Annotated in this window: 211 protein-coding genes, 2 tRNA genes and 2 pseudogenes (2 of these 215 running past the window's edge); 84 read left to right on the forward strand and 131 right to left on the reverse strand. The window is 61.5% G+C overall.

Annotated elements, in window-relative coordinates:
• Positions 1–1430 carry the 3' portion of a DNA polymerase II gene (locus tag AC07VH_RS06305; RefSeq protein WP_494788274.1) on the forward strand. It extends 934 nt beyond the left edge of the window, so 1430 of the gene's 2364 nt are visible here — the last part of the coding sequence; the start codon falls outside the window, past its left edge; the stop codon is at positions 1428–1430.
• Positions 1431–1693: 263 nt separating this feature from the next.
• Entirely contained in the window at positions 1694–3010 is a 1317-nt protein-coding gene (locus AC07VH_RS06310; RefSeq protein WP_494788273.1) for an enoyl ACP reductase FabMG family protein, read from the forward strand.
• A gap of 67 nt (positions 3011–3077) precedes the next feature.
• On the opposite strand, the gene AC07VH_RS06315 is transcribed toward AC07VH_RS06310, so the two are convergent.
• On the reverse strand, positions 3078–3842 hold the full coding sequence (locus AC07VH_RS06315) for an SDR family oxidoreductase (RefSeq protein ID WP_494788272.1): 765 nt from the start codon (positions 3840–3842) through the stop codon (positions 3078–3080).
• Between the two features lie 174 nt (positions 3843–4016).
• Between AC07VH_RS06315 and AC07VH_RS06320 the strand changes: the two genes are divergently transcribed.
• Positions 4017–4103 (forward strand) — tRNA-Leu (locus AC07VH_RS06320).
• Positions 4104–4251: 148 nt separating this feature from the next.
• On the opposite strand, the gene AC07VH_RS06325 is transcribed toward AC07VH_RS06320, so the two are convergent.
• Entirely contained in the window at positions 4252–4830 is a 579-nt protein-coding gene (locus AC07VH_RS06325) for an NnrU family protein (RefSeq protein ID WP_494788271.1), read from the reverse strand.
• A 69-nt stretch (positions 4831–4899) separates the two neighbouring features.
• The gene (locus tag AC07VH_RS06330; protein ID WP_494788270.1) at positions 4900–5292 is read right to left on the reverse strand and encodes an Imm10 family immunity protein; all 393 of its coding nucleotides are present in this window, start codon (positions 5290–5292) and stop codon (positions 4900–4902) included.
• A gap of 147 nt (positions 5293–5439) precedes the next feature.
• Here AC07VH_RS06330 and AC07VH_RS06335 point away from each other — a divergent pair, with 147 nt between their 5' ends.
• The 3 genes from AC07VH_RS06335 (at position 5440) to AC07VH_RS06345 (ending at position 7175) form a co-directional block, all read left to right on the forward strand.
• Complete coding sequence (locus AC07VH_RS06335; protein ID WP_494788269.1) at positions 5440–5856, forward strand: GNAT family N-acetyltransferase; 417 nt, start codon at positions 5440–5442, stop codon at positions 5854–5856.
• Between the two features lie 7 nt (positions 5857–5863).
• Positions 5864–6610: a M56 family metallopeptidase gene (locus tag AC07VH_RS06340; RefSeq protein ID WP_494788268.1), complete on the forward strand. Its 747-nt coding sequence runs from the start codon at positions 5864–5866 to the stop codon at positions 6608–6610.
• 64 nt (positions 6611–6674) lie between these two features.
• Entirely contained in the window at positions 6675–7175 is a 501-nt protein-coding gene (locus AC07VH_RS06345; protein WP_475417011.1) for a hypothetical protein, read from the forward strand.
• A 6-nt stretch (positions 7176–7181) separates the two neighbouring features.
• Here the strand turns inward: AC07VH_RS06345 and AC07VH_RS06350 are convergent, their stop codons facing one another.
• Positions 7182–7982, reverse strand: coding sequence for a class I SAM-dependent methyltransferase (locus AC07VH_RS06350; RefSeq protein ID WP_494788267.1), 801 nt, complete (start codon positions 7980–7982; stop codon positions 7182–7184).
• A gap of 419 nt (positions 7983–8401) precedes the next feature.
• On the opposite strand from AC07VH_RS06350, the gene AC07VH_RS06355 reads away from it, so the two are divergent.
• Together AC07VH_RS06355 and AC07VH_RS06360 are read left to right on the forward strand one after the other, a co-directional pair.
• Positions 8402–9238, forward strand: a complete 837-nt coding sequence (locus AC07VH_RS06355; RefSeq protein WP_494788266.1) for a universal stress protein — start codon at positions 8402–8404, stop codon at positions 9236–9238.
• 69 nt (positions 9239–9307) lie between these two features.
• Complete coding sequence (locus tag AC07VH_RS06360; RefSeq protein WP_494788265.1) at positions 9308–10177, forward strand: hypothetical protein; 870 nt, start codon at positions 9308–9310, stop codon at positions 10175–10177.
• Positions 10178–10229: 52 nt separating this feature from the next.
• Here AC07VH_RS06360 and AC07VH_RS06365 read toward each other — a convergent pair whose 3' ends face one another.
• From AC07VH_RS06365 to AC07VH_RS06375, 3 genes are all read right to left on the reverse strand, one after another.
• Entirely contained in the window at positions 10230–12548 is a 2319-nt protein-coding gene (locus AC07VH_RS06365; protein WP_494788264.1) for an NADP-dependent malic enzyme, read from the reverse strand.
• A 368-nt stretch (positions 12549–12916) separates the two neighbouring features.
• Positions 12917–13510: an SMI1/KNR4 family protein gene (locus AC07VH_RS06370; RefSeq protein WP_494788263.1), complete on the reverse strand. Its 594-nt coding sequence runs from the start codon at positions 13508–13510 to the stop codon at positions 12917–12919.
• 47 nt (positions 13511–13557) lie between these two features.
• Positions 13558–14760: an MFS transporter gene (locus AC07VH_RS06375; RefSeq protein WP_494788262.1), complete on the reverse strand. Its 1203-nt coding sequence runs from the start codon at positions 14758–14760 to the stop codon at positions 13558–13560.
• 122 nt (positions 14761–14882) lie between these two features.
• Between AC07VH_RS06375 and AC07VH_RS06380 the strand changes: the two genes are divergently transcribed.
• Positions 14883–15404, forward strand: a complete 522-nt coding sequence (locus AC07VH_RS06380) for a MarR family winged helix-turn-helix transcriptional regulator (RefSeq protein ID WP_494788261.1) — start codon at positions 14883–14885, stop codon at positions 15402–15404.
• Here the strand turns inward: AC07VH_RS06380 and AC07VH_RS06385 are convergent.
• Complete coding sequence (locus AC07VH_RS06385; RefSeq protein WP_494788260.1) at positions 15401–15994, reverse strand: hypothetical protein; 594 nt, start codon at positions 15992–15994, stop codon at positions 15401–15403. The two genes, AC07VH_RS06380 and AC07VH_RS06385, sit on opposite strands and share 4 nt — an antisense overlap.
• An 89-nt stretch (positions 15995–16083) precedes the next feature.
• Here AC07VH_RS06385 and thiL point away from each other — a divergent pair, with 89 nt between their 5' ends.
• Positions 16084–17073, forward strand: a complete 990-nt coding sequence (thiL, locus tag AC07VH_RS06390) for a thiamine-phosphate kinase (protein ID WP_494788259.1) — start codon at positions 16084–16086, stop codon at positions 17071–17073.
• On the opposite strand, the gene AC07VH_RS06395 is transcribed toward thiL, so the two are convergent.
• The 3 genes from AC07VH_RS06395 to AC07VH_RS06405 are packed head-to-tail and all read right to left on the reverse strand — an operon-like array spanning position 17070 to position 22285.
• Positions 17070–19643: an EAL domain-containing protein gene (locus tag AC07VH_RS06395; protein ID WP_475417021.1), complete on the reverse strand. Its 2574-nt coding sequence runs from the start codon at positions 19641–19643 to the stop codon at positions 17070–17072. The genes thiL and AC07VH_RS06395 overlap by 4 nt on opposite strands.
• Entirely contained in the window at positions 19640–21670 is a 2031-nt protein-coding gene (locus AC07VH_RS06400) for a sensor histidine kinase, YfiR-like protein-associated (RefSeq protein ID WP_489629683.1), read from the reverse strand. Before AC07VH_RS06400 ends, AC07VH_RS06395 begins: the two co-directional genes overlap by 4 nt.
• Positions 21671–22285: a TOL_0243 family YfiR-like periplasmic protein gene (locus AC07VH_RS06405; protein WP_475417023.1), complete on the reverse strand. Its 615-nt coding sequence runs from the start codon at positions 22283–22285 to the stop codon at positions 21671–21673.
• A 223-nt stretch (positions 22286–22508) separates the two neighbouring features.
• Here AC07VH_RS06405 and AC07VH_RS06410 point away from each other — a divergent pair, with 223 nt between their 5' ends.
• Positions 22509–22991, forward strand: a complete 483-nt coding sequence (locus tag AC07VH_RS06410) for a CinA family protein (RefSeq protein ID WP_475417024.1) — start codon at positions 22509–22511, stop codon at positions 22989–22991.
• Here AC07VH_RS06410 and AC07VH_RS06415 read toward each other — a convergent pair.
• Positions 22981–24753 (reverse strand): diguanylate cyclase, encoded by a 1773-nt coding sequence (locus AC07VH_RS06415; protein ID WP_494788258.1) that lies wholly within the window; start codon positions 24751–24753, stop codon positions 22981–22983. The two genes, AC07VH_RS06410 and AC07VH_RS06415, sit on opposite strands and share 11 nt — an antisense overlap.
• Positions 24754–24965: 212 nt before the next feature.
• Between AC07VH_RS06415 and AC07VH_RS06420 the strand changes: the two genes are divergently transcribed.
• The 3 genes from AC07VH_RS06420 (at position 24966) to AC07VH_RS06430 (ending at position 28946) form a co-directional block, all read left to right on the forward strand.
• Positions 24966–25694, forward strand: a complete 729-nt coding sequence (locus AC07VH_RS06420) for a P-loop NTPase family protein (RefSeq protein ID WP_101482913.1) — start codon at positions 24966–24968, stop codon at positions 25692–25694.
• A complete protein-coding gene (gene traM / locus AC07VH_RS06425; RefSeq protein WP_489629681.1) occupies positions 25695–26066 on the forward strand; it encodes a conjugal transfer transcriptional regulator TraM in 372 nt (123 codons plus the stop codon). It abuts the gene before it with no gap.
• 66 nt (positions 26067–26132) lie between these two features.
• The gene (locus tag AC07VH_RS06430) at positions 26133–28946 is read left to right on the forward strand and encodes a M16 family metallopeptidase (protein ID WP_494788257.1); all 2814 of its coding nucleotides are present in this window, start codon (positions 26133–26135) and stop codon (positions 28944–28946) included.
• Between the two features lie 3 nt (positions 28947–28949).
• Here AC07VH_RS06430 and AC07VH_RS06435 read toward each other — a convergent pair whose 3' ends face one another.
• Both AC07VH_RS06435 and AC07VH_RS06440 read right to left on the reverse strand, forming a co-directional pair.
• Positions 28950–29351 (reverse strand): ribosomal maturation YjgA family protein, encoded by a 402-nt coding sequence (locus tag AC07VH_RS06435; protein WP_475417028.1) that lies wholly within the window; start codon positions 29349–29351, stop codon positions 28950–28952.
• A gap of 89 nt (positions 29352–29440) precedes the next feature.
• Positions 29441–30346, reverse strand: a complete 906-nt coding sequence (locus AC07VH_RS06440; RefSeq protein WP_494788256.1) for a LysR family transcriptional regulator — start codon at positions 30344–30346, stop codon at positions 29441–29443.
• A gap of 99 nt (positions 30347–30445) precedes the next feature.
• Between AC07VH_RS06440 and AC07VH_RS06445 the strand changes: the two genes are divergently transcribed.
• Entirely contained in the window at positions 30446–31762 is a 1317-nt protein-coding gene (locus AC07VH_RS06445) for an SGNH/GDSL hydrolase family protein (RefSeq protein ID WP_494788255.1), read from the forward strand.
• On the opposite strand, the gene cysK is transcribed toward AC07VH_RS06445, so the two are convergent.
• A complete protein-coding gene (gene cysK, locus AC07VH_RS06450; protein ID WP_494788254.1) occupies positions 31723–32655 on the reverse strand; it encodes a cysteine synthase A in 933 nt (310 codons plus the stop codon). The genes AC07VH_RS06445 and cysK overlap by 40 nt on opposite strands.
• Positions 32656–32740: 85 nt before the next feature.
• On the reverse strand, positions 32741–33205 hold the full coding sequence (locus AC07VH_RS06455) for an FKBP-type peptidyl-prolyl cis-trans isomerase (protein WP_034780576.1): 465 nt from the start codon (positions 33203–33205) through the stop codon (positions 32741–32743).
• 94 nt (positions 33206–33299) lie between these two features.
• On the opposite strand from AC07VH_RS06455, the gene thpR reads away from it, so the two are divergent.
• Complete coding sequence (gene thpR, locus AC07VH_RS06460) at positions 33300–33818, forward strand: RNA 2',3'-cyclic phosphodiesterase (protein WP_494788253.1); 519 nt, start codon at positions 33300–33302, stop codon at positions 33816–33818.
• Here the strand turns inward: thpR and tcdA are convergent.
• On the reverse strand, positions 33815–34663 hold the full coding sequence (gene tcdA, locus AC07VH_RS06465) for a tRNA cyclic N6-threonylcarbamoyladenosine(37) synthase TcdA (protein WP_494788252.1): 849 nt from the start codon (positions 34661–34663) through the stop codon (positions 33815–33817). The genes thpR and tcdA overlap by 4 nt on opposite strands.
• Positions 34664–34776: 113 nt before the next feature.
• Between tcdA and pdxH the strand changes: the two genes are divergently transcribed.
• Positions 34777–35985, forward strand: a complete 1209-nt coding sequence (pdxH, locus tag AC07VH_RS06470) for a pyridoxamine 5'-phosphate oxidase (protein WP_494788251.1) — start codon at positions 34777–34779, stop codon at positions 35983–35985.
• 126 nt (positions 35986–36111) lie between these two features.
• Entirely contained in the window at positions 36112–37347 is a 1236-nt protein-coding gene (locus AC07VH_RS06475; RefSeq protein WP_494788250.1) for a class I SAM-dependent methyltransferase, read from the forward strand.
• Positions 37348–37369: 22 nt separating this feature from the next.
• Here AC07VH_RS06475 and msrA read toward each other — a convergent pair whose 3' ends face one another.
• Entirely contained in the window at positions 37370–37903 is a 534-nt protein-coding gene (gene msrA / locus AC07VH_RS06480; protein WP_494788249.1) for a peptide-methionine (S)-S-oxide reductase MsrA, read from the reverse strand.
• A 177-nt stretch (positions 37904–38080) separates the two neighbouring features.
• On the opposite strand from msrA, the gene AC07VH_RS06485 reads away from it, so the two are divergent.
• Positions 38081–38587 (forward strand): flavin reductase family protein, encoded by a 507-nt coding sequence (locus AC07VH_RS06485; RefSeq protein WP_475417894.1) that lies wholly within the window; start codon positions 38081–38083, stop codon positions 38585–38587.
• 39 nt (positions 38588–38626) lie between these two features.
• On the opposite strand, the gene AC07VH_RS06490 is transcribed toward AC07VH_RS06485, so the two are convergent.
• The 11 genes from AC07VH_RS06490 to AC07VH_RS06540 all read right to left on the reverse strand — a co-directional run bounded on the left by AC07VH_RS06490 (position 38627) and on the right by AC07VH_RS06540 (position 49865).
• Positions 38627–39313: an OmpW/AlkL family protein gene (locus AC07VH_RS06490; RefSeq protein ID WP_475417895.1), complete on the reverse strand. Its 687-nt coding sequence runs from the start codon at positions 39311–39313 to the stop codon at positions 38627–38629.
• A gap of 98 nt (positions 39314–39411) precedes the next feature.
• Positions 39412–40803, reverse strand: a complete 1392-nt coding sequence (locus tag AC07VH_RS06495) for an SGNH/GDSL hydrolase family protein (protein WP_475417896.1) — start codon at positions 40801–40803, stop codon at positions 39412–39414.
• Between the two features lie 239 nt (positions 40804–41042).
• Positions 41043–42065, reverse strand: coding sequence for an L-threonylcarbamoyladenylate synthase (locus AC07VH_RS06500; protein ID WP_494788248.1), 1023 nt, complete (start codon positions 42063–42065; stop codon positions 41043–41045).
• Positions 42062–43258 (reverse strand): 5-(carboxyamino)imidazole ribonucleotide synthase, encoded by a 1197-nt coding sequence (locus AC07VH_RS06505; protein WP_475417898.1) that lies wholly within the window; start codon positions 43256–43258, stop codon positions 42062–42064. Before AC07VH_RS06505 ends, AC07VH_RS06500 begins: the two co-directional genes overlap by 4 nt.
• Positions 43259–43273: 15 nt before the next feature.
• Entirely contained in the window at positions 43274–43771 is a 498-nt protein-coding gene (gene purE / locus AC07VH_RS06510) for a 5-(carboxyamino)imidazole ribonucleotide mutase (RefSeq protein WP_475417899.1), read from the reverse strand.
• 1 nt (position 43772) lies between these two features.
• Positions 43773–44666 carry a phosphoribosylaminoimidazolesuccinocarboxamide synthase gene (locus tag AC07VH_RS06515; protein WP_034780603.1) on the reverse strand — a complete coding sequence of 298 codons (894 nt, stop codon included), beginning with the start codon at positions 44664–44666 and terminating at the stop codon, positions 43773–43775.
• Positions 44667–44772: 106 nt separating this feature from the next.
• Entirely contained in the window at positions 44773–45837 is a 1065-nt protein-coding gene (gene fba, locus AC07VH_RS06520) for a class II fructose-bisphosphate aldolase (protein WP_034746119.1), read from the reverse strand.
• Between the two features lie 78 nt (positions 45838–45915).
• On the reverse strand, positions 45916–47376 hold the full coding sequence (gene pyk / locus AC07VH_RS06525) for a pyruvate kinase (RefSeq protein ID WP_475417901.1): 1461 nt from the start codon (positions 47374–47376) through the stop codon (positions 45916–45918).
• A gap of 110 nt (positions 47377–47486) precedes the next feature.
• The gene (locus tag AC07VH_RS06530; RefSeq protein ID WP_489629671.1) at positions 47487–48698 is read right to left on the reverse strand and encodes a phosphoglycerate kinase; all 1212 of its coding nucleotides are present in this window, start codon (positions 48696–48698) and stop codon (positions 47487–47489) included.
• A 77-nt stretch (positions 48699–48775) separates the two neighbouring features.
• Positions 48776–49126: an AzlD domain-containing protein gene (locus AC07VH_RS06535; protein WP_326458733.1), complete on the reverse strand. Its 351-nt coding sequence runs from the start codon at positions 49124–49126 to the stop codon at positions 48776–48778.
• Positions 49119–49865, reverse strand: coding sequence for an AzlC family ABC transporter permease (locus AC07VH_RS06540; protein ID WP_494788247.1), 747 nt, complete (start codon positions 49863–49865; stop codon positions 49119–49121). The genes AC07VH_RS06535 and AC07VH_RS06540 overlap by 8 nt, the downstream gene beginning before the upstream one ends.
• Before the next feature lie 258 nt (positions 49866–50123).
• On the opposite strand from AC07VH_RS06540, the gene AC07VH_RS06545 reads away from it, so the two are divergent.
• From AC07VH_RS06545 to AC07VH_RS06560, 4 genes are read left to right on the forward strand one after another with little or no spacing between them, the layout of a single operon-like run.
• Positions 50124–50318, forward strand: coding sequence for a zinc-finger domain-containing protein (locus tag AC07VH_RS06545; RefSeq protein ID WP_034780619.1), 195 nt, complete (start codon positions 50124–50126; stop codon positions 50316–50318).
• A 58-nt stretch (positions 50319–50376) separates the two neighbouring features.
• Positions 50377–50802 (forward strand): YybH family protein, encoded by a 426-nt coding sequence (locus AC07VH_RS06550; RefSeq protein ID WP_475417905.1) that lies wholly within the window; start codon positions 50377–50379, stop codon positions 50800–50802.
• Entirely contained in the window at positions 50802–51839 is a 1038-nt protein-coding gene (locus tag AC07VH_RS06555; protein ID WP_494788246.1) for a YheT family hydrolase, read from the forward strand. Before AC07VH_RS06550 ends, AC07VH_RS06555 begins: the two co-directional genes overlap by 1 nt.
• A complete protein-coding gene (locus tag AC07VH_RS06560; protein WP_494788245.1) occupies positions 51832–52422 on the forward strand; it encodes a DUF2946 family protein in 591 nt (196 codons plus the stop codon). The genes AC07VH_RS06555 and AC07VH_RS06560 overlap by 8 nt, the downstream gene beginning before the upstream one ends.
• A gap of 3 nt (positions 52423–52425) precedes the next feature.
• Here AC07VH_RS06560 and AC07VH_RS06565 read toward each other — a convergent pair whose 3' ends face one another.
• On the reverse strand, positions 52426–54015 hold the full coding sequence (locus tag AC07VH_RS06565) for a M48 family metallopeptidase (protein WP_494788244.1): 1590 nt from the start codon (positions 54013–54015) through the stop codon (positions 52426–52428).
• A 186-nt stretch (positions 54016–54201) separates the two neighbouring features.
• Here AC07VH_RS06565 and moaC point away from each other — a divergent pair, with 186 nt between their 5' ends.
• Complete coding sequence (moaC, locus tag AC07VH_RS06570) at positions 54202–54708, forward strand: cyclic pyranopterin monophosphate synthase MoaC (RefSeq protein ID WP_475417910.1); 507 nt, start codon at positions 54202–54204, stop codon at positions 54706–54708.
• A gap of 210 nt (positions 54709–54918) precedes the next feature.
• On the opposite strand, the gene AC07VH_RS06575 is transcribed toward moaC, so the two are convergent.
• Together AC07VH_RS06575 and AC07VH_RS06580 are read right to left on the reverse strand one after the other, a co-directional pair.
• Positions 54919–55836 (reverse strand): sialate O-acetylesterase, encoded by a 918-nt coding sequence (locus AC07VH_RS06575; RefSeq protein WP_494788243.1) that lies wholly within the window; start codon positions 55834–55836, stop codon positions 54919–54921.
• Between the two features lie 380 nt (positions 55837–56216).
• Positions 56217–56962: pseudogene (locus AC07VH_RS06580) on the reverse strand (integrase core domain-containing protein); the annotation flags it as partial.
• Between the two features lie 158 nt (positions 56963–57120).
• Here AC07VH_RS06580 and AC07VH_RS06585 point away from each other — a divergent pair.
• A complete protein-coding gene (locus tag AC07VH_RS06585; RefSeq protein ID WP_475417911.1) occupies positions 57121–57231 on the forward strand; it encodes a cyclic pyranopterin monophosphate synthase MoaC in 111 nt (36 codons plus the stop codon).
• A 105-nt stretch (positions 57232–57336) separates the two neighbouring features.
• Here AC07VH_RS06585 and AC07VH_RS06590 read toward each other — a convergent pair whose 3' ends face one another.
• From AC07VH_RS06590 to AC07VH_RS06600, 3 genes are read right to left on the reverse strand one after another with little or no spacing between them, the layout of a single operon-like run.
• A complete protein-coding gene (locus AC07VH_RS06590; protein WP_494788242.1) occupies positions 57337–58095 on the reverse strand; it encodes a sialate O-acetylesterase in 759 nt (252 codons plus the stop codon).
• Complete coding sequence (locus tag AC07VH_RS06595) at positions 58079–59092, reverse strand: acyltransferase family protein (protein ID WP_494788241.1); 1014 nt, start codon at positions 59090–59092, stop codon at positions 58079–58081. The genes AC07VH_RS06590 and AC07VH_RS06595 overlap by 17 nt, the downstream gene beginning before the upstream one ends.
• A 15-nt stretch (positions 59093–59107) precedes the next feature.
• Positions 59108–59911, reverse strand: coding sequence for a sialate O-acetylesterase (locus tag AC07VH_RS06600; protein ID WP_494788240.1), 804 nt, complete (start codon positions 59909–59911; stop codon positions 59108–59110).
• A 617-nt stretch (positions 59912–60528) separates the two neighbouring features.
• Here AC07VH_RS06600 and AC07VH_RS06605 point away from each other — a divergent pair.
• Positions 60529–60690, forward strand: a pseudogene (locus AC07VH_RS06605) (cyclic pyranopterin monophosphate synthase MoaC); the annotation flags it as partial.
• 6 nt (positions 60691–60696) lie between these two features.
• Here AC07VH_RS06605 and AC07VH_RS06610 read toward each other — a convergent pair.
• The gene (locus AC07VH_RS06610) at positions 60697–61077 is read right to left on the reverse strand and encodes a DUF6713 family protein (RefSeq protein ID WP_494788239.1); all 381 of its coding nucleotides are present in this window, start codon (positions 61075–61077) and stop codon (positions 60697–60699) included.
• 163 nt (positions 61078–61240) lie between these two features.
• Between AC07VH_RS06610 and AC07VH_RS06615 the strand changes: the two genes are divergently transcribed.
• On the forward strand, positions 61241–61963 hold the full coding sequence (locus tag AC07VH_RS06615; protein WP_489629668.1) for a flagellar brake protein: 723 nt from the start codon (positions 61241–61243) through the stop codon (positions 61961–61963).
• 21 nt (positions 61964–61984) lie between these two features.
• Here the strand turns inward: AC07VH_RS06615 and AC07VH_RS06620 are convergent, their stop codons facing one another.
• The 6 genes from AC07VH_RS06620 to recA form a co-directional block, all read right to left on the reverse strand.
• Positions 61985–62449, reverse strand: a complete 465-nt coding sequence (locus tag AC07VH_RS06620) for a pilin (protein ID WP_475417499.1) — start codon at positions 62447–62449, stop codon at positions 61985–61987.
• A 214-nt stretch (positions 62450–62663) separates the two neighbouring features.
• Positions 62664–63545: a succinate--CoA ligase subunit alpha gene (sucD, locus tag AC07VH_RS06625; RefSeq protein ID WP_475417500.1), complete on the reverse strand. Its 882-nt coding sequence runs from the start codon at positions 63543–63545 to the stop codon at positions 62664–62666.
• Between the two features lie 13 nt (positions 63546–63558).
• Positions 63559–64728, reverse strand: coding sequence for an ADP-forming succinate--CoA ligase subunit beta (sucC, locus tag AC07VH_RS06630; protein WP_230539079.1), 1170 nt, complete (start codon positions 64726–64728; stop codon positions 63559–63561).
• 78 nt (positions 64729–64806) lie between these two features.
• Positions 64807–65367: a DUF2889 domain-containing protein gene (locus AC07VH_RS06635; RefSeq protein WP_475417501.1), complete on the reverse strand. Its 561-nt coding sequence runs from the start codon at positions 65365–65367 to the stop codon at positions 64807–64809.
• 488 nt (positions 65368–65855) lie between these two features.
• Positions 65856–66311, reverse strand: a complete 456-nt coding sequence (gene recX, locus AC07VH_RS06640; protein ID WP_326458744.1) for a recombination regulator RecX — start codon at positions 66309–66311, stop codon at positions 65856–65858.
• 203 nt (positions 66312–66514) lie between these two features.
• Positions 66515–67618: a recombinase RecA gene (recA, locus tag AC07VH_RS06645; RefSeq protein WP_076565922.1), complete on the reverse strand. Its 1104-nt coding sequence runs from the start codon at positions 67616–67618 to the stop codon at positions 66515–66517.
• A 241-nt stretch (positions 67619–67859) separates the two neighbouring features.
• Between recA and AC07VH_RS06650 the strand changes: the two genes are divergently transcribed.
• The 6 genes from AC07VH_RS06650 to AC07VH_RS06675 all read left to right on the forward strand — a co-directional run bounded on the left by AC07VH_RS06650 (position 67860) and on the right by AC07VH_RS06675 (position 75887).
• Complete coding sequence (locus AC07VH_RS06650; protein WP_475417502.1) at positions 67860–68594, forward strand: response regulator; 735 nt, start codon at positions 67860–67862, stop codon at positions 68592–68594.
• The gene (locus AC07VH_RS06655) at positions 68591–70129 is read left to right on the forward strand and encodes a sensor histidine kinase (protein ID WP_475417503.1); all 1539 of its coding nucleotides are present in this window, start codon (positions 68591–68593) and stop codon (positions 70127–70129) included. Before AC07VH_RS06650 ends, AC07VH_RS06655 begins: the two co-directional genes overlap by 4 nt.
• Positions 70122–70436: a DUF4212 domain-containing protein gene (locus AC07VH_RS06660; protein ID WP_494788238.1), complete on the forward strand. Its 315-nt coding sequence runs from the start codon at positions 70122–70124 to the stop codon at positions 70434–70436. The genes AC07VH_RS06655 and AC07VH_RS06660 overlap by 8 nt, the downstream gene beginning before the upstream one ends.
• Positions 70433–72481, forward strand: a complete 2049-nt coding sequence (locus AC07VH_RS06665) for a sodium:solute symporter family protein (protein WP_494788237.1) — start codon at positions 70433–70435, stop codon at positions 72479–72481. The genes AC07VH_RS06660 and AC07VH_RS06665 overlap by 4 nt, the downstream gene beginning before the upstream one ends.
• Positions 72482–72734: 253 nt before the next feature.
• A complete protein-coding gene (locus AC07VH_RS06670; protein WP_494788236.1) occupies positions 72735–74639 on the forward strand; it encodes an alpha/beta hydrolase family protein in 1905 nt (634 codons plus the stop codon).
• Positions 74640–74672: 33 nt separating this feature from the next.
• Positions 74673–75887, forward strand: coding sequence for a 6-phosphofructokinase (locus AC07VH_RS06675; protein ID WP_494788235.1), 1215 nt, complete (start codon positions 74673–74675; stop codon positions 75885–75887).
• Here the strand turns inward: AC07VH_RS06675 and AC07VH_RS06680 are convergent.
• A complete protein-coding gene (locus AC07VH_RS06680; protein ID WP_494788234.1) occupies positions 75884–76732 on the reverse strand; it encodes an IclR family transcriptional regulator in 849 nt (282 codons plus the stop codon). The two genes, AC07VH_RS06675 and AC07VH_RS06680, sit on opposite strands and share 4 nt — an antisense overlap.
• Before the next feature lie 163 nt (positions 76733–76895).
• On the opposite strand from AC07VH_RS06680, the gene AC07VH_RS06685 reads away from it, so the two are divergent.
• Both AC07VH_RS06685 and AC07VH_RS06690 read left to right on the forward strand, forming a co-directional pair.
• Entirely contained in the window at positions 76896–78512 is a 1617-nt protein-coding gene (locus AC07VH_RS06685; protein ID WP_494788233.1) for a GMC family oxidoreductase, read from the forward strand.
• Between the two features lie 172 nt (positions 78513–78684).
• The gene (locus AC07VH_RS06690; protein ID WP_475417543.1) at positions 78685–79962 is read left to right on the forward strand and encodes an MFS transporter; all 1278 of its coding nucleotides are present in this window, start codon (positions 78685–78687) and stop codon (positions 79960–79962) included.
• Positions 79963–80027: 65 nt separating this feature from the next.
• Here the strand turns inward: AC07VH_RS06690 and purM are convergent, their stop codons facing one another.
• Positions 80028–81071 carry a phosphoribosylformylglycinamidine cyclo-ligase gene (purM, locus tag AC07VH_RS06695; protein ID WP_494788232.1) on the reverse strand — a complete coding sequence of 348 codons (1044 nt, stop codon included), beginning with the start codon at positions 81069–81071 and terminating at the stop codon, positions 80028–80030.
• Positions 81072–81259: 188 nt separating this feature from the next.
• Here purM and AC07VH_RS06700 point away from each other — a divergent pair, with 188 nt between their 5' ends.
• From AC07VH_RS06700 to panB, 6 genes are all read left to right on the forward strand, one after another.
• On the forward strand, positions 81260–82342 hold the full coding sequence (locus AC07VH_RS06700; protein ID WP_494788231.1) for an AI-2E family transporter: 1083 nt from the start codon (positions 81260–81262) through the stop codon (positions 82340–82342).
• Positions 82343–82418: 76 nt separating this feature from the next.
• Positions 82419–83087, forward strand: a complete 669-nt coding sequence (gene hda / locus AC07VH_RS06705; protein ID WP_230539092.1) for a DnaA regulatory inactivator Hda — start codon at positions 82419–82421, stop codon at positions 83085–83087.
• Entirely contained in the window at positions 83087–83758 is a 672-nt protein-coding gene (locus AC07VH_RS06710; protein ID WP_489630752.1) for a histidinol-phosphatase, read from the forward strand. The genes hda and AC07VH_RS06710 overlap by 1 nt, the downstream gene beginning before the upstream one ends.
• Entirely contained in the window at positions 83751–85121 is a 1371-nt protein-coding gene (gene pcnB, locus AC07VH_RS06715; protein WP_475417510.1) for a polynucleotide adenylyltransferase PcnB, read from the forward strand. Before AC07VH_RS06710 ends, pcnB begins: the two co-directional genes overlap by 8 nt.
• The gene (gene folK, locus AC07VH_RS06720) at positions 85121–85597 is read left to right on the forward strand and encodes a 2-amino-4-hydroxy-6-hydroxymethyldihydropteridine diphosphokinase (RefSeq protein WP_494788230.1); all 477 of its coding nucleotides are present in this window, start codon (positions 85121–85123) and stop codon (positions 85595–85597) included. The genes pcnB and folK overlap by 1 nt, the downstream gene beginning before the upstream one ends.
• A 110-nt stretch (positions 85598–85707) precedes the next feature.
• Positions 85708–86583 (forward strand): 3-methyl-2-oxobutanoate hydroxymethyltransferase, encoded by an 876-nt coding sequence (gene panB / locus AC07VH_RS06725; protein WP_494788229.1) that lies wholly within the window; start codon positions 85708–85710, stop codon positions 86581–86583.
• Between the two features lie 160 nt (positions 86584–86743).
• Here panB and AC07VH_RS06730 read toward each other — a convergent pair whose 3' ends face one another.
• From AC07VH_RS06730 to AC07VH_RS06760, 7 genes are all read right to left on the reverse strand, one after another.
• A complete protein-coding gene (locus tag AC07VH_RS06730; RefSeq protein ID WP_494788228.1) occupies positions 86744–88231 on the reverse strand; it encodes an aldehyde dehydrogenase in 1488 nt (495 codons plus the stop codon).
• Between the two features lie 30 nt (positions 88232–88261).
• Entirely contained in the window at positions 88262–89113 is an 852-nt protein-coding gene (locus AC07VH_RS06735; RefSeq protein ID WP_493044974.1) for an ABC transporter permease, read from the reverse strand.
• Positions 89110–90039 carry an ABC transporter permease subunit gene (locus AC07VH_RS06740; protein ID WP_494788227.1) on the reverse strand — a complete coding sequence of 310 codons (930 nt, stop codon included), beginning with the start codon at positions 90037–90039 and terminating at the stop codon, positions 89110–89112. Before AC07VH_RS06740 ends, AC07VH_RS06735 begins: the two co-directional genes overlap by 4 nt.
• A gap of 7 nt (positions 90040–90046) precedes the next feature.
• Positions 90047–91195, reverse strand: a complete 1149-nt coding sequence (locus AC07VH_RS06745; protein ID WP_494788226.1) for an ABC transporter ATP-binding protein — start codon at positions 91193–91195, stop codon at positions 90047–90049.
• A gap of 137 nt (positions 91196–91332) precedes the next feature.
• Complete coding sequence (locus AC07VH_RS06750; RefSeq protein WP_494788225.1) at positions 91333–92793, reverse strand: aspartate aminotransferase family protein; 1461 nt, start codon at positions 92791–92793, stop codon at positions 91333–91335.
• A gap of 10 nt (positions 92794–92803) precedes the next feature.
• Positions 92804–94174 carry a glutamine synthetase family protein gene (locus tag AC07VH_RS06755; RefSeq protein WP_076565894.1) on the reverse strand — a complete coding sequence of 457 codons (1371 nt, stop codon included), beginning with the start codon at positions 94172–94174 and terminating at the stop codon, positions 92804–92806.
• A gap of 54 nt (positions 94175–94228) precedes the next feature.
• Entirely contained in the window at positions 94229–94996 is a 768-nt protein-coding gene (locus AC07VH_RS06760; RefSeq protein WP_494788224.1) for a gamma-glutamyl-gamma-aminobutyrate hydrolase family protein, read from the reverse strand.
• A gap of 282 nt (positions 94997–95278) precedes the next feature.
• On the opposite strand from AC07VH_RS06760, the gene AC07VH_RS06765 reads away from it, so the two are divergent.
• Positions 95279–96424, forward strand: coding sequence for an MFS transporter (locus AC07VH_RS06765; RefSeq protein ID WP_494788223.1), 1146 nt, complete (start codon positions 95279–95281; stop codon positions 96422–96424).
• A 4-nt stretch (positions 96425–96428) separates the two neighbouring features.
• Here the strand turns inward: AC07VH_RS06765 and AC07VH_RS06770 are convergent, their stop codons facing one another.
• From AC07VH_RS06770 to AC07VH_RS06790, 5 genes are all read right to left on the reverse strand, one after another.
• Positions 96429–97226, reverse strand: coding sequence for a hypothetical protein (locus AC07VH_RS06770; RefSeq protein WP_494788222.1), 798 nt, complete (start codon positions 97224–97226; stop codon positions 96429–96431).
• Positions 97223–97789: a sigma-70 family RNA polymerase sigma factor gene (locus AC07VH_RS06775; protein WP_494788221.1), complete on the reverse strand. Its 567-nt coding sequence runs from the start codon at positions 97787–97789 to the stop codon at positions 97223–97225. Before AC07VH_RS06775 ends, AC07VH_RS06770 begins: the two co-directional genes overlap by 4 nt.
• A 49-nt stretch (positions 97790–97838) precedes the next feature.
• Complete coding sequence (locus tag AC07VH_RS06780) at positions 97839–99734, reverse strand: beta-propeller domain-containing protein (protein WP_494788220.1); 1896 nt, start codon at positions 99732–99734, stop codon at positions 97839–97841.
• Between the two features lie 96 nt (positions 99735–99830).
• The gene (locus tag AC07VH_RS06785) at positions 99831–100454 is read right to left on the reverse strand and encodes a trimeric intracellular cation channel family protein (protein WP_071075300.1); all 624 of its coding nucleotides are present in this window, start codon (positions 100452–100454) and stop codon (positions 99831–99833) included.
• A gap of 4 nt (positions 100455–100458) precedes the next feature.
• Positions 100459–102897: a penicillin-binding protein 1A gene (locus tag AC07VH_RS06790; protein WP_494788219.1), complete on the reverse strand. Its 2439-nt coding sequence runs from the start codon at positions 102895–102897 to the stop codon at positions 100459–100461.
• Between the two features lie 130 nt (positions 102898–103027).
• Between AC07VH_RS06790 and AC07VH_RS06795 the strand changes: the two genes are divergently transcribed.
• Positions 103028–103921, forward strand: a complete 894-nt coding sequence (locus AC07VH_RS06795; RefSeq protein ID WP_494788218.1) for an HTH-type transcriptional regulator ArgP — start codon at positions 103028–103030, stop codon at positions 103919–103921.
• A 14-nt stretch (positions 103922–103935) separates the two neighbouring features.
• On the opposite strand, the gene AC07VH_RS06800 is transcribed toward AC07VH_RS06795, so the two are convergent.
• Genes AC07VH_RS06800 through AC07VH_RS06815 form a run of 4 tightly spaced genes read right to left on the reverse strand, consistent with a single transcriptional unit; the run spans position 103936 to position 107580 of the window.
• Entirely contained in the window at positions 103936–104808 is an 873-nt protein-coding gene (locus AC07VH_RS06800) for an ABC transporter permease (RefSeq protein ID WP_475417524.1), read from the reverse strand.
• Positions 104805–105650: an ABC transporter ATP-binding protein gene (locus AC07VH_RS06805; protein ID WP_494788217.1), complete on the reverse strand. Its 846-nt coding sequence runs from the start codon at positions 105648–105650 to the stop codon at positions 104805–104807. Before AC07VH_RS06805 ends, AC07VH_RS06800 begins: the two co-directional genes overlap by 4 nt.
• A 1-nt stretch (position 105651) precedes the next feature.
• Positions 105652–106665, reverse strand: coding sequence for an ABC transporter substrate-binding protein (locus AC07VH_RS06810; protein WP_494788216.1), 1014 nt, complete (start codon positions 106663–106665; stop codon positions 105652–105654).
• A gap of 30 nt (positions 106666–106695) precedes the next feature.
• Positions 106696–107580 carry a TauD/TfdA dioxygenase family protein gene (locus tag AC07VH_RS06815; RefSeq protein WP_475417527.1) on the reverse strand — a complete coding sequence of 295 codons (885 nt, stop codon included), beginning with the start codon at positions 107578–107580 and terminating at the stop codon, positions 106696–106698.
• Positions 107581–107791: 211 nt separating this feature from the next.
• On the opposite strand from AC07VH_RS06815, the gene AC07VH_RS06820 reads away from it, so the two are divergent.
• Entirely contained in the window at positions 107792–108277 is a 486-nt protein-coding gene (locus AC07VH_RS06820) for a tetratricopeptide repeat protein (RefSeq protein ID WP_494788215.1), read from the forward strand.
• Positions 108278–108301: 24 nt separating this feature from the next.
• On the opposite strand, the gene can is transcribed toward AC07VH_RS06820, so the two are convergent.
• The 7 genes from can to AC07VH_RS06855 all read right to left on the reverse strand — a co-directional run bounded on the left by can (position 108302) and on the right by AC07VH_RS06855 (position 117224).
• Positions 108302–108973 carry a carbonate dehydratase gene (can, locus tag AC07VH_RS06825; protein ID WP_475417529.1) on the reverse strand — a complete coding sequence of 224 codons (672 nt, stop codon included), beginning with the start codon at positions 108971–108973 and terminating at the stop codon, positions 108302–108304.
• 136 nt (positions 108974–109109) lie between these two features.
• Complete coding sequence (gene dnaJ, locus AC07VH_RS06830; protein ID WP_071075292.1) at positions 109110–110243, reverse strand: molecular chaperone DnaJ; 1134 nt, start codon at positions 110241–110243, stop codon at positions 109110–109112.
• A 163-nt stretch (positions 110244–110406) separates the two neighbouring features.
• Entirely contained in the window at positions 110407–112350 is a 1944-nt protein-coding gene (dnaK, locus tag AC07VH_RS06835) for a molecular chaperone DnaK (protein ID WP_070290878.1), read from the reverse strand.
• Positions 112351–112441: 91 nt separating this feature from the next.
• Positions 112442–112978 (reverse strand): nucleotide exchange factor GrpE, encoded by a 537-nt coding sequence (grpE, locus tag AC07VH_RS06840; protein WP_152250733.1) that lies wholly within the window; start codon positions 112976–112978, stop codon positions 112442–112444.
• A gap of 343 nt (positions 112979–113321) precedes the next feature.
• Complete coding sequence (gene hemH, locus AC07VH_RS06845; protein ID WP_475417530.1) at positions 113322–114431, reverse strand: ferrochelatase; 1110 nt, start codon at positions 114429–114431, stop codon at positions 113322–113324.
• Between the two features lie 106 nt (positions 114432–114537).
• Positions 114538–116205, reverse strand: coding sequence for a DNA repair protein RecN (gene recN, locus AC07VH_RS06850; protein WP_494788214.1), 1668 nt, complete (start codon positions 116203–116205; stop codon positions 114538–114540).
• A 47-nt stretch (positions 116206–116252) separates the two neighbouring features.
• Positions 116253–117224 (reverse strand): NAD kinase, encoded by a 972-nt coding sequence (locus AC07VH_RS06855; RefSeq protein WP_494788213.1) that lies wholly within the window; start codon positions 117222–117224, stop codon positions 116253–116255.
• Between the two features lie 262 nt (positions 117225–117486).
• Between AC07VH_RS06855 and AC07VH_RS06860 the strand changes: the two genes are divergently transcribed.
• The 4 genes from AC07VH_RS06860 to gloA all read left to right on the forward strand — a co-directional run bounded on the left by AC07VH_RS06860 (position 117487) and on the right by gloA (position 120159).
• Entirely contained in the window at positions 117487–117753 is a 267-nt protein-coding gene (locus tag AC07VH_RS06860; protein WP_494788212.1) for a hypothetical protein, read from the forward strand.
• Between the two features lie 38 nt (positions 117754–117791).
• On the forward strand, positions 117792–119102 hold the full coding sequence (locus AC07VH_RS06865; RefSeq protein ID WP_494788211.1) for a PQQ-dependent sugar dehydrogenase: 1311 nt from the start codon (positions 117792–117794) through the stop codon (positions 119100–119102).
• A 101-nt stretch (positions 119103–119203) separates the two neighbouring features.
• Positions 119204–119626, forward strand: a complete 423-nt coding sequence (locus AC07VH_RS06870) for an OsmC family protein (RefSeq protein ID WP_035828320.1) — start codon at positions 119204–119206, stop codon at positions 119624–119626.
• Between the two features lie 125 nt (positions 119627–119751).
• On the forward strand, positions 119752–120159 hold the full coding sequence (gene gloA / locus AC07VH_RS06875) for a lactoylglutathione lyase (RefSeq protein ID WP_070290874.1): 408 nt from the start codon (positions 119752–119754) through the stop codon (positions 120157–120159).
• A gap of 13 nt (positions 120160–120172) precedes the next feature.
• On the opposite strand, the gene AC07VH_RS06880 is transcribed toward gloA, so the two are convergent.
• Positions 120173–121078: a LysR substrate-binding domain-containing protein gene (locus AC07VH_RS06880; RefSeq protein WP_494788210.1), complete on the reverse strand. Its 906-nt coding sequence runs from the start codon at positions 121076–121078 to the stop codon at positions 120173–120175.
• An 84-nt stretch (positions 121079–121162) separates the two neighbouring features.
• On the opposite strand from AC07VH_RS06880, the gene AC07VH_RS06885 reads away from it, so the two are divergent.
• On the forward strand, positions 121163–121630 hold the full coding sequence (locus AC07VH_RS06885) for a DMT family transporter (RefSeq protein ID WP_475417535.1): 468 nt from the start codon (positions 121163–121165) through the stop codon (positions 121628–121630).
• A 69-nt stretch (positions 121631–121699) separates the two neighbouring features.
• Here the strand turns inward: AC07VH_RS06885 and AC07VH_RS06890 are convergent, their stop codons facing one another.
• The 4 genes from AC07VH_RS06890 to AC07VH_RS06905 all read right to left on the reverse strand — a co-directional run bounded on the left by AC07VH_RS06890 (position 121700) and on the right by AC07VH_RS06905 (position 124995).
• On the reverse strand, positions 121700–123040 hold the full coding sequence (locus tag AC07VH_RS06890; RefSeq protein ID WP_475417536.1) for a TolC family outer membrane protein: 1341 nt from the start codon (positions 123038–123040) through the stop codon (positions 121700–121702).
• A 146-nt stretch (positions 123041–123186) separates the two neighbouring features.
• Positions 123187–123510 (reverse strand): rhodanese-like domain-containing protein, encoded by a 324-nt coding sequence (locus AC07VH_RS06895; protein ID WP_219132534.1) that lies wholly within the window; start codon positions 123508–123510, stop codon positions 123187–123189.
• A gap of 13 nt (positions 123511–123523) precedes the next feature.
• Positions 123524–124174 (reverse strand): protein-L-isoaspartate O-methyltransferase family protein, encoded by a 651-nt coding sequence (locus AC07VH_RS06900; protein WP_475417537.1) that lies wholly within the window; start codon positions 124172–124174, stop codon positions 123524–123526.
• Positions 124175–124344: 170 nt separating this feature from the next.
• Positions 124345–124995: a TetR/AcrR family transcriptional regulator gene (locus AC07VH_RS06905; RefSeq protein ID WP_489629641.1), complete on the reverse strand. Its 651-nt coding sequence runs from the start codon at positions 124993–124995 to the stop codon at positions 124345–124347.
• Positions 124996–125313: 318 nt separating this feature from the next.
• On the opposite strand from AC07VH_RS06905, the gene AC07VH_RS06910 reads away from it, so the two are divergent.
• Positions 125314–126183, forward strand: a complete 870-nt coding sequence (locus AC07VH_RS06910; RefSeq protein WP_494788209.1) for a head GIN domain-containing protein — start codon at positions 125314–125316, stop codon at positions 126181–126183.
• 243 nt (positions 126184–126426) lie between these two features.
• A complete protein-coding gene (locus AC07VH_RS06915; RefSeq protein ID WP_494788208.1) occupies positions 126427–126705 on the forward strand; it encodes a YkgJ family cysteine cluster protein in 279 nt (92 codons plus the stop codon).
• A 21-nt stretch (positions 126706–126726) separates the two neighbouring features.
• Here AC07VH_RS06915 and AC07VH_RS06920 read toward each other — a convergent pair whose 3' ends face one another.
• Complete coding sequence (locus tag AC07VH_RS06920; protein ID WP_494788207.1) at positions 126727–127710, reverse strand: DUF5655 domain-containing protein; 984 nt, start codon at positions 127708–127710, stop codon at positions 126727–126729.
• Positions 127711–127938: 228 nt separating this feature from the next.
• On the opposite strand from AC07VH_RS06920, the gene AC07VH_RS06925 reads away from it, so the two are divergent.
• The 8 genes from AC07VH_RS06925 (at position 127939) to rfbD (ending at position 136832) form a co-directional block, all read left to right on the forward strand.
• A complete protein-coding gene (locus AC07VH_RS06925) occupies positions 127939–128709 on the forward strand; it encodes a DeoR/GlpR family DNA-binding transcription regulator (protein ID WP_494788206.1) in 771 nt (256 codons plus the stop codon).
• Between the two features lie 33 nt (positions 128710–128742).
• Positions 128743–129891 (forward strand): MFS transporter, encoded by a 1149-nt coding sequence (locus tag AC07VH_RS06930; protein ID WP_489629634.1) that lies wholly within the window; start codon positions 128743–128745, stop codon positions 129889–129891.
• 156 nt (positions 129892–130047) lie between these two features.
• Positions 130048–130893 (forward strand): undecaprenyl-diphosphate phosphatase, encoded by an 846-nt coding sequence (locus AC07VH_RS06935; protein ID WP_489629633.1) that lies wholly within the window; start codon positions 130048–130050, stop codon positions 130891–130893.
• Between the two features lie 6 nt (positions 130894–130899).
• Positions 130900–132723 carry a DNA helicase RecQ gene (gene recQ, locus AC07VH_RS06940; protein ID WP_494788205.1) on the forward strand — a complete coding sequence of 608 codons (1824 nt, stop codon included), beginning with the start codon at positions 130900–130902 and terminating at the stop codon, positions 132721–132723.
• Positions 132723–133205 (forward strand): hypothetical protein, encoded by a 483-nt coding sequence (locus AC07VH_RS06945; protein WP_494788204.1) that lies wholly within the window; start codon positions 132723–132725, stop codon positions 133203–133205. The genes recQ and AC07VH_RS06945 overlap by 1 nt, the downstream gene beginning before the upstream one ends.
• A gap of 44 nt (positions 133206–133249) precedes the next feature.
• Positions 133250–134230 carry a LysR family transcriptional regulator gene (locus AC07VH_RS06950; protein ID WP_475417871.1) on the forward strand — a complete coding sequence of 327 codons (981 nt, stop codon included), beginning with the start codon at positions 133250–133252 and terminating at the stop codon, positions 134228–134230.
• 149 nt (positions 134231–134379) lie between these two features.
• Positions 134380–135666, forward strand: a complete 1287-nt coding sequence (locus AC07VH_RS06955; protein WP_034785857.1) for a Glu/Leu/Phe/Val family dehydrogenase — start codon at positions 134380–134382, stop codon at positions 135664–135666.
• Between the two features lie 293 nt (positions 135667–135959).
• Entirely contained in the window at positions 135960–136832 is an 873-nt protein-coding gene (rfbD, locus tag AC07VH_RS06960) for a dTDP-4-dehydrorhamnose reductase (RefSeq protein ID WP_489629630.1), read from the forward strand.
• Between the two features lie 16 nt (positions 136833–136848).
• Here rfbD and galE read toward each other — a convergent pair whose 3' ends face one another.
• From galE to AC07VH_RS06975, 3 genes are all read right to left on the reverse strand, one after another.
• Positions 136849–137868 (reverse strand): UDP-glucose 4-epimerase GalE, encoded by a 1020-nt coding sequence (gene galE, locus AC07VH_RS06965; RefSeq protein ID WP_489629629.1) that lies wholly within the window; start codon positions 137866–137868, stop codon positions 136849–136851.
• Positions 137869–138018: 150 nt separating this feature from the next.
• Entirely contained in the window at positions 138019–138699 is a 681-nt protein-coding gene (gene trmB, locus AC07VH_RS06970; protein WP_494788203.1) for a tRNA (guanosine(46)-N7)-methyltransferase TrmB, read from the reverse strand.
• Positions 138700–138791: 92 nt separating this feature from the next.
• Positions 138792–138865: transfer RNA gene (locus tag AC07VH_RS06975), tRNA-Gly, on the reverse strand.
• A gap of 298 nt (positions 138866–139163) precedes the next feature.
• On the opposite strand from AC07VH_RS06975, the gene AC07VH_RS06980 reads away from it, so the two are divergent.
• From AC07VH_RS06980 to AC07VH_RS07020, 9 genes are all read left to right on the forward strand, one after another.
• On the forward strand, positions 139164–139403 hold the full coding sequence (locus AC07VH_RS06980; RefSeq protein WP_139143361.1) for a hypothetical protein: 240 nt from the start codon (positions 139164–139166) through the stop codon (positions 139401–139403).
• A gap of 302 nt (positions 139404–139705) precedes the next feature.
• Positions 139706–140065, forward strand: a complete 360-nt coding sequence (locus AC07VH_RS06985) for a diacylglycerol kinase (protein WP_494788202.1) — start codon at positions 139706–139708, stop codon at positions 140063–140065.
• 238 nt (positions 140066–140303) lie between these two features.
• Positions 140304–141722, forward strand: coding sequence for a mannose-1-phosphate guanylyltransferase/mannose-6-phosphate isomerase (locus tag AC07VH_RS06990; protein ID WP_494788201.1), 1419 nt, complete (start codon positions 140304–140306; stop codon positions 141720–141722).
• Positions 141723–141798: 76 nt separating this feature from the next.
• The gene (wbaP, locus tag AC07VH_RS06995; RefSeq protein WP_475417865.1) at positions 141799–143262 is read left to right on the forward strand and encodes an undecaprenyl-phosphate galactose phosphotransferase WbaP; all 1464 of its coding nucleotides are present in this window, start codon (positions 141799–141801) and stop codon (positions 143260–143262) included.
• A gap of 50 nt (positions 143263–143312) precedes the next feature.
• Positions 143313–144392, forward strand: coding sequence for a dTDP-glucose 4,6-dehydratase (gene rfbB / locus AC07VH_RS07000; RefSeq protein WP_494788200.1), 1080 nt, complete (start codon positions 143313–143315; stop codon positions 144390–144392).
• Complete coding sequence (gene rfbA, locus AC07VH_RS07005; protein ID WP_475417863.1) at positions 144392–145285, forward strand: glucose-1-phosphate thymidylyltransferase RfbA; 894 nt, start codon at positions 144392–144394, stop codon at positions 145283–145285. The genes rfbB and rfbA overlap by 1 nt, the downstream gene beginning before the upstream one ends.
• Positions 145286–145309: 24 nt before the next feature.
• Positions 145310–145855, forward strand: coding sequence for a dTDP-4-dehydrorhamnose 3,5-epimerase (gene rfbC / locus AC07VH_RS07010; protein WP_475417862.1), 546 nt, complete (start codon positions 145310–145312; stop codon positions 145853–145855).
• Between the two features lie 192 nt (positions 145856–146047).
• Entirely contained in the window at positions 146048–146392 is a 345-nt protein-coding gene (locus tag AC07VH_RS07015; RefSeq protein WP_494803999.1) for a transposase, read from the forward strand.
• A 71-nt stretch (positions 146393–146463) separates the two neighbouring features.
• A complete protein-coding gene (locus AC07VH_RS07020; protein WP_494788198.1) occupies positions 146464–146751 on the forward strand; it encodes a transposase in 288 nt (95 codons plus the stop codon).
• Here the strand turns inward: AC07VH_RS07020 and AC07VH_RS07025 are convergent.
• The 27 genes from AC07VH_RS07025 to leuS form a co-directional block, all read right to left on the reverse strand.
• Positions 146683–147630 (reverse strand): glycosyltransferase, encoded by a 948-nt coding sequence (locus AC07VH_RS07025; protein WP_494788197.1) that lies wholly within the window; start codon positions 147628–147630, stop codon positions 146683–146685. The two genes, AC07VH_RS07020 and AC07VH_RS07025, sit on opposite strands and share 69 nt — an antisense overlap.
• Entirely contained in the window at positions 147620–148681 is a 1062-nt protein-coding gene (locus tag AC07VH_RS07030; protein WP_494788196.1) for a glycosyltransferase, read from the reverse strand. The genes AC07VH_RS07025 and AC07VH_RS07030 overlap by 11 nt, the downstream gene beginning before the upstream one ends.
• Positions 148678–149823 (reverse strand): hypothetical protein, encoded by a 1146-nt coding sequence (locus AC07VH_RS07035; protein WP_494788195.1) that lies wholly within the window; start codon positions 149821–149823, stop codon positions 148678–148680. The genes AC07VH_RS07030 and AC07VH_RS07035 overlap by 4 nt, the downstream gene beginning before the upstream one ends.
• An 8-nt stretch (positions 149824–149831) precedes the next feature.
• Entirely contained in the window at positions 149832–150824 is a 993-nt protein-coding gene (locus tag AC07VH_RS07040) for a glycosyltransferase family 2 protein (RefSeq protein WP_494788194.1), read from the reverse strand.
• A complete protein-coding gene (locus AC07VH_RS07045) occupies positions 150817–151449 on the reverse strand; it encodes an LbetaH domain-containing protein (protein ID WP_494788193.1) in 633 nt (210 codons plus the stop codon). Before AC07VH_RS07045 ends, AC07VH_RS07040 begins: the two co-directional genes overlap by 8 nt.
• A 183-nt stretch (positions 151450–151632) precedes the next feature.
• Positions 151633–152598 carry a glycosyltransferase family 2 protein gene (locus AC07VH_RS07050; RefSeq protein WP_494788192.1) on the reverse strand — a complete coding sequence of 322 codons (966 nt, stop codon included), beginning with the start codon at positions 152596–152598 and terminating at the stop codon, positions 151633–151635.
• Entirely contained in the window at positions 152595–153872 is a 1278-nt protein-coding gene (locus AC07VH_RS07055) for a protoporphyrinogen/coproporphyrinogen oxidase (protein WP_494788191.1), read from the reverse strand. Before AC07VH_RS07055 ends, AC07VH_RS07050 begins: the two co-directional genes overlap by 4 nt.
• A gap of 3 nt (positions 153873–153875) precedes the next feature.
• Positions 153876–154757 (reverse strand): SDR family oxidoreductase, encoded by an 882-nt coding sequence (locus AC07VH_RS07060; protein ID WP_494788190.1) that lies wholly within the window; start codon positions 154755–154757, stop codon positions 153876–153878.
• Positions 154754–155188, reverse strand: coding sequence for a dTDP-4-dehydrorhamnose 3,5-epimerase (locus AC07VH_RS07065; protein ID WP_494788189.1), 435 nt, complete (start codon positions 155186–155188; stop codon positions 154754–154756). Before AC07VH_RS07065 ends, AC07VH_RS07060 begins: the two co-directional genes overlap by 4 nt.
• Positions 155176–156276: a CDP-glucose 4,6-dehydratase gene (gene rfbG, locus AC07VH_RS07070; RefSeq protein WP_494788188.1), complete on the reverse strand. Its 1101-nt coding sequence runs from the start codon at positions 156274–156276 to the stop codon at positions 155176–155178. Before rfbG ends, AC07VH_RS07065 begins: the two co-directional genes overlap by 13 nt.
• Before the next feature lie 2 nt (positions 156277–156278).
• Positions 156279–157523: an oligosaccharide flippase family protein gene (locus tag AC07VH_RS07075; protein WP_494788187.1), complete on the reverse strand. Its 1245-nt coding sequence runs from the start codon at positions 157521–157523 to the stop codon at positions 156279–156281.
• 42 nt (positions 157524–157565) lie between these two features.
• Entirely contained in the window at positions 157566–158339 is a 774-nt protein-coding gene (gene rfbF / locus AC07VH_RS07080; RefSeq protein WP_475418052.1) for a glucose-1-phosphate cytidylyltransferase, read from the reverse strand.
• A gap of 149 nt (positions 158340–158488) precedes the next feature.
• Positions 158489–159694, reverse strand: coding sequence for a GumC family protein (locus AC07VH_RS07085; RefSeq protein ID WP_494788186.1), 1206 nt, complete (start codon positions 159692–159694; stop codon positions 158489–158491).
• 59 nt (positions 159695–159753) lie between these two features.
• On the reverse strand, positions 159754–161664 hold the full coding sequence (locus AC07VH_RS07090) for an SLBB domain-containing protein (RefSeq protein WP_494788185.1): 1911 nt from the start codon (positions 161662–161664) through the stop codon (positions 159754–159756).
• 55 nt (positions 161665–161719) lie between these two features.
• Entirely contained in the window at positions 161720–164635 is a 2916-nt protein-coding gene (locus tag AC07VH_RS07095) for a YjbH domain-containing protein (RefSeq protein ID WP_494788184.1), read from the reverse strand.
• 380 nt (positions 164636–165015) lie between these two features.
• On the reverse strand, positions 165016–165720 hold the full coding sequence (locus AC07VH_RS07100) for a DUF4197 domain-containing protein (protein ID WP_475414112.1): 705 nt from the start codon (positions 165718–165720) through the stop codon (positions 165016–165018).
• A gap of 181 nt (positions 165721–165901) precedes the next feature.
• Entirely contained in the window at positions 165902–167476 is a 1575-nt protein-coding gene (locus AC07VH_RS07105) for an SEL1-like repeat protein (protein WP_494788183.1), read from the reverse strand.
• Between the two features lie 2 nt (positions 167477–167478).
• Positions 167479–169683, reverse strand: coding sequence for an EAL domain-containing response regulator (locus tag AC07VH_RS07110; protein ID WP_326459796.1), 2205 nt, complete (start codon positions 169681–169683; stop codon positions 167479–167481).
• Between the two features lie 5 nt (positions 169684–169688).
• The gene (locus AC07VH_RS07115) at positions 169689–171842 is read right to left on the reverse strand and encodes an HDOD domain-containing protein (RefSeq protein ID WP_494788182.1); all 2154 of its coding nucleotides are present in this window, start codon (positions 171840–171842) and stop codon (positions 169689–169691) included.
• A gap of 203 nt (positions 171843–172045) precedes the next feature.
• Complete coding sequence (locus tag AC07VH_RS07120) at positions 172046–173326, reverse strand: multidrug effflux MFS transporter (RefSeq protein WP_475414115.1); 1281 nt, start codon at positions 173324–173326, stop codon at positions 172046–172048.
• A 180-nt stretch (positions 173327–173506) separates the two neighbouring features.
• Positions 173507–174709, reverse strand: coding sequence for a THUMP domain-containing class I SAM-dependent RNA methyltransferase (locus tag AC07VH_RS07125; RefSeq protein WP_494788181.1), 1203 nt, complete (start codon positions 174707–174709; stop codon positions 173507–173509).
• 197 nt (positions 174710–174906) lie between these two features.
• Positions 174907–175527, reverse strand: a complete 621-nt coding sequence (locus AC07VH_RS07130) for a 2-hydroxychromene-2-carboxylate isomerase (protein WP_494788180.1) — start codon at positions 175525–175527, stop codon at positions 174907–174909.
• Between the two features lie 10 nt (positions 175528–175537).
• Positions 175538–175975: a CopD family protein gene (locus tag AC07VH_RS07135; RefSeq protein ID WP_034745744.1), complete on the reverse strand. Its 438-nt coding sequence runs from the start codon at positions 175973–175975 to the stop codon at positions 175538–175540.
• A gap of 70 nt (positions 175976–176045) precedes the next feature.
• On the reverse strand, positions 176046–177329 hold the full coding sequence (locus AC07VH_RS07140; protein ID WP_489629573.1) for a glutamate-5-semialdehyde dehydrogenase: 1284 nt from the start codon (positions 177327–177329) through the stop codon (positions 176046–176048).
• Positions 177330–177340: 11 nt separating this feature from the next.
• Positions 177341–178357 (reverse strand): DNA polymerase III subunit delta, encoded by a 1017-nt coding sequence (gene holA, locus AC07VH_RS07145; protein WP_058048018.1) that lies wholly within the window; start codon positions 178355–178357, stop codon positions 177341–177343.
• 10 nt (positions 178358–178367) lie between these two features.
• Positions 178368–178958 carry an LPS-assembly lipoprotein LptE gene (locus tag AC07VH_RS07150; protein ID WP_475414119.1) on the reverse strand — a complete coding sequence of 197 codons (591 nt, stop codon included), beginning with the start codon at positions 178956–178958 and terminating at the stop codon, positions 178368–178370.
• A 2-nt stretch (positions 178959–178960) separates the two neighbouring features.
• Positions 178961–181600 carry a leucine--tRNA ligase gene (gene leuS, locus AC07VH_RS07155; protein ID WP_494788179.1) on the reverse strand — a complete coding sequence of 880 codons (2640 nt, stop codon included), beginning with the start codon at positions 181598–181600 and terminating at the stop codon, positions 178961–178963.
• Between the two features lie 156 nt (positions 181601–181756).
• Here leuS and AC07VH_RS07160 point away from each other — a divergent pair, with 156 nt between their 5' ends.
• Together AC07VH_RS07160 and AC07VH_RS07165 are read left to right on the forward strand one after the other, a co-directional pair.
• Positions 181757–182521 (forward strand): DUF6597 domain-containing transcriptional factor, encoded by a 765-nt coding sequence (locus tag AC07VH_RS07160; protein ID WP_494788178.1) that lies wholly within the window; start codon positions 181757–181759, stop codon positions 182519–182521.
• 77 nt (positions 182522–182598) lie between these two features.
• Complete coding sequence (locus tag AC07VH_RS07165) at positions 182599–182964, forward strand: VOC family protein (protein WP_475414122.1); 366 nt, start codon at positions 182599–182601, stop codon at positions 182962–182964.
• Here the strand turns inward: AC07VH_RS07165 and AC07VH_RS07170 are convergent.
• Entirely contained in the window at positions 182961–183857 is an 897-nt protein-coding gene (locus tag AC07VH_RS07170) for a LysR substrate-binding domain-containing protein (protein ID WP_489629569.1), read from the reverse strand. The genes AC07VH_RS07165 and AC07VH_RS07170 overlap by 4 nt on opposite strands.
• A 160-nt stretch (positions 183858–184017) precedes the next feature.
• Here AC07VH_RS07170 and AC07VH_RS07175 point away from each other — a divergent pair, with 160 nt between their 5' ends.
• Both AC07VH_RS07175 and AC07VH_RS07180 read left to right on the forward strand, forming a co-directional pair.
• Positions 184018–185196: an acyl-CoA dehydrogenase gene (locus tag AC07VH_RS07175; RefSeq protein WP_035822683.1), complete on the forward strand. Its 1179-nt coding sequence runs from the start codon at positions 184018–184020 to the stop codon at positions 185194–185196.
• Between the two features lie 8 nt (positions 185197–185204).
• Positions 185205–186455: a CaiB/BaiF CoA transferase family protein gene (locus AC07VH_RS07180; RefSeq protein WP_494788177.1), complete on the forward strand. Its 1251-nt coding sequence runs from the start codon at positions 185205–185207 to the stop codon at positions 186453–186455.
• A gap of 113 nt (positions 186456–186568) precedes the next feature.
• On the opposite strand, the gene AC07VH_RS07185 is transcribed toward AC07VH_RS07180, so the two are convergent.
• From AC07VH_RS07185 to AC07VH_RS07195, 3 genes are read right to left on the reverse strand one after another with little or no spacing between them, the layout of a single operon-like run.
• A complete protein-coding gene (locus AC07VH_RS07185) occupies positions 186569–186895 on the reverse strand; it encodes a barstar family protein (RefSeq protein WP_070220532.1) in 327 nt (108 codons plus the stop codon).
• Positions 186896–186903: 8 nt separating this feature from the next.
• The gene (gene dapB, locus AC07VH_RS07190; RefSeq protein WP_489629567.1) at positions 186904–187713 is read right to left on the reverse strand and encodes a 4-hydroxy-tetrahydrodipicolinate reductase; all 810 of its coding nucleotides are present in this window, start codon (positions 187711–187713) and stop codon (positions 186904–186906) included.
• 19 nt (positions 187714–187732) lie between these two features.
• A complete protein-coding gene (locus AC07VH_RS07195) occupies positions 187733–188362 on the reverse strand; it encodes an outer membrane protein assembly factor BamE (RefSeq protein ID WP_494788326.1) in 630 nt (209 codons plus the stop codon).
• A 195-nt stretch (positions 188363–188557) separates the two neighbouring features.
• On the opposite strand from AC07VH_RS07195, the gene fur reads away from it, so the two are divergent.
• Positions 188558–188989, forward strand: a complete 432-nt coding sequence (gene fur, locus AC07VH_RS07200) for a ferric iron uptake transcriptional regulator (protein ID WP_034745717.1) — start codon at positions 188558–188560, stop codon at positions 188987–188989.
• Between the two features lie 51 nt (positions 188990–189040).
• Here the strand turns inward: fur and hrcA are convergent, their stop codons facing one another.
• On the reverse strand, positions 189041–190057 hold the full coding sequence (gene hrcA, locus AC07VH_RS07205) for a heat-inducible transcriptional repressor HrcA (protein ID WP_475414127.1): 1017 nt from the start codon (positions 190055–190057) through the stop codon (positions 189041–189043).
• A gap of 104 nt (positions 190058–190161) precedes the next feature.
• A complete protein-coding gene (locus AC07VH_RS07210) occupies positions 190162–190887 on the reverse strand; it encodes an HAD family hydrolase (protein WP_494788176.1) in 726 nt (241 codons plus the stop codon).
• 244 nt (positions 190888–191131) lie between these two features.
• Between AC07VH_RS07210 and AC07VH_RS07215 the strand changes: the two genes are divergently transcribed.
• Together AC07VH_RS07215 and AC07VH_RS07220 are read left to right on the forward strand one after the other, a co-directional pair.
• A complete protein-coding gene (locus tag AC07VH_RS07215) occupies positions 191132–191731 on the forward strand; it encodes a hypothetical protein (protein WP_475414129.1) in 600 nt (199 codons plus the stop codon).
• A gap of 41 nt (positions 191732–191772) precedes the next feature.
• Complete coding sequence (locus AC07VH_RS07220) at positions 191773–192357, forward strand: hypothetical protein (RefSeq protein ID WP_494788175.1); 585 nt, start codon at positions 191773–191775, stop codon at positions 192355–192357.
• Positions 192358–192544: 187 nt separating this feature from the next.
• On the opposite strand, the gene mmsB is transcribed toward AC07VH_RS07220, so the two are convergent.
• The 5 genes from mmsB to AC07VH_RS07245 all read right to left on the reverse strand — a co-directional run bounded on the left by mmsB (position 192545) and on the right by AC07VH_RS07245 (position 198153).
• The gene (gene mmsB / locus AC07VH_RS07225; RefSeq protein ID WP_494788174.1) at positions 192545–193447 is read right to left on the reverse strand and encodes a 3-hydroxyisobutyrate dehydrogenase; all 903 of its coding nucleotides are present in this window, start codon (positions 193445–193447) and stop codon (positions 192545–192547) included.
• Positions 193448–193569: 122 nt separating this feature from the next.
• Complete coding sequence (locus AC07VH_RS07230) at positions 193570–194700, reverse strand: enoyl-CoA hydratase/isomerase family protein (protein WP_494788173.1); 1131 nt, start codon at positions 194698–194700, stop codon at positions 193570–193572.
• A complete protein-coding gene (locus AC07VH_RS07235) occupies positions 194693–195478 on the reverse strand; it encodes an enoyl-CoA hydratase (RefSeq protein WP_494788172.1) in 786 nt (261 codons plus the stop codon). The genes AC07VH_RS07230 and AC07VH_RS07235 overlap by 8 nt, the downstream gene beginning before the upstream one ends.
• Complete coding sequence (locus AC07VH_RS07240) at positions 195475–196635, reverse strand: acyl-CoA dehydrogenase family protein (RefSeq protein ID WP_131689460.1); 1161 nt, start codon at positions 196633–196635, stop codon at positions 195475–195477. The genes AC07VH_RS07235 and AC07VH_RS07240 overlap by 4 nt, the downstream gene beginning before the upstream one ends.
• 9 nt (positions 196636–196644) lie before the next feature.
• Complete coding sequence (locus AC07VH_RS07245; protein WP_326459814.1) at positions 196645–198153, reverse strand: CoA-acylating methylmalonate-semialdehyde dehydrogenase; 1509 nt, start codon at positions 198151–198153, stop codon at positions 196645–196647.
• A 157-nt stretch (positions 198154–198310) separates the two neighbouring features.
• Between AC07VH_RS07245 and AC07VH_RS07250 the strand changes: the two genes are divergently transcribed.
• Complete coding sequence (locus AC07VH_RS07250) at positions 198311–199693, forward strand: short-chain fatty acyl-CoA regulator family protein (protein ID WP_494788171.1); 1383 nt, start codon at positions 198311–198313, stop codon at positions 199691–199693.
• Position 199694: 1 nt separating this feature from the next.
• On the opposite strand, the gene AC07VH_RS07255 is transcribed toward AC07VH_RS07250, so the two are convergent.
• Genes AC07VH_RS07255 through AC07VH_RS07285 form a run of 7 tightly spaced genes read right to left on the reverse strand, consistent with a single transcriptional unit; the run spans position 199695 to position 206616 of the window.
• Complete coding sequence (locus AC07VH_RS07255) at positions 199695–200750, reverse strand: adenosine deaminase family protein (RefSeq protein ID WP_494788170.1); 1056 nt, start codon at positions 200748–200750, stop codon at positions 199695–199697.
• A gap of 25 nt (positions 200751–200775) precedes the next feature.
• The gene (locus AC07VH_RS07260; RefSeq protein WP_494788169.1) at positions 200776–201720 is read right to left on the reverse strand and encodes a nucleoside hydrolase; all 945 of its coding nucleotides are present in this window, start codon (positions 201718–201720) and stop codon (positions 200776–200778) included.
• Positions 201721–201738: 18 nt separating this feature from the next.
• Positions 201739–202770, reverse strand: coding sequence for an ABC transporter ATP-binding protein (locus tag AC07VH_RS07265; protein WP_474293273.1), 1032 nt, complete (start codon positions 202768–202770; stop codon positions 201739–201741).
• Positions 202771–202783: 13 nt separating this feature from the next.
• Positions 202784–203563, reverse strand: a complete 780-nt coding sequence (locus AC07VH_RS07270; RefSeq protein ID WP_034778814.1) for an ABC transporter permease — start codon at positions 203561–203563, stop codon at positions 202784–202786.
• Positions 203560–204399 (reverse strand): ABC transporter permease, encoded by an 840-nt coding sequence (locus AC07VH_RS07275; protein WP_230539179.1) that lies wholly within the window; start codon positions 204397–204399, stop codon positions 203560–203562. The genes AC07VH_RS07270 and AC07VH_RS07275 overlap by 4 nt, the downstream gene beginning before the upstream one ends.
• A gap of 21 nt (positions 204400–204420) precedes the next feature.
• Positions 204421–205443 carry an ABC transporter substrate-binding protein gene (locus tag AC07VH_RS07280; RefSeq protein WP_489629559.1) on the reverse strand — a complete coding sequence of 341 codons (1023 nt, stop codon included), beginning with the start codon at positions 205441–205443 and terminating at the stop codon, positions 204421–204423.
• Between the two features lie 57 nt (positions 205444–205500).
• Positions 205501–206616: a porin gene (locus AC07VH_RS07285; protein WP_489629558.1), complete on the reverse strand. Its 1116-nt coding sequence runs from the start codon at positions 206614–206616 to the stop codon at positions 205501–205503.
• A gap of 226 nt (positions 206617–206842) precedes the next feature.
• Between AC07VH_RS07285 and AC07VH_RS07290 the strand changes: the two genes are divergently transcribed.
• Entirely contained in the window at positions 206843–207760 is a 918-nt protein-coding gene (locus tag AC07VH_RS07290; RefSeq protein ID WP_077408791.1) for a LysR family transcriptional regulator, read from the forward strand.
• Positions 207761–207768: 8 nt separating this feature from the next.
• Here the strand turns inward: AC07VH_RS07290 and rsmA are convergent, their stop codons facing one another.
• The 4 genes from rsmA to AC07VH_RS07310 all read right to left on the reverse strand — a co-directional run bounded on the left by rsmA (position 207769) and on the right by AC07VH_RS07310 (position 213468).
• Positions 207769–208548 carry a 16S rRNA (adenine(1518)-N(6)/adenine(1519)-N(6))-dimethyltransferase RsmA gene (rsmA, locus tag AC07VH_RS07295; protein ID WP_034778823.1) on the reverse strand — a complete coding sequence of 260 codons (780 nt, stop codon included), beginning with the start codon at positions 208546–208548 and terminating at the stop codon, positions 207769–207771.
• A 91-nt stretch (positions 208549–208639) separates the two neighbouring features.
• Complete coding sequence (gene pdxA, locus AC07VH_RS07300; protein WP_494788168.1) at positions 208640–209695, reverse strand: 4-hydroxythreonine-4-phosphate dehydrogenase PdxA; 1056 nt, start codon at positions 209693–209695, stop codon at positions 208640–208642.
• Between the two features lie 19 nt (positions 209696–209714).
• On the reverse strand, positions 209715–211109 hold the full coding sequence (locus tag AC07VH_RS07305) for a peptidylprolyl isomerase (protein WP_232731233.1): 1395 nt from the start codon (positions 211107–211109) through the stop codon (positions 209715–209717).
• A 103-nt stretch (positions 211110–211212) separates the two neighbouring features.
• The gene (locus AC07VH_RS07310; protein WP_475414143.1) at positions 211213–213468 is read right to left on the reverse strand and encodes an LPS-assembly protein LptD; all 2256 of its coding nucleotides are present in this window, start codon (positions 213466–213468) and stop codon (positions 211213–211215) included.
• Positions 213469–213567: 99 nt separating this feature from the next.
• Between AC07VH_RS07310 and AC07VH_RS07315 the strand changes: the two genes are divergently transcribed.
• The 5 genes from AC07VH_RS07315 (at position 213568) to AC07VH_RS07335 (ending at position 218948) form a co-directional block, all read left to right on the forward strand.
• Positions 213568–214635 carry an aminoglycoside phosphotransferase family protein gene (locus AC07VH_RS07315; RefSeq protein ID WP_494788167.1) on the forward strand — a complete coding sequence of 356 codons (1068 nt, stop codon included), beginning with the start codon at positions 213568–213570 and terminating at the stop codon, positions 214633–214635.
• Between the two features lie 62 nt (positions 214636–214697).
• Positions 214698–215417, forward strand: a complete 720-nt coding sequence (murU, locus tag AC07VH_RS07320) for an N-acetylmuramate alpha-1-phosphate uridylyltransferase MurU (protein WP_475414145.1) — start codon at positions 214698–214700, stop codon at positions 215415–215417.
• Complete coding sequence (locus AC07VH_RS07325; protein ID WP_494788325.1) at positions 215417–216739, forward strand: aminopeptidase P N-terminal domain-containing protein; 1323 nt, start codon at positions 215417–215419, stop codon at positions 216737–216739. The genes murU and AC07VH_RS07325 overlap by 1 nt, the downstream gene beginning before the upstream one ends.
• 9 nt (positions 216740–216748) lie before the next feature.
• Positions 216749–217891 (forward strand): UbiH/UbiF/VisC/COQ6 family ubiquinone biosynthesis hydroxylase, encoded by a 1143-nt coding sequence (locus AC07VH_RS07330; RefSeq protein ID WP_494788166.1) that lies wholly within the window; start codon positions 216749–216751, stop codon positions 217889–217891.
• A gap of 115 nt (positions 217892–218006) precedes the next feature.
• Positions 218007–218948 (forward strand): GGDEF domain-containing protein, encoded by a 942-nt coding sequence (locus AC07VH_RS07335; RefSeq protein WP_475414147.1) that lies wholly within the window; start codon positions 218007–218009, stop codon positions 218946–218948.
• Positions 218949–219079: 131 nt separating this feature from the next.
• On the opposite strand, the gene AC07VH_RS07340 is transcribed toward AC07VH_RS07335, so the two are convergent.
• The 3 genes from AC07VH_RS07340 to AC07VH_RS07350 are packed head-to-tail and all read right to left on the reverse strand — an operon-like array spanning position 219080 to position 221994.
• Entirely contained in the window at positions 219080–220534 is a 1455-nt protein-coding gene (locus AC07VH_RS07340) for an NAD(P)(+) transhydrogenase (Re/Si-specific) subunit beta (protein ID WP_494788324.1), read from the reverse strand.
• 8 nt (positions 220535–220542) lie between these two features.
• A complete protein-coding gene (locus AC07VH_RS07345; protein ID WP_034745644.1) occupies positions 220543–220857 on the reverse strand; it encodes an NAD(P) transhydrogenase subunit alpha part 2 in 315 nt (104 codons plus the stop codon).
• Between the two features lie 24 nt (positions 220858–220881).
• The gene (locus AC07VH_RS07350) at positions 220882–221994 is read right to left on the reverse strand and encodes a Re/Si-specific NAD(P)(+) transhydrogenase subunit alpha (RefSeq protein ID WP_099411321.1); all 1113 of its coding nucleotides are present in this window, start codon (positions 221992–221994) and stop codon (positions 220882–220884) included.
• A 411-nt stretch (positions 221995–222405) separates the two neighbouring features.
• Between AC07VH_RS07350 and AC07VH_RS07355 the strand changes: the two genes are divergently transcribed.
• Together AC07VH_RS07355 and mnmA are read left to right on the forward strand one after the other, a co-directional pair.
• Positions 222406–222885 carry an NUDIX hydrolase gene (locus tag AC07VH_RS07355; RefSeq protein ID WP_010401817.1) on the forward strand — a complete coding sequence of 160 codons (480 nt, stop codon included), beginning with the start codon at positions 222406–222408 and terminating at the stop codon, positions 222883–222885.
• 42 nt (positions 222886–222927) lie between these two features.
• Positions 222928–224049, forward strand: a complete 1122-nt coding sequence (gene mnmA / locus AC07VH_RS07360; RefSeq protein WP_494788165.1) for a tRNA 2-thiouridine(34) synthase MnmA — start codon at positions 222928–222930, stop codon at positions 224047–224049.
• Here the strand turns inward: mnmA and AC07VH_RS07365 are convergent.
• The 3 genes from AC07VH_RS07365 to AC07VH_RS07375 form a co-directional block, all read right to left on the reverse strand.
• Positions 224046–224453 (reverse strand): response regulator, encoded by a 408-nt coding sequence (locus AC07VH_RS07365; RefSeq protein ID WP_077409312.1) that lies wholly within the window; start codon positions 224451–224453, stop codon positions 224046–224048. The genes mnmA and AC07VH_RS07365 overlap by 4 nt on opposite strands.
• Positions 224454–224599: 146 nt before the next feature.
• A complete protein-coding gene (locus AC07VH_RS07370; protein WP_076571923.1) occupies positions 224600–225373 on the reverse strand; it encodes a 5'-3' exonuclease in 774 nt (257 codons plus the stop codon).
• Between the two features lie 71 nt (positions 225374–225444).
• A protein-coding gene (locus tag AC07VH_RS07375; RefSeq protein ID WP_475414149.1) for a glutathione S-transferase crosses the window boundary here: on the reverse strand, positions 225445–226009 show its 3' portion. The gene runs 107 nt beyond the window's last position; the window shows 565 of its 672 coding nt (coding positions 108–672); the start codon falls outside the window, past its right edge; it ends in the stop codon at positions 225445–225447.

Genomic DNA, 226009 nt, shown 5'->3' on the forward strand with positions numbered 1-226009 from the left:
ATCCCTACCAGCGCATGGCCGAGATCGACCGGCGCTTCCGCGAAGACAAGCCCGCGCTGGCCCGCTACAACCTCAAGGATTGCGAGCTGGTCACGCGCATCTTCGCGAAAACCGAACTGCTGACTTTCCTGCTGGAGCGGGCCAGCGTGACGGGCCTGGCGGCCGACCGCAGCGGCGGCTCCGTGGCCGCCTTCGAACACCTGTACTTGCCGCTGATGCACCGGCAGGGTTACGTGGCGCCCAACCTGGGCGATATCTCGGGCGAAAACAGCCCCGGCGGCTTCGTCATGGATTCCCAGTCGGGCCTGTACGATTCCGTGCTGGTGCTCGACTATAAGAGCCTGTACCCGTCCATCATCCGCACTTTCCTGATCGACCCCGTGGGGCTGGTGGTGGGCACCAGCGGCGACGAGGCCGATACCGTGCCCGGCTACCGGGGCGCGCAGTTTTCACGCGTAAAACATTGCCTGCCTGCCATCGTGAAACAGGTGTGGCAAGGGCGCGAGGTGGCCAAGCGCGAGCGCAACGCGCCGCTGTCGCAAGCGTTAAAGATCATCATGAACGCGTTCTACGGCGTGCTGGGCTCGAGCGGCTGCCGCTTTTTCGATCCGCGCCTGGCCTCGTCGATCACCTTGCGCGGCCACGACATCATGCACCGCACGCGCGAACTGATCACGGAGCAGGGTTATCAGGTGATCTATGGCGACACGGATTCCACGTTTGTGTGGCTCAAAACAGCGCATACGGATGAAGAGGCGGGCAAGATCGGCCGCGCCCTGGTGGCGCATGTGAACGCCTGGTGGGACGCCCATCTGCGCGAGGAGTTCGGCCTGGAGAATGCGCTGGAACTGGAATTCGAGACGCATTACCGGCGTTTCCTGATGCCCACCATCCGCGGCTCGGAAGAAGGCAGCAAGAAGCGCTACGCTGGCCTGGTGGGCAAGCCCGACGGCAGCGAACAGATGGTCTACAAGGGCCTGGAGACGGTGCGCAGCGACTGGACGCCGCTGGCGCAGCAATTTCAGCAAGAGCTGTACCTGCGCATCTTCCAGCGCGCCGCCTACCAGGACTATGTGCGCGACTACGTGGCGCGCACCGTGCGCGGCGAATGCGACGCCTTATTGGTCTACCGCAAGCGCTTGCGCCGTCCGCTCGACGACTATCAGCGCAACGTGCCGCCCCACGTGCGTGCGGCGCGCACGGCCGACGCCTACAACCTGGCGCAGGGCCGGCCGTTGCAATACCAGAATGGCGGCTGGATCAGCTATGTCATCACGGTGGCGGGGCCGGAACCGCTGGAAACGCAGCGCTCGCCCATCGACTACCACCACTATCTGACGCGCCAGCTGCAGCCCGTGGCAGACGCCATCTTGCCCTTCCTCGGCGACGATTTTTCGCGCCTGGTGTCGGGGCAACAGGATTTGTTTTAGATCAATTCTGCTGACCGGCATGGCAAAGCTGAGGTAATATCGGCGCCTGCCGGGCCAGTCCGCGGGCGCTGTGCGCCGGGGCAGCGTAAAATACGCCTTGGCGAAAGAATAAGAGCTGCATGAAAAAGAAGATGCCATTCCAGACGAGAATCGTTCGCAAGAAGATTTTCCCCGCTGAAATGGCGCATAATTTAACACTATGTTGAACCAGCGGGCAGCAGCACCAGCCGTCTGCCCTGCTAATTTTTGAATGAATTGACACCATGACCGAGATCACGTCCTTAAGAGACATCCCGCAAAAAAATATCTTCCGCAAGGGCGACACCTTTGTGCTGTTCGGCGAGCTGTTCGGCCGCGGCTATGTAAATGGCTTGCTGGACGAAGCGCGCAAGGCGGGCATGAATATCGTCGGCATGACGGTCGGCCGCCGCGATGAAAACATGGCGCTGCGCCCGCTGAACGAGGAAGAGCTGGCCGAAGCCGAAGCCAACCTGGGCGGGCGCATCATCAATGTGCCGCTGATGGCCGGTTTCGACCTCGACGCGCCCGCCGGCGAGCCGACGCCGACGGCCTTGCTGGCCGACATGACCCTGAAAAGCTGGCAGGAAGACAAGCTGGACTGGGCGCAGATCGAACGCTGCCGCGAAGCCGGCATCGCCCGCTTCAGCGCGTCCGTGGCGAAAGCCATGGCCGAACTGGACAGCCTGATTCCTGACGGCAGCAATGTGTATTTCGCCCACACCATGGCCGGCGGCATTCCCAAGGTCAAGGTCTTCCTGGCGATTGCCAACCGCATCTACAAAGGCCGCGGCGAGCGCTTCATGTCCTCGCGCGCCCTGCTCGACAGCGACCTGGGCAAATTGATCCTGATGAACTTCGACGAAGTCACGGCCAACACCCTGCAGCACCTGATCGACGGCAGCGCCGCCATCCGTGCCCGCATCGAGCAAACGGGCGGCCAGGTGCGCTACAGCGCCTACGGCTACCACGGTACCGAGATCTTGATCGACGGCAAATACCAGTGGCAAACTTACAGCAACTACACGCAAGGCCTGGCCAAGATGCGCCTGGAAAACGTGGCCAAGGCCGCGTGGGAAAAAGGCATCAAGGCGACCGTCTTCAATTGCCCGGAAATCCGCACGAATTCGTCCGACATTTTCGTCGGCGTGGAACTGTCCTTGTTCCCCCTGCTCGACGCGCTGAAAAAAGAAGGCGGCGGCGCCTGGGCCGAGGAACAGTGGAAAATCTGCCAGGGCTTGCTGGAAGACGGCGTGTCGCTGCAAGACTTGCTGGACCGTATCGCCGCCTACAACGGCGACGCCACCAGCGTGCAATTCCGCAACTTCGCCGCCTGGCCGATGGACAACACCCCAGAGCTGGCCGACGTCATGATCGGCACCTCGGACGACATCACCAAGCTGCACAAGGACCGCAAGGAACTGATCACCGACCACCTGAGCTCGCTGGTGCTGGAAGGCACGGGCCCGCTGATGTTCCACGCCATGTCGGAGCCGCAAGCCCCCGTCGTCTGGCTCAACCACGACATCATCGCGCGCCAGCTGAGTTCGGTTCACAACTGAGCCTGATGTAGCAACACACGACCGACGGCCCGGCTCATCCCGGGCCGTCGGCGTTTCTGCGCATGCTTTATGCGCGCACGATGGACACGCCGCCGTCGGCCAGCAGCGCCGTGCCGGTGGTGAAGCTCGAGGCATCGGAGGCCAGGTACAGCGCCGAGCGGGCGATCTCGTCCGGCGTGGCCAGGCGTTTTAACGCATGCAATCCCGCCACGAAGGCCTGCGCTTCGGGCGTGGCGGCCACCGCGCGTCCCATGGGCGTATCGGTGCCGCCCGGCAGCAGGGCATTCACGCGGATACCCGCCGTGCCATACTCGGCCGCCAGGGCCTTCGTCAAACCGATCACGCCCGCCTTGCTGGCCGCATACGCCGCCATGCCGGACATGCCCAGCGTATGGCCGACAAAGGTCGAGGTAAAAATCAGCGAGCCGCCGCCGCGCGCCGCCATGGCGGGCAGCTGGTATTTGGCCGCCAGGAAGGCACTGGTCAGATTGGTATCGACCGCCGCCCGCCAGTCTTCCAGGGCAAGCTCGGGCGTGGGTCCCATGGGCCCCAGGGTGCCCGCATTATTGAAGGCGATATCGAGGCCGCCAAAGCGTTGCAGCGCCAGCGCCACGGCCGCTTGCGCGCACGCCGCGTCGGCCACATCGCCGGCACAGGCCACGGCTTGCGCGCCGCCGTCCGCCAGCTGCGCCACCAGCGCATCGAGTTCCTTCCGCCGCCGCGCCACCAGCACCAGCCGCGCGCCATGGCGCGCAAACAGCCGCGCCGCCGCATGGCCGATGCCCGAGCTGGCGCCCGTGATGATGGCGACCTTGTTTTCCAGTTGCAACATTTGCTTCCCCTTCAAGTGGTTGAAAGGGAAAAGATAGGCCGGCAAGCCCGGCGCGGCACTCCGCTTCTTGCGCTGGAATCGGCATCGTCACAGATTCTGCAGGCTTGGGCAAAACGCCCGCCAAGCATAAAACTTGCCAGATTGTGACAAATCAGTGATAATGCGTCTCGCGTTGCCGGGATGGCGGAATAGGTAGACGCACGGGACTCAAAATCCCGCGCTGGAAACAGCGTGCCGGTTCGATTCCGGCTCCCGGCACCACAGAACACTTTAGTTGTACCTGATCAAACCCGCCCATCGCCAGATGCTGCGGGTTTTTTTATGGCGTTTATGTAAACGCCCTTGCCGCGCCCGGTTTGTCGTTCAGTTCGTCGCAGGCCGCGGCACGCGCAAGCCGATCTCCATCCCGCTATCCAAACGGCCGCACGCCAAACAGCACGCCGTGCAGCCAGAACGCCAGCAGCAGCCACAGCGCACAGCCCGCGGCTATGGCGATCAGGGTGCCTTGCATGGTGCCGTCCTGGTAGGCGACGCCGGCCGCGCGGTCGCGCTGCACGGCGGCATACAGATCCGCCGACGACCAGGCGAGGAAGCCGCCGAACAGCAGCACATCGGCCACGTTGCCGTTGGCCAGCAGGTGCGCGACGGCCCAGAGTTGCGTGCCGAGCAGCATGGGATGGTGCACCAGGGTCTTGATGCGGTTGCGCGGCACATTGGCCGCTGCCAGCAAAATCAGCGAGAACAGCATCAGCAGGCCGCTGGCGTGGCGCACGCCCATGGGCGGCGTCCACAGCAGCTGCGGCTGCTGGCGCGCCAGGGCGTAGCCCCAGATGATCAGGCCCAGGCCGGCAAACGCCACGAGCGAGTACAGCCCCTTCCAGCGCTTTTCGCCCAGGCGCGCCAGCTGGGCGCTGCGCCAGCCGTCGGCGACGATGCGCACCGAGTGCGCACCCAGGAACAGCAGCAAACCGAGTATCAGCACCGTCATCGTCTTCTCCCCCAGTCAATACCCGCTATCGAGCATACGCGACGCCATGGCCAATGCCGTCCGCGCAGATCAACGTTCTTCGCGATAGTAATCGCAGCCTTCGAACGTGGTGCGCAGCGCCTGCTGCAGCTGGGCGTAGCGCTCGGGCGTCAAGTTGAAACGCACGTCGATCTGGCCGTCGTCATCCATCTGCATGGCCGCCTCGGCATCCATCTGCACGGACAGGCGGTTCGGATGCAGGATCACGGCGTGCATGTGGCCATACCAGGCAAATTCCTGGCCGCCGTATTCGATGTACGGTTCGTCCATGCCCAGCGCCACGTCCTGCTCATCGTATTCGTCGGCGCGCTGCAGCATCAGGTAGACGGGCTCGCCTTTGCCGGCTGGCGCGGCCAGGGTGGTGATCAGGGCGTCGTCTTCATGGATGACGGACAACTCGGTGGCGGTAAATCCTGCGGACATGGCGTGCTTTCAACAAATAATTGGATGACGCCACCATAGCGCAAAAGCGCCGCGCACGACATAGGGCGCGGCGAATAAAGCGTGCCGCCCCCGGCCGCGCTCGCCGCCTATAATGGCCATTCCATCCATATTGCACAGGAGACCGTCTTGACCGCCGCATCGCCCTACACCACCCGCCTGGCCATCCCTTCCATCGCCACCTACCAGCAGCTGCGCGTCGCCGCCGGGCTGAGCGCAAAAACCGCGGAGGCGGCGGCCAAGGGTTTGCCGAACTCCCTGTTTGCCGTGCAAGTGCTGCAGGGCGACGAAGTGGTGGGCATGGGCCGCATCATCGGCGATGGCGGCTGCTTCTTCCAGGTGGTCGATATCGCCGTGCTGCCGGCCCATCAGGGCAAAGGCCTGGGCAAGCTGATCATGCGCGAAATCAGCCAGTTCATCGACAGCGACGTGCCGGAAAGCGCGTACGTCAGCCTGATCGCCGATGGCCAGGCGCAAGACCTGTACGCGCAGTTCGGTTTCAAGCATACGGCGCCCGCCTCCGTCGGCATGGCGCTGAAGCGCTAGGCGCCCGATGCCGGCCTGGCTGCTGGGTAGCATGGCGCTGGCGCTGCTGTTGAACGCTGCCGGCTGGCGCGCCGAGCGCGCGCGGCAGCGGCGCGGGCGCGCGACACGCTGGCCGTGGCTGGCGGCCATCGCCGCGTCCGTCATCGTGCCCCTGGCGTGGCTGCCCGGCGTGCTGAAGGCCATGCCGGCGCAGCAGGCTCAGCTGAAACTGGGCTGGTTTGTCTTATCGAGCGGCATGCTGTTGCTGTTGGCGCTGCGCAGCGTCTGGCTGCTGTCGCACCAGCGGCGCTGGCAGAAAACATCGCTGCTGGGCACGCCCGTGTACTTGAGCGGCGGCATCGGCCCCTGCGTGGCGGGGCTGCTGCGGCCCCGCATCGTGATGCCCGTCTGGCTGCAACTGATTCCGCCCCCGCAACAGGCGCTGCTGCTGGCGCATGCACAATGCCGGCTGGCCGCGCGCGACCCGCAGTTGCTGGCCCTGGCCTACGCCTTGATCCTGATCATGCCGTGGAACCTGCCCCTGTGGTGGCAGCTGCACCGGCTGCGCTTTGCCATCGAGGTCGATTGCGACGCGCGCATGCTGGCGCACGGCCACGCGCTGCGCGACTACGCCACCGTCCTGCTCCGGCACGGCCAGTACTATTCGGGCTTGACGGGCGCCTCGCCCATCGTGCTGAACGACCCGCTGGCACTGCGCCGGCGGCGCCGGATCATGGCCAGAATTACCCGGGACCGGGCGGCGAACTTGCTATAGTAGCGGCAACGCCGCGCGGCATGCCCGCGCCCCTGGCTCCCCCCTTAGAAATCAGAGAGATACCATGCTTTACCTGCTCGCCATCGTGATCGTCATCGCCCTGCTGTACTACGTCTTCAGCGGCCGCACGCCCGTGAAACCGCTGCACAAGCCGCTCCTCTCGGTGCGCCAGTACGTGCCGGCGATTCCCGCGGGCGCGCCCGCGCACCACTGGAGCGACGAGGGGCGCTTCGCGTCGGAAGTGGAAAACGAAGCGATGTACCAGCCCGCCATCGCCAGGCTGGCCGGCGAGCACGGTCCCGGCAACGCGGAAGAAAAATGCCTGGCCCTGCTCGTCTGCGACGATGCCAACCCGTTCCAGGACAAGGCCATCGCCGTCTTCATCGACGGCCAGCTGGTGGGCTACCTGTCGCACAACGACGCCCTGCGCCTGCGCCGCAACCTGGGCCGCATGGACCTGGCGGGCCAGCTGACCTCGTGCGACGCCGTCATCCGCGGCGGCGGCCTGTGGAACGGCAAGCGCCTGTCGTACGCCGTCTGGCTGGACTTGCAGCCGTACAACTAATGATCGCTATACCGCGCGCGCCAGCCTGACGGCGCGCGTGGCGATAAAGCTGGGCAAGTATTTTTCAATTTCAAAGCGCGGGTGGGGATGCATTTCCTCGTGGTAACCGGCCAGCACGAAACCCGCCGCCAGCTGGCCGCCGATCTGGCTGTCCAGGCCGTGGCCGAAGACCAGCGCCTCGCCCTTCTCCATGCGCGCCGCCAGCGCATCGGCATCCATATCCTCCACATCCGAATACGGCAGCACGAAACGGGGGCGTATCAAACCCTGCTGTGCCCATTGCGGATCGCGGTCGCCGATGAATACGGCCGGATTGAAGAAACTGCTCAGCAGCACGCCGCCATCGGCCAGCACGCGCGCGCATTCGCGCCACACGGGGGCGATATCGGGCACGTACTGGTTCGACACGGGGTGGATGATGACATCGAAGCTGGCGTCGGCAAAGCGGGCCAGGTCGCGCATGTCGCCCTGGACGGTGGCCAGTTGCAAGCCGTCGCGTTCGGCCACCATGCGGTCTTGCGCCAGTTGCTGTTCAGACAGGTCGAAGACGGTGACGTGCGCGCCGGCGGCAGCCAGCACGGGCGCCTGCTGCCCGCCGGCGCCGGCCAGGCACAGGATGCGCTTGCCGCGCACCTCGCCCAGCCAGCCGGCCGGCAAGGGACCGGGCGTCAGATGGATTTGCCACTGCCCGGCACGGGCCGCGGCGATGGTGGCGCTGTCGACGGGCTGCGACCACGGGCTGTTCCGTGCAGCCTGGGCATCCCAGGCTTGCTGATTGTGCCGCAAGAAGTTGTTACCTAAAGGCATCCTCATCCTTTCAGAAAAAAACAGGACATGAATGTAGCATGACTCCAGGCAAGGCGCCGCACTGCGCGTGCTGGCTAAAAAGAATACGAGAGAGCATGAAAGTCCGAGAAGTGAACTCCCGCCACGGCCAGCGTTGTTGCGTCACACAAGGAAGTGCCGGACAGATGGCGCCGGCGCCGATGCAGACCACTGGAAGGGCAAGGAGTTCGATGCCATTATCGCCTGCAGGGGGCCAGGCATTTTGATGCACATCAAACAGCTCGCAATCTCCTGGCTATCGCCTTGCGAAAGGTCCTCGCCCGTGTTTTTTTGACCCAGGTCAAGCCCCGCATAAGAAAACCGCCCGCCGGCACGGCAATGCTGGACTTGCCCGTGTTGCCGTTCTAGCCTTGTTGCCATCCTGACTAGCGAATGACACCATGGCCTACAAATCCATCCTCGTCCACGCCGACCTGTCGCGCCATGCGCCGCAACGCATCGCCATCGCGGCGCGGCTGGCACACGCGCACCAGGCGCACCTGATCGGTGCCGCCATGACGGGCGTGTCGCGCTTTACCCTGGAAAACAACCGCGGCATGCGCGGCGGCGCCGTGGCGGCGCAGATCAATGCCCTGCACGGGCAGGCGGAACAGGCGCTGGCCCAGTTTGAAACGCTGGCGCGTCAGGCCGGCGCCGTCTCGCTCGAGCGGCGCCTGATCGAAGACGACGAAGATGGCGGCATGGCCGTCAGCGCCCGCTACAGCGACTTGACGGTGCTCAGCCAGCACGACGACAGCGAAGCGCTGCCGGGCGCCATGGGCGACCTGGTGCCGTACGTGATGCTGAACGCGGCCCGCCCCGTGCTGATCGTGCCGCGCAGCGGCCAATTCGCGCAACTGGACAATACCGTCGTGGTGGCCTGGGATGGCAGCATGGAAGCGACGCGCACCATCGGCCACGCCCTGCCCCTGCTGCGCGCGGCGCGCCTGGTGGTGCTGGCCCTGCTGCACCCGCCCGCCGGCCACGCACAGCCGGCCCGCCATCCGGGCGCAGACATCGCCGCCTACCTGAGCCGCCATGGCGTGCCCGTCGAGGTGCGCCCCGCCGTCACCACGGGCGACGTCGGCGCAGCGCTGCTGGCCATGGCCGCCGAAGTGCATGCGAACCTGCTCGTGATGGGCGGCTACGGCCACGCGCGCTTCCGCGAAATCCTGCTGGGCGGCGTGACGGAAACCGTGCTGCGCCAGATGAGCTTGCCCGTGCTGATGGCGCACTGAGGTCCCGCGCGCCACGTTCTGTTGCACAATGGCTATACTTGCCTGATTTTCCATCTCAAGGCAATGTAGATGAAGCAACAACTGATCAATTGGGGCAGCGCCCTGGCGCCGTTCGGCAGCGACCTGCTGTGGACGGTCCTGCCGTGGATGCTGCTGTATGGCATGCTCGGCTTTGTGCTGGCGCTCGGCATCTGCCATCAGCTGGCCAGAAAATGCCTGCTGGTGCGCCGTCCGCCCGCCTGGCATGTGGCCGCCAAGCTCAGCTATGTGTTGATCCTGCTCGCGTTGCTGCTCCTCGGCGGCGGGTTTGGCGCCGTGCACAGCGTGCACCGCGTCGTCAACCAGGCCCTCGAGCGCGACCTGCAGCCGGTGGTCGAAGCGCAGATGCCGGCGCTGCGCGTCTACCTGGAACGGCAGGCCAGGCTGATCGCCCCGGGCCAGCCGGTCAGCATGCGCAGCCTGCTCGAGCCCTTCGTGCAAGACATGTATTACCGGCCCACGTCAGACGGTTACTGGGAACGCAGCAAGGCGCGCTGGATCAATGAATTCATCCTGCGCCGCGGCAGCGTGCTGCTGACGCAGGTGCTGCAGGAACAGCTGATCGCCAGGGCCGGCGTGCTGGGCGACGCGCTCAAGGGCGCCGGCTTCCGTGGCCAGGCGACGGGCGAACTGGCCAGCCTGGGCACCGACCTGGCCGTGCGCCTGACCACCGACGTGGCGCGCCAGGCCGACTTCAGCAAACTCGACAAATCGGTGCCGATGATCTTCATCGACGCCATCCAACGCCAGGCCGGCGCGTATTTCAATTCGCTCAAGATCACGCTGGGCCTGTTCGCGCTGGCGGCGCTGCTGCTGGTGTGGGGCGAGATCATGCTGTACCGCCACTATTACCTGCGCCGCCAGCCGGCCGCCACGGCCCTGCCCGTGCCGCCCATGTAAAAAAGCCGCGCCCCCTTGCGGATGGCGCGGCTTTCAAGCAACAGCTAAAACCTTAGGCTTTGCGCTGTGCCACGGCGTCGACGACGCACAAGGCCGTCATGTTGACGATGCGGCGCACGGTGGCCGATGGCGTCAGGATGTGCACGGGCTTGGCGCAGCCGAGCAGGATCGGGCCGACGGCGATGCCGTTGCCGGCCGCCGTTTTCACCAGGTTGTAGGCGATGTTGGCCGACTCGATGTTCGGCATGACGAGCAGGTTGGCGTCGTTCTTCAGTGCCGAATTCGGCATGAGTTTTTGACGCAGCTTGCTGTCGAGGGCCGTATCGCCGTGCATTTCGCCGTCGATTTCCAGTTCCGGCGCGCGTTCCTTGATGATGGCCAGCGCGGCGCGCATCTTTTGCGCCGAGGCGCTGTCGCTGGAACCGAAGTTCGAGTGCGACAGCAGGGCCGCGCGCGGCGACAAACCAAAACGGGTCATCTCTTCGGCGGCCATGATGGTGATCTCGGCCAATTGCTCGGCGTCCGGGTTTTCATTGACGTGCGTGTCGACCATCACCAGCTGGCGTTCCGGCATGATCAAGACGTTCATGGCCGCATACACGTTGCTGCCGGCGCGCTTGCCCAGCACCTGGTCGATGTATTTCAGGTGCAGCTGGGTGGTGCCGAAGGTGCCGCAGATCATGCCGTCCGCGTCGCCCTTGTGGATCATCATCGAACCGATCAGGGTGTGGCGGCGGCGCATTTCCAGCTTCGCGTATTCCTCGGTGACGCCCTTGCGGCTGGTCATCGCGTAGTACGTGTTCCAGTAATCGCGGTAGCGCTCGTCGAAGTCCGGGTTGATGACGTCGAAGTCGACGCCTTGCTTGAGGCGCAGGCCGAACTTCTGGATGCGCGCTTCGAGCACGGGCGGACGGCCCACCAGGATGGGACGCGCCAGTTTTTCATCGACCACCACTTGCACGGCGCGCAGCACGCGCTCTTCTTCGCCTTCGGCGTAGACGATGCGTTTCAGTTCGGCCGGCGTGGATTTGGCCATCAGGAACAGCGGCTTCATGAAGGTGCCGCTGCGGTAAACGAATTGCTGCAGGCTGTCCGCGTACGCCTGCAAGTCCTTGATCGGACGCGTGGCGACGCCCGATTCCTCGGCCGCCTTGGCCACCGCCGGCGCGATCTTGATCAGCAAACGCGGGTCGAACGGCATCGGGATCAGGTATTCAGGGCCGAACGACAGGTTGCTGATGCCGTAGGTGGTGGCCACGATGTCCGACTGCTCGGCATGCGCCAGGTCGGCGATCGCGTGCACCACGGCGATTTCCATCTCGCGCGTGATCGTCGTCGCGCCGCAATCGAGGGCGCCGCGGAAGATGTAGGGGAAGCACAGCACGTTGTTGACCTGGTTCGGATAGTCCGAACGGCCCGTGGCGATGATGGCGTCGCTGCGCACGGCCTTGACTTCTTCCGGCAGGATTTCCGGATTCGGGTTGGCCAGCGCCAGGATCAGCGGGTTCGGCGCCATCTTGCGCACCATGTCCTGTTTCAGCACGCCGGCGGCGGAAACGCCGAGGAAGATGTCGGCGTCCGGGATGACTTCGCCCAGGGTGCGCAGCGGCGTGTCTTGCGCGAAGCGTTCCTTGTCCGGGTCCATCAGTTCCGCGCGGCCCTTGTAGACCACGCCGGCCAGGTCGGTGACGTAGATGTTTTTCAGCGGGAAGCCCAGGTCGACGATCAGGTCCAGGCAGGCCAGCGCCGCGGCGCCCGCGCCCGACACGACCAGCTTGCAGTCCTCGATTTTCTTGCCGACGGCTTTCAGGCCGTTCAGGATGGCCGCGCCGACGATGATGGCGGTGCCGTGCTGGTCGTCATGGAAGACGGGAATCTTCATGCGGTCGCGCAGCTGGCGCTCGATATAGAAACACTCGGGCGCCTTGATGTCTTCCAGGTTCACGCCGCCGAAGGTCGGTTCCAGCGAGGCGATGATGTCGACCAGTTTATCGGGATCCGATTCGTTGATCTCGATGTCGAAGACGTCGATGCCGGCGAATTTCTTGAACAGCACGCCCTTGCCTTCCATCACCGGCTTGGCGGCCAGCGGGCCGATATTGCCCAGTCCCAGCACGGCCGTGCCGTTGGTGATGACGGCCACCAGGTTGCCGCGCGCCGTATATTTATAGGCATTGGCCGGATCGATGACGATTTCTTCACAGGGAGCGGCCACGCCTGGCGAGTAGGCCAGCGCCAGGTCGCGCTGGTTGGTCAGTTGTTTGGTCGGCGTCACGCTGATTTTGCCGGGACGCGGGCACTCGTGATACTCGAGTGCGGCCAAGCGCAATTGTTGACGCAATTCTTCTTTTTTATCAGATGACGAATCCATGCTGTGCTGCCTTCCTGTTTGGTCGATCGGGTGTTCCGGATTTTATCAGACCGATTCTTTCAATTAGCTAGGTATTTTCCGCTAGCCACAGTCTGATATCACGAAAACGCATAACCTAGCATTGTAAGGCCGTCCGGCGGCACAAACGTCCTCAGCAGGAAAAACTATCAAATTTTAGATTTCAATTGGTTTTTGTGATCAGTCGCCGGAGGCACGCCACAGCGGCAGCGCGGCGACGGCGCGCTCGATATCGTCCATCTCGTCGTCGCCCAGGCTGGTGTCGAATGGCGCGGACAGGAGGCGGCGCATCAGCGCCGGACAGCACGATGCGGAGGTTGGCCGGCAGCAGGGACGGCGGCGTCGCCGGACTATTCAAAATTGTCCTCGATCAGGAAGCCGTAATCGTCATCGATCAGCATCTGCAGATACGCGTCGAAACTGTCGGCGATGACCTGGTAATTGTCGGGATCGTGCAGGAAGCGCACGACCTGCCCCACCTTGCCCGACGCCGCGGGCGTGAAATCGACATACAGCCGCGACGAGCCGCCATTGTTCATGCAATGCGAAAAACACAGGCGCTGGCCCTGTTGGATGCCCGCGTCGATGCGGGTGTCGACGATGCCGGGGTCGTCTTCCAGGTAGTGGCCATAGATATCGGCGATGCTGCGCTGGTTCACTTGCCGGTCTTCCAGGATCTGTGCAACGGAACTCAGGTAATACGGATATTCGAACACGTCCGAACCCAGCATGTACACCAGCACCATGCCGCCGGCATATTCCTCGTAATAGGTGCCGTTATACCGGCCCAGCAGGCGCAGCAGACTGTCCGGGCACAGCGGATAGGCCTGGCGCAAGCTGTCCAGTTGCGCCGCGCTGGCACCGCTGGCCAGCGCCAGTTCCGCCAGCGGCTCCGGCGGCATGGCCTGGCGCAAGCCGGCTAAATAGTGGTCGACGATATCCATGCGTGGCGGGCTCCTGAGTTGACGGGTCGGCGCAACAATATAGCAGTTCAGGATACGCGTCCGGCGCACGGCTGGCCCAGCCGCGCCCCCGGCGCGAAGCGCGTGGCAATCAGCAGCAACAGCACCACGCCGCCCGCCATCACCATCCACGCCTGGGCCAGGCTGGACGAATGCTGGCGGATCAGCCCGGCGATGAAGGGCATGCTGCTGGCGATGATGTAGCCGCCGCCCTGCACGAAACCGAGCAGCGCGCCGGCGCCGGCAGGGTCACGCACGTGATCCATGCTGACGATCAGCGACAGGGGAAACAGGGCGCCGATACCGCAGCCGAGCAATATCACGGCGGGAATGGCCAGTTGCGCGGGCGCCACGATCAGGCACGCCAGGCCGGCCAGCACGGCCAGCAGGACGGACAGCAGCAGGATGCGGCGGTCGGCAAAGCGGTGGATGATGCTGGAAATGACCAGTCCCGCCAGCACTTCCACCAGGGTCAGGCCACCGAGCAGCAAGCCGCTGTCGGCCGCGCTCCAGCCCAGTTCCGTGTAAAACGGCGGCAGCCAGGCCAGCACCAGGGTATAGGCGCCCGTGCCGATGCCGAAAAACACCATCAGCAGCCAGGCGCGGCCACTGCCCACGGGCAGGCTGGCATCCGCGCCGCTGGCCCCGTCCACGCGCGCGGCGGCGGCGCGGCGCCACAGCAGCGCGGCGGCCACGGCGGGCAGCGCCCACAGGGCCAGCAGCGCCTGCCAGCCCAGCGACTGCGCCAGCGGCGAGGCGGACGCGGCCGCAATGGCCGCACCGCCCATGATGCCCGTCGTATAAAAGCCCATCAGCTGGCCCGCCCGCTCGGGGAAATGGCGCTTGATGAATGCCGGCAGCAAGGCCTGCACCAGCGCGATGCCCAGGCCGCCCAAGGCCGCCGTGGCGATCAGGCCACCGCTGCCGTGCAGGGGCCAGCGCAAGGCGCAGGCGGCGGCGATGATGGCGATGCCGATGCCGATGCCGCGCGCCACGCCCAGGCGGCGCTGCAGCTGCGCGCCCGCCAGCGCGCACAGGCCCATGGCGAACACGGGCACGGTGGTCAGCAAGCCCGCGTCGGCATTGCCGAGGCCCGTGCTGGCCTGGATGCTGTCGAGCAAGGGGCCGATCGCGGCCAGGATGGGGCGCAGGTTCAGGCCCAGCAGGATGATGGCGGCCACCAGCAGGGCGGACGAGGGCAGCGGAGAAGAGACGGGGCGTTCAACAGGCATGGCAGAGTAGTCCTTGCCTCGCAGGGAGGCACATGGTTTAATGCGTGACATAATCACTTGATGAAAAGTATCTTAGCATAAAGATAGAAATCTATCTTGATGTCGAGATAAATACATACGCCATGACGGATACCCCGCAAGAACACACGCGCGCGCAATTTGCCGCCGCACAATGGCAGCGCGAACTGCCGCAGATGGATACGCGCGCCATGCAGCTGGTGGGCCAGTTGGGCACGGTGGCGCAGCTGATGGCGCGCGACTGGCTCAATCCCCTGTTTGCCGAACACGGCTTGCAGCCGGGCGAATTCGACGTGCTGGCGACATTGCGCCGCTCGGGCGCGCCCTACAGCCTGACGCCGACGGCCCTGTACGAGGCGGCCATGCTGTCCTCGGGCGGCATGACCAACCGCATCGACCGGCTGGAAGCGGCCGGCCTGATCGAACGCCGGAAGCACCCGACGGACCGGCGCGGCGTGCTGGTGGCCCTCACGCCTCAAGGGCTCGCCTTGATCGAAAAGCTGGTGCTGCTGCACGTGGAAAACGAGCGCGCGATGCTGTCGGCACTGAGCGCGGACGAGCAGCGCCAGCTCGACCAGTTGCTGGCCAAGCTGCTGCAGGGCATGGCACAGGCGAAGAAGGTTTAAGCGAGCACGCGCGCCAGCTCGCGCAGGGCCGCATGGCCGCGCCGTGCCTGGCGCTGCAATTCTTCCGGCGCACAGTGGCCATACAGGGCCTGGACGTGGCCCTCGCTGGCGGCGCGCAGGTCGAGCTCGCCTGCGCCGGGGTCGGGCAACTGCCCCTCGACAAGGGTCAGGAAATAATGGCGGGGCGCACCGTGCAGGTTGGCCGCGAACTGCAGCACCAGGCCGCTGTCGAACAGCAGCGCGCCGCTGCGCGCCCCCGCCTCCAGCAGCAGGCGATACGGCGGCAAGGGCCGCCGCGCCGCGCGCAGCACGCTGGCCAGGCGCAGCTGATAACCGAGTTCCAGTCCATTCGCGTGCAAGCGGCCGCCTTGCAGATACACCTTGAACGATGCTTGCACGGCCCGGCTGGCGCGGCGGAACCAGCGTTCATCCTCATACAGGCACAGCTGGCCGCCATCGCATAGTTCATAAAAACCGCGCGCCAACAGTTCCGGCGCCGTGAAACTGGCAAGGCCGACGGCCTGCGGCTCGCGCAGCCAGCCATCGTCAAGATAGGCTTGCATCACGGCGTGGATATCGTGGAGAGGCATAGGGGCATGATCGGCAGTGGCAAAGGCCTGTATTGTAGGCCAGCCTATAATAGCCGGGCCACACCATCACTCAACGAACAGACCACGCCATGGCCCCACACGACGCGCTTTCCGAATTCGACCTGATCAAACACTATTTCGTGCGCCAGCGCCCCGGCCGCGCCACCCTGGGCATCGGCGACGATTGCGCGCTGATGACGCCCGGCACCGGCAAGCAGATCGCCATCTCGTCGGACATGCTGGTCGAGGACCGGCACTTCTTTGCCGGCGCCGACGCCCGCATGCTGGGTCACAAAAGCCTGGCCGTGAACCTGTCCGACCTGGCCGCCATGGGCGCGCGCCCCGTGGCATTCACGTTGGCCCTGGCCCTACCGCAGGCGGAGCGCGCCTGGCTGGCCGGCTTTGCCGATGGCCTGTTCGCGCTGGCCGACGCCTTTGATTGTGAACTGATCGGCGGCGACACCACCAAGGGCCCCTTAAATATCTGCATCACCGTGTTCGGCGAACTGGCGCCGGGCCAGGCCCTGCGCCGCGGCGCGGCCGTGGCGGGAGACGACATCTGGGTCAGCGGGACTGTCGGCGACGCGCGCCTGGCGCTGGCCGGCTACCGCATGGAACAGGAATTATCGCCAGCCGACCTGGCCACTGCAGGCGCGCGCCTGCACACGCCGACGCCGCGCGTGGCGCTCGGCTGCGCCCTGGCCGAAGCGGGCCTCGCGCATGCGGCCATCGACATCTCGGACGGCCTTGTCGGCGACCTCGGTCACATCTTGAAAGCGTCGCGCGTGGGCGCCACCCTGGACGTCGACGCCCTGCCGGCCGGCCCCGTGCTGGCGCGGCAAGCGACGCCCCTGCGCCGCCGCTACACGGCAGCCGGCGGCGACGACTATGAGCTGTGCTTCACGGCGCCCGCTGCCTCGCGCGACGCCATCGCCGCACTGGCGGCCAGCTGCGGCACGCCCGCCACGCGCGTGGGCCGCATCGAGGCGCAAGCAGGCTTGCGGCTGGTCGATGCGCAGGGACAGCCGCTGGATTTACAACTGAGCTCGTTCGACCACTTCAGCGATTCAATCGGCTAGCGCACCGCCGCCCGCGCCAATCCCGGCTGGTTCACCATCCAGTAATGCTGGAAGGCCAGGCGGATGTTGTCGCGCAGCTGGGTGTCATCCCACGGCTTCGTATAGAAACGGTAGATGGCGCCCCGGTTGATCGAGTCGAGCACGGCTTCCAGGCCCGTGTAGCCGGACAGGATGATGCGGATGGTTTCCGGGTACAGCTCCTTGACCTTGCTGAGGAACTCGGTGCCGCTCATGCTGGGCATGCGCTGGTCGCAGACGATCACGTGGACCCGGTGCAGGGCCAGCATCTCAAACCCTTCGGCCGGCGTGCTGGCCGTGAGAATCTGGTAGCCCTCGGGGCGGAACAGGCGGTGCAGCGACGACAGCACGTTGACGTCGTCGTCGACGATGAGCAGGGTTTGCGCCGGCTGGGCGGCCGGGTCGTGGCCGGGCGGCAGGCCGGCGCCCGCGGCGATCATCTGTCCCAGTTCCAGCGCCGGCAGGGCGCGGCTGAAATAGAAACCCTGGATCTCGTCGCAGCGGTTGCGCCGCAGGTATTCGAGCTGCGGGCGCGATTCCACGCCCTCGGCCACCACGCTCAGTTTCAGGCTGTGCGCCATGCTGACGATGGCCAGCGCGATGGCCGCGTCGTTCGGGTTGCTGGTGATGTTGCGCACAAAGGCGATGTCGATTTTCAGCTTGTCGATGGGGAAGCGCTGCAGATACGCCAGGCTCGAGTAACCGGTGCCGAAATCGTCGATGGCCACCTTCACGCCGATTTTTTTCAGTTTGCCCAGCACGACGATGGTGCGCTCGGCGTTCGACATCAGCGCCGTTTCCGTCAGTTCCAGTTCCAGCAGCTCGGGCGCCACCTTGTGCTGCGCCAGCGCGCGCGTCACTTCGCCTTCCAGGTCGCCTTCGGCAAACTGGCGGCTCGACACGTTCACGGCCACGTGCACGGGCCCCGCTTCGCTGTCGCGCCATTCGGCGATCTGGCGGCAGGCGGCCTGGATCACCCAGGCGCCCACGCGCACGATCAGGCCCGTGTCTTCCAGCACGGGCACGAATTCGGCCGGCGCCACCAGGCCGTAGCCGGGGCGGCGCCAGCGCAGCAGCGCTTCCACGCCGCTGATGCGGCCCGTGCGCAAGTCCACCTTCGGCTGGTAATACAAAATGAACTGCTCGTGTTCGAGCGCATGGCGCAGCGCCAGTTCCAGGTCCAGGCGCGCCAGCACCTGCACGTTCATGCCGGCCGTGAAAAAGCGGTAGCCGTCGCGGCCCGCCTGCTTGGCGCCGCCCATGGCCGTATTCGCGTATTTGATCAGCGTTTCCGGGTCGGTGGCGTCGTCCGGATACATGGCGATGCCGATGCTGGCCGTCAGGGTGGCCGCGTGGCCGCGCAGGTCGAACGGCGCGCGCAGGACTTCGCGCACCTGGTTGGCCACGGCCACGGCTTCCTGCTGGTTGCGGCTCATGGTCAATATGAGCGCGAATTCGTCGTTGCCCAGGCGCCCCACCGTGTCGCGCAGGCGCACGCATTCGACCAGGCGGTTGCTGAACTGGCGCAGCAGTTCGTCGCCCAGCGCCGCGCCCAGGGTGTCGTTGATGCTTTTGAAGCGGTCCAGCGCGATGAACAGCACCACGATGCGCCAGCTTTTTTCCTGCGCCAGTTCGACGGCCTGGGCCAGCGTCTGGTAAAACAGGCTGCGGTTCGGCAGGCCCGTCAAACCGTCGTAATGGGCCAGGTGCTTCAGGCGCTCCTGCGCCTGGCGCCGTTCGCTGATGTCGCGCGCCACGGCGATCAGCAGCAGGCCGCCCGCGCCCCCGCCCGCCACGGGCGCCTGCGCATACCAGTGCCAGCCCAGTTCCACGGGCACCAGGCTCAGGTCGCGCCGCACCAGTTCGCATTCCGTCACTTCCGTGGCCAGGTGGGCCGGGCCGCCCGGCAGCGCGGCCAGGGGCGGGGCCGGCGGCGATGGCAGCAGGGTGCCGGGTGACAGCGCCAGCAGTTCGGCGCGGGCATAGCCGAGCAGGCGGCACGCGCCGTCGTTGACGTCGACCAGGGTCATGCCCAGCACGTCGACGAGGAAGATGGCGTCGGTGGTGGCGTCCATGGCGCCGCGAAAGCGCTGCAGCTCGGCCGTGCGCTGGCCCACCGTGCGTTCGAGCAAGGTGTTGTAGTGGCGCGCGGCGCGGTGCAGCAGCCGCACTTCGAGCATGTTGCGGATGCGCGTGAGCACCTCGAGCGCGTCGAACGGCTTGCTGATGAAGTCGCGCGCGCCCGCTTCCAGCGCGGCCAGCTTGGCGTCCGGGTCGGCGGCGATCACCAGCACGGGCAGATAGCCTTCCCGCTCCAGCGGACGCAAGGCATCCATCACCTCGTAGCCGCTCATGCCGGGCATGACCAGGTCGAGGATGATCAGGTCGAACTGGTGGCGCTGGTGCAGGCCGGCCACGGCGCGCGCGTCGAGGGTGCTGCTGATGGCCGTGTAGCCGCCGCTTTGCAGCAAATGCTCGAGCAGGCGCAAATTGACGTCCTGGTCGTCGACGATGAGAATTTTCGCCGCATAGATATCGGCCTGGCTGATCATGGCGCGCCTGTTCCCTTCTGCCGGCGCTGCTGCGCCACATAGGCCAGGGTGCTGTTGATCGCCTCGGTAAATTCATCGAGGTTGATCGGCTTGGTCAGATAGCGGTAAAAGCCCAGCGCCATGCTGCGCTCGACGTCGCCCGGCATGGCGTTGGCCGTCAGGGCGATGACGGGAATGTGCGCCGTGCGCGGGTCGGCGCGCAGCAGCTTCAGCGCGTCCGTGCCATTCACGTGCGGCAGGTTGATGTCCATCAGGATCAGCTGCGGCAGGTGGGTGCGCGCCATTTCCACGCCCAGGCGGCCATCCGTGGCCGTCAGCAGCTGCAATTGCGGGCAGTAGCGGACGATTTCCTCGACCAGGGTCAGGTTGGCGGGATTGTCTTCCACGTACAGCAGGGTCACGGGGGCGCTGTGCTCGAGCAGCGCCCCGGCCAGGTCGGGCCGCGGCAAGGCCAGCAGGTCGGGTGCGGGCAAGGCGTCGACCACGCGCAGCTCGATCCAGAACGTGCTGCCCTCGCCGGGCGCGCTGGTCACGCCGATGCTGCCATCCATCAGCTCCACCAGGCGCTTGGTGACCACCAGGCCGATGCCGCTGCCTTCTTCCGTGCCGCCCTCCTGCCCCAGCCGGTTGAAGGGCTGGAACAGCAGCGCCACCTGTTCGCCGTCGAGGCCTATGCCCGTGTCGCGCACGCTGATGCGCACCCGTCCGCCCGCCTGCGGCGCGCAATCGATGGTCACCCGCCCCTGCTCGCGGTTGTACTTGAGCGCATTCGACAGCAGGTTCAACAGAATCTGCTTGAGGCGCGTGCGGTCGGCCAGCACGTTCAGGGGGCAGGCGTCGGGGAAGGTCATGCCGATGCCGCGCTGGCTGGCCAGCGGCGCGATCATGTCGCGACATTCCTGCAAGATGGCGTCCAGGCCCACCGGTTCGAGCGACAGGCTGACCGTCCCCGATTCCACCTTCGCCAGGTCGAGGATTTCATTGATCAAGGTCAGCAGATGGCGTCCCGATTTCAGGATATGCCCGGCGAACTCCTTCTTTTGCTCGAGGGTCGACGGCAGGCGGTCGGAACTGAGGATTTGCGCGAAGCCCAGGATGGCGTTCAGCGGCGTGCGCAATTCATGGCTCATCGACGACAGGAAGGCCGACTTGGCGTAGTTGGCGCTGCGCGCCTCTTCCATCGCCATGGCCAGTTCGCCATTCGTCATTTCCAGCTGCATCGTGCGCTCGTGCACGCGCACTTCCAGTTCCTGATTCAGGCGCATGACTTCCTGCTGCGCCTGGGTGCGCTGCTCGCCCTCGCGCGCCAGCTCGCCGTTCGAGCGTTCCAGCGCCTGCGTGCGCAGCTCGATCTCGGCCAGCATCTTGTTGAAGGAATCGACCAGCTGCGCCACTTCGTCGACGCTGAGCTTGCGCGCGCGGCGCGAGTAGTCGCCCGTCTCGATCACTTCGCGCGCCACGTCGGCGATATCGAGGATGGGCTGCGTGATGACGAAATCGAGGCGGCGCAGCAGCAGCAAGGCCACCAGCAGCGCCAGCACCGTCACGCCCAGCGCGATGGCCAGGTAATCGGCCGTGCGGCCGGCCAGCTCGTAGTCGGCGCGCAGATACACGGTGCCCAGCAGTTCGCCATTGTCGACGATGGGCTTGAACAGCTCCACCGAACTGCCCTGGATGGTTTCGCCTTCCTTGCCCACCTTCGCCGGCAGCTCGCCCACGTGCTCGTTCGCGCGGTAGCTGGCGAACAGGCTGCCGTCGGCCTTGTACAGGGCGCCGGCCGTCACGCGCGGACGGATGCGCATCAGGCTGAGGTTTTCCAGCGCCAGGCGTTCGTCGTCGAAGGCCAGCGCGGCCGAGCTCATATGCCCCAGCAGTTCGGCCTGGGTACTGATGTCGGCCACCAGGTTGCGGTGGTAGGCGCGCAAGTCGTAGGCGACGATGGTGGCCAGCGAAATGACGAGCGCCACCAGGGTGGTCAGCAAGACCACCGACATCAGTTTGTGGCGGATGGAGCGCAGTCGTATCATCTAGGCGCCTCCCGTCTGCACGCGATAGGCGGCCAGCAGCATGCGCGCGCTGATGCGGATATGCGCCTGCGCCACGGGTTTCAGGGCCACGTCGAAGCGCACCTTGTCCTCGGCCATCACAAAATTGATCATGCTGCCCATCGCGTAGACCTCATCCGAATCGGACACCGTCAGCAACGCCAGGCCACGGCTGGCGGCCAGCATCTCCTGCAGCGCCGTTTTATCCAGCGCGCCCAGGTACAGCACGTGCAGCCCGGCCAGCGCTTCGCCGCGGCGCACTTTTTTCACCTGCACGGCGCGGCCGTTGACGCTATGCCCGGCCACGCTCAGTTCGAGCTGCTCGGCCAGCGCGTCGGCGCCCGCCACGCCGATCACCAGCGGAGAGTCGGCCCGGGCAAAGCTGCCGTCCGGCCACTCGACATAGCCGGCAAACTTGTACAGATACGCGGCCTTGACCTGGCGCTCGAGGTCGCCCGGCACCTGCGCCTGCGCCTCGGCGCACAGCGCGCCCAGGAGCAGCAATAGCCAGCCCCAGCGAAGGGAGCGATGGCCGCCGCGCACGGGGCGGCGCAGGGGGCCAGGATGACGCCACCAGGTCCAGTTCAGAATTGCCATGACAACCGAGTAAAGATAATGCATACGAAGGCGCGGCACCATGCCGCTTGCCTGTTCGAGCGATGTGCACCAGGGCGGCGCAGCGACAGAGCGCCTGCCGGCCCGAAGTGGTAGCAAATGTATAAAAGAGTGTACGCATTTTCGCTGTGACCGGGGAAAGTTTCTTTTACCGTGGGCCATGCTACAGTCTTGCCACCATTTTCACCGCATGCAGGAGTCAACCATGAGCAACGCACTCGTCCCCCTCTCCACCGCCGTCGGCCTGGCCCTGCAGGCGAAGGGCCTGCTGCTGGCCACGGCCGAATCGTGCACGGGCGGTGGCGTGGCACAGGCCGTCACCGATATCTCAGGCTCGAGCGCCTGGTTCGAACGGGGCTTCGTCACCTATTCCAACGGGGCCAAGACCGGCATGCTGGGCGTGCCCGCCGAACTGATCGCCGCCCACGGCGCCGTCAGCGAGGAAGTGGCCGCCGCCATGGCGCAAGGAACGCTGGCCCACAGCGAAGCCCAGGTGGCCGTCTCGACCACGGGCATCGCCGGCCCCACGGGCGGCGTGCCGGGCAAGCCCGTCGGCACCGTCTGCTTCGGCTGGGCCATGGACGGGCGCGTGCAGACGCAGCGGCGGGTGTTCGCCGGCGACCGCCAGGCCGTGCGCGAGCAGGCCGTGGCGCACGCCCTGCGCGAACTGCTGCGTTTTATCCAGTAGCGTCGGCGACGCAGGCGCGGTCGCGTCCCGCCTGCTTGGCCGCGTACAGGGCGCTGTCGGCGCGCATCAGCAATTCGTGGCGGCCGGCGCCGTGGCGCGGATATTCGGCGATACCGGCGGAAAAGGTGCAGCCGGACAGGCTGTGCGGCGCCTGCTGGATCAGCAGCTGGCGGTAGCGCGCGGCGATATCGTCGATCTTGTGCGCGGCGATGACGCTGTCGGCCTCGCGCAACAGCAGGCAGAATTCCTCGCCGCCATAGCGGCACACCATGTCGCTGCCGCGCAGCTGGCTCTCCACCAGGCGCGCGAACTGGATCAGCACCTCATCGCCAAAGTTATGCCCGTACGTGTCGTTGACGCGCTTGAAGAAATCCAGGTCGATGATGGCGATGGCCACGGGCGCATCCGCATCGGCCGCGTGCAGGATGGCATTGAGGCAGGTTTCAAAATGGCGGCGGTTGTACAGGCCCGTCAGGTGGTCGCGCATGGCCTGCTCCTTCAGGCTGTCCTGCAGCGAATTGACGTGCAGGATCTGGTGCGCCAGTTCGCGGTTCAGGTGCTCGAGCTTGACGTTTTCCGATTCGCGCGCCGCCTGCAGCTCCAGCGCCTTGTCGCGCTCGGCTTTCAGGCTGTGCATTTCCTTTTCCAGGTTGCGCATCAGGCTGCGCGAGGCGCGCGCCGACTTGCTGCTGGCCTCGTACGCGGCCTGGTATTGTTGCAGGAAACCGTACGCGGCCTGCCATTCGCCCAGCTGGGCATTGATGTCGGACAAGCCGCGCAGGATCTGCTGCTGGTGAAACGGATTGCGCGTCCAGCTCAGCAGGCTGTGCGCCTGCGTCAGCGAGGCCAGCGCCTGCGCCGTCTGGCCCGCGTGCAGGTCCAGCTTGCCGCGCACCAGCCACGCATGCATCTGCTCTTCCAGGTCCTGGCCGCGGCGCGCATAGTCTTCCGCCCGCAGCAGCAATTGCAAGGCGCTCCCGGGCTGGTGCAGCAGGATGGCGGCGTGAGCGGCAATGCAGAACAAAAAGGCGCGCACGGCCAGGTCTTCCTCCGGCCACTCGTAAAACGGCTCGACCAGCGCCAGCGCCTCGGCTGGCTTGCCGGTGGCTAATAAACACATGGCCAGATTGGCCGAAACGATGGTTTGCTGGTATTTGAGCTTTTGCGTGCCGATGATCTCGAGCGCCTCGACCAGCAGGGGAATGGCGTCTTCATCGTTGCCCAGGTCATGCTGCGACGACGCCAGGTTCGACAGGCTGTTGACCCGGTGCGCGGGGCTGCCGAAACGCTCGGCGATGTCGAGCGCCAGCAGGAAATTGCGCGGACCGTCCTGCGTATCGCCACGGTTCAGGGCATCGACGCCCAGGCGCGCGTACAGCATGAACTTGTGCAGCGAGTCGGGGATCTGCGCGGCCTGGCTGCGCGCCTGCAGGAAGTGCTGCTCGGCATCGGCGAAGTCGCCGCGCCGGCTCGCATACGCGCCCTGCAGGGCGGCCACTTCCATGCCGCCTTCCAGGTCGCAGGTCTGCTTGAAATAGTCGCGCAGGCGCTCGCACGACGGCTCCGTTTCGCCCGCATAATAGGACAGCCAGCAATGATTGAGTTCCGCATACGCGCCGCCGCGCGCATACTGTTGCCGTTGCGCCGCCGCCAGCGCCATCTGCGCCAGCCGGCGTGCCTGGCGGCGGTTGCCGACCAGGCAAGACAGGGCTTGCTGATTCAAACGGTCAATGTCGGCTTTATCGAGACTGGAGATCGGCACTGCGTCCTCGTTCACACTCTGGGGTGCATTTTTCACACAAAACTTGCTCTGTATCAATGGTATCCTGATTAACATCATAACCAGATTCGCTCCCGCGCATGGCATCTTTGCAAAGGATTGTGGTAAAAATGCCAGTCGTGGCCTGGCCGGGCGCCAGCGCCGCTGTCACGGATCTTTGATTGTCACTGACGCAACAACTTGGAGTAGTCGCAATGCAAAACACGGTACATTTCATCCTGCAGGGCAAGGGCGGCATCGGCAAGACCCTCGTCTCGACCCTGCTGGCCCAGTGGATAGGCGGCAAGGACGACACGCCTTTGCGCTGTTATGACACCGACCAGGAAAACGCCACCTTCTCGCGCTACAAGGCGATGAACGTCAAGCACGTGCCCGTGATGACGGATGCGCGCAACATCGATCCGAAACGCTTCGACGCGCTGATGATCGACATCCTCGATACGGACGGCAACTGCGTGGTCGACAATGGCGCGAACACGTTTTCGCCGCTGATGGGCTACCTGCTGGAAAACGACTGTTTCTCTCTTCTGGAAGAATCGGGCCGCAAGGTGTACATCCACACCATCGTCGGCGGCGGCGACACCCTGCACGACACGGCCACGGGTTTTGTCGCCACGGCCCAAGCGACGAAGGTGCCGCTGGTGCTGTGGCAAAACGAACACTTCGGCCTGCTGCAATCGGCGTCCGGCAAGCAATTCGTCGAATCGCAGTCGTATGCCGACAACCGTGCGCGCGTCAAAGGCAGCATCACCTTGAGCCAGCGCAACCCCGACACCTTCGGCGCCGACGTCAAGAAAATGAATACGGCGCGCCTGACGATGCAGGAAGTGCTGCAGAACGACAAGTTCAACATCATGGAAAAGCAGCGCATCAAGGTCGTCTACCGCGACATCTTCGAACAGCTCGACAAGGTGCAGTGGTAGATGGACCGGCACACACTGCGCAGCCACGTGTTCGACAAGACGGGCATCAAGATCGACGTCGACGACCCGATATTCGCCCTGGTGGCGCTGAACGAAGCCGTGCTGGCGGACACCGTCGAACGCCAGCTGGCCCTGCTGGACGCCGCCACCCAGGCGCTGGCGGCGCAGGCGCGCGCCACGGGCGGCGTGCCGCCCGAACCGGGCGCTGCCATGCCCCAGCCCGTGCCGCAAGCGCCGGCACCATCGCCATCGCCGGCCGGGCCGGCCGGCTTTACGCCGCGCGAATGGCGTTTGCTGGGTGCGGCGGCCATCGTCTCGCTCGCCTGCGCGCTGCTGGTGCTGGGCGGCGCGGCTCTGCTGTATAAACTGTAGCACCGTCGCGCTGGGCCAGCCACGAGCGGGCCGCAGCGTCTTCCCCACCCTAGCCTGGAAGCATGCATGAAACCGATCAAATTGCTGGCCATTCCCGCCCTGATGCTGTCGCTGTACGGCGCCCCGCTCACGCTCGCCCACGCCGCCGGCGCCGCTGCCGCGACGGCAGCCATGGCCGTGCCCAATGTCGCCTACGAAAAATACACCTTGCCGAACGGCCTCGACGTCATCCTCGTGGAAGACCATAAATTGCCCGTCACGGCCGTCAACATCTGGTACCACGTGGGACCGGCGAATGAAGCGCCGGGCCTGACGGGCTTTGCGCATTTGTTCGAACACATGATGTTTGCCGCCACCAAGCACGTGCCGCGCGGCATGGCCGACCAGCTGCTGGAAGGCGCGGGCGCCACGGATTCGAACGGCAGCACGGATTTCGACCGCACCAATTATTTCGACACGGTGCCGTCGAACCAGCTGGAACTGGCCCTGTGGGCCCATTCCGACCGCATGGGCTATCTGCTGGACGTGCTCGACCAGACGGCGCTGACGAACCAGCAGGACGTGGTGCGCAACGAGCGCCGCCAGAGCGTGGAAAACGCGCCCTACGGCATCGTGCAGGAAGCCCTGTACCACCAGCTGTTTCCGAAGACCCACCCGTATTACGCCAGCGTCATCGGTTCGCATGCGGACATCCAGAACGCGAAACTGGCCGACATCAAGGAATTCTTCACCAAATACTATGGTCCCAACAATGCCAGCCTGGTGATCGCGGGCGACATCGACAAGGCGAAGACCAAGGAACTGGTCAACAAGTATTTTGGCAGCTTCAAGAGCGGCCCCGCCGTGGCCAAGCCCGACGTCGTGACGCCGCCCATCACGCAGGAGCGCCGCATCGTGGTGCAGGACCGGGTCGAACTGCCGCGCGTCTTCATGGCCTGGCTGACGCCGTCCGCCTACGCCAAGGACGATGCGGAACTGTCGATGGCCGCGCAGATCCTGGCCGGCGGCAAGTCCAGCCGCCTGTATAAATCCCTGGTGTACGACAAGCAGATCGCGCAGGACGTGGGCGCCAACCAGAGCTCGAACGCCCTCACCTCCGTGTTTACCCTCGACGTGACGGCCCGCCCCGGCCATCAGCCCGAGGAAATCGAGCAAGCCATGCAGGCGGAACTGGAGCAATTGCGCACCAAGGGGCCCAGCGAGAAGGAAATCGAGCGGGCCCGCAACGGCATCGAGACGAGCATGCTGAGCCAGGTGGAAAAAGTGGGCGGCAATGCCAACATGATGAACCAGTACAACCAGTACCTGGGCGACCCCGGCTACCTGGGCAAGGATATCGAGCGCTACCGTCAGGTGACGGCGGCCGGCGTGCAGCGCGCCGTGGACACCTACCTGAAGAACCAGTCGCGCGTGGTCGTGTATGGCGTGCCGGGCAAGCCGGACCTGGGTCCGGAAGTGGCGACGCCGGCGCCGGGCAAGGTCAAGCCGGCGCCAGGCACGGCCATCAATGCGGACGAGCCATGGCGCAACAAGGTCCCGGCCGCCGGTCCCGCGCCGACAATCGTGCTGCCGCAAGCGACGTCCTTCACCCTGAGCAATGGCTTGACCGTGATCCACAACTACAACCCGGCCGTGCCGCTGATTTCCAGCCAGCTGGTGGTAAAAAGCGGTTCGGGCGCCAATCCGCTGGCGCAGCCGGGCTTGGCCGGCTTCACGGCGCAATTGCTGCAGGAAGGAACCAGTACGCGCAGCGCGCCGCAGATCGCCGATGACGTGGCGCAACTGGGCGCTTTTCTCGGTACGGGTTCCGGCGCGGATGCCTCGTTCGCCCAGCTGACGTCGCTGAAAACCACCTTCCCGCAAGCGCTCGACGTGCTGGCCGACGTGGTGCAGCACCCGCAATTCCCGCAAGATGAAGTGGAGCGCCAGCGCGCCAGCCGCATCGGCGAACTGGCGCAGCAGCGCGAAAACGCGGCGGCCGTGGCGGCCCGCGTGGAAGCGGCCGCCCTGTACGGTCCGCAGCATCCGTACGGCTATATCCAACTGGGCACGGAAGCGGCCCTGAAAGCCACCAGCCGCGCCGACCTGCAGGCGTTCTGGCAGCAGCATTATGTGCCCAACAACGCGGCGCTGATCGTCTCGGGCGACATCGGCGCGGCGGAATTGAAGAGCCTAGCCGAATCCAAGTTCGGCAGCTGGAAGGCGGGCACGGTGGCGCCGTCCGTGACGACGGCGCCGGCCACGACGAAAGCCAGGCTGATCCTCGTCGACAAGCCGGGCGCGCCGCAGACGGCCGTGCGCCTGTCGACCATCGCCGTGGCCCGCGCGACGCCCGACTATGCGCCGCTGCAAGTGATGAACGCGGCGCTGGGCGGCTTGTTTACTAGCCGGCTGAGCAATAACCTGCGCGAAGAGAAGGGCTACACCTATGGCGTGCGCTCGCAATTCCAGTACCGCAGCCAGCCGGGACCGTTCTCCATCGCGGCCGGCGTGCGCACCGACGTGACGGGCGCGGCCGTGTCGGAAACCTTCAAGGAAATCCGCGCCATGATCGCCAAACCCTTGACGGCCAAGGAATTGTCGAATGCGCGCAATTCGCAGGTGCTGTCCCTGCCGGGCCAGTTCGAGACGAATGCCAGCATCAGCGCCAGCATGGCCAACACGTATGTCTACGGCCTGGGGCTCGACTACTACGCGACCTTGCCGCAGCGCTTTGCCGGCGTGACGGACAAGCAGGTGCAGCAGGTGGCGAAAAAATACCTGCAACCGGAAAAGCTGATCGTCATCGGCGTGGGCGACCAGGCGAAGATCGCGCCGCAGTTGAGCAAGCTGAAACTGGCGCCCGTGGAATTGCGCGATGCGGAGGGTAAGCTGAAGTAAAGACTAGCGGCGCCGGAACAGAACAGCCTTGTCCACCAGCGCCGCAATCGCCACCCCGGCCGTGTAGGCGATCAAATCGCCCCAGCCGAAGGTGGAACCGAGCACCAGATGCCCCAGCGGATGCGCGCGCAGCGCGACGAGCCAGGGCGTCTGGATCAGCTGGCCGAATTCCACGGCAAAGCAGATCAGCAGCGCAGTCAGCGCCAGCTGCCACGTGCGCATGCGCGTGGCGACGATGCCCAGCGCAAAGACGATCATCATGGCCCACAGGGCGTCGCCCGGATACTTGCCCAGCGCGGCGGGGAGGAATTGGGGATAGGCGCGCGAGGCCAGGCCCAGCGCGATGACAGCCACGGTTGCGCCCACCTGCAGCAGGCGGCGGCGTTCAGGTTTTACCAGGAACATATTTCCATTCAAAGGCACAATACGGGCCGAACCATTGCGGCCCGTCCGATATTGTACTGCGCGGCCGTGTCCGCCTGCAGCCTATCGCATCAAGCCAGGTCCACGTGCTGCGCCAGGAAGTCGAGAAAGACGCGCACGCGCAGCGGCACATGCCCGCCCTGCCCCACGAACACGGCATGTACTTCCTCGCTGTCGCCCGGGTTGAACGCTTCCAGCACGGCCTGCAAACGGCCTGCCGCGATATCGGTGCGCACCTGGAAGGCCGCCAGGCGCGCCAGTCCCAGCCCCGCCAGCGCCAGTTGCCGCAAGGCTTCGCCATCGCTGGCCTGCGCATTGCCAACGACCGGCACGACGAGGTCGCCCTCGGGCAGGCGCAACGGCCAGCCCGAGCGGGCGCGCGCGTAATTGGCGTCGAGCAGATTGTGCGATGCCAGTTCGGCCGCTGCCAGCGGCGTGCCGCGCCGCGCCAGGTAGGCGGGCGATGCCACGATCGCCATGCGCGTCTGGCCCAGCTTGCGCGCCAGCAAGTTGGAACTTTTCAGGGGGCCGGCCCGCACGGCCACGTCCGTGCGCTGCTCGAGGATATCGACCACGGTATCGGTGAGCACGATGTCGAGCGTCACCTCGGGATAGCGTTCCAGGAACAGCGGCGCCAGCGGCAGCAGAAAATGCTGGCCGAACGGCACATTCGCATTCACCCTGATCTTGCCACGCGGCACATCCTGCACGCCCGCGCAGCGCTCGGCCTCATCCAGCGCCGCCAGCACCTGCATCCCCCGTTCATACAGGCCGCAGCCTTCGGCCGTCAGCTGCAGCTGGCGCGTGGAGCGGTTCAACAGGCGCGCGCCCAGGCGCTCTTCCAGCCGAGACACGAGCTTGCTGACGGCCGACGGCGTCATGCCGCAGGCGCGCGCGGCGGCGGAAAAGCCGCCCAGCTCGACTACGCGCACGAACACTTCCAGCTCGCCGGAACGATTCACTTCGAGTCTGGCCATTGTGAATTCAACTCATAAATGTTCTTCGATGGGATAGTCTAGTACATAAATGGCTTTGCTTTCATCATGCGCACATTCCCCTTGATAAAGCGAGCCGCCATGCAACGATCTTCCCTCCTCCCCGCCGCCCTGCTGAGTCTGGCATTCAGCACCAGCCCGGCCCAGGCCGCCAACGCCGAACTTGCACCAGCCCCCGCCTCCAACTGGCTGGCCAGCTGGACAGCCAGTCCGCAAGCCGTGTGGGGCAGCGACTTTGTGCTTCCCGCCAACGTGCCCGCCGTGCTGCACGGGCAAACCGTGCGCCAGGTGGCGCGCCTCAGCATGGGCGGCCCGCGCGTGCGCATCGTGCTGTCGAATGCGTATGGCAAGGTGCCGCTGCGCATCGGTGCCGCCAGCGTAGCCCTGGCGGCGAACGGCTCGGCCATCGAAGCGGGCAGCCTGCGCACGCTGACCTTTGCCGGCCAGCCCTCGGCTACCATGGCGCCGGGAGCGCCGCTCGTCAGCGACCCCGTCGCGCTGTCCGTGCCAGACCTGGCGCGGCTGACGGTGAGCGTGCACCTGCCGCAAGCCAGTTCCGTCTCCACGTTTCACTGGGATGGCCGCGAAACGGCGTGGATTGCCCCGCAGGACCAGACGCGGGCCGCGCGCATTGACGAGGCGCAAACGGGCGTGCAGACCACCACGGCGCGCCTTCTACTCGGTGCCATCGAAGTGGAAGCGGCGCCGGCGGCGCAAGCCGTGGCCATCCTGGGCGACTCGATCACCGATGGCGCCAGCGCCAGCCTGGGGATCGATGCGCGCTGGCCCGACTTCCTGGCCGAACGCCTGGCGCCGCAGGGCGTGGCCGTGATCAATGCGGGCATTTCCGGTGGACGGCTATTGTCCGACGGCATGGGAGAGAACGCCCTGGCGCGCTTCGAGCGCGACGTGCTGGCGCAGCCTGGCGTGCGCACGGTGGTCGTCTTGTTGGGGATCAATGACATCAGCTGGCCCGGCACGGCGTTTGCGCCACAGGCACAAAGACCCACCCTGGAGGAATTAACGGCCGGCTACGCGCAGCTGGCAGCCCAGGCCCGCAGCCGCGGCGTGCGCGTGGTCGGCGCCACTTTGACGCCGTTCGCAGGCGCCCTGCCCGGCACGCCCCTGAGCGACTATTATCAGCCGGAAAAAGAGGCGCTGCGCCAGCAAGTCAATGCCTGGATACGCGACAGCGGCCTGTTTGACGCCGTGCTCGACTTCGACGCCTGGGCGCGCGACCCTGCCCATCCCCTGCGCCTGCTGCCCGCCTACGACTCGGGCGACCATCTGCACCCGGGCGACGCGGGCAACCGGGCGCTGGCGGAAGGGATAGACCTGCCGCTGCTGTTCAATAAAAATCAGTCACCGAGGCCCGCGTACAAGGCCGTGCTCAAGTAGCGTTCGCCGAACGACGGGATGATGGTGACGATGTTCTTGCCCGCGTTTTCCGGACGGCGCGCCACTTGCAGGGCGGCCCACAGGGCGGCGCCCGACGAGATGCCGACCAACAAGCCTTCATCGCTGGCGGCCAGGCGCGCCGTGGCGAAGGCGTCGTCGTTCTTGACGCAGATGATTTCGTCGTAGATGGCCGTGTTCAGGATCTGCGGCACGAAACCGGCGCCGATGCCCTGGATCGGGTGCGGCCCCTTGGTGCCTTTCGACAGCATCGGCGACGCTTCCGGTTCCACGGCGATCACTTGCAGGCCGGGCTTGCGCTCCTTCAACACTTCGCCGATGCCGGTGATCGTGCCGCCCGTACCCACGCCGGCGACGACGATGTCCACTTGCCCATCCGTGTCGCGCCAGATTTCCTCGGCCGTCGTGGCGCGGTGGATGGCGGGATTGGCGGGATTGTTAAATTGCTGCAGCATCAGGTAGCGCGGGTCGGCCGCCACCAGTTCCTCGGCCTTGCGGATGGCGCCCAGCATGCCTTCGCTGCCCGGTGTGAGCACCAGTTCGGCACCGTAGGCGCGCAGCAGGATGCGCCGTTCGCGGCTCATGGTGTCGGGCATGACGAGGGTGCAGCGGTAGCCGCGCGCGGCGCAGACCATGGCCAGCGCAATGCCCGTGTTGCCGCTGGTGGGCTCGACGATGACGGTATCGGGATGGATCTTGCCTGCGGCTTCCGCGGCGACGATCATGGACAGGCCGATGCGGTCCTTGACGCTGTGCGCGGGATTGTAGAATTCGAGTTTGGCGAGGATGGTGGCCACACTGCCGGCGGCGATGCGGTTGATGCGCACCAGGGGGGTGTTGCCGATCAGTTCAGTGACGTCGTTGGCGATGTTCATGGGAGTCTCCACAGCAATTACAGAAGAATCCAGTCTACCGCGTTTTGGCGGCGGCGCGAGCATGCGCCACCGCCAAACTGAACAATTACTTAACGTCCAGCAGTTCCACGTCGAAGATCAGTGCCGAGTTCGGCGGAATGTCGCCATTGCCGGCGCCGCGCGGGCCGTAGGCCAGTTCGCCTGGAATGATCAGGGTGCGCTTGCCGCCCACTTTCATGCCGGCCACACCCTGGTCCCAGCCCTTGATGACCATGCCCTTGCCCAGCGGGAAGTCGAACGGGCCGCGGCCCACGGAGCTGTCGAACTTCTTGCCGCGCGAATCTTTCGCCAGGGGACGATACAGCCAGCCCGTGTAATGTACGGTGACGTTGCTGCCGGCGGACGCTTCCTTGCCCGTGCCGACCTTGTTGTCGATCAGAATCAATTTATCGGCGACAGGGCCGGGGCTCAGCGAGACGGCCGAGGCGGGAACAGGCGCTGGCGCCTGTGCCTGCGCCAGCGACGCGGCGACGGAGCAGATCAGGGCAAACAAAACGGAGCTACGCGTCATGATGTATTCTTTCAGTGAGTTTCGGTGAGATCCCTGCCAATGCAAGAGGCAGGGAACGCCAATCATAGCAAACCGCCGCAACGATAGGAAAAACTTGTCGCCCGATACCCATAGCCCCCGCCTGTTTTACGCGTTGTGGCCCGATGCGGCCACGCGCGCGGCGCTGGCCGCCTGGCAGGCGCGCCTGCAAGGCAAGCCCGTGCGCGCGGACAAGCTGCACCTGACCCTGGCCTTCCTGGGCCAGCACCCGGCCAGCGACCTGCCGGCCCTGCTGGCTATCCTGGCACAATTGCCGGCGCACCCCATGCCCTTGCTGTTCGACCACGCCAGCCACTTCACGAAGCTGGCGCTGGCCTGGGCCGCCCTGGCGCAGCCGTCGCCGGCCCTGCTGGACTTGCGCGCGGCCTGCATGCAGCGCCTGGCGGAACAGGGGCTGGCGCCCCGCTTCGAGCACGACCGCTTTACGCCGCACGTGACCCTGGCGCGCCAGGCGCCGCCGCCGGCAAGCCAGGACTTCGCGCCCATCGCCTGGCAGGCGGACGAACTGGTGCTGGTGGAATCGCTGAAAAGCAGCGGCGACTACCGCATCGTGGCGCGCCGCAAACTGGCTTAGGCGGCGTCCGCCACTGGCTCGGCAGCCAGTTTGTCCTGGCGCAAGCTTTTCAGCGCATGGGCGGCCGCCACCATGCCGAAGCTGGCCGTCACCACCACGCTGGAACCGAAGCCGGCGCAATTCAAGCCCGTGACGCCGGCAGACGTGCCATCGATGGCGCACGCTTCCCCGCTCTCTGGCGTGCTCAACGGTTCCATGGAAAACACGGCGTCGACATTGAATTTGTTTTTCACGCCACGGGGAAAGCCATATTCGGTGCGCAACAGTTTGCGCACGCGCTTGAGCAGCGGTTCCTGCTCCGTCTTCGACAAATCGCGCACGGCGATCAGGGTCGGGTCCGTCTGCCCGCCCGCGCTGCCGATGGTCAGCATCGGCAGATTGCGCGCGCGGCAATACGCGATCACGGCCGCTTTCGCCTTGGCATTGTCGATGGCGTCGACCAGGTAGTCGAAATCGCGCCCGCCCAGCAACTGCTCGAGGTTATCCGGGGCAATAAAATCCTCGATCTGCGTGACCTGGCAAAACGGGTTGATCAGTTCGATGCGTTCGGCCAGGGCCGTGATCTTGGCCTTGCCGATGGTGTCGCTCATGGCCTGGATCTGGCGATTGATATTCGATTCGGCAACATTATCGAGGTCGATCAGGGTCAGGCGGCCGATGGCGCTGCGCGCCAGCGCTTCGACGATCCAGGAACCGACGCCGCCCACGCCGATCACACACACGTGGGCCGCGCGAAAACGTTCCAGCGCGGGGGCGCCGTACAGGCGGGCAATGCCGCCGAAACGCCGTTCAAAATCGATCTCGGTCAAGTCCATGGAAATTAGTTCATTGGTGGAGGTATGCATGGCGCCATTTTAACGGACACTGCGCTGACAGATATTCTAAAATAGCCGGATTGACACAGCGACAAGCTCTGTTTGTCGCCGCGCCCCCACACCGTTCACCACGAGAACTCGCCATGACCTCTCCCCTGTTCGACTCCGTTCCCGGCTTTGACCAGCCCATCGCCGTGCTCAAGCATTGCCACGACAAGATCCGCAAGCAACTGACGACCCTGCAAAACCTGCTGGCGCATCTGGTGCAGCACGGCAACACCGCGGACGCGCAGCAGGCGGCCAAGGCAGTGTTGCAATATTTCAATCAAGCCGCCCATCTGCACCATGACGATGAAGAGCAGGATCTGATGCCCATGCTGCAGGCCACCGCCACGGGCGAGGACGCGGCCCTGCTGGCGACCCTGGTGCCCGAGATCCTGGCCGACCACCAGCGCATGGACCAGGCCTGGCTGACCCTGCGCCCGGAACTGGACGCCATCGCCGCCGGCACGGGCGTGCAGCTGTCCGCCCATGGCGTGCGCGACTATGTGGCCGCCTACCAGGCCCACATGAGCAAGGAAGAGGGGCAGCTGGCGCCGATGGCCAAGCGCCTGTTCAGCGCGCGGCAGATGGAGCAGTTGGGCACGGCCATGCAGCGCCGCCGCGGCATCGCGCCCGAAGCGCCCGCAGCAGCCCAGCCGGACGCGGCCGCCGTGCTGGCAGCCATGCGCACCGATTACGTGCAGTCCAGCCTGAGCGAGATGGATGTGCTGGCCGATCCCATCGCCCAGTTCCAGAAATGGTTTGCCGAAGCCGTCAAGGCCCAGGTACTGGAACCGAACGCCATGAGCTTGTCCACCGTCAGTCCCGAGGGCAAGCCCAGCTCGCGCATCGTGCTGATCAAGCAATTCGACGAGCGTGGCTTTACCTGGTACACGAACTACCACAGCGACAAGGGCCGGCAGCTCGAGCACAATCCGCACGCCGCCCTGCTGTTCTTCTGGGGCGAGCTGGAGCGGCAGGTGCGCATCGAGGGCACGGTGGTGAAAACCACGGCCGCCGAAAGCGATGAATATTTCAATGTGCGCCCCGTGCAAAGCCGCTTGTCAGCGATTGCATCGCAGCAAAGCGCGCCCATTGACAGCCGTGCCGCGCTGGAAAGCAATTACGAGGCCGTGGCCGCCGCCGCCGTCGGCGATGCGCAGCCGCCGCGTCCGGCCCACTGGGGCGGTTACCGCTTGCAGCCGGAACGCATCGAGTTCTGGCAGGGACGCCGTTCGCGCTTCCACGACCGCATCGTGTTTACGCGTGGTGCGGACGGACAATGGAGCATGCAGCGCTTGCAGCCTTGAGCGCATAGTCAAGGCGGCGCAAAGCAAGCTGGTCAATATAGGTGTAGGCTATGAGGGTAGAAGTTACTAAATGACATTGTTTCTCAATTTGCGGCCGCAACGGCGGCCGCTACATTGGAGGCCATTTTGTTTGTACAAAACCAACTCAAGTCCTGGATCGCCAGCATCCGCAGCAAGACCGCCTTGCCGCTGCGCATAGAATTGTGGAATGGCCAGCATGTCGACCTGTCCAGCGAAACGCCGCGCGTTACCATCCGCCTGCCGACCGTCGCCTCGGCCCGCTATCTGCTGAACCCCTCACTGGCCAACCTGGGCTCGGCTTATGTGGAAGGCAATATCGAAGTCAAGGGCACGGCCCAGGACATGATTTCCATCTGCAATGCCCTGGCGCGCAACACCTTGAAACCGGAAGGCAAGCTGGCCCGCATCGTGCGCAGCTTTACGCACGACAAGAGCAAGGATGCCGAAGCCATCCGCTACCACTACGATGTGTCGAACGCCTTCTACGAGCAATTCCTCGACCCCGCCCTCGTGTATTCCTGCGCCTATTTCGAACACGGCGATGAAACCCTGGCGCAGGCGCAAGTCAAGAAGATCGACCATATCCTGAAGAAAATCCAGCTGCAGCCGGGCCAGACCCTGCTCGACATCGGCTGCGGCTGGGGCGCGCTGGTCATGCGTGCTGCACAGCAATATGGCGCCCGCTGCGTGGGCGTGACCCTGTCGGAAAACCAGTATGCGCTGGCGCGCGAGCGCGTGGCGGCGGCCGGCCTGGCGCACCTGATCGATATCCGCCTGCAAGACTACCGCGACGTGACGGGCCAGTTCGACCGCATCACCAGCGTGGGCATGTTCGAACACGTGGGCCTCAAGCATTTGCCCGAGTACTTTGCCATCATCAACAAGCTGCTGGCGCCGGACGGCATGGCGATGAACCACGGCATCACCTCGACGGACCCGGAGAATGGCGAAACGCCGTATGGGGGCGGAGAATTCATCGAAAAATATGTGTTTCCGCACGGCGAGCTGGCGCACATCGGCAATGTGCTCAAGACCATGCAGCAAGGGGGGCTGGAAGTGCTGGACGTGGAAAACCTGCGGCGCCACTATGCGCGCACCTGCGCCCTGTGGACGGAGAATTTCGAAGCCAACGCCGAGCAGATCCGTCCGCTGGCGGGCGAGCGGCGCTTCCGCATCTGGCACGTCTACCTGGCCGGCTGCGCCTATGCCTTCGAGCAAGATTTGATCAGCCTGTACCAGATCGTCTGCGTGAAGGCGGGCCGGCGCTCTTCCGCCCTGCCCTGGTCGCGCCACTACATGTATGCGCAGGACGCCAGACCGGCGCCGCTGCTGGCGACCTGATCCTGATGCACGCGCGGGGTGCTTACTTCAGGCGCCCCGCGTACATGGCGCGGAACTTCTCCACCTTGGGCACGACGACGAGGGCGCAATACCCCTGCAAGGGATGCTGCTCCACGTAATTCTGGTGGTAATCCTCGGCCGGATAAAAGACCGATGCCGGTTCCAGCTGCGTGACGATCGGCGCATCCCACACGCCGGCCATCTCGGCAAGTACCTTGCGCGCCACGCTTTCCTGTTCGGCCGACTGGTAATAGATGACGGAGCGAAATTGCGTGCCGACATCGTTGCCCTGCCGGTTCAGGGTGGTGGGGTCATGCAAGGTCAAAAAGATTTCCAGCAAGTCGTGATAGCTGATGACGGCGGGATCGAATTCCAGCCGCACCACTTCCGCGTGACCCGTCTCGCCCGTGCACACCTGATCATATGTGGGGTTGGGCACGCTCCCGCCCGTGTAGCCGGACTCGACGCGCGTCACGCCGCGCACTTCCCCGTACACGGCGGCCAGGCACCAGAAACAGCCGCCGCCCAGTACCGCCACTTCCATCTGTTGAGTCATGATGCCCTCCCGCAACGCCTGTGCGACGTATCATTTCATTACTGTAACGCAAAGCGCCATGGCCTGCAGCGCCGCTTGAAACGGCGCGTGGCGCACCGCACATATGGGGCATGCCGGCCACGATTGCGCTGGCATTGCCGATTTTTGGCATAATGTCAGCAAATAGACAGGTCACCCATGAACACACGCTCTCCCCGCGCGCCAGCGCAAGAATTCGATACGACACATTTCCGCCAGGCATTGTCGCAGTTTGCCACCGGCGTGACGGTCATTACGACGCGCCTGGCCGACGGCAGTTTCCGCGGCTTGACGGCCAGCTCCTTCAATTCCGTCTCGCTGTCGCCGCCGCTGGTGCTGTGGAGCCTCGGTTCCGTGGCGAACAGCATGCCCATCTTCAGCGGCAACTCGCACTACGTCATCAATGTGCTGGGCGCCGAGCAGGCGGAACTGGCGCAGCGCTTCGCCCGCCGTACGCCGAATCCCTTCGACGACGTCGAGTATGAGCTGTCGCGCACGGGCCAGCCCATCCTGAAAGGCGCGTCGGCCTGGTTCGAATGCCACAACCGCAGCCGCTATCCCGAAGGCGACCACGTCATTTTCGTGGGCGAAGTGGAACAATGCGCGTTTACGGCGCAAGCGCCCTTGATCTTCCACAATGGACAGTTCAACACACCGCCAGCCTGAGCGGGACAAAAAAAAATCCGCCGAGGCGGATTTTTTGTTTTACAGGGTAAATTTATACCCGATGCTGACACTCACGGCGAGCGGGTCGAGCTTGATGTCCTGCGTCTGCCCCGTCGAGAATTTCGCCTTGGTTTTCAGGAAGGTCTTGACCACGGCCACGTCGGCAAACCAGCGCTCGTTGAAGGACAGCGTGCTGCCGACCACCAGGCTGCCGGCCAGCTTGTTGTCCATGCGGTAGGTCACGGGCGATCCACCCGGATCCAGCAAGGCCGTCATCTGGCCCGAACCTCTTTCCTTCTGAAAATAAGCATACGTCAAACCCGCGCCCACGTAAGGACGGATCATCGCGTTCGGCTGGAAGAAACGGTACTGGATGAAGGCCGTCGGCGGCAAGGCTTCCGCCGTGCCCAGCTTGCCCGTGCCCTTGATGGAACCATCGCCCATCAGGTCATGCTTGTACGGCACGCCCAGGATCATTTCAGCGGAAATATTGTCCGTGATCATGTAGGCAAAGGTCAGGATGGGCTTGGTATCGGACTTGACGTCGGCCTTCGTGCCCGGCAGTGCCGGCGCGGAAATGTCGCCACTGTCGACGTGGGGCGTGATCTTGTTGACGCCGACCTTGGCCATCCAGGTGCCCGCGCTTTGCGCCGAAGCGCCAGTCGCCATGGCCATCGCGGCGGCGGCGGCCAGCACGCGTACAGCGGTATTCAAACGATTTTTCATCTTGTCTCCTGATCATTATGTGCGGATAGCCGGGCTATCCAGTCTTGTCGCTGCCAGCGCCAGCCACGTCCCCGGGACGCGGCTGGCGCGGCGATTCCTTACAGCCAGCCCCGCACGACCATGTCCTTGGCCACATAACGGGCCAGCAACAGGTTGTTGAACGGCGTAGGGTGCACATCGTCGGCATACGAGTAGTGGCTGACGTCGCCCGCTTTCAGGTTCGTGCCATTGCAGACCAGCGAGCTGCCCAGGATATTGCCTGGTGCGCTCAAGTCGCATGCCGTCTCGCTGACATTCGTCAAGCCATACGGGCCAGGGTTGGTGCCCTGGTCATGGCTGACGGCAAACACGTCGACCAGCAAGACTTTCGCATTGCCGTTCAGGCCGCCGCTCAGTTCGCCATTGAAGGCGCTGACCATGGCATTGATGAGTGCCTTGGTATTGGCATCCTTGCTCAAGCCCGATGGCGTGCCGGCCACGTCAGGCAGATTGTTGACCACCACATAATTGGCGCCCTTGGCGATGATCTGGTCCTTGACCAGCGCCACCAGCTCAGTACCCGCTTGTTTCATGGCGGCAATCAGCAATGGCCCTTGGGCCGCAGCGTAGTCGGCGCCGGCCTTGGCGCCGGCAGCATTGCCGGTAACCGTCGCATCGGCTTGCGCCTTGGTAACCAGCGGGCCATACACGGTTGGCGAGGCAACGGCCGTATTGCCAGCGATGACAGCAGCTTGCACGGCGGCACCGACGATGGTCGCCGACGTGGCGCCAGGCGCCGCGCTGGCCGTCTGGATAGCGGCGCCGATGGAGGCGGCGGCCGTGGTGGGATTGGGCGCGCCGGCGGCCAGGGCCAGGGTCAGGTTGGTGGCAAAAGCCTTGGCGCCCGCATCGGCGCCCGCCTTCGTGCCGGCCGCCGTTGCGCCGGCCTGCAATGCACCGAGCTGGTACAGCACGTCGTTACCGCCGGCCATCACGAAGACGGCTTCCGTGCCGCTGAACTTGCCGCCGGAAGCGGCCAGGTGGTTCGCGATCTGCGTCACCACGGGCACGGTCAGGGCACCCAGCTCGCTGCCCGTCAGCTTGTTGTTCGGACCGACGGGGTTGGTCACGCGCGAACCGCCCATGGCGTAGCCGTAGCAGCCAGGATGCTTGACGCGCGGCACGGACAAGCCCTTCGCCGCATTGCCTTCCAGGCCGGTCTCGGCGGCGCATGGCGCGGCCAGGCCGAATTGCGCGGCCAGGTGCTCGGTCCAGTTCTTGCCCGTCAGTTCAGGATTGATCTTGGTATTGTCGCCATTGATGGTGAACTTGCCGCCACCTTTCGCCAGCACCGTGCCCACGGCATACGAACCGACATCGGACAGGCTGTCGCCGAACGACACCTGCGCCGTGTATTTGACTTTCAAGGTTTGATCACCGCCACTGGCGCCGCCGCAACCTGCCAGGACAGCCGCAGCCAGCACGGCCAGCGCGAATTTTGTTTGATGCATTTTGTCTCCTCGGTCTTTTTTCTGGTTTCTAAACGAACGGGCGTGCTATTCGCTACCCAACTAATATGCCATCGTTCCTCAGGCTTGTATAGAAAATATGTTTTAAAAATCAACGAAATAACAACACCGCCAGCGCCCCGTCATGACGGGGCGATCCGCTGAATTATGGAGGATTTAATATGTTTCGTGGCAAGCATCTCTATTGCGCTGCATCAAGAAAAAGCCCCTTGCGGGGCTTTTTATGAGACGGATAGAAATTGCTGCAAGATACCACTTGAGCCGAACGCGGCACGCCGCAAACGGTCGTTCACGCCCAGCCAGGCGGGGCCGGTGGGCGGTGCTTCGACGAGTATCAGCTCGGCGCCGACCTGGTCCATCGTGCGCAGCGAGGCATACAGCGCATGCGCGTAATTTTCCGGGCTGGCCGCCAGGCGCACGCTGGCGCTGGCCGGCGGCAGATCCGAGTAGTGGATCAGAGCCACGCGGCGCCCGTCGTTGAGCAGGCGGTTCAAGGTGGCGCGCACGTCGTCGCTGTGCTGCATCGCAACAGGCGTATGTGGCGCGTAGTGCGATTCCAGGGTACCCGAGGCGCGTGGCGCGGCCGCGTCGGCAACAGCCGGCGCGCGGCCGATGACGGCGGCGATCTGCTCGCTGCTGATATGGCCGGGACGTAACAGCACGGGACCGTGCGTGGCCAGGCGCGACAGGTCGACGATGGTCGACTCGATGCCCACGTCACTCTGCCCGCCGTCGAGGACCAGGCCCAGCAAGCCGCTGTCGAGTTCCGCCGCGAATTCATCGCGCACGTGCTGCGCCGTGGTGGGGCTGACATTGCCGAACTTGTTTGCCGACGGCGCCGCCAGGCCGCCCTTGCCGCCCTTGAACGTGCGTAGCAAGGCGATAGCCACCGGATGCGACGGGCAGCGCAAGCCCACCGTATCCTGGCCGCCGGAAACGGCGTCGGGGATATGCGCGGCGCGCTTGACGATCAGGGTCAGCGGACCGGGCCAGAAGGCGGCCACCAGCTGCCGTGCTTCCTCGGGGATGTCGTCGGACCAGTGCGCCAAGTCGGTGCCGGGCGCCACGTGGACGATCACGGGATGGTCAGATGGACGACCCTTGGCCTCATAGATGCGCGCCACGGCGGCCGGGTTTTCCGCATCGGCACCCAGGCCGTACACCGTTTCTGTGGGGAAGGCGACGAGGCCGCCCGCCTCCAGCACGGCGGCGGCCGCCGCCAGATCTTGTGCGGGCACGCTCACGGCGCGATTCCCAGGATCAGACAAGCGTCGCGCAGGCGCTGCTGCGCCTCCGGCAAGCTGGCCGCGATGAAGGTCAGGTGGCCCATCTTGCGGCCACGGCGCGGATCGTCCTTGCCGTACAGGTGCAGGCACGCGCCCGGCAGGGCCAGGATGCGGTCCCAGGCCGGTTCGCAGGCGACATCGCTGCCGTCGGCAAACCAGGCGTCGCCGAGGAGGTTGAGCATCACGGCCGGCGAATGCTGACGCACGTCGCCCAAGGGCAGGCGCGCCATGGCCCGCACCTGCTGCGCGAACTGGCTGGTGACGCAGGCATCCATCGTGTAGTGGCCGCTGTTGTGCGGCCGGGGCGCCATTTCGTTGACCACCAGGCTGCCGTCGGTGAGCACGAAAAATTCGATGCACAGCACGCCGACATAGCCGAGTTCGGCAACCATGGCCTGCGCCGCCCGCTGCGCCCTGGCGGCGCTCTCGTCCGACACGTTCGGGCCCGGCACCGTGGTGGTAAACAAGACGCCGTCGCGGTGCACGTTTTCGGCGATCGGATACACGACCGAGGCGCCGTCCACGCCGCGCGCCGTCAGCACCGACACTTCATAGGCCAGCGGCAGCATCTTTTCCAGCAAGCAAGTTACCTCGCCCATTTCCGCGAACGCGGCGCGCACCTCGTCGCGCGTGCGCACGCGGTACTGGCCCTTGCCGTCATAGCCCATGCGCACGGTTTTCAGGATGCCTGGCAGCAAGTCGTCGGCGATGTTGTCGATATCGTCCTGCGTGGCAATCACCATGTGCGGCGCCGGCAGCACGCCGGATTTCGCGGCGCAGGCGACAAAGAAACGCTTTTCCGCGATGCGGTCCTGCGCCACCGACACGCCGTGGGCGTTGGGGGCGACAAACACGCGTTCGGCCAGGCGCGACAGGCTGTCGGCCGGCACGTTCTCGAATTCCGTGGTGACGGCCAGGCATTGCGCGGCCAGGGCGTCGAGCCCGGCTGCATCGCCGTAGCCGGCATGGACCAGGCGCTGCGCCACCTGCCCCGCAGGGCAGGCGTCGGACGGTTCCAGCACAGCCACCTGGTAGCCCATGCTCTGGGCGGCCTGGGCAAACATGCGGCCGAGCTGGCCGCCGCCCATCACGCCCAGCCACGCCGGTGGATTGGCGGCGGGCAGCAATGGGGAAGTCGATTTACTATTCATTATTTTTCAAACACATTATTCAGGCAAGACCATGGCCTTGGCGGCGGCCGTTTGCGTGGCGCGGAAGGCTTCCAGGCGGTCGGCCAGGGCGTCGTCGTTGGCGGCAAGCATCGCCACCGCCGTCAGCGCAGCATTGGCCGCGCCCGCTTCGCCGATGGCGAAGGTGGCCACGGGCACGCCCTTGGGCATTTGCAGGATCGACAGCATGGAATCTTCGCCGCGCAGGTATTTCGATGGCACGGGCACGCCCAGCACGGGCACGATGGTCATCGCCGCCACCATGCCAGGCAGGTGGGCGGCGCCGCCGGCGCCGGCGATGATGGCGCGCAAGCCGCGCGCGCGCGCGCTTTTCGCGTACGCATACATCTCGTCGGGCATGCGGTGCGCGGAAATGACCTGCGCTTCGTATGGCACGCCAAACTGTTTCAGCATTGCAACAGCATTCTGCATCACGTCCCAATCCGAGGACGAGCCCATGATGACGCCGACCAGCGGCTTATTCTGCTCAGTCATCTCAGGCCTTCAGCTTCTCGCCCGTCAGGCGTTCGATGGCTTCGAAGTACTTGGCCTGGGTTTTTTCGATGACGTCGGCCGGCAGCGCGGGCGCCGGTGCGGTCTTGCCCCAGGTCAGCGTTTCCAGGTAGTCGCGCACGAATTGCTTGTCGAACGAGGGCGGCGAAATGCCGGGCTGGTAGGAATCGGCGGGCCAGAAGCGCGAGGAGTCGGCCGTCAGCACTTCATCCATCAGATGCATGACGCCATTGTCGTCCAGGCCGAATTCAAACTTGGTGTCGGCGATGATGATGCCGCGCGTGGCCGCGTACTCGGCGGCCGTCTTGTACAGGGCAATGGCGACGTCGCGCATCTTGGCGGCCAGGTCGGCGCCGATGCGCTCTTCCATTTCAGCAAAGCTGATGTTTTCGTCATGCTCGCCCAGCTCGGCCTTGGCCGCCGGGGTGAAGATCGGTTCCGGCAGCTTTTCCGCCTGTTGCAGGCCCGCCGGCAGCGCGATGCCGCAGATGCTGCCCGTGTCCTGGTAATCTTTCCAGCCCGAACCGATGATGTAGCCGCGCACGACTGCCTCGACCATGATCGGCTTCAAGCGCTTGGCCACCACGGCGCGGCCCTTGACTTGCTCCACTTCCTCGGGCGCCACCACGGATTCCGGCGCCACGCCGGTCAGGTGGTTCGGCACGATATGGCCCAGTTTCTCGAACCAGAAGTCGCTCATCTGGTTGAGGACCTTGCCCTTGCCGGGGATAGGCTCGTTCATGACGACATCGAAGGCCGACAGGCGGTCCGTGGTGACGATCAGTATCTTGTCGTCGCCAACGGCGTAGTTGTCGCGGACCTTGCCGTGGCCCAGCAATGGCAGGGAGTGGATGGAAGTCTGATAGAGGCTGTTCATAGCGGGGGAATAGTTGGATGAAACGAAACCGGCAGGCAGGGAAGGCGCCCGCCGGTCGAGAAAATCGGGCACGGAGCATTGCTTCCGGCCCGTTCCAGACAGAATTTTACTTCACAATTTGCGACAGCTCGCCGGCCTTGTAGCGCTCGGCCATTTTTTCCAGTGGCATGGCCTTGATTTTCGACGCCTGGCCTTCGCAGCCGAATGCCTGCATGCGGGCGCGCACGATTTGCTCTGCAGCAAGACGGGCTGGCTTCAGGTAGTCGCGCGGGTCGAATTTCGATGGGTTTTCAAACAGGTACTTGCGGATCGCGGCCGTCATCGCCAGGCGGATGTCGGTGTCGATGTTGATCTTGCGCACGCCGTGACGGATGCCTTCCTGGATTTCTTCCACTGGCACGCCGTAGGTTTCCTTCATGTCGCCGCCGAATTCGCGGATGATGGCCAGCAATTCCTGCGGCACCGACGAGGAACCATGCATCACCAGATGGGTGTTCGGGATGCGCGCGTGGATTTCCTTGATGCGGTCGATGGCCAGGATGTCGCCCGTCGGCTTGCGCGTGAATTTGTAGGCGCCGTGCGAGGTGCCGATGGCGATGGCCAGGGCGTCGCACTGGGTACGCTGCACGAAGTCGGCCGCTTGCGCCACGTCCGTCAACAGTTGCTCGCGCGTCATGGTGCCGTCGGCGCCGTGGCCGTCTTCCTTGTCGCCCTTCATGGTTTCCAGCGAACCGAGCACGCCCAGTTCCGCTTCCACCGTCACGCCGATGGCGTGCGAGAATTTCACCACTTCACGCGACACTTCCACGTTGTATTCGTAGGAGGCGACCGACTTGCCATCCGCTTCCAGCGAACCGTCCATCATCACGGAAGTAAAACCCGAGCGGATGGCGGCCATGCAGACGGCTGGCGACTGGCCGTGATCCTGGTGCATGACGACGGGAATGTGCGGATACGCTTCGACGGCGGCGTCGATCAGGTGGCGCAGGAAGGCTTCACCGGCGTACTTGCGCGCGCCAGCGGACGCCTGCATGATCACCGGCGAGTTCAAGGCATCGGCGGCGGCCATGATGGCTTGCACTTGTTCCAGGTTGTTGACGTTGAAAGCAGGAATGCCATAACCGTTTTCGGCGGCATGGTCCAGCAGTTGACGCATGGATACGAGAGACATGGTAATACTCCAGATAACAATAGAAACCATTGCGGCGCTTCGCGGTTCATGACCGCGGCGGCGCCTGAATTCTTTACCTCAGATCAGCACGGCATCGAGGTCGCCAACCTTGACGATTTTCAATGCATTCGTGCCACCCACCTGGCCCATCGGCTCGCCCCAGGTGACGACGATCATGTCGCCCTTCCTGACGATGCCCTGTTCCACGAGTAAATCTTCCGCCAGCTTCAGCACTTGCGCGCTGGGAGCGTTCTGCATCAGATGATACGCCCGAACATTGCGGTACAGCGCGGCTTTGCGCAAAGTCGTGACGCTGGGCGTGAGCGCGTAGATCGGCGTGTCGATGCTGTGGCGGCTCATCCACAAGGCGGTGGAACCGGATTCCGTCAGCGCCACGATGGCTTTTACGCGCAGGTGATGGGCTGTAAACAGGGCGCCGTAGGCGATCGACTGGTCGATGCGGGTAAACGTGACGTTGAGGAAATCGGCATCGAGCTTGTTGTATTCGGACTGTTCCGCTTCCACGCAGATGGCAGCCATCATTTCCACCGTCTCGATCGGGTACTTGCCCGAGGCCGTTTCCGCCGACGTCATGACGGCATCCGTGCCGTCGAGCACGGCATTCGCCACGTCGGACACTTCCGCGCGGGTCGGCACGGCGTTGACGATCATCGACTCCATCATCTGCGTGGCCGTGATGGCCAGCTTGTTCGACGCGCGCGCCATCTTGATCATGCGCTTTTGCAAGGCCGGCACGGCCGCATTGCCCACTTCCACGGCCAGGTCGCCACGGGCCACCATGATGCCGTCGGAAGCGTCGAGGATTTCCTGCAGGGCAGGAATGGCTTCCGCGCGCTCGATCTTGGCGATCATCATCGGCTTGTGGTGGTACGGTTCGCCCGCGATATTGGCCAGCTGGCGCGCCATTTCCATGTCGGTCGCGCATTTCGGGAAGGAAATGGCCAGATAGTCGGCCTGGAAACTCATGGCCGTCTTGATATCTTCCATATCCTTGGCCGTCAGCGCGGGCGCGGACAGGCCGCCGCCCTGGCGGTTGATGCCCTTGTTGTTCGACAGCTCGCCGCCGATCTTGACGGTGGTGTGGATTTCGCTGCCGTGGATGCGCTCGACGATCAGCACGATGAGGCCGTCGTTCAGCAGCAGCACGTCGCCCTTGTGCAGGTCGCGCGGCAGGGCCTTGTAGTCGAGGCCGACCCGTTCCTGGTTGCCCAACTCGCCGTTTTCTCCCCACTTGGCGTCGAGGATGAAGCGCTCGCCCGCTTCCAGCTGGATGCGGGTGTTTTCAAACTTGCCGACGCGAATCTTCGGCCCTTGCATATCGGCCATGATGGCCACTTCGCGGCCGCACTCGGCCGCCGCCAGGCGCACCAGCGCGGCGCGGTCGATATGGTCCTGCGCCTTGCCGTGGGAAAAATTCAAGCGCACCACATCGACGCCCGCACGTATCATTTTGACCAGGATATCGAAGTCGGTGGAGGCGGGGCCGATTGTTGCTACGATTTTTGTACCACGTGGCATAGGAATCCTTGTGCGCGAGCGAAGGTGAGCAAGGCCGGTTTGAGACAGCAGCCGGCAAGGTAAAAGCGCAGCGGTCAGGCTGCGCTTGGTGGCACTACAGTCAGGCTGGATCAGCCAGCACGTTGCATGAGAATTTCCACTGCAGGCAAAGTCTTGCCTTCCAGGAACTCCAGGAAAGCGCCGCCGCCCGTCGAGATATAGCTGATTTTATCCGTAATGTCGTATTTGGCAATCGCCGCCAGGGTGTCGCCACCGCCGGCGATCGAGAATGCTTTCGACTCGGCAATGGCCAGGGCCAGGGTCTTGGTGCCGTTGCCGAACTGGTCGAACTCGAACACGCCAACGGGGCCGTTCCACACGATGGTGCCGGCGGCGGCGATCTGCTGCGCCAGCAGGGCCGCCGTTTTCGGGCCGATATCGAGGATCATGTCGTCATCCGCCACGTCGGCCACGTCCTTGACGGTGGCGGCGGCTGTCGGCGAAAACTCCTTGGCGCACACGACGTCGACGGGAATCGGCACTTGCGCGCCCCGTTTGGCCATGATGTCGATGATGGCTTTCGCTTCGTCGACGAGTTCCGCTTCCACCAGCGACTTGCCGACATTCAAGCCAACGGCTTTCATGAAGGTGTTGGCGATGCCGCCGCCGACGATCAGGTTATCGACCTTGTCGGACAGGGCTTTCAGGATGGTCAGCTTGCTCGATACTTTCGAACCAGCAACAATGGCCAGCAATGGACGGGCCGGCGCGTGCAGCGCTTTCCCCAGCGCATCGAGTTCGGCGGCCAGCAGCGGGCCGGCGCAGGCGACAGGGGCGAACTTGGCGATGCCGTGTGTGGACGCCTCGGCGCGGTGGGCCGTGCCAAACGCGTCATTGACGTAGATATCGCACAATTTCGCCATTTTTTGCGCCAGCTCATCGCTGTTTTTCTTTTCGCCCTTGTTGACGCGCACGTTTTCCAGCAGGACCACCTGGCCGGCGGCCAGGTTTTCCAGGCCGGCGCCATCGACCCAGTCTTGTTTCAGTGCAACTTCCTGGCCCAGCAGCTCGGACAGGCGGGCCGCCACGGGCGCCAGGCTGTCGGCCGGCTTGAACTCGCCTTCCGTCGGACGGCCCAGGTGCGACGTCACCATGACGGCGGCGCCAGCGTCGAGGGCGGCACGGATGGCCGGCACCGACGCGCGGATGCGCGTATCTTCGGTGATCTTGCCACTGTCATCTTGCGGGACGTTCAGGTCGGCGCGGATAAACACGCGCTTGCCTTGCAGTGCATTTTGGGCGATCAAATCTTGCAGACGGATGAAGTTGAGAACAGCTGACATGGCGATCCAGATGACGAGTGGAAGGAAGTGCGCTATTTTACCGCAATGACCAGACCAAATCCCCGATTTGTCCCGCTTTACTGAAAAACGTGCAACAGTCGCAAGCCCGTGAAAACCAGCATGCCGAAGACGATGGTTTGCAGCATATTGCGGCGGATCACGAAAAAGAGCGTGGCGGCAATACCCGACAAGAGTTTCAGATTCGACAACTCCAAGTGGATTTGCTGCCCCTCCATCAGCATGTCGGGCGCGATGATGGCCGCCAGCGCGCAGGCCGGCGCATAGCGCAGCATCTCGCCCACGCGGCGCGGAATGGTGATGTGGTGGCCGATCAGCCAGAAGGTGCTGCGCGTGGCGGCCGTGGCCACCACCAGCACGGCGATGGCGATCCACACGTCGCTCCTGCCCCAGGCTATGCCGTCAAACATGGCGTTTTGTCCATTTTTCTGTCAATTCTTCCACGGCCATGGCGCTGACCATGCCCACCACCACGGCCACCAGCAAGCCCAGTTTATAGGGCAGGCTGAAGGCCAGCACGGCGACCGCGCCCGCCACCAGCACGCCGCACAGGGCGGCGCGGCTGAGGATCAGCGGTATCGTCACGCACAGGATCGCCAGGGTCCCGGCAAAGCCCAGACCCCATTCGGCCGGCACGATAGCGCCCAGCACGATGCCGATGAAGGAACCGGTTTGCCAGGCCAGCCAGTTCGGGTAGATCAAGCCTTTCAGGAAAGGCAGTTTGGCCGGGTCCGGCGTTTCATGCGGGTAGCGCTGCAGGAACAGGCCCACGGTGATGTCGCCCGCCACATAGCCGAGCGCGAAGCGCTGGCGCCACGGCAGATGGGCGAAATGGGGGGCCAGCAGCACGGAAAAGATAACAAACCGCAAATTGACGACGAGGGCCGTGGCGAAGATCACCCACACGGGCGCTTGCGCGGCCAGCAGGGGCAAGGACGCGAGCTGGGCCGAGCCGGCAAAGACAAACAGGGTCATGGCGCCCGCCTGCGCGACGGTCAGGCCGCTTTTCACCATGGCCACACCCACCACCATGCCCCAGGCGGCAATGCCCAGCAGGGTGGGTGCCCCCAGGTTCAGGCCGGCACGCCAGGCATCTTTCAGCAAGGCATCGTCGTTGGGGGCCGGGACGGCGTTCACGCGGGTGTTCATGCGAGTCCCCGGCAGGCTGAGTGTGGTAACTGCACAACAATGGTGCAAGACGACATGGGCGGCAACGGTGATACCGGCAAGGCAAATCCAGTCAGTGTGGCGCTGCAGCTGCCATATTTCCGCGAAAACCCGCGCCGCAGCCGAAGATGATCAAGCCGCCATTTTAGCCATGATTTTTGCTGTCTGCCTGAATCCGTTAAAATCGTGGTTTTGGCAGCAGCCGACTTCCTTCCATACAGCCTCACGGAGCATGACAAGATGACAAAAACCACCCAGCCAGCGGTCGAACTCGACAGTAAAGACTTGCCAGCCCACTGCCCTAACCCGGCCATGCCGCTGTGGTCGTCGCATCCGCGCGTGTTCCTGGAATTCAACAAAGACGGTATCGCCAAGTGCCCGTACTGCGGCACGGCCTACACCCTGAAGGAAGGCGCCAGCGCCGGCCACCATTAAACTGCCCAGCGGCGCGCCCCCAGCGCGCCGTTTTTATGTGCACCAGCCCGGAGTCGTCATGAAACGTCTGAAAGAACTCAATGGCAGCGCCGCCGAAGTCGAAACGGCGTTCTACGATGCCTTGCACCGCGCCGACCTCGAAGCGCTGATGGCGCTATGGGCGGACGATGAAGAGATCGTCTGCATCCACCCGGGCGGCGCGCGCCTGATCGGCCATGCCGCCATCCGCGCCTCGTGGGAAACCATCCTGGCGGGCGGCGGCCTGCACATCGTGCCGGCGCAGCTGCATGAAACGCACAATCTGATGAGTTCGGTGCACACCGTCATCGAAGGCGTCACCCAGGAAGAAGGCGGCCCGGCGCACTTGCTGGCGACGAATGTGTACGTGAAAACGCCGCGCGGCTGGCGCATTGTGCTGCACCACGCCTCCATCGCCCCCGGTGGCGCGCCGGCCGACGTTGCGGGGACGCAGATCCTGCACTGATGTCTTTGCCTCTTATTGACAACGCCCCCTACACCGCCCCGCTGTGGCTGCCAGGCGGCCACGCGCAGACGATTTATCCTGCCGTGTGCCTCGCCAAGCCGGCCGTGGCCTTCCGCCGTGAACGCTGGCAAGCGCCCGATGGCGACTTCGTCGACGTCGACCTGGTCGACGGCCAGCCGGGCCAGCCCTTCGTGCTGCTGTTCCACGGCCTGGAAGGCTCGTCGAACAGCCATTACGCGCGCGCCCTGATGGCCGAGGTGGCCGCGCGCGGCTGGTCGGGCGCCGTGCCGCATTTTCGCGGCTGCTCGGGCGAAGCGAATCTGGCGCCCCGCTTTTACCATTCGGGCGATGCGCAGGAAGTGGACTGGATCGTGCAGCGCCTGCGCCCACGCGCGACAGGCAAGTTTTACGCGGCCGGCGTCTCGCTGGGCGGCAACGCCCTGCTGTGCTGGCTGGGCCAGTCGCAGCACCAGGCCGATTTCATCGATGCGGCGGCGGCCGTGTCCGCCCCGCTGGACCTGGCGCAAGGGGGCAAGGCCCTGTCGTCCGGCGCCAACCGGTTCTACACGCGCATGTTTTTGAACACGCTCAAACCGAAATGCCTGGCCAAGCTGGAGCAATTCCCCGGCCTGTTTGCGCGCGACGCCATGCTGGCCGCGCGCGACTTGCACGCCTTCGACAATGTCGTCACGGCGCCCCTGCACGGCTACCGCGACGCCGACGATTACTGGCACCGCGCCAGCGCCAAGCACGTCTTGCAGGACATCACCGTGCCGACCCTGGTGCTGAACGCGCAAAACGACCCCTTCCTGCCCGGGCGCTTCCTGCCGCACAGCGCCGCGCCGACAGTCACGCTCGAGTATCCGCGCCACGGCGGCCACGTCGGCTTTGCGGCAGGTAAGTTACCGGGAAGCACACGCTGGCTGCCGCAGCGCCTGCTCCATTTTTTTGAAGGTGGCAACACGGCGCCATCGACGCCGCAAAGCTGTCACGCTGGCAGTTCGCAAACGCACACGGAAAACGCTACACATGGATGAACTCGTCAAGCAGGCCCTGGCCAAATGGCCGAACGTACCGCACTGCTACGGCTGGCTGGGCCTGGACGCGCGCGGCCACTGGCGCATGCGCGACCAGCAGGCGCAACAGAGACAACTGCCTGGCGACAAGATCGCCCATGCAGCACTGCTGGGATTTATCAACCGCAATTACGGCCATGACGAACGCGGCTGCTGGTTCTTCCAGAACGGCCCGCAGCGCGTGTATGTAGATCTGGAAGCGACGCCCTACATCGCCCGCAGCGATCCGCGGCACGGTTTTGTCTTGCAGACGGGCGCGCCGCTGGAACAGATCGAGCAGGTGTATTGGTGCGACAACGGCGTCTTGATCCTGCGCAACGATCATATCGTGGCGCAGGTCGATGACCGCGACATGGCGCAAGTGCTGGACGCCCTGCACGTCGATGGCCAGGCGGCCAGCGACGAGGCCTTGCTGGCGTGGCTGGAAGAGCGCCGGGGCAAGCTGACTCTATTGCATGACGGCAAGGAGATCGCCGTGCAGCCGCTGCGCTATGACGCCGTGCCGCAAACCTTCGACTTCCAGCCGATGCCGCAAGCCGAATAGGCGTCAGCCCTTCTGGTCCTTGATCTGTTCGCGGCGCTTTTCCTGCAATTCGCGCTCGCGCGCATCGATCACGGCCTGGTCATAGAAGGTCGCATCCGTCGACTTGCGGGCGATCGTCAGCTGGTCCAGCGCGGCCATCGTGGCGCCCTGCAGCACGTAGGATTCGGCCAGCGCCATGTGCTGCAAGGTCATCTTGCCCTGCTCCGCATAGGCTTTCGCCAGTAAATCGTACAGTTCCGGCTCTTCCTTGTAGAGCTGCACCTGCTCGCGCAGGTACAAGGTTGCCTGCTCCAGCTTGCCGGCAGCCATCAGCGCTTCCGCATACTGGTGGGCAATGCCGCGCGAGAGGGGAAACTGCTGGCGCGCCGCATCGGCCGCCTTCAAAGCCTGTGGCGCCACTTCCTTCTTTTGCGCCGGCATCAGCAGCACTTCCAGCCCCATCGCCGCCAGCAGGGAATTGGGGCCCTGCGTGCCGCCCGATGTGAACACGTTGGGTCCGGCCGGCTGGTGCAGGGCCGCATTGGCCGCATCGAGCTCCTTTTGCGCCTCCGCCGGCTTGCCCTGCTTGACGGCGACAAAGGACAAGCCGTAATGGGCGGCCGTCACCTGGAAGCGGCTTTGCTGTTCCAGCTGCGTCTTGAAGACGGCCTTGGCGTTCAGCAGGCCTTGCACGCTTTCATCCTGCAGCACGCGGGCGCGCGCCCGGGCCAGGTGAAAACTCAGGCTGTCCGCACGCTGCTTGTAGGGCTGCTCGCGGATGCGCGCCTGGATGTCGGCGATGCGTTCCGTCGTCAGCGGGTGGGTTTGCAGGTAGGCGGGCATCAGGTCGCTGTACGAACGGCTGGCCGCCTGCATGCGGCCGAAGAAGGCCACCATGCCGGTGGTGTCGAAACCGGCTTCGCCCATGATCTGGAAACCGATGCGGTCGGCCTCGCGCTCGGCGTCGCGGCCGAAATTGAGCTGGCGCTGGATGGCCAGGCCCTGGCCGGCGGCAAACACGCCCATGGCCACGTCGCCGCCCGCGCGCGAAGCGAGCGCCGCCAGCAGCATGGCCGCCAGCGGCATCAGGGCATCCTGGCGCTGCTGGCCCAGCATGCGCGCGATATGGCGCTGCGCCACGTGGCCGATCTCGTGCGACAGCACGGAAGCCAGTTCCGCCTCCGTTTGCGCCGCCAGCACGAGGGCCGAGTGCACGCCGATGAAACCGCCCGGCAGGGCAAACGCATTCAACTGGGGATCGCGCACGGCAAAGAAGAAATAGTCGTAATTCGTTTCGCCGCGCACGCTGGGGCGCGCCGCCACGAGGGCGTTGCCGAAGGTATTCAGGTATTCGAGCAAGGGCGCGTCGTCGAGATAGTCGCGGTCGCCGCGGATGCCGCGCATGATTTCCTCGCCGATCTTGCGCTCCATCGCCGGCGACAGGTCTTCGCGCGACGTATCGCCCAGGTTCGGCAGATTCGGCGCCGGCGGCACGGCCAGCGGCGTCCAGCTGCCGGCAGGCTTGGCCGCCGCGCCGGCGGCCGGCGCCGCAGGCGCGGACGTATAGGTTTGCGCCAGCGCAAACGGCGCCGCCAGCCACAATGCCGCCAGCATGGATGCGCGCCGGGAGCCGCGCAACCATGCCGTGCCGGCGTTTTCAGGGACGATCGGAAGGGGAGTTTTTGAATTCACGGGTGCTATCATACCTTGTTAGCGGCGCCCATTCCCACGCGCCATGCCAGTGGCATGACGTGGTGGCCGGACGTGCCGCGCCCCCGTTCCCTCATCTATTTTGACGCCATGACAACAGCAGACAAGCAAGCCCCCGCCGGGGAACTGACCCATTTCGACGCCACGGGCCAGGCCCATATGGTGGATGTGGGCAGCAAGGAAGAGACGCGCCGCAGCGCCGTGGCCGCCGGCACCATCCGCATGCAGCCCGCCACCCTGGCATTGATCATTTCCGGCAATGCGAAAAAGGGCGACGTGCTGGGCATCGCCCGCATCGCCGCCATCATGGGCGCCAAGCGCACCAGCGACCTGATTCCCCTGTGCCACCCGCTGGCGCTCACGCGCGTCACCGTCGATTTCGACGTGGATGAAGCGGCCAACAGCGTGCACTGCCGCGCCCAGGTCGACACGACGGGCAAGACGGGCGTGGAGATGGAAGCGCTGACGTCGGTGCAGATCGGCTTGCTGACGATCTACGACATGTGCAAGGCCGTCGACCGGGGCATGGTCATGACGAATGTGCGCGTGCTGGAAAAGCATGGCGGCAAGTCGGGCGATTGGACGGCGGCAGTGTGAATTTCAGCGGCAAGCAGACGCGCTGAATTAACACGTAGGATCGTGGAGACTCTGTGCCACACCGGCACAGACGTGGCGCTTTCATGAAGACGGGCAAGGCCACCGGCACCATGTCGGCTATCGCTGGGCCAAAGGAATGAGGGCCGCTTAATTTTCACGCAAATATCTCATGGGATTGCTGCTCAAACAGCATATGCTGATTACGTCGGCTCATTCAAGAGCAGCTTTCATCGAATCAAGCCACATCGACGACATTTTTTCCTGTCCTTTTTCGTTTAGATGACAAGCATCAAACCTATACTCATCACCCAGCAAATTAGTGTTTGGTCCGGGATAACGCTTCAAATCAGGGGCATTGCCAAACTTTAGTTGAGCAGATTCGATATTGCGATCATATGCCCCGCAACGAGAATGTACCGCAATCATCCAGCGCTTCACCTTGACTTTACCATTGACGTAGTCGATTACCTCGCCCAATCGTTGGATATATAAATCCTTATCGGTACCATAATCCGAGGAACCTTGATGCCAAAAAGCAAAATCAAAATTAATTCCCAGTGCCTGGATTAGTCCAATTGCGCTATTGAGCTTTCCAAAAGCAAGACCACCAACCTGCCAATCTGCCACTTTAGTTCCACCTACACCAATCGGCATGAATACAACTTTACGCGCGATACCGCCCACAATAAGCTTTTTTCCCAGCGGCATCCACATGGATCCTTTATTGCAGTCGGCCCACTCAAAAGGATCGCTTGCATTTTTTATTGTTCCATCTTTGCCTACCTGAAATACATTATCCGCCGCAGGATAAACATGCTCATTGCAATTCGACGATATCGATTGACCGATGACCAGAATCCGTAGTTCTGGCAAGGGATCCGGGATAACGGGGGTAACTGGAATGACAGGGGTGACGGGCGGGGAGGGAGGGACGGGAGAGACGGGGGTATCTGGAGTGATGGGGGTAATAGGGGCGACCGGAGTGATGGGAATAATCACAGCGGTATCAGGAGCACTGCCCACACCACCACATGCGGCAATGACCAAACCGGAATGTAACCCAAGAAGATACCTGAACAAACGAGGATTTTTCATTATTGAAGTCATTTTGACATCCATAAAAAACATCAGGTCTCGCGTATACGGCGCTCGTCAATGTCTACATTCAGGTCACCTTTCATGCAGCATGGGTAAAAATCATGATACTGCTCATACATAGCGGAAGAAACAACAACACACTATGAATATATCGAATAGCAAACTCTCGTTATTGATAAAAATCGAAAGATATGCCTTATGTTAATAAATGAAATTTCTGCCTGCGCATGCATCTATGCACAGCACAAAAAATCAGAGATGGGTATTGAATATGGCATCCAGGTTTGATGCATCACTTGATATAAGGCGCTGGCGACACATAGCTGAGGGCACAGACCGAGCCTGCACCAACATCGGATCACCAAGCAGATATTGGCAAAAACCGTCACCCATAGATGAGCCAGTACAGTCCATGAATCAGAAACTCTGATGGGTGTTTTTGCACCGATGCCCCGTTGTGGACTGTGGTGGTTGTAAAGCTTTAAATAGTTGAACAAGGCGGCTCCAGATCGGCCCGGCTGTCGATTCTGGTCTGCTGCAACAGCTCGCTGATACACGGCCGTTAAATCGTTCGACCATGCCATTCGTTTGCAGATGCCGGGGCGGTGCCGGGCGGTCTTCAATGCCCATGCCGGCGCAGACTTTATCCAGGGCGTGCCGGCCACTGGGCTTCTTGTCATTTGTTGTGAAGCGGTCGGTGAATTGCAAACCGTTGTCGGGCAGCAAATTGATGACCCTGATCGGCGAGGCCAGCTTGAGCTTGTGCAGGAAACCGACGATGCTTTCGTCGCTCATGTCACCGTAGATGTGCAGGAATACCCTGCACATGACGCGCTCAATGGCCACGAACAGATAGCGGCACGAGCTTTCGCCTGGCATCTGCGGCAAATTACCTGGCAACGTACAGCAGCAGGTCGTCGAGCAGCAGACAGAGCGACTGGCGCAGTGACAGCAAGGTCGCTTCCTGCGTCGCGCTCAGCTTGGTATGCAGCGTATGTACCCGGTGCAAACGGTCTTGTACCTCGTCCAGCTTGAGCCACTTGGCAGCCATGGCCCCGGTGAAATTGAAGAGCGTGGAAGCCTCGCGGACTGACAGGCCGGAGTCCCTGCTTTCCTGCCGGATTGTGCGAGCGTGGGAATGAATGCATAAGCTCATGGATTAAAGTTTATGCGATGTGCAGCAACCAGCGGGACGGCCTCGGTGGCAAACCGCCGCTCAACTCATCAAGCGCGGCTATCGCGCGGAACAGGGCCATGCTGCGACGAGGAATATGATCAAACGAAACTGAACACATACATGACAGTTGTAGCCAGATTAACGCCACAGGCATGAGGGGCATGGGAATGGACGCGCTCATTTCCGTGCAAGCCGCTTTATTGACGATCTACGACATGCGCCAGGCCGTCGGCCAAGCCATGTCGTGACGAATATGCGCGTCAACACAGATAGAACAATACTATCGTTGCAACCAAATTGTTCACTGTGCGATCAATTGCATACTTGCAGAACGGGTAAAATTTATTCAAATATTATTTAAAATAATACAGCAACGACTCCTTTTGATATCGCTCGTTTTCGATATTCGCTTTTTTGATCGCCTGCAGCCATAGCTGTGCAATTCTTTTTTCTCCGAGGTCGTTTAAATTACAATCGTCTGAAAAATACTCCTTGCCGAGTCTACCGATATCTGGACCGGGAAACCGTTTATATAGAGGATCCCAACGATAATTACTCTCGCGTTTCACCTCTCCTGCATTACAAATTATACTTTTCGAGATAATAAATTTATCAGCTTTCGTACTAAGTTTCACGTCCTTCAAAATTTTCTGCACATCGCTTTGGTAGCGAGAGGCAGAAGATCTGGCATCGACCATAGCACCATTCCAAAGTACATAGTCAAACCTGATATTTTTATCATTGGCTTTTTGCAGCGCCAATATCATATTTGTATGTGCCGTTCCGCCAGATAACCAGTCACGCAAACTCGTCCCAGGCGTACTGATTGGCATAAAAATCACTTGCTCGCCCATACCGGACTGAATCATCGCCTGCCCCAAGGACAAAAAAACATGTCCATTGATACAATTAGCCCACACAAACCCGGCCCGTGGAGATATTTCCTCCCCATCTAGTCCAATCTGATACACCCCCTCTACTGCGTCAAATACTTCGCCCCTACAGTCCGACGATACATTTTCTTGCAATATCAAAACATAAATATCTCGAGCATTCGCATTTAGAGAAAATAAAAATATTGTCGCGATAAAAAACTTAGCAGCCAATAACATAACGACTCCATTTTCCCAATGCCAATTTCAGCAAAAAAACGACTGCTACAGAAGCAAAAACAACCACACCAATTTCAGAAAAAAGCTTCACAATCGGATTATAATAATCAAAATTTTGCAAAAACTTACCGAACACCTGACTCATAAAACCATGAATAAAAAACAAACCAAAGCTTATTTTTGCGAGATAAGCAAGAAATTTTTTTTCCTCGTCTAAATAGAGCTCAAATAAAAAGAAAATTGCGACAAGAAAAGCCAATTTCCCCAATATTATATAATTCATCATCCCCAAAGAATCATAAAAACTGCCTGGCTCTCCTTCGATACCAGGATAAAACAATCCAGAAATTATAAAAATAACCATGGAAAATAAAATTATTTTTTCTTTTATTGATGATGCCATCGCATCCAAGGCATCTACACTTTTTGCGGCGGCAATTCCCAACAAATAAAATCCTGCGAAATGAAGAAATGACAAGAAGGCATTTGTATTATGCACGGGGCGTGATGAAAAAACACTAAATATCAAACCCGCAACTGCCAACACATAGATTAATTTCGTTCTTGATATTACATTAAATACCGGAGTCAACAAGAAAAAAATAACAATCATTGGTATAAACCACATGGGCGCAATAACCATCCCACCTGTAATTAACGACCAAATCACATATTTCAACGGAGTCAAATCATACAAGATATATCTAGAATAATACAAACCAACAAGAATGGCCGGTATGGACAATATGAAATATGGCAGCACGACATACTTCAATTTCTTTTTCAAATAATCAAAGTATTTGAATTTATCAACCTCAAGATAATAAAAAAGGTACCCTGATATAAAGACAAACCAGGCAGTAGCATCAACCAAAAAGAAAAATAAATAATTACTTGCTTTACCCATAGACTGCACGGATGCAATATGAGACAACATAACAAAAATTATTGCAATTCCACGAAAATTTTCCAATGAATATCTAAACTTCGATCTCATTTACAATCCAATCACCTATCTAAGAACATTTCTCATTGAATCAAGCCACATAGATGCCATCTTTTCCTGCCCTTTTTCATTCAAATGACAACCATCAAATCTATATTCATCACCCAGCAAATTATTGTTTGGGCCGAGGTATCGATTTAAGCTAGGAGCATTAGCAATTGATAGCTGAGCAGATTCAATATTCCGATCATATACGCCAGCACAACGGGAATGGATCGCAATCAACCAACGGCTTATTTTGACTCGACTATTAGTATATTCAATCACAGAATTAAGATGCTTCATATATTCAGCCTTATCCATGCCCGAATTTGATGAGCCCTGATGCCAAAAGGCAAAGTCAAAATTTATCCCCTGCGCTTGAACCAAAGCGATAGCACTATTCAACTTATTAAATGCGCCGCCCCCCACCTGCCAGTCTTCGACCTTGGTAGCCGCCATGCCAATCGGCATAAAAATTACTTTACGTGCAAGGCCAGATTCAATAATTTTTTTTCCTAATGGCATCCACATAGAACCTTTTTTACAATCGGCCCATTCGAATGGATCACTAGCAACCTTTATTGAACCGTCTTTACCTACCTGCATTACATTTTCCACTGCAGGATAAACATATTCATTACAATTCGATGATATTGATTGACCGACAACCAGAATTCGCATCTCCGGCAAAGGGTAATTTATGACAGGATTAACAATAGGAGAAACGGGAGCGCTTCCAGCACCACCTCCGCATGCACTAGTTACCAAACTAAAAAATATCAAAAATAAATATTTTACTAAATGAAAATTTTTCATAATATAGGTCATTTTAATATCCTTGGAACAATTTCACCTTTTCGCGCATACTGCATTCGAATGGGAAATTAATATATCAATCATACTATTTTTCAAATAAAATAATGAACATATCATAAAAGGTATTCAAAAAATCAAATCTCACTCTACTACGCAAGATCGAAAGACGTGTCTCATTGAAGAAAAGTGCTTGCCTATCTCTGAGCACATCTATCCAAAACGCACAGATTGTAACATATTCAGAAAATGAAATTTGTCAACACTGAGGAAAAATGCGCCTTACAGACTTTTTTCGAGAAACTATTTGATACATTTTATTACTTTTTGTTTCATTTTGATACATTTTTGAAAATCCTCTATGTGACCCAATACGAGATAAGATTGCCCATGGGCACCACTGAGAACGATGGGTGATCTCATGCCCGCAGCAGTTTCGAACCAGTAAATAAGATATGGCTAAGGCAAAGCGCTCTATCGAAAACAGCGGAGGAAACCTGCATAGCCTCCAATGCGATACATGTGTCGGATATTCAGTACATGGCTGCACTAAAAATAATTCATCCGGCGCAAGCCAACATACCGATCCACACTGGCAACCAATTTGCAGTGTGCGAAGAGGAAAGATTGACACGAAGGGCAAGACGGGCGTGGAAATGGAAGCGCACACGTCCGTGCAGATCGGCTTGTTGACGATCTACGACATGTGCAAGGCCGTCGACCGGGGCATGGTCATGACCAACGTGCGCGTGCTGGAGAAGCATGGGGGCAAGTCGGGCGATTGGCACGCCGAGGTGTCATTATGCTGCCTGGCGCGCCAGCTGGCCCCGGACGCGGCGCAAGTCGCACAGCAGCCAGATGGCACTGGCCAGGCACAGCACGATGATGGCCATGGACAGGGGCAAGTGGAACTGTTCCTGCCCTGCCAGCGCAAAGCCGGCATGGATCAGGCACGTTCCCACGCCCAGCGCGGCGCAGACACAAGCATACAGGGGCGCTCGCGGGGTGGCCAACAGCACGTGCCGGTAACCGGCCAGCACCACGGCGATCGCCGCCAGATTGAATATCAGGAAACCCTGTATGCCGCCTGACACATGAAACATCTCCCACTCTTTCCAGTAGGCGGCGTCGATTTGATGCAGGATCAGGCACAACATGGTCCAAAAATAGCTGCGTGGCATAAAATTTACATTCGTCAATATTGACGCAATTGTAAAGCCTGCAACGCGCAGCGGGACCTGTCCATGGCACTTTTCGATATCAATATGAAATTCATTGATATAAATGCTTTTTCATCAAGAAATCATGCATACTGCGAGTCGACCATATCCACATGAGCATCGCATGACAAGCAACAAGCCCGCCGCGGAAAGCAAGCTCCAGGACTTCGAATTCGAAGCCATGAATCTGCAGGTGGGAGGACGCATTCAGTTCATCACGCACCGCACCATCAAACCCATCCAGCATTTCTCGACCGTGATCGGTTATGTGAAAGACGAGTACCTGATCGTCAAGATTCCCATGGAAAATGGCGCCTCCATCGTGCTCAACGAGGGCGACAAGCTGACCATCCGTGTGTTTTCCGGCGTCACCGTCTGTTCGTTTGCGTGCAGCGTGCTGCGCATCTTCGGCCGGCCGCTCCATTACGTGCACCTGAGCTTTCCCGACACCATCCAGGGCACCAGCCTGCGCACGGCCATGCGCGTGAAAGTGGAGATCCCGGCGCAGCTGAGCTACCGCGACGTGGCGGCCGTGCCCGTGTTCATCGTCAACCTCAGCGTGTCGGGCGCGCTGATTGAGGCGCCCGGCATGCTCACGCCCGATGACGACGGCGTGGCGCTCAGCTTTACCCTGCTGGTGCAGCCGAACAAGCATCAGATGCGCGTCAACACGCGCGCCCGCATCCAGAACGTCAGCGTGGGCAAGCCGTCGAATGGCCATGCCGCCGACGCAGCCGAAATCTATACATATGGCGTGCAATTCATCGACCTGGAACCGACCCACTACACCCTGCTGCAAAACCTTACCTATGAAGCGCTGATCGCGGACCGGCAAAAAATCGTCTGATACCCGGCTGGCCAGCGCCGCTTACAGGGTCGGGGTCACGTCGGGAATGTTGTTTTTGATAATCGCTTCCTTCGCCGCCAGATTCGTCACGGTGGTGCTGTTGAACCAGCTCAGGCTACTGGTACCCGGCTTCATGGTCATCGTCACGCTTTGCCCACCGATCCCCGTACCCAGGTCGGCAGCGAGGGTCAGCACTATATTCCCCTTGTCCACAGTGGCGCTCGCCACTTCGCGCGTGGCACTGAACACGGGAATGGAACTTGGTACGCTCTCGGTGGGCGTGCTGCAGGCGGCCGCCTCGCCCCCATTTTCCTGCACGCACAGGGCCACGGCCGTTTTCAACGGTGCGGCGGCGGCCAGCACGTTGCTGACCTTGGCCCGCATCGTATAGTCGCCGTACTGGGGAATGGCCACGGCCGCCAGGATGCCGGCGATGGCCACCACGATCATCAGTTCTATCAGGGTAAATCCGCTTTGCGCGCGCATCGCATCCTCCCGGAGTGCAGTTGGTCATGCCCTTCACAGTGCAAGCGCCATGCCAGCGGTGCGCCCGGGCAGCGGCGGTACACATGGAAAGAAAAGCGACACATTTGGGCGCTATCGGACCAGCGCCGTCCGCTCAGGCCGGAAAACGGCCTGTCTTGCGGACAAAAAAAAGGAGCCGAAGCTCCTTTTTTGTACTGCGGTCAGCGGGCTGAAATTACAGCATGGCTTTCAGCAGACGCGCCATTTCCGACGGGTTCTTGGTCACGGTGATGCCGCAAGCTTCCATGATTTCCAGCTTGGCTTGTGCCGTATCGGCGCCGCCCGAGATCAGCGCGCCGGCGTGGCCCATGCGCTTGCCTGGAGGAGCCGTCACGCCAGCGATGAAGCCGACGACCGGTTTTTTCATGTTGTCTTTGATCCAATAAGCCGCGTTGGCTTCGTCTGGACCGCCGATTTCGCCGATCATGATGACCGCGTCGGTATCTGGATCGTCATTGAACATCTTCATGATGTCGATGTGCTTCAGACCGTTGATCGGGTCGCCGCCGATGCCGACTGCCGACGATTGGCCCAGACCCAGTGCCGTCAGTTGACCCACTGCTTCATAGGTCAGGGTGCCCGAACGCGATACGACGCCGATACGGCCCTTCTTGTGGATGTGACCTGGCATGATGCCGATCTTGATTTCGTCTGGCGTGATCAGGCCTGGGCAGTTAGGGCCCAGCAGCAAGGTCTTGCTGCCAGCTTTCGCCATGCGGTCCTTCAGGGCCATCATGTCGCGGACAGGAATGCCTTCGGTGATGCAAATGGCCAGATCCATTTCAGCTTCGACAGCTTCCCAGATCGCCGCTGCCGCGCCTGCTGGCGGCACGTAGATCACGGAAACGTTGGCGCCGGTTTCTTTTTTCGCTTCGGTAACGTTAGCGAAAATAGGAATGCCTTCGAAATCTTCGCCGGCTTTCTTCGGGTTCACGCCTGCCACGAAGGCAGCTTTGCCGTTCGCGTAGTCGCGGCAACCGCGGGTGTGGAACTGGCCGGTCTTGCCGGTGATCCCTTGGGTAACGACTTTGGTATCTTTATTGATCAGAATGGACATGTTGATTCCTTAATTAAGCTTGACCGGCAGCAGCGGCAACGACGCTCTTGGCTGCATCTTCCATGGTGTCGGCTGCGATGATAGGCAGACCGGAATCGGCCAGCATCTTTTTGCCCAGGTCTTCGTTGGTGCCCTTCATGCGCACGACCAGCGGTACGTTCAGCGAGACGGCTTTCACTGCGGCGATGACGCCTTCAGCGATCACGTCGCAACGCATGATGCCGCCGAAAATGTTCACCAGGATGGCTTTCAGGCCTGGGTTTTTCAGCATGATCTTGAACGCTTCGGTCACTTTTTCTGCCGTGGCGCCGCCGCCGACGTCCAGGAAGTTGGCTGGCTCGCCGCCGAACAGCTTGATGGTGTCCATGGTGGCCATGGCCAGGCCGGCGCCGTTCACCAGGCAACCGATGTTGCCGTCGAGCGAGATGTAAGCCAGGTCGAATTTCGACGCTTCGATTTCAGCTGGATCTTCTTCATCCAGATCGCGCAGGGCGACGATTTCCGGATGACGGAACAGGGCGTTCGGGTCGAAGTTGAACTTGGCGTCCAGGGCGATGACCTTGCCGCTGCCGGTGACGATCAGCGGGTTGATCTCGGCCAGCGAGCAATCGGTTTCCCAGTAGGCTTTGTACAGGCCTTGCAGGTTGACGCGGGCGTCGGCGATGGAACCGGCAGGCACGCCGATCTTGGCGGCGATGTCGTCTGCCTGGGCATCGGTCAGGCCTGTGCCCGGATCGATGGTGACGTGATGGATCTTCTCAGGGTGGCTCTCGGCCACTTCTTCGATGTCCATGCCGCCTTCGGACGATGCCATCAGGACGATTTTCTGGGTAACGCGGTCGGTGACCAGCGAAACGTACAGTTCCTGTTTGATGTCGGCGCCTTCTTCCACCAGCAGGCGGTTGACTTTCTGGCCTTCGGCGCTGGTCTGATGCGTGATCAGCTGCATGCCCATGATCTGGTCAGCGTATTCCTTGACCTGTTCCATCGATTTTGCCACTTTCACGCCGCCGCCCTTGCCGCGGCCACCTGCGTGGATCTGCGCCTTGACAACCCACACCGGGCCGCCCAGGGTTTCCGCAGCCTTGACGGCTTCTTCGACGGACATGCACGGAATACCGCGTGGTACCGTCACTCCGTGCTGCCGGAGGATTTCTTTGGCTTGATACTCATGGATTTTCATGCTGGCTTCCCTTCTGATACTGATTTGTAAAAATACGGTTAGTGGTGCAAAAAAAACAGGAAAAACAGAGCGCCGGGATCACACCTTGGCTACCCAGCGCGGGTAATACTGTGCAACCGCCCCGCCATCGGTGCGCAGGGCGTGGCATTTGTCGAGTTGGAACGGCTTTTCATGCGACAAGTCAGCATTCGCACCGTCACGGGTCGACCAGACATCGCCGGCAAATGCCTGAACCGTCGCAGTCGGCAAGACTTGCGCCAATTCGGTCAAATGGGTACAGCCAGCGATTCCCGCCAGGCGCTGTTTCAAGTCGCGGCGGAAATTCTTCAATAGGTTCAAACCGATCAGCGCCCTGTAAGCGGGGCCGATGGTATCGCAAAAACCGGGATAGGGCACGGCATCGGAGGCGGCTTCGGCCTCGACAATGGTCAGTTCGCGATCGACGGTAATGCGTAAATGGAGGTCATGCAGAGGGGCGCCGGCGGGACGGGGGCCGGAGGCCAGGGTCGCGTCATAGCTTTTGATATCGGTGATATGGGCGTCAATATCCCACAGGCCGTCGTCGCGCATATACGCTTGGACGTCGATAACGCGGGAGTGCCGTAGGGCGCGCCGGGATACGGGAGTTGACAGGGGCATAAGACCGATGCCGCTTGCGCGGCCATAATTTAGTAAGCAGCCATGTGCCTAAAGCACTCTGTTCGCAGCTTCTACGAACAGCAACCGCACCTGCGGCGCCGCAAAAACCCTAAAAGTGTAGCACAGTAGGCGCCGGTTGCGCCGCAACATAATTTTTCATTGCTTTGATAAAAACATTTCAAAGTATAAAGAACTCACATGGAAATTGAGCCTGTTATCACGGACGGTGATGATAGATATGACCGATGGGCGCCGCGAAACACCTGACCGAATGGCTGCGCCGGCGCAGCCCACGGCGGCACGGTCAGGCCCGGCCCCACGCAGCGCAACAATATGCCATCCGATCGACAGGCTGGCGGCGAGGAAAGTGAACTTACCAGTAAAACAATGATCTGGAGCAAGGCTGCCTGGCAGGCAAGGCACGGGGCAGCGACGAACTGTTGCAGAAGGAACACAGCGAGGCCGGCGGGACGGCCAGCGCCGCACGCCTAGTCGTCCTCCGGCTCCAGCCCCTTCAAGGCCGCCTGCACGGCACGCTGGGAAAAGCCGCGCTGCATCAGGAAGCGCATCTGCTTGTTGCGCTGTTCCGCATCCTGCGCCACCTGGCCAAACTTGCGGCGCCACACCTCGCAGGCGCGCGCCACTTCCCCTTCGGCCAGGCCCGCCTTGAGTTCCTGCAGCGCCTCGCCGCCTATGCCGTGGCTTTGCAGTTCCGCCATGATGCGGCTGTTGCCGAAGCGGGCCGAGCGGCGATGGATCAGCGATTCGGAAAAGCGCTCCTGCGACAGCCAGTTGGCTTGCTCCAGGCTGTCGAGCAAGGCTTCCACGTCGTCGCCCTCCTGCGCATGGCGCTGCAGCTTGCGCCGCAATTCCATGCGGCTGTGTTCGCGCATCGACAAAAAGCGTAGCGCCCTGCCCTTCAGGCTTAGTTGTACTGCGGCCATACACCCACCTTGTCTTTCATTCCACGATCACATCACCCAAACACAATCGCCGCCCGGCGCAACAGCGCGGGACGGCGATCATAGTCACACCTTGCAACAAGCCATGCGTAGGTCGGATTAGGCCCCTTGGGCCGTAATCCGACAACATTGTTGACGTCTGTGGCGTTGTCGGATTACGCGCGGCTTTGCCGCGCTAATCCGACCTACTCTGCCTTGGCTTCCGCAGCCTTGGCAGCCTTGTCGGCGGCTTTATCCGCTTTTTCCGGCTTTTCAGCGGCCAGCGGCGGCAGTTCGCGCACGCCCAGCGAAGCGCGGACCTTGTTTTCGATTTCGCGGGCCAGCGCCGGACGCTCTTGCAGGAAGGCGCGGGCATTGTCCTTGCCCTGGCCGATGCGTTCGCCGTTGTAGCTGTACCACGAACCGGATTTTTCCACGATCTTGGCATCCGAGCCCAGATCCAGGATTTCGCCTTCGCGCGAGGTGCCGGCGCCGTACAGGATGTCGAAGTGCGCTTCCTTGAACGGCGGCGCGATCTTGTTCTTGACGACCTTGACCTTGGTTTCGTTGCCGATCACTTCATCGCCGGACTTGATCGAGCCGGTGCGGCGGATGTCCAGGCGCACGGAGGCGTAGAATTTCAGCGCATTGCCGCCCGTGGTCGTTTCAGGGCTGCCGAACATCACGCCGATCTTCATGCGGATCTGGTTGATGAAGATGACCAGGGTATTCGTGCGGTTGATGGAGCCGGTCAGCTTGCGCAGGGCTTGCGACATCAGACGCGCTTGCAAACCTGGCAGCGAATCGCCCATGTCGCCTTCGATCTCGGCGCGTGGCGTCAGCGCGGCCACGGAGTCGATGACGACGAGGTCGACGCTGCCCGAACGCACGAGGGCGTCGCAGATTTCCAGCGCCTGCTCGCCCGTGTCCGGTTGCGAGATCAGCAATTCATGCAGGTTCACGCCCAGCTTTTGCGCGTAACCGACGTCGAGCGCGTGCTCGGCATCGATAAAGGCGCAGGTGCCGCCCAGTTTTTGCATTTCAGCGATGGTTTGCAGGGTCAGCGTGGTTTTACCCGACGATTCCGGACCGTAGATTTCCACCACGCGGCCGCGCGGCAAGCCGCCCACGCCCAGCGCGATATCGAGGCCGAGCGAACCGGTCGACACGACTTGCACTTCTTCGATCGGTGCGCTGGCATCCATGCGCATGACCGAACCTTTGCCAAACTGCTTCTCGATCTGCGCCAGTGCGGCGGCGAGCGCCTTGGCTTTTTCCGATGCGGGTACTACAGCTTTTTTATCGTCCATATGTTCTTTCAGCCGTTCTACAGGTGCGGATTCACATGAATCCGGCAACCTGCGATAGCGCCAGTGGGTTAAATTCTTTACACAGACAGTACTGTATAAAAAAACAGTGATCAATGCAAGCGGAACGTGGATTTGTTTTGAAACAGATCAATACAAGCCTGGTTTCTCACAAAAACTCGCCACCTTGCGGGAAATGAAACACAATACAAGCTTCTACCGCCGCAAGCATAGGAAGTGCACCATGCGTATTTTACTTGCCGAAGATGACAGCGTGCTGGCCGATGGCCTGACCCGCTCGCTGCGCCAGTCCGGTTATGCGATCGACTACGTCAAGACCGGGCAGGAGGCCGATACGGCCCTGTCCACCCAGGAATTCGACCTGCTGATCCTCGACCTGGGCCTGCCGAAGATGTCCGGCCTGGAAGTGCTGCGCCGCCTGCGCGCGCGCGCCTCGCTGTTGCCCGTGCTGATCCTGACGGCCGCCGATTCCATCGAACAGCGCGTGAATGGCCTCGACCTCGGTGCCGACGATTATATGGCCAAGCCGTTCGCCCTGTCGGAACTGGAGGCAAGAGTGCGCGCCCTGACGCGCCGCGGCGCCGGCGGCGGCGCCACCATCATCAAGCACGGCCCCCTCAGCTATGACCAGGTGGGACGCAGCGCCTACATCAACGACCAGATGCTCGACCTGTCGGCGCGCGAACTGGGCTTGCTGGAAATCCTGCTGGGCCGCACCGGCCGCCTCGTCTCGAAAGAACAGCTGGTCGACCACCTGTGCGAATGGGGCGAGGAAGTGTCGAACAATGCCATCGAAGTATATGTGCACCGCCTGCGCAAGAAGATCGAGGTGGGCGGCGTGCGCATCGCCACCGTGCGCGGCCTCGGCTACTGCCTGGAGAAATATTCGGAAGCGGCGCGCCTGCAAGCCGAAGCGGGCGAGGCGGCAAGCCCGGCCAGCGGGCCCGCCAGCAAGTGAAGGCGCGCGAGGCGCCAGCGGACGAGGCGGACGACGACGACTGGTTCGAGCCGCCCACCACGGAACAAGACGACACCATCGAGCACTCGCTGTTCGGCGAAATCCTCGACTGGATGCTGGCGCCCCTGCTCCTGCTGTGGCCGATGAGCATCGCCATCACCTATCTGGTGGCCAAGGGCATCGCCAATCAGCCGTTCGACCATGCGCTGGAAGACAGCGTGACCGTGCTGACGCAACAGGTCAAGCAGGCCGACGGCGCGCTGCTGCGCCGCGTGCCGGACAAGAACAGCAATAACAAGGGCCGCGACTTCCTGCGCGGCGACGACGTCGACACCCTGTATTACCTGGTGGTGGGTCCGCGCGGCGAATACCTCGACGGCGACCGCGACTTGCCGCCGCCGCAAGACCCCGACAAATACCGCAGCGGCATGGTGCTGTTTCGCAACGACACCATCCACGGCACGCCCGTGCGCGTGGCGTTCAGCTATCTCGATATTCCTGCCGGCAGCGATGACGAACCGCACCGCGCGCTGGTGCAAGTGGCCGAGACGCTGGAAAAGCGCGCCCAGCTGGCCAATGAAATCATCAAGGGCGTGATTTTGCCGCAGTTCATCATCCTGCCCGTGATCCTGGCCCTCGTCTGGTTTGCCCTGGCGCGCGGCCTGTCGCCGCTGGCGCAATTGCAGGAACGCATACGCGCCCGGCCGCCCGACGATTTATCTCCCATCGAATCGGGGCAGGTGCCCGAGGAAATCACGCCGCTGGTCGGTTCGCTCAACGAAATGCTGGCGCGCCTGTCGCTGTCGATCGACATGCAGAAACGCTTCATCGCCGATGCGGCGCACCAGATGAAGACGCCGCTGGCCGGCATGCGCATGCAATCGGAGCTGGCCCTGCGCCAGACCGACCACGACGAGATTCATCGCTCGCTGCTGCAGCTGGCGAAAAGTTCGGAAGCGGCCACGCGCCTGGTCAACCAGCTGCTGGCCCTGGCGCGCGCGGAAAACCAGCCGCAGGCGGGCACGGCATTCGAGCCGATCGAACTGAGCGAACTGGCGCGCGGCGTGGTGCAGGACTGGGTGCAAGCCTCGTTTGCCCAGCATATCGACCTGGGCTTCGAACAGCCCGCGTATTCGATCATGATTTCCGGCAATGCCATGATGCTGCGCGAGCTGCTGAGCAATCTGATCGACAATGCCCTGCGCTACACGCCGCTTGGGGGCAGCGTGACGGTGCGCGTGCGCAGCACCCTGGAACTGGCCATCCTGGAAGTGGAAGATACGGGGCCCGGCATTGCGCCGGCCGAACGGGCCCACGTGTTCGAGCGCTTTTACCGCATTCTCGGCAGCAATGTCGACGGTAGCGGCCTGGGCCTGGCTATCGTGCGCGAGATTGCCCAGCAGCATGGCGCCGAAGTCGATATTTTTAACAATCCGCGCGCCACGTCGCCCAAGTTGCCAGGCACGCTGCTACGCCTGAGCATCGCCCTGCTGTTGCCGGAAGCGCCAGAAGAGGATGACATCGTGTATGGATAAGCCCAGCCTTCCCGCGGCGCCGCTGCAGCCGGCGCGCGCGCCCGGCCCCGAACTGCAGGCGCGCCGCGACGTGCACTGGCGCAAGACGCGGCGCCTGACGGCCGTCCTGCTGCTGGTCTGGCTGCTGACGGGCTTCCTGACCGTGTTCTATGCGCGCGAGCTGCTGCACCTGAACCTGTTCGGCTGGCCCCTGCCCTTCTATATGGCGGCCCAGGGCGCCTCGCTCGTCTACCTGGCCATCATCGCCTTGTATGCCTGGCGCATGCGGCGCCTCGACCGGGCTTTTCATGCCGAGGAACAAGCATGAGCGGCCAGCGCACCTTCTTTGCCCGGCTGTGCCGCTACTACCTGCTGTTTACCGCCGGCTTCGCCGCCTTCCTGCTGGCCCTGTCGGTGCTGGAACAGGAAGGCATGCCGCGCGCGTGGATCGGCTACCTGTTCATGCTCGTCACCATCACCCTGTACGCCACCATCGGCGTCATCAGCCGCACCTCGAACGTCACCGAATACTATGTGGCGGGGCGCAGGGTGCCGGCCATGTTCAACGGCATGGCCACGGCCGCCGACTGGATTTCGGCCGCCAGCTTCATCAGCCTGGCCGGCGGCCTGTACCTGAACGGCTTCGACGGCCTGGCCTTCATCATGGGCTGGACGGGCGGCTATTGCCTGGTGGCGCTGCTGATCGCCCCCTACCTGCGCAAGTTCAGCCAGTACACGATTCCCGATTTCCTCGCCGCCCGCTACGGCAGCGGCACCGACAAGCGGGGCGCCAGCGTGCGCGTGGTGGCCGTGGCCGCCACCATCATCGTGTCGTTTACCTATGTCGTGGCGCAGATCTACGCCGTCGGCCTGATCGCCTCGCGCTTCACGGGCGTGGATTTTTCCGTCGGCATCTTCCTGGGCCTGGCCAGCATCCTCGTCTGCTCCTTTCTTGGCGGCATGCGCGCCATCACCTGGACGCAGGTGGCGCAATACATCATCATCCTCGTCGCCTTTCTGATTCCCGCCATGTGGCTGTCGGTCAAGCATGCAGACAATCCCGTGCCGCAGATCGCCTATGGCAAGGTGCTGCCGCAACTGAGCGCGCGCGAACACGTGCTGGAAACGGACCCGAAAGAGATCGAGGTGCGCGCCATCTTCCGCCAGCGCGCGCACAGCTACCAGGCGCGCATCGACGGCTTGCCCGGTTCCTGGGAGCAAGGCCGCCTGGCGGCCCAGCGCCAGCTCGACAGTTTGCGCCAGCGCAATACCTCGCTGTTCGACATCCGCAACGCGGAGCGCTACCTGATCGCCTATCCCAAGAGTCCCGACGAGGCACGCGTGCTGTGGCAGGCCGCGCAGGCGCAGAATCAGAAACGCGCCGAACCGATCATTCCGCACGCGCAGCCGTTTCCCGCCGCCGACCGGGAACAGTCCGACATCAAGCGCAACAATTTCCTGGCCCTCGTATTTTGCATGATGCTGGGCACGGCCGCCCTGCCCCACATCCTCATGCGATCGTACACCACGCCGTCCGTGCACGAAACGCGCGTGTCCGTGTTCTGGACCCTGTTCTTCATCCTGTTGATCTACCTCACGATTCCCGCGCTGGCCGTGCTGGTCAAGTACGACATCTACTCGGCACTGGTCGGCACGCAATACGCGAACCTGCCCACATGGGTGTCGTACTGGGCCAACGTGGACAAGCTCAGTCCCCTGATCAGCATCGTCGACGTCAACCGCGACGGCATCGTGCAACTGGCGGAAATTTCCATCGACGCCGACGTGCTGGTGCTGGCCACGCCCGAGATTGCCGGCCTGCCCTACGTGATTTCCGGCCTGGTGGCGGCCGGCGGCCTGGCCGCCGCCCTGTCGACGGCCGACGGTTTGCTGCTGGCCATCTCGAACGCCCTGTCGCACGACGTCTATTACAAGGTGGTCGATCCCAGCGCCTCGACGCAAAAGCGCGTGACGATTTCCAAACTGCTGCTGCTGGCCGTGGCCTTCATCGCCGCCTATGCGGCCTCGCAAAAGCCGGCCGACATTTTGTCGCTGGTGGGCGTGGCCTTCTCCCTGGCCGCCTCGACCCTGTTCCCGCCGCTGGTGCTCGGTGTCTTCTGGCAACGCGCCAATTACCAGGGCGCGCTGGCCGGCATGCTGACGGGCTTTGGCGTCTGCCTGTACTACATGCTGCACACCAGCACCATGCTGGGAGGCAATGCCAGCGGTCAATGGTTCCATATCGCCCCGATTTCCGCCGGCATCTTCGGCGTGCCCGCCGGCCTGGCCGCCGCCATCCTCGTCAGCTGGCTGACGCCGGCGCCGGGACGGCGCGGCCGGGGACTGGTCGAGCATATCCGGGCGCCGGAATAACGGCCTGCTGCCTCAAACGTAAAAACAATGATAGCCTCTAGAAATAATGCATAAATAAATACCTTATTTACCAACCATCAAGGGATAAAATGATGCCCGGCAAGGTCTCTCTTGAACGCTATATGGCGCTCACCCGCGTTGTGACTGCCTGCCTGTTGCTGGCCTTCGTATCGCCGCAGGCGCCAGCCCAGCGGCTGATGCCCCGTCAGGCATTGGCACCGCCGCTTTCTTTGATAAAGATCAGATCAGCAACGTGGCACTGTCGCCTGACGGACGGGCGGTGGCCATCTTGCTGATGGGCGACAACCGGCGCCGGCGTTTGGCCGTGCTCGATGTGGCGAGCCAGGAGGTCAAGGTCGTTGCCAACTTCAGCGACCGCGATATTGATAAAGTGGCATGGGTCAATGCAAAGCGGCTGGTATTCGATACCACCGACTCGCACGCGGCAGACGGCCAGCGCAAATATGCGCCGGGCATGTTCGTCGTCGACCGCGATGGCGGCAATTACCGCCAATTGGCCTCCATGGATGGGACAGCGGACGACCCGCGCTTTGCGTCCAGGAAGTTGCCTCCCTCCGTATATCTGCTGGACCAGCCCGGCGCCCAGGCTTCCGATGTCATCTATGTCCAGAAAGCCGTTGTGCTCAAGGAACGTAATGAGAATACGGCAGAGGTCGGACAATTCGACTTGCTGCGCCTCGACACCACCACCCAACAATGGGAAAAGGTGATGCCGCCAGCCAAAGGCGTGCGCCACTGGCTGCTGGATCAGCAGGGCAGGCCGCGCCTGGCAATGGTCGTCGAGGACGGGCGCAAGACGTTTTACTACCTTGAGCAGGACGATCAGCGCTGGCGCGCCGTCGCCAGCCAGGATATCTATGACAACGGACCCGGCGCCATCACGCCCGTGGAATTCGGACCCGACGGCACCCTGTATGTCAGCAGCCGCAACGGTGCCGACAAGCGCGCCCTGTATGCCTACGACCTGACGGCTGGCCGCGTCACGGGCAAGCCGCTGGTCACGCTGGCCGGCTACGATTTCGTCGGCGGCATCCTCGCGGACCAGAAACGCCTGCTGGGCGTCTACTACACCAATGATGCCACCACCACCGAATGGTTCAGCGCCGACTGGAAGGCCGTGCAGCAAGACATCGACACACAATTGCCGGCGACCATCAACCTGGTCTCACGCAGCGCCAGGGCGGATAGCCCGCAGCTCATCGTGACGGCGTATTCGGACCGCCAGCCCAGCGCCTACTTGCTGTACAACAAGCAAACTCGTCAATTACAGAAAATCGGCGATGCCCGTCCCGCCATCGATGCGCGGTACATGGCGCAAACCGACTTGATGACCTATCGCGCGCGCGACGGCATGGAGATTCCCACCTGGCTGACCTTGCCCAAGGGCGGCGGGAAGAAATTGCCGATGGTGCTGCTCGTGCGCAGCGTGCCAGGAGGACGTGGCAGCCTGTGGCAATGGATGAGCGAGCGGCAATTCCTCGCCTCGCGCGGCTACGCCGTGCTACAACCCGAATTTCGCGGCAGCGGTGGGCGCGGCGACCAGTTCCTTCGGGCGGGCTGGAAACAATGGGGCCTGGCCATGCAGGATGACCTGGCCGACGGCGTGCGCTGGGCCATCGCGCAAGGCATTGCCGATCCACAACGCATCTGCATCGTCGGCGGCGGCGCCTATGGCGGTTACGCAGCCCTGATGGGATTGATCAAGAATAGCGACCTGTTCCACTGTGGCGTCAGCTGGAGCGGCATCACCGACTTGCCGCAAATGTTCACGCAACACTGGAGCGTTGGTCACCGGATGGGCGAGCAGGAAAGACAATACTCCATGCCGCAACGCATAGGCGATCCTGTGCACGATGCCGCCCAGCTCAAGGCCAGCTCTCCCATGTACCAGGCCGAAAAATTGACGCAGCCCCTGCTGCTGGCCTACGGAGGGGCCAGCAGCAACGTTCCCACATACCAGGGCACGCAGTTCCGCGACAAGCTCAAGCTGAGCAATTCACGCGTCGACTGGCAGCTGTATGCCGAAGAGGGTGACCGTTGGGACTTGGCGGCCACGCGCGTAGACTTCTGGCAGCGCGTGGAGAAATTCCTTGACAGAAATATCGGAAAAGACAGCGTCCCGCTAAAAAAGGAGTAGGCTGGAGGGCCGTTTTACTTACGAGGAGATCCCATGCCGTCTGGAAAAATTCTTGTTGCCCAGGGAGGCGGCCCCACCGCCGTCATCAACCAGTCGCTGGTGGGCGTGGTGCTCGAATCGCGGCGTTTTCAGCACGTCACCCGCGTGTACGGCGCCCTGCACGGCGTGCGTGGCATCATCAATGAAGAGTTCGTCGACCTGACGCAGGAAACCAGCCACAACCTGGAACTGGTGGCCGCCACGCCGTCCTCTGCGCTCGGTTCCACGCGCGACAAGCCCGACATCGCCTACTGCCAGCAAATCTTCGAAGTACTGCGCGCGCACGAAATCGAGCATTTCTTTTACATCGGCGGCAACGACTCGTCCGACACGGTGCGCATCGTCAGCGAGGAAGCGCACAAGGCCGGCTATCCGCTGCGCTGCATCCACATCCCGAAAACCATCGACAACGACCTGGTGGGCAGCGACCACACGCCCGGTTTTCCCTCGGCCGCGCGCTTCGTCGCGCAGGCGTTCGCCGGCGCCAACCTGGACAACGCGGCCTTGCCCGGCGTCTACGTGGGCGTGGTGATGGGCCGTCACGCGGGCTTTCTGACGGCCGCCTCGGCGCTGGGCAAGAAGTTCCCCGACGATGGTCCGCACCTGATTTACCTGCCCGAGCGCGTCTTCGTGCTGGAACAATTCCTCGCCGACGTGAAGGCCACGTATGAAAAGTACGGCCGCTGCGTGATCGCCGTCTCGGAAGGCATCCACGACGCGTCGGGCGAGCCGATCGCCAGCCTGCTCGCCAAGGAAGTGGAGCGCGATGCGCATGGCAACGTGCAATTGTCCGGCACGGGCGCGCTGGCCGACCTGCTGTGCGACGAAATCAAGGCCAAGCTCGGTATCAAGCGCGTGCGCGGCGATACCTTCGGCTATCTGCAGCGTTCCTTCATCGGCTGCGTCTCCGACGTCGACCAGCGCGAAGCCCGCGAAGTGGGCGAAAAGGCGGTGCAGTTCGCCATGTGGGGCGACCGCGACGGTTCCGTCGCCATCAAGCGCACGGGCTTTTATTCCGTCGACTACGAGTTGCTGCCGCTGACCGAGGTGGCGGGCAAGACGCGCACCATGGAAGACGAGTTCATCAGCGCCAGCGGCACGGACGTCACCGATGCTTTCCGGCTGTATCTGCGCCCGCTGCTGGGCTCGGGCATGCCCGATGCGTTCCGCCTGCGGGCCGCCAAGGTGGCGAAGGTCCTGAAACCCTAGCTGGACTCCGCCAGCAGCAGCGGCCGCAGCTTGACGGCCGCTTCTTTTAACTGCGGCACGTGCTGCATCAGCTGCTCCACGGACTTTCTCGCCACAGGCGCGTGGCAGGCGACGGCGGCCACGATACGCCCGTCTGCCGCGCAGATGGGCACGGCCACGGCCACCATGCCGTGCACGAATTCCTCGTCGTCGATGCCGATGCCCAGGCGGGCGATGCGCACGATCTCGCGCTCGAGCAGCACGGGATCCGTGATGCTTTTCGGCGTGCGCGCCTGCAAGGTCAGCATGGCCAGCAAGGCGCGCCGCTCCAGCAAACTCATGTGCGCCAAGAACAGCTTGCCGCTGGCCGTGCAATGCATGGGCGCGCGCGTGCCCAGCACCAGGTGCAGGCGCAACGGTTCCTGCGTCTCCACCCGGTCCACGTAGACGATTGCATTGCCCTCGGGAATGGCCAGATTGCACGTCTCGCCCGTGGCCGCCACCAGGCTGCCCAGGATGCTGCGGCTCACGCGGATCAGGGCATTGTTGCGCAGGGTCGCCAGCGCCAGGTTCGTGGACGCGGCACCGGGTACATAGCCGCGCCCCACGGGCGTGCGCAGCACATAGCCATGTTGCTCCAGGGTATCGAGCAGGCGCATCATGCTGGCCTTGGGCACCTGCATGCGCGCGGCCAGCTGCGACAGGGTCAAGGGCTGGCTGGCGCTGGCCAGGTGCTCGATCAGGCGCAGCACGCGCAAGCCGCGCGCCTCGTCGCCATGGCTGGCCGCCGGGCTGGCAGTTACCGCGCCCCCCGCCGGGCTGTCTTCTTCGGCCTCGGCCGGCCGTTTTTGAAACGCATCATGCATGTTCTGTTTCACCTCTCGCGTATGCGGCGGTTTCCGCTTGTCCCTGTGCAGCACGTCTTTTATAAATGGAACCAGACGTTCCAAAAATAACCAATAAAGACCAGTGTATCGCAAAAAACGCCCGCCGAGGTGGTGCGATACCGCAACGCAGGAGACAAGCACCATGTTGCAAACACACTACGATTACATCGTCGTCGGCGCCGGTTCCGCCGGCTGCGTGCTGGCCAACCGCCTGTCGCACGACAGCAACCACCGGGTATTGCTGCTGGAAGCGGGCGGCAAGGACAACAATCCCTGGATACACGTGCCGGTCGGCTATTTCAAGACCATGCACGACCCGAAGCTGGACTGGTGCTACCGCACGGAAGCGGATGCCGGCATCGCCGGACGCCAGTTGCAATGGCCGCGCGGCAAGGTCCTGGGCGGCTCCAGCTCGCTCAACGGCTTGCTGTATGTGCGCGGACAGAAAGAGGATTACGACCGCTGGGCCGAACTGGGCAACGCAGGCTGGAGCTATGCCGAGGTGCTGCCCTATTTTAAAAAATCGGAAGACCAGGAACGCGGCGCCAGCGACTACCACGGCGTGGGCGGCCCGTTGAAGGTGTCGGACCTGCGCCTGCGCCGCCCCATCGCCGAACACTTCATTGCCGGCGCCACGGAAAGCGGCATCCCCTTCAATGCCGATTACAACGGCGCCACGCAGGAAGGCGTCGGCTACTTCCAGCAAACGGCCAGCAAGGGCTTGCGCTGGAGCACGGCCAAGGCCTTTTTGCGCCCCGCCCGCAAGCGCGCCAACCTGCGCGTGGAAGTGCGCGCGCAGATCACGCGCGTGCTGTTCGAGGGAAAGCGCGCCGTCGGCATCGAGTTCCGGCAGGATGGCCAGCTGCGCCAGGCGCGCGCCAGCGGAGAAGTGATTTTATGCGCGGGCGCCATCGGCTCGCCGCAAATCCTGCAATGCTCGGGCGTGGGTCCGCGCGCCTTGCTCGATAAAGTGGGCGTGCCGCTCGTGCACGACTTGCCCGGCGTGGGACAGAACCTGCAAGACCACCTGCAAATCCGCCTCGTCTTCAAGACGCGGCTGAAAACCCTGAACGATGAAGTCAACAGCCTGTGGGGCAAGCTGTGGGTGGGCATGCAATACGTGTTTTCCCGCTCCGGCCCCCTCACCCTGGCGGCCAGCCAGGTGACGGTGTTTACCCGATCCTCGCCCGAGGTGGAGCGGCCCGACATCCAGTTCCACATGCAGCCGCTGAGCGCCGACAAGCCGGGCGAAGGCGCGCATCCGTTTTCCGCGTTTACGTCGTCCGTGTGCCAGCTGCGCCCGCACAGCCGCGGCCACGTATCGATCAAGTCCGCCGATCCCCTCGCCTATCCGGGCATCTACCCGAACTACCTGTCCGACCCGCGCGACCAGCGCACGGCGATCGCCGCCCTGCGCGTGGCCCGCAGGATCGCCGCCGCCCCGTCGCTGGCGCCGCACATCATTTCCGAATTCGTGCCCGGCCCGCAGTTCGAGACGGATGCGCAGCTGCTGGACGCGGCGCGGCGCTTCAGCCAGTCGATCTACCACCCGAGCGGCACCTGCAAGATGGGCCACGACGCCATGGCAGTCGTCGACGACCGCCTGCGCGTGCACGGCATGCAGAACCTGCGCGTGGTCGATGCGTCGATCATGCCGGAAATCGTCTCGGGCAATACGAACGCGCCCACCATCATGATCGCCGAAAAAGCGGCCGACATGATCCTGGCGGACGCCGTGCGGCTGCCGCAGGCGGCCTGACCCACCCATTCCATTTCCGGCAAGGAGGATGTCAGCGGCGGGCAGGCGGCCCCGCCTCCAATGACCCGGCGACAAGCCAGGCATCAAACACATAATCGATATCGATTGGAGACTAGATATGGACAACAATCCCAACAATCCGAAAAAAGCCCAAGAGCTGCGGAAAGTCGTGATGGCCAGCGTGATCGGTGCCACCATCGAGTGGTACGACTTCTTTTTATACGGCGTCGTGGCCGGCATCGTGTTCAGCAAACTGTATTTCCCGGGCGGCGATCCGCTCGTCTCGACCATGCTGGCCTACGGCACCTTCGCCGTGGGCTTTCTGTCGCGCCCCATCGGCGGCGTGATCTTCGGCCACTTCGGCGACAAGATCGGCCGCAAGAGCATGCTGGTGATGACCCTGATGATCATGGGCATCTCCACTTTCCTGATCGGCGTGCTGCCGACCTATGACCACATCGGCTACTGGGCGCCGGGATTGCTGCTGTTCCTGCGCGTGCTGCAAGGCATCGGCCTTGGCGGCGAATGGGGCGGCGCCGTGCTGATGGCGTATGAATATGCGCCGCCAAAGGACCGCGGCTTCTACGCCAGCCTGCCGCAGATCGGCCTGGCCATCGGCCTGTGCCTCGCGTCGGGCGTGGTGGCGATCCTGTCGTACAGCCTGACGGATGCGCAATTCCTCTCGTGGGGCTGGCGCGTGGCCTTCATCCTGTCGGCCGCCCTCGTCTTCATCGGCATGTGGATACGCCTGAACGTGATGGAAACGCCGGAGTTCCAGGCCGTCAAGGAAAAGAACGCGGAGACGCAGATTCCATTCTTCGACCTGCTGAAGCGCTATCCGGGCAATGTATTAAAAGGCATGGGCGCGCGCTATATCGACGGCGTGTTCTTCAATATCTTCGGCGTGTTTTCCATCACCTATCTGACCAACACCATCAAGATAGACCGCACGGAAGCGCTGATGGGCGTGATGGCGTCGGCCGTCGTGATGTGCTTCTGCATCCCCTTCTTCGGCCGGCTGTCGGACCGCATCGGCCGCAGCAAGGTGTTTTTCTGGGGCTCCTTGATCACGGGCGTGTCGGCCATCCCCGCCTTCTGGATCATGCTGCACCACGCCGACAATCCGCTGCTGCTGTGGTGTTCCGTGATCATCCCGCTGGGCGTGCTGTATTCGGCCGTGTACGGCCCGGAAGCGGCCCTGTTCTGCGACCTGTTCGACGCCAAGGTGCGCTACACGGGCATCTCCTTCGTGTACCAGTTCTCCGGCATCTTCGCCAGCGGCCTGACGCCCATCATCGCCACCTACCTGCTCAAGACGGGCAATGGCGAGCCATGGCACATCGTCGGCTACATCCTGTTCGCCTCCCTCGTCTCGGCCGTCAGCGTGGCCATGATCGGGAAAGGAGGCTCGCAGCCGGACGGCCGCATGAAACCGGCGCACGCGCGGTAAGATATCGCGGCGCAAAAAAAGGCAGGCCTCTTGCGAGCGCCTGCCTTGTTTGTTCAAGCTACAGCTTAGATAACAATGGTTTGATGCTCGTCGCCCACGCGGGCGCGGATGGTGCCGATGCGTGAGACGGTTTCGCCGGCCGCTTGCAATTGCGCGATGGCCGCGTCGGCGTTTTCCTGCGAGACGATGACGGTCATGCCGATGCCGCAGTTGAAGACGCGGTGCATCTCGGCGTCAGCCACGCCGCCGTGCTGTTGCAGCCACGTGAACAGCGGCGGCATGGTCCATGCCTTCGAGTCCAGTTCGGCCACCAGGCCGGGCTGCAGCACGCGCGGGATGTTTTCCACCAGGCCGCCGCCGGTGATGTGCACCATGCCTTTGACTTCCATGGCATCCATCAGCGCCAGCAGCGGCTTGACGTAGATGCGCGTCGGCTGCATCAGCACGTCGGCCAGCTTACGGCCATGGAAGTCGCCTTCCAGGTCCGGTTTTACCACTTCGATGATCTTGCGCACAAGCGAGTAACCGTTCGAGTGCACGCCCGACGAGGCCAGGCCCAGCACCACGTCGCCCGGAGCGATCTTGGTGCCGTCGATGATTTTCGATTTTTCCACGGCGCCGACGGCAAAACCTGCCAGGTCGTATTCGCCGGCCGGGTACATGCTCGGCATTTCCGCCGTTTCGCCGCCGATCAGCGCGCAACCCGCCTGTTCGCAACCTTGGGCGATGCCCTTGATGACGTCGGTGGCGATGGCCACGTCCAGCTTGCCGCAGGCAAAATAGTCGAGGAAGAACAGCGGTTCGGCGCCTTGCACCAGGATGTCGTTGACGCTCATGGCGACGAGGTCGATGCCGACCGTGTCATGGCGGTTCAGTTCGAACGCCAGGCGCAATTTCGTGCCGACGCCGTCGGTACCGGAGACCAGCACCGGTTCCTTGTACTTCTTGCTGATTTCAAACATGGCGCCAAAACCGCCCAGGCCGCCCATCACGCCTTCGCGCAGGGTGCGCTTGGCAAACGGCTTGATTGCTTCGACTAAAGCGTCGCCTGCGTCGATATCGACGCCAGCGTCACGGTAGGAAAGGGAAACATTAGAAGTCTGGTTCATGGTGTGGTGGCAGCGGAGGCGGTAAAATAGAAGGCGGATACCCGCCGGCACGCGCGCGCAAGCATGTTCTTCAACATCGTGCGGCAGGGCGCCAGCGGGTGAATTCGGTCGATCAAGACGCTATTTTATCAAACTGCCCCGCCATTTCGTAATTAACTGCCTTTTTTTAACGCAACAACACAAACTCCATGCCATTCGCCGTCACCGCCGAACAGAAGCAAACAGCATTTTGGATCGCGGTCTGGCTGGCATTCTTGCTGCTGCTCGTCAGCCTGGGCCCCATCCTGACGCCCTTCCTGGCCGCCGCCATCCTCGCCTACGTGCTCAATCCCGGCGTCGACCGCTTGCAGCGCCTGCATTACCGGCGCTTTTACGTGCCCCGTCCGCTGGCCGTGCTGGTCGTCGTAGTGTTGTTTTTCCTCGCCATTACGGCGCTGGTGCTGATCGTCGTGCCTGTGCTGCAAAAGGAAATCCCCCTGCTGCAGGCGCAGATTCCCCAATTCCTGAGCAAGGCGAACGAGTTCCTGGCGCCGAAACTGCGCGACCTGGGCATCCGCGTGCGCCTCGACGGCACGGGCATCAAACGCATGCTGAGCCAGCAGATGGCCACCAGCGGCGATGAAATCTGGAGCACGGTACTCGCCTCGGCCCGTATCGGCGGCACGGCCGTGCTGGGCTGGCTGGCCACCGTGGTGCTCATTCCCGTGGTGCTGTTCTATCTGTTGCTGGACTGGCATCCCATGCTGGCGCGCATCGCCGGCGCCGTGCCGCGCCGCTGGGTCGGCCGCACGGTGAGCATGGCGCAAGAGGTCGACACCCTGCTGGCGCAATACCTGCGCGGCCAGTTGCTCGTGATGCTGGTGCTGGCCACCTATTACTCGGTGGCGCTGGCCATCGCCGGTTTTGAAGTGGCATTGCCCGTGGGCATCATCACGGGCTTGCTGGTGTTCATCCCCTACCTGGGCTTCGGCCTGGGCCTGATGCTGGCGCTGATCGCCGCCCTGCTGCAGTTTGCCGACTGGAGCGGCGTCATCGCCGTGGCCGTCATCTATGGCTGCGGCCAGGTCATCGAGGGCTTTTTCCTCACGCCACGCCTGGTGGGCGAGCGCATCGGCCTGAACCCGCTGGCCGTGATCTTTGCCTTATTAGCGTTCGGACAATTGTTCGGTTTCGTCGGCGTTTTGCTCGCTTTACCCGCTTCTGCCGTCCTGATGGTCGCTTTTAAGCATCTAAGACGCCACTACCTCACCAGCAGCTTCTATAATACCTAGTAAAAGCGGATATCATATCAACCTAGCAATACCACGATGCACATGCAGTAATGAAAAACAGGACAAGGCGTACGCCATGAAACAACTGGTGCTCGATTTAGGCACAGACCAGGCGCACAGCCTCGATACCTTCGAGGTGGGACAGAATGCCGAAGTGGCGCAGCTGATGCGCCAGTTCGCCGCACGCACGTCGCGCGAACATTTTGCCTACCTGTGGGGCGAACTGGCCGCCGGCAAGAGCCACCTGCTCAAGGCCCTGGCCAGCACCGAGCGCGCGCGCTACATTTCGCCGTTCTCGATCGAGTCCGAATTCGTGTACTCGCCTGACGTGGACCTGTACCTGCTCGACGACTGCGAAAAACTGTCGCCGCTGGCGCAGATCGACGCCTTTGCCCTGTTCAATGAAATCCGCGCCAACCAGGCGTTCATGGTGTGCAGCGGCGCCGTGCCGCCGGCCGTGCTGCCCGTGCGCGAAGACTTGCGCACGCGCATGGGCTGGGGCCTGATCTACCAGATCCACGGCTTGACGGACGATGAAAAAATCGCCGCCCTGACCCAGGCGGCCACCACCCGCGGCTTGACCTTGTCGCCCGGCGTGTTACCCTATCTGCTGTCCCATTTCCGGCGCGACATGCGTTCGCTGTCGACGATGCTGGACTCTCTCGACCTCTACTCCCTTGAAACCCAACGCCCGATCACCTTGCCATTATTGCGCGAGTTGCTGCAGGCGGAAGCGAAAGAATGATGAATCTGGCCCTGTTTGACCTCGACCACACCCTGCTGCCCATCGACTCGGATCACGAGTGGGGCGAATTCCTGGTACGCATCGGTGCCGTGGACGCCGCCGAATTCACCCGCCGCAACGACGAATTTTTCGCGCAATACCAGGCCGGCACGCTCGATCCGGTGGAGTACCTGGAATTCTCGCTCGGCACCCTGGCGCAATTCCCGCGCGAACGCCTGGAAGCGCTGCACCGCCAATTCATGGCCGAAGTGGTCTTGCCGGCCATCCGCCCGGAAGTCGTGGCGCTGATCAAGCAACACCAGGACGCGGGCGACCTGCTGGCCATCGTCACGGCCACCAACCATTTCATCACCAAACCCATCGCCGATGCACTGGGCGTCGAACACCTGCTGGCCGCCATGCCCGAATATGACGACGAAGGCAATGTCACGGGCAAGCTGGTGGGCACGCCGACCCTGGGCGCGGGCAAGCTGACCCACACCCATGCCTGGCTGGAAAAGATGGGCAAGGAACTGGGGCAGTTCGAGCGCAGCTATTTTTACAGCGATTCGCACAACGACATTCCCCTGCTGTCGGTCGTGACCCACCCGGTCGCGACCAACCCCAACACCGCTTTGAGCGCACACGCATCCCTCCACGGCTGGCCATCACTCCACTTATTCAATGATTAAAAAATTCATCCGCAAGATCCTCGGCGTTAAAAAAGAGGCAGCGCGCGACACCACAGCACCCATCGTGCTCGGTCCCGCGCAACACGGAATCGACCCGAAACTGGTGTCGTCGAATGCCATCCGCGTCACCAGCAGCCTGCAGGAAGCGGGCTTCGAGGCCTTCGTCGTCGGCGGCGCCGTGCGCGACCTGCTGCTGGGCGTGAAACCCAAGGACTTCGACATCGCCACCAACGCCACGCCGGAACAGGTTAAGCGATTGTTCCGCCGCGCCTTCATCATCGGCAAGCGCTTCCAGATCGTGCACGTGATGTTCGGCCAGGATCTGCTGGAAGTGACGACCTTCCGCGGCGCCGGCGCCGATTCCGCGCCCAAGGATGAACATGGCCGCGTCCTGCGCGACAACACCTTCGGTTTGCAGCACGAAGACGCGCTGCGCCGCGACTTCACCATCAACGCCATGTACTACAACCCGGCCACGCAGGAAGTGCTCGATTACCACGGCGGTGTGGAAGACATCCGCGCCAAGACCCTGCGCATGATCGGCAAGCCGGAAGAACGCTACCGCGAAGACCCCGTGCGCATGCTGCGCGTGGTGCGCTTTGCCGCCAAGCTGAAATTCACCATCGAGCCGCACACGGCTGCGCCGATTCCCGTCATGGCGCCACTGATCAACAACGTGCCGGCGCCGCGTGTGTTCGACGAGATGCTCAAGCTCCTGATGAGCGGCCATGCGCTGGCCTGCCTGCAGCAGCTGCGCAAGGAAGGCTTGCATCACGGCCTGCTGCCGCTGCTCGACGTGGTGCTGGAGCAGCCGCTGGGCGCGAAATTCGTCACCCTGGCGCTGGACGCCACGGACCAGCGCATCGCCGCCGGCAAGACCGTCTCGCCGGGCTTTTTGTTTGCCTCGCTGCTGTGGCACCAGGTGCTGGAAAAATGGACGGCCTACCGCGCCGCCGGCGAATCGACCATCCCCGCGCTGCACCTGGCGGCCGACGACGTGCTCGACTCGCAAACGGAAAAACTGGCCCTGCAGCGCAAGATCGGCTCCGACATGCGCGACATCTGGTCGATGCAGCCCCGCTTCGAGCGCCGCGTCGGCAAAGCGCCGTACAAATTGCTCGAACACCTGCGCTTCCGCGCCGGCTACGACTTCCTGCTGCTGCGCTGCGCCTCGGGCGAGATCGACATGGACATCGGCGAATGGTGGACGGCCTTCTATGAAGGCGACGAGGAAACGCGCGAAGCGCTGCTCGTCAGCGCGAATGCAGCACCGGGCGCCGTCAAGAAGAAGCGTCCGCCACGCCGCAGCACGCGCAGCAAAACGGGTGGCGGCACCACCACCGGCAGCACCAACGGCGAATAATGTCAGTGATTGCTTACATCGGCATCGGGGCCAACCTGGGCGACGCGCGCGCGAATGTGCAGGATGCGATCGCGCGCCTGGCGCGCCTGCCCGGCGCCAGCTTGCTGGACGCCTCGGCCAGCTACCGCACGGCGCCCATCGATTCCAGCGGCGACGACTACATCAACGCCGTGGCGCGCATCACGACCACCCTGCCGGCAGAGGAACTGCTGCTGGCCCTGCACGCCATCGAGGCGGCGCACGGGCGCGAACGGCCTTACCGCAACGCCCCGCGCACCCTGGACCTGGACTTGCTGCTGTACGGCGATGAGCAGATCGCCAGCGCCACACTGACGGTGCCCCATCCGCGCCTGACGGAGCGCGCCTTCGTGCTGGTGCCACTGCTGGCCCTGGCGCCCGACATCGCCGTGCCAGGACGCGGCCCCGCGCAAGGCTATCTGGCGGGCGTGGCGGACCAGGCCATCAGCCAGCTCTGAGCCGCCGCGCCAGACATACACTACAATGCCGCCCCTGCACGCCGTCCTATAAAGTACTACACTAGCGGCGTCGCAATAGCATCACCCCCCTTTCACTCTAGAGAATACCTATGTCCGCTTATTTGCAAGGAACAGATCTGGCCGCAAAAGACAAGGCCGCCACACCGGCGCCGGCGCCATCCAAGCCTGTCGCCAACAAGGCCGTGACCATCCACACGCTGGCCACGTTGCGCGCCGCCGGTGAAAAGATCTCCATGCTGACCTGCTATGACGCCAGCTTCGCGTCGCTGATGGACCGCTGCGGCGTGGAGATCCTGCTGATCGGCGATTCGCTCGGCATGGTCTGCAACGGCCTGAACTCCACCCTGCCCGTCACCGTGGCCGAACTGGCCTACCACACGGCGTCCGTCGCGCGCGGTAGCAAGTCGGCCATGATCCTGTCCGACCTGCCGTTCGGCGCGTACGGCACGCCTGAAACGGCTTACACCAACGCCGTCATCCTGATGCAGGCGGGCGCGCACATGATCAAGATCGAAGGCGGCGCCTGGCTGGCCGAGACCGTCCGTTTCCTCACCGAGCGCGGCATCCCCATCTGCGCCCACATCGGCCTGACGCCGCAATTCGTGCACCAGCTGGGCGGTTATAAGGTGCAGGGCAAGAGCACGGAAAGCGCCGCCGAACTGAAGAACGACGCGCTGGTGCTGCAAAACGCGGGCGCCGCCATCGTGCTGATGGAAGCCATGCCGTCGCAGCTGGGCAAGGAAGTGACCGACATGCTGACGATTCCCACCATCGGCATCGGCGCCGGTCCCGACTGCTCGGGCCAGGTCCTCGTCATGCACGACATGCTGGGCGTCTTCCCAGGCCGCAAGGCGCGCTTCGTGCGCAACTTCATGGAAGGCGCGACCAGCATCGACGACGCCGTCACCGGCTACGTCAAAGCCGTCAAGGATGGCAGCTTCCCGGCGCTGGAACACTGCTTCTGATGTAGTTTGTTTTACGTCTAAGTCGGCTTACGCGCTGCGCGCTAAGCCGACCTACGAAACCATCCACGCTATAGGTCAGGTAGGTCGGGTAGGTCGGGTAGGTCGGGTAGGTCGGATTAGGCCGCAGGCCGTAATCCGACAACACCGCAGGCGCAAATCCCTATCCCACCTGTATCCACGTCGTCTTCAGTTCCGTGTACTTGTCCAGCGCGTGCAATGACTTGTCACGCCCGTTGCCCGACTGCTTGTAGCCGCCGAACGGCACGGTGATGTCGTCGCCGTCGTACTGGTTGACGTGCACGGTGCCGGCGCGCAGGGCGCGCGCCGTCTGGATGGCCTTGCTGATGTCCGAGGTCCACACGGCCGCCTGCAAGCCGTAGGGCGTGGCATTTGCCTGCTTGATGGCTTCCGCGATATCCGTAAAGCCCAGCACGGACAGCACCGGCCCGAAGATCTCTTCGCGCGCGATCGTCATGCCGGCGTCCACGCCGAAGATGGTGGGCTGTACGTAGTAGCCGCCCGTATCAAGGCGCACGGCCTCGCCGCCGCCCAGCAGCTGCGCACCTTCGCTCTTGCCGGCCGCGATATAGCCCATCACCGTCTGCATCTGCGTGGCATCGACGATGGCGCCCATGACGGTGGCTTCATCGAGCGGGTCGCCTGGCTGGAAGCGCGGCAGCATGGCCAGCGCCTTGGCGACAAATTCTTCCTTGATCGACTCTTCCACGAACAGACGCGATGGCGCATTGCAGCTTTCGCCCTGGTTGAAGAAGATGGAACCGACGGCGGCCGCCACGGCCTTGTCCAGGTCCGGGCAATCGGCGCACACGATGTTGGCGGACTTGCCGCCCAGTTCCGTCCACGCCCGTTTCAGATTCGACTGGCCCGCCATCTGCACGATCAGTTTCCCCGTGCGCGTGGAACCCGTAAAGCCGATGCAATCGACGTCCATGTGCAGCGCCAGCGCGGCGCCGGCCTCGTTGCCGTAGCCTGGCAGCACGTTGAACACGCCCGCCGGCACGCCCGCTTCGAGCGCGATGTCGGCCAGGCGCAGCGCCGTCAATGGCGATTTCTCGGACGGCTTCAATATCACGCTGTTGCCGGCCGCGAGGGCGGGCGCGATCTTCCAGGCGGCCATGATCATCGGGTAGTTCCACGGCACGATGGCGGCGACGACGCCCACCGGTTCGCGCGTGATCAGGGCCAGGCTGTTGGCGGGTGTCGGGGCGATTTCATCGTAGACCTTGTCGATCGCCTCGCCGTACCAGCGCAGGCAGTTGGCCGTGGCGCCCACGTCCACGCTCTGGCTGTACTTGATCGGTTTACCCATGTCCAGGGTTTCCAGCAGGGCCAGTTCGGAACCGTATTTCTGCACCAGGTCGGCGAACTTGATCAATATCCGCTTGCGCTGCGCCGGCGATTTACCGGCCCAGCGGCGGTCGTCAAAGGCGGCGCGCGCGGCCTGCACGGCCGCCTCCACGTCGGCGCCGTCGCAGCGGGCCACCTGCCCCAGCAGACGTCCGTCGATGGGCGACAGATTGTCGAAAGTCTGGCCGGACCTGGCCGCGACCCGTTCGCCGTTGATGACAGCGCGGCCATCGATCTTGATCTCTGCGGCCCGTGCGTGCCAGCTGGTGTTTTCCGTCATGGTCGTCTCCTGTGTCAGTTTACAAGCAGCTTACTCCTGGTCCGCCGAATACGCCGCGGACATCTGCTTGCGGCGTCTGCGGTCGGCGCGCGCCAGCATCACGGCATACGCGATCACGGCGAGCGTCACGACGAGGATCGTCAGCGCGGCGATCGCATTGACGCGCGGGTCGAGTCCCAGACGCGCGCGCGAGAAGATCACCAGCGGCATCGTCGTCGAACCGGGACCGGACAGGAAAGCGGACAGCACCACGTCGTCCAGCGACAGGGTAAACGTCAGCAGCCAGGCCGAGGCCAATGCCTGCGTGATGTTCGGCAGGGTCACGAGGAAGAACACCTGGTGCGCGCGGCAACCGAGGTCCATGGCCGCTTCCGCCAGCGACTTGCTCATTTCCTGCAGGCGCGATTGCACCACCACGGCCGCATACGCCATGCCCAGCAGGGTGTGACCCAGCCAGATGGTCAGCACGCCCCGCTCGGGAAAACCGAAGACCTTTTGCATGGACACCAGCATCAGCAGCAGCGACAGGCCGATGATCACTTCCGGCATCACCAAGGGCGCGCTGACCATGGCGGAAAACACCGTGCGGCCGCGGAAGCGCTGGTAGCTGGTCAAGGCAAAGGCGGCGAAGGTACCGAGGATGACGGAAGACGTCGCCGACATGAAGGCGATCTTCAGGGATAAACCGAAGCCCGAGATGATTTCCGCATCGTTCATCAACTCGCTGTACCAGCGCAGCGAAAAGCCGCTCCACACCATGTCCTGGCGCGAGCTGTTGAACGAGAAGACGATCAGCACGATGATGGGCAGGTACAGGAACAGATAGCCCAGCGAGAGCCAGCCGCGCCCGAACCAGCGCTGCAGGAAGGTACGTCCGTTCATGTGCGCTCCTCCGCGTCCTGGTCGGTCTTGTATTTGTTAAAAATGGCCATCGGCACGAGGATCAGCAGGATCACCAGCACCGTCACGGATGAGGCCATGGCCCAGTCGTTATTCGTGAAATATTCATCCCACAGCACTCTGCCGATCATCAGGGTTTCCGGACCGCCCAGCAGCTCGGGAATCACGTATTCGCCGACGGACGGAATGAAGACCAGCATGGCGCCGGCGATGATGCCCGACTTCGACAGCGGCACGGTGATGCGCCAGAACGCCTGCAAGGGCGTGGCGCCCAGGTCGGCAGCCGCTTCCAGGAAGCGCACGTCCATTTTGACCAGATTGGCGTACAGGGGCAGGATCATGAACGGCAGATAGGCATACACCATGCCGACGACCAGCGAAAACGAGGTATTCATCATGTGCAGCGGTTCGCTCACCACGCCCAGCGCGATCAAGAGATCGTTGAGCAAGCCGTGGTTGGCCAGGATGCCCTTCCACGCATACACGCGCAGCAGGAACGAAGTCCAGAACGGCAGCATCACCAGCATCATCAGCACGGGGCGGATGGACGGCCTGGCGCGCGCCATGAAGTAGGCGAACGGGTAGCCGATGAACAGGCAGATGGCCGTGGTGATGGCCGCGTACTTGATGGAACTGAGGTAGGTGAGCAGATACAGTTCGTCGGCGGCGATGAACAGGTAGTTGGCGATTTTCACCTTCAGCACGACGATGCCGTCGACGTACGACAGCAGGCCGCCGAACGGGCTGCCCGCCGTATCCATGTCGGACAGGCTGATGCGCAGCACGATCAGGAAGGGCACCAGAAAGGCGGCCGTCAGGAACAGCGCGGGCACGGCGATGACGGCGGTGCGCCCAGTGACCCAACGCAGGATGACGAGCTTGCGCAGCGATTGCAGAATGGACGTCATGATGGCCTCAGCTGGTCAGCACGACGATGTCGGCGCCGTCCCACCACACCCACACGCGCTGTTCGCGCTCGAGGCGCGCGGCGTCGTGGCGGGCCGCGTTGGTGCGCGAGACTTTCACCACCGTACCGCTGTCGAGGCGCACGTGGTAGCTGGTTTCATTGCCAAAATACGCCATGGCGACGATCACGCCCTGGGCGCAGTTGTAGCCGTGTTCCTTTGGTGACGCGCGCTCGTCCAAGGCGGGCGGCGCGATCTGGATGCCGATCTTTTCGGGGCGCACGGCCACCGACACGTCCATGCCCAGGTTGCCCGTGATGCCATGCGCGACATAGTGGCGGCCATCGGGCGTGTCGATGACCACGTGATCGGGTTCGTCTTCCGTGATACGGCCGTCGAACAGGTTGACGCTGCCGATGAAGTCGGCGACGAAGCGGCAGTTCGGCGTCTCGTAGATTTCGCCCGGCGCGCCCACCTGCAGGATGCGCCCTTCGCTCATGACGGCGATGCGCGTGGCCATGCTCATGGCCTCGTCCTGGTCGTGCGTGACCATCACGCACGTGACGCCCACCTGCTCGATGATGTTGACCAGTTCCATCTGCGTGCGTTCGCGCAGTTTTTTATCCAGCGCGCCCAGCGGCTCGTCGAGCAGCAGCAATTGCGGCCGCTTGGCCAGGCTGCGCGCCAGCGCCACGCGCTGCTGCTGCCCGCCCGACAGCTGGTGCGGCTTGCGCTTCGCATACTGCCCCAGCTGCACCAGCGCCAGCATCTGCTCGACCCGCGCCGCCACTTCCGCTTTCGGCAAGCCGTCGCGGCGCAGGCCGAAGGCGATGTTGTCCCACACGGACAAATGGGGGAACAGCGCGTACGACTGGAACATCATGTTGATGGGCCGCTGGTGCGGCGGCACGTCGACGATGCTGTTGCCCGCCAGGGCGATGCGCCCCGAGGTCGGCGTCTCGAAGCCGGCCAGCATGCGCAGCAGGGTCGACTTGCCGCAACCTGAACTGCCCAGCAGGGCAAAGATCTCGCCCTTGTTGATCGTCACGGAAATACCATCGACGGCGCGCACGCCATCGAATTCCTTGACCAGCTGATCAATCAGCAAGAAAGGCGCTTGGGCGTCGCTGGCCGACGCGGCAGGTGTTGCTATCGTCATGTGTGGGTAGCTTCTGGGTAAGAGGGTGTCAAAATGAAAAACTGGCCACTACAGGAGCGGCCAGGATGGAAGTTTAGCGGAACTGCCGCCATTGCGGTCCAAAAAATACGCAGATGGCGGCAAAATGGGGCAAAAACCTACACCCAGCCCTTCGCCTTCACCTCGTCATACGTCTTGTCCAGGCACAGCCGTATCAGCGCCACCATCTCATCGATCTGCGCGCGCGTCATGACCAGGGGCGGGGCGACGATCATGCGTTCGCCCACGGCGCGCATGATGACGCCGTTGTCGAACATATGGCCGCGGCAGATCATGCCCACGCCCTGGCCCTCGTCGAACAGCTCGTTGTCGTGCACGGTGGCGCCCTTGCGGCGCACCAGGTTCAGGCCCGCGACCAGGCCGCAGCTGTCCGCATAGCCGACCAGCGGATGCTCGCCCAGGCTGGCGAAGCACTGCTTCAGGTACGGTCCCGTGTCGTCGGCCACCTTGGCCACCAGCTGCTCTTCCTCGATGATGCGGATGTTTTCCAGCGCGGCCGCGCAGGCGACGGGGTGACCGGAATACGTGAAACCATGCGTGAATTCGCCGCCCCGCTCGATCAATACCTTGGCCACCCTGTCGCCCACCAGCACGCCGCCCAGGGGCACGTAGCCCGAGGTGACGCCCTTGGCAAAGGTAATCAGGTCGGGCTTGATGCCGAACAGCTCGGAGCCGAACCAGCGCCCCAGGCGGCCGAAGCCGCAGATGACTTCATCGGCGATGAGCAAGATGCCGTACTTGTCGCAGATGCGCTGGATTTCGGGCCAGTAGGTGGAGGGCGGGATGATGACGCCGCCGGCGCCCTGCACCGGTTCGCCGATGAAGGCGGCAACCTTGTCGGCGCCGATTTCGAGGATCTTGTCTTCCAGCCAGCCAGCCGCCTTCAGGCCGAAGGCTTCCGGAGTCAAGCCGTGGCCCGACTCCAGGTAATTGGGCTGGCCGATATGCGCGATGCCCGGTATCGGCAAGCCGCCCTGCGCATGCATGCCGTCCATGCCGCCCAGCGATGCTCCCGCCACCGTGCTGCCGTGATACGCGTTGTGGCGGCTGATGATGGTGTGGCGCTCCTTGTAGCCGAGGATATCCCAGTAGCGGCGCACCATGCGCACATTCGTGTCGTTGCCTTCCGAGCCGGAACTGGTGAAGAACACATGCTGGAACTGCGGCGGCGATATCTGCGCCAGCTTGGCCGCCAGCTGCGCGGCCGGCACGTTCGTCGTGCCAAAGAAGCTGTTATAGAAGGGCAGCGTTTCCATTTGCCGGTACACAGCTTGCGAGATCGACGTGCGGCCGTAGCCCACGTTGACGCACCACAGGCCCGACATGCCGTCGACGATCTTCTTGCCCTGGCTATCCCACAGGTAGACGCCGTCGCCGCGCACCATCACCCTGGCGCCCTTGCTTGCCAGGTCCTGGAAATCGGTGAACGGATGCAGGTAGTGGGCCGAGTCCATTTTCTGGATGGCGGCCGTATCGTAGACCTGCGGCGCCGCGTTTTTCTGCGCCACGGAGGCTACAAAAGCGGCGCTCGGCGCCAGCGGATTATTGGATGTGCTCATAGGTGATCCTTTATACGTGCAGCAAGAGATGTTCGCGCTCCCACGGACTGATGACGGTCATGAATTCCTGGTGCTCCAGATCCTTGATGGCCGCATACACGTCGATGAAGCGTTCGCCCAGCACCGTGCGCAGCTTGTCTTCCGCGCGCAGCAACTGCAGGGCTTCGGGCAAGCCTTGCGGCAGCTCGAACTTCATGTCGTAGGCGCTGCCCACCATCATCGGCGTCGCTTCCAGCTGCTCCGTCATGCCCAGGTAGCCGCAGGCCAGGGTGACGGCCAGGGCCAGGTAGGGATTCGCGTCGGCGCCGATGATGCGGTTTTCCACGCGGCGGTCCTGCACGCCCGACTCGGGCACGCGGAAGCCCACCGTGCGGTTGTCCAGGCCCCACTGGATGTTGATCGGCGCGGCCGTGTGGCGCACGATGCGGCGGTAGGAGTTCACGTAGGGCGCGACGATGGCCATGGCCGACGGCATGTAGCGCTGCAGGCCCGCGATGTAATGCTTGAAGATGGGCGCGGCCGAACCGTCCTCGTTGCTGAAGATGTTCAGGCCCGTCTTCGCATCCGTCACGCTCTGGTGCACGTGCATGGCGGAACCCGGTTCGCCCGCCATGGGCTTGGCCATGAAGGTGGCGTACATATCGTGTTTTAACGCCGCTTCGCGCAGGGTGCGCTTGAAGAAGAAGACCTTGTCGGCCAGGCCCAGCGGATCGCCGTGCAGGAAGTTGATTTCCATCTGCCCCGCGCCGATTTCGTGGATCAGGGTATCGACGTCAAGGTTCATCAGTTCGCAGTAATCGTAGATATCCTCGAACAGCGGGTCGAATTCGTTGACGGCGTCGATGCTGTACACCTGGCGGCTCGTCTCGGCCCGGCCGCTGCGCCCGATGGGCGGTTTCAATGGCAAGTCGGGGTCCGTGTTCTTCGCCGTCAGATAGAACTCCAGCTCCGGCGCCACCACGGGTTTCCAGCCCTTGTCCGCATACAGTTTCAGCACGCGCCTTAGCACGGAGCGGGGAGCAAAATCGACCAGCGCGCCATCGGCAAAATAGCAGTCGTGGATGACTTGCGCGGTGGGGTCCGTAGCCCAGGGCACCATGGTGATGGTGGTGGGATCGGCCTTTAAAATCATGTCGCGGTCGGTGCTGGAAATGGCGCGGTCATAGCCTCCATCGTCGACCGGATAATTGCCCGTCACCGTCATGCCCAGTACCGCCTCCGGGATGCGCATGCCGCGCTCCTGGGTGAATTTCCCGCGCGGCAGGATCTTCCCCCGCGCCACGCCCGTCAAGTCGGGGACCAGGCATTCGATTTCCGTGACGCGCTTTTCATTGAGCCACAAATCCATATCCGTATAGGTGAAATTTTCGCGTATTGCCATGTTTCCCTCTCGCTGGTCTTGATCAAACACCGCGTGCTGCGGGCGGCGCGCCTGTCATTCTGTCTTTCTGTGCTGCTGTTCCTGGTAATCCCGGCAAGCCTGGCCAAAGGCATCGAACAGCCGCATGGACTGCGGATTGTCTTCCACCTGCCATTCCGGGTGCCATTGCACGGCCAGGGCAAAACCGGCGGCGCTGGCCACCGTGTACGCTTCCACCAGGCCGTCGTCGGCCAGCGCTTCCACCAGCAAGCCATCGGCCAGCCGGGCGATGCCCTGGCCATGCAGGGAATTGACCATCATTTCGCTCTCGCCGCCCAGCAGCCGCGACAGCAGGCCATCGGGCATCAGCTTGATGCGGTGCGCGGGCGCGTACTGGCGCGCCAGGGGATCGAGCACGTTCTCGCGGTGGTCCATCATGCCCGACACCGCGTGCACGGCCTGGTGCAGGCTGCCGCCCAGGGCCACGTTGACTTCCTGGAAGCCGCGGCAGATGGCCAGCAGCGGCAACTGGCGCGCCAGCGCGGCGCGGATCAGGGGCAAGGTGGTGGCGTCGCGCGCGGGGTCCTGCGGCAGGTCGGGATGCAGGATCTCTTCGCCATACAGGCGCGCGTCGACGTTCGAGGCGGAACCGGTCAGCATGACGCCGTCGACGACCCGCAGCGCCGCTTCCAGGTCGGCATCGGCGCCCAGCGCGGGCAGCAGCAGCGGCATGCAGCCGGCGCCGCGCAGCACGGCGTGCAGATACTTATCCTGCGCCATGTGCCAGGCGTGGCTGCCCAGTTGGCGCTGGCAGGCGGGAACGAGAACGATGGGACGGCGCATGGTGCTACCTCGCTGGCGTGACGATCCAATGACAGCGCCATGACAGCGCTGCCGCTCGCTTCACTGTACAGCAGAGCCGGTAGAGGCGGCCACACCGATGGACGTGGCCAGCGGCGGCGCATATCGCCTACACTACGGCTTTGCAATATTGCCTTTATTTAAATCATCATATGCCCGTCCGGCGCCAAACACCAGCGCCGCAGGCACAGTTGCCTACTTTCCCATGCATCCACACCGTTTTTCAGCCTTCCCGAACACCTTTTTCACCGTGCGGGGGCAGCCATGAAGCACATGCCGTGGCGCGACTTCTTCGCCCTCGTGGTCAGCATCGGCGTGGTGGGACTGGGCCTGGGCGCCACCATGCCGCTCACCGCCCTGACCCTGCACCAGTGCGGCGTGGGCACGGACATCATCGGCATGATCACGGCCGTCAGCGCCCTCGGCATCCTGGCTGCCTCGCCGTTCGTCTCGGGCTGGGTGGGGCGTTTCGGCGCCCGCGCCACCATGCTGGGCGCCGTCTGGGTGGCCTCGCTGGCGACGATCGCCATGCAGTTCAGCGACCACCTGCTGGCGTGGAGCGTGCTGCGCTTCCTCTTCGGCGGCGCCATGGGCGTGCTGTTTACCATCGGCGAAGCGTGGGTCAACCGCCTGGCGCCCGATAATTCGCGCGGCCGCGTGGTGGCCATGTACACCACCAGTTTTACTTTCTTCCAGCTGATCGGTCCCGCCCTCGTGGCCCTCTTCAACGACAAGATTGCGTGGAGCTTCGCCGCCTGCGGCCTGCTGTTCTTGCTGGCCGTGCCGGGCCTGATGCTGATCTCGAACAGCGGCCCGGAAAAGGAGCCGCAAGAACACGGCGTGCAGTGGACCCTGATCCTGCCGCGCATGCCGATGATCGTGCTGGGCGCCGCCTTCTTCGCCCTGTTCGACACGCTGGCATTGAGCTTGCTGCCGCTGTATGCGATGGAGCACGGCATCGGCACGGACCTGGCCCTGCTGTCGGCCACCGTGGTGCTGGTGGGCGACACGGGCCTGCAATTCGCGCTGGGCTGGATGGCCGACCGCTTCGGCCGCGCCAGGGTGCACGCGGGCTGCGGCGTGGCCGTCTGCCTGCTGCTGCCGCTGCTGCCGTTTGCCGTCGGCACGCCATGGCTGTGGTGGACCTTGCTGCTGTTGCTGGGCGCGGCGGCGGGCGGCATCTACATGCTGGCGCTGGTGGCATGCGGCGAGCGTTTCACGGGGCTGTCGCTGACCAGCGCCAGCGCCATCGTCAACGCCACCTGGGGTATCACCAGCGGCGGCGGTCCCCTGCTGACGGGCGTCCTGATGCAATCGGCCGGCGTAAACGCCCTGCCGGCCGTGATGTGGGTGTGCGCCGCCATTTTCGTCGGCAGCGCCGTGTGGGAGCGCAGGAAGGGGATCGTGTAAAGCGCTACTTCGGTATTTTTTCCAGCCGCTGCCGCAGCTCCTCGGCCACCGGATAGTCGGGATACGCCTGCCGGAACGCCGTCCACTCCTCGTGCGCCAGGGTACTCTCGCCCGCCTTGAGCAGGGCGTCGATCTTCACCAGCCACACGGAGGCGTCGAGCTTTGCGGGCGGCGGCAGCGGCGCGGAGCGGGCCGCCACGGGCGCGGGCATGGCCAGCGCGCGCTGCGCCGGCGCCTGGCGCTGCAGGCCGGCTTCAGCCTGCATGGCGGCTTGCTGCTCCATCGCCTCACGCATTGCCGGGGCCGGAGGGGGCGGCGGTGCTGGCGGAGGCAGGGGTACTGACACGTGCGCGGGTACTGGCTCGGCCTGCGCTAGCGGCCTCGGTGCCGCCTTGGCCATGGCGCGCGGCGCCGGCGGTGGTGGCGCGGACGCAGTCGCAGGGGCAGCGGCCGGTGCGGCTTCCCGCATCACCTCCTGCGTGAGCGGTTCCCCGACCACGGGAAACTGCGCCGGCTTCGAGCCGAACCAGTCCACGCCGATCAGGTTTACCGTCAGCAGCACGGCGGCGGCCAGCCCCAGCGGAACGCGCCAGCGCTGCAGGTAATCGGGCGATTTCTTGGCGGGCAAGGTGCGCAGCACGCCATCGGCGCCGTCGTTCGCGGCGACGGGTTTTGCCAATGCTTTTTCAGCGTCGGCCAGGATGGCCGCATCGAGCGCGCTGGAAGGCGCGGGCTGCGGCAGGCTGGCCAGCAGCGCGTTCAATTCCTCGTCATTCGGTTCGTCGTGATTGTGCGTATTCATGCCTGTCCTCCCGCGCCAGCGGCGCTGTCCAAGCCCGCGCGCAATTTCTGCATGGCGTAGCGCAGCCGGCTCTTGACGGTTTCCGCTTCCGCCCCCGTCACCGCGGCGATCTCGAGGATGCTCATGCCGCTGAACTGCTGCAGCACCAGCGCTTCCTTCTGTTCCGCCGGCAGCGCGGCGATGGCCGCATGCAGCCGCGCGTGCTGCTGTTTCTGCTCCAGCGACTGCGGCGGCGAGGCGCCCTCGTCCGGCAGTTCGGCCGCGTCGCCGTGCTCCTGTCCTTCCCGCTGGCGCAGGAGGTCGATCAGGCGGTTGCGCGCGATCTGGTACAGATAGGTGCGAAACGCCGCCTGCGGCTGGTAGCCGGCGCGTGCCGCATGCAGGCTGGCCCACGCATCCTGGACGATCTCGTCCACCCACGCGCGGCGCGGCGAACGCCAGGCCACGAAGCGGTACAGTCCCTGGCTGTGGCGCCGGTACAGCTCGCGAAACGACGGCAGGTCGCCGGCGCTGTAGCGCAGCATCAGTTCTTCATCCGTCGCGGTCAGTAAGGTATCGGGCATGCGGACCAGTGTAGCCGAACTACGCGGCGGCGACAATTTCCCTGCGCCTTCAGCGTACAGTGGACGCGATGGGCGCATAGCTGACGCGGCGTACTTCGCGGATCTGTCCATCCCTGAGCGCCCCTTCCACCAGTTCATAGCCGAGCAGGGCGAATACCCGGCCCTGCAGGAACAGCGGGCGCGCATTGCCGTACCAGTCCACGCAGGACGCGCGGCAGCCGTCGTCCGGCGCCTGGCCAGGCCGCGCGGCCAACGCACCCAGTTCCGTCAACCGCAAGCCGCTGTTGCGCAGATACAGGACGGAGGCGGCCGACTTGTTGAGGCCAGGCCGCTCGTCCGCGCCCAGGATGGGCAGGCCGATCAAGCCCTCGCCGGCCGTTTGCGGCTTGTAGAAAAAGCCGTGGCTGCGCGACTCGCCCTGCGCCGCGTCGGCGCGGATGTAGCGCGTGGCGACCGCCGCCTGCGCCCCCAGGCCGATGGTGCTGAAGTGCAGATCTCTGCCCTGCGCGCCGATCACCACGGCGTCATTGCCCAGCGCCTCGATGCGCTCCACGCCATGCGGCAGGGACAAGGCTTGCACGCTGCCCGCATCGGCCCAGCGCACGGCATACAGGGGCTGGCGCGGCCAGGCCTGATCGGCCTTGCGGCGTCCCGCGTTGCCCGGATTGCCATACAACAGATACGGCCCCACGTAGCGGTTCTGCAAGCCATAGCCACCGCCACCGGGCAGCGCCTTGTAGCTGCTGGCCGGCGCGCTGTCGCGGCCATCGGAAAACGTGGCCAATGGCACGCGCAGCAAGGCCATGTCGCCACGCCCTTTTGCGCCATCCCACATGGCGTCGCCCTGGCCCTCGGCGCGCAGCAGGACGTTCAGGTGGCCATCCACGCTTTCCAGGAACGAGAACTGGTCGACGGGCGCCCCCGCCACCTTCAGGGCGCTGGGCGCCGAGCCGTCAAGGGGAATGCGGAACACGCCCGAGTCACTGCCCCGGCGCGTGGTCCACACGAAAACGGATTCGCCCGATACATAGAACACGCGCCCCTGCGGCCCCATCACGGCGGTCGCTTCGCAGCGCATGTCGCGCTGCGCCAGGTCGCACACGGTGACCGTATGCAGGGTCAGACCAAAGCCTGGTTCGGGCTCTTCATCGGTGCGGTAGATGCGCGTGGCCGGCGCGATGCGCTTGAAGTCGGACGGCACGGCGTCGGAACGCCAGCGGCGCAGCGCGGGAAAGCCGCCGAACGGGTCGCCCCGGCGCAGGTTCAGCGACAGGGGCGAATAGAACACCAGCTTGCCGCCGATCAGGCGACTGGCGTAATTGCGCGAGGAATAATAATCGTTGGAGCGCAAATGATACGTGGCGCGGTAGGCCAGCTTGCCATCCGCACCGATGTCGAACAGGCCGATCTCCGTGCCGCCACGGCTGTAGCTGTAGCCGATCACCACCACCGTGTCGCCATCGATCAGCATTTCGTCATACCAGCTGCCGGACGGGTCGCTGCCCGGCGCGAACGCATCGAGCGAGGCGACGGGCTGCAGGGCATTGCCCCCCACCTGCACGGTAAACAGCTTGCCGCGCCGGAGCATCACCAGGTGCTTGCCGTGCAGCTTGACGATGCCGCCTTCGTCCACGCCAACCGTCTGCACATTGGTGACCGATTCGGCCGCCTCTGCCGACGCCGCCGGCGCCGCTTTCGCCACCATGGGCGCTGGCGCTGGCGGCGGTGCGGGCGCCGTCGCCGCGTACTGCGCCGTGGCGCGCTGCAGTTTCTGCTGCTCCCTTTGCAGCGCCGCCTGGCGCGCCTGCAGCTGCTGCAGGTAGGCGCTCAAGGCTTGCTCGCTGGCGAATGGCGCCAGGGTCTTGCGCGGCGCCGTGCCGGCGGCGTGGCTGCCTGCCGACAGCAGCAGGGACAGTATCAAGGTGATCTTGAGGGCGCTGGACATCGCTTCTTCTCCGGTTGGCTGGGGTGTCCAACATGAAACGCAGCAGCCCAGAAAAAAGGGTTAAAGACGCGCAAAAATATTCACGCGGCTGCCACCTTACTCAAAACCCCGTATGCGGTCGCCGTTGAAATTCGGCAGGCGCCACTCGAAATGCAACGCCAGGAAACGGAACAAAAAGCCCGCGCCGATGGACGCCAGCTGCGCCACCGAGCTGTCGACCTTGAAGTGCAGCAGGCCGACATACAGGGCGCCCGTGAACAGGGCCACGGTGGCATACACTTCGCGCTGCAGCACCAGGGGAATCTGGTTGCACAGGATATCGCGCAGCAGGCCGCCGAAGACGCCCGTGATCATCCCCGCCAGCACGACGATGGCCGGGTGCATCTTGGCCGACATGGCGATGTCGCAGCCGATCACGCAAAACGCCACCAGGCCCAGGCCATCGACCAGCAGGAAAATGGCGCGCAGATGGTGCAGGTAGCGCGCGACAAAAGCGGTGACGACGGCCGCGCCGATGGTAAACAGCAGGTACTCGGGATGCGCGATCCAGCCCAGCGGATAGTGCCCCAGCAGCACGTCGCGCACGGTGCCGCCGCCCAGCGCCGTGACGGTGCCGATCATGCAGATGCCGAACAAGTCCATGCCGCGCCGCATGCCCATGATGGCGCCGGACATCGCTTCGGCGACAATCGCCACCAGGTAGATCGTATATAACAGCATGGTCTTACTCTTCCGAAAATGATTTGAGAATTTGTTCGCGTTCGCGCGCTTCGCTCAGGGTGCGTGCTTCATTCGTGCCCGTGCCGGAGCCGCCATCGCCGCCAGTGCCAGCTTCACCGTGCGCCATGCGCGTATCGGCAGCGCCGCTGCCGCAGCCGACGCTGCTGTGGATAAAGGCGAAGTTATCCTTCAGGCAGTCGCCAGCCAGGTATTCGGCATACACGTAGTCGCCATCGAGCAGGGCCAGGCCAGGCGGTTCGGCCAGCACCTGTTCGCGGCGGCCCTGCACGGCCACCTGCATGTAATCGCGCCAGACGGGCAGCGCCAGCGTCCCCCCGGTGGCGTTGCCCAGGCTCTTGGGCTGGTCGTAGCCGAGCCAGACGACGGACACGAGCCCCGAGGAATAGCCGGCGAACCAGGCGTCGTACGCATTGTTCGAGGTGCCCGTCTTGCCGGCCGCGTCGCCGCGTCCCAGCGCCAGCGCGCCGCGTCCCGTGCCGCTCTTGACGACGTCGCGCAGCATGCTGTCCATGACGTAGGCATTGCGCGTGGAGATGACTTGCGTACCGGGTGCAGGCGCGCCCTTGGCGCGTGGCGCCGCATCGCTGAACAGCACTTCTCCGCTGCGGCTGCGCACTTCCTTGATCAGCTTGGGCGGCATCTGCACGCCGCCGTTGGCAAACACGGCATACGATTGCGCCAGCTGCAGCGGCGTGACGGCGCCCGCGCCCAGCGCCAGCGGCAGGGAGACGGGATTGCGCGCGCCCTCGAAGCCGAAGCGCGTGGCGTAGTGCTGCACGTAGCCGGGGCCGGCCGCCTGCATCAGGCTGACGGCCACCAGGTTTTTCGAGCGCACCAGGCCGCGCCGCACGCTGATGAAGCCTTCATAGTTGTTGCCATAATTGCGCGGGCGCCACGGCTGCGCGCCCGTCTCCCGCGGCAGCAGCAAGCGCTGCGTATCGTCCACGGCCGTGCCGGGAAAATAGCCCTTTTCCAGCGCCGCCGAATACACGAAAGGCTTGAAACTGGAACCGGGCTGGCGGTAGGCCTGCATGGCGTGGTTGTAGTGGTTGCGGTAAAAATCGAAGCCGCCCGCCATGGCGACGATTTCGCCGCTGTGCGCCTCGACGGAAATGAGCGCGCCTTCCATCTCGGGCAGCTGGCTCACCAGCCAGCGCTTTTTCGCCGCGTCGTGCACCACGCGGATGACGCTGCCCTCGACGATGGCGCGCTTGCCATCCCACTGCAGCTTGCCGCCCAGGCGCGCATCCGATGCCGTCAGCACGATCTCGTCGCCATTGCGCAGCTGCGCCGTCAGCTGACGCTTGCCGCTCGCCTCGACCTTGCGCACCAGGGCGGCGCGCAGTTCGCCGCTGTCGGGGTAGGCGGCCAGCTGGCGCGCCACGCTGTCTGCGGAGGCGGTCAGGCGCGCTTCCGGGCCGCGATAGCCGCGCCGCGCCTGCGCGTTCAGCAAGCCATCGCGCAGCGACTTGTCGGCCGCGCGCTGCGGCGCCATGCGGATGGTGGTCGTCACGTCCAGGCCCATGCTGTAGGCGCCTTCCGGGTAGCTTTGCAGGATCAGCTGACGCGCTTCCTCGACCGCATACGCGGCCGCGTGCACGGAGCTGTTGCGGTCCTTGTTCAGGGCCAGTTTTTCCGCCACGGCGGCGTCGTATTCGGCCGGCGTGATGTAACCGAGTTCGCGCATGCGCTGCAGGATGTAATGCTGGCGCACGGTGGCGCGCTGCGGATTGGCGACGGGGTTGTAGGCCGACGGCGCCTTCGGCAGGCCGGCCAGCATGGCCGCTTCGGCGATGCTGACCTCGGCCAGCGGCTTGTCGAAATAGATGTTCGAGGCGGCGGAAAAACCGTAGGAGCGTTCGCCCAGGTAGATCTGGTTCATGTACAGCTCCAGCAGCTTGTCCTTGCCGTAGTGCTGTTCCAGCTTGTAGGCGAGCAGCATCTCCGTCAGCTTGCGCTGCACGGTCTTTTCGCGCGACAGGAAAAAGTCGCGCGCCACCTGCATGGTGATGGTGCTGGCGCCCTGCGCGTGGTGACCCGTGACGACGTTGGCCAGGGTGGCGCGCGTCAAGCCGTAAAAGTCCACGGCGCCATGCTCGTAGAAGCGGGCATCCTCGATGGCCAGCAGGGCCTGGCGCATGCGCAGCGGGATATCCTTCAACGGCAGGAACTCGCGGCGCTCTTCGCCGTACTCGGCCAGCAGCTCGCCTTCGCTGGAGAAAATGCGCAGCGGCAGCGCGGGCTTGTACTGGGCCAGGTGCTCGACGGCCGGCAAGTCCTGCCACGCCTGGCGTAGCCACCAGCCGCCCGCCAGGCCTGCGGACAAACCCAGGCCCAGGGTCAATCCCAGGCCGAATTTCAGCTTGCGCGCCAGTTTAGACTGCGGCTTGCGGGGGGTGTGGTCGTTCGCTTGTGCTTCCATGGTGATATTCCCTTGCTGCCAGGAGGCCGCGCGCGGCGCTCCATCAAAGAGGCATTGTGCACTGCAACACACCCATCCTTATAAAAAGTAAGTATTATTTAGTATTGATAAATTTTTCTTATGTTAGGCAGTGGTCATGGATCTCAATCCCAAGCACACGGAAGCGTTCCGCGCCGTCGTCGAAACGGGCAGTTTCGAGCAGGCCGCGTTGCGGCTGCATCTGACGTCACCGGCCATTTCGCAGCGCGTGCGGGCGCTGGAAAGCCAGCTGGGCAATGCGCTGATCGTGCGCAGCCGTCCCGCGCGCGCCACGCGCATGGGCCAGCGCCTGATGCAGTATCTGAAGCGGGCCAAGCTGCTGGAAGCGGACTTGCAGGCGGAACTGGCGGTGCAGCAGGATGCCCCGCTGACCCTAGTGCTGGCGCTGAACGCGGACTCGATAGGCACCTGGTTCTTTCCCGCCCTGTCCGAGGTACTGATACGCGAGCGCGTGCTGCTGGACCTGACCGTGGAAGACCAGGACCACACGTATACCTTGCTGGAGACGGGCATGGCCATCGGCTGCATCAGCACGGAAGCCAAAGCCATGCGCGGCTGCACGGCCGAGCCGCTGGGCGTGATGCGCTACTGGCTGGTGGCCACACAAGCGTTCCGCCAGCAGTGGTTTGCGCACGGGCTGACGCGCAAGGCGGCGCGCACGGCGCCCGTGGTCGCCTACACGCGCAAGGACACCCTGCAATCGTCGTTCCTGCAAGAGGCGCTGGGCTTGCCCGAAGGCGCCTACCCCTGCCATTACGTGCCGGGCGCCACCTCGCACTTCAACGCCATCCGCTATGGCCTCGGCTACGGCATGGTGCCGGAATTGCTGCTGAAGGCGAACACGGATGGCGAGCTGGTGGAAATGCTCACGCCCAAGACACCGGCCGACGTGGCCCTGTACTGGCACACGTGGAAGGTGCAGTCGCCGCGCATGGAGCAGCTGTCGCGGCACATCATCGCGGCGGCACGCAAGATCTTGAAATAATTATGGTGAGATCACTACCGCTGCATGCCCCAGCGTTTCAAGGTGACGCGCTCCAGGGTGCGAAAGCCGATGTTTTCCACGATTAAACCGATGACGATGACGGCCGCCAGGCCGGCGAACACCTTGTCCGTGTACAGTTCGTTGCGGTTCTGGAAGATGTACCAGCCCAGGCCGCCCTGCCCCGACGTCGTGCCGAACACCAGCTCGGCCGCGATCAAGGTGCGCCAGGCGAACGCCCAGCCTATCTTCAAGCCCGAAACGATGGACGGCAAGGCGCCCGGCACGAGGATGTGCAGCACCAGCCGCAAGCCGCTCAAGCCGTAGTTGCGGCCCGCCATGCGCAGGGTTTCCGGCACGCCCTGGAAGCCCGCATAGGTGTTCAGGGCCAGCGGCCACATCACGGAATGGACGATGACGAAGATCAAACTGGCGCGCCCCAGGCCAAACCACAGCAGGGCCAGCGGCAGCAGGGCAATCGCCGGCAAGGGATTCAACATGGCCGTCAGGGTTTCCAGCACGTCGCGCCCGATGCGGCTCGATACTGCAAGCAAGGTCAGCACGAAGGCGGCCAGCACGCCCACCGCATAGCCCTGCAGCAAGACGACGAGGGACGCGGCCGTGCGCGTGAGCAATTCTCCGTTGGCGATGCCGCCGATAAACGCCTGCGCCGTCTGGATAAAGCTGGGCAGCAATAAATCGTTCTGCGTCCAGCGCGCCGCCCCTTCCCACAGCAGAGCCAGGCTGAGCAAAATGAAAGCCTTGCGCCACAGCGCGTGCTGGCTCCAGCGCTGCCAGCGCGACAATGGCCGCTCGACGGTGACGCCGGCCGGCGGCGATGCCGCATAGACGAATTCCTGGCGGATGGGCGGCTCCAGCAGCACGTTCATACGGCCTCCCGTTGGACAGGCCCTGCTTGCTGAACGGGAACCACTTCCTCATCGAACAGCAAGCCGTGGATGCGGCTGCTGGCCGCCTGGAATTCCGCACTGCCCGCGCTGTGCAAGCCGAACTGATGACTGTTGAGTTCGGCGCGCACCCGACCCGGATGGGGCGACAGCAGCAGGATGCGGTTGCCCACGACCAGCGCTTCCTCGATCGAATGCGTGACGAAGACGAGGGTAAAGCGCAGCTCCTCCCACAGGCGGCTCAGCTCTTCCTGCATCTTGCGCCGCGTCAAGGCATCGAGGGCGGCAAACGGCTCGTCCATCAACAGCACTTCCGGCTGCATGGCCAGGGCGCGCGCGATGGCCACCCGCTGCTTCATGCCGCCCGACAAGGTATGCGGATGGGCATCTTCAAAGCCCGCCAGGCCCACCTTGCCGATCCAGTGATGGGCGCGCTCGCGGGACGCCAGCTTGTCCAGCCGCTTGCTGGCTAGCAAGGGGAACATGACGTTTTCCAGCACGGTCTTCCACGGCGGCAACTGGTCGAATTCCTGGAACACGACGACACGGTCCGGCCCCGGCTTGCTGATAGGAACGCCCTGCATGGCGATGCTGCCCGCGCGCGGCGCGATGAAGCCGGCCACGGCTTTCAGCATGGACGACTTGCCGCAGCCCGACGGCCCCAGCAGCACGAAACGGTCGCTGCGGAACACGTCGAAACTGACGTCGTGCGTGGCGCGCACGGCGCGCTGTTCCGTGCGGTATTCCAGGCTGACATGTTTGACGCTGAGCAAGGGTTCCAGCGCAAGCGGAGGACGTACCAGGTGAAAAGCGGGCGCGTTCATGTCAGCCTCCTTGCGTGATGGCAGGGTCGTCAAAGAAGTAATCGCGCCAGCTGTCGGGCAGGTTGCGGATGGCACTCACGCGGTGCAGGAATTGCGCCAGGCCATAGGTGTTTTGCGGCGCGATCTTGAATTGCACTTGCGGGTTGGCAAAGATTTTCAGCAGCAGATTGCGGTCCACCTTGCTTTTATTGACCTTGATATAGATGTCGGCCGCGCCTTGGCGGTTGCTGCTCGCGTACTGCGCCGCTTCGGCCAGGGCGGCGATGAAGGCGCGGTACGTCTTCGGATTGTCCTTGCGGTACTTTTCCGTCGCATACAGCAGGGTCGACGAGCTGGGCCCGCCTTGCACGTCGTACGAGTTCAGGATGATGTGGGCGTTCGGATTCTGCGCCAGCTCCTGTTCCTGGAACGGCGAATTGCCAAAGTGACCTGTCAACTCTGTGCCGCCGGCGATGATGGCGGCCGCCGCGTCCGGGTGCGGCAGGGTTTGCGTGATTTTATCCAGACGGGCAAATTCCTTGTCGCCCCACTGCTTCGCCACGGCCATCTGCAATATCCTCGCCTGGACGGACACGGAGACGGCGGGCAAGGCGATGCGGTCCTTGTCCGTCAAGTCGGCCAGGGTTTTCACCTTCGGATTGTTGCTGATCAAATAGTAGGGAAAATTACCGAGCGAGGCCACGCCGCGCACATTCTGCCGGCCTTTGGTGCGGTCCCAGATGGTCAACAGCGGCCCCAACCCGGCCCCCGCGATATCGATATTGCCCGACAACAAAGCGTCATTGATGGCGGGGCCGCCGGACAGGGTGATCCACTCGACTTTCACGTCGACGCCCTGCTGCTTGCCATGCTTTTCAATCAGCTTTTGTTCCTGCGCAATATTGAGCAGCAAGAAGGTGATGCCATGCTGGCCCGCGATGCGGATCTGGCCTTCGGCCCGGGCCATGGGCATGGCCATGCACAGCACGACAATGGTGGCGAGCAGGCGGCGGGAAAAGGTCAAGATCGGCAACATGGACACTCCTTGGTCAACTACAGTCAAAAATCAGTACGGCGCATCGCCTTCGATGGTCGTGCGGTAGAGTTTGCGGCGCTGCTCGGGCGGACACCCCGTCGCCAGATGCATCAGCGAGCGGTTGTCCCAGAACACCAGGTCGTGCGGCTGCCAGCGGTGCACATATAAATGCTCGGGGCGCACGCTGTGGGCGAACAGTTCGTCGAGCAGGGCGCGGCTTTCATCGGCGGGCAAGCCGACGATGCGCGTGGTGAAATGTTCGCTGACGAACAGGGCACGGCGTCCCGTTTCCGGATGCACGCGCACGACGGGGTGGGTCACGGGTTTGACTTCATCGATCTGCGCCTGCGTCAGCGCGGGGCGCCACGGGTTGCGCCGGCGCAACTCCTCATACTGGTTCAGGTAGCTGTGCTCGGCGCGAGCGCCGCGCACGGCATGGCGCAGCGCGGCCGGCAAGCTTTCCCACGCCAGGTGCATGTTGGCAAACACGGTATCGCCGCCCTCGTCCGGCAACTCTTGCGCGTGCAGCATGGAGCCGAGGCTGGGCACTTCCTTGTACGACAGGTCGGAATGCCAGAAATGGCCCGCGTCACCCAGGCCGATGGGCTGACCATCTTCGACGATGTTCGAGATGATCAGCACCTCCGGCTGCGTGGGCAGCTGGAACTGGCGCAGCACGTGGATTTGCAGGGGGCCGAAGCGGCGGCTGAAATCGACTTGCTGCTGCGGCGTGATGCGCTGGTCGCGGAACACCAGCACGTGATGGTCGAGGTGGGCGTGGTGCAGGCGCTGGAAGTCGCCCAGCGACAGCGGCTGCGCCAGGTCCAGCCCCAGCACTTGCGCGCCGAGCGGCGCGTCGAACGTTTCGATACGGAACTGGCTGGAAGAAAACGCGGGTTTCAGGACGGCCGACATGGGAATTCGACTAGAGTCTGGGGAAGTCCACTGTATGCCTGCGCATCGATCCTGCAAACGAAGCATTTCTGCTATGGATATGCGCGCCGCGTTGCGCCATGCTGCAACAGACGCTGTCACGCAATGGCACAGCGGCACCGGCTTTGCCCGGAAAGGGAGCTAGCACGCAACTTGCTTGTCTGCCAATCTTCAACCATCGACCAGGAAAACCATGCGCACCTACGCCCTGATGCTCGCCGTTCTGTTCGCTGTTCCCATCCACGCCCAGGATAGCCAGGATGAAGGCGATCTCAGCTACAAAGCCTATGTGCACAGCGACAAGCGCATCAAGTGTTTATACGGCTATGCGGCCGACAAGACGGGTGACCATGCGGCAGCCGTCGCCATCTTTGAAGACTGCATCCGGCGCTGGAACGATGTGTATTCGATGATTTGGCTGGCCCAGCTGTATGAAACGGGCATCGGCGTCCCCAGGGACCTGGCGCAGGCGACGGCGCTGATGCGGCGCGGGGCCCATACCAACGATGACGCCGCCTATGCGCGGCTGGCGCGCTATCACTATGGCGTGGCGCTGGCCGAAGGCCGGGGCACGCCGCAGGACCTTCCCCAGGCCAAAACCTGGCTGCGCCAGGCGGCGCAGGAAGGCGTACGGGAGGCGGCCGATTACCTTGACCGCCTGGAAGGCGCCGCGCCATAGACGCGGCGCGGCGCCAGCGCCGCTTTACGCCGTTGCTTCGTAGCGGGCCAGGCGGGTCGCCATGCGTGGCGCCAGCTCGTGGCCGGCAGCGACCGTCACTTCGAGGTCGTTCAGCAAGCCATCCTTCAAGCCGTAGACCCAGCCGTGGACGCTGAGTTCCTGGCCCCGTTCCCACGCATCTTGCACGACGGTGGTCTGGCACACGTTCAACACCTGCTCGACCACGTTCAGTTCGCACAGGCGGTCGCCGCGCTGGCGGCTCGTCAGCACGTCGCCCAGGTAGCGCTCGTGCTTCTGGCCCACGTCCTGCACGTGGCGCAGCCAGTTGTCGACCAGGCCGATGCGCGTGCCCGTCATGGCAGCATGCACGCCCTTGCAGCCGTAATGGCCGACGATGATGATATGTTTGACTTTCAGCACGTCCACGGCAAATTGCAGGACGGACAGGCAATTGAGGTCGGAATGCACGACCACGTTGGCAATATTACGGTGCACAAACACATCGCCAGGCGCCATGCCCAGCAATTCGTTGGCGGGCACGCGGCTGTCGGAACAGCCGATCCACAGGTATTCGGGCGAGGTTTGCGCTTCCAGGTTCTTGAAGAAGTTCGGGTCTTTCGCCACCATCGAGTCGGCCCAGCGGCGGTTACGCTGCAGCAGTTCCGCCAGGGCCGGGCCATTTTTCTGTTCGGTCATATCGCTCCCATTGTGTGCGTACGACTGAATTGGCCGCAGATCGCGCCCATAGGCCGGCGATGCGCGCACATTTTTCAGTCGTGATGAAAAAAACGCCGGGATGTTTCAGCATCCCGGCGCATGGTATTACGTGTGCTTACTCAAAAAAATCCTTGACCTTGTCTTTCCAGGTCTTGCTTTGCGGACTGTGCTTGGCACCGCCCTCGGTCGTCGACTTTTCAAAGTCGCGCAGCAGGTCTTTCTGTTTTTCCGTCAGTTTGACGGGCGTTTCGATGGCCACGTGGCAGAACAGGTCGCCCGCGTAACCGGAACGCACGCCCTTGATGCCCTTGCCTTTCAGGCGGAAGGTCTTGCCCGACTGGGTGCCTTCCGGGATCGTGAACGACACCTTGCCGTTCAGGGTAGGCACTTCGATTTCGCCGCCCAAAGCCGCCTTGGTGAACGAGATCGGCATTTCGCAATGCAGGTCGTCGCCTTCGCGCTGGAACACGGCGTGCGGCTTGATGTGGATTTCCACATACAGGTCGCCCGACGGGCCGCCATTCGTGCCCGGTTCGCCGTTGCCGGACGAACGGATACGCATGCCGTTGTCGATACCGACTGGAATCTTGACTTCCAGCGTCTTGTTGCGCTTGATGCGACCGGCGCCGCCGCATGGCGTGCAGGGGTCGGTGATGACCTTGCCGCTGCCATGGCATTTCGGGCAGGTTTGCTGGATGCTGAAGAAGCCCTGCTGCATGCGCACCTGGCCGTGACCGCCGCAGGTACCGCAAGTGGTCGGCGACGTACCCGGCTTGGCGCCGCTGCCATGGCAAGTGTCGCACTTGTCCCAGCTCGGCACGCGAATGGTCGTGTCGAAGCCGTGAGCAGCTTGCTCCAGTGTAATTTCCAGGTTGTAGCGCAAGTCGGCGCCACGGTACACCTGTGGCCCCGCATTGCGGCTGCGTCCACCGCCGCCGCCAAAGATGTCGCCGAAGATATCGCCGAAGCTGTCGGCAAAGCCGCCCGCACCGCCGCCGAAGCCGCCACCGCCGCCCATGTTCGGGTCCACGCCGGCGTGACCATAACGGTCATACGCTTCGCGCTTTTCCGGATTGGTCAGCATCTCGTAGGCTTCTTTGACTTCCTTAAACTTTTCTTCCGATTCCTTGCTATCCGGATTGCGGTCCGGATGGTATTTCATCGCCAGTTTACGGTAAGACTTTTTGATCTCTTCTTCCGAAGCATTTTTTGCGACACCGAGTGTCTCGTAAAAATCACGCTTTGCCATGTTGTCGGCACCTTGCAGTCTATCTACTGATGTAAAAATTACACGAAAAAGCCGAGTCGAGTGCTGCGCTAGGCGCAGCGACTCGGCTCGGCCGGTCTTCGCGGCTAATCCCGCGATGTAGCGTTCAGCCCGGCTGCCCCCAGTTCATGGGAGCGCAAGACAATTACTTGCTGTCTTTGACTTCCTTGAAGTCAGCGTCGACAACGTCGTCCTGCTTGGCGCCTGCGTCCGATGCGCCAGCAGCTTGCTGTGCACCTTCCGCGCCGCCGGCAGCTTGCTGCGCTTGCATGTCGGCATACATTTTTTCGCCCAGTTTCTGCGATGCGCTCGACAGTGCTTCCACCTTGGCGTCGATCTCAGCCTTGTCGCCCGCCTTGATGCTTGCTTCCAGGTCGGTGATCGCCGCTTCGATCTTCTCTTTCTCGCCCGCGTCCAGCTTGTCGCCGTATTCGGTCAAGGATTTCCGGGTCGAGTGTACCAGAGCATCGGCCTGGTTGCGCGACTCGGCCAATTCTTTGACCTTCTTGTCTTCTTCCGCGTTCAGCTCGGCGTCTTTCACCATCTTCTGGATTTCAGCCTCGGTCAAGCCGGAATTGGCCTTGATCGTGATCTTGTTTTCCTTGCCGGTGGCCTTGTCTTTCGCGCCGACATGCAAAATGCCGTTGGCGTCGATGTCGAAGGTCACTTCGATCTGCGGCGTGCCGCGCGATGCTGGCGGGATGCCTTCCAGATTGAACTCGCCCAGACCCTTGTTGCCGGCGGCGATTTCGCGCTCACCCTGGAAGACCTTGATGGTCACCGCAGGCTGGTTGTCGTCGGCCGTCGAGAACACTTGGCTGAACTTGGTCGGAATCGTCGTATTTTTGTGAATCATCTTGGTCATCACGCCGCCCAGGGTTTCGATACCCAGGGACAGAGGGGTGACGTCCAGCAACAGCAAGTCCTTGCGTTCGCCCGACAGGACCGAACCCTGGATCGCTGCGCCCACGGCGACGGCTTCGTCCGGGTTCACGTCCTTGCGTGGATCCTTGCCGAAGAATTCCTTCACTTTTTCCTGCACCTTCGGCATACGCGTCATACCGCCGACCAGGATGATGTCATCGATGTCCGACACTTTCACGCCAGCATCTTTGATGGCGGTGCGGCATGGTTCCATCGTGGCCGTGATCAGCTCTTCCACCAGCGATTCCAGCTTGGCGCGGGTCATCTTCAGGTTCAAGTGGACCGGTGCACCGTTCGCCATGGCGATGTACGGCTCGTTGATCTCGGTTTGCTGCGACGACGACAATTCGATCTTCGCGCGCTCGGCCGAAGCCTTGATGCGCTGCAGGGCGATCGGATCTTTTTTCAGGTCGATGCCGTTGATCTTCTTGAACTCGTCGATGATGTAATCGATGACGCGCTGGTCGAAGTCTTCGCCGCCCAGGAAGGTGTCGCCGTTGGTCGACAGCACTTCGAATTGTTTCTCGCCATCAACATCCGCGATTTCGATGATCGACACGTCGAACGTACCGCCACCCAGGTCATACACGGCGATTTTACGGTCGCCTTTTTCGGTCTTGTCCAGGCCGAATGCCAGCGCTGCCGCGGTTGGCTCGTTGATGATGCGCTTGACGTCCAGGCCAGCGATACGGCCGGCATCCTTGGTGGCTTGACGCTGCGAGTCGTTGAAGTACGCAGGCACGGTGATGACGGCTTCGGTGACTTCTTCACCGAGGTAGTCTTCTGCCGTTTTCTTCATCTTGCGCAGGACTTCAGCCGAAATTTGCGGCGGTGCCAGTTTTTTGTCGCGCACGCCGATCCATGCATCGCCGTTGTCGGCTTTCATGATTTGGTACGGCATCAGCGCGATGTCTTTTTGGACTTCTTTTTCGTCGAACTTGCGACCGATCAGACGCTTGACTGCGTACAGCGTGTTTTTCGGATTGGTCACGGCCTGGCGTTTCGCTGGCGCGCCGACGAGAATTTCGCCATCTTCTTGATAAGCAATAATCGACGGCGTCGTGCGTGCGCCTTCAGCGTTTTCGATTACCTTTGGTTGACCGTTTTCCATGATGGAAACACAGGAATTCGTGGTTCCCAGATCGATACCGATAATTCTACCCATGATTTTTTTCCTTTTATTTGCTAGATTTCAGATGGTTCTTATATGTGGCAAAGCGGCATGGTTTCAAGGCTTGCTTGATGCCGCCCTCTGATTATTTTGCTTGCGCGGTCGTGACAATGGCTGGACGCAGCAGGCGGTCCGCAATCATATAGCCCTTTTGCAGGACGGATACGATGGTATTGGCTTCCTGCTCCGCTGGCACCACGGCAACGGCCTGGTGTTTCATCGGATCGAGCTTTTCGCCCTGCACTGGCAAGACTTCCACCAGGCGGTTGCGCTCGAACGCTGCGTTCAATTGCTTCAGGGTCATCTCGACGCCTTCTTTCAGCGAGTCGATGGTCGGTGCTTCCACCGTCAGTGCCGTTTCCAGACTGTCTTTCACCGGCACCATGGCTTCGGCAAAGCTTTCCACTGCGAATTTATGCGCTTTAGCAACATCTTCCTGCGCACGGCGGCGAATATTTTCGCCATCGGCCTTGGCGCGCATGAAGGCATCGTGCATCTCTGCAAGACGCGCTTCGGTACTCGCCAGCTGCTCTTCCAAAGTAGGCTCTGCGGGAGTCGATGGGGCAGTCGCCGCGGCGTCCGCTTGCGGATTAGGTACAGCTTGGTTTTCCTGATCTTGCATCTAGAAAGCTCCTACAATCAATGACTTAAATGAGTTAGTCTAACTATCTTTACAACACTAACGGGCAGATGGGGCTATATCCTATTGTTTCAAGGGGTATGCATGCAAAACCAGAATTGCATCGATCCATGTTACAGCTTATTACAAAGCGCTTCCCATTTCGGCCAGCGATCCGTGCGCGCCCCCTTGATTTTCCAGGCTTCCCCCGGCAAAGCGGGCATTCTACCAGTCCCGTCACGGCCATCGCCACTGGCGGCGTTGCTATCTGGATAGTACTTTTGTCGCACCACACATGACAAAGCCGCGCAAGCGCGGCTTTTGATTATAAAAAAATCAATTATCTTTAATTCGTCGCGCCCAGTGCCAAGGCCGCCGCGCGCGCCTGCTCGCCCGCCCTCTTGTCCGCGTCGCGCTGCGGCGCCGTCTTCATCGTCGGCCAGCCGATCATATGTTGTTCCGCAATTTCCGCCATGCCCGCGATCCAGGCCGGCGTTTCGTTCAGGCAAGCGATATAGTGAAACTGCTGGCCGCCGGCCGTCTCGAAATCATGCTTGGCTTCCATGGCGATCTCTTCCAGCGTTTCCAGGCAGTCGCTGGTAAAGCCCGGACACAGCAGGTCGACGCGCTTGACGCCCTGCTGCGCCAGCGCCACCAGGGTAGGCGCCGTGTACGGCTGCAGCCATTCGGCCTTGCCGAAGCGCGACTGGAAGGTCACCACGTATTGCTCTTTAGTTAATTTCAACTTTTCCGCCAGCAGACGCGCCGTTTTCAGGCATTGGCAGTGGTAAGGATCACCGAGCAGCAAAGTACGCTTGGGCACGCCATGAAAACTCATCACCAGCTTTTCCGGACGGCCATGTGCTTCCCAGTGGTTCAGCACGGAATCGCGCAAGGCGTCGATGTACGTGTCGTGCTCGTGATATTGCTTGATAAAACGCAATTCCGGCACATTGCGCACCGTGGCGTAATGGGCGAATACGGCGTCGTAGATGGACCCCGTCGTCGTGCCCGAGTATTGCGGATAGGCTGGCAGGATGGCGATGCGCTCGCAGCCTTCGCTTTTCAGCCGGGCCAGCACCTCGGGCAAGGAAGGCGAACCGTAGCGCATGGCCATGGCCACGGTCACACCGTCATGGCCACGCTCGGCCAGGGCGCCTGCCAGCAGTTTCGCCTGCTTTTGCGTATGCACTTTCAGGGGCGAGCCCTCGCGCGTCCAGATCGACGCGTATTTCTTGGCCGATTGGCCCGAGCGGAACGGCAGGATGATCAGGTTCAGGATGAACCACCAGACGATGCGGGGTATCTCCACCACGCGCGGGTCCGACAGGAATTGCTTCAGGTAGCGCCGCACGGCCGACGAGGTCGGCGCATCGGGCGTGCCCAGGTTGACCAGCACCACGGCGCTGCGGTCGATGCTGCCATGCGTGTACGGCGGTTCTGTTTGAAATGACATGAAGGCTCTTCGAAGGCGTTGGATGGATTAACCAACCATTATAGTTACATTGCGTCAACATCGGGAGTACTGCCAGACGATGGCAGCATGCCTGTCACGTCCCAGGTCAAATCGCGAGCAATTCGCGCGCATGCTTGCGCGTGGTGGCCGTGATTTCCAGGCCGCCCAACATGCGCGCCACTTCTTCCACGCGGGCCTTGGCGTCGAGCATGTCGATGCGCGACGCCGTCCTGCCATTGTCCAGGGTGCTTTTAGCCACCTGGAAATGCTGATTCGCCTGGCTGGCCACCTGCGGCAAGTGCGTCACGCACAGCACTTGCCGTCCCTGCCCCAGGCGTTTCAGCAAGCGCCCCACGACTTCCGCGACGGCGCCGCCGATGCCGCTGTCGACCTCGTCGAAGATCAGGGTCGGCGTGGTGGTGGCGTGCGAGGTGATGACGGAAATGGCCAGCGCGATGCGCGCCAGTTCGCCGCCGGAGGCCACCTTGGCCAGCGCACGTGGCGCCGTGCCCGCATGGCCGGCGACGAGGAACTCGACTTGCTCGAGGCCGTGGGCGGCCGGATCGCACGGGTGCAGCGCGATTTCAAAGCTGCCGCCCGTCATGCTCAGTTCCTGCATGGCGCGCGTGACGGCTTGCCCCAGTTCCAGGGCGGCGGCGCGGCGCGTGGCGGACAATCGCTCGGCGACGGCGCGGTACTCGGCCTCGATCTTCGCTTCCTGGCGCAGCAAACCTTCGATATCGGAAGCGTCGGCCAGGTGCTGCAGCTTTTCCGACAGTTTAGAATGTTCCTCAGGCAACTCTTCGGGCGTGACGCGGAATTTGCGGGCCGTGCTGTGCATGGCTTCCATGCGGGCATCGAGCTGGTGCAGGCGCTCCGGGTCCAGCTCCACCCGGTCCAGGTAATTGTTCAACGCATACACGGATTCCTGCAGCTGGATGCGCGACGATTCGATCAGGTCGACGATCGGCTGCAATTCCGCATCGACGGACACCAGCTTGCCCAGCTTCTGGTTCAGGGCCGACAGTTGCGACACGATCGGATGATCTTCCTGTTCGGAAATGATCGCCAGGGCTTCCTGCGCCCCTTCGAGCAGACTGGCCGCGTGCGACAGGCGGCTGTGCTCGTTCGTGATCTCCGTCCATTCGCCGGGCTTGGCGGCCAGCTTTTCCAGTTCGCCCACTTGCCATTCCAGGCGTTCGCGCTCGTACAGCACGTTGGCGGCATTCGTTTCGAATTCCTCGCGCTGGCGCACGAGGGCGCGCCAGCGCTTGTGCAACGCCGCCACTTGCCGCGCATCCTGCTCCGCGCCCGCTTCGCGCGCCGTCGCCTGGCCGTCGAGCAAGGCGCGCTGCGCCTCGCTTTTCAGCAAGGACTGGTGCGCGTGCTGGCCGTGGATGTCGACCAGCATGTCGCCCAGTTCGCGCAGCTGCGCGGCCGTGGCGGGGATGCCGTTGATATACGCCTTCGAGCGGCCCGCATTGTCGATCACGCGGCGCAGCAGGGCGCCGCCATCGTCGTTGGCGAATTCATTGGCCACCAGCCAGGCCTGCGCCACCTCGCTGACGGAGAAATCGGCCGTGATGTCGGCCTTGGCCGCGCCTTCGCGCACCACGCTGGCGTCGCCGCGCCCGCCCAGCGCCAAGGTCAGCGCATCGATGAGGATGGACTTGCCGGCGCCCGTCTCGCCCGTCAGCACGCTGAAGCCGGCGGAAAATTCCAGTTCAATGGTATCGACAATGACAAAATCGCGGATGGACAGTGTATGGAGCATGGCTTCTGTGGTTAGGCGGCGCACCGCGGGTTGAGGTGGAGAAACTATTAGCTGAGCTTGCCCTCGCCCGACGGGTACTCATTCCAGTGCAGTTTTTCACGCAGGGTGTTGTAGTAGCTCCACCCTTCCGGATGCAGGAAGGTAATCGTATGGGGTGATCGGCGGATCAGGATGCGGTCTTGCTGCACCAGGCTGGCAAAGGTCTGCATGTCGAAATTGACGCTGATATCGCGCCCGCGCACGATTTCCACGACGATCTGACTGGAATCGGGCAAGACGATGGGGCGGTTCGACAGCGCATGCGGGGCGATCGGCACGAGCACGATGCCGCCCAGGGTCGGATGCAGCAGCGGGCCGCCGGCCGACAGCGAATACGCGGTCGAGCCCGTGGGCGTGGAAATGATCAAGCCATCCGAACGCTGGTTGTACATGAAGTGACCGTCGACCTCGACGCGCAATTCGGCCATGCCTGCGCCGCCGCCGCGCGAGACGACGACGTCGTTGACGGCCATGCCCACGTGGATCGATACGCCATCGCGCAGCACGCTGCCTTCGAGCAAGGTGCGGCGTTCGGCCTTGAAGCGGCCGCCCAAAATTTGTGCCAGCACGGGCAGCATACGCTCGAGCGGGATATCCGTCATGAAGCCCAGACGCCCCTGATTGATACCGATCAAAGGAACGTCGAATGGCGCCAGCTGGCGCGCAATGCCGAGCATGGTGCCGTCGCCGCCCATGACGATGGCGCAATCGGCGGCGGCGCCGATCTCGGCCGCCGACATGGCGCGCACGCCGGGAAACGCCAGGTTCAGGTGCGCGGCCGTATCCGCCTCGAAGACCACCGTGTGACCCAGCACTTGCAGGAAATCGACGATGCTTTTCACGGGCTCGGCAATGCCATCCGTATTCTGGCGCACGACCAGGGCGATGGTCTTGGCGCCCAGGTTGAAGCGCTCGCCCGGGGCTGGCAAGGTCGCGGCTGGCTGTTCGGCTCGCTGGTCGGCGTAGTTATCGACGGGCATAAAAATCTCGGTAGTGAATTCGGTGGCAAACCGCCCCTGGCTGTCGCGTCGCACGCCGGCATCGCATGATACTGTATATATGCACAGTATAGTGCGGCTGTCGTGTGCCCGCAAGGGGCGTTCCTGGTGTTGCACGCAGTGTAGCGCAGAAAAAGAATCGTCCATGCGTGCGCCAGCGCTCCCTGCATGGACAAATCCGCTTGCATGCGCCCTGGTGCGGCAGGAAACTGATTTCACGTCAATTTTTCTGTCAGGAGGCCATATGGTTAACCAGCATAGCGAACGCAAGATCAATACCGATGAAAAGGTGAAAAATGACGGCGTCGACCGCCTGCCGCACGAGCGCGACGAATCGCCCGATGCGCAAAACGTGCGTCCGCGCAAGATCATGCAACAGGCGGCCAGCGACCTGGAACAAGGCCTGGTCGACACGGACCGCCACGCGCAACCGGGCGTGGAAAAGGTCAAGCCCGCCGCGCCGCAGCAAGCCCGTCCCGAAGCGCAACTGGAACCAAAGAAGGCGCGCTGACTCCAACTCTCACGCTGCGATTGTTTTCGGAGTACGCCATGCACCGTTACGTCCGTTCCTTCCTGCTGGCCGCTGTCTGCGGCGCCAATCTCGCCCATGCCCAGGCGCCCGCCATGCCCGTGGGCTTCGGCCCGCAGCCCGTGCTGCCTGCGCCGGACAAGCAGCTGATTCCCACCGTGAACGTGGCGCCCGTGCAGCGCTGGACGGCCGGGCAGCGCCCCGCTGTCGCGGCGGGCCTGGCCATCCAGGCATATGCGCGCGACCTCGACCATCCGCGCTGGCTGTACGTCTTGCCGAATGGCGACGTACTCGTGGCGGAAACGAACGCCCCGCCGAAACCGGAAGATGGCAAGGGCATCAAGGGCGCCATCATGCAGATGCAGATGAAAAAGGCGGGTGCGGCCACGCCCAGCGCCAACCGCATCACCCTGCTGCGCGGCGTCGATGCGAATGGCGTGGCGCAGACGCGCAGCGTGTTCCTGCTGGGACTGAATTCGCCATTCGGCATGGCCCTGGTCGGCAACGAGCTATACATCGCCAATGCCGACGCCTTGATGCGCTTTCCCTACATCAGCGGGCAAACGGCGATCACGGCGCCGGGCGTGAAGGTGATGGATTTACCGGGCGGCCCCATCAATCACCACTGGACCAAGAACGTCGTCGCCAGTCCCGACGGCAAATTTCTCTATGTTGCCGTCGGCTCGAACAGCAACGTGGGCGAAAACGGCATGGCGGCCGAAGATGGCCGCGCCGCCATCTGGCAATTCACGCGGGCCACGGGCAAGGCCCGCGTGTATGCGACGGGCTTGCGCAATCCCGTGGGCCTGGCCTGGCAACCCAGGACGGGCGCGCTGTGGACGGCCGTCAATGAGCGCGACGAGCTGGGCAACGACTTGGTGCCCGACTACATGACGTCCGTCAAGGACGGCGCCTTTTATGGCTGGCCCTACAGTTATTTCGGCCAGCACGTCGATGCGCGGGTCACGCCGCCCCGTCCCGAACTGGTCGCCACGGCGCTTACACCCGACTACGCGCTGGGCGCGCACACGGCCTCGCTGGGACTGGCGTTTTATGACGCCGCCCTGCTGCCCGAACGCTACCGGGGCGGCGCCTTCATCGGCCAGCACGGCTCGTGGAACCGCAAACCCTTCAGCGGCTATAAAGTCATCTTTGTTCCGTTCGCCAATGGCGTGCCCAGCGGCCCTCCGCAGGACGTCGTCGCCGGCTTCCTCGACAAGGCTGGCCATGCGCAGGGACGCCCCGTCGGCGTGGCCGTCGACAAGGCGGGCGCGCTGCTGGTGGCGGACGATGTGGGCAATGTCATCTGGCGCGTCACGCCGGCGCCTTGAATGCATCGACGCCGCGCATGCGCCCCCTGTGTGGCGCAACGAACGGAAGCGCCAGGGTGGGGCGCGCATGATGGATGCTCGAACCACGCAAGGAGTACATCATGAAAAAAACAGGATCAGCCGTCTGGAGTGGCGGCCTTAAGGATGGCAAAGGGTTTATTTCCACCCAAAGCGGCGCGCTCGACAATGTGGCTTATGGTTTCAACACGCGCTTCGAAGACGGTCCCGGCAGCAATCCGGAAGAACTGATCGGCGCGGCCCACGCGGCCTGCTTCACCATGGCCCTGTCCGGCCAACTGGGCGAGGCGGGCTTGCGCGCCACCGCCCTGAAAACCACGGCCGATGTCAGCCTGGAAAAGATCGATGGCAGCTATGCCATCACGGCCGTACACCTGACCCTGGTGGCCACCATTCCCGGCGCCACCGACGAAGCGTTCCAGGATGCGGCCCTGCGCGCCAAGCTCGGCTGCCCCGTATCGAAGCTGCTGGCCACGGAAATCACGCTGGACGCTCATCTGGAGTAAATCCGGAGGCACTAACCTCACCGTCCGCGTCTGTCCTGCCACCAGGGCAGCCGGGGCGGTCTCGGCAAGAAAGCCGTAAAACGCATAGAATCCTGCCATTCCCCTATTCATATCAAGGATTTACGATGCGTATTTTGCACACCATGTTGCGGGTCGGCGATCTGCAGCGCTCCATCGATTTTTACACGAACGTCCTGGGCATGAAGCTGCTGCGCACCAGCGACAATCCTGAATATCAGTACACCCTGGCCTTCGTCGGCTATGGCGCGAACCCGGACCATGCGGAACTGGAGCTGACGTATAACTATGGCACCACCAGCTACGAGCTGGGCACGGCGTACGGCCACATCGCCATCTCGGCCGACGACATCGTCGCCGCCTGCGACGCGGCACGCGCGAATGGCGGCAACGTCACGCGCGAACCGGGTCCCGTGAAAGGCGGCAACACGGTCATCGCCTTCATCACCGATCCGGACGGCTACAAGATCGAATTGATCGAACGCAAGTTCGACGGCCAGGGCGGCGGCCTGTAATTCCTCAGCCTGGCTACGCGGCCGTTGCAATGGCCGCGCGCAGCCAGGCGATGCCCGCATCGCCGTCCGTGCGGCGGTGCCGTATCGCTTCAAACGCAAACGGTGCGATGGCAAACGGCGCGGAGCACAGCGTCAGCCCTTGCGCGGCGCTGCCCTGCACGGCGCGCCGCGCCACCGTCAGGATCAAATCCGTCCCCATCACCACCTCCGGTGCGACCGTCCAGTACGGCACGCGTACGGCGATGCGGCGCGCCTGCCCCAGCTGCGCCAGCGCCGCATCGACTTCGGCCGCCATGCCGCCTTCGCCGGACGCCACCAGCACGTGGGGGCGCGCCAGATAGGTCTGCAAGCTCAAGGACTCGCCCGGCGCCAGGCTGGCCGGATCGAGCGCGCACACGAACGTTTCCTCGAATAAGGTTTCCCTGTGCAACTGCTCGGGCAGTTGCGGGAACACGCCCAGCGCCAGGTCGATGTCGCCATCCTGCACGCCAGCCACCACGGCTTGGCGGCTGGCATAGCTGACGGCCACGTCGATGCCGGGCGCTTCCACGCGCAAACGCCGCAGCAAAGCGGGCAAGATCAGCGCCGCGCCGTAATCCGACATGGCCAGGCGAAACACGCGCTGCGCCGTGGCCGCTTCGAAGACGGCGCCGCCCAGCACCGAGCGCACGCTCTGCAAGGCTTCAGCCAGGGGCCGCGCCAGCGCCAGGGCGCGCGCAGTCGGCTGGAAACCGCCCTTGCCGCGCAGCAGCAGCGGATCGTCGAGCAGATGGCGCAGGCGCGCCAGCGCATGGCTGACGGCAGGCTGGCTCATGTGCAGGCGTTCGGCCGCGCGCGACAAATGGCGCTCGCTCAGCAGCGCGTCCAGGATCACCAGCAAGTTCAAATCGACGGCACGCAGATTATTCGTTTGGCGCATAGTTGGATGACAAACTACGAATTGGTTTTAATCATGACAGCATAATACGATGATGCCATCAACTCAATACTCAGGGAGTCGCACATGAACGGATGGATCACCTTGTTTGCCCCGCTGGCCATGCTGGCCGGAGCCGTCGTCCCCTTCCAGGCGGGCGCGAATGCGGCGCTGGGCCGCAACCTGGGCCACCCGCTGTGGGCCACGCTCGCCTCGCTGGCCGTCAGCGCAGTGCTTGCTTTACTGGTGATGCTGGCCTGGCGGGTGCCTGCGCCCGATCTCCACCTCGCCATGCGTGGACCGGGCTGGTCCTGGCTCGGCGGCGCGGCCGGCGTGTTTTATATTACGGCCGCGCTGATGCTGGCCCCGCGCATGGGTTCCGGCCCCTTCATGGCGGCCGTCATCGGCGGGCAGATGCTGGCCGCGCTGGCCATCGACCGCTACGGCTTGCTGGGTTTTACCGTGAAGCATATTTCTCCGCTGCACTGGGCCGGCGCTGGACTGGTGGTGGCTGGTGTCGTGCTGACACAGTTCGCCAACAGCCGCGCCGCGTGACAAGACCGCCAGACGAAAAAAAACCAGCGCCGCTGCCGGGGCTGGTTTTCATGTAGAGCAAGAGCGCGCTTACTTGTCGAGCAAGGCATTGACGGGCATCAAGTCCGTTTCCTTCAGGGTGCCGGCCGCCGCCTTCAGGCGCAGGCCGTTCATGATGGTGTCGTAGCGGGCTTTCGACAGGTCTTTTTGCGTCGAGAACAATTGTTTCTGCGCGTTCAAGACGTCGATATTGATGCGCACGCCCACTTGATAGCCGAGCTGGTTCGACTCCAGCGCCGACTTGCTCGACACTTCCGCCGCTTCCAGCGCCTTGACTTGCGCCAGGCCGCTATTGACGCCCAGGAAGGCCTGGCGCGCGCCTTGCGATGCCGCGCGGCGTGCCGTTTCCAGGTCGTTGCGGGCCTTGTTTTCCAGCGCGATCGATTCGCGCACCTTGCTCGTCACGGCAAAGCCGCTGAAGATGGGGATGCTCCACTGCACGCCGATGGCGTTGTTGTTATTGCCGCTGCCATTGCCGCCACCCGAGGTGTAGGTATGGCCCGCGTTGGCGATCAGGTCCAGCGTCGGGTAGTGGCCGGCACGGTTGCGGCCGATGTCGCGCTTGGCCGATTCCACGTTGAACTGGGCCGTGACGACACTGTAGTTCTGCTCTTCCGCCGAGCTCACCCACGGTTCGATGGCAGCCGGTTCCGGCGCGCTGATGACCACGCCCGCGCGCATCGGCGCCAGCGAGGTCGGCGCTTCGCCGATGATGGTTTGCAGGGCGCTGCGCTTGTTGGCCAGGTCATTGATGGCGGCAAATTCCTGCGCCACCACCAGGTCGTAGGCCGCTTGCGCTTCGTGCGTGTCGGTAATCGTTTGCGTGCCGACTTCGAAGTTGCGCTTGGCCGATGCCAGCTGCTCCGTCGTGGCGACTTTTTGCGCCTGCGTGGCGCCCAGGTTGTCCTGTGCGCTCAGCACGTCGAAATACGCCTGCGCCACGCGCGTGATCAAGTCTTGCTGAACTTGCGCAAATTGCGCTTCAGCAATCGCCTGCGCCAGCTTGCTTTGCTGGTAGGTTTCCCAGCGGTCCCAGCGGAACAGCGGCTGCGCCAGGGTCAGGTTGTAGCTGTTCGTGCGCACGTTCACGGACGGCGAGGTGATCTTGTTGCCGCCCGCGTTCTGCAGAATCTGCTCCTGGTTGCCACGCGTATTGCTGCCCGACGCGGAGATTTGCGGCAGCAAGCCTGCCAGCCCCTGCGGCACCCGCTCCATCCCGGCAGACAGGGCCGCGCGCGCACTGGCGTACTGCGCGTCATTGGCCAGCGCCTGCTGGTACACCTGGATGAGATCGGCCGCCTGTGCTTGCAGCGAGCATGTCATCGAGACAAAGGCGCTGGTCATCAGCACGGCGATAAGGGGTTTCCGCATTGCATTTCTCCGTTGGAGTCGTCAAAAGTTGATGGAATCAAAAATCGGTTACAGCCTGCCTGGCGGCCGCGCCGGCAGGAGCGGGGTACAGGCCTCCGCAGGCATGCAGCAAAACATGCCTGGAAGTGCATCTACTGCGAATTAACTTAGTATTTCGGCATGGCGCTGTCGACTTGCAGCGCCCAGGCATGCACGCCGCCCGTCAAATTACTGATCTTGCCAAAACCATTGCGTTCCAGGAAGGCCGCCACTTGCATGCTGCGCATGCCGTGATGGCAGATGCAGACGATCTCGGCGTCTTCATCGAGGTCATCGATGCGCGCAGGAATCGAGTTCATCTGCATCAAGGTGGCACCGTCGAGGTGGCACAGGTCGAACTCCCACTGTTCCCGCACGTCCAGCAAAACAGGACGGGGGCGGGAAGGGTCAGCCAGCCAGGCGGCCAGCTGCGGTGCACTCAAATGCTCCATCGAATCGGTCGCCTCAGAACTGGAAATGCGACGGCGCCACGGCTTGCAGCGGCGGGACATTGGTTTCAAACAGCTTGCGCGTGTCGTAGGCCTTGTCCGAGCTGCGCGTGATCAAATGCGCCGACATGATCGGCGCTTCGCCGATGATGGCCAGGATGCGGCCGCCGACTTTGACTTGTTGCAACAACGCTTCCGGCAGCACGGCCAGGGCGCCGGACACGACGATCACGTCGTATGGCGCACCCTTGCTCCAGCCCTGGGCGCCGTCGCCCAGTTCCACGGTCACGTTGGTCACGCCGTTGGCAGCCAGGTTCTGCTCGGCCAGGGTTTTCAATTGGGGAACGATTTCCACGCTCGTCACGTGACGCGCCTTGTGCGCCAGCAAAGCGGCCATGTAGCCGCTGCCGGTGCCGATTTCCAGCACATTTTCATGCTTCTTGACGGCTACGTCCTGCAAAATGCGCGCTTCCAGCTTTGGCGTGAACATGCATTCGCCGCCGCCCAGTGGAATTTCGGTGTCGACGAAGGCCAGGTTTTTATAGGCGGCGGGCACGAAATCTTCACGCTTGACCACGTTCAACAACTCCAGCACGTCGATATCCAGTACGTCCCATGGACGGATCTGCTGTTCGATCATATTGAAGCGGGCTTGTTCGATATTCATCTTTGGACTCGGTAAGTGAAGTAATAATCCGCCATTTTATCGTTGAACTGGCTGAAAGCACATGTTAACCATAAAGGCGGGGAATGGAGGAAATTTGCGACGATCTGCAGATTTGGGGGGGCGAACCTTGGAAAAGGGGTAACTGAACGGTAGTAGCCAGGCCCGGTGCATCAGCTTTTCCCGGGCGCCTCCGCCTGCAGGCTGCGTACGCTCATGTCGATAAAGGCGTCCATATAGGCGAGCGGGTCGATATTCTTGACCTCGCACGGCACGAAGGAGTGCGTCCACATCATGAGCATGGTGACGGGCGCGCTGAGGATGGTGCTGACCAGCACGGGATCGATCTGGCGGAATTCGCCGCGCTGCATGCCCCGTTCCAGCAGGCTGACGATCAGCGCATTGCCGCGCGTGACGACTTCTTCGTTGTAAAACTGCGCCAGTTCCGGGAAATTGTTCGCTTCGGCCAGCATCAGCTTGGTCAATCCGGCCAGTTTGGTGGCGCCGAATTCTTCCCACCACTGCATCATCACCTTGCGCAACAATTCAGCGCTGGTGCTGTCCGAAGCGGCCATGCTGTCTTCCGCCTCGCCGATCGACTGCACGATATTGTCGCGCACCACGGCCTTGAACAGCTCTTGCTTATTCTCAAAGTACAGGTACAGGGTGCCTTTCGACACGCCGGCCCGCTTGGCCACATCCTCCAGGCGCGTCGATGCGAAGCCCCGTTCGACAAACAGGTCGAGGGCGGCGGCGAGCAGTTCCTGCGGGCGGGCATCCTTGCGCCGCTCCCAGCGGGGCTTGGTATCAATCGGGGCTTGCATGTATCTTTCCAAATAACTTACTTTTGAGTCATTAATAGTAGCCCTGTCTATCGGCAAGGTCAAGCGCGGAGCATCGCCCGGAACGCCGAACACGGGTATTGTACGCTCCGTGCCGGCGTTGGCGACACCTCCTCTGGCACCTGCCCCATGGCGCTGGGTGAACCAGAATGCGTTTCAGCCCCCGTTTTGCGCAGTTCATCGCATTGGCGTTCAGCAATGACAGGCGCTTTGCTATCTTGGCATCGACAGCACGGCAGCCGCGGCGCGGCAGCCGGCTTATTTCTTGTCCTGACCTAAAACAATCATAAAGGAAACACCATGCGTACCTTGCTGGCCCTGTGCTGTGCCGTTGCCCTCGGCGGTTGCGCCATCGTCATCAATCCCAACGATGGCGAAGTGCGCCATGCCGATTCGGGCGGCAATGCCATCCAGGGCAACGAGCAAATGAGCCGCGACGTGCGCCAGGTCGGCAACATCAACACGCTCGACATCGACAGCATGAAGCGCATCGATATGAAAATCGACGTGCGCGTGGGGCCGGCAACGTCCCTGGTGATCGAAGCGGACAGCAACCTGCAGCCGCGCATCCATAGCGAAGTGAGCGGCAATACCCTGCGCATCTGGAGTGACAGCAACATTCGCAGCAGCAATGGCATCCACGTCATCTACACAACGCCGCAATTGAGGAGGATCACCATTTCCGGCTCGGGCCGCCTGGTGGCCAGCGGTTTCAATGGCGACGATTTCAGCCTGGAGCAGCGCGGTGCGATGAAGAGCGAATTGTCGGGCACGGTGGGGCGCCTCGACGTGGCCAACAATGGCTCGGGCAGCATCAACGCGGCCGCCCTCGCCAGCGGCAACACGGACGCGGTGCAAAACGGTTCGGGCAGCATCCAGCTGGGCAGCGTACGCGGCGAACGCATCAACGTAGCCGTCAACGGCTCGGGCAGCATCAGCGCCAGCGGCGCCGTGCAGCGCCTCGACGCCAACGTGAATGGCTCGGGCGACATCAACCTGGCCGCGTTGCGCAGCGACGTTGCCTATCTGGCGAGCAACGGTTCCGGCGACATCGACGTCACCGTCCAGAATGAAGTCAACGCCCGCGCCAGCGGTTCCGGCCGCATCACCGTGCATGGCGACCCGGCCCGCCGCACCCTGTCGGGCAAGCGCGTCAGCATCGTGCGCTAAGTAATCCTCGGGAAATTAGTGTGAATTTATGACGAACAGAACCGGATGCTATGCAAGGCGCTCGCTGCGACGCAGTGCGGGCACTGCTAGCAGTGAGCAAGCCTCGTCGGCCACCTTGCAGAGCGCCGGTTATAGCAGTCAGAAATCACAATAATTTATTGGGGGTTACTTAGACGCGCCCTGGCGACGCACGGGAGCCGGCTTGCTATACTGTCGGCTCCTCACCCGCTCGCCTGAAATCCCATGTCACCATCTGCCCCCCTGGCATGCCGTCCATCGTGCGGCGCCTGCTGCACCGCACCGTCCATCACCAGCCCGATTCCTGGCATGCCGGATGGAAAACCTGCGGGCGTGCGCTGCGTGCAGCTGGCCGACGACAACCGCTGCAAGATCTTCGGCCGGCCGGAGCGGCCCGCGTTTTGCGGCGGCTTGCAGCCGTCCGAAGAGATGTGTGGCAACAGCCGCGAACATGCTATCCAGTGGCTAGCCGAGCTGGAACGGGCAACGGCACCGCACAACTGATGCTCGTGCAGCCGCCCTTGGCTACGGTTTCACGCCAGGCTGACCTGCATACGCGGCATAAATGAACGGCTTTGCCGCATCCAATTCCGCGAGCGTGCCGATGCTGATCTCCAGGTTGCCCGTGCCCCAATGCCCGATGGCGGTGACGTCGCGCGCTTTCGGCAGGACGTGCAATACAGGGGCCGGATCGAGGTGTAAATACAGCACCAGGCAACTCTTCTTGTGTATCACCACCGTCGCGAAGTTCTTCAGCCGTTTGAACGCCAGATACAAGCGCAGCTCTTTACGTTCAACATCATCACCCAGCGACATCGTGTAATCTTCCAGCGAGGCCAACAACTGGCGCATGGGTTCCGACAGACCTGCCAGCACGTCGACAAATGCTCTGTCTGGTCCCGTTGGCTTGTTCGTGCCCACGCCCTCGGCTCCGGCAGCCATGGTTTCCTGCTTGCCGGGCGCCGATGTCTGCCGTTTGGCGAGGCCTTTCTTGCTTGCCTGATCCGTGCCGGCGCTTGCGGACTCCAGGAGCAGCAGATCCTCTGCAAATCGGCGGTAGCGGATCAGTTCGATCGTCCGGCCGATCTGCTGGACAGCATGGCTATCGAACTTGGTAAAGTCAGCCGCAATGCAAATCACCCGCGGCGCGCTCCAATCGATGGATTCCGATGCAAGCTTGCCTAGCTTGTCGAGGACCAGCAGTTGAAAGTCGGCCTGATGGTCCATCAACCAGTCCAGGTAATACAAGCCTTGATTGATGACATTTTCACCAACCGAGCGTTTGTACTCAAGAATGACGGGGCAATTGTTCTCATCCAATCCAAGCGAATCGATGCGACCGGCGTGCGTCTTGCCGGTTGAATATTCGCTCGCCAGAAAACGGATACTCAGCAAAGTATCGAGGTTTGCCTCAATCAAGGTCTGCAATGGTTTTTCCAGATCCGATGCGCTGCCTTGCAGTTCCTGGGCCTGGCCATGGGCCAACTTGAAAAGTTTAATGTCGCTCATCCGTCTGTTTCCCTTATTCCTCGGCAAGCAAATACCAAGGTGCATCAAGATATCGGCGATGAGCATAAACGTAAATTTATCTTTTTTGCAAATTCATTTACAGCGGCGATACTGTGGATCCCCCCGCCCACTCTGATTCTGAGCACCATGCCTACCTCAGGTAAACGTTGACGGATTTTGCACGTTTGCGTATATTCATGCACATTCCTGCACGTTTTAATCTAAACCATGTCCGCCACCCTGCTCCTCAAACAACGCCACGCGCTGATCCAGCAACAATTGCATGCCGACGGCCGCGTGCTGGCGCTGGACCTGGCGCGCCAGCTTGACGTGTCCGAAGACACGATACGGCGCGACCTGCGCGAAATGGCGGCGGCCGGCCTGTGCCAGCGCGTGTATGGCGGCGCCCTGCCGCTGGCGCCCGACGGCGGCACCTTGACGCAGCGCAAGCAGGAAGCGCCGGAGCGCAAGGCGCGCCTGGCGCAGGCCGCCGTGTCGCTCGTGCGCGCGGGCCAGGTGCTGTTTCTCGATGCGGGCTCGACCAACCTGGCTATCGCCAGCGCCTTGCCTGAGTTGGCGCTCACTGTCATCACCAATGCCCCCGCGATCGCCATGGCGCTCATGGAACGTCCCGAGATCGAGCTGATCATGGCTGGCGGCCGGGTCGACCGCCGTGCCGGCGCCAGCCTGGGGCCGCAGGCGCTGCGCACGGTCGAACGCATGCATCCCGACCTGTGCTTCCTCGGTGCCTGCGGTGCCGATGCGGACGCGGGCGTGACGGCGTTCAACTACGACGAGGCCGAGTTCAAACGCAGCATCGCCGGCGCCAGCAAGGCCGTCGTCGTGGCCGTCACCAGCGACAAGCTGGGCACGGCCGCGCCCTTCGGCGTGCTGGCCACGGGCTTGCTGCAGCACCTGGTGCTGGAAGCCGATGCCGACTCTGCCCATGTGGCCGCCTTTGAACGGCTGGGCGTGCAAGTGTTGCGCGCCCGCGCCTGATCTTATCCACCCCGACTCTTGAAAAGCTCCCCCATGCATCTCACCGGCACCCTGCAACAACGCGCCACCCGCCTGGTCTTCTTCGCCGCCGGCCTCGGCATGGCCGCCTGGGCCCCGCTGGTCCCCTACGCCAAGTCGCGCCTGGGCCTCGATGAAGCGACGCTCGGCGTCTTGCTGCTGTGCCTGGGCGCCGGCTCGCTGTGCGCGATGCCGTTTACGGGCATGCTGACGGCACGCTTCGGCTGCCGCAAGGTCATCGCCGCCGCAGGTCTGCTGCTGACGGCCATCCTGCCCGGCCTGGCGCTGGCCGCCAGCCCGCTGCAACTGGGCATGGTGCTGCTGGTGTTCGGCGCGGCCATGGGCACCTTCGACGTGGCCATCAATATCCAGGCCGTAATCATCGAAAAAGCCAATGGCGGCGCGATGATGTCGGGCTTTCATGCCCTGTTCAGCGTGGGCGGCTTCGCCGGCGCCGCCTGCATGGCGCTGCTGCTGTGGCTGGGCCTGACGCCGGCCTGGTCGTGTGGCGTGGTGATGCTGCTGCTGTGCGGCGTGCTGGGTGCGGCGCAAGGCCACTTGCTGCCGACCGCCTCGGCTTCCGGCGAAAAGACGCCGCTGTTCGTCATGCCGCACGGCGCCGTCATTTTCATCGGCTTGCTGTGCTTTATCGTCTTCCTGGCCGAAGGCGCGATTCTCGACTGGAGCGCCCTGTTCCTGACCACCACGCGCGGCGTGGAGGAAGCCAAGGGCGGCCTCGGCTACGCCGCCTTCGCCATCGCCATGACGATAGGCCGTTTCACGGGCGACAAGGTGGTCAGCCGCTTTGGCGGCAAGCGCGTGCTTACTTTCGGCGGCTTGTGCGCGGCCAGTGGCTTCTTCCTGGCCGTGCTGGCGCCGCACGCCAGCCTGGCCATGGCCGGCTTCGTGCTGATCGGCCTGGGTGCGGCAAACATCGTGCCCATCCTGTTTACGGCGGCGGGCAACCAGCATGCGATGCCGGCCAGCCTGGCCGTGGCGGCCATCACCACCATCGGCTATGCGGGCATCCTGGCCGGACCGGCCGTGATCGGCTTCGTGGCGCACGCCACCAGTCTGAATATCGCCTTCGCCATGCTGGGCGCCGCCCTGCTGCTGGTGGCCGCCAGCGCGCGCCTGGTGGCGCCGGCAAAACAGGCATCCTGATCGTCCCTCCCGCCTGTCGGACGGCGCTAAAAAAGCGCCGCCCGACAGCGTCCAAATAAGGTCCGCAGGCCTGCGGCGTGGTAAGCTTCGACCCCGCGCACATTGCTGGCGCCAGGCGGTCACCCCATCCTGTCAATTACACCCTTGTATACATCTATGGATCTCATTCTTGCGTTAAAAGCCATCATCATGGGGCTGGTCGAAGGTTTCACCGAATTCTTGCCGATTTCGTCCACGGGACATCTGATCCTGGCCGGCAGCCTGCTCGACTTTACCAAGGATGTCTCGAAAGAGGTCATGGATGTCTTCGAGATCGCCATCCAGGCCGGCGCCATCCTGGCCGTGTGCTGGGAATACCGCCAGCGCATCGGCAGCGTGCTGACCACCTTCGGCAGCGAAGCTAAATCGCGCAAGTTCGTGCTGAACGTGGCCATCGCCTTCCTGCCGCTGGCCATCATCGGCTTAGGCGTAGGCAAGATGATCAAGCATGCGCTGTTCAAGCCTGTACCGGTCGCCATGGCCTTCATCATCGGCGGTATCGTGATTTTGCTGGTCGAGCGCCGCGCGCGCACCAACCCCGTCACCGTGCGCGTCAATTCGGTCGATGAAATGACGCCGTTCGACGCCCTGAAGGTGGGCTGCGCGCAGGCGTTCGCGCTGATTCCCGGCACCAGCCGTTCCGGCTCGACCATCATCGGCGGCATGCTGCTGGGCCTGTCGCGCAAGACGGCCACCGAATTCTCGTTCTTCCTGGCCATCCCCACCCTGCTGGCGGCCACCTTCTACTCGCTGTACAAAGCGCGCGACATCCTGTCGGCCACCGACGTGCCCCTGTTCGGCCTGGGCACCGTGTCCGCCTTCATCTCCGCCTTCCTGTGCGTGCGCTGGCTGCTGCGCTATATCAGCTCGCACGACTTCACGTTTTTTGCCTGGTACCGCATCGTGTTCGGCCTGCTGGTGTTGGCCAGCGCCCACTACGGCTGGGTTGTTTGGGCAGAATAAGGCACTATGAATCAAGATCTTAACCAGCGCGCGCTGCACCTGCTGCAAACCGTTTTCGGCTACCCGGCCTTCCGCGGCCAGCAGGCCGACATCGTCGACCACGTCAGCCATGGCGGCGACGCGCTGGTATTGATGCCCACGGGCGGCGGCAAGTCGCTGTGCTACCAGATTCCCGCGCTGCTGCGCGATGGCGTGGGCGTCGTCGTCTCGCCGCTGATCGCGCTGATGCAGGACCAGGTCGACGCGCTGGAAGAGGTCGGCGTGCGCGCCGCCTTCCTCAATTCCACGCAAACCTACGAAGAAGCGAGCCGCATCGAGCGCCTGGTGCGCACGGGCGGCATCGACGTCGTCTACGTGGCGCCCGAGCGCCTGATGACGCAGCGCTGCCTGGACCTGTTCCAGGCCTCGAAGATCGCCCTGTTCGCCATCGACGAGGCGCATTGCGTGGCCCAGTGGGGCCACGACTTCCGTCCCGAATACATCAAGCTGTCGGTGCTGCACGAGCAGTTCCCGGACGTGCCGCGCATCGCGCTCACGGCCACGGCCGACCCGCAGACGCGCGCCGAAATCGCCCTGCGCCTGCAGCTGGAAGACGCGCGCCAGTTCGTCTCGTCCTTCGACCGTCCGAACATCCGCTACCAGATCGTGGAAAAGGCCAACGGCCGCAAGCAGCTGCTCGACTTCATCAACACGGAACACGCGGGCGACTGCGGCATCGTGTACTGCCTGTCGCGCAAAAAGGTCGAAGAGACGGCGGAGTTTTTGAACCAGAGCGGCATCCGCGCCCTGCCCTATCACGCCGGCATGGAGTACGCCAAGCGCAGCGCCAACCAGGCGCGCTTCCTGCGCGAAGAAAACATCGTCATGGTCGCCACCATCGCCTTCGGCATGGGCATCGACAAGCCCGACGTGCGCTTCGTGGCGCATCTGGATCTGCCAAAAAGCATCGAGGGCTATTACCAGGAAACGGGGCGCGCGGGCCGCGACGGCATGGCCGCCAACGCCTGGATGGCGTACGGCTTGCAGGACGTGGTGCTGCAGCGGCGCATGATCGACGAATCCGAAGCGGACGACACCTTCAAGCGCGTGCTGGGCGTCAAACTCGACGCCATGCTGGGCCTGTGCGAAACGCTCAGCTGCCGCCGTATGCGCCTGCTCGAATACTTCGGCGAACCGGCTTCGCCGTGCGGCAATTGCGACACCTGCCTGGTGCCGCCCGTGTCGTTCGACGGCACCGTGCCCGTGCAAAAACTGCTGTCGGCCATCTACCGCGTCGACCAGCGCTTCGCCGGCGGCCACGTGATCGACGTGCTGCGCGGCGTGGAGTCCGAACGCATCAAGACCTGGCACCACGATTCCCTGTCCGTCTTCGGCATCGGCTCGGACCTGGGCGAAGCGGAATGGAAATCGATTTTGCGCCAGGCCATCGCGCTGGGCCTCGTCTCGGTCGACCATGAACAATACAGCTCGCTGAAACTGACGGACGCCTCGCGCCCCGTGCTCAAGGGCGGCCAGAAGGTGCAGCTGCGCCAATACCAGAAACCGGTGAAGACCAGCAAGCGCAGCACCAGCGTGGCGAAGGGCTATGTCGAGACGGATTTGTCCACCAGCGAGCAGGCGCTCTTCGACAAGCTGCGCTGGTGGCGCGTGGAAACGGCGCGCACGCACAACGTGCCCGCCTACGTGATTTTCGTCGACGCCACCCTGCGCGAAATCGCCAAGGCCAAACCCACCTCGCTCGAGCAGATGCGCGGCGTGAGCGGCGTGGGCGAGAAAAAACTGGCCTCGTACGGCGACGAAATCGTCGCCATGATCCTGGAGATGATTTGATGGAAGCACTCTCGTCCGACCTGATCTATCAGGCCGTGAAAATCCTCGGCGCCCAGCCTGACGCAGAAGACGCGGTGGAAGCGCAAGTACGTGTCCTGGTGCGGGACGAGCTCACCGTGCGCCGCCTGGCCGACGTGGTGCCTGAAGCCTTCGGCCTGGTGCTGGCGGCGCACCTTCCCGGCGCCGACAACATGACCCTGCCCGACACGTTCCGCGCGCAGGACGAGGACGGCGAATGGGTGGAGTTCCCCCTGCGCCGCGAACCGATCTTTGTCGTCGCCGCGGATATCGCCCAGCATACCTTCCACAACGGCCCGCGCGCCCTGATAAAAAATCTCGCCGACCGCAGCTCCTTGCTGTCGGCCATCAACAAGGCACTGAACGCGGGCGGCTCGCTCGATGGCACGACCCTGGGTCCGCCGTCCTTCTTCGGCCTGCCCGCCGCCCTGTACCAGCCGGCGGCCGCCCCCGATACGCCCTGACCACGCCACCTAGCCCCTGCCCTTGATAAGAGAACGCCGCCGCGATGGAAACCAAATGGCTGGAAGACTTCATCTCGCTCGCTGAAACGCATAATTTCAGCCGTTCCGCGGCCCTGCGCCACGTCACCCAGCCGGCATTCTCGCGGCGCATCCAGTCGCTGGAAAACTGGCTCGGCATCGACCTGGTCGACCGCACCTCGTATCCCACGCGCCTGACGCCGGCCGGCGCCGTGTTCTACGAGCAGGCGCTGGAAATGCTGGGGCAGATCAACGGCGTGCGCGCCCTGTTGCGCGGCAAGCGCGCGGCCACGCAAACGAGCGTCGATTTCGCCGTGCCGCACACCCTGTCGCTGACCTTCATGCCGAAGTGGCTGACGGCGCTGGAAGAAGGTTTCGCGCCCATCAACAGCCGCCTGATGGCGCTGAACGTGCACGACGCCGTGCTGCAACTGGTCGACGGCGGCTGCGACCTGCTGCTGTGCTATCACCATCCGCGCCAGCCGGTGCAGCTGGACCCGGGCCGCTACGACATGCTGGTGATGGGCCGCGAAACCCTGCGTGCGTATGCGCGCTGCGGCCAGGACAAGGTGCCGGACTTCGTCCTGCCGGGCAGCGCCAAGGAGCCGCTGCCCTTCCTTTCCTACACCAGCAACGCCTACCTGGGGCGCATGGTGGAACTGCTGCTGGCCGATGCCAAGGCGCCCCTGTTCCTGGAAACCTGCTACGAAACGGACATGGCCGAAGGCTTGAAAATGATGGCGCTGGAAGGACGCGGCATCGCCTTCCTGCCCGAATCGGCCGTCATGCGCGACGTCAAATACAAGCACCTGGCGCGCGCCGACGGCGGCGCGCCAGGCTGGGAAATCGAGCTGGAAATCCGCTTGTACCGCGAACGCCCCTCCAGCCTGCGCCCCGGCAAGCAGATCGTCGAAAGCCTGTGGCAATACCTGGTGCAGTCGCAGGAAAGCGCCGCGCGCGGCGGAAAAAAACGCCGGCGCGCAGCCTTCACCGCAATTCCATCCTGACCCCCAATCTATGCAATAAATGCATAACCGGATGCGCACAAAGCATTGGCCGGGGCATGAGGCTATCGCCTACGATGCGGTTCCGCTGCGCGCAGCTGCATCTCGGCTGTGCCTCTAACGTATTCGTATTGTCCAGGAGCTTATCAAGCATGACCAGCAAGCACGCACTTCCTTCCTACCTCAATCCTGAAGACCTGGGCCCATGGGGCGTCTACCTCGAGCAGATCGACCGCGTTACGCCTTACCTGGGCAACCTGTCGCGCTGGGTGGAAACGCTGAAGCGTCCAAAGCGCATCCTGACGGTCGACGTGCCTATCGAGCGCGATGACGGTACCATTGCCCACTACGAAGGCTACCGCGTGCAGCACAACCTGTCGCGCGGCCCAGGCAAGGGCGGCGTGCGCTTCCACCAGGACGTGACCCTGTCGGAAGTAATGGCCCTGTCGGCCTGGATGACGGTCAAGAATGCAGCGGTCAACGTGCCATACGGCGGCGCCAAGGGCGGTATCCGCGTTGATCCGAAGACCCTGTCGCGCAACGAACTGCAACGCCTGACCCGCCGCTACACGAGCGAAATCAGCATGATCATCGGACCGAACAAGGATATCCCGGCGCCGGACGTCAACACGAATGAACAAGTCATGGCGTGGATGATGGACAGCTACGCCATGATCGGCGGCAATATGTCGACCGGCGTGGTGACGGGCAAACCGATCTCGCTGGGCGGCAGCCTGGGCCGCCGCGATGCGACGGGCCGCGGCGTTTTCGTCGTCGGTTGCGATGCGGCCGCCAAGGTCGGCATGTCGCTCGAAGGCGCGAAAGTCATCGTGCAGGGTTTCGGCAACGTGGGCGGCGTCGCCGCACGCATGTTCGCTGAAGCCGGCTCGAAAGTGGTCGCGGTACAAGACCACAAGACCACCGTCGTGCATGCCGGCGGCCTGAACATTCCGCAACTGCTGGCACACGTGGCCGAAGTGGGCAGCGTCGAAGGCTTCCCGGGCGCCGAGGCATTCGTGCCGCGCGAAGATTTCTGGGGCATCGATTGCGACATCCTGATCCCGGCCGCGCTGGAACAGCAGATCACGGCTGAACGCGCACAAGTCATCCGCGCCAAGATCATCCTGGAAGGCGCCAACGGCCCGACCCTGCCGGCAGCGGACGACATCCTGACCGACCGCGGCGTGCTGATCGTACCGGACGTGCTGGCCAACGCCGGCGGCGTGACCGTCAGCTACTTCGAGTGGGCGCAGAACTTCTCGAGCTTCTTCTGGACGGAAGAAGAAATCAACAGCCGCCTGACCCGCATCATGCGCGAAGCGTTCGACGCCGTATGGCAAGTGTCGCAAGAGAAGAAAGTGTCGATGCGTACCGCCACCTTCATCCTGGCGTGCACGCGCGTGCTGCAGGCGCGCGAAGTACGCGGCCTGTATCCATAATGGCTGCCTGAGAAAATGCCTGGGGCGTTGTTGCCTGCCCCTCGCCGTACTGGCGTACTGTCTTCGGGGCGGCGCCTAGCCCCCGACATTTTTCAGGCGCCATTACTACCTTTGACGCCATTGGTTTAATGGCGCTCAAAAAAATCCCGCCACACTTGCGTGTGAGCGGGATTTTTTGTATGGGCAGCGCATGGCAACGCTGACCGGACAAGGCGCTGAAAAATCGGCGGGCGAATCACTCCATCCAGCCGCATTCAGGCATACTATTGGCACCAATATAAACAGGAATATTCATGAGCCGAATTTTAATCTCCGGAAGAACTGGCCAGGTTGGCTATGAGCTCGAACGCAGCCTGCAAGGCTTGGGAGAAATCATCGCGCTTGATCGCAGTCAAATGGATTTGAGTAATCTGCAACAGGTGCGGGACGTCATTCGCAGTGTGAAGCCTACGTTGATCGTCAACCCTGCCGCCTATACCGCAGTCGACCAGGCGGAACGCGAACCGGAACTTGCACTGCGCATCAATGGCGAAGCCCCTGGCGTCATGGCAGAGGAAGCCAAAAAGCTTGGCGCCACACTGATACATTACAGTACCGACTACGTGTTCGACGGGAGCAAGGACAGTGCCTATCTGGAAACTGATCCTACCTGTCCAGTGAATGTTTACGGCAGCAGCAAGCTGGCGGGCGAACAAGCCATTCAGGCCACGGGCGTCGCCCACCTTATCCTACGCACCAGCTGGGTATATAGCACGCATGGCAAAAACTTCCTGCTCACCATGCGCCGTCTGGCCCAGGAGCGCGACGCGCTCAATATCGTGTCAGATCAATTCGGCGCGCCGACATGGAGCCGTACCATTGCCGACACCACCGCGCACATCGTCGCACAAAGCCTGGCCACCGCCGACCAGCAAGCGTGGTGGGACGAGCATTCCGGGCTCTACCATTTGACGGCACAAGGAAAAACCACGTGGTTTGGCTTCGCAGAAGCGATCATGGCCCATGCATCGGTCACAAAAAAGCCGCAGCTGACACCCATATTGGCATCCGAGTATCCGGTCCCGGCACAGCGACCTGCCAATTCGGTATTGTCGTCGCAGAAACTGATGGAGACTTTCTGCGGCTTACCCAACTGGCATGACGCATTACTGCTGTGCCAAAACTGAATACATCGGCCATCTCTCAGGCAAGATAGCCTTGCGGATTCTGGTGCTGCCAGCACCAGTGGTCGCGGCACATGTCGTCGATGTTTTTCTGCGCTTGCCAGCCCAGCAATTGCTTCGCCTTGTCGGCCGAGGCATAGCAGCTGGCGATGTCGCCCGGGCGGCGCGGCACGATGTCGTATGGCACCTTGCGGCCGCTGGCCGCCTCGAAGGCGCGCACGGTGTCGAGCACGCTATAGCCGTGTCCTGTGCCCAGGTTGACGGTAAAGCCGCCCTCGGTGGAGAACAGGCGGTTCAACGCCGCCACATGGCCCAGCGCCAGGTCGACCACGTGGATGTAGTCGCGCACGCCCGTGCCGTCCGGCGTATCGTAGTCGTTGCCAAACACGGCCAGGCGCTCGCGGCGGCCCACTGCCACCTGGGCGATGAATGGCATCAGATTGTTCGGGATGCCGGCCGGATCTTCACCGATCAAGCCGCTGGCATGCGCGCCGACGGGATTAAAGTAGCGTAGCACGCCAACTTGCCACTGCGCATCGGCATGCACGAGATCGGCCAGTATCTGCTCGACCATCAGCTTGGAGCGGCCATACGGGTTGGTCACGGACAGGCGCGACGATTCCAGGATCGGCAAGGCTTCCGGATCGCCATACACGGTGGCCGACGAACTGAACACAAAACGCTTCACATTCGCCGCCGCCAGCACTTCCAGCAGCGCCACGGTGCCCGACACATTGTTGTCCATATACATCAACGGCTGGGCCACGGACTCGCCCACGGCTTTCAAGCCGGCGAAGTGGATCACCGCATCGATGGCGTGCTCACGCAAGACGGCGGCCATGGCCGCGCGGTCGCGCACGTCCGCTTCATAGAAGGGCACGCTTTTGCCGGAGATGCGCTCCACGCGCACCATCGCTTCGCGCGCGCTATTGCACAGATTATCCACCGCGACGACGTCAAAGCCGGCAGCCAGCAATTCGACACAGGTATGCGAACCGATGAAACCGGATGCGCCGGTCACGAGTATTTTCTTGGACATAATATCAATCAATGCAAAAAAGATAAGACTACCGTAATTCACCCACTTTGCCTAGCCAGCACACGATAAAGCGCGCATGAAAAAAGCCTGCGGCGTCGCCGCGGCAGGCTTGATCTCGTGCACACGGCACAGGTGGGCAAACCGCCAAAGTTACTTCTTGATGAACACCAGGTCCCACACGCCATGGCCCAGCTTCAAGCCACGGTTTTCAAACTTGGTCAGCGGACGATACGCCGGCTGCGGCGCATAAGCGTCGGCGCTATTGCGCAACTGCGGCTCGGCGCCCAGCACTTCCAGCATTTGCACCGCGTAATCTTCCCAATCGGTGGCGCAATGCAGATAGCCGCCCGGCGCCAGGCGGTCGGTCAATTGCTGAACAAAAGGCGACTGGATCAACCGGCGCTTGTTGTGACGCGCCTTGTGCCATGGATCAGGGAAGAACACGTGGATGCCGGCCAGGGAATTGGCTGGAATCATGTGCGTCAGCACTTCCACGGCATCATGCTGCAGCAGGCGCAGATTCGTCAGCGACTCTTCGCCGATCAGCTTCAACAGGCTGCCCACACCAGGCGTGTGCACTTCGACACCGATGAAATCCTTCTCCGGCATGGCTTTCGCGATATGCGCCGTCGTCGCGCCCATGCCGAAACCGATTTCCAGGATGACCGACGCCTTGCGCCCGAACACCTGCTCGAAGTCCATGGATTCCTTAGCGAAAGGCAACAGGAACTGCGGTCCCAAGGTCTCGAGCGCGCGCGCCTGCGCGACAGACAGCCGTCCCGCGCGGGTCACGAAGCTGCGGATGCGGTGTTCGGTCGGATCGTACATCATCGGCCGCGCCGGGCCGTTTGCTGGGGTATCAGAGGACATGGGAATGAAGAAAATAGTGGCGGCGCCGCACAAAGCCAGGCGCCAGCGGAAAATGGAGCGGGTGAAGGGAATCGAACCCTCGTCGTAAGCTTGGGAAGCTTCTGCTCTACCATTGAGCTACACCCGCGAAGCCTGCATTTTACGCGGGATGGCAAGGACTTGGCAAACTTGTGGGTTGCTTTCGAATTCATCAGGAATTCTTGCGATCTTTAACAAAAAACACATAGGATCGCATCAGCACGCCAGTGTTTTGTTGATAGAGAACAACGTCGCGGGCAGCCAGGGACGGTGATTGGTCCGGTATACGGCTAAAATAGAATAAATTATTGTTGCCATGAACTGTGTGGCACAGACTAGCAGAAGAAATGTTGCTACAATCGCGTGACAGTTTAGCATTCCCGCTGTTCAACCTAAAAGGATATCCCATGAAGAAAATTCTGATCGCTTCGGCAATCCTGTGCTTCGCTTCCGCGCAAGCCATGGCTCAATCGGCACCAGCTCCTGCTCCAGCAGCCGCTGCTCCAGCAGCTGGCGCCGCTGCCGGCACCACCGTTGCCGGCCTGAGCGTCAGCACCATGATCGCAATCGGCGCAGCAGTTGCCGTTGTGGCCGGTGCTGCCAGCTCGGATTCGACCACCGCGCACACCACCCCAACCCACCATTAATACCTGGCTGCCCAGGCAGCGACAGGTAGGCCCAGCCTGCAGCTTGATGTCGAGCCGAAAGGTGACGGCCTGGTGCCGCAATAGTTGACATAGTCAAATATATTGACTGTTGCAAAAAAAAGCCCTTTTCATTTGAAAATGGGCTTTTTTACTTTTTATCAAACATCAAAAAGATTGGCAGCAATCTTTCTGCTATGGACGAATGATGTCATATCGTATGGTCACGCCTGCGATCCTCATCTATTCATTAAGAGATCCGCTTTCATGCCATTGAAATATCCCGCAACCTCCCTTCAGTTACCATGAAGAATCAGCCCTTCTTCAAGCGCATGGGATTTGCCCTGCAGGGGATGAGCGCTGCATTCCGCATGGAGTCGAGCTTTCGCCTGCAATGCCTGGCTGCCCTGATGGTGCTTATCGTACTCTCCTGGTGCAAACCTGCCTTGATATGGTGGGCCTTGCTGTTGCTCAATTGCGGCATGGTTCTGGCTGCGGAATTGTTTAATACCGCGCTGGAACATCTGATCGATCACCTCCACCCATCCCTGCATCCCTGCATCAAGATTGCCAAGGACTGCGCAGCAGGAGCAGTGTTGCTTCTCAGCATGACGGCTGTGGGCGTGTTTGTTGCTTTTTTGCTTGAAACGTTGTGTGCCAAGTAGAAATATCTGGGCAGCAATCTACAATACAAGGCGCGCTGGAGTGCGCACCTGTCAGAGTCTATAGAGACTATACAAAATACAAAGATTTCTATAATTCATTAAAATATTGCCCCGACTGGCAATATTGACTTTTTTCTAGCACGTACGCCGCCGTATAAGAGTGCGACAAGCCGGGTAAGTTTTAATACATGACGGATTACTCTGCTCTATCCAATATTAAATTTAAATTGAAGCACAAATGACTATTTCCCTCTTACCCGTAATTCTTTGTGGTGGTTCGGGCACACGTTTATGGCCGCTGTCACGCGAGGCCTTTCCCAAGCAGTTTCTGCGCTTGTCGACGCAGGGCAGCATGCTGCAACAGACGCTGCAGCGCCTGGCCGGCATCGACACTGTGTCGCCAGCACTGCTGGTATGCAACGACTCCTCGCGTTTCATTGTCGCGGAGCAAGTGCGTGAGATCGGCCTGGAAAATAGCCGCATGTTACTTGAGCCCATGCGCCGCAATACAGCACCGGCGATCGCTTCAGCCGCCTTGCATGCGATGGAGAATGGCGAAGATCCACTCCTGCTGGTGCTGCCATCGGACCACGTCATTTTGGATACCCCGGCTTTCCATCGCGCCATCGCGCTGGCGCGTACTGCCGCAGAGGCGGGTCAGTTACTCACTTTCGGCATCACGCCAACGGGAGCGGAAACAGGGTACGGCTATATTCGCGCCGAAGGCGCCGCTGCGGGCCAGGTCCAGCGCGTACTTGAATTCGTGGAAAAACCAGCCTTGGCGCTGGCAGAACAATATATTGCCAGCGGCGATTACTTCTGGAACAGCGGCATGTTCCTGTTCCGCGCCAGCCGCTACCTGGAAGAGCTGGCACAGTTCCAGCCCGCCGTCCTGGCCGCGTGCCGCGCTGCCATCGCCGCCGCGAAAAGCGACCTCGACTTCATTCGCCTTGACAAGGATGCCTACGCCGCCAGCCCCGATATCGCCGTTGACTACGCCGTCATGGAACGCACCAGCCATGCGGCTACCATCGCCCTTGATGCCGGCTGGAATGATATCGGCTCCTGGAAAGCCGTATTCGACGTGGCGGAAAAGGATGCCAGCCAGAATAGCACCCAAGGCGACGTGCTGATCCAGGATTGCAACGATTGCCTGGTGCACAGCAGTAGCCGCCTGGTCACTGCAATCGGCATGCGCAATACCGTTATCGTGGAAACCGCCGACGCCGTGCTGGTCATGGATGCGGATCAGGCACAACAGACCAAAACCATGGTCGCACAACTGGTCGCCAGGGAGCGTCCCGAGGCCACCATGCACCGTGAAGTCTTCCGTCCATGGGGCTCCTATGATTCCATCGGCAATGGCGAACGTTTTCAGGTCAAGCGGATCACGGTCAAGCCTGGCGCCAAGCTGTCATTGCAAATGCATCACCACCGAGCCGAGCACTGGATCGTGGTCTCCGGCACGGCCCAGATCACCAATGGCGACAAGGAATATTTGCTGACCGAAAACCAGTCTACCTATATTCCCCTCGGCATCGTCCACTCCCTGGCCAACCCGGGCAAGCTACCGCTGGAACTGATTGAAATTCAATCGGGTAGCTACCTTGGGGAAGACGATATCGTCCGATTTGAAGACCGCTACGGCCGCGCTTGACCGAGCAGGACACAATCACCCTGCATGCAGCACCGCAAGAATTCACACTGAAGTTTATAAGGTTAAGCAAGTCATCATGAAACCAATCGAAGGCATCTTTGTACAAGAAGTGAAATGGTATTGCAGCAGCAGGGCAGAAAAATATTTTCTCACCTTTGCCGATGCACTGGCCATGTTCATGGCATTCTGGCTCGCTGGCAAATGGACGCTCGATGCCACCGGCTTGAACAGCTTCGGGCTGGATAGCTCGCGCCTGCTCAGTTACAGCCTGCTCTCCGTGGTCACTGTGGCGATCTTCAAGCTGAAGGGCCATCATGCCAAACGCCGTCCATACTCGAATGAAATCAAGGAAATCCTGAAAATCGCCATGGTCATGGGCCTGATTGACGCGGCCCTGGTCTTCCTCGACAAACGCGACTCCTCGCGCGAAGCGCTGCTGGCTACCTGGTTGCTGGTGCCGTGCTGTGCCTTGCTGCTGCGCGGCCTGGTCAAATACCTGTTGATGAAGGCGGGCGGCTGGATACGCCCCATGGTCATCATCGGATGGGGTGATAATGCCTTGCAAACTGCGCGTGCCTTCGATGAGGAAGCGTTGATGGGCTATCGTCTGATTGCATTCCTGATACCGGAAGGCCAAGACCGCCTGGAACATCACTATGTGAATCGCAGCAAGCAGGTTGTGCCCTGCATTTCGTTGGGTCAGAGTCCGGAACAAACACTCAAGCTGCTGGGCGATCCGCATACGGTTGTCGCGCTGGAACAGGGCGGCATTGACGCTTATCAGGGCATGATCCAGCAGGTCAGCCGTTGCGTTGCCAATATGCAAGTGGTGCCAGCCGTACGCGGCCTGCCCCTGTACGGCATGGAAGTCAACCATTTCTTTACACATGAAGTCTTGCTGCTGACCATGCGCAACAATCTGGCGCGGCCAGGTTTGCAACTGATTAAACGCTGCTTTGATCTGACGGCCTCGATCTGCGTGATGATCGTCGGCGCCCCCATCTTGCTGTGGATCGCGGCCAAGGTCATGGCATCGGGTCGTCCCATCTTCTACGGCCACAAACGCGTGGGCCAGAATGGCAAGCATTTTCTCTGCTACAAGTTCCGCACCATGGCCGTGAATGCCGACGTCTTGCTCAAGGAGCTACTGGAGCGCGATCCTGAAGCCCGTGCCGAGTGGGACCGTGACTTCAAGCTGAAAAACGACCCTCGCATCACCTCGATCGGCCACTTCCTGCGCCGGACCAGCCTTGATGAATTGCCGCAACTATGGAACGTACTGAAAGGCGAGATGAGCCTGGTCGGTCCGCGGCCGGTTGTCGATGCCGAACTGGAACGCTATGGCAACCAGATCGACTATTACCTTGAAGCCAAGCCCGGGGTCACGGGTCTATGGCAAGTCAGCGGCAGGAACGACGTCAGCTACGATACGCGTGTCTATCTCGATGCCTGGTATGTCAAGAACTGGTCTCTATTCAATGACATTGTCATCCTGCTGAAAACGGTTAAAGTCATTTTCAAGAAAGATGGCGCGTATTAACAACGCAGTCTACAAATTTAGTAATTTACAAGCAAGAAAAGGATAACAGCATGATTTTAGTGACTGGCGGCGCCGGCTTCATCGGTTCCAATTTTGTACGCGACTGGCTGGCGCTCAACGATGAGCCCGTGATCAATTTTGACAAACTGACCTATGCTGGCAATCTCAGCAATCTGGCAAGCCTGGAGCAAGACCCCCGGCATATCTTTGTACGCGGCGATATTTGCGACACCGCCCACATCTCCCGCCTGTTGGCAGAACACCAGCCACGCGCCATCGTGCATTTTGCCGCAGAGAGCCATGTCGATCGTTCGATCCATAGCCCCGGCGAATTCATTTCGACCAACGTCAATGGCACCTTCAGTCTGCTCGAAGCCGCACGCGCTTACTGGTCCGGCCTGACGGGCGAAGCCAAGGATGGCTTCCGCTTCCTGCACGTCTCGACCGATGAAGTGTATGGCACCCTGGGACCGCATGACCCGCCATTCACGGAAACAACGCCATATGCACCCAACAGCCCGTACTCCGCATCGAAAGCGGCGTCCGACCATCTGGTGCGCGCGTATTTCCATACGTATGGCATGCCGGTGCTCACCACCAACTGTTCGAACAATTACGGTTCCTTCCATTTCCCGGAAAAACTGATTCCGCTCATCATCAGCAATGCCCGCGCCGGCAAAGCCTTGCCTATCTATGGCGATGGCATGCAGGTGCGCGACTGGCTGTACGTGGGCGACCATTGCTCGGCGATCCGCCGCGTCCTGGAAGCGGGACGCCTGGGCGAGGTCTACAACGTGGGCGGCTGGAATGAAATGGCCAATCTGGACGTCGTGCATACCTTGTGCGACATCCTCGATACGCTCGATCCCAAGGCATCGGGCAGCTATCGCGAACAAATCACCTATGTGCAGGATCGCCCGGGCCACGACCGCCGCTATGCCATCGATGCGCGCAAGATCGAACGAGAACTGGGCTGGAAGCCGGCCGAAACCTTCGCTACCGGCATTCGCAAGACCGTGCAGTGGTATCTGGACAACCAGACCTGGGTACGCGACGTCCAATCGGGCGACTACCTGAAGTGGGTGGAGAAAAACTACGGGGCACGCGATACGGCACTGGAGCAGAAATAATGGGGGCCGCCATCGAACGCAAGGGCATCATCCTGGCTGGCGGTTCCGGCACGCGCCTGTACCCCGTCACCATGGCCGTGTCGAAGCAGCTGCTGCCCGTGTATGACAAACCGATGATCTACTATCCGCTGACCACCCTGATGCTGGCCGGCATACGCGACATCCTGATCATTTCTACACCACAAGATACACCGCGCTTCCAGGAATTGCTGGGCGACGGCAGCCAGTGGGGTATCCGCCTAAGCTACGCTGTGCAGCCCAGCCCGGATGGACTCGCACAGGCCTTCATCATCGGCAAGGAATTTGTCGGCGATGCACCATCGGCCCTGATTTTGGGCGACAACATCTATTACGGTCACGACTTTGAATCGCAGCTACGTGAAGCCTCGGCACGCACCAGCGGCTCGACCGTGTTTGCCTATCATGTTCACGATCCGGAACGCTATGGCGTGGTCGACTTCGATGAGCAACGGCGCGCTATCAGCATTGAAGAGAAGCCACTCAAGCCAAAATCGAACTACGCCGTCACCGGCCTGTATTTCTACGACAGCCAGGTGTGCGATATCGCTGCCGGCATCGTTCCGTCACCACGTGGCGAGCTGGAAATCACCGACGTCAACCGCACCTATCTGGAACGCGGGCAGTTGACAGTCGAGCTGATGGGCCGTGGCATGGCTTGGCTCGATACCGGCACGCATGAGTCCTTGCTGGAGGCGGGCCAGTTCATCGCCACCATCGAGAACCGTCAAGGTCTGAAAGTCGCCTGCCCTGAAGAAATCGCCTACCGTCGCGGCTATATCGACGCTGCCAAACTAGAGGCATTGGCGCAACCCTTGAAAAAGAACGCTTACGGCCAGTATCTGCTGCGCCTGCTCGAAGAAAAAATATACTAACGCCTGAACGGCTCATTTCACACCATGCAAATTCAAACCACCGCCATACCTGATGTCCTGATCATCGAACCGACCGTGTTCGGCGATGACCGCGGCTTCTTCTACGAAAGCTTCAACCAGAAGCGTTTTACCGAACTGACCGGCGTCACGCGCGACTTCGTACAGGACAATCATTCCAAATCAGCCAAAGACGTCTTGCGCGGCCTGCACTATCAAATCCAGCAACCGCAGGGCAAGCTGGTACGTGTGACCGCAGGGGAGGTGTTCGATGTGGCCGTCGACCTGCGCAAAAGCTCCGCAACCTTCGGACACTGGGTCGGCGTGACTTTATCAGCAGCCAACAAACGCCAGTTGTGGATACCGGAAGGCTTTGCGCACGGCTTTGTTGTGACCAGTGACAACGCCGAATTTCTGTACAAGACGACCGACTATTGGGCGCCAGAGTTCGAGCGCAGCATCCTGTGGAACGACCCAGCCATCGGAATCGATTGGCCACTCGATGGCGAGCCGCTATTGTCAGGCAAGGACAAAGCCGGCACCCTATTGGCCAATGCGGACGTCTTCGCCTAAGCGGTACGCAATATAGCCGCGCTATCATTACGAGAAAAAATATGAGGCGGATCCTTGGTTATAGAAAAGACCATTCAGGTTGGCTACGAGCTGGAACCTAGCTTGCAAGGATTGTGAGAAATCATTGCGCTCGACCGCAGACAGATGATTCTCACCAATCTCGATCAGTTGAGCGACGTCATTCATAGGGCGATGAGCCGAACCGACCTTACCGAAAAGCAGTGGCGCCAGCTTACGCCCCATCTGCCGTCCAATCCCCGTCATGGTCACGTGTATACCGAGCATCGACAGGTAAACAATGGCATCCTATGGCGCTTGCGAACAGGCGCCCCTTGGCAGACCTGCTATGACCGATGCGTGCGTTGGTCCAGGAGCGGCACTTGGCAGCGACTTCTCAAGGTCATGCAGGCTGCAGCCGGCGATGCCGGCCTTGTAGACTGGGATGGCGCTGCACTTGACGCCACGCACGTCAAGGCCCAGCGCAGTGCTATCGGAGCGCGAAAGACGCTTCCCCCAGCCGAAAAAAGGGGGCCGTAACTGACGAGTGGCTGGGGCATACGCGCGGGGGCATCACCAGCAAAATCCATGTATGCGTAGATGGGCACGGCTTGCCGTTGTCCGTTCTTGTTACTGCCGGTCAGTGCAGCGATGCGGCCCACGTCAGGCAGGTGCTCGATGCTATTGATGTGCTTCGTCCGGGTCGTGGTCGCCCCCGAAAAAGACCATCGAGCGTGCGCGTTGACCGCCCTTATGCTGCTCGGCATTATCGGCAACAGATCCAGGCCAGAGGCATGGTATTTTCCTCGCAACAAACAAACCAGGAATTTTTAAATCCAGGCAGCCAGTGCCGCCACAGCCAGAATACCCCTATCGACGAATCGACGGCGGCCATGTAGTAACACAGCAATACACAGTGACAAACGCCGGGTCATGGGTGCTTTCTCGATCTGGTCAGAAAACTGTTTAGCCAAAACAAGACAGGCCTTGTCACTACCTCCTGCCAGAATATAAATTCGCGATGCTGCCTGGATCTGCCTCGCATACCAGCCATTGCGTATCATGGCCAGGCGATGCCATATCGCCGACAGACCGTCTCTCGCACCCAATTCATTGTGCCCGTGTTGCCGGTACATCATGCTTGGCCTCGCATCAAAACACCATTTTTTATTCCAAGCGCGGGCAAGTACATATACCAGCCAATCATGATGATGCAGTTCTTCTACTACGACAGCATGTAAGCGGCAGAAAGCCTGTACCTCCCTGAAGAAATCCGCACGCATGACGAAAGTACAGCCCTGCCCTGCGCCTTCGAACAGATGATCTGCCGCGCGCAAGTTGGGATTTTGCCGCAATATTTTCTTTCTATCTGCACTCCAAGTCGCCAGAACAGCAGCCGAATATGCATCGGATGCACTGGCATTCAATGATGCCAATGCACATGACAGCTTATCGACGTTCCAATAGTCATCTTGGTCGGAAAGCGCAACATAATCGACATCATTAAATTCGACCTCCCTGTACAAAGTCCTGAAATTGGCACCAGATGATCCAGTGCCAATCTCTCTGCGGATAAGCGTAACTCGGTTATCGTTGGAAAAACTTTCGGTCAGTACGTTGACGGTAGCGTCGCTTGACTTATCGTCCCCAATCAAAATCTTAACATCGACACTATCCTGCTGCAAAATAGAGCTAACTTGCTTACCGATCCATGTGGCGCCATTATAAGCAGCTAATAGCACGCCAACTTTTTCGACAATTTTTTCGTTACTTTTCATACATCCTAACAAGTTCTTGCTCGAAACTCGCAATATCCGCAATAATCAATTTTTCATTGCCGCCCGGTATACCTTCTGCACCGACGGGACTAGCTAATACCGTCAATCCAGACTGTAATAATTCCAATGTTTTTAGTTTTACGCCCGCGCCCATAGACAAGGGAACGACACCTATCGATGATTTCTCAAAATAGATGCTCGGATCTTCCAAAAATCCAGTGACACAAATATGTGCGCAAGCGAGCTCCTGAATTTTTTTCCCAGGATTGGATCCGACAACATACAACTTATACATATATCCCGCGCTTCTTAATTTCTTCAGAATATTCTCGACAAAGAAAAGCACTGCGGATTCATTTTCCACGCGCCCCATGGCCCCCCAGAATAGCAGAGTATTCTTCTCTACCTTATCCGGAATGCGGTGAATGTTATACACAAAAGATGACAATGATGGAGGCACAACAGTCACCTTTGCATCGATATCCAGAAGATATTGAACAAATACCTTATCTTTCTCTGACAAAACGAAAATTTCATCCGCCGCCGCCAGCATTCTTTTTTCTGTTCTATACGCCCAGCGCAATAACAAAGATTCCAGGTTATTTTTCCTCAAAATAACCTGAAGTTGCAAATCATGGATAGAAACATGGATCTTTGCCTGGCAACCTGAGTCAATAAGATCACGTGCATATTTAAAAGTTTGAGAGAACTCAAATCGCACAACAGAAAATTGATTCCTGGAACAATAAGAAACTAGCTCCCTGGATATCTTCGACGTATAACGGGTTACAAATCGAAAATAGTCATCAAAGCCACTTGCCAGCCAACTTAGAATTACTGAAGTATTTTCAATAACAGCAACATGAATATTTTCATTACCACAAAGCTCAGACAATTCGGGAGGGACGTCGCGCTCATGAGATCGAACGATAAGAAACAAATGGACCTCATTCGTTAATCTGATATTTTTAATAATATCAAATGACAACCTATGACCAGCCTGGCTGGCATTTGCCGCAGGCATAAATGGAAGAATTACTAACTGCTTCATATCTTGCGCGTCTCGTCGTAACTCATTACATCATTAATGTTCTTGTTTAATGCCAATCCAATCAAAACACAAAATAACAAGTTCTCAAACCAAACATAAAATAAACTTGCAGTCAATATCAAGATGAAGAACCCAAAATTGCGGGCTCTAAAAGCAAAAAAAGTTATCGCAACAGAAAGTGCAATTCCAAATGCACCGTAAGCGTACGTCAATGATAAGTAAGCATTATCCGGAAAAAAAATATCGATATCCTGATTGGCCGCAATATTCAATCCAACAGGATAGCTGCCAAAAAATGACAGTTTTCTTATGGTTTCCAAAATAATAAGAACCCGCGTTCCTAGGGTCAGCGTGACGGCTTCACTGCTACGCAAAAATCCGGCGATCAAGCTAACAGCCTGAATAATCCCATCGATACCAATAGCAAGCAAAATCGCCGCAATTGCACCTATTCCAATGATATATATTTTCCTGTTCAGGCGACCAAACATCAGCGCAGCATTAATAAAGAAAATCCCGCTCAAAGTGAGGATACCCATAGCAAAAGCCTGATATGCATTTTTTTTATTTTTCGCCGGTGAAAGCAAAAATATCAAACAAGCCATGAATGCAGTGGCAGACGGGGTCAAAAACAGTCCGGGATTACGTTCATATGGCCCGACACCTTCAAAATACATACCAGCCCCCAACAATCCCAAGACCAGAGATATACTGATGGCCGCAGGTAGCGTTATATCAAATATTCCCTGCGCCATGACATACAATCTTCTGCTACTCACAGCATTCGCTGTCGCACACCAGCATAATGCAAGTATCCAGAGCGTACCTCGGAAAGAAACAGATACGGGAAATTCATTCAAGGTCCCGTAGATAACGTATGCCATAAAAAAAACGACAGCGAAAAGGCGCCACAACAGATTGCGCCGATCCAACTCTCGTGAAAAATATAAAGCAACGCCCAATGTAAATACATCTCTTATCGCCTTGATCCAAACCGGCGTGATTGAGGAATCATTCCCAGTGCGATTGCCTAAAAATGTATTTACCAAGTCAGGCAAGGCCGATATTATCCATATAATGGCCACCAGCCATCCGATTCGCTGATATATTTTCTCTTCAGGCTCGAAGTTATTGAAAAACATTATTGCCTTTAGCTTAAATGAAAATATGTCAGCTTCAAACCTCTGATCTTTGAATAAGTGTTTCGCAACAACTTGCACATAAAACGTGGGGCAAAATTTGATACCAGAATGATCCGCCACTTCTCCGAACGAGATATTTCACTCGTCAGCAAGGCAGAAATATCTGTTTTTTGTAGCAATCCGTCTGCTTTTTTTCCAATTAAAAACTTATAGCCAAGATATCCATGCGCCTGGATATGGCTTGCTCGTGCTCGCGCATAGGACTCTGTGCCAAAATCTGGTTCCAGCATCGAAAGCAAGCGCCGCCATCCTTGAAAAACACCATACGAGTCTTCTGACCATGTGAATGTCGATGCATCACCTACTCTATTTCCAACCTGCGGTTGAGCAATCACCGCTACTTGCATACCTATACTCGACAAACAAATTCCAGCAACGTGCGCATAATAAGTACCGATAAACTCACGATAACGCGTAGCCAGGAATGATTCTTTTCTTATTATACAACCACCTATAAAACCAGCCGACCATAAATTTTTCTCGAAGAAAATCTTAAAAGGTTGCAATCCCTCCTTGATTTCAATAGAACGCTCCCTGAACTGTTTCTTCTGATCTGCAGTGATATAAGAGTAATTCGTATAAACAAATGGAACTGGTGCGCAGTCCTTAATCATCGCCAATGCGGTCGGAATGCCGCTCTTACGCATCAGATCATCCTCTCCCATCAACCACACATAGTCAGCATCTGCATTTTCAATACATGCGCAAATATTTGCATCAATACCCAAGTTTTTTTTGTTATAAATAACCCGTATATTTTTTCCTGCGCTTCTATATTTATCGTAAACCCATGCATTCTCCTCGCCCAGCGAGTCATCCATTACTAAAACTTGTACATCAGCATTTCCAGATGATGAAAATATTGACTCAATACACTTATCCAAGAGTTCTGGTCGTTTGTAGGTTGGAATTGCGACACATAAAATTTTATTTTCATTCATCTATAGACCATTTCTTTTCGATCTGATTATATCGTTTCACGACCCGACCATCGTATATCGAATTATCAGGAATATTCTCACGAACCACACAATTGGCAGCCACGACCACGCCATTACCGATGGTTACTCCCGATAGAATTTTCACGCCATCACAAAGCCAGACATTATTACCGATTACAACAGGGCCACGAACAGATAAAGGTCTGCTATTTGGAGGAACGTCAGGATGGCTTCCAGTACTTCCATAAGAGCCATGCCCATGATCCGTAATCAATACATGACTACCAATCAATACGTTTTCACCAATTAACACTGAATATGCCGAACCTATATGCAAATATTCAGATGCGGTAAAATTATCTCCTATTTTTATTTTTGGAGAATTCTCTGCTCCATCTAAAACGTTTCCAACGGACTCTATCCACGCACCTTTTCCGCACTGAAAATTTCTGCCAAAAAAGATGTCCTTTCTATTGATAATTTTTGGTGCACCTTGGAAGTATATATCTGGAACTTGCAATAATTTTCTTATCCAATACACTCTGATATAATTTCGGAGCAAGGAAAAAAAAATGTATACTCCCCAAATCCCGTTGTTATCTATTGCTTTAAAAATTCTCTTCATTTATAACTTTCCCACGCAAGTCTGGCTTCGCATACAAAATTAATGTTCCGACAGAGTAAATCACCAGCAAAAATCCACAACGCATAATCATTGTTAATGACATACCTGCCGAAAGCCGCTCTCACACGGAATGGAAATTTCAGCACGAATAATGCGTATTTCTCCAGCAGAGTCCAGTAGAAACTACAGCACTCCACCTATGATCTTTGCATGAATTTTTGTAAAAATACGAAGTGACTTATGCAATGGAAAAAGTGCCCAGCCAGGAAACCTGATATAAGCCCGGAAAATAACTCTATATAATGGAGCGTTAAAATATTTCTCCATGCTCTGCTCTGGATTTTCCGAGAGAAAATAAAATCCCTTGGTTCCGGTTTTTAACTTGTATGTGATTGGTAAAATTAAAGCCAAGAACATTCGAATTTTCATCAATGCAACTAGTTTTTTATTTTTTGAGAATGAAGAAGAGAGTAAAACGTCAAATACTGACTGTGACCAAACCTTATAGAAAAGGTAATTTCCCGTATTGTCAGCATTTGCAAAAATCTCCTTACCATTGCTAATAAAGCATTTTTCAGAGCGCCACAATGCCTCGAGAAATATTTTATAATACGCCATGAAACCGCCCAGATAAACCCGTGCATCTTCAATTTGCTCTTTGATCAAATCGGCACGAATAACCTGAGAAGTCATAAACGTCGTGAAAATATTGACTCGCGTCAAAAGCTCGACATTAGAAAGTTTCAGTGCACCACGCTGCACATGATCTATTTGCTCGCCCTCTGTTTTCAGATAAAGGAAATCAAATTTCAGCTCTTCTATGCAATTAATAATATAAGCGATGGTATCACCGCGGATCTCATCATCATCACCGGGGAGCCAGATATATTCGCCCTCAGCTTTGCTAAATAAGTGCAAAAAATTGGCGTCAGGACCAATATTTTTATCATTACGGCTATAATCGACGAAGTTGGCATATTTTCCAGCAATGCTGACAGTCTCGTCCTCCGAACAGTTATCTGAAACAATCACTTCAACTTTTTGATACAAATCAAATTGCTTCAATTGTTTCTCTATATTGGTCAACAAAGCATCCAGATATCCCTGCCTGTTAAATGTTGGGATGCAAATACTCAATAATTTCTTCATTCATTACCCTGCAAATAATTATATCCACTCAGGAAACTCTGGTTGCTCCAAAGATAATCCCATTCACCAAAACGCCCGCAGCTTGAAACATCCAATGAGATTACCCAATCCAACACCATCCTCCTGTTTTCTTCCATATTCAAGTCGAATATAACATTTCCATATGGTAAGAACTTGTGATCCATGAATATGATATCGTCATCTTCGGCAATACCCATTTTTCTCAATGCATAACGCGTATTCTCGATCAAATCTTTTTCGTTAAATTTTGATTCATTACCACGACTATATATTTCAAACTGCAAGGAGCTAGTTCCTTTTGGAACATTTTCAGGGGATTTTACTGATGGAGAATAAGCCCTACTGGCTAAAATGTCCTCATCATAAATATAGAACCACAGATCCTTGACCAAATTCTTGTTAAACCCAACTGATATCAAATCGATCGATGTCGCCTTTAATTCTGCAGCAGCACCAACCACTTCTGCCGGTGCAGTTCGAATCAATTTCACCAATACCGGAATAGGTAATGTACTGACCAGATGGCGGTATCTTATCTGCACTCCATTTTCAAAAGTGACTATCTTCTTCTCCGCGTCAATTTCAATAGCCTTGTGTTCAAGACGGATATCGGCTGCGTCGATCAACGGTTGTATAAATGCCTTATAACCACCCACTTTAGGGTAGCGCATTTCTTTCGTGTAATATGTATTTGGTGTTTCTGCAGACAATGCACCGAACAATATCTCATCAATTTCAGCGCGCCGCATACGATTGCCAATCCAGGTGGTGGACAGAGACGCAGCAGGAGTTCCCCAATATTTCTGCGTATAGCAAATTGGGTAGCGCTCAGCTAATCCATTTCCATATTGATGACGTAGCCAGGTTTCATAATCGGTACCAGTTAATGTGGCGGGGCGATCAAGAAATGATTTAATGAGACTAACCTTGTCCTCGGCCGGCAAGGGAAATAAGTTATTCTGGACAGGATGCTTCAACCAAATTTTCTGATCAAAGCAATAAGAATCTGCAGGATGAGTAAGGTATGCAGTCTGATCAAAAATTTTTCGAACTTTTTCTTCGCTGGCAAAACTCAAATGTACAGCATTATCAAAACGAAAACCCTGAATGGAAAAATTATCGAGCAAACCGCCAGTCGTCCGGCGAGCCTCAAATATCGTTGCATTCAAACCGCACTCACTTGCTTTTAATGCAGCCCCCAGGCCAGCTATGCCTGCGCCAAGGATGACAGTATCGATCATTTCAATTGTCATTTTTCAGTTCTCAGCAATTCTTAACAGATGGTTGTGAATATATGACTCCAAACTATCTTGCCAAAACGGCATCGCGATCAATCCCAGCGACGTCATCTTCCAGTTTTCAGCCATTTCGTTATTGGATACCTGTGCTTTTCGATTGAATGATACGGCACTGGACGGAAGAACTTCGATAGTGATAGAGGCCAATTCAATAATCTTGCTGACATATTCATAACGCGAAGCGTTACCGGCGTTGACGCAATTAAAAATACCCGTCAGTCCGGTGGTGGCCAACAACAATATTCTGCGGGCAATATCCTCACTAAAGCAGGGAACACCTCGCTGTTCAGTATTCGACTCGATATAACCGCGTCCAAGTAAAGCCGCACGCGCTTCATCGATACGCCGCGCGACAAAATTCTTCGGATTGGCGGCGCTTCCACCAAACAGCCATCCGGTCCGCACAACCAAATTATGCACATTGCTGCTCATGACTATCTGCTCGGCCAGGTATTTGCTCCGATGGTGATGCGTCGTTGGAACTGCGATATCATATTCACGATAAGGACGCGTTTCTGCCGTGCCGTACAGTCCTGTACTGGAGATGTAGATCAAACGAACTCCTGCCTTTACGGCAGCAATAGCCATTGCCTCGGTTAACAAGAAGTTATCTCGGTAACACTCGTCCGGCGCTTCCTCACATTGCTCCACATTGGTATTGGCGGCAGCATGAATGACAAAGTCGTAACCCGACATCATTTCTGCCAGTACATCAGCAATTCCAGCGCCTGCAGCCAGCTCAGGGCGTCGCAGCGGATCACAGCTAAAGCCTGCTGTTTGCGCAACTGCCATGAGTGCGCTGCCTAATAAACCACCCGAGCCAGAGAGCAATATTCTCATCCGTTACTTTCCAATGGGTAGGTTTCAATCGGCACATTTATCGCTTCCGCAGGGTCATGGGGGATGCTGGCCAGGTTGCAGACCAGATTCAGGCTAGCGCCAACACCGGAAAAAGCCATCCAGAAGCCAGGTGGTACAGTTAACCGAGCGTAGTTGTTAGCCCCCAGTTCGTACTGCGTCGTACTGCCTGTTTTTTCATCATGCAAATAAAAACACACACTCCCGACCGGCACGACCAGATTCATGTACATTTTTGTATGCTGCTTCCATCCCTTGATGGCCCCGCAATGTACGGTCGTGAAGTACGCTTCGCCAAAGCCGGCAAAGCCGGCATCGCTGGCTTTCATCGCATGATAAACGTCACCATTGGGATGGGCGATTTGACGAAGGGGCGTAAGCAGTGGCGTCGTTGCAAGAGTTACTGAGTCCATACCAAGCTCCGTCCGACAGCCTGCTCCTCATACTCAGCAATTTGAGCCATGGTCAATGCATACATGTCAGCAGATTCTTTGTAATATTGATAATACCAATCACTGACTAAGCGAACACAATCGACATACGCCAGATTTGCTTCCCAGCGTAAATGGAACAGTGCTTTGTCACAATTGAGTTTAAGCAATCCAGCTTCATGGAACGGGATGTTGCCAGTCACGTTATATGCCTGCTCAGTCTCGATAAAATGCCAGTGCTTGCTCAAGTCGCCAAGCAGTTCAAGAACGGTTCTATTCTGTTCGGAACGAGGCCCGAAGTTGAAGGACTCTCCGGCCAATTCCGGATTGGCGTACAGCGCGGCTCCCAGGGTCAGGTAGCCGCTGAGAGGTTCCAGCACATGCTGCCACGGACGCGTTGCAGCTGGGCTACGGATTTCCACTGCACGGCCTTCTGACCAGTTACGCATACAATCTACGACGATCCGGTCCTTGGCCCAGTCACCGCCGCCAATCACGTTGCCAGCACGCCCTGTTGCCAATCGAACCTTACAATTTGCACCCCTGAAGAAGGAATAATAATAGGAGTGGATGATGACCTCAGCAGCACCTTTCGAGCCGCTATAGATATCCCGCCCTCCCAAATGATCTGTTTCCTTATATCCCCAAACCCATTCGACATTCTCATAGCACTTGTCTGAGGTAATCATCACCACCACACAGGCAGGATTCAATATGCGCAGCGCTTCAAGTACATTGGCAGTACCTATTACATTTGTGGTGATGGTATCAATCGGTTCACTGTACGAGACCGAGACAATAGGCTGCGCCGCCAGATGAAAAATAAAATCCGGTTTAAATTCTTCGATCACGGTTTTCACTGCGCTTAAATCGCGTATATCACCAAAGTTATGTTCGATTTTTCCAGCCAAACCCGTTTCTTCAAAGATGGACGGCTGAGTAGGAATGCAGTCGGAAAAACCAGAAACATGCGCTCCCATTTTAAGCAGCCACATTGTCAGCCAGGTACCCTTAAAACCAGTGTGTCCCGTGACCAATACTTTCTTACCGCTATATATATTTCCAAACATGTTTAATCCATAATAATGGGTTTTTTTCTACGCTGAAGAATAAAGATCATCAGCGATATTGCAAAAACTATAATCCATTCGATAATTACCCAGGAAACAGCCATACCTTTTTCCTGATATTTCTTGACAAAAATATATGCCATAACTATATTAATTATCGCCGCGCAGGCAATAATGATATTGAATATCTTCTCATGGCGATCAACCAATAAATACTGAAATCCCAAAACGTTACTGAGAGCGATTGCTGGAACAACCAGAGACAATATTTTTAACACATCCGTTACTTGGGCCGCCATGCTCGGAAACATGTAGGTAACGATGATCGGACCAAAGCCAAGCGTGAGAACCATTCCAAGCAGACCAATAAGAAAAAAACCTCCCAAAACTTGCAAGCGAAAGTTTTTTACTTTTTCGGGAAATTTCAATTTCAACGAATTTATCCGTGGAAAAATCGCATTTGAAAACTGGCCCAAGAATCCAATGCCGGCCCGCATCAATCTTTCGGCAGACGCATAAGCTCCAACTTGAACTGGACTGCAGTAAAATCCAAGCAAAACAACGTTGAAGGAAGTATATAAACTGACGGCACCTTGAAAAATAAAAAGATGAAATCCATTCCCCAAATGAGTAAGACCCCCCTTCAAATGAAAAATGTCAGAAATTCTCACTTTACATTCGCTATACATCCGATAGCTTAAGACAACAGTACTACTAAAACGCGCTATCAAAACGATAATAGCGAGTCGATAGAAATCTTCCGGCCCATGTATCAAAAAATATACCGAAGCCAGCGTTAATGCTCCAATGATAATTTCGGCAACACCTACAATTTTTAAGGTCTCGCGTCCCTGAAAATAATATATAGGCGTCAATGCCGTCAGGATGCCAAGCAGCCAAGCGGTGATTGCCCAATACATGTTGCCGTCAAAAACAGGAACGATAAAAACCGTAGTGAGCAGAACCGGAAGTGTAGCGAGAACCAGCAAAAACTTCGCACTCTGCGTACCTGCAATTACAGATAATATTTCCGTTTGGCTATTCGAACTCGCAATTTCCCTGGTTGCCGATATATTAAATCCATATTCCACAAATATCGACAACCAGGCTGCGAAAGAAATAGCGTACATATACACACCAAAATCTTCCGCCATAATTCTGCGGGTTAAAATCGGTATTACCATCAGCGGCAAAATAAGTCGGATCGCATACACCAGACCCAATATAATTATATTTTTAGCAAGCAAAATTGACTTTTAAAATTATTCCGCAAAATATCCATTATCACTCTACTTGGATGTTTTCCAAGGAGCATTGCCAGTTTGCCACATTTCTTCCAGATGAATCTTATCGCGCAATGTATCCATCGGTTGCCAGAAACCATGGTGAAAAAATGCGTCCAGCTGTCCATCTTTAGCCAAATTTTCCATCGGAGACTTTTCCCAGGTTGTTGAATCATCATCTATATAATCAATGACCTTAGGAGACAACACGAAATATCCACCGTTAATCCAGGCGCCATCCCCTTGGGGCTTCTCCTGAAAACTGTTGATCTTCTGCCCCTCCAGGTTCAGCGCTCCGAAACGCCCTGGAGGCTGGGTTGCAGTCAACGTTGCCAGTTTTCCATGCGCCTTGTGAAATGTGATCAATTCACCAATATTGACATCGCTAACGCCATCGCCATAAGTAAAGCAAAACATTTCCTCGTCGGCAATATACGGACGCACTCTTTTCAATCGGCCGCCCGTCATCGTTTCATCACCTGTATCAACCAAGGTCACTTTCCATGGTTCAGTATTGCGAGTATGGACTTCCATTTGATTATTCTGCATATCGAATGTCACGTCCGACATATGCAGGAAATAATTCGCAAAATACTCTTTAATGACATAACCCTTGTAGCCACAACAGATAACGAAATCATTCACGCCATGTGCCGAGTAGCTTTTCATGATATGCCACAAAATTGGCTTCCCACCAATCTCGACCATGGGTTTTGGCTTCGTAGAGGTCTCTTCACTAATTCGAGTACCCAGTCCACCAGCAAGTATGACAGCTTTCATTTTTTTATTCCAAGCAAAAGACTATGTGTTAATCTGGGCAGAGATCAGGCAATTTAATTAAAAATTATAAATTTCCGCCCAAAAATACGCAACTAAATTGATTTATGCATAAGTAGATCATCGAAAAAAGATCAAACCTCACGCAATACTCAAGACCTTTTCTGTTTCCACGCACTAGAAAACTCATACCATGCGGAAGTACCGCTGTTTCCAGTCGACGTGAATATATCCTTTATGATGGCAAAGATAATACCGAACAGAAGACCAATAAAAATGGCTATTAATATCGTTAATGCCCGCTTCGGCTTTGCCTTCTGTTCAGCTGGCATCGCCTTATCCAACTGTTGGATCAGGGAAGAATCTTTAGCTTCCTCAATTTTAGCCAACTCAAATTGCTTTGCCAACAATTCGAATATTGCCTCATTATATTTAACATCACGTAGTGCACGGATATATTCGACACCGACCGCTGGAATCTTACCAGTAGGCACAAGAGGATTCCCGTCACCCGTCATCTTTCCATTTTGAATTTTTGACAACTGCGCACTCAAGCCATTTAATTCCTGCTGCAGGCGCATCAACTCTGGATTGTTAGGTGTCGCAAAACTACGCATAGCCGTCAATTGCACTTCTTTAGCGGCAATCTGAGCCTGCAGATGCGCTGTGCTAGCGATCAGTTCTTTGACCTGTCCTTCAAGCTGAAGCATACCCGTTTTTTCCTGTGTGCTACGCATGGCAATTTCAGATAAGGCCAACTGTTCCTTAGCATCCTTTAATTGTGCCTCAAAGAAAACACGACGTTTGGCAGCTTCCGTCACCGCCAATTTCTGGTTCAATCGACTCAATTCAGAAACATAAGCATTGGCGATATCTGCCGCTACTTGTGGATCAGTATCTTCAAATATAATTGTAATTAATCCCTCTTTTCCACTTTGAATCGTACTAAGCCGCTTCAATTTTTCCCGTGTTTTATCGGAGGTTTCTTCTTTGTAACGCTCCTGCAGCTTGAATTTCTCAATCAACCGATCCGCGACCGTCCGGCTTTGCAACATACCAACGTACAAGTCATTGGGGTTCTTTATTCCGCCAATATTCGCCGCAGCTGCAAGCCCACCCAGCTGACCAAGCATAGCAGCCATGCCTGAATTTTGTTGCTGAGGTGGCATAATAACTGCTGTCGAGATGAAAACTGGCTTCATCAAAATGACCGTAACCAACGCTATCACTCCGAAAAACAGAGGAAAACCAAGCACTATCCGTTTTTGTCTGGCAATCGCGACAAGCAAATCTACAAAGCGAATTTCATCACCGCTTTTTTTATTTTCAGTTACATCTTTTGTGTTCTCAGACATCATTCACTTTCAAGTATAGAACGCAGTTTCACCTGCCAAGTCTGGCGCAATGGTCAAGAGCATTAATCTTTAAGAACCTTCAGGCCCGCTGCACCCAAACCAAACTGATAGAAAATCGCAGTCCATTCCTTCAGGCTCTGCATAAACGTGCTGCGTTCGATTTTCTCGGGCACCACTACCGTGTCACCTGGATTAAGCGCCGTGCCGCCAATACCACTGAACCAGCCGGTTCCCTGGCCACTCTGCGCCGTGCCATCGGCCCGAATCACATACATTTCGGATTTATCTGCATTTGCGGTGATACCGCCAGCTTGCTGAACATAGTCGTTGACCGTACGCTGCGGGCGGTAAACGAAGGCGTTTTGCTGGAAGACGGAACCCAGCACATCCACAGTGCCGGGACGGCGCGGAATCAGGATGGAATCACCGTCCTGCAGCGGCAGGTCGGGCAGATTCTTGACTTGCGTATCGACACCTGGCAGATCGAGAACAATACGGCCCTCAGCCTTGATGGTGCGCAGTTTTTGCACGATGCGGCGCTGCTGCTCCACTTCGGCTGCGGTCTTCGCTGCATTTTCCTTGTCACCAGATGCAGACATGCGCTGGGTCGCATTCGATTCCAGCTCCCGTTCAAAGCGGTCAGCCACCTGATTCAATTTGATCTGCTGGGCACGACGTACGGATTCACGGTTCAACTGCGTGGCGTACAGGTAACCGTTTTCATTGGCGCCGCCGACACGGGCGATCAGCTCGCGCAGGGTTTCACCTTTTTTCAGCAGGAAAATACCGCTCTGCTTTGCTTCGCCAGCCACGCGCACGTATTCATTCTGGATTTGCGCCTGGACCGGTACGGCGCCTGGTGCGAACACGCGCAGGATATCGGTCGGCTTGACGGCAATGCCTGCCAACTGGCTGCTGGAGATACCTTTGTCAGCAACCAGGTCCAGTACGGTTCTATATTGATTGTCGATGTTCTTTTCGACGACGATTTGCTTGGTCTCTGCTGCCGAATCAAAACCACCAGCCCAGCTCAATACGTCGGCCAGTGTCGCACTGCCTTTCAACTCGAAAATGGCGGGCTGCTTCACGTTACCGGTCAGGGCTACCAGCGGGCCCACTTCAGGAATATAGATCACGTCGCCATCGCGCAAGGTGACGTCGCGGCTCTTGTCACCCTTGACCAGCATGTCATACAAGTCGAAGGTACTGACGGTATCCTTGCCGCGCTTGAGCTGGATATTGCGCATGCTGCCGGTAGCGTCCGGGCCACCCGATGTAAACAGGGCGTTGAGCAGGGTACTCATGGAATTCAAGGTATAGGTGCCAGGACGTACGGCATGGCCAACCACGTACACTTGCACGGCACGCGTTTGCGCGATACTCGCCGTCAGGTCGAAATTAGTGTAGATCTTGCCAATGGCTTTCTTCAGGTAGCCCTGCAAATCCTTGTACTGCACGCCGCTGACCTTGACGGATCCGACGCGGGGAATGAAGATCGCACCGCTGCGGTCGACCGTGGCACTGACGTCAATGTCAACCATGCCCCAGCCGCGTACCTGCAACTCGTCGCCCGTGCCGATCACATATTCCTGATTCACCTGGACACCATCGAGCGGCGCAAAGGTGGATGGCACATCGCCGAACAAATCCTTACCGAAGATGTTCAGTTTCTTACCCGTCACGCCATCGACATACTCTTCGAAAGCGCCAACCTTGGCCTCGGCCGCAGCCTGCTTGCTGAGATTATTGGCAGCCAGCGTTTTCGCTTGGCGCGGGTCGCTGCGGCCGCTACGGATACTAGGCAAGGTACCGGCACCCAATTCGCTTGCTTGTGAACGAGACGGGTTTGAGCGCGGCATGTCAGCCGTGTCCAGATCCTGCCCTGCGGCATAGGCCGAAGTTGCACCCAGCAGGAAAGCCGAGAAAATCACGTGTTTCACGAAAGGCGGGGGAGTACGAAGTTGCTTTTTCATGCTGGTCTTTGTCTGGATGAATGATGTTGTATGAGTAAAGAGGCGCGATACGCGTTTAATACTTGCCCTGCCAGGTCACGCTGATTTCTTTCGGTCCGGGATTGATCGACAGGCCCGATTTACTCTGGTCGCGCTGCGCGTGCCACAGCCAGCTGCCCATGGCGTAACCTATGATGCCGCCGGCGACCGTGTCGGAAACCCAGTGCTTGCGGCCAAACACGCGGCCGGCGGAACCGACGGCGGCCACGCTGTACAGCCATGGCGCATCGTATTCCTTGGCAAACGGCGTCACGGCGGCAAAGCCGATCGCGGCATGCGCGGAAGGAAATGAGGAATTCGAGCGGGACGTACCGCTGCCGACACGGCTCCACGCTCCGCGGTCTTCTTCCGGACGGGCGCGACCAAATGCATATTTTCCAGCCACCGCCACGCCCGTTGCCGCGGCAACCGATTGCAGGGAAATGAGTCCCGTATTTTGCAGGCGCTCATCGCCCAGGGCGAAAGCGGCGGCGGCGGCGCCCACTGCCGCGTAGGGCATGGCCTTGCCCAGCTTGTCCCAGTTGCGGTAGACCTTGGAATCTTCATGTTTTTTGACGAAACGGTCGACGGGTTTGTCGGCCAGCGCGGAAGCAACCACCACGCCGCCGATCAGGGCCGTGGCCTTGACCCACTCGGCCGGTTGGGGCAAGGCGGAAGACGACTGATCCAGGCGTGCGCGAAACGCCGGCCATGGGTTGACGAATGGCCGGTCCGGCGGATTGACGGCAGGCAGGTGCTGTTCGTCCGGGCGCTCGGCAAAATTGCCCAGGCCATCGTAGCTGTGCATATCGGCGCGCGGACGCTCGAACATGTCGTACAGGTCGCCCGGCGAAGCCACCATCTGCCCGACGTCGCGCGTCCATGGCGAGATGGCAAAGCCGGCCGTCGATTGCGTGTCCATCGGCAACATGCTGTTCAGCGGTACGGACAGGAAAATACCGCGGTCCTGGTATGGCTTCGACGGCGTGCCAGGGCTGGTGATGTCGTTGCCGTTCGTATGCGTGTACCAGGCACCGACTTCGATACCGGACTGGAAGCGGCGCTTGAATTCCATGCGCACGCCCGTGTCTTTGGCCAGGAAGCGGCCGGCGCGTGCCGTCACGGTAATGTCGTGCGGCAAGCGGTAATGCAGGGAACCGATCGCCGTCACCGTCTTGTAGTCGCGCGAATCGAGCAATCCCTTGAATCCACGCTGCTGCAAGGCATCAACGGCCACGTCAGCCGCCCAGCGGCTATCCTTCGGCAAGTACAGCACCTGGCCGCCCACACCGCGGAACATGTCTTCATACAGGCCGGCCGACATGCGGGTATACACGCGTTCGGCGGGGTTGTTGTATTTGTTCAGCAAGACGCGACTCAGCGAGAAACGCCCGCCGCGCAGGTATTCCGCCACATCGGTACGCACATGCGGCAAGTTGCTGTTCGATGGCTGCTTGACGCCCGACACCGTTTCCAGCAACTGCAGACTAGCGGCTGTATTCAGGTACAGGCCGTCGCCCAGGCGGCGGTCGTAATTGGCCACCGCCGAAATCGAATAGCGGAAGGCGCCGCTCGGGTCATTGAAGAAGAAGCCGACCTTGGGAGCGACCTTGAAACGGTTCGCCTCCCGATCCAGCGACTTGATCTGCACCACGTCGCCGTCGACGCCGACACCGACGGCCAGCTTGCCATCGTCCTTGAGGACATCGGCGGGCCTGGCCGGAGCAGGTGCGGGGGCCGCAGCCAGTACCGGTGCGGGCGCAGGTGCCGGTGAAGACGTAGGTGAAAGCGCAGGCGCAGCGGCAACGACGGGCGCCGGCTTGTCGAGGAATTCCTGCAGCCAACCTTGCTGATCGTCCCGGATGACATCGCTTTTTTCCGGATAGCGCAGCAGCACGACGTCGAGGAAAGCCTTGCGGTCGATCTTGCCTGCCAAATAGTCATTCAGTTTGGGCAAATCGAAGAATTCGTAGGTGGCGATCGGCTGGTCCAGCTTGGTATACGTGATGCGCAGGGTCGTCACGCCCTTCGGCGTGAAGGCAACCGCCGTGCGCGCGGCACGGCCGACGGCGCGGCCCATGTTGGAAATACGGCTATTGGTCAGGCTCAGGCTGAGGACATTGCCTTCCTGCTCGACACGGATATTCTTGTAATCCTGCTTCACGAGGGCATTGACCAGGTCGGCGCCATAGACGGCATCGCGGTGCCATTCTTCCTTGCTCGGCAGCGGCGGCGGATTCTTGTCGTCCACGAAATACGCTGGTTCGTACACCTTGGGGATGAACTCGCGTTCGCCAAATGGAATGCTGATAAAGGCGTTCACGCTGAACTGATCGCGGCTCCGGGCCGCTTGCAGGGCAAGCCAGCCCCAGCGGTATTCCAGGCCCACGGAAGCGCCCTTGCGACGCTTGCCCGCATTCGTTTCGCTGGCGCGGAAGTCGCGCAAGTAATTGGTGGTATCGTATTCGGCCACCACCGACCAGCGCGGCAGCGCGGCAGGAGTCCAGCGCGCGCCGGCAAACACGCCGTCCGGGCGTTTATGGGCATAGCCCAGGCTCGCTTCGATATTCTTGCTGGCGCCAAAAGTCTTGGTGGCAACGACATATTGCCCCTTGAATAACTCGGTACCGAACAGATCCGTCATGCCGACGGCGACAGACGGCATCCACTCCGTTTCCGTCCACAGGCGCAATTTCCCGTCGACGACCTTATCTTTGTAGCGGCCATAGCCGCTGCCATATTCGCCGGGCACATTGGTAAAACCGGGAATACCCGTGATCGACACATAACGTCCCGTCATCTGCAGGAAAGGCAGGATATTCGCCGTGGCCCATAACTGGCCATACGGACTGTCGTAGCTGTAGCCGACGCTGAAGGTGCCGTCCGTTTCCACCACGGCGCTGGGCATATTGATATAGCCGGATTGACCACCATGACTCGGGGTCGCGGCCATCACCGAAGGCGCGCCAAGCACCAGACAGCCACACCAGGTATATTTGATTGATTTTCTGAGTACGCTTAACAAATCCGGCTACCTAAAATATCCTGCATCTGGAATTCCTGAGAATATATTCAGAAAATCAATGAGCTTGGGGAAACGTGAATAAAACGAAAAAAGGCCAACCGACGGGCATGTTGCAATGCCACACATCAGTTCGCCACTAAAACCGCGCACTCCCAGGCAGCTGATCGTTGCTTAACCATGCCTCAGGAGTGTATGCCGCAGAATTTTAACATTGTTTTCTTGTAGCAAATGCTTAACTTGTTTCCCTTGCGCCACACCTGTCTCTGCCGCGCAAACGCCGTCTGCGGTCCTACCGCACGCTGGAACGGTCACTTCAAACTGCCAAACACTTTGCCGATAATCTTGCTGCCGTAGGCAAGCGGATTACTGCGGATGGCTTTTTCTTCCTCGCCGATCATCAGGTACAGGCCGTCAAGCGCACGGTCCGTGACGTAGCCTTCCACCGTCGACTGCTGCTGCGGCACGAGTCCCGTCTTGCCGATCTGGCTCATGGTGCTGTTGTATTTGCCGGCCAGGCCGGAACGGTCGGTGACGGATTTCACGATGGGCAGGAACTTGACGGCCAGGGGCGCCGATGTCTTCTGGCGGAAAAAGTCCGTCACCGACGTGTCGCCGCCGGACAGGATATTTTTCGCATCCGTCACGCTCATCGACTTGACCGCATCGAGCAGCAGGGGCTTGGCCATGGGCACGGCCGACTCGGCGGCACGGTTCATCGACACCACCAGATCGTCCAGCTGCTGGCCGCGGCCCGTCATTTTCAGCAAGGGTTTGGCTTGCTCCAGGATGCCGGGCAGCTTGATCTTGACCTTGTCGTTGTTCAGGAAACCATTTTCGATGCCCAACTTGGCAACGGCGGCGGCCGAACCGGCTTCCAGCGCCGCCTTCAAGCCATTGCTGGCATCCTGGTTGCTGAGGGCATCGAGGGGCCCGGCGGCGCCCGCGCCGGACGACAGCAGCGCCAGCGCACACAGGATGGCGGCCGGACGGCCAGGGAAAGGATTCAGGCGCATGGTTTTCCTTTTCAAAAGAATAGACGGACCACCTTCTTCAGGCACCTTAGCACATCAAAACTGCAAATGCCGCAGCAATTTTATGCGCCTGGGAGGAAACAAGGGGGCCGCAGATGGCGAAGGGAAAGGACTATACAGCACCTGCTGTTGTATTCGCGCACGCTAACGCGCGCGGCTTGGCTCAGTCTGCTATCGCCGCCAGTTGTTCGCGCACCCGCGCCAGATCCGTCTCGCGCATGCGTGCCGCCGTCTGGCGCAAGGATTTTTCCGCGCCGGCCACGCCGGCCGCCGCCGCCATCGACAGCCAGATATACGCCTGCTGCAAATCGAGCGGACTACCCTGGCCGCTGGCTGCCATCAGGCCCAGATTCATTTGTGCCCGCGCATGGCCCTGGCGCGCGGCCAGCGCATACCAGTCCCAGGCGGCGGCATAGTCCTGCGGTACGTCCTGGCCATTGTCATGCCGCAGGCCCAGCGCGAACTGGGCCAGGCTGTGGCCCTGCGCGGCGGCGCGGCAATAGCAGGCGCAGGCTTGCTGGCTGTCGGGCGCCGGTCCATCGTCGCGATCGTGCAACACGCCCTGCATGTACTGCGCGGGCGCGTAATCCTGCTCCGCGGCGCGCCGGTACCATTCCAGCGCCAGCGACAGATCCTGCGGCACGCCCTGGCCATGTTCATAACGCAGGCCCAGGTCGAACTGCGCCCGCACATGCCCCTGGTCGGCCGCCTTGCGGTACCAGAAGATGGCTTCCTGCGCATCGGCTGGCATGCCCTGGCCATGCTCGTACAACAGTCCCAGCTGATACTGCGCGGCGGGAAAGCCCTGCTCGGCGGCCTGACGGTAAAACGCTTGCGCCTGGGCATAGTCCTGTGCGCCATGCTCATGGTGCAGGCCCAGGTTGTGCTGGGCCGCCGCATGGCCCAGTCCCGCCGCCTTGACATACCATTCCAGCGCCGCCTGTTTATCGCAGGGCACGCCCTGGCCATTGTCGTAGATCAGGCCCAGGTTGAACTGCGAACTGGCATGGCCCTGATCGGCCGCGCGCCGGTACCAGGCGATCGCCTGCCGGCTGTCCTGCGGCAGCACGTCGCCATTCTCATAGCGCAGCGCCAGGTTGAACTGGGCCGGCGCATACCCCTGCTCGGCCGCCTTGCGCATCCAGGCCGTCGCCTGCTGGCGGTCCTGCCGCACGCCCTGGCCATTGTCGTAGCGCAGGCCCAGGTTGAACTGCGCGCGCGCATAGCCCTGTTCGGCCGCCTTGCGGTACCAGGCGATGGCTTGCGCGAAATCCTGCGGCACGCCCTTGCCATTGTCATACATCATGCCCAGATTATTCTGCGCGCCCGCGTCGCCCTGTTCCGCCGCGCGGCTAAACCACAGCATGGCTTGCCCGCTATCTTGCGCGATGCCCTGGCCCTTGGCATACAGCCAGCCCAGGTTGTATTGCGCCGCCGCGTAGCCCTGCTCGGCCGCCTGCTGGTACCAATGCGCGGCCTGGACAAAATCCTGCGGCACGCCCTGGCCCTTCTGGCACATCACGCCCAGGTTGTACTGCGCGTGTTCGAGTCCCTGCGCGGCAGCCAGACCATACCAGTGCAGCGCCAGCGCATAGCTTTGGCCGATGCCCTGGCCATTGAAATACATGAAGCCCAGACTGTGCTGGGCATTCGCATTGCCCTTCTCGGCCAGCCCCTTCAGGCGCAGGTAGTCAGCCGTGTAATGCGCAGCCGTGTAGCGGGGATCGGCGAGCGACACGGTCAAGCCTCGATGGCCAGCGTCTGCGGCAGCGCGGGGGCGGCATCGGCGATCAGGCGGTTCTGCTCCTGCAGCACGCCGATGAAGCTGCCCAGCGAAATGGGGCGGTGGTACAGATAGCCCTGCATCGTGGTGCAGCCCTTGTCCTGCAGGTAGCGCGCCTGGCCTTCCGTCTCCACGCCTTCAGCGATCAGGTGCAGGCCCAGGCCGCGCGCAATCGAGATGATGGCCAGGATGACGGGATAGTGTCCGTGCTCGTCGTGGATCTCCTTGACGAAGGACTGGTCGATCTTGATGGTGTGGATGGGGAAGCGGTGCAGGTACGACAACGACGAATAGCCGGTGCCGAAATCGTCGATGGCCACCGACACGCCCAGCTGGCACAGCTTGTTCAACTGCTCGATCGCATACTGCGGGTTGCGGATGCAGATGTTTTCCGTGATTTCCACTTCGATCTTTTCCGGCGCGATGCCATAGCGCGTCAGCGCGCCGCGCATCTTCTCGAAGAAGTCGCCCCGGTCCAGGTATTGCGGCGACAAATTGAGCGACAGGCGCACGGCCTCGCCGCCGGCCGCGTTCCACTGCACCAGGTCGCGGCACAGGGCGCCCAGCATCCAGTCCGAGATCGGCAGCATCAAGCCGTTTTCCTCGGCGAACGGCAGGAATTCGCCAGCCGTCAGCAAGCCCCGCTGCGGGTGGTTCCAGCGCATCAGGCCTTCGGCGCCGACGATGCGGCCCGTCATCACGTCCACCTGCGGCTGGTAATACATCTCCAGCTGGTTCAGCTCCAGCGCCTTGCGCAGGCTTTGCTCGAGCGCGATCTTCTGGTGCGACACGTCGAGCATGGACTCGTGATAGAAACTGTGGCCGTTCTTGCCCAGCGCCTTGACCTGGTACATGGCGATGTCGGCGTGGCGCAGCAGCTCGTCGATGGTCTCGCCGTCGCCCGGATAGATGGCGATGCCGATGGACGCCGAAATATGCACCTGGTTGCCATCGAGGTCGAAAGGCTGGTGCAGGCATTCGAGGAATTTGTCGGCGATCAGGCGCGCATCCTGGCGGTCGCGCAGTTCCGGCAGCACGATGGTGAATTCATCGCCGCCCTGGCGCGCCAGGGTATCGCCGCGGCGCAAACAATCCTTCAGGCGCAGCGCCACCTGCTGCAGCAGCTCGTCGCCCTTCACGTGGCCGAGCGTGTCGTTGACCAGCTTGAAACGATCGAGGTCGATGAACATCACGGCCAGCTCCGTCAGCTTGCGCCGCGCCTGGATCACGGCCAGCCCCAGGCGGTCCTTGAACAGCATGCGGTTCGGCAGGTCCGTCAGGATGTCGTGGTAGGCCTGGTAGGAGATGACTTCCTCGGCGCGCTTGCGGTCTGTGATGTCGCGTGCCACGCCGTAGGTGCCGAAATACTCCTGCTTTTTCGCTTCGTGATCGTGGCCGTGCATGCCGATGGAATTGAGCGGAATCGTCATCAGCGTATTGCTGAAAGTCCGGTCGCTGCCGCTGCCGCTATGGCATTTCAGGCGCAGTTCCACGTTGCGCGAGGCGCGCTCGTCGAGGCGGCGCTCATTGAAGGCATAGCGCGCCCGCTCCTGGTCTTCATCGTGCACGAGGATCGAATAATGGCTGCCGATCAGCTCTTCGCGGCTAAAGCCCAGCAACTGGTGCACCCGGTCGTTGATGAAGGTGATGCGGCCTTCGTGGTTTAGCGTATAGATGATGTCGGGCGAGCTGTCGACCAGGTAGCGGTACATCTTTTCCGAGTTTTCCAGCTGCAGCGCGATGCGCTCATTCTCCAGCGCCAGCTTGCGCTTTTGCAGCGCGTTCTCCACCGTCTTGAGCAGCTCCTCGCGGCTGTACGGCTTGCGCAGGTAATCGTAGGCGCCGCGTTTCAGGGCACCGATGGCCGCCTCGATGCCGACGTCGCCACTCATGACGATCACGTCGCCCTCGATGCCGCGCCGGTTGATGTGGTCCATGATTTCATGGCCGCTCATGTCGGGCAGGCGCAGATCGAGCAGGATCAGGTCGAAGCGCAGTTTCGACAACTGCGCCAGCGCCTCGCTGCCGCAGGTGGCCGTGTACAGCTGGTAGCCGCGGTCCTTCAGCAATTCGTGGAGGGAAGCGAGCAGACGGGGCTCGTCGTCGACCAGCAGGATGCGCGGGCTGTTTTCCAGGTCAAACGGAATGGCGGAGGAGTTCATGGACGTTACGAGGACAAGGCGGTATTGCCGGGCGCGGGCAGCGCGGCCGCGGCGCTCGCCGGCATGGGAATAGGCAGCAGGATTTCAAACGCGGTGCCGGACTTGCCGCTGCGGCAGCCGATCACGCCATGCAGGCGGGTGACCAGGTCATGCACGATGGACAAGCCCAGGCCGTGATGCGCCCCTTCCTTGCTGCTGCGCACGGGCGAAAACAGATTGGCCAGCACGTCCGGCGCCAGGCCGGCGCCATTGTCGCTGACGCACAGTTCCAGATACAGGCGCCGGTCGCGGTTGACGTGGCCACGGTTCGCCACTTCGATGCGCCCGCCATCGGGCAAGGCTTCGACGGCGTTTTTCAGCAGGTTGAGTAGGATTTGCTTGAGCATGCCGGCATCGGCCTCCACCTCGCATGGCGCGTCCTGCATGCGCGTGACCACCTCGATCTTCGGCGGCAGGAAGTCGGTGGCGCGGAACAGGCGCAGCACGTCGTCGACCACGCGCGCGCAATCGGTCACGCCGCTGGCGGCCACCGGCTGCAGATCGGCCAGGCCGCCGATCAACTGACCGACCCGGTCGATTTCCTCGTTCAGGATCGCCATCTCGCCCGTGACCGGCTCCTGCTTCTCCAGCTTGTGATCGAGCACGCTCAGGTAGTTCTTGATGATGGACAGCGGGTTATTCACTTCATGCACGACGCGGCGCGACGCGGCGCGGTACTCCTCGGCCACGTGATCGAGCTGGCGCCGTGCCAGGCCGCGCGCGCTGATGGCCGCTTCCAGCGCCGTGGCGGCCTGGTTGGCATAGGCGCGCAGGAAACCCTCGCGCTTCTGGCAGGCGGGAATCTGCCAGGCCGCCACGCCGCCGATCAAGACGCCCAGGCTGCGCTGGCCCGACGCCAAAGGCACGCAGACCAGGCTGTCGGTACCGAGAATGCGGAACAGCTGCTCCTCGACGATGCCCAGCGCCGGCATGTCGCGTTTTAAAAAGGCCAGCTGACACTCCAGCGCCGAGGCGGCCAGGGGCCCGCCCTTGGCCAGCGGGATCGAGAAGCCGGCCAGGCGCTGCTGATGTTCGCCCGCTGCCACGCCGACCAGCGCATGACCGGTGGGGTTTTGCAGCAGGATGACGGCCGTCTCGAAATCGAACAGGATGCGCGCCGAGCGCGTGACGGCTTCGAGCAGGCCGCTCTCGCCCTGTTGCCGGGCGAAGGTCTGGCCCACTTCCGACACCAGCACCATGTTGCGCACTTCGTCGGACAGACGCTGCTGCACCGGGTCGACGGCTGGCGGCGCATAGGCGGGCGGCGTGGCGATTTCGTCCGCGCCGGCCAGGTCGATGCCCAGGTGCTGCGCGGCCTGGGCCACCTGGCGCGCGACGCTGCCGGCCAGTTCTTCCAGTACCCCGGCGTCCAGCGCGCACAGGCTTGCCGCCTGCGCGATCGATTCCGCATCGTCGGCATGGCAGCACAGCAGGTGCGCCAGGCGCACGATGCGGATCAGGGGATGGCTCGCTTCCAGGCGCGCCAGCGGTTCATGGTGATACAGCACGCTGTCGGCCAGGAAGGAGTCGAGATGCCAGCGTTCGATCAGCCAGGCGCCCGCTTCGGCATGCGTGATTTGCAAGGTGCGCTGCTCCACCGCGCACAGGGCGGCATCGTCGCGCGCCGTGAAGTTGAACGCGTATTCCTTCGGCGCCGTGGCCAGCAAGGCCAGGCGGCCCACGTTGTGCAGCAAGCCCGCCAGATACGCTTCCTCGACGTGCGGATACGCCATGGCCTTGGCCAGCGCGCGCGCCATGACGGCGGCCGACAGCGAGCTTTTCCAGAAGGCGCGCAGATCCGTGCTGCCGGAATGGGGAAAACTGCTGAAGGTCTGGAAGACGGATTCGCTGATGACCAGGGTCTTGATCATGTCCGTGCCCAGCGACACGAGCGATTGCTCCAGGCTGACGACCTTGCTCTGGCGATGGTAGGCCGAGCTGTTGGCCACGCCGAGGATCTTGCTGGTCATGCCCGCATCCTTGGCGATCAGGGCGGCCAGCTCCGGCATGCCGGCATCGTCGGCCTGCAGGTGGGCGATCAGCTTGATGAGGATCTGCGGCATGGCCGGCAGGCGGGCAATCAGCAGGCGATTGCGAATATCTTGATCAGATTGATGCATCGTATCAGGCATTGCCGGTTCGAAAAGGAAGAGCGCTCAGCAGCGAAGCGCGGCCACGTTCAGAGGAATCCTCCACTCCTGTAACCCAAAAAATGTCGCCTGAGAGGATGCCGGGAAAAGAGATCATCTTATCATAAGCGCCGGATATTACTTGCAATATAGAAAATTAAGTTGAAATAAATCCAGCGTTCTATAGTGGAAACTTATGCCCTGAAGGAACCCAGCAAACGGTGGCGGAAGCGCCGCGATAGCAGCCACAGGGCCAGCGCCAGCCCCGTAAATGCCAGCTGGCCCGACGCCAGCCACAGCACGGAACCGGACAGCAGGGGCGAGATCACGCCGGCCACCACGGCACCCAGCAAGGTGCTGGCAAACGACTGGCACGAGGCCACCGTGCCGCGGATGTGCGGGAACAGATCGAGCGCCAGCAGGGTCGCGCCCGGCCCCACCAGCGACATGCCGAAGGTATAGAAGAACAGGGGCAGCACCGACCAGGGCAAGGAGGGCGGCAGGAACAGGTGATACACGACATTGACGCTGGCGGCGCACAGCAGGAAGGCAAAGCCGATGCCGATCTGGCGCGCGAACGTGACCTTGCCGGCGATGCGGTTGGCCGCCGCGGCCCCCATGAAGATGCCGCTCACGCAGGGAATGAACAGCCAGGCGAATTGCGACGGCCCCAGGCCCAGCTGCTTGGGCAGCATTTCCGGCGCGGCCGTGATGAACAGGAACAGGCCCGCGAAATTGAGCGCGACGATGCCGGCCTTGATGTGGAACAGGGGCGAGCGCAGGATCTGGCCATAGCTCGACGCCAGGAAGCGGGGATTGAAGGGCTGGCGCTTTTCCATCGGCAGGGTTTCGGGCAGGCGCCAGTAGCAGAACGCCAGCAGCACCACCGTGTAAAAGGCGAGGAACAGGAAGATCGAGCGCCAATCGAACCAGATGACGATCCAGCCGCCCAGGATCGGCGCCACGGCCGGAGCGATGGAAAAGATCATCGTCACCAGCGACAGCAGCCGCGCCGCCGCCGCATCGGCATACAGGTCGCGGATGATGGCGCGGCTGATCACCACGCCTGCGCCGGCCGAGACGCCCTGCATGATGCGGAAGAACCACAGGTAATGCACCGTGTGCGCCGAGGCGCAGCCCAGCGAGCCGATGGCAAACATCAGCAGCGACACGAGAATGACGTTGCGCCGGCCGAAGGTGTCCGAGATCGCGCCATGCCACAGCACCATGCCGGCAAAGGCCAGCATGTAGAACGTCAGCGACTGCTGCACTTCCAGCGGCGACGCCTGCAGCGAACCCTGGATCGCGCCAAACGCGGGCAGATAGGTATCGATCGACAGGGGCCCCAGCATCGACAGCCCGGCCAGCATCATCGCCAGCGCACCGCGGCTCAGCGGCGCCATGTGGCTTGGTGTGGGAGGCGGAACGGGCGTGACCGGGTCGGGCGGCACATCGGCCGGAGGGGTGGGAAACATGGCGGATCCAAAGTGGCGCGCGGACCGGTTCCGGTCCGCGCGCGTGATACAGCATTTTTTAGCGCTTAAAACATTTGAGAAAACCGTAGCGAGCGGCCGCCAATTGTGGCCGAGAAGCGCAACCGTACGAAAGTACGGTGAGCATCGCAAGCCGCAAGTGGCAACGCGCAGTAGGTTTAATCAAATGTTTTTTGGCTTGGCTTCTTCGCGGCGGTTGTAACCGGCGACCATATCAAAACGGAACAAACGGCATTCCAGCGCGCCGTTGAAGAAAGGCGTCTTGCGCGCTTCCTTCAAACGCAGCAGCTTGGGCAGGCCCAGGTCGGCCGTGAACAGGAACACGGTCCAGCCGGCGAAACGCTGCTTCAGGGTCGTGCCCATGGCCGAATAGAACGACGTCGACAGTTCATCTTCGGGGATGGTGCTGTCGCCGCGCACGCCGATACGCTCGCCGTACGGCGGGTTGGTCAGCATGATGCCCGGCACGTCGCTTGGCGGCTTGACTTCCTGCGCCTCGATCTGCTTCAGGGGTACGTCGAAGCGCACGCCGGCGCAACGCAGGTTATGACGCGTCATGGCCACCATGTCGCCCGAAATGTCGCTGCCGAAAATGGTCGGTTCGGCCGGCAGCGGATTGACCTTGATAGCGTTTTTCATGACATTCCACGGCGCCGGATCGAAGTCGTGGAAGTTTTCAAACGCGAACTGGCGCGAGGCGCCCGGCGGAATCCCCTGCAGCATCTGCGCCGCTTCGGCCAGGATGGTGCCGGAACCGCACATCGGGTCGAACAGCACCATGCCAGGCTTCCAGCCCGACACGCGCAGCAGGCCGGCGGCCAGATTTTCGCGCAGCGGCGCGTCGCCCGTCTCTTCGCGCCAGCCGCGCTTGAACAGGGCTTCGCCCGAAGTGTCGAGGTAGACGGTGAACGTGTGCGCGTCGAGGAAGCCGACGATGCGCATGTCCGGCGTCTTGGTGTTGACCGATGGACGCTCGTTGAACTGGTCGCGGAAGCGGTCGCAGATCGCATCCTTGATTTTCAGTGTCGTGAACTCCAGGCTGCGCAGCGGCGATTTGACGGCCGTGACGTCGACGCGGATCGTGTGATGCACGCCGAACCAGTCTTCCCAGGCTTGCGCCAGGGTCAGGTCGTAAATATCGTTTTCCGTCTTGTAGCCGGAATGGGCCATGCGCATCAGCACGCGCGAAGCGATGCGCGAATGCAGGTTGATGCGGTAGGAATCGAGCAGGTCGCCCGAACAGTGGACACCGCCCGGCACCTGGTTGTGGACCTTCATGGTCGCACTATCCTGGGCGATCTCGCCCAGTTCCTCGGCCAGCGCCGCTTCCATGCCGCGCGGGCATGGGCAAAAATATGAAGCCATGGTGTACCTTTTATCCGTTGAAAAACAATTAACTAAAAATTTCAAAACTTGTCGGATTACGCGCGCAGCGCTAATCCGACCTACATCCAATATCTTGCGCAGGTCGGCGTAGGTTGGCGTAGGTCGGCTTAGCCCGCCAGGGCGTAAGCCGACATGCCGCACACTGCGCTTGTCGGATTACGCGCGGCTTTGCCACGCTAATCCGACCTACCCAGCGCGCGCTCGACAAAGTCGAGGCGGTCCTGGCCCCAGTACCCTTCGCCATCGACGATGTACCACGGCGAACCGAAGACGCTGGCGGCCGTGGCCGCTTCCGTGTTGGCGTCGTATTCGGCCTGCACGCTGGCCGTTTCCGACGTTTTCAGCAGCTGGCGGCCATCGAAACCGGCATCGAGCGCGATCTGCACCAGGGTTTCCTCGTCGCCGATGTTGCGCTCTTCGGCCCACAGGCCGCGCATGATGGCGTGCGCCAGGTTCAGCGATGCTTCCACGCCGTGCGCCAGGCGCGTGGCGATGATCAGCTTGGCCGACGCTTCCGGCGACACGGGAAAGAACTTCGGCTGCAGATTCAAGGGCACTTGCAAAAAGGCCGACCAGCGCGCCAGTTCGGCCAGGCGGTACGCCTGGCGCTGCGGTGCGCGCTTGGCCAGCGGCAGGCCGCCCGAGACGCTGAAGACCTTGCCCAGGTCAAAGGGACGCACGTCGATCTGCGCACCCGTCTTCGCGGCGATGGCCATCAGGCGCGCATGCCCCAGGTAGGTCCATGGCGAGTGGGGCGCAAAAAAATACTGCACGACTTTGCTCTGGCTTGCACTCATCTCGACTCCCTTAGAAAGGCTTGACCACGACCAGCACGACGACGGCCAGCAGCATCACCACCGGCACTTCATTAAACCAGCGGAACCAGGTGTGGCTACGCTTGTTGAGACCTTTTTCAAACTTGCGCAGGATGGAACCGCAGGCGTGGTGATAGCCGAGCAAGAGCACCACGAACGTCAGCTTGGCATGCATCCAGCCCGGCATCTTCATGCGGCCTTCGCCCCCGCCGTACAGCATCCACATCAACGCGAGCCCCAGCACCATGGCCGGCAGCGCCAGCAGGGACATGAAGCGGTACAGCTTGCGCGCCATCAGCAACAGGCGCTCGGTCGCCACCGTTTCCGTCTCCATCGCCAGGTTCACGAAGATGCGCGGCAAGTAAAACAGGCCGGCGAACCAGGACATGACGAAGATGATGTGGAAGGCTTTGGTCCAGAGAAAGAGCATGGGGTTCCCAGTGTCGGAGGTGGAGAAAAATGAGAGCACGGGCCGCCTTGTGGGCAGCCCGCGAAAGAGGCTACTTACGGACTTCGCCGTGGCCAAAGACCACGTATTTGAGCGAGGTCAGGCCTTCCAGTCCCACCGGACCGCGCGCGTGCAGCTTGTCGTTCGAGATGCCGATCTCGGCGCCCAGGCCATATTCGAAGCCGTCGGCGAAACGCGTCGAGGCGTTCACCATCACCGAGGCGGAATCGACTTCGCGCAGGAAGCGCAGCGCATCGCTGTAGTCTTCCGTGATGATGGATTCCGTGTGCTTCGATGAATACCGGTTGATGTGGTCCATCGCTTCGTCGATGCCGTCGACCACCTTCACCGACAGGATGGCGGCCAGGTATTCGGTGGACCAGTCTTCCTCGGTGGCCGCTACCAGGTGCGGATAAGCGGCGGCGGCCAGGATCGCATGGCTCTCAGCATCGGCGCGCAGTTCCACCTGTTTGGTCAGGTACAGTTCGGCCAGCTGCGGCAGCACGGTGGCGGCGATGGCGCGCGACACGAGCAAGGTTTCCATGGTGTTGCAGGTGCCGTAGCGGTGGCACTTCGCGTTGAAGCCGATATCGATCGCCTTCCTGATATCGGCCTTGGCGTCGATGTAGACGTGGCAGATGCCGTCGAGGTGCTTGATCATCGGCACGGTGGCCTCTTCCATCAGGCGCGCGATCAGACCCTTGCCGCCGCGCGGCACGATGACGTCCACGTACTGCGGCATGGTGATCAAAGCGCCGACGGCGGCGCGGTCGGTGGTGTCGATGACTTGCACGGCATCGGCAGGCAGGCCTGCGCCCAGCAAGCCCTCCGCCACCAGTTTGGCCAGCGCGCGGTTGCAGTGAATCGCTTCCGAGCCGCCGCGCAAGATCGTCGCGTTGCCGCTCTTGATGCACAGGCCGGCCGCGTCCACCGTCACGTTCGGACGCGCTTCATAGATGATGCCGATGACGCCCAGCGGCACGCGCATCTGCCCCACCTGGATGCCCGTCGGGCGGAATTTCATGTTCGAGATTTCGCCGATCGGGTCGGCCAGCGATACGATTTGCGTCAAGCCTTCGACCATGGTGGCGATGGCGGCGTCGGACAGGGTCAGGCGGTCGAGCATGGCCGGCGCCAGGCCGGCGGCGGCTGCCGCATCGAGGTCGCGCTGGTTGGCCGCGCGCAGCAGGTCGGCATCGCGCACGATGGCGGCGGCGATCAGGCTCAAAGCGCGGTTGCGCGTGGCGCTGTCGGCACGCGCCATGGCGCGCGAAGCGGCGCGCGCGCGCGTGCCCACGTCCTGCATATATTCTGTGATGTCCATGCTCGTATCCATATAGTAAAAAACTAGCCTCGGGCGATCTTCAGTCCCAACTGCAGCATGGCGTCCCAGGCATCGCCCGCGTAGCCCTTGGCGCGCAAGCCCTTGATCATCTTGTCCACCTGCGCCGCCTGCTGCAGGGCCGCTTCCAGCACGGGCAGCGAAATGCGCCGCAGGGCCGGTTCCATCATCCGCTCGCGCGGACCCCAGATGCGGTATTCCTTCAGCAGCGCGCCCAACGGACGCCCTTGCGCCATGCCGGCCTTCAATTTTAACAGCGTGCGGATTTCTTCGGAGACGGCCCACAAGACCAGCGGCAGCGCCTCGCCCTCGCCTTTCAAGCCTTCGAGCATGCGCACCAGGCGCGCCGGATCGCCGGCCAGCATGGCTTCGGACAGCTTGAAGACATCGTAGCGGGCCACGTTCAGCACCGCGTCCTGCACTTGTTCGTACGTCAGCTTGCCCGCAGCATGCAGCAAGCCCAATTTCTGGATTTCCTGGTGCGCCGCCAGCAAATTGCCCTCCACCCGTTCGGCGATGAAGTCGATGCTGGCACGCTCGGCGCTTTGCCCCTGCGCGGCCAGGCGCTGGGATATCCACGCCGGCAACTGTGCCCGTTCCACATTCGGAATGTCGATATACACGGCCGCCTGCTGCAGGCTGGCGACCCAGGCCGCCTTTTGCGTGGCCCAGTCCAGCTTGGGCAAGGTGATCAGGGTCAGGTTGTCGGGACTGAGGTTCTTCGCGTAGCTTTGCAGCGCCGCGCCGCCATCCTTGCCCGGCTTGCCCGTGGGGATGCGCAGTTCGATCAGTTTTTTATCGCCGAACAGCGACAGCTCCTGGTTCGCCGCCAGCAGTTCACCCCACTTGAAGCTGCGCTCCACCGTCAGCACGTCGCGCTCGGAGTACCCCTGCGCGCGCGCCGCGCGGCGGATCTTGTCGGCCGCTTCCAGCGCCAGCAGGTGTTCGTCGCTGGTGATCACATACAGCTGCGCCAGCGGCTTGGCCACATGCCCATCGAGCGCGTCTATCCGCAATTGCATGGCGTCCCCGTTACTGCTGCGGGGCGACCGGCGTCACGGGCGCCACCGGCGCCACCGACATGGCCGGCAGTACCGGCTTGATGGCCGCCAGGCGGCGCATGATCTGCTGCACCATGTCGTTGCGCATGTCGCGGTACAGCGCCGCTTCCTCGGTTTCCTTGGCCAGCACCTGCGACTCGTCGAAGGTGATCGGACGCACCAGGCTGATGGTCGTCGGCGCCAGCAACTGGTTGCCGGCCTTGTCCAGCACGCGGAAATTGATCGAGTAACCGAGCTGGTACTCTTGCACGCGGCCATTTTTGTTCAGCGACAAAATGGTCTTGGTACGATTCCTCTCCGGGTCGGTGAGCACCTCAAGGACGGCGTCGGCGCCATCCTTGGTATTGACCACCTCCGTGCTGCCAATGGCGCGGATATAGCGCTTCAGGCCGATCGCCAGCGGCGACGTATCGGGCAAGCCGATGTACATCGTCGCGAACGGCAGCATGAAGCTGCCGTTCGAACCGCGCAAATGAAAGCCGCAGGCCGACAGCAGGACGGTCAGGCCCAGCGCCAGCACGGCGCGACGGCCCAACAGCGATACTTGAGAGGAAGTCGTCATGATTACACCACGATGCTGATTAACTTGCCTGGCACGACGATGATCTTTTTCGGCGTGGTCTCGACGTACTTCTGCACACTTTCGCACGCCAGCGCGGCCGCCTCGATGCTGGCCTTGTCCGCATCCTTGGCCACCGTGATCGAGCCGCGCAGCTTGCCGTTCACCTGGATCATCATCTCGATCTCGGACTGCTCCAGTGCCTGCGGGTCGACCTGCGGCCATGCCACGTTCAGCAGGTCGCCGTGCACGCCCGCATAGCCCAGCTCTTCCCACAAGACGTGGGTGATGTGCGGCGCGACGGGATTGAGCAGGCGCAGGAAGATGGAGAAGCCTTCGGCGATCAGCGCCTTCGACTGCGCGCTATCGTCCAGCTTGGCCGATTCCAGGGTGTTGAGCATCTTCATGCAGGCCGACACCACGGTGTTGTACTGGATGCGCTTCAAGTCGTAATCGGCTTGCTGCAGCAGCTTGTGCAATTCGCGGCGCAGGTTTTTCTGCGCGTCGCCCGTGGCCGGTGCGGCGCCGCCAGCCAGTGCGGCCTGGATCGTCGCCGACTGGGCATAGCCGAAGTTCCACACGCGGCGCAGGAAGCGGTTCGCGCCTTCGACGCCGCTGCCCGACCATTCCAGCGTCTGTTCCGGCGGCGAAGCGAACATGGTGAACAGACGGGCCGTGTCGGCGCCGTACTGCTCGATCTGCGCTTGCGGGTCGATGCCGTTGTTCTTCGACTTCGACATCTTTTCCGTGCCGCCGATTTCCACCGGCTGGCCGTCGGCCACCAGGACGGCGCTTTGCGGGCGGCCCTTGTCGTCGAGCGACAGGCGCACGTCGTCCGGGTTGAACCAGGTGGTCTTGCCCGCGGCGTCCTTGCGGAAATACGTTTCGTTGAGCACCATGCCCTGCGTCAGCAGGTTGACGAACGGCTCGTCGAACTTGACTAGGCCGAAGTCGCGCATGATCTTGGTCCAGAAGCGCGCGTACAGCAAGTGCATGACGGCGTGTTCGATGCCGCCGATGTACTGGTCCATCGGCATCCAGTAATCGTTGCGCGCGTCGACCATGGCATCGTTCGAGCCTGGCGAGGTATAGCGCATGTAGTACCACGACGAATCGACGAAGGTATCCATGGTGTCCGTCTCGCGGCGCGCCGGCTTGCCGCACTGCGGGCAGTCGCACTGCAGGAAAGCTTCATATTTGTTCAGCGGGTTGCCCGTGCCGTCCGGCACGCAGTCTTCCGGCAGCACCACCGGCAGGTCTTTTTCCGGCACCGGCACCACGCCGCAATCGGCGCAATGGATCATCGGGATCGGCGTGCCCCAGTAGCGCTGGCGCGAAATGCCCCAGTCGCGCAGGCGGAACGTGGTTTTCTTTTCGCCCAGGCCCAGTTCCGCCAGGTCGGCGGCCACCGCGTCGACGGCGGAAGCGAAATGCAGGCCGTCGTATTTGCCGGAAGCGACGCACACGCCATCCTTGCTGCCATACGATTCCTGCCAGGCGTCCGTCGAAAATTCCTGGCCCTTGACTTCGATCACTTGCTTGATCGGCAGATTGTATTTCTTGGCAAAGCCGAAATCGCGTTCGTCGTGCGCCGGCACGCCCATCACGGCGCCGTCGCCGTAGGTGATGAGCACGTAGTTGCCGACCCAGACTTCCACCTGCGCGCCCGTCAGCGGATGGGTGACGAACAGGCCGGTCGGCATGCCCTTCTTCTCCATCGTCGCCATGTCCGCTTCGATCACGGAGCCGAGCTTGCATTCGGCGTTGAAGGCGGCCAGTGCAGGATTGCTTTGCGCGGCGTGGATGGCCAGCGGGTGCTCGGCGGCCACGGCGCAGAAGGTCACGCCCATGACGGTGTCCGGGCGGGTAGTAAAGACGTACAGCTTGCCGTCCCCGATCAGGGCGCCGTTCGCGTCCTTGATCTCATGCGGGAAGGCGAAGCGCACGCCCGTCGACTTGCCGATCCAGTTGGTCTGCATGGTGCGCACGCGCTCGGGCCAGCCCGGCAGCTTGTCGTCCACATAGGCCAGCAATTCTTCCGCGTAATCGGTGATGCGCGCGTAGTACATGGGAATTTCGCGCTTTTCGATCAGCGCGCCGGAACGCCAGCCCTTGCCGTCGACCACTTGTTCGTTGGCCAGCACGGTCTGGTCGATCGGGTCCCAGTTCACGGTACCGGTCTTCTTGTAGATGATGCCTTTTTCCAGCATCTTGAGGAACATCCACTGGTTCCATTTGTAGTATTCAGGCTTGCAGGCGGTCATTTCGCGCGACCAGTCGATGGCCAGGCCCATCGATTCCATCTGCTGTTTCATGTGGGCGATGTTCGAATACGTCCATTGCGCGGGCGGCACGTTGTTGGCCATGGCCGCGTTTTCCGCCGGCATGCCGAACGCATCCCAGCCCATCGGCATGAGCACGTTGTAGCCGTTCATGCGCAGGTAGCGGTACATCACGTCATTGATCGTATAGTTGCGCACGTGACCCATGTGCAGCTTGCCCGAAGGGTAAGGCAGCATCGAGCAGGCAAAATACTTGCCTTTTGGGAAACGCGGGTCGTGTTCGACGGCTTTATAGGCGTCGATCGCCTTCCAGTGCGATTGGGCGGCTTGTTCGACGTCGGCGGGACTATATTTATCTTGCATGATGTGCGGCCAATAGTGGATATGAACCGAGCATTATACTGGTTGTCGCCGCCCGATAGCGCGGCGCGCTGGCGGCCCGGGCCGGCATATTTTTGCGAGCGCACAATTATGCTGTGTGATATATACACAATCTTGTTCTTTGCATCAAAGCCGGCCATGATCATCTACCAGGAAGTCGCCCCCATCCCCGCCCTGCGGCCCTGGCTGGACTGCGTCTGGACCTGCCGCGTGCAGACGGGCGCCACGCCCCTGACGCACCAGGTCTTGCCCGACAATTGCATCGATATTTTGTGCCAGGACCAGCAGGACGCCAGCTTTGCCGTCGGCATGATGACGGCGCCGATTGCCGTCGTCAGCCAGGGCCTCGTGCAGACGGTGGCGGCCCGCTTCAAGCCGGGCGCGGCGGCACGCTTCTTCCAGCTGCCCTTGTGCGAACTCAATGATGGACGTGCCGATCTGCGGCAGCTGTGGGGCCGCGAACTGGCGGCGCGCCTGGGTGACGCCCTGTGGAGCGAACCCTTGTCCAACGCGCAAAGAATTGCCATTTTGCAGGATTATCTGCTGCTGCGCCTGCGCGCCGCGCCGCCACGGCGCCAGGCCGGCGTGGCCGACCATGCCATCGCGGCCATCGAGCGCACATGCGGCCAGGTGCGCGTGGACGGCCTGGCGCAGCAGCTGGGGGTGTCGCGCCAGCACCTGGCGCTGCAATTTCGCCAGCAAGTGGGCATCAGCCCGAAGCTGTTTGCCCGCATCTGCCGTTTCAGGGCCGCCAGCGCTGGCTTGAAAAGCCTGCCGCAGCAGCCGGATTGGGCGCAAGTGGCCTTGCAATACGGCTATTTCGACCAGTCGCATTTGATCCACGACTTCCAGGAATTCACCCGCCGCTCGCCCGAAGCGTGGCTGACGGGCCGACGCGCGTGAGCGCCTTCCATTTTTCCAATCGCGCGGCGCGCGCCGGTGGCATGATGGCGTTATTCTTCATTCACCAGGAGCAGAACATGATCAAGGGTTTACGCACCGTCACCTATCCCGTCCCCGACCTGGAGCAGGCCAAGGCCTGGTACAGCCAGGTGTTCGGCACGGCACCGTATTTCGACCAGCCGTTCTATGTCGGCTTTGCCATCGGCGGCTTCGAGCTGGGCCTGCTGCCGGACGGCCAGCCCGGCACGCAGGGCAGCGTGACGTACTGGGGCGTGGACGGCATCGAGCAGGAGGTCGAGCGCATCGTGGCACTGGGCGGCACCCTGCATCACCCGATCACGGACGTGGGCGACGGCATCCGCACGGTGGAATTGCTCGACCCGTTCGGCAATCAGATCGGCCTGATCGACAATCCTCACTTCGATACGGCCAAGGTCGTCTAGGCCGCCTCGCCTTGCAGCCATAGCCGGAACTGCTGCAAGGCCAGCTTTTCATGCGCCGCCTCGGGCGTGATCAGGTAATACGCGCGCTGGCCGCGCAGTGGGCGCTCGCATGCGATGCGCAGCTCGCCGCGCGCCAGTTCCGCCTCCACCAGCATACGGGGCAGCAAGACCACGCCCTGCCCCTGCACGGCCGCCATGGCCAGCATGGAAAACAGCTCATAGCGCGCGCCGTAGCGCGCCCCTTCTCCATCGACCTGCATGGCGTCAAACCACTGGCGCCAGGCACCCGGGCGCGTACTTTGTTGCAACAAGGTCAGGTCCAGCAAATCCTGCGGCTGCCAGGCGCTGCGCGCCGCCAGCAGGCGGGGGCTGGCGACGGGCACGATTTCTTCATGCATCAGCAAGGTGGCGCGCGTGCCGGGCCAGCGCGCCAGCTGCTCGGGCGTGCCCGCGTACAGCGCGCCGTCGTATTCCGTATCGGCAAACATGAACGGTTTCGTGTAGGCATCGATATGCACGACGATGTCCGGGTGCATGCCCGCCAGTGACGACAGCCGCGGCATCAGCCAGCGCGTGGCAAACGTGGGTACCGAGGCCAGCTGCAAGGTCCCGCCACCGCCCTGGCGCGCCATGGTGTCGAGCGTGTCGCGCTCCAAGCCATCGAGGCGGGCCGCGATCTGCCGCGCATACGCGGCGCCGGCGCTGGTCAGCAGCACGCCATGGCGCGTGCGCTGGAACAGTTGCACGCCAAGAAAGCTTTCCAACGATGAAATCTGGCGCGACACGGCGCTTTGCGTCAGCGACAGTTCGCGCGCAGCGTGCGTGTAGCTCTGGTGGCGCGCGGCCGCCTCGAAACAATTTAGCGCCTGCAGCATGGGAATTTTGCGTGACATGGGGGTATCCGGCCGGTGAAATTCCTCTAGTATGCCGCAAGATATGCGTAGCACGCATGTCTGGGTGCGAAAAAATCGTTTGCGCAAGGCTAGGCAAGAACCTACCATGAGCCATATTCAATCTTGCGCCGATCACCGGCGCTCACCTGCGAGGCCTGTGATGAGCAAAACCGTATTCGACTGGAATTCCCCCCTGCTGCTGGAAGAACAACTGACGGGCGACGAACGCGCCGTGCTGGAAGCGGCCCGCGACTATTGCCAGGGCAGCCTGGTGCCGCGCGTGCTCGAATCGTTCCGCCATGGCCGCACGGATGCCGCCATCTTCCGCGAAATGGGAGAGCTGGGCTTGCTGGGCACGACCATTCCCGAAGAATACGGCGGCGCCGGCCTGAACTACGTTTGCTACGGCCTGGCCGCGCGCGAAGTCGAGCGCGTCGATTCGGGCTACCGCTCGATGATGAGCGTGCAATCGTCGCTGGTGATGGTGCCGATCAATGCCTTCGGCAACGAAGAAACCAAACAGAAATACCTGCCGAAACTGGCGACGGGCGAATTCATCGGCTGCTTCGGCCTGACGGAACCGAACCACGGCTCCGACCCTGGCAGCATGGTCACGCGCGCGCGCAAGGTACCGGGCGGCTACAGCCTGTCCGGCGCCAAGATGTGGATCACCAACAGCCCCATCGCCGACGTGTTCGTCGTCTGGGCCAAGGACGATGAAGGCGCGATCCGCGGCTTCGTGCTGGAAAAAGGCTGGAAAGGCCTGTCGGCGCCGGAAATCCACGGCAAGGTGGGCTTGCGTACCAGCATCACCGGCGAAATCGTCATGGATGAAGTATTTTGCCCGGAAGAAAACGCCTTCCCCGACGTGCGCGGCCTGAAAGGTCCATTTACTTGCCTGAACAGCGCCCGCTACGGCATCGCCTGGGGCGCGCTGGGCGCGGCCGAAGACTGCTACCTGAAGGCGCGCCAGTACACGATGGACCGCCAGCAATTCGGCCGCCCCTTGGCCGCCAACCAGCTGGTGCAAAAGAAACTGGCCGACATGCTGACGGAAATCACCATGGGCTTGCAAGGCTGCTTGCGCCTGGGCCGCATGAAGGACGAGGGCTCGCCGGCCGTGGAAATCACGTCTATCATGAAACGCAACAGCTGCGGCAAGGCGCTCGATATCGCCCGCGTGGCGCGCGACATGATGGGCGGCAACGGCATTTCCGACGAGTTCGGCGTCATCCGCCACCTGGTCAACCTGGAAGTGGTCAACACCTATGAAGGCACGCACGACGTGCACGCGCTGATCATCGGTCGCGCCATCACCGGCATCGCCGCTTTCAACTAATGGATGCCTTGGCTTCCACCCTCGCCTCCACCCTGCGGCCCGCGCCGTTGACCGGCTTGCGCGTGCTGGACCTGTCGCGCGTGCTGGCCGGCCCGTGGGCCGGGCAAATGCTGGCCGACCTCGGCGCCGACGTCGTCAAGGTCGAGCAGCCGGGCCGCGGCGACGACACGCGCTCCTGGGGGCCGCCGTATCTGAAGGACGAGGACGGCCGCGACACGGCCGAAGCGGCCTATTTCCAGTGCGCCAACCGCAACAAGCGCTCCTTGTGCATCGACCTGGCCGCGCCTGAAGGGCAAGCCCTGGTGCGCCAGCTGGCCGCCGAATCGGACGTGTTGCTGGAAAATTTCAAGCTCGATGGCTTGAAGCAATATGGCCTGGACTCTGCCAGCTTGCTGGCGCTCAACCCGCGCCTCGTGTACTGCTCCATCACGGGTTTCGGCCAGGATGGGCCGTATGCGGCGCGCGCCGGCTATGACTTTTTGATCCAGGGCATGGGCGGCCTGATGAGCATCACGGGCGTGCCCGATGGCCAGCCGGGCGCCGGACCGCAAAAAGTGGGTGTGGCGCAAACGGACATCCTGACGGGCCTGTACGCCACCATCGCCGTGCAGGCCGCATTGGCCGAACGCGAGCGCTCGGGCCTGGGCCAGCATATCGACCTGGCCCTGCTCGACGTGCAAGTGGCCGCGCTGGGCAACCAGGCCGCCAACTACTTGTGCGGGGGCAAGGTGCCGCAGCGCATGGGCAACGCGCATCCGAATATTGTTCCCTACCAGGACTTTCCCACGGCCGATGGCGACATGATTCTGGCGATCGGCAACGATGGACAGTTTTCGCGTTTTTGCGCCGTCGCCGGCCACCCGGAATGGGCGCAGGACGAACGCTTCGCCACCAACCCGCAGCGCGTGGCGCACCGGGCGGTGTTGATACCGTTGATGCGCCAGACCACGGTCATGCGCACGACGGCAGAGTGGATCAGCGCGTTCGAGGCGCAAGCCGTGCCGTGCGGCCCCGTCAACCGCATCGACCAGGTTTTTGCCGACCCGCAAGTGGTGGCGCGGGGCTTGAAAGTGGAGATGCCGCACCCGACGGCGGGCACGGTGGCGCTGGTGGCCAATCCCGTGCGCCTGTCCGGCTCGCCGGTGCAATACCGCTTGCCGCCGCCCTTGCTGGGGCAGCATACGAACGAGGTGCTGCAGCAGTGGCTGGGGTTGGACGGTGCAGAGATTGACGGCTTGCGTGAGCGCAAGGTGGTGTAAATGTTGGTCGTCTGGACGTAGGTCGGATTGGCGCTTGCGCGGAATCCGACTTGCACAGCCAACAATGTTGTCGGATTACGGCCCGCAGGGCCTAATCCGACCTACGATTCCATTCACTTGAGTACCAGCTTCAACGCCGGCTTCTCGCCATAATCGTCATAGCGTTCATTGATGCCGGCGATGCAAAACGTGATTTCTTCCAGTAAATCAGGCACTTGCGCCTTCATCGCGTCAGCGTCCTGCACCACGATGTCCAGCACTTCGTTCGGCTTCAAACGGAACTGCGTCATGTTTTCATCGTCGCGCAGGTAGCTGAGGCAATCGACCCAGGCATCCATGCTGTTGCCGTAGAACGCGGGGAAACCGAAGGCTTGCACGCATTGCGCGTGAAAGCTCGCTTCATCGGTGATGTCTTTTCCATTCAGGATGGCAGTGGCCATGGTCTTCCTCAGTTCTTCAGCGACAGCACGTCCTGCATGTCAAACAGGCCGGTCGGCTTGTCGGCCAGGAAACGCGCCGCGCGCAGGGCACCGTGGGCGTAGGTGACGCGGCTGCTCGACTTGTGGCTGATCTCGATGCGCTCGCCGATACCGGCAAACAGCACCGTATGGTCGCCGACGATATCGCCGCCGCGGATGGTGGCAAAGCCGATGGTCGACGGGTCGCGTTCGCCCGTCACGCCTTCGCGGCCGTACACGGCGCACTCCTTCAGGTCGCGGCCCAGGGCGCCGGCCACCACTTCACCCATTTGCAGGGCCGTGCCCGACGGCGCATCGACCTTGAAGCGGTGATGCGCTTCGATGATTTCGATGTCGTAGCCTTCGGACAGGCTTTTCGCGGCCAGTTCCAGCAATTTCATGGTGACATTCACGCCCACGCTCATGTTCGGCGCGAACATGATGGCCGTCTTTTCGGCGGCGGCGGCAATGGCGGCCTTGCCCGCGTCATCGAAACCGGTGGTGCCGATGATCATCTTGATGCCATGCTCGGCGCAATACGCCAGGTGCTGCAAAGTGCCTTCGGGACGGGTGAAGTCGATCAGGTAATCGGCATTGGCCAGGCCGGTGGCAAGGTCCGACTCGATCAGCACGCCGGCAGGCTTGCCGAGGAAAGCGGCGGCATCCTGGCCGACGGTCGGCGAGCCGACGCGGTCGAGGGCGCCGGTCAGCACGGCGTCGGGCGCATTGCTGACCGCTTCGATCAGGATATGGCCCATGCGGCCGCTGGCGCCAGCGATGGCGATTTTCAGTTCAGTCATTTTATTCTCTTACAGCAACTTATTTGGTGGGTTCGGCGGCAGGCGCAGGTGCTGGCTCGGCGGCAGGTGCCGGTGCAACGTCAGGCTTGCTCACAGGAATGGCAGGGGCGGCATCGGCCGGTACCGGCACGGCGCTTGGCGCCACGGGCGATGGCACGGCGGCGGCAGGCACGTCGGCCTTGGCGACCTTGGCGAAGGGCGACGGACCGGCGATACGGTCGATATATTCTTTCTCCGTCGGCAAGTTGCCGCCTTCGAAACGTTCAACCTTGCCATCCTTGCCGAAGTACACGACCACGCGGCTGCTGGTGGTTTCGCCACTGCCCCGGGCCAGACGGAATGGATAATCCCAGCGGTCGGCATGGAAGATATCGGTCAGCAGCGAGGTGCCGAGGACGAAACGCACTTGGTCGCGCGTCATGCCCACTTTCAACTGGGCCAGCATCTCTTCGGAGACAAAGTTGCCTTGTTGAATGTCTGGACGGTACGGCGAGAAAAACCACATGAATTTCTGCAGCGGCGTAATGGTGGTCGTCTGCGCTCCCTGTTCGGGGACCAGTTCCTTGCCTTCTTTTTGAGCAGCTGCCGGCTTTTCGCCAAGGATGCCACGGCTGGCGCAGCCGGACATGGCCAGCGCGACACAGACCATGCCTGCCACGACTGGTGCTCGAAATGAAAGACGGTGCCAGAGAGATGGCAATACAGCCGGGGTTACGCGCATAAATGACCTCAATTGGATGAACAAAACGCCAGGAGTGACCGGCCCGCCAAAAAATGCATATTTTGGCACTCCCCGACAAAACGCTATATGATAAAGCACCTGACCCACATACGAGCAACAAACATGAGTAACAATCCTAGTGATCTCAAGGCAAGCGGCCTGAAAGCCACCCTGCCACGGCTGAAGATACTCGATATCTTCCAGAGTAGCCCGGTACGCCACCTGACCGCGGAAGACGTCTACAAGATTCTGCTGGCCGACAATATGGATGTCGGTTTGGCAACTGTCTACCGCGTCCTCACGCAATTCGAACAGGCAGGCTTGCTCAACCGCAACCATTTTGAAACCGGCAAGGCGATTTTCGAACTCAACGAAGGCTCCCACCACGACCACCTGGTGTGCCTCGACTGTGGCCGGGTCGAAGAATTCTTCGACGAAGAAATCGAAATCCGCCAGCAAAAAGTGGCCGAAGAGCGCGGCTTCAAGATCGCCGAACACGCCCTGGCCATCTACGGCAACTGCACCAAGACAGCCTGCCCGCACAAAACAGCCTGACCCACGCCGGCCGCTCCCGCAAGGGGCCGACCGGCGCAGCATTGAACCGCATCAATGCTGGCTGAGCGCGCTCGACAGCAGCTTGGCCGTGATGTCGACGATCGGAATGACGCGCTCGTAAGCCATGCGCGTCGGTCCGATCACTCCCAAGGTTCCCACGATCTTGCCGTTGACTTCATACGGCGCCGTCACCACGCTCATCTCATCCATCGGCACCAGGTTCGATTCTCCGCCGATGAAAATCTGCACGCCCGTCGCCTTGCTCGACACGTCGAGCAGCTGCATCAAGCCCGTCTTTTGCTCGAACATGTCGAACATCTGGCGCAGCGAATGCATATTCGATGACAGATCGCTCACGCTGAGCAAGTTGCGCTCGCCGGAAATGACCATGTCGTCGCTATGGTCGGCCATCGCTTCGCTGCCCGCTTCCACGGCCGCCTGCATCAGGCTGCCCATATCGTCGCGCAACTGGCGCAATTCGCCCTGCAGGCGCACGCGCACGGCGTCGAAGGACAGGCCGCCGTAATTCTGGTTGATGTAATTGGCCGATTGCACCAATTGCGCCGGCGTATAGTCGGCTTCCGTCAGCAATAAACGGTTCTGCACATCCCCGCCGGGAGCGACGATGACGAGCAGGATGCGTTTTTCCGACAGGCGCAGGAATTCGATTTGCTGGAACACGGATTCGCGGCGCGGGCTGAGCACGACACCGGCGAACTGCGACAGCGACGATAGCATCTGCGCCGCGTTGGCGATGGTTTTTTGCGGCTGCGGCGTCTGCAGGCGCATGCGCGATTCCACCAGGTGCTCGTCCAGGTGCCGGACGGTCAGCAGGGTGTCGACAAAGATGCGGTAGCCGCGCGGCGTGGGGATGCGTCCGGCCGAAGTATGGGGACTGGAGACATAACCGAGCTCTTCCAGGTCGGCCATGATGTTGCGGATCGTGGCCGGCGACAGGTCGAGGCCGGAAATTTTCGACAAGGCGCGCGAACCGACCGGCAGGCCGTCGGCGATATATCGCTCGACCAGGGCTTTCAGCAGTGTTTGGGCACGTGTATCGAGTTGCATGGTGTTTTAGGTAAGCAAATAATCTTTATTAAGCAAGCGGCAGCGAAAGCGGCCGAACCTGCATCAACAGCGCCTATTATGCACGTTCGCCCGGCCAGCGGCGATCAATCTTCCAGTTGCCCCTGCAGCCACAGCAGCAATTCATCAAAGTTGGCGCAGATGGCGTCGGGCTGCACGCCGGCGGCCAGGTGGGCGTCGCTGCCCTTGCGGTTCATCCACACGGCACGCATGCCCGCCCCTTGCGCCCCCGTCACGTCGAAATACAGATCGTCGCCCACATACACGGCTTCATGGGGCGCCACGCCCAGCGCCGCGCAAGCGGCCAGGAAGATGCTGGCATCGGGCTTGGCCACGCCAAAATCGCTGGCGGCAATCGACACCTTGAAATGCTGCGCCAGTCCGATAATTTCAAGGTCCGCATTGCCATTCGAGATGGAGCCGAGCAGCAGGCGCTGGCGCATCCAGACCAGGCCCGGCAAGACATCGTCATACGGCTGGACCCGATGGCGCGCGGCCAGGAACTGCGCGATGGCGCCGTCGACCAGGGCGGCATCCTCGCCAGCGGCCTCGAAGGCGGTCAGCAGGCCCGCGCGGCGCAACTCGATCAGATTGCCATGGAAATGCGGTTGTTCCTTGAGCATGGCCAGGCGGTGCTGGCGCAACAGCTCGATGGAAAACTGCTGCGCCACCTTGGGCGCATGCGTGGCCAGCCAGTCGTGCAGCAGGGTTTCGGCGGCGGCAATCACGGGCGCGATGGGCCACAAGGTATCGTCGAGGTCGAACAGGATGGCCTTGGGCGGCACGGCAGGTTTTACAGGAGCAAGGGACATGGGACTCACGGTGGATGCCGCGCCACAGTGCGCAGCCTGCATCTATTGTCGCATTGATCGACGCCGCCAGCATGGCGGCGCCCCCATGAAATGGGGCCGGGCCAGCGCTTCCCGGCGAAAAATTGTTACAGGGTGATACAAGGCAAGATCATCCGGCTTGCCAGATAGACTAAAATAGGCGCCATTCCAATGCGGCGCCAGCGTCCGCGTTGCGCTACCCAACCTAATTCGTTTTGGAGAATGTATGAAAAATTTGTACCTGCGCTCGATGCTGGCGGCGGCTTGCGCCGTCACATTGGCGGCCTGCGGCGGCAGCGGCGGCAACCTGTATCTGAGCGGCCAAGTCTCCAATCTGGCAAAAGATGGCCTGATTCTGCTGAATGATGGCGAACGCCTGCCTGTCGCCTCAGGCCAGACCTCCTTTGTTTTCACCAAGCTGGTCAGCACCGATGACCGCTACGACATCACCATTGCGCAACAGCCAAAGGGCGCCGTCTGCACTATTACCAATGGCGTCGGCAAGGCATCGAGCTATACCGTGACCACGGCCTTCGTGAGCTGCGTGACCAACTCCTACCCGCTGAGCGGCACCATCACGGGCCTGACCGCCGACGGCTTGACCCTGGCCATCGGCAATACCACCACCAGCCCGCTGAAAGGCAGCACCAGCTATACGTTCCCGAATGTCAATGACGGCATCGCCTACAATATTTCCATCGCGACGTATCCAACGGGCCAGACGTGCAGTTTCGTGGGTTCTGCCAGCGCCAACGGCCGCGACGTCGTCGGCACCATGGGTTCAGCCGCCACGACCGGCGCCACACTGAACTGCACGGCGCTGTAAGCCACGCGATTCGTCACCACTATATTGGATTGGAGAAATACATGAAGTTATCCTGCCTGCGCCACCCTGTCGCCGCGCTGCTGTTGACCCTGGGACTGGCTGCTTGCGGCGGCAAGGCCTCGTATGATGTCAGCGGCACCATCAGCAACTTGAACACCAACGGCCTGGTCCTGGCCAACGCCGGCGTCAACCTCCCGATTACAGCGGGCCAGACCTCGTTCACCTTTGCCAAGCGCATCGACTATGGCACCGACTACAACATCACCGTGCAGACCCAGCCAGCCCACATGACTTGCACCGTCAGTGGCGGGACCGGTTCGGCCGGTCACTACCTGAGCATCCAGGCGGCCGTCATGTGCACGCAAAATAGCTACACGGTAGGCGGCACGGTGACTGGCCTGACAGCCGACGGCCTGATCCTGATCAACGGCAATGCGCAAACCTCGGTGGCCAAGGACAGCACGACCTTCACCCTGGCGTCGCGTGTTCCCGATGGCGACACGTATGGCATCAGCATATTTGCCCAGCCGACCGGCTTGAAATGCAGCGTGGCGCCGAACACCGGCGTTGGCGTCATGGGCGAAGCGAACGTGACGACCGTGCAGATCGCCTGCAATCCGGCCTGATGCGGTGACGCTGGCAGCCGCGACGCGGCTGCCAGGAAGAGATATCATGAAAATCTATAGTTGATATTCGAAAGATAAATTGGAGTTATATGTGGCGATGCAGCATAATGCATCTGTCTCCTCCAACTCTTCCAAGAATTGGATTTAGCCCGCTTTCACCAGCGGGCTTTTTTTTGTCCAAAATTTCTCAGGCGGCTTGATTCAAGCCTGGCTGCAGCATCTGCACGATGCTGGAGAAATCCTGCTGCGCATAACCGGCTTGCGCATGCATCTGGTACAGCTGGCGCACCAGCCCGCCCAAGGGCGTGGGCGCGTTCGCCGACAGGGCCGACTGCTGCGCCAGGCCCAGGTCCTTCAGCATCAGCGCCGTGCCGAAGCCGCCCGTGTAATTGCGCGAGGCGGGCGTGCCGTCCATGACGCCGGGCCACGGGTTGTACACTTCCAGGGTCCAGTTGCGGCCCGAACTCTTGGCCATGATCTCGGACAACACTTTCGGATCGAGGCCATGCGCCACGCCCAGGTTCAGCGCCTCGGCCGTCCCCGCCATCAAGATACCCAGCAGCATGTTGTTGCAAATCTTCGCTACCTGGCCCGCGCCCGCCTCGCCCGCATGGAAGATGTTCTTGCCCATCTTTTCCAACAGGGGCCGGGCCTGCTGCAAGGCCGCTTCGCTGCCGCCGACGATGAAGGTCAGGGTGCCGGCTGCCGCGCCCGCCGTGCCGCCCGAGACGGGCGCATCGATCATGGCAAAGCCGCGCTCGCTGGCCGCCTGCGCCACCTGGCGCGCCACGTCGGCCGCGATGGTGCTGCAATCGATGAACAGGGCGCCCGGCTTGGCCGAATCGAGCACGCCGCCGGCGCCCAGATACAGCTCCTGCACATGCTTGTTGGCCGGCAGCATGGTGATGACGGCGTCCGCCGTCTGCACGGCCGCACTGGCGGACGCGGCCGCCGTGGCGCCCGCCTCGACCAGCGACGCCACCGCCGCCGGCGCCAGGTCGAACACGGACACGTGGAAGCCGGCGGCCACCAGGTTGCGGGCCATCGGCGCGCCCATGTTGCCCAGGCCGATAAATGCGATATGTTGCATGGTAAATATCTCCTGTAGCGCCTAAAAAAGCCCATGGCGTTGTTGCCTTGCCTCGTCGTACTAGTCGTACTGCCTTCGGCAAGGCGCCTAGCCCTGAGCATTTTTATGCACTACTTAAATGTTTAAATGTGTAGGTCGGCAAGTGGATGCGTGCTCCACGGCGCCGCAAAATACTCGTCCAGATACGCTGCGCTGACCTCGGCCAGGCTGGCCGGTTGCCACTGCGGCGCGTTGTCCTTGTCGATCAGCAAGGCGCGCACGCCTTCGCTGAAGTCTGCGTGGGCGCAGCATTGCACGGCAACGATCAGTTCCAGCTGGAACACTTGCGCCAGACTCATGTGCCGCGTGCGTACACGCATGTCCCACACCAAGGCGGCCGAAGTGGGCGCGCCCTTGTCCAGCGAGTGGGCCGCCTTTTGCAGCCAGACCGAATCGCCGTCATACGCGGCAATGGCGGCCACCACTTCGGGCAAGGTGGGTGCTTGCGTGAGCGCGGCGATGGCGTCGAAGTTGGCGCGCACTTCGGAGACGGGCAGCATGGAGGCTGGCGCCGAGAAGCCGCGCAGCAAGCGGCTCAGCTGCTGGTGATTCGCCTGCGGATCAGCTTGCCATTGCGCCAGCGCCAGCGCGTCGAGCACCATGTTCCGCTCTTCCTGGCGCAGGAAATAGTCGCCCAGGCCCGCGAACAGCGCGTCGGCCGCGTTCATCGGCGCGCCCGTCAAACCGAGGAACAGGCCGCTGCGGCCCGGCATGCGGCCCAGGAACCAGCTGCCGCCCACGTCGGGGAACAGGCCGATCGTGATTTCCGGCATGGCGATGCGCGTGCTTTCCGTCACCACTTTGTGGCTGGCGCCCGCCATCAGGCCCAGGCCGCCGCCCATGACGATGCCGCCGCCCCACACCAGCAGCGGCTTCGCATACGTATGGATGCGGTGGTCGAGCCGGTACTCCTCGGCAAAGAAGGCCAGCGCCTGCGGGTTCGGCACGACACCCGGTTGCTCGGCCACGGCCGAACGCAGGCTGCGCACGTCGCCGCCGGCACAGAAGGCCTTGTCCGTCGACGATTGCAGCACCACGCAGGCGATGGCGTCGTCAGCATCCCAGCGCACGAGGGCGCCGTCGAGGGCGCGGATCATGTCCAGGGTCAAGGCGTGCAAGGATTTTGGCGCATCGAGGGTGATGACGCCCAGCTTCATGCCGCCGGGACAGTCGCGTTCCTCGATCTTCACGGTTTCAAGCAAAGTCTCAACCATTCTTCCACTCCGCCGGACGTTTTTCCAGGAACGCCTGCACGCCCTCTTTCTGGTCTTGCGTATCGAACAGGCCCAGGAACAGGGTGCGCTCGTCGGGCAGGGAATCGACCAGCGGATGGCTGCGCGCGCCCTGGATCAGGATCTTGCACGCCGTCACGCTGCTGGGACTCTGGCGCGCCACCTTGGCGGCCAGGGCCAGCGCCGTGGCAGCAGCCTTGCCAGTTGGCACGACTTCCTCGACGAGGCCGATGGCCAGGGCCTTGTCCGCATCGACGCGCTCGCCACATAAAATCATGCGCTTGGCCCAGCCTTCGCCCACCAGCCACGGCAAGTGCTGCGTGCCGCCCGCGCACGGCAGCAAGCCGACGGAGGCTTCCGGCAAGGCCATCTGCGCGTGTTCCTCGGCGATGCGGATATCACAGGCCAGCGCGCATTCGAGCCCGCCGCCCATGGCATAGCCATTGATAGCGGCGATGCTAACGCCACGAAACGCGGACAGTGCCTCGAAGGCCTCGCCAAACGCGGCGGCCATGGCGAACGCCGTGTCTTTATTGCCGTCAGCAAACACCTTCAGATCGGCGCCAGCCGAGAAGAACTTGGCGCCGCCGCCCGTGATCACGAGCGCGTACACGTCCGGATCAAGGTTCAGGTCGGCCACCAACTCTTTCAGGGCGCGCAGGCTGGCCAGGGTCCACGTGTGGGCGGGCGGGTTGTCGAGAGTCACCAGGGCCGTGTGGCCGCGGCGTTCCAGCAGCAGATTGGTATACACTTTAGTCATCGTAAGGTCTCCGTGGCGCCGTCTTTCAGAATCGCTCGCGCGACGATCAGGCGCATGATTTCATTCGTCCCTTCCAGGATTTGGTGCACGCGCGTGTCGCGCACATGGCGCTCGAGCGGGTACTCGCGGATGTAGCCGTAGCCGCCGTGCAACTGCAGCGCATCGTTGGCCACATTGAAACCCACATCCGTGGCGAAACGTTTGGCCATGGCGCAATATGCCGTAGCGTCCGGGCTTTCCTGGTCGAGTTTCCAGGCTGCCAGACGCACCATCTGGCGCGCCGCCACCAGCTCCGTCAGCATGTCGGCCAGCTTGAATTGCAAGGCCTGGAACTGCGCCAGCTCGCGGCCGAACTGCGTGCGCTCCTTCATGTACGCCTGCGCCCGCGTCAGGGCCGCCTGCGCCGTGCCCACCGAGCACACGGCGATATTGATGCGCCCGCCATCGATGCCCTTCATGGCGATGGCAAAGCCTTCGCCTTCCGCGCCCAGCAAGTTACCGACAGGCACTTTCACCTGATCGAAGCTGATGATGCGCGTGGGCTGACTGTTCCAGCCCATCTTTTCTTCTTTCTTGCCATACACGATGCCGGGCAAATTCGCCGGCACGGCAAAGGCGGAAATACCGGCCGCGCCCTCGCCGCCGGTTCTCGCCATGACGATCAGCATGTCCGTCTGGCCCGCGCCCGAGATGAACGCTTTCGTACCGTCGAGCACATAAAAGTCGCCATCCTTGACGGCTTTCGTGCGCAAGGACGCCGCATCCGATCCTGACTGCGGTTCCGTCAGGCAATAGCTGGCCAGCTTCTGGCCGGCGGCCAGGGCCGGCACCCACTCGTCGCACAGCGCTTCCTGCCCCCAGCGCGACAGCATCCAGGTAGCCATGTTGTGGATCGTGATGTAGGCCGTGGTCGAGGTGCAGCCGCCGGCCAGCTCTTCGAAGACGATGGCCGCATCCTGGCGGCTCAAGCCCAGGCCGCCCCAGCGCTGCGGCGTGTACAGGCCGCAAAAGCCCATCTCGCCCGCCTTGGCAATCGTTTCCACGGGGAAGATCGATTCCGCATCCCAGTGGGCCGCGTGCGGCGCCAGTTCGCCGTCGGCAAACGCGCGCGCCGCCTGCTGGAACTCGCGCTGCTCGTCGCTCAGTTCAAAGTCCATGGCAGCTCCTTACTTGAGGCTGATGGTGGTGTTGACCTTGCCCACCGAGGCCGCATCCGTGAACCAGCGCTGGGTGATCGTCTGCGTCTGCGTGTAGAACAGCACGACCTGCTTGCCGAACGGACCCAGGTCGCCCAGCTTGGAGCCGCGCGAACCCGTAAAGCTGAACAGGGGCACGGGCACGGGAATGGGTACGTTGATGCCCACCTGGCCCACGTCGATTTCTTCCTGGAAATAGCGCGCGGCCGCGCCGCTTTGCGTGAACAGGGCCGTGCCGTTGCCGTTCGGATTCGCGTTCACCAGCGCAATCGCTTCGTCCAGGGTATCGACTTCGACGACAATCAGGACGGGGCCAAAGATTTCCTGGTCATACACGACCATGCCGGGTTTGACGCCGGACAAAATCGTCGGGCCGACGAAGTTGCCGTTCGGATAGCCATCGACCTTCACGTCGCGGCCATCGAGGGTCAGCACGGCGCCCTGTTCGATGCCCTTGGCAACCAGGCTGTGCACGCGCTCTTTCGCCGCGCACGAAATGACGGGGCCCAGGTCCGGATTGTCCTTGCCCGCGCCCACCGTCAGGGTTTGCGCCTTGGCGGACAGTTCCGGCAGCCACTCGCGCGCTTCGCCCACCAGCACGGCAACGGACGCGGCCATGCAGCGCTGGCCGGCCGCGCCGAAACCGGCGCCCAACAGCTGGTTCAGGGTCTGTTCTTTATTGGCATCCGGCAAGACGACGGCATGGTTCTTGGCGCCCATCATGCATTGCGCGCGCTTGCCGTTCAGGCTGGCGCGCTGGTACACATGCGTGCCCACCTTGCTCGAGCCGACAAACGAGATGGCCTTGATATCCGGATGGTCGCACAGGGCGTTGACCACGTCTTCGCCGCCGTGGATGACGTTCAGCACGCCGGCCGGGATGCCCGCCTGCAAGGCCAGGCGCACGAGTTTTTCCGTCACGAGCGGATCTTGCTCCGATGGTTTCAGCACGAAGGTATTGCCGCAGGCAATCGCCATCGGGAACATCCACAGGGGGATCATGGCGGGGAAATTGAACGGGGTAATGCCGGCGCACACGCCCAGCGGCTGCATCACGCTGTAGGTGTCGACGCCGCCAGCCACGTTTTGCGCGTATTCGCCCATCTGCAGGGTGCCGATATTGGCGGCATGCTCGACCACTTCCAGGCCGCGGAACACATCGCCTTCCGCATCGAGCAAAGTCTTGCCCTGTTCCATCGTCAGGGTGGCGGCCAGGTCGGCCATGTTTTCGCGGATCAGCTGCTGCAATTTCAGGAAGATGCGGGCACGGGCGCCGATCGGCGTCTTGCGCCAGGTTTTGAAGGCGCGCTGGGCCGAGGCGATGGCCGCGTTCACTTCATCGGGCGTGGCGAACGGCACCTTGGCCAGGACTTCCTGCGTGGCGGGGTTGACGACGTCGCGCCAGACGGTGGTGCGGGACTCAACCCACTCGCCGTTGATCAACAGTGGAACGGTCGGAATTGCGGTTTGCGTGGTCACTCGGTGTCTCCTCGTTGGGGTATAGGTCTGTTTGCATTATTCGCACAATCCAGCCTGCAAACAAGGCGTGAAAATGCGAGATAATGCAAAGACGAATCTGTTAATCTGCAAAGATTGTAAATTTGCAGATTCCACAAACCGGGGAAGAGGAAACGCGATGGCAAAGGTTTTCATGGGCGTGCGCCTGCAGCGGCTGCGCGAGGAACGGCGCATGACGCAGGTGGCGCTGGCCAAGGCCCTGGGCATCTCGCCCAGCTACCTGAACCAGATGGAGCGCAACCAGCGCCCGCTGACGGTGCCGATTCTGCTGCGCATCGGCACGGTGCTGGGCGTTGACCCGCAAATCTTTTCCGAACACGACAGCGCCAGCCTGGTGGCGGACGTGCGCGACGTGTTTGGCGAATTGCCCGACGCGCCGCCCACCTCGATGGCGGAATTGAAAATGCTGGTGGAAAACATGCCGGAACTGGCGCGCTCGATTTTGCTCTTGCAGCGGCGCTACCGCGTGATGGCGGAACGGGCCGATACGCTGGCCGCGCGCCTCGACGACGGCAGCCGCGGCGCCAGCTCGGCCGCGCCCTCCACGGACGAGGAAGTACGCGAATACCTGAACCGGCGGCAAAACTATATCGATGAACTGGACCGGGCGGCCGAACTGGTGGCGGGCGAACTCGATCCCGCCCTGCGCACGCTCGACGCGCTGCAAGGCCGCTTGCTGGAGCGCCACGGCATCCAGGTGCGCTTGTCCGATGGCGACGCGGGCATGGTGCGCAAGCACCGCTACGACGCGCAACACCATATCCTGTTTTTGCCCGACACCCTGACAGGCGGCCAGCGCGCCTTCCAGATGGCGGCGCAAATCAGCCTGCTCGAGCACAGCGACTTGATCGACGCGCTCGTGCTGGCGGCAGGACTCTCGGGCGCGGCCGCGCAGACGGGCGCGCGCCTGGCGTTTTCCAATTATTTCGCCGGCGCCCTGCTGATGCCGTACCAGCGCTTCCTGCAGGCGGCGGAGACGCGCGCCTACGATATCGAGCGCCTGGCGCACCAGTTCGGCGTGGGTTTCGAAGCCGTGTGCCACCGTCTGAGTACCATGCAGCGCCCCGATGCGGCGGGGCTGCCGTTTTTCTTTGTGCGCGTCGACCGCGCGGGCAATGTCTCGAAGCGCCAGTCGGCGACGGACTTCCATTTTTCCAGGGTGGGCGGCACGTGTCCGCTGTGGATCGTCTACGACGCCTTCAGCCATCCGGGCCAGGTGCTCACGCAAGTGGCCAGCATGCCCGACGGCTGCACCTACCTGTGGATCGCGCGCCAGGTCAGCACGGCGTCACCGGGTTTCCGCGCGCCGGGCAAGACCTTTGCCGTGGCGCTGGGCTGCGATATCTCACAGGCGCACCGGCTGACCTATTCGAAGGGACTCGATTTGCACGACCCATCCAGCGCCACGCCGATCGGCACGGGCTGCAAGGTGTGCGAGCGCCAAAGCTGCCCGCAGCGGGCGTTTCCCTCGCTGCTGGCCCCACCACCGGCGTCGGCCTGATTTACTCGATGACCCTGGCCCGCAGCGCGTCGAACTCGCGCGTAAATTCCGCGCGCCAGTCGCGCCGCGTGCTCTCGTCTATCCAGGCCGTATCGAGGCCATTCAACATGAAGCCGCGCATGTCGTCGAGGCCGAAGCCGAATTCGCGCATCATCATCCAGGCGCCCGTCGGCGTCACGTGGTGCAGGGTCGGATCGTCCGTGTTCGGATGCAGTTTCAGGCCCAGCTTGGCCATGGCGCGGATCGGGTGGTCGAGCGCCCAGCGCTCGGGCGCCAGGGTGCGCAGATAATACGAATTGGTGGGCACGACGGTGAACACCAGGCCCCGTTCCACGCAGCGCTGCGCCAGCTCCGGGTTGTCGACGATCGTGTAGCCGTGGTCGACCCGGTCCACCTGCAATTCGTCTATCGCCGTCGCCACGTTCATCCACGGCATGCCGAATTCGCCCGCGTGCGCCGTGCACTTGAAGCCGGCGGCGCGCGCGGCGCGGTAGGCTTCGATGAAGAGCTCCGGCGGACGGTCGTTTTCGCGGTAGTCGATGCCGATGCCGATCACTTCCGGCGCGCGGTAAGCTTTCATCCACTCCACCATCTGCGCGGCTTCGGCGGGAGCCGCTTCGCGGTCGATGCTGGGGATCAGACGGCCGATCACGCCAAAACCCCTTTGCGCATCGCGGATGGCGGCCACGATGGCGTCCTGCGCCGACTCGTAGCGGATGCCCGAGACGCGCACGGTGCCGGTCGGATTCCAGAAGAACTCCGCATAGCGCACGCCATGGCCATGCGCGTCTTCCAGGTATTCATACGCGAGGCAATACAGGTCCGTCGGCGAGACGATCAGGTGCGCGTCGAGCGCGCGCAGCACGCGCAGTACGCCGACGGGCTTGTCGCCGCGCGTATAGAACGCGTCGATTTCCTCGGGCGTGACGACATTGCCCGTCTTGGCGGCCAGCGCGCGGAAAGTAGCCTGGCGCACCGTACCGAACAGGTGGCAATGCAGCTCCACTTTCGGCATGGCGCGTAAAAACTGTTCGATGCTCAGGGGAGAATTAGACATGAAGCTCGTTTCGTAGTGAAGTGGGTCAGACGAGAATGGCGGCCAGGCGGCGCATCAGGCGCTCGATGGCGGCGGGACCGTCGGCCAGCATCGCCACCTGCGTGTTGATGGCGGCGCGGCGCGGCACGCGGAATTCGCACACCGTCATGCCGCGCGTCAGTTCGCCCGTCAATTCGATGGCCACGTGGGCGCTCTGGAACTGGAACAGCTGCGGCGCTTCCAAATACAGGGCCACTACCGGGTCGTACATGGGCATGGGCACGGAACCGTCGCTGCTGCGGATGCGCACATACGCTTCCAGGTAGCCTGCCAGACGTAGCGCGCGCGGCGTGCCGAGGGCGCGCAGGCGTTCCACTTCCGCATTCGTCACCAAGAGCTGACGGCACAGGTTCAGGCCGAACATGCGCAGCGGGATGCCGGATTTGAACACCTGGGCGGCCGCTTCCGGGTCCGCATAGATATTGAATTCGGCCGCCGCCGTGTGGTTGCCCTGGTCGGTCGAGCCGCCCATCAGGATGATCTCGACGATTTTTCCCGCGATATCGGGCGCGCGCGTCAAGGCCGTGGCCAGGTTCGTCATCGGCGCGATCGCCATGATGGTGATCTGGCCCGGATGCTTGCGCACGGCGGCGATCAGCGCGTCGACGGCGTGGCCGGCAGCATCGCTGTCGGCGCCGGGCGGCAGCACCTCGCCCGTGGTCGGCATGCCGCTGTCGCCGAGGATGCGCTGCGCCGTTTCGATGACGCCGGCCAGCGGCTCTTCGCAGCCGCGGTAGATCGGCACCGTCAAGCCGTCATGGGCCTTGATGCGCAAGGCATTGTCGTAGGTGATGTCGACGGGCGCATTGCCCGCCACCACGCTCACGCCCAGCCACTCGATAGCGGGATTGCTGCCCAAGAGCAGCATCGTCAGCCAGTCGTCGAAACCGGGATCGGTGTCGAGCCAGATCTTTTTCAAGGCTTGGGTCATGGTGGCTTTCAGTCGAGGTTAGGCGGCCAGGCACAGGGCGCTGTCGGACGGCAGCACGAACGAGACGGCCGTGCCTTCGCGCCAGGCGGCGCCGCCGGCCGCGCAAATGCCCTTGACCTGGCCCAGCGGCGTTTGCAGCAGGTATTCGACGGTGTCGCCCAGGAAGCCGCGCGCCAGCACGGTGCCCGGGTAGTGAGCCGCCGCGTCATCGGGCGCGCAGACGCGCACCTTGTCCGGACGCCAGCCCAGCACCGTGGTGCCGGCAGCGACGGGGGACGTGTACGGCAGGCTGGCGCCGGCATGGTGCAGCGCGCCGTCGCGGTAGTCGAACAGATTTTCGAAACCCATGAAGTTGGCGACGAAGCGCGTCGACGGCGTATTGAACACGGCTTCCGGCGCGGCCAGCTGCTCGATGCGCCCGCCGTTCATGACGACGATGCGGTCGGACAGGGCCAGCGCTTCTTCCTGGTCATGCGTCACGTACAGCATGGTGATACCCAGTTCGCGCTGGATGCGGCGCAGCTCGGCGCGCATCTGCACGCGCAGCTTGGCGTCCAGGTTCGACAGCGGCTCGTCGAGCAGCAGCAGGGCCGGCTCGACGACGATGGCGCGCGCCAGCGCCACGCGCTGCTGCTGGCCGCCGGACATCTGCGCCGGCAAACGCGTTTCAAAACCCGTCAGGCCCACGGCGGCGATCACGGCTTCGACCTTGGTTTTCAACAAGGCTGGCGCAACCTTGCGCAGGCGCAAGCCGAAGGCGATGTTGTCGTACACGTTCAGGTGCGGGAACAGCGCGTAGGACTGGAAGACCATGCCGATATTGCGTTTATTCGGCGCCAGCTTGCCGATTTCGCGGCCGTCGAGCACGATGCGGCCCGACTGCAGCGGCATCAGGCCGGCGATGGCGCGCATGGTGGTGGTCTTGCCGCAGCCGCTGGGGCCCAGCAGGGAAATCAGCTCGCCCTGCTCGACGTGCAGGTCCAGGTCCTTCACGGACGTCGTGTTCTTGGCGTAGCCGAGGTTCAGCTTGTGCAGTTCCAGATAACTCATCGTGTGTTGCCTCTTACATGTATTTAGAAATGCCCAGCACCTTCTCGGTCACCATCACGAAGGCCATGGTGAACAAGACCAGCAAGGTCGACAGGGCAGCGATCGACGGATCGAAGCTGTTTTCCATATGCCCCAGCATCTCGATCGGCAAGGTGCTGATGCCAGGACCCGTCAGGAACAGCGAGACGGGCACCTGGTTGAACGAAGTGACGAAGGCGAGGAAGAAGGCGGCGATCACGGCGTTGCGGATATTCGGCAGCACGATCATGAAGAAGGCGCGCAAACGCGACGCGCCCAGGGTGATGGCAGCATCCTCGATATCCACGCGCAGGTTCACCAGGCTGGCGTACACGACGCGCACCGAGTACGGAATCAAGAGCGCGATATGGCCGATCAGCAGGCCCACGTACACGGGCGCATTGATCGTCAGCACCAGGTGGTGCAGCAAGCCCAAACCGACCAGGATGGCGGGAATAATCAGCGGCGACGTCAGGATTTGCCGGATGGCGCCGATGCCGGGCGGCGGCATGCGCGAAAACGCATACGCGACGGGGATGCCAAGCAACAGCGCGATGACGGTGGCGATCAGGCCGATTTCCAGGCTGGTCTGGAAGGCGCGGCGGAACTCGGGCGCCGACCACACTTCGATAATCCAGCGCAGCGAGTAGGACTCGGGCGGGAAGGCCAAGGTTTCGCCACCGCTAAAACCGGCCAGCACGACGATGGCGAAAGGCCCCAGCAGGAACAAAAACACCAGCCATAAAACGGCACGTGAAAACAGGCTTTCTTTCATACGGAGCTCCGGCTCGAGGAAATACGTTTAAGGCCGGCATTCACCAGCAGGGTCATGCAGACGAGGATGACGGCGATCACATTCGCGGCGCCGAAATCGCTTTCCACGCTGACCTTCTGGTACAGCAGGGTTTCCAGCATCAGCACCTTGGTGCCGCCCAGGAGGGCCGGCGTCACGTAGGCCGTCACGCAGCCCGTAAATACCAGCGTGCCGCCGACCACCAGGCCTTCCTGCGTCAGCGGCAGGGTGACCTTGCAAAACACTTGCCATGGATTCGCGCCCAAAGTCGCCGCGGCCGGTTCCACGTCGCGCGGCAGGTTTTCCAGCGCGCCCGCCAGCGACATCAGCATCAGCGGCAGCAGCAATTGCAGCAGGCCGACAAAGACGGCGAATTCGCTGAACAGCAAACGCAGCGGCTCTTCCGTGAAGCCCATGTTGACGAGCGCCGCGTTGACGGCGCCGTTACGGCCCAGCAAGACGATCCACGCATAGGTACGCGCGATGGGCGAAACCATCAGCGGCAGGATCATCATGCCGACCACCAGGCCGCGCCACTTCGGCGACACGCGCGCCACGGCTTGCGCGGCCGGGTAGCCGAGGATGACGGACGCCAGGGTTACCAGCGCGGCGATGCGCAGGGTGCGCCAGAAGATGGTACGGTTGAATTCCTGCGAAAAGAATTCGATGAAGCGGTCGACGCCCCACTGCATGCCGTCGCCGACGCGGAAGGCGTCGACCAGCAAGGCCAGCACGGGCAGCAGGAAGCAGACGACGATAAAGATCAGCGCAGGCAGGACCAGCAGCAGTCCCAGGCGCTTTTTTGGATCAGCAAACATGGCGTTCTCTCCTCGTCACCACTATTTGCTCATGGCCTTGTTCCACTGCGTCATCCAGTTGCTGCGCTGTTTGATGATGGTTTCCGGCTTGACGAATTTCAGCGAATTGATCTGGTCGGCGCCATAGGTATTGAATTGCGCGGCGGCCACCGACAGGCGCACGTCCTTGTTGACGGGCGAGTCGACCAGGTTGGTCGCCAGCTGCGTCTGCACTTCCTTGGACAGCCAGAAATCCATCAGCTGGTAGGCCAGGTCCGCATTCTTCGAACCGGCGACGATGCCCATCACGTTCATGCCGGCCGCCTGGCCTTCGGCCGGGATGCTCCATTTCAGGGGCAGGCCCGTCTTGAGCATTTGCGACCAGGTAAAGCGCGCCACGGGCGCGGCCCAGATTTCATCCTGCGCAAACAGGGCGGCCAGCTGCGCGCTGTTTTTCGAGAACGTGACGACGTTGCCCTTCATGCCGACGATCTTCGCAAAGCCCGTGGCGTAGTCATCCGTCTTGCCGCCCCAGGCCGCGTCGGCCATGCGCAGCATCAAGGGGCCCTGCGTGGTGCTCACGTCGGGGAAAGCCACGCGGCCCTTCAGTTCGGGGCGCCACAGGTCCTTCCAGGACGTCAGCGGGGCGACCTTGTCGCTGCGGTACACCAGGCCCACCGAGTACAGCGTGTAGCCGACGGCGTAGTTGCCGCCGATAGGGTTTTTCGCCACGTCGTACAGGGCTTTGTAATTGCTCAGCTTGGAGTAATCCATGGGCTGAATGACACCCTTTTGCGCCGCTTCCAGCATGCCGGAATCGGACAGCAGCACCAGGTCGATCACCGGGTTCTTGGCGTGCACCACCAGCTTGGCGATGCGGTCCGCATTATTCCCCGTTTCCACCTTGATATCGCAACCGCATTTGGCCTTGAACGGCTCGTACACATACTTCATGAACAAGGGCTGGGCAATCGGATAGGCCGAAATGACCAGCTCGCGTTTTTCCGCGTGGGCGGCGTTGGCCAGCAAGCCTAGGCTCAACGCCAACATGAGGTGCTTTTTCAAGATGCTTCCTTTCAGGGGGCGGCGCTGCGGGACAGCGCCTGTAAAGATGAATCAGAATCAGAAATAATGCCGCATGCCGACGATCAGCACGCTTTGCGTCTTGCCGCCCGAGGCGCCGAAGCCGAACACGCGGGCGAACGTCGCATCGCCTGCCGCTTTCTGGTAGCTCCAGGTGACGGCGACGTCGGTGCGCTTGGACAGGAAGTAATCGGCCTGGAAGTTGACCTGATGCCATTTTGGCGTCTTGTTGATCACATCATATTTACCCGTGGTAAAGAAATACGAGGCGCCCAGGTTCAAGGCTTCCGTCAGCTTGTGGTTCACATTCAGGTCCACGTTTTGCAAGGTCAGATTGCTTTGATCCAGGTAGTGGTAGCGCACGTTGGTGTACAGCGCGCCGAACTTGGTCCTGCCGACATTATAAAAGCCTCCCGTACCGGCGATGGCCTGGCTGTCCACGCCGGCGCCCTTGACGGCGCTCTTGTTGAAGATCAGCAGGGAACTGCCGTAGTCGTTGCCGATGGCGCCATTCGGCGCATCGGGGCTGTTCGGGCGATCCATCTTGGTGTAGGCGACGGCCCAGCTGAAGGCATCGACCTTGTAGCCGGCGCCCATGCTGTAGACGCGGTTGCGGTTGGAGTCTTCCGGATTTTCGCTGAAACCGTACAAGCCCGTGAACGACAGGTTGCTGATGTTCGGGCTGACATACTTGACGGCATTTTGCACGCGCAAGTTGTTGTAGCCATTGTCGTTGTCGCCGATGTGCACGCCGTTACTGGCGATGACCACCGGGCCCAGCAGATCCTTCACGGCTTCGTACTGGCGGCCCAGGGTGAGCGTACCCTTGTCGTTGCTCGACAGGCCCACGTACGACTGGCGGCCAAACAAACGGCCGCTTTGCGAGGCCGTGCCCGTCATCACGTTAAAACCGTTTTCCAGTACGAAGACGGCCTTGGTGCCGTCGCCCAGGTCTTCCTGGCCGCGAAAACCGATGCGGGGATTCTGGTTCGTGCCGCTCAGCGCATGCGTGCGGCTGCCCTTGCCCTCATCCGACACATAGCCGATGCCGGCCGACAGCAAGCCATACACTTGCACGCTGCTTTGCGCCTGCGCCGCGCCCTGCGCCGCCAGCAAGCCACCCACCACCATCGTTCCCGTCATCCATTTGTTCATCGCCGCCACCCTAAAAAGAATAAACCCTGAGTTTTTTTGGAATTATTTTATTGATACATCCCTAGTCTGGCGCACCGCCGCACCTGCCGGCGCCGCATTCCAGGCTCTTCTCCCGAATATTGTTGCTTTCAAGACAAGTAAGGACCAGTCCAGAATATGGTAAATTGCGGGATAAGAAAATTTGTTTATTTTTATAAATCCATTACTTTTTCTAATAAGCAAAGCCATGCATGAACTGAGCAAGAAAATTTCCTTACGACATTTGCAAGCGTTTGCCACCCTAGCCCGGGTAAACAGCTTCAGCAAGGCTGCACAGGAATTGTGCGTGACCCAGCCGGCCCTCAGCGCGTCGATCAAGCTGCTGGAAAATCAACTGGGAAAAAAGTTGTTTAACCGCACAACCCACCAGTTGGAACTGACGCGCGAAGGCAAGCTGGCGCTCGATTACGCCACACATTTATTGAATACGGCCAGCAACACCTTTGCCGATATCCAGCGCGCCATCGGCAGCGGCCGGCACCGCATCCGCATCGGCGCGATTCCCTCGGCCATGGCGATGACGGCCGTGGTGGTGGCGCGCTACTGCGAGCAGCATGGCGATGAAGTGGAAATCGTCCTGTCGGACATGCCCAACGACGGCTTGCTGCATGCGCTGCACTCGGGCCAGCTGGACTTTTGCGTGGGCATCGAGGTGCCTGGTTCCGTCTCGCTGGAAAGCGTGGGCCTGTTCGAGGACGAGCTGGTCTTGGTGACGGCGGGACGCCATGCGCTGGCGCCGCTGAAGGAAGTGCGCTGGGAACAGCTGGCGGGCCAGGAAATCGTCGTGTTTACCAAGGGCAGCATCTGGGAGTTCGCCTCGAGCGCGCTGCGCCAGCATGGCTTGAGCCCCTCAAACCTGTACCAGATGATCCACAGCGAATCGCTGTATGGCGTGGTGCGCGCCGGCATCGCTGTGGGCATCATGCCCAGCCTGTACACGACCTTCCTCAACGACGAGGATCTGCATGTGGCGCCCCTGCGCCAGCCCACCTGCAAGCGCAAGATCGCCTTGATGCGGCGCAATGAAATCAGCCGCAACCACCATGTGGACGACTGCTTTTCAGCGTTGCGCCAGGATTTACAGCAGGTCGACCAGTGGTTTTAAGTTAAAACTCAAGCAGGTGCTTTCAGCAGATTCGCCAGGGCAACATACTGCTCCAGGCCCACGGTTTCCGGACGCAGGGTCGGATCGATGCCGGCCGCCTTGATCTGCTCTTCCGTAAACATGCCGGCCAGGCAATTGCGGATCACCTTGCGGCGCTGCGAGAAGGCCTTCATGACCACCGCTTCCAAAGTGGCCTGGTCGCACGCCAGGCGCTCGGCCACGGGAATCATGCGCACGATGGCCGATTCCACCTTCGGCGGCGGATCGAAGGCCGTCGGCGGCACGATGAACAGCAAGGACATGTCATAGCGCCATTGCAGCATCACGGACAGGCGGCCATACGCCTTGCTGCCCGGCTCGGCCACCATGCGTTCGACCACTTCCTTTTGCAGCATGAAATGCTGGTCCTGCACCAGCGGGGCGAAGTCCGCCAGGTGGAACAGCAGCGGGCTGGAAATGTTGTACGGCAAGTTGCCCACGATGCGCAGCTTCTGGCCGGCCGGCACGGGGATTTGCGCGAAATCAAACTTCAGCGCATCGCCCGAGTGGATCGTCAGCTTGGCCGGGTTGAAGGTCTTTTCCAGGCGCACGATCAGGTCGCGGTCCAGTTCCACCACATGCATCTGTTTCAAATGGCGCAGCAGCTGCTCCGTCATCGCGCCCAGGCCGGGGCCGATCTCGACCATGGCATCGTCCGGCTGCGGTCCGATGGCGGCTGTGATGTCGTCGAGGACGAAGCGGTCATGCAGGAAGTTCTGGCCAAAGCGTTTGCGGGCAACGTGTTTCATAATGTGTTTTCTATCAATGCGGTAAAGCCGGCACAGGCCGGCGGGATCGTTGAGCAGGCAGCGTCGGGTTACGCCTTGCGGCTAACCCGACCTACGCTCTGGTCGGGATACTCGCGCGCAGCATGTCGAGCGCCGTTTGCAGGGCTTGCTCCATGCTGTGGCCATCGGCCAGGCCCAGCCCTTGCGCGGCCAGGTCCAGCGCCGTGCCGTGGTCGACCGAAGTGCGGATCAGCGGCAAGCCCAGGGTGATATTGATACCGCGCCCGAAGGTTGCGTATTTCAGCACGGGCAAGCCCTGGTCGTGGTACATGGCCAGCACGCAGTCGGCGTCCGCCAGGTATTTGTGCTGGAACAAGGTGTCGGCCGGGTACGGTCCGCGCGCATCGATGCCGCGCGCTTGCGCCGCGGCAATCGCGGGGCTGATCACCTCGATTTCCTCGCGTCCCAGATAGCCGCCCTCGCCCGCGTGCGGGTTCAGGCCGGTGACCAGGATGCGCGGCGCGGCGATGCCGAATTTCTGTTGCAAATCAAGCTGAATGATATCCAGGGTGACGGCCAGGCTGTCCATCGTGATGGCAGCGGACACGTCCTTCAATGGCAGGTGCGTGGTGGCCAGCGCCACGCGCAAGGTCGGCTCGCCGTGACCCGGTTCTCCGGCCAGCATCATCACCACTTGCGGCGTGCCGGTTTTTTCTGCCAGGTATTCCGTATGGCCGGAAAAGGCTACGCCTGCATCGTTGATCGTGCTTTTTTGCAAGGGTGCCGTGACCATGGCGCCAAACCAGCCGGCGGCGATGCCTTCCACGGCCGCGTCCAGGGTGGCCAGCACGGAGCGGCCATTTTCCTTGTCCAGCACGCCGGGAATGACATTGTTCACAGTGGGAATATCGATCACGGCCAGGCGGCCGGGACCGAACTGGGGCAAGCCGCTGTTGCGCACGGCTTGCAGCGACAGCGCCGCCAGGCGGATCTCCGGATCGATCAGGCTGGCCGTCAGCGCCAGGAAGGCGGCGTCGCCCAGCAGGATGCAGTTGACTTCATTGCGCATGGCCCAGGCCGCGCGTATGGAGATTTCCGGGCCGACACCGGCCGGTTCGCCACAGGTGATGGCGATGGCCGGACGGCGTGCAAGGGGCAAGTTACTCATGCGCAATGAATCAGCAGCATTACTGGTCGTCCGCGCGGAATTCGACGTAGGCACGGTCGCGCACTTCGCGCGCCCAGTTTTCCGTCGCTTCTTCCAGCTTGCGTTCGCGCAAGGCATTGCGTGCGGCGGCGCGCTGCTTTTCTTTCGAGACGTCGTCGCTCTTGCGTTCCAGCACTTCGATCAGGTGGAAGCCAAAGCTCGATTCGATCGGCTGGCTCACTTCGCCCGGTTTCAGCGCATTCATCGCCGTTTCGAATTCCGGCACGGTGTCGCCTGGATACAGCCAGCCCAGGTCGCCGCCCTTGGCCGCGGAACCGTCGTTCGAGAACAAACGGGCCAGGTCTTCGAATTTGGCGGCCTTGTTGTCGAGACGCTCCTTCAATTCCAGCAGTTTGCGCTTGGCTTCGGCCGCCGACAGGGTCGGCGTCACTTTCAGCAGGATGTGGCGGGCATGCGTTTGCTGCACGGCGGCCACGGCTTGCGCCTCGGCAGCGCTGCGGCGGTCCACCAGCTTCAGGATATGGAAGCCCGTGTTGCTCTTGATGATAGGCGTGATCTGGCCTGGCTTCAATTTCAGCAACTGTTCCGTGAACAGGGGCGGCAGGCGGTCGCTCTGGCGCCAGCCGATATCGCCGCCGCTCAGCGCATCGCTGGCGTCGGAATAGGTGGCGGCCATCTTGGCGAAATCGGCGCCCGTGCGCAGCTGGCGGCTGACTTCTTCGGCGCGCGCGCGGCGGGCGGCGATTTGTTCGGGGCTGGAATTTTCCGGAATGCGCACGAGAATTTGCGCCAGGTTCATCTCCACCTGTTCGCTGGCTGCCGCTTTTTCCGCTTCCAGGAAGTTATCCACCTCGGAATCGGAAATCTGGATCTTGGCGTCGACTTCGTGCTCGCGCAGGCGCTGCATGATGATTTCATCGCGGATTTCTTCGCGGAAGGTCGCAAACGGCGTGCCTTCCTTTTCCATCTGGTTGCGCAGCTCTTGCACCGTCATCTTTTGCTGTTCAGCAATACGGCCAATCGCGCGGTCCAGGGTCAGGTCATCCACGCGCACGCCCATTTCCTTGGCCAGCTGCATTTGCGCGCGTTCAACAATCATGCGCTCTAGCAACTGGCGGCGCAGGTCGGCAGGGTCGGGAAGCGGGATATTCTGCGCCTTCATGCGCTGCTCCACGCTCTTGATGCGGGCCGCCACTTCATTGCGCGTGATCACATCGTCATTGACGACGACGGCGATGGAATCGATGGTCTGGCCACTGCTCGACGCGGGGGGCGTGAAGCCCTTGACCGGCGCTGGGGCAGCGGCAGCGGGCTTGGCCGCAGGCGCTGGCGCAGCCTGTTGCGCCCAGACACTACTGGTCGTGGCGCCGGAAATGGCGCACAACAAAACCGTTGCAATTTTGAGTTGGTGCATACTGGCATTACGCATAATGTGTAGAGCGCTCATGAGTTCAGGTGAATAAAAAAACCGGTTTGTGCCAGCGCCGGGAACACCGGCGGCGGCAACGGTGCCTATCTTAACGGAGTGGCTGGCTCAGTGTCTGGTAACCGGGGATGGTTTTTGTAAAAGTTTCCAGGCCATTCGCGCCCAAGCCCAGGCCACTCGACAAGCCCGTCAATTCCAGCTGGAAGAAGATCGGTGTCGAGACAGTCTTGTTCGTCGTCACGAAACGCTGCGCCCCCATGCGGAACACCCAGCAGTCGCCCTTGTATTCCAGGCCGACCAGGCTTTCCAGCATGCTGCGATCCTTCACGGAATAGCTGATGCGTCCCACGCCATACAGGCGGTCCGTCAACGGCCATTGGGACGACACTTCAACATTGCGCCAACCAGCATCTCCACGCTGGAAACGATTGCCAAAATTCAATACCTTCTTGGCACCGGGCTGATATTGCAAGGTGTAGTTGTAGCTCACCAGTTGACGGTCGCTGGGATTGTACTGCACCAGGCTGTCGGCGGTCCAAGTCTCGGACACGCGGCCCGTCGCGGCCAGCAGGATATCCGAACGCGACTGATTCACGGGCGTGCTCGAATTGAGCTGCACGCGCTGGTCGGCAAAATAGAAACGCTGGCCGAAGGTCAGTCGCATGCGCTCCGTGCCGTCCGCCTGCAGGAAGCGCGACACCAGGGCGGCCGTGACCTGGTTGGCGTCGCCGATGCGGTCGCTGCCGACAAACCGGTTTTCCGTGAAGATCTGCGTCAGGTTGAACGTGCCGGCGGCCGTATCGAAGTTCGGAAACTGCGACTGGTCGCGGTACGGCGTATAGACGTAGAACAGGCGCGGTTCCAGGGTTTGCGTGCCGCCCTTGGCGCCAAACAGATTCGTGTCGCGTTCAAACACCAGCCCGCTGTCGACCGAGAACGTCGGCACGGCGCGCGTAAACGAGGTCGACGGGAACAGTGCCTTGGTCCTGGCGTCATTGTCGAGCTGATACGCGCTGGCATTGAGCATCAGCTTGGGCGTGATGAAGTAGCCAGGGCGCAGGATGGGGAAACTCACTTGCGGCACGGCCACGAGGCGCGAGCCTTGCACCAGAGTCGGATGCGCGAAGCGCGTCGCTTCCGCGTCGAAGGTCCAGTCGAAGCCGCCCCAGACATCGTATTTGCCAGCATGAAAGTTCACCGCCGGCAAACGGTCATACGGACGCGTGACGGTCAGGCTGGGATTGTTGACCGCATCGGGATCCTGCAGCACCTGGTAATTCTGCACGCGCGCCGTCAGGCTCCAGTCCTCGGTGCGATAGTCGGTGCGCAATTCGCGCAGCAACTGGCGCTCGGTGGCGGTGGCGACGGTTTTCGAAAAATCGTTCGGGTAATTATTGTCGGACGCTTCGCGCAGATCCCAGCTGTAACTCCAGTCCTTGGCCAGCGCCTGCTCATGCTTGGACTTGATCATGTAGCGGTTGGTCTTGGTCTGCTTGTCGTTAGGCAAGAACTCGAACGACGTTTCGCCCTGGTACAGGCCGGCATCCGTCTCGCCCATGTAGCGGCCCGTCGCCCCGAGCTGGATGCCGCGCCGCTGGATATAGCGCGGGTACAGGGTCAGGTCGCGGTTCGGCGCGATGTTCACGTAGTACGGCATCAGCAGTTCGAAACCGTTCTTCGAGGCAAAGCCTGGCGTGGGCGCCAGCCAGCCCGAGCGGCGCGCACCCGACAGCGAAAACGAGATGCCCGGCGTGCCCAGGATCGGCACGTCCTTGAAATAGATGATGGTCTTGCTGCCGGTGCCCACGTCGCGGCCCGTGTCGAGGTTCAAGGTGCTCGATTTCAGGTACCAGTCAGGATTCGGTCCCTCGCAAGTACTATAGGTGCCGTCGATCACAGTGGCTTCATCGGGATTGATGAAGTCGACGCGCTCGGCCTTGCCCTGGCCGCCGCCCACTTCGAAGCGGTAAGTCGGGTTGAGCAGGAAACCCTTGCCGGTCTCCATGTTCAGCTTCAGGACGTCGCCCGTGTAGTAATCGCCGAAACGCCACATCTTGATATGGCCCTCGGCATCGAACTGATCTTCAACTTGTTTGTAACAAGCTGTATCGGCCGTCATTTTTGTGGTTTTTCCGCGCTCAATCACGACATTCTGGTCGAGATTGATCTCCCGCTCCGGGCGTCCGTTCATGCTGTTCGCCGTCATGACGGTGGGCGCGTCGGGATCTTCCACATGCACCGGACGCGGTGCTTTCTGGGCGTGGACAGGCACCGTCGTAGCGGCGACGAGCGCGCTGATGGCGAAAGCCCAGCGCTGCGAAGGGGGGGAGGCCGAAAACCAGCTCATGAATTGGAAGGGGCAAGCACCATTGACAGGCGATTTTTTGATTTGAATCCCTTATTATATGGGAATCTGCACCATCAACCCGATTCCACAGGCCGCTTAATGTCATTCTCCCCCAATTCCCCTGCCGCGCCGGCATCCGCCGACGCTCGCCTGACCCTGTTGAAAGCCTGGTTGACCTCGCTTAACCTCGTTTCGCCCGATTCCGCCCGCCCCGCTTCCAGCGATGCCAGCTTCCGCCGCTACTACCGTCTCGATGTGCTGCCAGGCAATGCAACATTGCCGGGAAGTACACTGATCGCCATGGATGCGCCGCCCGAGCGCGAAAACGTGCCCGCCTTTGTCAAGGTGGCCGGCTTGCTGAAAAGCGCCGGCGTGTCCGTGCCCGACATCATCGCGCAAGACCTGGAGAATGGCTTCCTGCTGCTCTCCGACCTGGGCACGACCACCTATCTCGACGCCTTGAACCACGACAATGCCAGCGTGCTGTACGCCGAAGCGCTGGAATCGTTGATGAAAATCCAGCTGGCCAGCGCCCCCGACGTGCTGCCCGAATTCGACCGCGCCTTCATCCTGCGCGAAATGAATCTGTTCCCGGAATGGTTTATCGGCAAGCACCTGGGCGCCACCTTGACGGATGTGCAACAAACCCAGCTGGACAAGGTCTTCGAGGCCATCACGGCGAATATCTTGTCGCAGCAGCAAGTATTCATGCACCGCGACTACCATTCGCGCAATTTGATGCACATCAACGATGGTTCGATCCCCAATCCCGGCATCCTCGACTTCCAGGACGCCGTCTTCGGTCCCGTCACCTACGACATCGCCTCGCTGCTGCGCGACGCGTATATCCAGTGGGACGAGGAACTGGTGCTCGACTGGGTGATCCGCTACTGGCAGCGCGCCAAGCAGCTGGGCTTGCCCGTCAATCCCGACATCGACGCCTTCTACCGCGATTTCGAATTCACGGCCCTGCAGCGCCACCTGAAAATCCTCGGCCTGTTCGCGCGCCTGAACTACCGCGACGGCAAGGATCTGTACATGGGCGACCTGCCGACCGTGCTCGACTACGTGCGCAAGACGGCCAACCGCTACACGGAACTCAAGCCGCTGGTGCGTTTGCTCGATGCGCTGGAGAATAAAACGCCGCAAGTCGGCTATACGTTCTAGGCACTTTCCTGCTGCGCGGCCTGTCCGCGCAGCCGACTTACCGATACTGAAAACGACTACCCATGAAAGCCATGATCTTTGCCGCAGGCCGCGGTGAACGGATGCGTCCGCTTACCGATACCTGTCCCAAACCGCTGCTGAAAGTACGCGGCCGCCCGCTGATCGTCTGGCATGTGCTGAACCTGGTGCGCGCCGGCATCACGGACATCGTCATCAACCATTCCCATCTGGGCCACCTGATCGAAGAGACCCTGGGCGACGGCAGCGCGTATGGCGCGCGCATCGCGTATTCGCCGGAAAGCACGCCGCTGGAAACGGCGGGCGGCATCGCCCAGGCGCGCCACTTGCTGGGAGAAGAGCCGTTTCTCGCCATCTCCGGCGACATCTATTGCCCCTATTTCGACTTCAAGCAGGTGCTCGACGTGCTGGCCGACAAGGATGTGCTGGGCACGCCGTATCCGGCCGACCAGCGCGACATCGCCTGGACCTACCTGGTGCCCAATCCCGACTTCCATCCCAAGGGCGACTTCGGCCTGACCTTGTTCTCGATCAACAATACGGACGACACCAAATGGACCTTCGCCAATATCGGCGTGTACCGTCCTGAAATGTTCGACGGCATCGCACCGGGCAGCCACGCCAGACTGGGCGATCTGCTGCGCCAGTACGCGGACCAGGGCCGCGTGGGCGGCGAAGTGTATACGGGCGAGTGGACCAATGTCGGCACCCCAAAGCAACTCGACGCGCTCAACGGCGCGACAGCCAGGGCACCGGCGGCATGATGGCCAATTACGCGGCACGGCGGGCGGCGCTGCTGGCACAGATGCTGCCGGGCAGCGTGGCCATCCTTGCCACAGCGCCCGAAGTGCCGCGCAACAGCGATTGCGATTATCCGTACCGCCACGACAGCTATTTCTATTACCTCAGCGGTTACACGGAACCCGACAGCGCCGTGGCGCTGGTGGCCGCCAGCGCCACGGCGCCCGCGCGCGCCATCCTGTTTTGCCGCGCCAAGAACACGGAGCGCGAAATCTGGGATGGTTTCCGCCATGGCCCCGAGGCGGCGCGCGCCAGCTTCGGTTTTGACGCCGCCTTCCCCATCGAGGAACTCGACGCGGAAATGACGCGCCTGCTGGCCGACTCCCCCGCCATCTACTATGCGCTGGGCGGCAGTCTCGATGCGCAGGTGAAGCTCTGGCGGCACAACGTGCGGCAAAAGGCCCGCAGCGGCGTCACGGCGCCGGCCATGGCGATTGAACTCAACGGCATGCTCGACGCCATGCGCCTGCTGAAAGACCCAAAAGAACAGCAGCTGATGCGCCGCGCCGCCGCCATTTCCAGCACCGCCCACGCGCGCGCCATGCGCGCCACGCGGCCCGGCCTGCACGAATACGCGCTGGAGGCGGAGCTGCTGTACGAATTCCGGCGCAGCGGCGCCCAGTTCCCCGCGTATTCCTCCATCGTGGCCGGCGGCGGCAACGCCTGCATCCTGCACTACAGCGCCAACAATGCGGTATTGAAAGACGGCGAACTGGTCTTGATCGACGCCGGCTGCGAACTCGATGGCTACGCCTCCGACATCACGCGCACCTGGCCCGTCAACGGCCGTTTCAGCGGCCCGCAGCGGGCGCTGTACGAACTGGTGCTGGCGGCGCAGCAGGCGGCGCTGGACATGGTGCGCCCCGGCTTGCCGCACAGCGCCATCCACGAGGCAGCCGTGCAGGTGCTGGCGCAGGGCATGCTGGACCTGGGTTTGCTGGAGCGGCAAAAAAACGGCGGCGTGCAGGACGTCATCGCCGACAAGGCGTATATGCCCTTCTACATGCACGGCACCAGCCACTGGCTGGGCATGGACGTGCATGACGTGGGCGCCTACCGCGACACGGACGCGCCCGGCAAGCCGTGGCGCGCGCTCGAAGCGGGCATGGTGCTGACGGTGGAACCGGGCATCTACGTGCGTCCCGGCGCCGGCGTGCCGGAGCAGTTCTGGCATACGGGCATCCGCATCGAGGACGATGTGCTGGTCACGCCGCAAGGCCATGAAGTCTTCAGCACGGCGCCCAGGAGCGTCGCTGAAATCGAACAACTGATGTCACAGGATTAACCCCGCCGCATGCATACACCATCCACTTTCGATCTCGCCATCTGCGGCGCCGGCCCCGTCGGCATGGCCCTGGCCGCCCTGCTGGTGCAGCGCGGCAGCCGCGCCGCCGGCATCGCCCTGCTCGACGCCAAATCCCTCGAACAGGCCAGGCGCGACCCGCGCACCATCGCCCTGTCGCACGGCAGCCGCCAGATACTCGAGGACGCGGGCGCCTGGCCCGTGGAGGCGACGCCTATCCACCAGATCCACGTGTCGCGCCGCGGCCAGTTCGGGCGCAGCCTGATGGACCGCAGCGAGCATGGCGTCGAGGCGCTCGGCTACGTGGCGCGTTACGGCGCCGTCGTCAGCGCGCTGGCCGACGTGTGCGAGCGCCTGGGCGTGGCCAGCCTGCGCCCGGCCATGGTGACGGGCAGTGAGGAAGACGCCGACGGCGTGTCTGTGCAGATCGACCAGGCGGGCGCCCCGTCGAGCTTGCGCGCCGGCCTGCTGGTGCAGGCCGAGGGCGGCCTGTTCGGCCAGCAGACGGAACGCGCCGTCAGCCGCGATTATGGCCAAAGCGCCATCATCGCCCATGTGCGCACGAGCGCCCCCATCGCCCACCGCGCGTACGAGCGCTTTACCGATGAGGGTCCGCTGGCCCTGCTGCCGCAGGACGACGGCTACGCGCTGGTGTGGTGCGTGCCGCCCACGCGCGCCGAACAATTGCTGGCCCTGGACGACGCTGCCTTCCTGGCCCGCCTGGGCGCCGCCTTCGGCAGCCGCCTGGGACGCTTTACGCACACGACGGCGCGCCTGGCCTATCCGCTGGGCCTGAACGCGCAGGCGAACGGCACGGCGCGCACGGTCACCATCGGCAACGCGGCACAAACCCTGCACCCGGTGGCGGGACAGGGCTTGAACCTGGGCTTGCGCGACGCCGCCGTGCTGGCCCGCGTGCTGGCGCAGGACAGCAGCCCCGCAGCGCTGGAACGCTACGCCAGCCTGCGCCAGGCCGACAGGGGGCTGACCGTGCGCGTCACCGACACCATGGCGCGCATCTTCACGGGCAGCGCTCCCACGCAAGGCTTGCTGGGCCTGTCGCTGGGCTTGCTGGACGCCTTCCGCCCGGCGCGCAAGAGCCTGGCAGAACTGATGATGTACGGCCGCCGCTGAGCCTTATCAATAAGCAAAGAGCACGGGCGAAAAAGAAACAGGCGGGCGATCCGGCATGGAGTAAACGGCCCGCGGATGCGACAATGGCTGTCACCTGGTTTTTGGCGACCGTTCCATGACAGATGCATTGCCCGCAGCACCGCCTGCAGCTCTTCCCGAAGTGCTTTTTTCCCGCCTGCTGGAAGACGCCCTCGACGCCGTCATCATCATCGATGAACATTGCCGCATCCGCTATATCAATGGCGCCATGCAGGCGCTGTCGGGCTATGCCGGCGGGGAATTGCTGGGCCAGACCCTGAACGGCCTGCTGCCCGACGCCGTCGGCGCGCAGCACGACAACCACGTGATCAACTACATTCGCAGCTCGCGCACGTCCAGCGTGCTGGGCAAGATACGCGAATTCGCCATCCGCCACCGCGACACGCAAATGATCCCCATCGAAATGAAGGCGCTGGACCTGGGCGTGGTCGACGGCATGCGCTATTTCGGCGCCTTTTTGCTTGACGTGCGGGAACGGCGCGAACTGGCGGCAAAGAACGCCAGCCTGCTGGCGCAGCTGGAACAGCAGGCGCTGCACGATGCGCTGACGTCGCTGCCCAACCGGCGCGCCTATGAAGCGCAAGCCGCGCAGGCGATGGCGCGCGCGGCGCGCAGCGGCGCCGCCCTGACCGTGGGCGTGGCCGACCTCGACCATTTCAAGAAGATCAACGACCGCTATGGCCATGCCGTGGGCGACGCCGTGCTGCGCACGGTGGCGCAGGCGCTGCGCGACACGGGACGCATCACCGACGTGGCGGCGCGCCTCGGCGGCGAGGAGTTCGGCCTGCTGTTCCCCGACGCCAGCCTGCGGCAGGCGCACCAGGTGGCCGAACGCATCCGCGCAGCCGTGGCGGCGGCGGTCACCGTGCTGCCCGACGGCGGCTCGCTGCAGGTGACCATCAGCATCGGCGTGGCCTCCCTGACGGCCGGCGCAACCCTGGACGCGGCCATGTCGGATGCCGACAAGGCCCTGTACGCGGCCAAGCACCAGGGACGCAATAAGGTCGTCGCAGCCTGAAGACAAGCGTAGGTCGGATTAGGCGGGGCCGCCGAGGCCGAAGGCCGTAATCCGACAACATTGTTGGCCCCAATACGTCGGATTACGCGGGGCTTTGCCCCGCTAATCCGACCTACGGCAAAAAATACCGCTTATTCGACTGCCTTGAGCATATCCTCGATCACCTTCTTGGCGTCGCCAAACACCATCATCGTGTTCGGCTGGTAGAACAGGTCGTTGTCCAGGCCCGCATAGCCGGACGCCATCGAGCGCTTGTTGACGATGATGCTCTTGGCCTTATAGGCTTCGAGGATCGGCATGCCGGCGATCGGCGATTTCGGGTCCTTCGCCGCCGGGTTGACGACGTCGTTCGCGCCCAGCACCAGCACCACGTCCGTCTGGCCGAATTCGCCGTTGATGTCTTCCATCTCGAAGACCTGGTCGTACGGCACCTCGGCTTCGGCCAGCAGCACGTTCATATGGCCCGGCATGCGCCCCGCCACCGGGTGGATCGCGTACTTGACGGTGATGCCCTTGTGCGTGAGCTTTTCCACCAGTTCTTTCAACGAGTGCTGCGCGCGCGCCACGGCCAGGCCGTAGCCGGGCACGATGATGACGGTTTCCGCATTGCTCATGATGAAGGCGGCATCGTCGGCCGAACCGGATTTGACCGGACGCTGTTCCTGCGCGCCGGCCGCGCCGGCCGCCGGCGCATCGCCGCCGAAGCCGCCCAGGATGACGTTGAAGAACGAGCGGTTCATGGCCTTGCACATGATGTACGACAGGATCGCGCCGGAAGAGCCGACCAATGAGCCGGCGATGATCAGCATCGAGTTATTCAGCGAAAAACCGATGCCGGCCGCGGCCCAGCCCGAGTAACTGTTGAGCATCGACACCACCACCGGCATGTCGGCGCCGCCGATGGGGATGATGATCAGCACGCCCAGCGCGAAGGCGATGAGGGTCATGATGACGAACGGCGTCCAGGCCGGCTCGACGCCATCGGCGAAGCAGAACGCCAGGCCCAGGCCCACCATCACCAGCGCCAGCACCAGATTGAGCATGTGCTGGCCCTTGAAGCTGACGGGCGCGCCCTGGAACAGGCGGAACTTGTATTTGCCCGACAGCTTGCCGAAGGCGATCACGGAACCGGAAAACGTGATGGCGCCGACGAAGGTGCCGATGAACAGTTCGAAGCGGTTACCGATGGGCAGCGCCTCGCCGTGTTTCGCGATATTGAAGGCCCACGGTTCCGACACGGCCGCCACGGCGATGCAGACGGCCGCCAGGCCGATCAGCGAGTGCATGGCCGCCACCAGTTCCGGCATCTTCGTCATTTCCACGGTTTTCGCCAGGTAGGCGCCGATGGCGCCGCCCGTGACAATGCCGATGAGGACGAGGGTCAGGCCCATGCCGCCCGTCTGCTGTTCCTTCAGCTTCAGGATCAGCGCCACGGTGGTGACGGCGGCAATGGCCATGCCGCTCATGCCGAAGGCATTGCCGCGGCGCGCCGTCGATGGCGACGACAGGCCTTTCAGGGCCTGGATGAAGCACACCGAGGCGATCAGGTACATCATCGTCACCAGGTTCATGGTGACGAAGCTCATGGCGTGACTCATTCTTTTGCTCCTTGCTTGGCCTTCGGTTCTTTTTTACGGAACATCTCGAGCATGCGCTGCGTGACGAGGAAGCCGCCGAACACATTGACGGCGGCCAGCGCCACGGCCAGGGTGCCGGCCACTTGCGCCAGCGGGCCATCGGTCAGGCCGGCCGCCAGCATGGCGCCGACGATGATGATGGCGGAAATGGCATTGGTGACGGCCATCAGCGGCGTATGCAGCGCCGGCGTGACGGTCCAGACGACGTGGTAGCCGACATAAATGGCCAGCACGAAGATGATCAGGTTGGTGATGGTGTGACTGATTTCCATGATGTTGTTCTCTCCGGCGCCGCGTTATTTTCTGAGGATGTCATTGCCCGCGCAAACCAGGCTGGCCTTGATGATTTCATCCTCGCGGTCAATCAGCAATTGATCGTCCTTGTCGATGATGAGCTTTAAAAAGTCCAGCACGTTGCGCGCATACAGGGCCGAGGCGTCGGCCGCCACCAGGGTCGCCAGATTCGGCTCGCCCACGATGTAGACGCCGTGCTTGACGACCGTCTTGCCCAGCTCGGACAGCGGGCAGTTGCCGCCCTGCTCCACGGCCAGGTCGACGATGACGGAACCGGGTTTCATGGCTTTCACCGTCTCTTCGGAAATGAGCACGGGCGCGGCGCGGCCGGGAATCAGTGCCGTGGTGATGATGATGTCGGCCAGTTTCGCCCGTTCGTGCACCAGTTCGGCCTGGCGGCGCATCCAGTCGGCCGGCATGGCGCGCGCATAGCCGCCCGAACCCTTGGCGATTTCCTTTTCTTCATCGGTGAGGAAGGGCACGTCGAGGAACTTGGCGCCCAGCGACTCCACCTGCTCCTTGACGGGCGGGCGCACGTCGGACGCCTCGATGACGGCGCCGAGGCGCTTGGCCGTGGCGATCGCCTGCAAACCGGCCACGCCCACGCCCATGATCAGCACGCGGGCCGCCTTGACGGTGCCGGCCGCCGTCATCAGCATGGGCATGAAGCGCTGATAGGTATTCGCCGCCACCAGCACGGCCTTGTAGCCGGCGATGTTCGCCTGCGACGACAGCACGTCCATCGACTGCGCGCGCGTGATGCGCGGCACGGCTTCCAGGGCGAAGGCGGACAGGCCCGCCGTCGCCATGGCAGCGATATTGTCCGCGTCAAACGGGTTCAACATGCCGATCAGCACCGTGCCGCTGGCCATCAGGGCCCGTTCGCCGGCGTCCGGTGCGCGCACCTTGAGCACGATGGCGCAGCCATAGGCTTCCTGGGCGGTACCGATCTGCGCGCCGGCGGCGGCATACGCGTCGTCGGGAATCGAGGCTTGCAGGCCCGCCCCCGACTGCACGACGACTTGATGCTTGGCTGCCAGCTTCTTGACTGTCTCGGGCGTGGCTGCCACCCGGGTTTCACCAGGCCGTGTTTCGGCCGGTATGCCTATCCTCATGATGCCTCCGCTAATTGATAAACTGACTAGAATCTAACACGGAAAGCAGCGCGTTAAACGTTTGTGAAGCAGCAACTTTTAGTCGTACGACACTAATTTCATCCGCATCCATGATTTGTTTCACCATGCGGCGCGGCGCCCATATTGTGGGAAAGGTGTGTCAATCTCACCACAGTCGAGCAAGCGTGCGCGCTTGTTTTGACCACAGGGAAAGCCTATATTAGCGGGCGCTTCCTGCCATCTTGCCAACTAAGCCCCCATGCTAGTGCGCTCCCCGGGAAAGACGTAAGTACCTCCCACCGCTATTTGCTAAAACGTTGTCATTTATCAATATGTCCGCGCAACAAAAGGCCGGCTTCAAACCGCGCGCGCAGAACAAGATAAAATGTCGGCTCTTTCAAGGATGGAATCATGCCGAGAATCTGGAAACCCTCTGTCACCGTGGCCGCCATCGTCGAGCGCGATGGCCTGTTTTTACTGATTGAAGAAGAGACCAGCGAAGGCATCAAGCTCAACCAGCCAGCCGGCCACCTCGACCCGTTCGAGTCGCTGGAACAGGCGGTGATCCGCGAAACGCTGGAAGAAGCGGCCTACGATTTCATCCCCACGGCACTGGTCGGCATGTACATGTCGCGCTACCAGTCACTGCGCACGGGCGAGGACGTGACCTATCTGCGCTTCACCTTTTGCGGCACGGCCGGCGCCGAGCACGACCGACCGCTGGACGAAGGCATCATCCGCACCCTGTGGATGACGCGCGACGAGCTGGCGGCGTGCCAGGAACGCCACCGCAGCCCGCTGGTGCTGCAGTGCGTGGACGAATACCTGGCCGGCCGGCGCGCGCCGCTGGCCCTGCTGCACACGCATGCGTCCGTTTTCAATAGCGCATAGCAATACGCATTGCCATATTATTAAAGTACACTGGAAAGCAAGATGAGCAAGAAGAAAGTCGTGATCGGCATGTCGGGCGGGGTCGATTCCTCGGTCGCGGCATGGATGCTGAAGGAACAAGGCTATGAAGTCATCGGCCTGTTCATGAAAAACTGGGAAGATGACGACGATTCGGAATACTGCTCCACGCGCCAGGACTGGATCGACGCGGCCAGCGTGGCCGACGTCATCGGCGTCGATATCGAAGCCGTCAATTTCGCCTCCGAATACAAGGACCGCGTGTTCGCCGATTTCCTGCGCGAGTACCAGGCCGGCCGCACGCCGAACCCGGACGTGCTGTGCAACGCCGAAATCAAGTTCAAGGCCTTCCTCGACCACGCCATGACCCTGGGCGCCGACCTGATCGCCACCGGCCACTACGCGCGCGTGCGCCAGGCGCCGACGGACGCGGGCCGCTATGAACTGCTCAAGGCCGTCGACGCCAGCAAGGACCAAAGCTACTTCCTGCACCGCCTGAACCAGGCGCAGTTGTCCAAGACCTTGTTCCCGCTCGGTGAAATCCCGAAGACGCAAGTGCGCCAGATCGCCGAGAAGCTGGCCTTGCCGAACGCGCAAAAGAAGGATTCGACGGGCATCTGTTTTATTGGCGAACGTCCGTTCCGCGAATTCCTGAACCGCTACCTGTCGTACAAGCCGGGACCGATGAAGACGGCCGACGGCAAGACCGTGGGCGAACACGTGGGACTGAGTTTCTATACGCTGGGTCAGCGCAAGGGCATCGGCATCGGCGGCGTGAAGTCGTACCAGAACGCGGACGGCAGCAGCGACGCCTGGTATGTGGCGCGCAAGGATATCGCCAACAACACCCTGTGGGTGGTGCAGGGCCACGACCACCCGTGGCTGCTGTCGCCGGCCTTGAGCGCCGACCAGGCCAGCTGGGTCGCCGGCACGGCGCCGCAGGCGGGCGCCTTGAGCGCCAAGACGCGCTACCGCCAGGCCGACGTGGCTTGCCAGCTGCTGCCGGAGGGGAATGAACACTTCGGCCTGGCCTTCGACCAGGCGCAATGGGCCGTCACGCCGGGCCAGTCGGCCGTGCTGTACGACGGCGACGTGTGCCTCGGCGGCGGCATCATCGCCGGCGCGACGGGCCTGGCCGGCGTCTAGGAATTGCCTTGCGCAGCGGCGGCCAAGGCCTGCTGCTTGCGCACCATGGCGATCACCGTATTGCGCACGGTTTTCAGGACCGTGTCGGCCATGAACGGTTTCACGATGAAGCCCGACACGCCCATGGCGTGGGCCGCCTGCAGCGAGGCGGCGTCGATGCCGCCCGAGACCATGAAAATGAGCGTCTTCGGATACTGGGCGCGGATGGTCTGCACCACATTCGTCCCGTCTTCCACCTGCTCGCGCGCGATGCAGACGAAATGCGGATGGTGCTTGACCAGCAACGCCAGCCCCAGCGCGCTGGTATGCGTCTGCCCGCAGACATCGTAGCCGCCATCGGTCAGGACCGTGTTCAGCAGGCCGCGCGCCACGGCGCTGCTGTCGATCAGGACAGTCTTTAACATCATGATTACATCCCTTGCTTGATTTTCTATTGCGAGTTCCACTCAGAGAGCGCCCATCAAAATGCTCAGGGCTAGGCGCGTTGCCGAAGGCAGTACGAATGTACGACGAGGCAAGGCAACAACGCCATGAGCTTTTTTTGGGCGCTCTACTTTTCCCACGCCAGCTTGTTCCAGGTGACGCCCAACGTCACGTCGGTCTTGAGTTCGACCAACTTTCTTGAAAGATACAGTATTTCCCGCTCTTTTCGCAGGCTTTCGCCCAGCGCGCCGGGCAAAATCCCCGCGCCGGCCATCACGGCGTCGATATTGCCGTAGGCACGCAACAGTTTCGCGCCCGTCTTCAGGCCGATCTTCGACACGCCGGGAATGCTGTCGGTGACATCGCCCATCAGCGCCAGCAGGTCGGGCAGCAGTTCCGGCGGCACGCCGAACTTTTTCTCGACCCAGGCGCGGTCGTGCCAGATGCCCTTGAAATGGTCCCATACCAGCGCGCCGTGGGCGATCAGGCCATGCAAATCCTTGTCGGTGGTGGCGATGACGGCCGCGCCGCGCCCCTCGTGCAGCCAGCGCATGACGGCCGTGCCGATCACGTCGTCGGCCTCGACCTCGGGAATGCTGACCACGTGCATGCCGAAGCTGGCCAGGGTGGCGTAAAAGCCGGGCAAGGCGTCGCGCAGCACTTGCGGCATGGGCTGGCGCCCCTCGCGGTAGCCGGCATACAGGGCGTGGCGCCAGGTCGGGCCGCCGAAATCGAAGGCGGGCAGGATGTGCGTCGGTTCGTGGTCGTTGATCAGCGTGCGGAACGACGACAGCGCATGGCGCAGCGCGATCTCCGCCTTCAGGTCGGAATCGGGTTCAGGACTGGCTTCGTAGACGCGGCGTACGATATTCAAGCCGTCGATAGCGAGGAGTCTGGCCATGCGGTAAGTGGATACTGGTTGAATCGGGCATTTTACCGTATGGCGCCCCGCGCATAGCCCGTCAACGCCGCTTACTTTGCGAAATCGTACGGTCCGCCTTTTTCCAGCGCACGCTGGTAGGCAGGCCGCGCGTGGATGCGCTGCAGGAAGGCCGTCAGCTTCGGCAGGCGCTCGTCGAGTCCGCCGCGCATGGCCGCCGCTTCCAGCGGAAAGCTCATCTGGATGTCGGCCGCCGTGAATTCATTGCCGGCAAACCATTTGCTTTTCTCCAGTTCCGCTTCCATGTAGGCCAGCTGGCTGTTGATATTGGGCAGGATGAAGCTGCTCTTGACCTTGCCGGCGATGCCGCGCGCGACCGGTTTGACGAAAAACGGCATCGGCGACGATTCGACCTTGTCGAACACCAGCTTCATCAGCAGGGGCGGCATGGCCGAGCCTTCCGCGAAATGCAGCCAGTAGGTCCAGCGCAGCTTCTCGGGCGTGCCCGCCGCCGGTATCAAACGGCCATTGCCGTAGCGCTCGACCAGGTAATCGATGATGGCGCCCGATTCGGCGATGGTGTTGGCGCCGTCCGTGATCACGGGCGACTTGCCCAGCGGATGCACAGCCTTCAGCGAGGCGGGTGCCAGCATGGTT

Source organism: Janthinobacterium sp. GW821-FHT03C10, assembly GCF_059420865.1.

Bases quoted from the DNA above. Each gene is read 5' to 3' on its own strand.
- AC07VH_RS06310 (WP_494788273.1), top strand. From the start codon at position 1,694: ATGACCGAGATCACGTCCTTAAGAGACATCCCGCAAAAAAATATCTTC.
- AC07VH_RS06315 (WP_494788272.1), bottom strand. From the start codon at position 3,842: ATGTTGCAACTGGAAAACAAGGTCGCCATCATCACGGGCGCCAGCTCG.
- AC07VH_RS06325 (WP_494788271.1), bottom strand. From the start codon at position 4,830: ATGACGGTGCTGATACTCGGTTTGCTGCTGTTCCTGGGTGCGCACTCG.
- AC07VH_RS06330 (WP_494788270.1), bottom strand. From the start codon at position 5,292: ATGTCCGCAGGATTTACCGCCACCGAGTTGTCCGTCATCCATGAAGAC.
- AC07VH_RS06340 (WP_494788268.1), top strand. From the start codon at position 5,864: ATGCCGGCCTGGCTGCTGGGTAGCATGGCGCTGGCGCTGCTGTTGAAC.
- AC07VH_RS06345 (WP_475417011.1), top strand. From the start codon at position 6,675: ATGCTTTACCTGCTCGCCATCGTGATCGTCATCGCCCTGCTGTACTAC.
- AC07VH_RS06350 (WP_494788267.1), bottom strand. From the start codon at position 7,982: ATGCCTTTAGGTAACAACTTCTTGCGGCACAATCAGCAAGCCTGGGAT.
- AC07VH_RS06355 (WP_494788266.1), top strand. From the start codon at position 8,402: ATGGCCTACAAATCCATCCTCGTCCACGCCGACCTGTCGCGCCATGCG.
- AC07VH_RS06360 (WP_494788265.1), top strand. From the start codon at position 9,308: ATGAAGCAACAACTGATCAATTGGGGCAGCGCCCTGGCGCCGTTCGGC.
- AC07VH_RS06365 (WP_494788264.1), bottom strand. From the start codon at position 12,548: ATGGATTCGTCATCTGATAAAAAAGAAGAATTGCGTCAACAATTGCGC.
- AC07VH_RS06370 (WP_494788263.1), bottom strand. From the start codon at position 13,510: ATGGATATCGTCGACCACTATTTAGCCGGCTTGCGCCAGGCCATGCCG.
- AC07VH_RS06375 (WP_494788262.1), bottom strand. From the start codon at position 14,760: ATGCCTGTTGAACGCCCCGTCTCTTCTCCGCTGCCCTCGTCCGCCCTG.
- AC07VH_RS06380 (WP_494788261.1), top strand. From the start codon at position 14,883: ATGACGGATACCCCGCAAGAACACACGCGCGCGCAATTTGCCGCCGCA.
- AC07VH_RS06385 (WP_494788260.1), bottom strand. From the start codon at position 15,994: ATGCCTCTCCACGATATCCACGCCGTGATGCAAGCCTATCTTGACGAT.
- thiL (WP_494788259.1), top strand. From the start codon at position 16,084: ATGGCCCCACACGACGCGCTTTCCGAATTCGACCTGATCAAACACTAT.
- AC07VH_RS06395 (WP_475417021.1), bottom strand. From the start codon at position 19,643: ATGATCAGCCAGGCCGATATCTATGCGGCGAAAATTCTCATCGTCGAC.
- AC07VH_RS06400 (WP_489629683.1), bottom strand. From the start codon at position 21,670: ATGATACGACTGCGCTCCATCCGCCACAAACTGATGTCGGTGGTCTTG.
- AC07VH_RS06405 (WP_475417023.1), bottom strand. From the start codon at position 22,285: ATGGCAATTCTGAACTGGACCTGGTGGCGTCATCCTGGCCCCCTGCGC.
- AC07VH_RS06410 (WP_475417024.1), top strand. From the start codon at position 22,509: ATGAGCAACGCACTCGTCCCCCTCTCCACCGCCGTCGGCCTGGCCCTG.
- AC07VH_RS06420 (WP_101482913.1), top strand. From the start codon at position 24,966: ATGCAAAACACGGTACATTTCATCCTGCAGGGCAAGGGCGGCATCGGC.
- traM (WP_489629681.1), top strand. From the start codon at position 25,695: ATGGACCGGCACACACTGCGCAGCCACGTGTTCGACAAGACGGGCATC.
- AC07VH_RS06430 (WP_494788257.1), top strand. From the start codon at position 26,133: ATGAAACCGATCAAATTGCTGGCCATTCCCGCCCTGATGCTGTCGCTG.
- AC07VH_RS06435 (WP_475417028.1), bottom strand. From the start codon at position 29,351: ATGTTCCTGGTAAAACCTGAACGCCGCCGCCTGCTGCAGGTGGGCGCA.
- AC07VH_RS06440 (WP_494788256.1), bottom strand. From the start codon at position 30,346: ATGGCCAGACTCGAAGTGAATCGTTCCGGCGAGCTGGAAGTGTTCGTG.
- AC07VH_RS06445 (WP_494788255.1), top strand. From the start codon at position 30,446: ATGCAACGATCTTCCCTCCTCCCCGCCGCCCTGCTGAGTCTGGCATTC.
- cysK (WP_494788254.1), bottom strand. From the start codon at position 32,655: ATGAACATCGCCAACGACGTCACTGAACTGATCGGCAACACCCCCCTG.
- AC07VH_RS06455 (WP_034780576.1), bottom strand. From the start codon at position 33,205: ATGACGCGTAGCTCCGTTTTGTTTGCCCTGATCTGCTCCGTCGCCGCG.
- tcdA (WP_494788252.1), bottom strand. From the start codon at position 34,663: ATGCATACCTCCACCAATGAACTAATTTCCATGGACTTGACCGAGATC.
- pdxH (WP_494788251.1), top strand. From the start codon at position 34,777: ATGACCTCTCCCCTGTTCGACTCCGTTCCCGGCTTTGACCAGCCCATC.
- msrA (WP_494788249.1), bottom strand. From the start codon at position 37,903: ATGACTCAACAGATGGAAGTGGCGGTACTGGGCGGCGGCTGTTTCTGG.
- AC07VH_RS06485 (WP_475417894.1), top strand. From the start codon at position 38,081: ATGAACACACGCTCTCCCCGCGCGCCAGCGCAAGAATTCGATACGACA.
- AC07VH_RS06490 (WP_475417895.1), bottom strand. From the start codon at position 39,313: ATGAAAAATCGTTTGAATACCGCTGTACGCGTGCTGGCCGCCGCCGCC.
- AC07VH_RS06495 (WP_475417896.1), bottom strand. From the start codon at position 40,803: ATGCATCAAACAAAATTCGCGCTGGCCGTGCTGGCTGCGGCTGTCCTG.
- AC07VH_RS06505 (WP_475417898.1), bottom strand. From the start codon at position 43,258: ATGAATAGTAAATCGACTTCCCCATTGCTGCCCGCCGCCAATCCACCG.
- purE (WP_475417899.1), bottom strand. From the start codon at position 43,771: ATGACTGAGCAGAATAAGCCGCTGGTCGGCGTCATCATGGGCTCGTCC.
- AC07VH_RS06515 (WP_034780603.1), bottom strand. From the start codon at position 44,666: ATGAACAGCCTCTATCAGACTTCCATCCACTCCCTGCCATTGCTGGGC.
- fba (WP_034746119.1), bottom strand. From the start codon at position 45,837: ATGTCTCTCGTATCCATGCGTCAACTGCTGGACCATGCCGCCGAAAAC.
- pyk (WP_475417901.1), bottom strand. From the start codon at position 47,376: ATGCCACGTGGTACAAAAATCGTAGCAACAATCGGCCCCGCCTCCACC.
- AC07VH_RS06530 (WP_489629671.1), bottom strand. From the start codon at position 48,698: ATGTCAGCTGTTCTCAACTTCATCCGTCTGCAAGATTTGATCGCCCAA.
- AC07VH_RS06535 (WP_326458733.1), bottom strand. From the start codon at position 49,126: ATGTTTGACGGCATAGCCTGGGGCAGGAGCGACGTGTGGATCGCCATC.
- AC07VH_RS06540 (WP_494788247.1), bottom strand. From the start codon at position 49,865: ATGAACACCCGCGTGAACGCCGTCCCGGCCCCCAACGACGATGCCTTG.
- AC07VH_RS06545 (WP_034780619.1), top strand. From the start codon at position 50,124: ATGACAAAAACCACCCAGCCAGCGGTCGAACTCGACAGTAAAGACTTG.
- AC07VH_RS06550 (WP_475417905.1), top strand. From the start codon at position 50,377: ATGAAACGTCTGAAAGAACTCAATGGCAGCGCCGCCGAAGTCGAAACG.
- AC07VH_RS06555 (WP_494788246.1), top strand. From the start codon at position 50,802: ATGTCTTTGCCTCTTATTGACAACGCCCCCTACACCGCCCCGCTGTGG.
- AC07VH_RS06560 (WP_494788245.1), top strand. From the start codon at position 51,832: ATGGATGAACTCGTCAAGCAGGCCCTGGCCAAATGGCCGAACGTACCG.
- AC07VH_RS06565 (WP_494788244.1), bottom strand. From the start codon at position 54,015: ATGCTGGCGGCATTGTGGCTGGCGGCGCCGTTTGCGCTGGCGCAAACC.
- moaC (WP_475417910.1), top strand. From the start codon at position 54,202: ATGACAACAGCAGACAAGCAAGCCCCCGCCGGGGAACTGACCCATTTC.
- AC07VH_RS06575 (WP_494788243.1), bottom strand. From the start codon at position 55,836: ATGTTTTTTATGGATGTCAAAATGACTTCAATAATGAAAAATCCTCGT.
- AC07VH_RS06590 (WP_494788242.1), bottom strand. From the start codon at position 58,095: ATGTTATTGGCTGCTAAGTTTTTTATCGCGACAATATTTTTATTTTCT.
- AC07VH_RS06595 (WP_494788241.1), bottom strand. From the start codon at position 59,092: ATGAGATCGAAGTTTAGATATTCATTGGAAAATTTTCGTGGAATTGCA.
- AC07VH_RS06600 (WP_494788240.1), bottom strand. From the start codon at position 59,911: ATGACCTATATTATGAAAAATTTTCATTTAGTAAAATATTTATTTTTG.
- AC07VH_RS06610 (WP_494788239.1), bottom strand. From the start codon at position 61,077: ATGCCACGCAGCTATTTTTGGACCATGTTGTGCCTGATCCTGCATCAA.
- AC07VH_RS06615 (WP_489629668.1), top strand. From the start codon at position 61,241: ATGACAAGCAACAAGCCCGCCGCGGAAAGCAAGCTCCAGGACTTCGAA.
- AC07VH_RS06620 (WP_475417499.1), bottom strand. From the start codon at position 62,449: ATGCGCGCGCAAAGCGGATTTACCCTGATAGAACTGATGATCGTGGTG.
- sucD (WP_475417500.1), bottom strand. From the start codon at position 63,545: ATGTCCATTCTGATCAATAAAGATACCAAAGTCGTTACCCAAGGGATC.
- sucC (WP_230539079.1), bottom strand. From the start codon at position 64,728: ATGAAAATCCATGAGTATCAAGCCAAAGAAATCCTCCGGCAGCACGGA.
- AC07VH_RS06635 (WP_475417501.1), bottom strand. From the start codon at position 65,367: ATGCCCCTGTCAACTCCCGTATCCCGGCGCGCCCTACGGCACTCCCGC.
- recX (WP_326458744.1), bottom strand. From the start codon at position 66,311: ATGGCCGCAGTACAACTAAGCCTGAAGGGCAGGGCGCTACGCTTTTTG.
- recA (WP_076565922.1), bottom strand. From the start codon at position 67,618: ATGGACGATAAAAAAGCTGTAGTACCCGCATCGGAAAAAGCCAAGGCG.
- AC07VH_RS06650 (WP_475417502.1), top strand. From the start codon at position 67,860: ATGCGTATTTTACTTGCCGAAGATGACAGCGTGCTGGCCGATGGCCTG.
- AC07VH_RS06660 (WP_494788238.1), top strand. From the start codon at position 70,122: ATGGATAAGCCCAGCCTTCCCGCGGCGCCGCTGCAGCCGGCGCGCGCG.
- AC07VH_RS06665 (WP_494788237.1), top strand. From the start codon at position 70,433: ATGAGCGGCCAGCGCACCTTCTTTGCCCGGCTGTGCCGCTACTACCTG.
- AC07VH_RS06675 (WP_494788235.1), top strand. From the start codon at position 74,673: ATGCCGTCTGGAAAAATTCTTGTTGCCCAGGGAGGCGGCCCCACCGCC.
- AC07VH_RS06680 (WP_494788234.1), bottom strand. From the start codon at position 76,732: ATGCATGATGCGTTTCAAAAACGGCCGGCCGAGGCCGAAGAAGACAGC.
- AC07VH_RS06685 (WP_494788233.1), top strand. From the start codon at position 76,896: ATGTTGCAAACACACTACGATTACATCGTCGTCGGCGCCGGTTCCGCC.
- AC07VH_RS06690 (WP_475417543.1), top strand. From the start codon at position 78,685: ATGGCCAGCGTGATCGGTGCCACCATCGAGTGGTACGACTTCTTTTTA.
- purM (WP_494788232.1), bottom strand. From the start codon at position 81,071: ATGAACCAGACTTCTAATGTTTCCCTTTCCTACCGTGACGCTGGCGTC.
- AC07VH_RS06700 (WP_494788231.1), top strand. From the start codon at position 81,260: ATGCCATTCGCCGTCACCGCCGAACAGAAGCAAACAGCATTTTGGATC.
- hda (WP_230539092.1), top strand. From the start codon at position 82,419: ATGAAACAACTGGTGCTCGATTTAGGCACAGACCAGGCGCACAGCCTC.
- AC07VH_RS06710 (WP_489630752.1), top strand. From the start codon at position 83,087: ATGAATCTGGCCCTGTTTGACCTCGACCACACCCTGCTGCCCATCGAC.
- pcnB (WP_475417510.1), top strand. From the start codon at position 83,751: ATGATTAAAAAATTCATCCGCAAGATCCTCGGCGTTAAAAAAGAGGCA.
- folK (WP_494788230.1), top strand. From the start codon at position 85,121: ATGTCAGTGATTGCTTACATCGGCATCGGGGCCAACCTGGGCGACGCG.
- panB (WP_494788229.1), top strand. From the start codon at position 85,708: ATGTCCGCTTATTTGCAAGGAACAGATCTGGCCGCAAAAGACAAGGCC.
- AC07VH_RS06730 (WP_494788228.1), bottom strand. From the start codon at position 88,231: ATGACGGAAAACACCAGCTGGCACGCACGGGCCGCAGAGATCAAGATC.
- AC07VH_RS06735 (WP_493044974.1), bottom strand. From the start codon at position 89,113: ATGAACGGACGTACCTTCCTGCAGCGCTGGTTCGGGCGCGGCTGGCTC.
- AC07VH_RS06740 (WP_494788227.1), bottom strand. From the start codon at position 90,039: ATGACGTCCATTCTGCAATCGCTGCGCAAGCTCGTCATCCTGCGTTGG.
- AC07VH_RS06745 (WP_494788226.1), bottom strand. From the start codon at position 91,195: ATGACGATAGCAACACCTGCCGCGTCGGCCAGCGACGCCCAAGCGCCT.
- AC07VH_RS06750 (WP_494788225.1), bottom strand. From the start codon at position 92,793: ATGAGCACATCCAATAATCCGCTGGCGCCGAGCGCCGCTTTTGTAGCC.
- AC07VH_RS06755 (WP_076565894.1), bottom strand. From the start codon at position 94,174: ATGGCAATACGCGAAAATTTCACCTATACGGATATGGATTTGTGGCTC.
- AC07VH_RS06760 (WP_494788224.1), bottom strand. From the start codon at position 94,996: ATGCGCCGTCCCATCGTTCTCGTTCCCGCCTGCCAGCGCCAACTGGGC.
- AC07VH_RS06765 (WP_494788223.1), top strand. From the start codon at position 95,279: ATGAAGCACATGCCGTGGCGCGACTTCTTCGCCCTCGTGGTCAGCATC.
- AC07VH_RS06770 (WP_494788222.1), bottom strand. From the start codon at position 97,226: ATGAATACGCACAATCACGACGAACCGAATGACGAGGAATTGAACGCG.
- AC07VH_RS06775 (WP_494788221.1), bottom strand. From the start codon at position 97,789: ATGCCCGATACCTTACTGACCGCGACGGATGAAGAACTGATGCTGCGC.
- AC07VH_RS06780 (WP_494788220.1), bottom strand. From the start codon at position 99,734: ATGTCCAGCGCCCTCAAGATCACCTTGATACTGTCCCTGCTGCTGTCG.
- AC07VH_RS06785 (WP_071075300.1), bottom strand. From the start codon at position 100,454: ATGCTGTTATATACGATCTACCTGGTGGCGATTGTCGCCGAAGCGATG.
- AC07VH_RS06790 (WP_494788219.1), bottom strand. From the start codon at position 102,897: ATGGAAGCACAAGCGAACGACCACACCCCCCGCAAGCCGCAGTCTAAA.
- AC07VH_RS06800 (WP_475417524.1), bottom strand. From the start codon at position 104,808: ATGAACGTGCTGCTGGAGCCGCCCATCCGCCAGGAATTCGTCTATGCG.
- AC07VH_RS06805 (WP_494788217.1), bottom strand. From the start codon at position 105,650: ATGAACGCGCCCGCTTTTCACCTGGTACGTCCTCCGCTTGCGCTGGAA.
- AC07VH_RS06810 (WP_494788216.1), bottom strand. From the start codon at position 106,665: ATGTTGCCGATCTTGACCTTTTCCCGCCGCCTGCTCGCCACCATTGTC.
- AC07VH_RS06815 (WP_475417527.1), bottom strand. From the start codon at position 107,580: ATGTCGGCCGTCCTGAAACCCGCGTTTTCTTCCAGCCAGTTCCGTATC.
- AC07VH_RS06820 (WP_494788215.1), top strand. From the start codon at position 107,792: ATGCGCACCTACGCCCTGATGCTCGCCGTTCTGTTCGCTGTTCCCATC.
- can (WP_475417529.1), bottom strand. From the start codon at position 108,973: ATGACCGAACAGAAAAATGGCCCGGCCCTGGCGGAACTGCTGCAGCGT.
- dnaJ (WP_071075292.1), bottom strand. From the start codon at position 110,243: ATGGCAAAGCGTGATTTTTACGAGACACTCGGTGTCGCAAAAAATGCT.
- dnaK (WP_070290878.1), bottom strand. From the start codon at position 112,350: ATGGGTAGAATTATCGGTATCGATCTGGGAACCACGAATTCCTGTGTT.
- grpE (WP_152250733.1), bottom strand. From the start codon at position 112,978: ATGCAAGATCAGGAAAACCAAGCTGTACCTAATCCGCAAGCGGACGCC.
- hemH (WP_475417530.1), bottom strand. From the start codon at position 114,431: ATGTCATTTCAAACAGAACCGCCGTACACGCATGGCAGCATCGACCGC.
- recN (WP_494788214.1), bottom strand. From the start codon at position 116,205: ATGCTCCATACACTGTCCATCCGCGATTTTGTCATTGTCGATACCATT.
- AC07VH_RS06855 (WP_494788213.1), bottom strand. From the start codon at position 117,224: ATGCCCGTCGATAACTACGCCGACCAGCGAGCCGAACAGCCAGCCGCG.
- AC07VH_RS06860 (WP_494788212.1), top strand. From the start codon at position 117,487: ATGGTTAACCAGCATAGCGAACGCAAGATCAATACCGATGAAAAGGTG.
- AC07VH_RS06865 (WP_494788211.1), top strand. From the start codon at position 117,792: ATGCACCGTTACGTCCGTTCCTTCCTGCTGGCCGCTGTCTGCGGCGCC.
- AC07VH_RS06870 (WP_035828320.1), top strand. From the start codon at position 119,204: ATGAAAAAAACAGGATCAGCCGTCTGGAGTGGCGGCCTTAAGGATGGC.
- gloA (WP_070290874.1), top strand. From the start codon at position 119,752: ATGCGTATTTTGCACACCATGTTGCGGGTCGGCGATCTGCAGCGCTCC.
- AC07VH_RS06880 (WP_494788210.1), bottom strand. From the start codon at position 121,078: ATGCGCCAAACGAATAATCTGCGTGCCGTCGATTTGAACTTGCTGGTG.
- AC07VH_RS06885 (WP_475417535.1), top strand. From the start codon at position 121,163: ATGAACGGATGGATCACCTTGTTTGCCCCGCTGGCCATGCTGGCCGGA.
- AC07VH_RS06890 (WP_475417536.1), bottom strand. From the start codon at position 123,040: ATGCGGAAACCCCTTATCGCCGTGCTGATGACCAGCGCCTTTGTCTCG.
- AC07VH_RS06895 (WP_219132534.1), bottom strand. From the start codon at position 123,510: ATGGAGCATTTGAGTGCACCGCAGCTGGCCGCCTGGCTGGCTGACCCT.
- AC07VH_RS06900 (WP_475417537.1), bottom strand. From the start codon at position 124,174: ATGAATATCGAACAAGCCCGCTTCAATATGATCGAACAGCAGATCCGT.
- AC07VH_RS06905 (WP_489629641.1), bottom strand. From the start codon at position 124,995: ATGCAAGCCCCGATTGATACCAAGCCCCGCTGGGAGCGGCGCAAGGAT.
- AC07VH_RS06910 (WP_494788209.1), top strand. From the start codon at position 125,314: ATGCGTACCTTGCTGGCCCTGTGCTGTGCCGTTGCCCTCGGCGGTTGC.
- AC07VH_RS06915 (WP_494788208.1), top strand. From the start codon at position 126,427: ATGTCACCATCTGCCCCCCTGGCATGCCGTCCATCGTGCGGCGCCTGC.
- AC07VH_RS06920 (WP_494788207.1), bottom strand. From the start codon at position 127,710: ATGAGCGACATTAAACTTTTCAAGTTGGCCCATGGCCAGGCCCAGGAA.
- AC07VH_RS06925 (WP_494788206.1), top strand. From the start codon at position 127,939: ATGTCCGCCACCCTGCTCCTCAAACAACGCCACGCGCTGATCCAGCAA.
- AC07VH_RS06930 (WP_489629634.1), top strand. From the start codon at position 128,743: ATGCATCTCACCGGCACCCTGCAACAACGCGCCACCCGCCTGGTCTTC.
- AC07VH_RS06935 (WP_489629633.1), top strand. From the start codon at position 130,048: ATGGATCTCATTCTTGCGTTAAAAGCCATCATCATGGGGCTGGTCGAA.
- recQ (WP_494788205.1), top strand. From the start codon at position 130,900: ATGAATCAAGATCTTAACCAGCGCGCGCTGCACCTGCTGCAAACCGTT.
- AC07VH_RS06945 (WP_494788204.1), top strand. From the start codon at position 132,723: ATGGAAGCACTCTCGTCCGACCTGATCTATCAGGCCGTGAAAATCCTC.
- AC07VH_RS06950 (WP_475417871.1), top strand. From the start codon at position 133,250: ATGGAAACCAAATGGCTGGAAGACTTCATCTCGCTCGCTGAAACGCAT.
- AC07VH_RS06955 (WP_034785857.1), top strand. From the start codon at position 134,380: ATGACCAGCAAGCACGCACTTCCTTCCTACCTCAATCCTGAAGACCTG.
- rfbD (WP_489629630.1), top strand. From the start codon at position 135,960: ATGAGCCGAATTTTAATCTCCGGAAGAACTGGCCAGGTTGGCTATGAG.
- galE (WP_489629629.1), bottom strand. From the start codon at position 137,868: ATGTCCAAGAAAATACTCGTGACCGGCGCATCCGGTTTCATCGGTTCG.
- trmB (WP_494788203.1), bottom strand. From the start codon at position 138,699: ATGATGTACGATCCGACCGAACACCGCATCCGCAGCTTCGTGACCCGC.
- AC07VH_RS06980 (WP_139143361.1), top strand. From the start codon at position 139,164: ATGAAGAAAATTCTGATCGCTTCGGCAATCCTGTGCTTCGCTTCCGCG.
- AC07VH_RS06985 (WP_494788202.1), top strand. From the start codon at position 139,706: ATGAAGAATCAGCCCTTCTTCAAGCGCATGGGATTTGCCCTGCAGGGG.
- AC07VH_RS06990 (WP_494788201.1), top strand. From the start codon at position 140,304: ATGACTATTTCCCTCTTACCCGTAATTCTTTGTGGTGGTTCGGGCACA.
- wbaP (WP_475417865.1), top strand. From the start codon at position 141,799: ATGAAACCAATCGAAGGCATCTTTGTACAAGAAGTGAAATGGTATTGC.
- rfbB (WP_494788200.1), top strand. From the start codon at position 143,313: ATGATTTTAGTGACTGGCGGCGCCGGCTTCATCGGTTCCAATTTTGTA.
- rfbA (WP_475417863.1), top strand. From the start codon at position 144,392: ATGGGGGCCGCCATCGAACGCAAGGGCATCATCCTGGCTGGCGGTTCC.
- rfbC (WP_475417862.1), top strand. From the start codon at position 145,310: ATGCAAATTCAAACCACCGCCATACCTGATGTCCTGATCATCGAACCG.
- AC07VH_RS07015 (WP_494803999.1), top strand. From the start codon at position 146,048: ATGAGCCGAACCGACCTTACCGAAAAGCAGTGGCGCCAGCTTACGCCC.
- AC07VH_RS07025 (WP_494788197.1), bottom strand. From the start codon at position 147,630: ATGAAAAGTAACGAAAAAATTGTCGAAAAAGTTGGCGTGCTATTAGCT.
- AC07VH_RS07030 (WP_494788196.1), bottom strand. From the start codon at position 148,681: ATGAAGCAGTTAGTAATTCTTCCATTTATGCCTGCGGCAAATGCCAGC.
- AC07VH_RS07035 (WP_494788195.1), bottom strand. From the start codon at position 149,823: ATGTTTTTCAATAACTTCGAGCCTGAAGAGAAAATATATCAGCGAATC.
- AC07VH_RS07040 (WP_494788194.1), bottom strand. From the start codon at position 150,824: ATGAATGAAAATAAAATTTTATGTGTCGCAATTCCAACCTACAAACGA.
- AC07VH_RS07045 (WP_494788193.1), bottom strand. From the start codon at position 151,449: ATGAAGAGAATTTTTAAAGCAATAGATAACAACGGGATTTGGGGAGTA.
- AC07VH_RS07050 (WP_494788192.1), bottom strand. From the start codon at position 152,598: ATGAAGAAATTATTGAGTATTTGCATCCCAACATTTAACAGGCAGGGA.
- AC07VH_RS07055 (WP_494788191.1), bottom strand. From the start codon at position 153,872: ATGACAATTGAAATGATCGATACTGTCATCCTTGGCGCAGGCATAGCT.
- AC07VH_RS07060 (WP_494788190.1), bottom strand. From the start codon at position 154,757: ATGAGAATATTGCTCTCTGGCTCGGGTGGTTTATTAGGCAGCGCACTC.
- AC07VH_RS07065 (WP_494788189.1), bottom strand. From the start codon at position 155,188: ATGGACTCAGTAACTCTTGCAACGACGCCACTGCTTACGCCCCTTCGT.
- rfbG (WP_494788188.1), bottom strand. From the start codon at position 156,276: ATGTTTGGAAATATATATAGCGGTAAGAAAGTATTGGTCACGGGACAC.
- rfbF (WP_475418052.1), bottom strand. From the start codon at position 158,339: ATGAAAGCTGTCATACTTGCTGGTGGACTGGGTACTCGAATTAGTGAA.
- AC07VH_RS07085 (WP_494788186.1), bottom strand. From the start codon at position 159,694: ATGATGTCTGAGAACACAAAAGATGTAACTGAAAATAAAAAAAGCGGT.
- AC07VH_RS07090 (WP_494788185.1), bottom strand. From the start codon at position 161,664: ATGAAAAAGCAACTTCGTACTCCCCCGCCTTTCGTGAAACACGTGATT.
- AC07VH_RS07095 (WP_494788184.1), bottom strand. From the start codon at position 164,635: ATGGCCGCGACCCCGAGTCATGGTGGTCAATCCGGCTATATCAATATG.
- AC07VH_RS07100 (WP_475414112.1), bottom strand. From the start codon at position 165,720: ATGCGCCTGAATCCTTTCCCTGGCCGTCCGGCCGCCATCCTGTGTGCG.
- AC07VH_RS07110 (WP_326459796.1), bottom strand. From the start codon at position 169,683: ATGAACTCCTCCGCCATTCCGTTTGACCTGGAAAACAGCCCGCGCATC.
- AC07VH_RS07115 (WP_494788182.1), bottom strand. From the start codon at position 171,842: ATGCATCAATCTGATCAAGATATTCGCAATCGCCTGCTGATTGCCCGC.
- AC07VH_RS07120 (WP_475414115.1), bottom strand. From the start codon at position 173,326: ATGTTTCCCACCCCTCCGGCCGATGTGCCGCCCGACCCGGTCACGCCC.
- AC07VH_RS07125 (WP_494788181.1), bottom strand. From the start codon at position 174,709: ATGGCTTCATATTTTTGCCCATGCCCGCGCGGCATGGAAGCGGCGCTG.
- AC07VH_RS07130 (WP_494788180.1), bottom strand. From the start codon at position 175,527: ATGAGTGCAAGCCAGAGCAAAGTCGTGCAGTATTTTTTTGCGCCCCAC.
- AC07VH_RS07135 (WP_034745744.1), bottom strand. From the start codon at position 175,975: ATGCTCTTTCTCTGGACCAAAGCCTTCCACATCATCTTCGTCATGTCC.
- AC07VH_RS07140 (WP_489629573.1), bottom strand. From the start codon at position 177,329: ATGGATACGAGCATGGACATCACAGAATATATGCAGGACGTGGGCACG.
- holA (WP_058048018.1), bottom strand. From the start codon at position 178,357: ATGCAATTGCGGATAGACGCGCTCGATGGGCATGTGGCCAAGCCGCTG.
- AC07VH_RS07150 (WP_475414119.1), bottom strand. From the start codon at position 178,958: ATGACGACTTCCTCTCAAGTATCGCTGTTGGGCCGTCGCGCCGTGCTG.
- leuS (WP_494788179.1), bottom strand. From the start codon at position 181,600: ATGCAAGATAAATATAGTCCCGCCGACGTCGAACAAGCCGCCCAATCG.
- AC07VH_RS07160 (WP_494788178.1), top strand. From the start codon at position 181,757: ATGATCATCTACCAGGAAGTCGCCCCCATCCCCGCCCTGCGGCCCTGG.
- AC07VH_RS07165 (WP_475414122.1), top strand. From the start codon at position 182,599: ATGATCAAGGGTTTACGCACCGTCACCTATCCCGTCCCCGACCTGGAG.
- AC07VH_RS07170 (WP_489629569.1), bottom strand. From the start codon at position 183,857: ATGTCACGCAAAATTCCCATGCTGCAGGCGCTAAATTGTTTCGAGGCG.
- AC07VH_RS07175 (WP_035822683.1), top strand. From the start codon at position 184,018: ATGAGCAAAACCGTATTCGACTGGAATTCCCCCCTGCTGCTGGAAGAA.
- AC07VH_RS07185 (WP_070220532.1), bottom strand. From the start codon at position 186,895: ATGGCCACTGCCATCCTGAATGGAAAAGACATCACCGATGAAGCGAGC.
- dapB (WP_489629567.1), bottom strand. From the start codon at position 187,713: ATGACTGAACTGAAAATCGCCATCGCTGGCGCCAGCGGCCGCATGGGC.
- AC07VH_RS07195 (WP_494788326.1), bottom strand. From the start codon at position 188,362: ATGGTCTGTGTCGCGCTGGCCATGTCCGGCTGCGCCAGCCGTGGCATC.
- fur (WP_034745717.1), top strand. From the start codon at position 188,558: ATGAGTAACAATCCTAGTGATCTCAAGGCAAGCGGCCTGAAAGCCACC.
- hrcA (WP_475414127.1), bottom strand. From the start codon at position 190,057: ATGCAACTCGATACACGTGCCCAAACACTGCTGAAAGCCCTGGTCGAG.
- AC07VH_RS07210 (WP_494788176.1), bottom strand. From the start codon at position 190,887: ATGTCCCTTGCTCCTGTAAAACCTGCCGTGCCGCCCAAGGCCATCCTG.
- AC07VH_RS07215 (WP_475414129.1), top strand. From the start codon at position 191,132: ATGAAAAATTTGTACCTGCGCTCGATGCTGGCGGCGGCTTGCGCCGTC.
- AC07VH_RS07220 (WP_494788175.1), top strand. From the start codon at position 191,773: ATGAAGTTATCCTGCCTGCGCCACCCTGTCGCCGCGCTGCTGTTGACC.
- mmsB (WP_494788174.1), bottom strand. From the start codon at position 193,447: ATGCAACATATCGCATTTATCGGCCTGGGCAACATGGGCGCGCCGATG.
- AC07VH_RS07230 (WP_494788173.1), bottom strand. From the start codon at position 194,700: ATGGTTGAGACTTTGCTTGAAACCGTGAAGATCGAGGAACGCGACTGT.
- AC07VH_RS07235 (WP_494788172.1), bottom strand. From the start codon at position 195,478: ATGACTAAAGTGTATACCAATCTGCTGCTGGAACGCCGCGGCCACACG.
- AC07VH_RS07240 (WP_131689460.1), bottom strand. From the start codon at position 196,635: ATGGACTTTGAACTGAGCGACGAGCAGCGCGAGTTCCAGCAGGCGGCG.
- AC07VH_RS07250 (WP_494788171.1), top strand. From the start codon at position 198,311: ATGGCAAAGGTTTTCATGGGCGTGCGCCTGCAGCGGCTGCGCGAGGAA.
- AC07VH_RS07255 (WP_494788170.1), bottom strand. From the start codon at position 200,750: ATGTCTAATTCTCCCCTGAGCATCGAACAGTTTTTACGCGCCATGCCG.
- AC07VH_RS07260 (WP_494788169.1), bottom strand. From the start codon at position 201,720: ATGACCCAAGCCTTGAAAAAGATCTGGCTCGACACCGATCCCGGTTTC.
- AC07VH_RS07265 (WP_474293273.1), bottom strand. From the start codon at position 202,770: ATGAGTTATCTGGAACTGCACAAGCTGAACCTCGGCTACGCCAAGAAC.
- AC07VH_RS07270 (WP_034778814.1), bottom strand. From the start codon at position 203,563: ATGAAAGAAAGCCTGTTTTCACGTGCCGTTTTATGGCTGGTGTTTTTG.
- AC07VH_RS07275 (WP_230539179.1), bottom strand. From the start codon at position 204,399: ATGTTTGCTGATCCAAAAAAGCGCCTGGGACTGCTGCTGGTCCTGCCT.
- AC07VH_RS07285 (WP_489629558.1), bottom strand. From the start codon at position 206,616: ATGAACAAATGGATGACGGGAACGATGGTGGTGGGTGGCTTGCTGGCG.
- AC07VH_RS07290 (WP_077408791.1), top strand. From the start codon at position 206,843: ATGCATGAACTGAGCAAGAAAATTTCCTTACGACATTTGCAAGCGTTT.
- rsmA (WP_034778823.1), bottom strand. From the start codon at position 208,548: ATGAAACACGTTGCCCGCAAACGCTTTGGCCAGAACTTCCTGCATGAC.
- pdxA (WP_494788168.1), bottom strand. From the start codon at position 209,695: ATGAGTAACTTGCCCCTTGCACGCCGTCCGGCCATCGCCATCACCTGT.
- AC07VH_RS07305 (WP_232731233.1), bottom strand. From the start codon at position 211,109: ATGCACCAACTCAAAATTGCAACGGTTTTGTTGTGCGCCATTTCCGGC.
- AC07VH_RS07310 (WP_475414143.1), bottom strand. From the start codon at position 213,468: ATGAGCTGGTTTTCGGCCTCCCCCCCTTCGCAGCGCTGGGCTTTCGCC.
- AC07VH_RS07315 (WP_494788167.1), top strand. From the start codon at position 213,568: ATGTCATTCTCCCCCAATTCCCCTGCCGCGCCGGCATCCGCCGACGCT.
- murU (WP_475414145.1), top strand. From the start codon at position 214,698: ATGAAAGCCATGATCTTTGCCGCAGGCCGCGGTGAACGGATGCGTCCG.
- AC07VH_RS07325 (WP_494788325.1), top strand. From the start codon at position 215,417: ATGGCCAATTACGCGGCACGGCGGGCGGCGCTGCTGGCACAGATGCTG.
- AC07VH_RS07330 (WP_494788166.1), top strand. From the start codon at position 216,749: ATGCATACACCATCCACTTTCGATCTCGCCATCTGCGGCGCCGGCCCC.
- AC07VH_RS07335 (WP_475414147.1), top strand. From the start codon at position 218,007: ATGACAGATGCATTGCCCGCAGCACCGCCTGCAGCTCTTCCCGAAGTG.
- AC07VH_RS07340 (WP_494788324.1), bottom strand. From the start codon at position 220,534: ATGAGCTTCGTCACCATGAACCTGGTGACGATGATGTACCTGATCGCC.
- AC07VH_RS07345 (WP_034745644.1), bottom strand. From the start codon at position 220,857: ATGGAAATCAGTCACACCATCACCAACCTGATCATCTTCGTGCTGGCC.
- AC07VH_RS07350 (WP_099411321.1), bottom strand. From the start codon at position 221,994: ATGAGGATAGGCATACCGGCCGAAACACGGCCTGGTGAAACCCGGGTG.
- AC07VH_RS07355 (WP_010401817.1), top strand. From the start codon at position 222,406: ATGCCGAGAATCTGGAAACCCTCTGTCACCGTGGCCGCCATCGTCGAG.
- mnmA (WP_494788165.1), top strand. From the start codon at position 222,928: ATGAGCAAGAAGAAAGTCGTGATCGGCATGTCGGGCGGGGTCGATTCC.
- AC07VH_RS07365 (WP_077409312.1), bottom strand. From the start codon at position 224,453: ATGTTAAAGACTGTCCTGATCGACAGCAGCGCCGTGGCGCGCGGCCTG.
- AC07VH_RS07370 (WP_076571923.1), bottom strand. From the start codon at position 225,373: ATGGCCAGACTCCTCGCTATCGACGGCTTGAATATCGTACGCCGCGTC.